Below are 230,686 nucleotides of genomic sequence, written 5' to 3'. Positions count from 1 at the left end.
CCCGGCCTCCGGGTCAAGGCGGTCTCCCCGGTGTACGAGACGGAGCCGTGGGGCGTCGACCCCGGTTCCCAGCCCTCGTACTTCAACGCGGTGATCGTCGTGAAGACGACCCTGCCGCCGTCCTCGCTGCTGGAGCGCGGCCAGGCCATCGAGGAAGCCTTCGAGCGGGTCCGCGAGGAGCGCTGGGGCCCGCGCACCATCGACGTCGACATCGTCGCGTACGCCGATGTGGTCTCCGACGACCCGGTGCTCACGCTGCCCCACCCCCGGGCCCGGGAGCGCGCCTTCGTCCTCGCCCCGTGGCACGACGTGGACCCCGAGGCCCAGCTGCCCGGCAGCGGCCCGGTCGCCGATCTGCTGACCGGTGTCGGACAGGACGGCGTCCTCCCCCGGGCCGACCTGGAACTCCGGCTGCCCGAGTAGTCGTTAGGCTCACAGAAGACAGCGGGACGATCACAGGCGGCGGAAGGCGGCTCACCCGGTGAAGCAACTACGGCTCGGAGTCCTGGCCGGCCTCTTCGCCGCCGCCGGCGTCCTGTCCTGGGGCGCCGCCCGCCTCTGGGACTCCTACGGCACCCTGCCCAGCGTGCCGCTGGCCGCGCCCATCGTGCTCGCGGTGATCGCCGTCGTCCTGCTGGCCACGGCCCTGTCCATCCGCTCCCGGCTGCGCGCCCAGCGCGAGCGCCGGCCGGGCGCGAAGGGCGTCGAGCCGCTGATGGCGGCCCGCGCCCTGGTCTTCGCCCAGGCCAGCGCCCTCGTGGTCGCCCTGGTCGCCGGGATGTACGGCGGCACGGGCGTCTTCCTGCTCGGCTCCCTCGACATCCCGCCCCGCCGCGACCAGGCCGTCTACGCCGGCTTCGCGGTCCTGGCCGGCATCGCCGTCATCGCCGCCGCCCTCTTCCTGGAGCACGTCTGCAAGCTCCCGGACGACAAGGACGACAACCCCGGCACGGCAGCGGCGTAGGGGCGGGTGCGCCACACGTCCCCACGGGGGCGTCAGCGCGCCATGATCAGGCTCATGGCCTCGGCGCGCGTCGCGGGGTCCCTCAGCTGCCCGCGGACGGCCGAGGTCAGCGTCTTCGCCCCCGGCTTGCGGATGCCGCGCATCGACATGCACATGTGCTCGCACTCGATGACGACGATGACGCCGCGCGGCTCCAGGATCTCCATCAGGGACTCGGCGACCTGCGTGGTCAGCCGCTCCTGCACCTGCGGCCGGCGGGCGTAGACGTCCACCAGCCGGGCCAGCTTCGACAGACCGGTGATCTTGCCGCTGGTGGCCGGGATGTACCCGACGTGCGCCACCCCGCGGAACGGGACCAGGTGGTGTTCACAGGTGCTGAACACTTCGATGTCCTTGACCAGCACCATCTCGTCGTGGCCCAGGTCGAACGTGGTCGTCAGGACGTCCTCGGGCTCCTGGTACAGGCCCGAGAATATCTCCTTGTACGCCCGCGCCACGCGCCCCGGGGTCTCCCGCAGACCCTCGCGGTCCGGGTCCTCGCCGACTGCGATGAGCAGCTCTCGTACAGCGGCCTCGGCGCGCTTCTCGTCGAACTCGCCGATCGGTCCCTGGCCGTCCAGCGTCACCGGGTCGGTCATGTGTGCCTCGTTCCTAGTCACTGCGGGGGCATTCGCGCAGGTGTACGGAAAAGCCGCGCCCCCAACAGGCTAGAACCTGGGGGGCGCGGCATCCATTCCGGGCCCGGTGGGAGCCCCGTGACAGGGAACACACCGGGGTCGGTGACTAGCTCTCGGGTCGCTCCTCGGGGATCGACTCGGTGGCCGGGACGGTGTCCGTGACCGAACCGTTCGCCGTGCTCGCGCCGTTGGTGAGGGCGAGCTCCTTCGGGGAGAGCACCGGCGGACGGGTGGACGGCGTGCGCCGGGCGGAGCCGGTCCACGCGGGGCGGGCCGGGCGCTTGACGATCGGGGCGAAGATCTCGGCGATCTCCTCCTTGCCCAGGGTCTCCTTCTCCAGGAGGCGGAGGACCAGGGCGTCCAGCACGTCGCGGTTCTCGACGAGGATCTCCCACGCGTCGTTGTGGGCGGTCTCGATGAGCTTCTTGACCTCTTCGTCGACCAGCGCGGCGACCTCTTCCGAGTAGTCGCGCTGGTGGCCCATCTCGCGGCCGACGAAGGGTTCGGTGTTGTCGCCGCCGAACTTGATCGCGCCGAGCCGCTCCGTCATGCCGTACTGCGTGACCATCGCGCGGGCCGTTGCCGTGGCCTTCTCGATGTCGTTCGCGGCACCGGTGGTCGGGTCGTGGAAGACCAGCTCCTCGGCCGCGCGCCCGCCCAGCATGTACGCCAGCTGGTCGAGCATCTCGTTGCGCGTCGTGGAGTACTTGTCCTCCTCCGGGAGCACCATCGTGTAACCGAGGGCGCGGCCGCGGGAGAGGATCGTGATCTTGTGGACCGGGTCCGACTGGGGGGAGGCCGCCGCGACCAGGGCGTGTCCGCCCTCGTGGTACGCGGTGATCTTCTTCTCCTTCTCGGACATGATCCGGGTCCGCTTCTGCGGGCCCGCCACGACGCGGTCGATGGCCTCGTCGAGCATTTCGTTGTCGATGAGCTTCTGGTTGCTGCGCGCCGTGAGGAGCGCCGCTTCGTTCAGCACGTTCGACAGGTCGGCGCCGGTGAAGCCGGGGGTGCGGCGGGCGACGGCGCCGAGGTCGACGTCCGGGGCGACCGGCTTGCCCTTCTGGTGGACCTTCAGGATCTCCAGACGGCCCTGCATGTCCGGGCGGTCGACGGCGATCTGCCGGTCGAAGCGGCCCGGGCGCAGCAGCGCCGGGTCGAGGATGTCCGGCCGGTTCGTGGCGGCGATCAGGATGACGCCGCCCTTCACGTCGAAGCCGTCCATCTCCACGAGCAGCTGGTTCAGCGTCTGCTCGCGCTCGTCGTGGCCGCCGCCCATGCCGGCGCCGCGGTGGCGTCCGACGGCGTCGATCTCGTCGACGAAGACGATCGCCGGGGCGTTCGCCTTGGCCTGCTCGAAGAGGTCGCGGACCCGGGAGGCACCGACACCGACGAACATCTCCACGAAGTCGGAACCGGAGATCGAGTAGAACGGGACGCCCGCCTCGCCCGCGACGGCGCGCGCGAGCAGCGTCTTGCCCGTGCCGGGAGGCCCGTACAGCAGGACACCCTTGGGGATCTTGGCGCCGACGGCCTGGAACTTCGCCGGCTCCTGGAGGAACTCCTTGATCTCGTGGAGCTCCTCGACCGCCTCGTCCGAGCCCGCCACGTCGGCGAACGTCGTCTTGGGGGTGTCCTTGGTGATCAGCTTGGCCTTGGACTTGCCGAACTGCATGACCTTGGAGCCGCCGCCCTGCATCTGATTCATCAGGAACAGGAAGACGACCACGATGAGGACGAACGGCAGCAGCGAGAAGAGGATCGAGACGAACGGGGACTGCTTCGACGGCGAGACGGTGTAACCCTTCTCGATGTCACCGCTCTCGAACTTCTTCTGCAGCATGTCGGCGAGCTGGACGCCCTGGTTGCCGATGTAGCTCGCCTGGAACTTGCTGCCGGACTCGCCGGTCAGCTTCTGGCCGTCCTTCAGCTCAATCTTGAGGATTTGATCGTCACCGGTGGTCAGCTTGGCCTGCTCCACCTGGTTCTTGCTGATCGCCTGGATCACCTGGCCGGTGTCCACCGTCTTGTAGCCGCCGCCCGAGCCGACGACATTCATCAACACGACCACGGCGAGGACGGCCAGCACGATCCACATGACCGGCCCACGGAAGTATCGCTTCACGTCCATCCATACGGAGCGAAGTCGCCCCGTCCCTCCTGCCCGTAGGTAAATGCTGCTGTGAGTAAAGACTGTTCTTCGGACGGTACCCCAGCATTGGCACCGGCGTCCGCCTCGGACGTCCGGCGAACCCGCCTTCGAAGGCTCAACGGCGGGAGGCCGGTGAGGGTTCCCGGTGTCCGTCGCGGCGGGGCCGCGGGCCCTCAGCCTCCGTAGACGTGCGGAGCGAGGGTTCCGACGAAGGGGAGGTTGCGGTACTTCTCCGCGTAGTCGAGCCCGTAGCCGACGACGAACTCGTTGGGAATGTCGAAGCCGACCCACTTGCAGTCGAGCGCGACCTTCGCCGCGTCCGGCTTGCGCAGCAGGGTGCAGATCTCCAGCGAGGCCGGCTCGCGCGAGCCGAGGTTCGACATCAGCCAGGACAGGGTCAGGCCGGAGTCGATGATGTCCTCGACGATCAGGACGTGCTTGCCCTTGATGTCGGTGTCCAGGTCCTTGAGGATCCGGACGACACCGGAGGACTGGGTGCCCGCGCCGTACGAGGAGACGGCCATCCAGTCCATGGTGACGGGGGTGGACAGCGCGCGCGCCAGGTCCGCCATGACCATGACCGCGCCCTTGAGGACTCCGACGAGGAGCAGGTCCTTGCCTGCGTACTCCGCGTCGATCTTCGCGGCCAGCTCGGTGAGCTTCGCGTCGATCTCTTCCTTGGTGAGGAGCACCGACTGGAGGTCGGTGCCCATGTCCTTCTCGTTCACCCGCGTCTCTTTCTGTGCCTGCCGGGTCCGGGACGGAGTCCCGGACCTGCGCGGCCGGTCGCCCTGCATGTCAGCCGCTTGTGCGTCAGCTCTGCCGGATGACCAGTCTGCCACCCTGCCGCAGGGCTTCGACGCGGCCGGGGAGGTTGATGGCCTGCTGGCCGCGCCAGCCGGTGACGAGGCGGTCGACCTCCTCGATGTGCCGGGCGAAGAGCGAACCGGCCGGGGAGCCCGCCTCTATGGCGGCCCGGCGCAGCACCCTGCGGCGTACGGCGGGGGGCAGCGCGTACAGCTTGGCGCACTCCAGGCGGCCCGCGTCGTCGCGTACGTCACGGTCCGCGGCGGCGGCCCAGGTGTCCAGGGCGTCGGCGTCGTCGCGGGAGAGCTGCGCCGTGCGGGCGAGGGCTTCCACGACGCCCTTGCCGAGCGCCTTCTCCAGGGCGGGCAGGCCCTCGTGGCGCAGCCGGGAGCGGGTGTAGGCGGGGTCGATGTTGTGGGGGTCGTCCCAGACGGGCAGGGACTGGGCCAGGCACGCGGTGCGGGCGGTCTGGCGGTCGAGGTGGAGGAAGGGGCGGCGGTAGCGGCCGGCCGGGCCCGAGGCGGCGGCCATGCCGGACAGGGAGCGGATGCCGGAGCCGCGGGCGAGGCCCAGCAGGACGGTCTCGGCCTGGTCGTCGCGGGTGTGGCCGAGCAGGACGGCGGCGGCGCCGTGGCGTTCGGCGGCGGCGTCGAGGGCGGCGTAGCGGGCGTCTCGGGCGGCGGCCTCGGGGCCTCCGTCGCGGCCGACGCGGACGGCGACGGCCTCGGCCGGGCCGAGGTCCATGGCGGCGAGCCGGGCGGCGACCTCGGTCGCGCGGATGTCGGAGCCGTCCTGGAGGCCGTGGTCGACGGTGACGCCGCCGGCCCGGACGGGGAGTTTGCGGGCCTCGAAGGCGAGGGCGGAGGCGAGCGCCATGGAATCGGCGCCGCCGGAGCATGCCACGAGCACCAGTGGGGTATCGGGGCGTTCGGGAAGTGCGGTGCGGCGGCTGCCCGCGCCAGCTTGTGCGAGCTCGGGGTGCGGGGCGTGCCCGGCGCGTCCGGTCTGTTCGGCGTGTTCGGCGATGACGTCGTGGAGTACGCGGCGGACCGCCAGGCGTATCGCCGCGACCGCAGGATGGGGACCCATGTCCGGTGCCCTTCGTGAAGTTCTTCAGGGGAGTCCCGGAGTGCCGGGACGGGAAGGTGTGCCGTCACTCAGAGTGCGTCGATGGTGACAGAGCAATGCCGTTCATCGAGCATTGCACGCCTTCCCATGCCCCTACGGTCCCTCGGATGGGTGATTACCGGTGCGTTGCCTTCGGGTCCCGGGCCCGCACACGGGCCGTGATCATGACTCTGCCTTACGGTGCACCCTCGCGATCCAGTCCTCGGGGCGGGCGATCTCGGCCTTGGTCGGGAGGGTGTTGGGCGAGGTCCACACGCGGTTGAAGCCGTCCATGCCGACCTCGTCGACCACGGCGCGCACGAACCGCTCGCCGTCCCGGTACTGGCGCAGCTTGGCGTCGAGCCCGAGCAGCTTGCGCAGCGCCTGGTCGAGGCGACTCGCGCCGCGGGCCCTGCGCTGCTGGAACTTCTCGCGGATCTCGCCGACGGAGGACACCACCTCGGGGCCGACGCCGTCCATCACGTAGTCGGCGTGCCCCTCCAGCAGGGACATCACGGCGGTGAGCCGGCCGAGGATCTCGCGCTGGGCGGGGGTCTGGACGAGCTCGACCAGGCTGCGCCCGCCGTCCTCGCCGTCCTCGCCCTCGGGGCGGCCGCCGGCGAGCGACTGGACGGCCTCGCGCAGCCGCTCCAGGAACGTCATCGGGTCGACGTCGGTCTCGTCCAGGAAGGACTGGATCTCGCCCTGGAGGTGGTCGCGGAGCCAGGGCACCGCGGTGAACTGGGTGCGGTGGGTCTCCTCGTGGAGGGCGACCCAGAGGCGGAAGTCGTGCGGGTCGACCTCAAGCTCGCGCTCGACGTGGACGATGTTGGGCGCCACCAGCAGGAGCCGGCCGCCGCCGCCGGCGGAGGCGGGCAGTTCGCGGGTGGCGGGGGCGAAGGTCTCGTACTGGCCGAGGACGCGGGAGGACAGGAAGGACAGCAGCATCCCGACCTCGACGCCGGTCACCTTGGAGCCGACCGCGCCGAGCACGGCGCCGCCCGCGCCGCCGCTGCGCCGCTCCTCCATCTTCTCCAGGAGGGGGCGCAGCAGTTCGCGGAAGCCCGCGACGTTCGCCTTGATCCAGCCCGTGCGGTCGACGACCAGGACGGGGGTGTCCTCGGGTTCGGTCCCTTCGGGGATCATCCGGGTGAAGGAACGGACGTGCTCCTCCGCGGCCTTCGCGTGCCTGCGCAGCTCCGCGACGACTTCGCGGGCCTCCTCGCGGCTGATCTCGGGGCCCGGCCGCACAAGCCGGGTCGCGGTCGCGACCGCGAGGTTCCAGTCGACCATCCCTGCACCACCGATGCTCGTCATGCGTCAACCGTACGTGCTCGGCCCTTGATGCGGTGAGGTGTTGACCGGCTCATCGCTTGCCGGCGGCGAGCGCGGTGGCGAGTTCGTCGAGGGCGGCCTGGGCTTCGGAGGGGGCGGTGGTGCCGGAGGCCAGGAAGGCGAAGGCGAGGAGTCGGCCCCGGGTGTCGACGACCGTGCCGGCGAGGGTGTTGACGCCGGTGAGGGTGCCGGTCTTGGCGCGGATGAAGCCGGTACCTCCGGCCTTGGCGGTGTAGCGGCCGCTGAGCGTGCCGCTGAATCCGGCCACCGGGAGGCCGGTGAGGACGGGGCGCAGTTCGGGGTGGGCCGGGTCGGCCGACCGGGCGAGGAGGCCGGCCAGCAGGGCGGCGGTGACCTTGTCCTTGCGGTTGAGTCCGCTGCCGTCGGCGACGTTCACGCCCTTGAGCGGCAGACCTAGCTTCTTCAGCTGGGCGGTGACGGCTCGTCGGCCGCCGTTGAAGTCGGCGGGTTCGCCGGCGGCGACGGCGGTCTGCCGGGCGAGGGCCTCGGCGATGTCGTTGTCGCTGTTGGTCAGGGCCCGTTCGACCAGGCCGGAGAGCGGGGCGGACAGGTGCTTGGCGACGGTACGGGAGGTCTTGGCGGCGCGGCCGGCGGCGGGGGCCGACTTGGTGGTGATCCCGGCGTCGTCCAGGAGTCCGGCGAAGGTGCGGGCGGCGTCCCCGGCCGGGTCCTCGCTGCGCGGGGCTGGGCCGCTGGAGGAGTCGTCCTGGCGGCCCTCGTTCACCATCAGGGCGCTCATCGGAGCGATGTTCTCGTTGGGGCCGATCGGGTGGTGCGAGGGCCCCGCGTAGCCGGAGGTGTCGTAGCGGAGCCGTACGGAGGCGGCCTTGCCGGCCTTGAGGGCGCGGGCGGTGTCGGTGGCGAGGGCGCGCAGGGCGGCCTTGTCGAGGGTGGGGTCGCCGCCGCCGACGAGGGTGACGGTGCGCAGGTCGGCGGAGGCGCGGACGGTGGTGGGGATGCGGTGGGCGGGGCCGAGCGCGCTCAGGGCGGCGACGGTGGTGGCGATCTTGACGGTGGAGGCGGGCGTCATGGGGGCGTCGGCCCCCTTGCCGTAGAGCCGCTTGCCGGTGGCGGTGTCGATGACGACGGCGGCGCGCCGGTCGCCGAGCGCGTCGTTCTTCAGCAGCGGCTCCAGGACGGCGCTCAGGTCGGGCGGACCACCGGCCGGGGCGTCCTGGGTGGCGGTGCCGAGGGCGGCGAGGACCGCGGGGGCGCTGGGGGCAGGGGCGGGGCCCGAGGAGTCGCCGGAGGCGTGATGTGCGCCACCTGTGCTGCTGCGGGCGGCGGCCCAGTCCTGCTCGGCCTTACGCTGACCCGAGTCCCAGGGGCCGGCGGCGAGGACGGCGCCGGCCGCGAGCGCCAGACCGGCGACGGCGGAGACGGCCGTGAACTGCCAGTCGTTCGGCCCGCCCCGTACGCCCAGGCGTCCCGCGAGGGTCCCGCTCGGCCTGCCGGGCGGGTCGATCGACGGTCTTTCCACCGGCTCGGCCACCGTTGACCAGCCCCTTTCGCGAGCACACATCTGCGTGAGGGACACTTAACCACCAGTCGTATGTGTTGATCATGGAGGAGCCACCCGTGGAGTTCGACGTCGTTATCGAGATCCCGAAGGGTTCGCGCAACAAGTACGAGGTGGATCACGAGACCGGCCGGATTCGTCTGGACCGTCGGCTCTTCACCTCGACCAGCTACCCGGCGGACTACGGCTTCGTCGAGAACACCCTCGGCGAGGACGGCGACCCGCTGGACGCGCTGGTCATCCTGGAGGAGCCGACGTTCCCCGGCTGCCTCATCAAGTGCCGCGCGATCGGCATGTTCCGGATGACCGACGAGGCCGGCGGCGACGACAAGCTGCTGTGCGTTCCGGCGTCCGACCCCCGGGTGGAGCACCTGCAGGACATCCAGCACGTGTCGGAGTTCGACCGCCTGGAGATCCAGCACTTCTTCGAGGTCTACAAGGACCTGGAGCCGGGGAAGTCCGTCGAAGGCGCCGACTGGGTCGGCCGCGCCGAGGCCGAGGCCGAGATCGACGCCTCCCGCAAGCGCCTTGAGGCGCAGGGCGGCGCGCACTGACGTTCCGCTTGCGGACCGGGACCACGCGACGGGCGGTACACCTTCACGGGTGTGCCGCCCGTTTCGCGTGAGGTCATGATCCATCGGACCGACCTGTCCCCTTTGAGCGTGTCCATACTGGGCAGGAGCGCAGCCGAGGACGCACAGCCGATGAGGAGCGAGGGCGAGTGGTGGCGGAACCGGACGGGCCCGATGACGAGAAGCCCCAGTCCGACGAGGCGCACAGCGCCTTCTCCCGGCCTGCCGGGACGGACCGTCCCGCGCCGCCGCCGGAGGAGGACCACCCGACGTCGGAATTCGCCCTTCCGGCCGGTCTGACACCCGAGTCGCAGGGTTCGGGCTCCGCCCCGGGTACGGGTTCCGCTTCCGGGCCGGAGACGACCGGTTCGGCGTTCGCCCTGCCGAGCACGTACAGCTTCCGGGACTCCCCGCCGGCGTTCACTCCGGCGCACGGCGTCCCGATGGTCCGGCTGACCAAGGAGGCGCCCTGGCAGGACCGGATGCGCACGATGCTGCGGATGCCGGTCGCCGAGCGCCCGGCGCCGGAGCCGGTCCAGCGGCACGACGAGGCGGGGCCCGCGGTGCCGCGCGTGCTCGACCTGACGCTGCGTATCGGGGAGCTGCTGCTCGCGGGCGGTGAGGGCGCCGAGGACGTCGAGGCGGCGATGTTCGCGGTGACCCGCAGCTACGGTCTGGACCGCTGCGAGCCGACGGTGACGTTCACCCTGCTGTCGATCTCGCACCAGCCGTCGCTGGTGGAGGACCCGGTGACGGCGAGCCGTACGGTACGCCGCCGGGGCACCGACTACACCCGGCTGGCGGCGGTCTTCCGGCTCATCGACGACATCACCACTCCGGAGAGCGAGATCTCGCTCGAGGAGGCATACCGGCGCCTCGCGGAGATCCGGCGCAACCGGCACCCGTACCCCGGCTGGGTGCTCACGCTGGCCGCCGGCGGGCTGGCCGGTGCGGCGTCCGTGCTGGTCGGCGGTGGCCCGCTGGTGTTCGTGATCGCGGCGCTCGGCGCGATGCTCGGCGACCGGCTGGCCTGGCTGTGTGCGGGGCGCGGGCTGCCGGAGTTCTACCAGTTCGTGGTGGCGGCGATGCCGCCCGCCGCGATGGGCGTGGCGCTGACCCTGACCCACTGGTCGGACGTACGGCCCTCGGCGGTGATCACCGGTGGACTGTTCGCGCTGCTGCCGGGGCGGGCGCTGGTGGCGGGCGTGCAGGACGGCCTGACCGGCTACTACATCACGGCCTCGGCGCGGCTCCTGGAGGTCATGTACTTCTTCATCGCCATCGTCACCGGGGTGCTGCTGGCCCTGTACGGGGGGCTTCAGCTGGGCGCGGAGCTGAACCCGGAGGCACGGTTCATCACGCACGACCGGCCGGTGATCCAGATCCTGGCGTCGATGGTGCTGACCCTGTCGTTCGCGATCCTGCTCCAGCAGGAGCGGGCGACGGTGCTCGCGGTGACCCTCAACGGCGGGGTGGCCTGGATCGTCTTCGGGGCGATGGCGCGGACGGGCGGCCTGTCGCCGGTGGCCGCCACGGCGACGGCGGCCGGGCTGGTCGGGCTGTTCGGGCAGTTGTTCTCTCGGTACCGGTACACCTCGTCGCTGCCGTTCATCACGGCCGCGATCGGGCCGCTGCTGCCCGGTTCGGCGACGTACTTCGGTCTGCTGGGCGTCGCGCAGAACGAGCTGGACCGGGGGCTGGCCTCGCTGTCGACCGCGGTGGCGACGGCCCTGGCCATCGCCATCGGGGTGAATCTGGGGAGCGAGATCTCCCGGCTGTTCATGCGGGTGCCGGGCGCGGTCGGCGGGGCGAACCGCCGCGCGGCCAAGCGGACGCGCGGCTTCTGACCGGGTCGGGCCGGCTTCCGGCCCGGCCGGGCGGTGCCGGGGAGGGGGTCAGCGCTTGGCGTGCCGGCCGCGGCGGCCGGCGGCCTGGTCCTGGGGCGGCACCTCGCCGTCACCGAGGGCCGCCTCCTTCTTCGCCTTGCCGCGGGCGCGCAGGAACTCGATGGCGATCGGCACGACCGAGATCAGCACGATCAGGACGAGCATCGCCTCGATGTTCTCGTGCACGAACTCGACGTTGCCGAGGGCCGCGCCGAGCAGCGTCACACCGACGCCCCACAGGACTCCGCCGATGACGTTGAACACGATGAACGAGCGGTAGTTCATCCGGCTGACGCCCGCGATGATCGGGGTGAACGTGCGCACGATGGGCACGAAGCGGGCCAGGATCAGCGACTTCGGGCCGTGCTTCTCGAAGAACTCGTGGGCCTTCTCGACGTTCTCCTGCTTGAACAGGCGTGAGTCGGGCCGGCTGAACAGCGAGGGCCCGACCTTGCGGCCGAAGAGGTACCCCACCTGGTCGCCGATGACCGCCGCCAGCCCGACCAGGACGCAGACCAGCCACAGCGGGGTGTGCAGCTTGTCCGTCGTCACCAGCAGACCCGTGGTGAACAGCAGGGAGTCGCCGGGCAGGAAGAAGCCGATGAGCAGCCCGGACTCGGCGAAGACGATGACCAGCACACCGGCCAGGCCGAACTGACCGATGAGGTAGTCCGGGTCCAGCCAGCTCGGTCCGAGCGCAAGCGTATTCAAGGGTCCGGGCTCCAGGATGAGGTCGATGACGGCTGCGTGGCCGCCCAAAGCTATCAACGCGGCGCGCCGCCTCCGGGTTCCACCGGCCCCTATGGAGATGCACAGGGGATGAACCGGGGCAAAACTCGGTCCCAGGAGGTTCCATCCATGGGTATCGAGGATTACGGCGGCGGCCAGGCGGCCCAGGCCGACGTGCTGGTCGTCACCACGAACGACGTCCCGGGCCACCAGGTGACGCAGGTCATCGGTGAGGTGTTCGGCCTGACGGTCAGGTCCCGTCACCTCGGCAGCCAGATCGGCGCCGGTCTCAAGTCCATGATCGGCGGCGAGCTGAAGGGGCTGACCAAGACGCTCGTCGAGACCCGCAACCAGGCCATGGAACGGCTGGTCGAGCAGGCGAGGGCGCGCGGCGCCAACGCGGTGCTGATGATGCGGTTCGACGTGACCGAGGCGGCGGACGTGGGCACGGAGGTCTGCGCGTACGGCACGGCCGCGGTGATCAGCCGGTCCTGAGCCGGGCGCGCCACGGGGGCGGGGCTCCCCGCCCCCGTGACAGACCCGTACCGCCTACTCCCGGCGCCGCGCGTTGGCGTCGATCGCCTCGCGCAGGTGCTCGGCCAGGCCCGGCCGCATCGACTCGTAGAACGCCTTGAACCGCGGGTCGGCGACGTACATCTCGCCGAGGCACCGGTGCATCTCGTAGCCGCACTCGTAGAACCAGCCCGAGATGTGGAGCCGGTGCTCCTCGGCCATGTCCATGGCTCGCTCACCGGTCGCCGGCTCACCTGCCTCCATCAGCGCCTGGTAGCGCTCGGCCCAGGCGTCGACCTCGGCCTTCATCCGCTGCCAGTCCTCCTTGGTGTAGCGGGCGGCCCGGCGCTGCGACTCGGCGTAGCTGTCGGTGCCGCTCCAGCGGCGCTCGGCCTCCTCGGCGTACTGCTCCGGGTCCTTGTCCCCGAAGACCTCGAACTTCTCCTCGGGCGTGAGGTTGATGCCCATCCTGCGTGCCTCCATAGCTGTCTCGACGGCGGCGGCCATCCGCTGGAGTTCGGCGATCCGGTGCGACAGCAGCGCGTGCTGCCTGCGCAGGTGCTTCTGCGGGTCCGCGTCCGGGTCGTCGAGCAGGGCCTCGATCTCGTCGAGCGGGAAGCCGAGCTCCCGGTAGAACAGGATCTGCTGCAACCGGTCGAGGTCGGCGTCGTTGTAGCGCCGGTGGCCCGCGTGGCTGCGCCCGCTCGGTGAGAGCAGGCCGATGGAGTCGTAGTGGTGCAGCGTGCGCACCGTGACCCCGGCGAATCCGGCGACCTGTCCCACGGAGTGCTCCATGGCTCCCCGCTCCTTCCTGTGTGGGTACGTGTCCGAGCCTGGGTCCTGACGTCGCGTGAGGTGCAAGCCGGACGGCGGGCGCGCACCGCACCTTTTGGAGTCTTCTGCGGCTTTTGCGTCGCTATGGTGTGCGCGTGTCCACCGATACCGCCGTCGCCGCCGAGCCGGCCCCCGCGCGGCGGCTGCTCGCGCTCATCGTGCCCGCCCTGGCCGTCGGCGTGGTCTCGGCGCTCGTGCTGCTCGGCGTCAGCCTGCTCGCGGAGAAGTTGCAGGACGTGCTCTGGGAGACGCTGCCCGACGCGCTTTCGGTCGGGCGGTACTCCTCGCTGTGGATGATCGTGATGCTCACCGCGACCGGCCTGGTGACCGGTCTGGCCATCCGGGCGGTACCCGGGCGCGCCGGTCCGGACCCGGCGACCATGGGACTGGTCGACCCGCCGCTGCCGCCGCATGTGGTCCCGGGGCTCATGGTGGTGACCGTCCTGGCGCTGGCGGGCGGGGTCAGCCTGGGCCCGGAGAACCCGATCACCGCCGCCAACATCGCGCTGGCCGCCTGGGCCGGCCGCCGCCTCGCGCCCGGCGCGCCCGGTGAGCTGTGGCTCGCGCTCGCCGTCGCCGGCACCATCGGCGCGCTGTTCGGCACCCCGGTGGCCGCCGCGCTGATCCTCACCGAGTCGCTGGCCACCGCCCCCGGCCGGGGCGCGCTCTGGGACAAGCTGTTCGCACCGCTCGCGGCCGGCGCCGCCGGGTCCCTCACCATGACGCTGGCCGCCCACCCCAGCTTCGACCTGTCCCTGCCCGCGTACGGGCCCCCGCACTGGGGCGACCTGCTCGCCGCCCTCGTGATCGCGTCCGCCGGAGCGGTGCTCGGCCTCGCGGCGGTGTACGCCTTCCCGCTGGCGCACCGCGCCTTCCGGGCCCTGCCGTACCCCGTCCTGGCGCTGGCCCTGGGCGGGCTGCTGCTCGGCCTGCTCGGGGCGCTGGGCGGGCATCTCACCCTGTTCAAGGGGCTGGACGAGGTGAAGACGATCGCCGCCGACCCGGACGGGCGGTCGGCCGCCGGTTTCGGGGCGATGGCCGTGGTGAAGACGGCGGCCCTGGTGATCGCGGCGACCTGCGGCTTCCGGGGCGGCCGGATCTTCCCCGCGGTGTTCACCGGCGTCGCGCTCGGCCTGTGCGCGCACGCGCTCGTCGACGCGGTGCCGGTGGCGCTCGCGGTGACCTGCTCGGTCCTCGGCGTCCTGCTGGCCGTCACCGGGCAGGGATGGCTGAGCCTGTTCACAGCGGCGGCGCTGGCCGCCGACATGTCCCTGCTGCCGGTGCTGTGCGTGGCCTCGCTGCCCGCCTGGCTGCTGGTGACGGGGCGCCCGCAGATGCAGCTGCGCGAGGACGGTACGGCGCTGCGCTGAACCGGACGGCCCCGCACCGGTGGCGGCGCCCGCCACCGTCCGTATCGTCGGATTCGTCCGGCCTCGCGGGCGCGAGCCGAGAAGGGCAGGTCTGCGATGCCGCTCCACCAGGGCTCCTCGCACAGCGAGGAACCGTCCTCCGAGCAGCGCAGGCTCGCGCTGAACCCCTTCTACGGGGTGGCCGACCCGGTCGCCGGCATGGAGGCGGCCCCGCCCCGGCACCGCCTGCCCGACAGGCCGCTGCCGCCGACCACGGCGTACGGACTGGTCCACGACGAGCTGATGCTCGACGGCAACGCACGGCTCAACCTCGCCACCTTCGTCACCACGTGGATGGAGCCCGAGGCCGGGGTGCTGATGGGCGAGTGCCTCGACAAGAACATGATCGACAAGGACGAGTACCCGCGCACCGCCGAACTGGAACGGCGCTGTGTGTCGATGCTCGCCGACCTCTGGCACGCCCCCGACCCCTCGACGGCCATGGGCTGCTCCACCACCGGGTCGAGCGAGGCGTGCATGCTCGCCGCGCTGGCCCTCAAACGGCGCTGGTCGGCCAAGAACGCCGACCGCTACCCGGCGACCGCCCGGCCCAACCTCGTCATGGGCGTCAACGTCCAGGTCTGCTGGGACAAGTTCTGCACGTTCTGGGAGGTCGAGCCGCGCCTCGTGCCCATGGAGGGCGACCGCTTCCACCTGGACCCGCAGGCCGCCGTCGAGCTCTGCGACGAGAACACCATCGGTGTGGTCGGCGTCCTCGGCTCCACCTTCGACGGCAGCTACGAGCCCGTCAAGGAGCTGTGCGAGGCGCTGGACGCCCTCCAGGAGCGCACCGGCCTCGACATCCCCGTGCACGTGGACGGGGCCTCCGGGGCGATGGTGGCGCCGTTCCTGGACGAGGACCTGGTGTGGGACTTCCGGCTCCCCCGGGTGGCCTCCATCAACACCTCGGGCCACAAGTACGGCCTGGTCTACCCGGGCGTCGGCTGGGTGCTGTGGCGCTCGCCCGGCGATCTGCCCGAGGAGCTGGTCTTCCGGGTGAACTACCTGGGCGGCGACATGCCCACCTTCGCGCTGAACTTCTCCCGGCCCGGCGCCCAGGTCGTGGCGCAGTACTACACGTTCCTGCGGCTGGGCCGGCAGGGCTACCGGGCCGTGCAGCAGGCGGCCAGGGACGTGGCGTCCGGGCTGGCCGCGAAGATCGAGGAGCTGGGCGACTTCCGGCTGCTCACCCGGGGCGACCAGCTGCCCGTCTTCGCGCTGACCACCAGGCCGGAGGTGACGGCGTACGACGTCTTCGACGTGTCGCGGCGGCTGCGCGAACGGGGCTGGCTGGTGCCCGCGTACACCTTCCCCGCCAACCGGGAGGACCTGTCGGTGCTGCGGATCGTGTGCCGCAACGGCTTCTCCTCGGACCTGGCGGAACTGCTGCTGGAGGACCTGCGGCTGCTGCTGCCCGAACTGCGCGCCCAGCCGCACCCGCTCACCCGGAACGAGAACGCGGCGACCTCGTTCCACCACTGAGGCCGCCGCCGGCTCAGCGGGCGTCCCCCGGGTCCGGTACGCCGGTCGCGTACGGGTTCTCATCGCCCTCGGCGAGCACCCCCACGAACGGCTCGCCCTCGCCCGCGAAGACGTACGCCCCGCCCTCGATCCGCTCGATCAGGCCCCGCGTCCACTCCGCGCCGGCGTCCGCCGAGTGGATCCACATGTTCATGATCTCGCCGATGTGACCGGCCGCCCCGGGCGCGTAGCGCTCGGCGACATCGGCCCGCCAGGCCGCCAGGTGCGCCACCCGCTCCCGCAGCAGCGCCACCGCCTCGGAGCGCTCCAGGTCCACGATGAAGCCGATGCCCGCCGAGAGCACGTCCATCTTCTGGTCGTACGAGGTCAGCGAGGCGCGCAGCAGGGCGAGGTACTCCTCGGTGCCCCGCTCGGTGATCTCGTACTCGATGCGCGGCGGGCCGCCCGCGGTGCTCGGCGCCACCTCGTGGGCGAGCAGCATGTCCTGCTTCGCCAGCTGCTTCAGCGCGTGGTAGACGGAGCCGGGCTTGGCGTTGGACCACTCGTGGGCGCCCCAGAACTCCAGGTCGTTGCGGACCTGGTAGCCGTGGGCCCGGCCGTGCCGGCGCACGGCGCCGAGGACCAGCAGCCGGATCGCGGACATGCCCTCCACCTCTCTGGTCAACTCGACCAGCGTAGCGGGACCGTGCCCTCGGGTGTTTGAGGAGGTCAGAAGGGGAAGACGCTGCGGCCGTGCTGGACGGAGATCCACTTCTGGGTGGTGAACGCCTCGATGGCCGCGTCCCCGTTGAGCCGGCCGAGGCCCGAGTCCTTCTCGCCGCCGAAGGCGATGCCGGGGTCGTCCTGGACGGTGGAGTCGTTGACGTGGAACATCCCGCTGCGCACCCGCTGGGCGAACGCCACACCGCGCTCGGCGCTCGCGGTGTGCACGGCGCCGCTGAGCCCGTACGGGCTGTCGTTGACGATCCGCACCGCGTCGTCCTCGCCGTCGAACGGCACCAGCAGCGCCACCGGACCGAAGATCTCCTGCGTGAGCAGCGGGGAGTCCTCGGGCAGCCCGGTGAGCACGGTCGGCTCGACCAGGTTGCCGCGCACCCGTCCGCGTACCGGCGCCTGCGCGCCCTCGGCGAGCGCCTGGTCGACCAGGGCGGCCAGCGAGTCGGCGTGGAAGGTGTTGATGACCGGGCCGATGCAGGTGTCCGGCTCGCGCGGGTCGCCGGTCTTGAGGGCGGCCACCCGGGCGCCGAACTTCTCGGTGAACTCCGCGGCCACCGGGCGGTCCACCAGGATGCGGTTGGCGGCCATGCAGACCTGGCCCTGGTGGACGAAGCGGCTGTGCACGGCGGCGTCGACCGCGTAGTCGACGTCGGCGTCGGCCAGGACCACCAGGGCGCTGTTGCCGCTGAGTTCGAGGATGGTGCGCTTGAAGAGGCCGCCCGCCGTGGCCGCGACGTGGCGGCCCACCCGGTCCGAGCCGGTGAAGGAGATCACCTTGGGGACGGGGTGCTCGATGAAGGCGTCGCCTATCTCGGCGATGTCGGTGACGACCACGTTGAGGAGACCGGCCGGCAGCCCGGCCTCCGCGAAGACCTTGGCGATCAGGCCGCCGCCGACGACGGGGGCGTTCTGGTTGGGCTTGACGACGACCGCGTTGCCGAGCGCCAGCGCGGGCGCGACCGACTTCATGGTCACCAGGAACGGGAAGTTGAACGGGCCGATGACGCCGACCACTCCTACGGGCAGGCGGTAGAGGCGGTTCTCCTTGCCGTCCACCGCCGAGGGGAGGATGCGGCCGTCCGGGGACAGCGCCTGCCGGGCCGCCTCGCGCAGGAAGTCCTGGGCGAGGGCGAGTTCGTACTCGGCCTTGGAGCGGGTGCTGCCCAGCTCGTCGATGATCGCCTCGACGATCTCGCCGGCCAGCTCCTCGGTGGCTCGCAGCGCACGGTCCAGGGCGTCGCGCCGACGGTAGGGGCTCGCGGTGGCCCACTCGCCCTGGGCGCGCTCGGCGGCGCGGTAGGCGCGGTCCACCTCGGCGACCGTGGCGATGGTGATCGCGGCGAGCTTCTCCCCGTTGTAGGGGTTGAAATCGATGATGTCCCAGGAGCCGGTACCCGTCCGCCATTCACCGTCGATGTACTGGTCGGCCAGCTCGTGGAAGAAGGACATGCGATCCCTTAACTCAGGTGCAGACTCCTGTGGGAGCGCCATCCTACTGAAATTTCAGGAGAGTTGGAGAAGCCCTCGAAGCAGGTCACGGCTCTCTTCGGGGCCCGGGCTTTCGTCGTGGAGCCGCGTCATCGCCTTTTCGTACTGGGCGACTTCTTCTTCCTTGTCCAGATAGAGCGCACTTGTCAGCTGCTCCAAATAGACGATGTCCGACAGATCGGATTCCGGGAATCGCAGCATCGTAAAGGAACCGCTCTCGCCGGCATGCCCGCCGAAACTGAACGGCACCACCTGGAGCGTGATGTTCGGCTGCTCCGACATATCGATCAGATGCCGCAATTGCGCACGCATCACTTCACGTCCGCCGTAGGGGCGGCGCAGCGCCGCCTCGTCCAGTACGGCGTGGAAGCGGGGCGCCCGTTCGGAGACGAGCACCTTCTGCCGTTCCAGGCGCAGGGCGACCCGGCGCTCGATCTCGGCGGCGGGGGCACCGCGCATGCCTCGCGAGACGACCGCGTGGGCGTAGTCCTCGGTCTGCAACAGCCCGTGCACGAACTGGACTTCGTAGATCCTGATGAGCGAGGCCGCACCCTCCAGACCGACGTACGTCTGGAACCAGCCGGGCAGCACGTCGCCGTAACTGTGCCACCAGCCCGCCACATTGGCCTCACGGGCCAGGCCGAGCAGGGAGTCGCGCTCCGCCTCGTCCGTGACGCCGTAGAGCGTGAGCAGATCCTCGACGTCCCTGGCCTTGAAGCTCACCCGTCCCAACTCCATGCGGCTGATCTTCGATTCGGAGGCCCGGATCGAGTAGCCGGCCGCCTCACGCGTGATACCGCGCGAGTCGCGCAGTCTCCTGAGCTGGGAGCCCAGCAGGATGCGCCGCACCACGGACCCACTCGACTCGCCTGCCGCCACTGGTCCAGCCCTCCCCATCGCTTCCCTGGCACCGGGGCTCCCCCTGAACCCCAAGTGCCGGATTCTGCCATCAAAACGCTTCAGCCCGTACTCATTCGATTACGCAAAGGGAAAGACTTCCGCAAGACGGCAGAACTGCTGGTGGGAAGAAATGAGCAAGAACCGGCACGGGAGCGGACAGGTCCGGCGCGTGCACGTGCATCTGCCCTTGCATCTGCCCTGCGCATTCGGAAGCATGGAGCCCGCGCACCTGCGTGCTCGTTCGTGTTGTTGTGCCGCTGTACCCGTGTACGCAGTACCGATACAGCCGCGATTCCCGGGAGTGCCTCGCATGGGGACGAATGGATCGACGATGCTCGAGCCGTTACGGCAGGGGCTTCCCCCCATCGATCCCTCAGCCGTCTCCGGATCGGCCACCTGCACACTGCCCGCCCGCTACGAAGCGGTCGGCGGGGCCAGGCAGTTCACCCGGGCGACCCTGGGGGGCTGGGGTCTGAGCGAGCGCTTCGACGACGTCGCGCTGGTCGTCTCCGAACTGGTCACCAACGCCCTGCGGCACGCACTGCCGGCCGACACCCCGCGCGAGTCCCAGGACCCGCCCGTGCGGCTGCACCTGATGCGCTGGACCTCCCGGCTGGTGTGCGCGGTGCGCGACCCGAGCCACGCGAGTCCGGTCGCCTCCGAGGCCGCCGACTCGGCGGAGTCGGGCCGGGGCCTGTTCCTCGTGGAGTCCTTCAGCGACTGCTGGGGCTGGCACCCCTCGCCCGTACTGAGTACGGAGAGCGTGCCGTACACGGGCAGCCCGCGCGGCAAGGTCGTCTGGGCGCTGTTCCGGCTGACCGATCCGGTGTGACGCGCCGCCACGTCACGTAGAAGACGGGCCCGAGGGCTGAACACCGCCGTACAGGTGCGGTGTTCAGCCCTCGGTCACGAGATGGTCGAGCTCCCCGGTCACGAGGTGGTCGAGCTCCCCGGTCACGAGGTGGTCGAACTCCCCGTCCTTCACACCGAGCAGCAGCGCCTCTATCTCGGCCGGTGTGTAGACCAGCGCCGGTCCGTCGGGGTGGCGCGAATTGCGCATCGCCACATCTCCGTCGGGCAGTTTCGCGAACTCCACGCAGGAACCCTGGGAGTTGCTGTGTCTGCTCTTCTGCCAGACGACTCCGCGAAGCTCTGTGGCCGCCATGCCGTTGTACACGTGGTGCACAGGACGCTCCCCGAGTTGCAAGGTGCAAGTGTCAACTGTCTCGGATCATAGCTGTGTTCAATTTCTGCTGCATGAGCGGATGCATGGGCAGATGCACGTGCACGCGGGGTGTTCCCGCGATTACAGCTTCCGCCAGGAGAGACGTGTGAAGCTCCTCTCACGCTCCCGATTCCGGGAGTTGACTCATCGGCGGCTCTTACGACCCACTGGTAGCTTGGATGGCCATTCGTCTTCCAGGGGGAATTCCACATGTACAAAATCGCCCGTACCGGCGCAGTCCTCGCCACCGGTCTGCTGACCGCTCTCGTGCTCACCGGTTGCGGGAGCGACGGCGACGAGAGCGACGCGGGGAAGGACTCCGGGGCCGCCGCGACCCCGTCGGCGGGCGGCGACAGCGCCTCGCCCTCCGGAGCGGACGGCGAAGGCGGCGACTCCGCGGGGGGCGCCAAGGCACTGGAGGGCGCCTGGGCCGGGCAGACCGACGGCAAGGCGGTGGTGCTGTCCGTCGCGTCCGGGAAGGCCGTCGTCGTCGCCGACTCCCACGTCTGCTCGGGCACCGTCACGGATCTCGGCAAGCCGATGCTGGAGCTGAAGTGCGCCGACGGCGACACCGCCCGGACGATGGGGGCCGTCGAGTCCAACGACGGCAAGACCGTCGTCATCTCCTGGGACGCCGGTGCCAGGGACAAGCTCGCCAAGACCGACGCCGGCGCCCTGGAGAACCTCCCCGACCTGCCGGACCTGCCGACGCCGTGACGCCGGTACGCCGGTGACGCCACGGCGTCAGGGGGTCAGCCCCCGGGAGAAGTCCTCCAGCGCGTCGAGCAGCAGACCGGTGCTGTTGCGCAGGACCGGGCCGGCCCCGGCGGAAGGCTCCGCCCCGGCCTGCCGCGCCTCCTCGTCCACCGCCCGGTTCTCCTCCTCCCAGCGCTCCAGCGCGTCGCGCACCTGCGTCCAGTCCGGCACCCGCCGCTCGCGCACCGCCTTCGCGCCCTGCTCGGTGGCCCGGCGCAGCGCCTCGGCCAGCGGGGCCGCCCCCGGTACGGGCGTGGCCCCGCGGCCCGGCAGGTGCGCCTCCATCAGCATCGCGACCCGGCCGAGCTGGGCCAGCGCGTGCTGGGCGGCGTCGGCGGCACCGTGCGAGAGGCCGCGGTGGCGCACCGGTTCGTGCTGGGCGGTCGCCACCGCCTCCTGCCAGGCGACCCGGGCCTCCCGGGTCGCCAGCAGGGCCCGGCGCACGTCGTCGGGGCCGCGCTCGGCCGGGTCGGCGTACTGGTCGACGACGGCGGCGGCGTACCGGCCGTCCGCCTTCAGCCAGTCGCCGAGCCGGCCACGCAGCCTCGGGGTCTCCCAGGCCGGGTAGACCGCGTACGAGATCATCGCGAGGAGCCCGCCGACCAGGGTGAGCAGGACCCGTTCGAAGACGGTCTGGGACCAGTCGTCCCCGGCCATGCCGAGCAGGAAGACGACGTACGCGGCGACGCATGCCTGGCCGACCGCGTAGCCGGTGCGCATCAGCAGGTACATCAGCAGGGCGCAGACCACGGCGAAGGCGGCGGAGAGCCCGGGACCCGGGTGCGCGGCCTGGACGATGGCGGTGGCGAGGAAGACGCCGACGACGGTGCCGACGAACCGGGCGGCCGAGCGCGCGTACGTCTGGGAGAACTCCGGCCGCATCACCATCACGGCCGCCAGCGGCGCCCAGTAGCCGTGCCCGAACGGCAGGGCCCGCCCCAGCAGGTAGCCGACCGCGGCGACGGCGGCGAGCCGGACGGCGTGCCGCAGGATCGGGGAGCCGTGGTGCACCTCGCGGCGCATCGCCCTGATCACGACCGGGACCAGCCGCAGCAGCGTGGGGCGCGGCTGGTGCGGGGCGGCCGGCCGCCCGCCCCGGCCGGCCTTGATGGCGTCGGCGGCCTCCTCGGCCCCGGCCCGCTCCTCCTTCGTGCCGTCGCCCTCGGCCGCCTCGATCACGTCCGAGAGCAGGGCGGCGAGCCGGTCGGCGGCGCGCAGCGGCGGACCGGTGAGCAGAGAGCCGGTGTCGGGGGTCTTCAGCGCGGCGACAGCGGGCGCCGGCAGTTTCACCGGGTCGCCCTTGCGGATGGCGCGGGCCGCCGCGTCGAGCAGCCCGGCGGCGGCGGCCAGCAGCTCGCGGACGCGGTCGCGCTCGGGGCCCTCGGGCGGCACCCCCATGGCCGGGTCGGCGAGCGAGGCCAGCACCGGCCTGATGCGTTCGGCGACCCCGCGTGAGCCGTGCAGTTCGGACGGGCGGCGCCGGGCCTGGCGCGGGGTGACGGCGGCGGCCCGGCGCGCGAGCATCAGCGGCACCGGGTCGAAGTGGGCGACCGGGTCGTGGCGCAGCCGGCGGGCGTAGTCGGCCTCGGCGGCCAGCGCGTCGGCCAGCGCGTCGCGCTGGGCGCCCCATCTCCGGATCGGGAAGAGCACGATCAGGACCGCCTGGACGATCCCGCCGAACATGATCATCGCGCCGTGCAGGGCCGCCTCGGCGACGGAGGTGGGCAGGGTGATGGTGACCAGCATGATCGCGACGTTGGACGCGGCGATGATGCCGCCGGTCGGGCCCGCCGCCCAGGCCAGCCCGGCGAGGAAGGTCCAGAGCACCAGGAGGACCAGGAAGAGCGCGAGATGGGCGCCGGTGACGTAGCCGACGAAGGTGGACAGGCCGAGGCTCACCCCGGAGATCAGGGCGAGCACGGGCCGGGGGCGCCAGCTGCGCTGGAAGGTGGCGATGGCCGCCTGGAACGCGCCGAACGCGGAGCTGGCCGCGACCACGGGCCCGAAGAGCGCGAGGCTCACTCCGATGACCAGGGCGAGACCGGCCGCGCCGCGCAGCGCGATCAGCGGTTCGAGGCGCCGCCGCTCGATCGTCAGGCCGGAGCGGGCGGTCTCCTTCAGCGCCCGGAGCCAGCTCATGACCCGAGCCTAACCGGATTTCCGCTTTTGCCCGAGTTGTCGGTCCGGGCGGCGTCGGGGCGGGCTCGGGCCAGGCGGCGTCGGGGCGGGCTCGGGCCAGGCGGGCTCGGCCCAGATGCCGGGCGGGCGGGCCCGGGCCGGACGCCGACCGGGCGGGCTCGGGCCGGGCAGCATCCGGGCGGGCGGCCCGAGGCAGCCCGCCTCCGCGGTGCGGCCCGCCTCCGCGGTGCGCCCCGCCCGGGGGCCGGGCTCCGCCGCCGCCCCGGTTCAGTCCCGGATCTCCGGCGTCTTCCCGCCCATCCGGGCGCGGTCCGCCGCTCGGGTGCCGTGCGTCCAGCCGTCCAGGTCGGTGGCGCCCCTGACCCGGGTGGTCGTGGTCCGGGGGAACATCTTCTCGGCGGTGTCGGTGACCGCCAGGTCCCGCGCGGCGAGCACCGGCAGCAGCCCGGACCCGGCGGCCTGCGCACCGCTCCCGGCGCCGGCCTCGGCCGTGGCGCGGGCGGTGCCGTCGGCCAGCCGGCTGCCGAGGCGCTGGGCGTACGCCATCAGGAAGGACTGCCGGAACGTCTTGGTCCGTTTGCGTCCGCCGGCCCGTTGGCCCGCCTCCGCACGGGTCATCGCCGCGGTGCCCTGCACCAGCAGCGAGGTGTGGAGCAGTTCCACCGCCTCCAGGTCCGCATCGAAGCCCACGACCGTGGTGAAGCCGAGGTCGCTGTTCCACACGGCACGGCAGCGGTTCGCCGAGGCCACCGCGTCGAGCAGGATCGCCTTGGCCGTCTCGTACGGGGCGTCCACGCCGATCCGGCACGCGCCCGGTGTGCGGTCGCTGTGGGTACGGGCGGCGAGCAGGGCCTCGTCGATGCTGTGCCGGGCCATCAGCTCCTGCGCCTTGGCGGAAAGCGCCTCCGCCTCCTCGGGGAAGCCGGTCGCCTCCGCCTTCGCCAGCAGCGCCCGGATACGGGTCAGCATGCGGGGTTCGCCGGCGACGGGCGGCCGGTGCAGGGCCTCGCGCGCCGCGCCGGGCGGCGGCCCGACGGGCTCGATGGCGGGCAGGGCGAGCAGCAGCCGGTAGAGCCCGAGCAGCGCGGAGGCGTACGAGAACCGGTCGGGCCGGCCCGGGGGCGGCGGGGCGGGCAGCTCGTCCAGCTGGGAGCGCCAGCGCGGCGGCAGCTCCGGGTGGCGCCGGACCTCGGAGGCGATCAGCCCGGCGGCCAGGCCCGCCGCGTGCTCGTCCAGGTCGCGGCGGACGAGGCGTACGACGTCGGCGGGCAGCCAGCCGCGCTCCCAGGCACGGCGGACGAACTCCTCGCCCCGGCGCACCAGCTCCGCGTCGGCGTCGGGGGCGGCGGCGAGCAGCGAGGCGCCGGTGTCGAGACCGGCGTCGCCCTCCGTGTAGAGGGCGGCCGCGAACGCCTGGTCGATCACCGGTTCCATGAGGTCAGGGTAGGCGGGGCGGGATGCACAGGATTCATCCACACCCTGTGGATATCGAACGTTCGGCCGATCCGGCGGGCCGTGTCCTCCCCGCCGTTGTCAGTGGCGGGTGCCATGCTCGGCCGTATGACCGAACGCTGGGCACTGGCCGTCACGGAGGGCGGAGGTGCGCGGCTCGCCCCGCTGGACCGCGCGGGCCGGCCCGCGGGCCCGGTCGTGACCGAGCCCGACGCGGCGGCGGCCGTCCGCTCCCGGCCGGACGTCACCCGCTGGGTGTGGCGCTCGACGGCCGAGGTCTACCCCCGCCTGCTGGCCGCCGGGGTGCGGGTCGAGCGCGCCTACGACGTGGAGGCCGCCGAGTCCCTGCTGCTGGGCCACGAGGGCCGGCTCGGCGAGCCCCGCTCCGCCGCGGCCGCCCTGGCCCGGCTGCGCGGCGGCCCGGTGCCGCCCGACCCGCCGCCCCGGTCCGCGGTGCCCGGCTCCCAGTCCTCCCTGTTCGAACCGCCCTCGGGCCCCGAGCTGCCCTTCGACGCCCTGGTCGAGGTGTACGCGGCGCAGCTCGCCCGCCACGACGCGACGGACCGGCCCGGCCGGATGCGTCTGCTGACGGCCGCCGAGTCGGCGGGCACGCTGGTCGCCGCCGAGATGAACCGCGCGGGCCTGCCCTGGCGGGCCGACGTCCACCGCGAGGTGCTGCACGAGCTCCTCGGTGAGCGGTACGCGGGCGGTGGCGAGCCCCGCCGGCTGGCCGAGCTGGCCGACGAGGTGTCCGCCGCGTTCGGCCGCCGGGTGCGCCCGGACCTGCCCGCCGATGTGGTGAAGGCGTTCGCCCAGGCCGGCGTCAAGGTGCGCTCCACCCGTCGCTGGGAGCTGGAGGCGCTGGACCATCCGGCGGTCCGGCCGCTCGTCGCGTACAAGAAGCTGTACCGGATCTGGACCGCGCACGGCTGGAGCTGGCTCCAGGACTGGGTCCGCGACGGCCGCTTCCACCCCGAGTACCAGCCGGGCGGCACGGTCAGCGGGCGCTGGACGACCAACGGCGGCGGGGCGCTCCAGATCCCCAAGGTGATCCGGCGGGCCGTCGTCGCGGACGCGGGCTGGCGCCTGGTCGTCGCGGACGCCGCCCAGATGGAGCCGAGGGTGCTGGCCGCGATCTCCCGCGACCCGGGCCTGATGGAGGTGGCGGGGCACGAGGGCGACCTCTACACCGCGCTGTCCGACCGCGCCTTCCACGGCGACCGCGACCACGCCAAGATCGCGCTGCTCGGTGCCGTCTACGGCCAGACCTCCGGGGACGGCCTGAAGAATCTGGCGGCCCTGCGCCGCAGGTTCCCGCGCGCGGTGGCCTATGTGGACGACGCCGCGAAGGCGGGCGAGGAGGGCCGCCTCGTACGGACCTGGCTGGGCCGCACCAGCCCGCCGGCGGCCGGGCACGGCGAGGACGGGGAGGCCGGCATCCCGCAGGAGGAGGCGGAGCGGAAGGAGGGGGAGCGCCCCGGCTTCCTGCCCGGCTACGCCTCGTCGGACGCCCGGGCGCGCGGCCGGTTCACCCGGAATTTCGTGGTGCAGGGCAGCGCCGCCGACTGGGCGCTGCTGCTCCTGGCGGCGCTGCGCCGGTCGGTGGCGGCCGCCGGGCTCCGGGCCGAGCTGGTGTTCTTCCAGCACGACGAGGTGATCGTGCACTGCCCGCTGGAGGAGACCGACGCGGTGGTGGGGGCGATCCGGGAGGCCGCCGAGCTGGCCGGGCGGACCGCCTTCGGCGAGACCCCGGTGCGCTTCCCGTTCACCACGGCGGTGGTGGAGCGCTACTCGGACGCGAAGTGAGGGGGCGGGAAGGGTGAACGGCCCGGACCGAACCCCCTCCGGCCCGGGCCGTGCGCCGTACGTGCCCCGGACGGAGCCCGGGGCACGTGGCGCGGCGGTTACGGCCGCCCGCCGGTCTGCCCGTCTACCCGCGTTCCCACAACGCGGGGACATTCGGCGGCTCCCAGCCGGTCAGGGCGGTGTGAGCCTGCAGACAGCGGTACGCGACCCCGCCGTATGTGACGCGGTCTCCCGCGCGGTAGGCCGTCCCGGCCGCCCAGGTGCCGCCCGGGGTGGTCGGCGGGTCGGTCGGGTCGGTGGGGGGATCGGTCGGGTCCTTCGGGTCCTGGGCGACGTTGAGGACGAAGTCGAAGGTGCCCTCCTTGCCGGAGCCGGCCGACCGGACGTTCATGAGCAGCGCCGCGTCGTACAGCATGTCGGTGTTGTTGCGCGGCTCGCCCGGGAAGTACAGCTGGGTGGTGAGGATGCCCGAGCCGGGCGCCTGCGCCTTCACGTGGATGTGCCGGGTGCGGCCCGGGTAGAGCCCCGGCACGATCGTGGTGAGCGTGAAGGCGCCGTTCTGATCGGTGAACTGGTGGCCGCGGAAGCCGAATCCGCTCATGTCGTACGCACCGGCGTTGTCGGCCTGCCAGAAGTCGAGCAGTACGCCGGAGATCGGCCGGCACCCGCGCCCGAAGACGTATCCGCTGACGGTCAGCGGGACACCGGGCGTCGAGGAGGTCACCAGGCTGGTGCGCAGCGGGGAGTTCGGCTTGAAGTACGGGCCCTCGATCTGGTCGTGGGTCGGCTCGTCGCCGTCGTCGCAGTCCGGGGTCGGGGCGAGCGGCCGGCCGGTGTTCCCGGCGTCGCGCGCCAGCGCCACCCCGCCGCCCGCGAACAGCGGTACGGCGGTGGCCACCAGGGCCGCCTTCAGCAGGGACTTGCGGCTGATCGCCGGGCCGCCTGCGGCTTCGGGCGCGCCTGCGGACCCGTTGACTTCGGGTAACTCGGGGGATGCGGGGGGCATGGCTGACTGACTCCTCGGGATGGTGGGGAAGGGCACGTGCGGGTGCGGGGGCCCGGGGCGCGCTGCCCCGGGCCCCCCTCCTCGATCGCCGGAGGGGCTGGGGCGGGCTCTACAGCGCCTGCCACAGGGCCGGGACGTTCGGCGGCGTCCAGCCGGGCTGCGCCAGGTGGCCCTGGAGGCAGCGGTAGCTCGCCGAGCCGTACGTCACGACGGCACCGGCCGCGTAGGTGGTGCCGGCAGCCCAGGTGCCGCCCGGGTTGGTCGGCGGGTCCGTCGGGTCGGTGGGCGGGTCGGTCGGGGTGCCGCTGGTGACCAGGGTCAGCCCGTACGCCTGGAGCGCCGGGTTCAGCGGCTGGAAGTACGTCGTACCGCCCTGCGAGCAGTTGCCGGTGCCGCCGGAGGTGACGCCCTGGGCCTGGCTGCCGGAGATGAACGAGCCGCCGGAGTCACCCGGTTCGGCGCACACGTTGGTCCGGGTCACCCCGGAGACGGTGCCCTCCTGGTAGGTGACGCTGCTGTTGCGCTGCTGGACCGTGCCGCAGTGCCAGCCGGTGGTCGAGCCCGACCGGCAGACCGAGGAGCCCTCGATCGCCTCGGTGGAGCCGGTGACCGTCACATCGCCGTTGCCGTAGCCGTTGACCAGCGGGCGCGGGGTCCAGTTGGTGTTGGTGGCGACCCAGGAGTAGTCCCGGCCGGGGAACGTGGAGCCCTGGAAGGAGCCCTGCGCCTGCTGGTTGTAGCCGCTGGTGCTGACGCCCGGCGTGCCGCAGTGCCCGGCGCTGACGAAGCCGCCCTGGGTGCCGCGCTTGACGGGGAAGCCGATGGAGCAGCGGCCCGAGCCGTTCATGTAGTACGCGTCGCCGCCGCGCAGATCGGTGAACGTACGCGGCTGCTCCGCTGCCTGAGTGACCGTCACCAGCTCGCGGGACACGCCGGCCTTCGCCAGGAACGCGTCGGCGGCGGACGCCCTGCCCGCCTGGACGACGACGCGGTTGGTGCGCACGTCCACGTACCAGGCCGGTATGTCCTTCGGCGCGGTGCGCAGCGCGACCCGGTCCAGCGCGGCTTTGGCGGCGTCGAGTTCGGCCAGGCTGTGGTCGACGACCTCGGCGCGGGCGCCCGCCTTCGCGATGCGCGCGGCGTCCGAGGCGTCGGTGGTGGCGACCGTCAGGTCCGCCGCGTCACCGCTGACCCGGGCGCCGGCGAACCGGTCGCCCAGCGAGTACCGCAGCCCGGCGGTCACGGCGGCGGCGCGGGACTCGTTGCCGATCCGGCCGCGGGCCTCGGTCGCGGTGAGCCCGAGGTCCCGCTGCATGGCCTTCAGCAGGCCGGGCGAGAGCTGCGCGGTCTGCGCGGCGGGGGCGGGGGCGTGGGGGGCGGGGGCGGCGGACGCGATGCCGGTCAGCCCGGCGAGCGCGAGCGCGCCGACGGCCACGGTGGCGGTACACGCGGCCAGGGCCCGTCTGCGGAGCATGGATCTCTCCACGGAACTCTCCTTGACTTCGGGGGAATTGCCGCCAAGGTAGCCGCGTACACGTCAGCTTCAGGAGATCCCGTCCGCCCCATCACATCGCGTTATGGGGCGCCCTGACCGGCCACGACACGGCCGGGCGGGTCCGCACTCCCCCTGCGGCCGCGACCCGAGTAGGTTCCCCTCATGCGAATAGGCCAACTGCTGGGCAGCGGACGCAACGCGGACGTGTACGAGCTGGACGAGACGTGGGTCCTGCGGCGCTACCGCGACGGGATGGACGCCTCCCCCGAGCTCCCCGTCATGTCCTACCTCTCGGCATCCGGTTATCCGGTCCCACGGCTCGGCCCGCAGCCCCCCTCGGCCGGCCCCGGCGACCTGGTCCTGCAGCACCTGCACGGCCCGACGATGCTGAAGTCCCTGCTGTCCGGGGCGGTCGGCGCCGAGGAGGGTGCCGCCCTGCTGGCCGGTCTGCTCGCCGATCTGCACACCGTCCCGGCCCGGCTCTCGCCCAACCCCGAGGACCGCGTCCTCCACCTCGATCTGCACCCGGACAACGTGATGCTCACGGCGGACGGCCCCGTGGTGATCGACTGGAGCAACACCGAGGAGGGCCCGCCGGCTCTGGACCGGGCGATGTCGGCGCTGATCCTGGCGCAGGTGGCAGTCGACCCGGCCCACCCGGCGACGGACGACGCCCGGGTGCTGGTCACCGCCCTGGTCCCGCTCCTGGCCGCCGACGACGGCATCCCCGCCCGCCATCTCGCCGACGCGGCCGCCCGCCGCACTCTCAACCCGACGATGAGCCCGGCGGAGAAGGGCCTCATCGGCGAGGCGGCGGCCCTGGTCACGGCGCTCATCGGCTGAGGCGCGGGGGCAGCGGACGCGACCGCCGGGGGCTCGCGGGCCTGACCCACTCCGGGTGCTCGCGGTCCCGGCCCACCCCCCGGGAGCTCGCGGGCCTGGCCCAACTCCGGGTGCTCGCGGGCCTGGCCCACCCCCGGGAGCTCACGGGCCTGGCCCAACTCCGGGTGCTCGCGGGCCTGGCCCACCCGCGGGTCAAGCCCGCTGCGCCCACCCGCGGGGTCCGGCCCAGCCCGCCGCCGGCCGCCCGGCCCAGGCCGCCCGACGCTGCTCGCCTCAGGCCGACGCTGCTCGCCTCAGGCCGGCAGGCACGGCTCGACTCAGGCCGTCAGACACGGCTCGCCGCCGACCGGCAGACACGGCTCGACTCAGGCCGTCGGGGCGGCGAGCGGGGCGTCGGACAGGGCCTGCCGGGCGAAGGCCACGACATGGGCGCGCAGGTCGAGACCGCCGGCCCCGGCCCCAGCTCCGGCCTCCGCCTCGGTGCCGATGACGAGGCGGGCGAGCTGCGGCACCGCGTTGGGCCAGGCGGCGAGCCCGATCAGGCTCAGCAGGCAGGCCGCGACCTGCGGCGACGCCTCGGTCCCGAAGCTCTCGGCCAGGGCGGCGATCTTCTCCTCGTAGTGGCCCCGGCGACGCTCCTCGTTGGGCAGCACGCCGTCGCGGTAGTGCAGGCCCTCCCAGAAGAAGAGCCGGACGAGGACCGGGTTGTCGCGGTGGAAGTCGTACACCCGGCCCACGTACTCCGCGGGGTCGTCGCCGCCCTTGAGCGGGACGGCCTCGGCCAGCTCGTCCAGCGCGCGTCCCACGACGGCGTCGAACAGCTTCTGCTTGTTGCCGAAGTAGCCGTAGATCCGCTCCTTGTTCACGCCGGCCAGCTCCGCGATGCGGTCGACGCGCGCCCCGGCAATGCCGTGAGCCGCGAATTCCTCCTTCGCCGCAGCGAGGAGCCGTTCCTTGGTGTGGGTCGTGTCCGGGGTCATGAGCCCAGCGTAGAGCGGGTTCCCGGAGATGCCAACCAACTGGATGGTTGACACCCAACTAGATGGTTGGCATGGTGGAACACGTCGCCGCAGGCCCCACGCTCCGACTTCCGCACGCATCCGCGTATCCGCGTATCCGCCCCGCCCCGCCCCGCCCCGCCCCGCCCCGCCCCTTGGATGGGACTCCATGACCACCACCACTGCCGCCGCCCGCCCCGCCACCGCATCCGCCACCACCCCCGCCCAGCCGGCCGCACTGCCCTCCGTGCACATGCGTGCCCTGCTCACCTGGATCGCGGTCTTCGCCGCCCTGACCGTCGTACAACTGCTCATCGGTCCCTACGTCAAGGGCTTCCCGATGCTCCTGCGCACCCTGGTCATCACCGGGATCGTCGTGCCGGCCGTCGTCTACGCCCTGGTGCCGAACCTCCTGAAGGTCCGCGCCGCGGTCCTGTGCCGCCGCCGCTGAGCCCGCTGCACAGGGCCCGAATTCCGTTGCCGTCAGGGGAGTTCGTCCAGCAAAATCAGCCCCCGTGACCACACCCGGACAGCCCTCGGCAGCCACACGGCCCGCATCCGACCCCGCGCCCGCCACGCCCCGCCCACTCGCGCTGATCACCGGGGTCGGCCGCACGGTCGGCATCGGCGCGGGTATCGCGCGCCGGCTGGCCGCCTCCGGCTGGGACATCGCCTTCACCTACTGGACGCCGTACGACCGGCGCATGGCCTGGGGCGAGGAGCGCGGCGCGACCGCCGCCATCGAGGCGTCCCTCGCCGAGCACGGCGCCCGCACCGCGGCGATCGAGGCGGACCTCATCGACCCCGACGCCCCGGCCCGGGTCTTCGACGAGGCCGAGCGCCGGATCGGGCCCGTCACCGCGCTCGTGCTGAGCCACGCGGAGTCGGTGGACTCCGGGCTCCTCGACACCACCCTCGCGAGTTTCGACCGCCACTTCGCGGTGAACGCCCGCGCCACCTGGCTGCTGATCCGGGAGTACGGGCTGCGCTTCCGCTCCCCCGCCGGGTCGGGCCGGATCATCGCGCTGACCAGCGACCACACGGTCGGCAACCTCCCGTACGGGGCGAGCAAGGGCGCCCTGGACCGCATCACCCTGGCCGCCGCCCGCGAACTGGCCCACCTCGGCGTGACCGCCAACGTCATCAACCCGGGCCCGGTGGACACCGGCTGGATGACCGAGGAGCTGGCGGACCTCCTCGCCCGCGAGACCCCGCTCGGCCGCCTGGGCACCCCGCAGGACACCGCGCACCTGGTCGACTTCCTCTGCTCCCCGCAGGGCCAGTGGGTCAACGGCCAGCTGCTCAAGAGCAACGGGGGCGCGGCGTGACCCCGGGTCCGCACCCCTTGTCGCGGTGGTCATCGGGTCATTAGGGTCACCGTTATCGAAGCGCTTCGACAGATGCGCTCGGCCACCCCTCGGCAGCACGCGCGCGACGCACAGGAACGGATGCCATGTCAGCGGTACGGGACGAGACGGGCACGACCGTCAGCAATCCGGTGATCCCCGGTTTCCATCCCGATCCCAGCGTCTGCCGCGTGGGCGAGGACTACTACCTGGTGTGCTCCAGCTTCGAGTACTTCCCGGGCGTCCCCCTCTTCCACAGCCGCGACCTGGTCCACTGGACGCAGATCGGCAACGTCCTGGACCGCCCGGAACAGCTGCACCTGCCGGCGGACACCCGCCCCTCCGGCGGCGTCTACGCACCGACGCTCCGCCACCACGACGGCCGCTTCTGGCTGATCGTCACCAACGTCGAGGTCGGCAACCTGCTGTTCACCGCCACCGACCCGGCGGGCCCCTGGTCCGACCCGGTCCCGCTCCCCGGCGTCCCGGGCATCGACCCCGACCTGGCCTGGGACGAGGACGGCACCTGCTGGTGCACCGTGGCCGGGGTCTCCCAGGTCCGCATCGACCCGCTCACCGGCGAGACGCTCGGCGAACCCCGGCGCGTCTGGTCCGGGACGCCCGGCGCGAAGGCCCCGGAAGCGCCGCACCTCTACCGGATCGGCGGCTTCTGGTACCTGCTCATCGCCGAAGGCGGCACCGAGCGCGGCCACGGCGTCTCGATCGCGCGCGGGCCCTCACCGGCCGGCCCGTTCGAGCCGTGCCCGGACAACCCGGTCCTCACCCACCGCGGCCGCGAGCACCCCGTCCAGAACACCGGCCACGGCGACCTGGTGCAGGGCCCCGACGGCTCCTGGTGGCTGGTGCTCCTCGGCGTACGGCCGGGCGGCGGCTCCCCCGGCTGGCACGTGCTCGGCCGGGAGACCTTCCTGGCCCCGGTGACGTGGGTGGACGGCTGGCCCGTCGTCGGCGAGCCGTCCCCGGACCTGCCGGCGCCCCCGTGGCCGCTCGACCCCGCCCCCGCCGTCCCCGCCCGGGACGACTTCGACCTCGCCGAGCCGTACCCGTACTGGATCTCGCCCCGCCGCTCGGCCGCCGGCCGCTCCGGTACGAAGGAGCGCCCGGGCTGGCTGACCCTGCACGGCCGGGGCGGCACCCTGGACGACCCGGACGCGGTCTTCCTCGGCCGCCGCCAGCAGCACCTGTCGTGCCGGGCCCGCACCCTGGCCGACGCGGCGGACGGCCACGGCGGCCTCGCGGTCCGGCTGGACGAGCTGCACCACTACGCGATCGAGGCGGGCGGCGACGAGGTACGCCTGATCGCCCGCATCGGCCCCCTGCGCACCGTGGTCGCCGCCCGCCCCGCACCCGCCGGCCCCCTCGTCCTGCGCGTCGACGTGGCCCGCACCGAGGCCCCCCACGGCCCCTGCACCGGCCCGGACACGGTGTCCCTGGGCGTCGAGGAGCCGGACGGCACGTTCACCGTGCTCGGCGCCCTCGACGGCCGCTACCTGTCCACCGAGGTCACCGGCGGCTTCACCGGCCGCGTGATCGGCCTGTACGCCGCGAGCGGCACCGTCCACTTCGACTGGTTCGACTACGCACCGCTCGACGCCTGAGCGCCGGGCGGTCGCGGATTCCCTCGGCCGTATTCCTCGGCATACGGGGGGACATACCCCGCCCAGTGGCCGTAGCCTGAGGCGAGGGAGCCCACAACCTCCCTGCCGGACAAGCCTGTTGGCCATGCGGACGCGAATCCGCCGGTGCCGCACGGGCGTTGCGCGAGAGGTGGGGCATGGCGTCCATCCCCGAGCTGTACACGCGTGAAATGCACACGAAGTGCGAGTACCTCGCCTGCTGGCTGCCCTCGACCCGCATGGCGGTCGGCGACGTGGGCCTCCTCTCGGGGCACAGGTTCAGGAAGCTCACCACCCTCGCCGAGCTGGGCATCCCGTTCACCAGGAACGAGGACAGCCCGTTCACCGACCTCGACTACTCCTCCGCCGAGTGCGTCGCGGTGGAACCCGGGGTCCGCCTCGGGTCCACCGCGGACGACGCGCTCTGCAACCTGTCGGTCACCTTCACCCGGGACGGCGCCACGCTGTTCCAGGCTTCGGGCTGCGTGCAGGAGAGCATGGGCAACATTCCGGCGCTCGAATCCGCGCTGCGCACCCGCCACGAGAACCGGGACTGGCGCCTGGAGTACGTCGTCGTCACCGAAGTCGTGCGTACCGGCCCCACCGCCATCCTGGTCGCCGAGCGCCGCGGTGCTCAGCTGGACCTCCAGGTCAGCACGTCCGCCCTGACGAGCCCGCTGCCGATCGCCAGTGCCACGGCGAAGTGCGCGATCACCCGCCGGCAGGGGATCGCGGCGGACGTCCTGGCCCCGGACGGTGCCACCCCGCTGTTCAACGCCGTGCAACTGCGCAAGCGGCCGCTGCGCGCGTACGACCTGGTCTTCCGTTCGGACGACGACGAGCTCTCCGAAGCCGGGGACTGGGACGCGCCCGACGAGCCGGACGAGCCGGACGAGACGGATCTGATCCGCCTCACCTGGGCCGACCTCGGACAGGACGGCACCGCCGCGCCCTCAGACGTGTGACTCCCTCCACGTCCCTCCACGTCCACGTCCCTCCACGTCCACGTCCCTCCACGTCCGAGAGCGGCCGGTGACCAGATGAGCCGTACCACCGAAGAGACGGTCACCGGCGCGGCCCCGCCCGCCGTGCCCCGGACACCCGCCCTGCGCAGGTGCGTCGAGATCGCCCGGGCGCTGGCCCACGGCGACGGAGGAGGCCCGGTCGAGGTCCTGCACCTGTTCCTCGCGGTGGCCTGCGACAACGCGTCGGACACCCGTTCCCGGCTGGTGATGAGGGCGACGGCCGCCCACCACTTCTTCACCGACGAGACGTACCGGTCGGTGGCCGAGAGCGCCGCCGCACTCGACGCGCGCACGCGGGCGGTCCCCCTCGCTCCGGCCGCCGCCGCCGTGCTTTCCCGGCTGGCGTACTGGACGGTGAGGACCGGTGACGACACCGCCGACACCGCCCACCTGCTGCTGGCCTGTCTGGAGACGCGCACCGGCGACAAGGAGATGCGCAAGACCGCCCGCACGATGGGGCTGAGCGAACGGGTCGCCCTGTCCCGGGCCATGCTGGTGCGGCGCGAGGTCGCCGCCGCGGACCGCCAGGCGAACCACCGCGGGCCCATCCTCTCGCCCAGTCGGAGCGAGCGGCCGACGCCGTACCACTTCCAGGCGCCGCACCGCGCGATCGGCCCGCGCAAGGGGCGGAGCATCAGCCTGCGTTCCCAGATGACCAGTACGGCGCACCTGTCCTCCCACGTCCAGTCCCACCTGCTGCGCCTGCACGTCTGGGTGTCGTGGTGGCACCAACTCGCCATCTTCGCCGCGCTGTCCGTGCTGATCTGGGCCTCGCTGACGGTGACACCCTGGTCGGCGCTCTGGCTGATCAGCCTGGCGGTGCGCCGGAACCACGCCTCTTTGGCGTTGCGCCTGAGCGGTGACGCCGCTCTCGTCGTCGCCTCGGCGTTCCTGGGCGTCCCCTGGCCGCTGGTCGCGGCGGCCCTGGTCTCCCGCCTCGTCGATCTGCCGGACGGCCGCCTGGCACTGCTCCAGATGCGCGGGGACGCCGGCGACCCTTCCCTGACGGAGGGCGCCCTGCAGTCCGATCGCAGGGCGGACCGCCGCGCCGCGCGCTACTACCGCACGCTGAAGATCCAACGGGAGCTGAAGCCCGAATGAACCTCTCGTCCTTCGACCCCTTCGGTACCGGCGCCGCCCACGAGCTGCCCGGCTGGCTCGCCGGGCGGAACCGCAGCGGCGACGACGAGGACGTCATCGAGTACGTGCTGCCGCTCGCCCTCCTGTTCAACCGCAGGGTGGGGCTCCTCACCCGGCTGCGCGTCCTGCCCCAGGTCGTGCGCTCCTGGTCCGTCATCCGCCGGGGCCGGTCGCGGGAGACCCGCATCGGGCTCCACGCCTGCGACCTCCTGACGGCCCACGACCGCGTGCTGTGGTGGCGGGCCCTCGCCATCCGGGCCGCCGTCGTGGTGGCGGCCGCGGTGACCGCCTCTCTGCTGGTGTCACCTCCCGGGTGGGCCGCCCTCTGGTTCGCGGCCGGCGCCTGGGCCCTGCTGGGCTGGCGCAGGGGGACGGCCGCCGCGCTGTCCGTCGCGGCCCTGGCCTGGGCCGCCTGGCAGCAGCCGGCGTTGCTGGTGCCCGCGGCGGGCGTCGCCGCCCTCGTCTTCCAGGCCCGCCTGATCCTGTCGGTGCAGGAGGTGGGGCTGATGGCGAGAACGTCCGGCGGCGACCCCGTCGGGTTCCTCGGACGGCGCTTCCTGCTTCGCGCCCTCTGGGATTCCGCGGCGGCCTCCGTCGCCCTGGCCGTGGACAAGGCGACCGGCGACGACCGGGCCCGGACCGCCTGCTTCATCGACGAAGCCCCGGGCAGCGTGCCGGACCACCTGCGGCCGGTCGTCGTGCAGTGCAGGGCCCTCGCCGCCCTGGCCGGCCTGGAATTCCGGTCGGCGATGGTGCTGTCCGAGGAGGCGCGGGCCCTCGCCGCCGACGCCTCGCCCGGCATCCGGGGCTGGTGTGCGCTGCAAGCGGGCGACGTACTGTTCGCGGCGGGCCAGCCGGCCGCGGCCGAGGTGCGCTGGCGGGAGGCCCTGGACCTGCTGGAGACCGCGCCGCGGTGCCGCTACTGGGCGGCCGAGGCCGAACTGCGGATGATCGAAGCCCTCACCACCGACCCCGCGAACGCCGACCGGTGCGTCGACGGCCTGCGCATCCTGTGCCGCACCCGGCACACCGCGGTCCGCACGAGCGATGTGGTGCTCCTGGCCAGGACGGAGCGGTATCTGCTGCGGCTGATGCACGCGGCGGGCAACACCGTCGGCGTGGTCGAGCAGCTGGCGGACCAGTACGAACGGACCGAGGGCAAGCCGGTCATGGAGGCGTCCGTCTCCGAACACGCCGCCGAGCTCCTGCTGTTGGCGACCCTCTACCTCGACGTCATCGAGAACCCCGACCGCTACCCGGACACCATGCGCGTCGACGAGGACGGACAGCACGAGCGCTACGTCTACGCCGCTTCGCTGATGGACAACGTGCTGGGGCATCTGAGCAGGTCGAAGATGCCCCATCTCCAGGCGCAGGCCCACGCCGTGCTGGCGCACATCCAGCGCGCCGTCGGCATGCGCGAAGAGGCGCTGGGCAACGTCCTGGAAAGCCTCCACGCCATCCAGCACGTGCGCTACCAACTGCCCACCACGCGGTGGCGTGCGCACTGGATCGCCGCCCACGCCCACGTCTACGCCCTCGCGCTCGACCTCGCCGAGTCCGACCCGGCGCTCGTCGCCGAACTGCTGGAAACCGTGCGCTCCCAGTCCGTGCCCGTCGAGTCGGACGAACCCGGCGCCCGGCTGCGCGCCGTGCTCGACGCCCTGGCGTCCAGCACCGGACTGCCGCTCGGAGCCAAGGAGGCACCGGACGGCGGGCCGAGCGACGATCCCCGCCGCACCGACCCGCTGCTGACCGACTGCGCCGTCCTCGTGGAGCACGCCTCCTGGGTCGGCGGCGAGGAGGCGGGCGCCATCGACCTCGACGGTGAGCTCGACCTGATGTTCCCGGGCGGGTGGTACTGGAGCTACGCGCGGGCCGGGGAGTGGATCCACCACGCGGTGCGCACGCCCTCCGGCGACTGGCACGCCGAGCGGCGCCCCCACGCGCAGTTCGCCGACGCGTTCGAGGACCTGCTCCTCCACCTGCCCGTCACCGTGCCCGGCGCGCAGCCGATCGGGCGAAGACTCCGCGGCAGCGCGTTCGCCGCCACCGGCTCCGACGACCCGGTCAAGGGGTATCTGACGGCCGGGCAGGTGTGGGACCGCGTCTTCGGTCAACTGGGCTCGGCCCTGCTCCCCTCCGTGCTCAGGGAAGCCCTCGCCGCCTCCCGCACTCCCGTCCCGCTGGCCCTCGCCCCGACCGGCGCCCTCGCGCTCGTACCCGTATGCGCGCTGCCCGTCACCCCGGGACGCGATGTCATGGACGTCGCGCAGCTGTCGTACCTGCCCTCGATCGCCCTGCTCTCCCGGCGGAGGCGGCTCACCGTCCGGGAGGGCGGCGACCCGGGCCCCCGCGCACAGGGCGCACCCTCGCGCGTCCTGTCCGTCCTCGCGCCGCACGCCTCGTCCGACCCGAGGACGCACGACCTGAAGCACGCGATGGCCGGAGTCCCCCCGAACAGCGAGCCGGCCCCCCGCCCCCTCACCAAACACGGATTCGCCGGCCTCATCGCCCGCCACGGCACCGAGGACACCGTCCTCTACCTCGCCGGTCACGTCGAGATCCCGGACCGCGAAGACCCGGGAGGCACCGGCTTCAAGTTCGCCGACGGGCCGCTGGCCCTGCACGACTTCTACCGCACCGACGACTCCGGCGCCCCCCTCTACCCCCTGCCCGACCGGGTCCTGCTCGCCGCCTGCGCGAGCCTCGGCCTCCACGGCCGCCCGGAGCACGGCTACGCCCCCTCCCTCCTCGACACCCCGGAGTGGCTGGGCCTGGGAGCGGCGGTCATCCACGGCGGCGCCAGACACGTCTACTGCACCCTGTTCCGCATCCCCGACGCCGAGCACACGACCCGCATCGACCTGGCCCTCGTCGACGCCCTGCGCCGCCACACCGAGCCTGCCGCGGCCCTGCGCGCCGTCCAGCGCGCGGAACTGCGGCGTTGGCGCGACGGCAGCGGTTCGCTCCCGCTCGCCTTCCTCGCCTACGCGTACGTCGGACTCGGGGCCGCGCCCGGCCGGGAACCGACCACCACGCCGAACGCCTCCGAGCGACCGGCGTACGCCCCCTTGCCCGCCGCGCGCCGCCCGCAGCAACCCTCCGCGGCCGAGCCGCCGGTCCTCCCCCGCCCCAAGGCCCGCCCGGCACACGACCCGTTCATGATGATGTCCCGGCAGACCCACGACGGCGCGGGCCTCTCGGACCGCCTGCACCCCCGCTTCGACCGCGACGGCCGCCTCCTGCTCACCTCGTACGACGGCCGGGCACTCGGCCCGGTCCCCGTCCGCGCGGCGGCGTGGAAGAAGGAGAACTTCCACTTCGGCACCCTGAGCATGAGCTCCGAGACCGAGTGGCGCGTGCACGACGTCGGGCTCCACCTCACCGACGCCCGCCTGGTCCTGATCGCCGACGAGCCGGACGCCCGGGGCCGGACGCTCGCCGGCCACATCCGGTACCCGTGGATCAGCTCCGTGGCGTTCAGGCCCAGACAGAGCTTCCTCAACGACTGCGAACTGGTCGTCCAGTGCCAGCAGGACACCGGGCCCGACTCCACCGACTTCTACCGGCTCGTCCTCCTCCTGCCCCGGGAAACCGACAGCGAGGACCTGGCCCGCCGGCTCGTCCGGCGCCTCGCCCGCCACCACCTGGCCCACGGCAGCCTCCCGGCCGCCGCCCGCCCCCGGTTCGAAGCCCTCCTCGATCCCCCGCGCCTGCCGCCCCCGGACAAGGGCGACCACGCCTCGTACCGCCTCCCCGCGTTCAAGACCTATCCGGAGGGCGTCGAGTACCTCGGCGGTCAGCCGGCCGAAGGCACCTGGATCGGGCCCGATCCGGCGCCTCCGGACCGACCGTCCTGAGGGGCACCCGGTCAGGTGCGCGTCCCGGGGCACCGTGCGCGCCCGGTCACACGGGGACCCAGGCGTCGTCCTGAACGCGGCCGAAGACGACGTCCGCGAAGTGGATGCCGAAGCCGATGGTGTCGGGGCGGCGGAGTTCGGCGATGAGGCGGAGCCGGTGGCGGGTCGACTGGTGCGGGTCGGCGTCGTCGGACGCGGACCACTCGGGGTGCCGGATCTGCAACGGGGTGGTCAGCGCGTCGCCGAAGGCGAGCAGGCGCGTGCCGCGGGAGGTGATCGTGTAACCGGTGTGGCCTGAGGTGTGGCCGGGCAGGGCGAACGCCTCGACCCCGGGAAAGACCTCCTCACCGGGGGCGACCAGGGCGAGCCGGGGCGTCAGCAGCCGGACGGCCTCGGGGGGAAGCCGGTGCGCCGCCCACTCGCTCTTGGGTACGACGAAGGCGGCCGCGGGGAAGAGAGGCGGGTCGGCGCAGGCCCAGCCGATGTGGTCGGCGTGCAGGTGGGTGAAGGCGACCGCCCCGATCGTCTCCGGGCGCCGGCCGAGGCGGGCGAGGCCGGCGGGCAGCCCGCCGCCGTGCACTGCGCCGAGCGCGGGATCGGACGGGTCGTCGGGTACGAGCCGGGAGCCGAAGCCCGCGTCGATGAGCAGGGCCTCGGGGCCCAGCTCGACGAGGAGGCCACCGGTGTTGGCGACGAGCCGGGCGGTGTCGTTGAGGTGGTCGGCGTAGGCGTCCCAGCGGCTCGCGGGGGCGGTGGGCAGCCGGCCGGCCGGCTTGAGGAGCATCGCCCCGTCGGGGACGTAGGAGATCTTGAAGTCGCCTACGCGCACCGTGCGCAGCGCGGAGGGGCGGCGCAGTCGGCGCCCGGCCTGTTCGGGGTGCACCGGTCGCTCTCCTTGTCCGGGACGGGACGGGCCGGCCGGCCGCCGGATGTCGGGCGGGCCGGCCATGGGGGTGAGGGGCCGCACCGGCACGGCACCGCGGGGGTCGGTGCCGTGCACGGGGCCAGGGTTATGCGGCACTCCGCCGGCGCAGCAGCACCGCGGCCAGGGCGGCGCCGACGAGGGCGATCAGGCCGGCGCTCACCATGCCGGCGTGCAGCCCGGCCAGGGTCTCCGCCCGGGTGGGCGTCCCGCCACCGGCGAGGGCGGCGGTGCGGGCGGCGGCGATGGCGCTGAGCCCGGCGACGCCGATCGCGGCCACGTACTGCGGGAGCTGGGAGAGGCCGCCGACGACGCCCTGGTCCTCCTCCTTGACGCCGGACGTCATCACGGTGATGAAGGAGACGACGCTGAAGACGTGGCCGAGGCCCATGACGGACGAGGTGACGAGCAGGGCCGCCAGGTTGCCGCCCTCGGACAGGGTGAACATCGCGGCGGTGCCGACGCCCTGGATGAGCAGGCCCGCGGCCAGCACCTTCGGTCCGCCGAAGCGGCCGAGCAGCTTGGCGACGTACATGCCGCCGAGCATCGCGGCGGCGCCTTCCCCGAGGTAGCCGAGGCCGGCCTGGAGCGGGGTGTAGCCGAGGACGTCCTGCATGTACAGGCTCAGGAGCAGGGTGGTGCCGGCGCACATGCCGAAGGTGACGACGCCCATCAGGCCCGACCACTTGACGGTCGCACGGTTGAGGATCTTGAGCGGGATCAGCGGCTCCGGGTGGCGCCGCTCGACGAGCAGGAAGACGCCGAGCAGGATCACGCCGCCGACGATCGAGCCGAGCGACTGCGCCCGGAGCCAGCCCTGGTCACCGCCGGTCGAGATGCCGAAGACGATGCCGAACAGGCCGAGGGTGGCCAGGATCGCGCCGGGGATGTCCATGCTGCGGGCGGTGACGGACTGCCGCATCGCGGGCAGCGCCAGGGCGCCGGCGAGCGCGAGGGCGCCCATCGCGCACAGCACGACCATCGTCCAGCGCCAGCTGAAGCCACTGGTGATGACACCGCCGCCCAGCGCGCCGAGGACGAAGCCGAGGGACATCACGGCGCCGTTGAGGCCGAGCGCGCGGGCGCGCAGCGGGCCCTCGGGGAAGTAGCCGGTCATCAGGGCGATGGCGGCCGGGGCGATCATCGCGGCGGCGACGCCCTGGCCGGCGCGGAAGGCGATCAGCATGCCGGGGCCGTCGGCCAGCGCGGCGCACAGCGAGAAGGCCGTGAACAGGCCCACGCCGAAGGTGAACAGCCGCTTGCGGCCCACCAGGTCGGCGACGCGGGCGAACAGCGGCAGCAGGCTCGCCGAGGGGAGCAGGCTCGCGGTGGCAACCCACTGGAGCGTGCCCGCCGACGAGAACCCGAGGCTCGCGCCGATGTCGGGCAGGGCGACGGTCACGATGGAGAAGTCCAGACCGCACATGAAGGTGGCGCAGCACAGGGTGATCAGTACCAGCCAGCCCCGCGCGTCGAAGGACGCGCTGGGCGCGGCGGTCTCGACGACGGGCGCGTGGGGGGCGGCACCCGTCCGTTCGGTCTGTGTCGGGGGTGATGACTCGGTGACGGCCACGACAGGGTCCTTTCGGTAAGCAACTGTTCCTGTACAGAATCGAGTTGGCTTCCCTGCGCAACAAGCACGATCTGTGCAACGATCGATCCGCTGCGCTCATCGTTCGAGGTGGGAGCGGTGGGGAGGCACGAGAGCGGCACGGAGGCGCACCCGGCGGGTGCGGCCGGAGGGCGGAACGCGCGAGGGGACCCGGGAGCAGGACATGGAACGGCAGGAGATCGAGATCTTCCTCGCGCTCGCCGACGAGCTGCACTTCGGCAGGACGGCGGAGCGCGTGGGCATCTCGCAGAGCCGGGTCAGCCAGACCATCGCCCGCATCGAGCGCAGGATCGGCGCCAAACTCTTCGAGCGCACCAGCCGCCAGGTGGCGCTCACCCCGATCGGGGAGCAGCTCAGGGACGGGATCGGGCCGGCTCAGCGGCGTATCGAGGAGGAGATCGCCAAGGCGACGGCGGCGGGCCGGGGGATCACCGGCATCCTGCGCATCGGGTTCTCCGGCGCCTTCACCGGCCACCTGCTGCACCACGTCAGCGAGGAGTTCGGCCGCCGGCATCCGGGGACGGACGTACGGATCCGGCAGATCCAGATCTCCGACCCGTACGGTCCGCTGCGCGCCGGCGAGCTGGACTTCCAGGTGAGCGAGCTGCCGGTCGAGGAGCCGGATCTGACCGCGGGGCCGGTTTTCGTGTCGCAGCCGCGGGTGCTGCTCATGGCGTCGTCGCACCCGTTCGCCCGGCGGCCGGCGCTCGCCATGGAGGATCTCGCGGAGGCCACGCTCCTGACCGTCGCGGGCGCCGCCCCGGCGCACTGGCTGGAGTACCACTTCCCGCGTCAGACGCCGTCCGGGCGCCCCATTCCGCAGGGGCAGGCGATCACGCACTGGGAGGACGCGCTGTCGCTGGTGCTGGCCGGCAAGGGCGTGACGCCGGTTGCCGCGGCGGGTGAGCACTACTACTCACGGCCGGGACTCGTCTTCCGCCCGCTGACCGACGCGCCCCATCTGGACTACGCCTTCGTGTGGCCGCTGGACCGCGAGACGGAACGGCTGCGCGCGTTCGTCGGGGCGGCCGTGGAGTGCGTACGCGGCCTGGGCGGTCCCGCCCGCGCCCTCCGCGCCCTCTGGGAGACCGGCGGGACCCCCCGCGCGGGTTCCTGACGGCCGGCCGCCCCACGCACGGGAGCGGGGGCCGGGGTGCGGGCCGGCCTCAGACGGTGACGCCGGAGGCGGCGAGGTAGCGCTGGTCGGGGCGGTCCTGGAGCATGACGTGCTGGAGGGTGCGGGTGGCGGGGGACGGGGTGATGCCGAGGTCGTGGCTCATCCGGCGGCTGAGGAGGTGGTAGACCTCCAGGGCGGCCGCCCGGCGGCCCGACGCGTAGAGGGCGCGCATGAGCTGGGCGTGCACGTTCTCGTGGTACGGGTGCTCCTCGACCAGTGCCACGGCCTCCGCGACCGCCTCCTGGAAGCTGCGGCAGCGCAGCAGGGCGTCGATGCGGGCCTCGCACGCCGCCAGGTGGGATTCGCTCAGAACGCGGGCCTGGACGGTGAGGCTGCTGCCCTGCGGGACGTTGCAGAAGGGGACGCCGCGCCACATCTCCAGGGCCCGGCCGAGGAGTTCGGCGGCCTGAGGCGCCTCGGCGTCGGATCTGAGGGTTCGGGCCTGTAGGACGAGCCGGTCGAAGGCTGGGCGGTCCCATTCGTCGTCGGCGAGGCGCAGCAGGTACCCGTTGCCGTCGGTGATCAGGCGACGGGCCGTGATGTCGCGCACGGTGGTGCCGGTGGCGAGGGCGAGGGTCTTGCGGATGGCCCCTATGTAGGTCTGCAGGGCGGTGGTGGAGGTACGGGGCGGTTCGCATCCCCACACCTCGCTGACCAGTGCGGGCGCCGAGACCCGGCGGTTGGCCCGGGCCGTGAGCAGGGCGAGGATCTGGCGCTGCTTGGGGGCGGTGGGGGTGATGTCGCAGCCGCGGACGTGGACGTCGAGCGGGCCAAGAAGTCGGAAGTGCATTGCCTCTCCTCAAGTAGACGTCGCCGTGGTCCTCGGGCAGGTCCGCGGGTGACGATTTCCGGGTGATGGGCGTGCGGGTGGTGCTGTCGCGGTGGCCGGCGCCGCTGCGGGAGCCGGGAACCGGTCACTCGTGGCCGGTCCGCGGCGGGGGCGGCCCCAGGCGGCCGGGGTCTCCCGTCGCCCGGCCCCCGTCCCCGGGCCGGCCGAGGCCCCGGTGGGCCAGTGCCGCCGAGACGAGCGTCGCGTTGCGGTGCCAGCCCGGGTAGGAGCGTCCGGCGAAGTCGGCCATGCCCAGGTCGAGTTCGGCCGCGCCGGTCGCCGGTCCCGAGTGGGCGGCGATGAGGGCGAGCGCCTCCTCGTGCCGCTCGGGAGGCAGGTTGGTGAGCCAGGTGCGGCCGGGCCGGGACACGCCGGTGGGGTTCTCATGCACCAGGAGGCGGGTCCGTTCCGGTGCGGCGGCCGGCGCGAGGAGGCCGTGAGCGGCGCCGCCCACCGGGACGGCGGACACGACGGCGCGTCGGCCGGCCCGGCGCGCGGCGGGGCACACCGTGCCTTCGGGCAGGGCGACGATCCACAGGTGCCCGCGGGCATCCAGGCCCCGGACGAGCGCCGTGGTGTCCAGTTGCGCGTCCGGGCCGACCAGGACGGGCAGCGGCCGGAATCCGGTCCGGCTCCTGCGGTCGACCATGTCGAGGGAGAGCTCCACGGCGGAGCGGTGCGCGGCGGGCTCGGGAATCCGCGCCCGCGACCGCAGCCGGGGCTCGTCCGTCCAGTGCCGGGGCAGGTACAGCTGCCAGTCGACGGAGAAGTCGCCGGCGTCGGTGGTCAGGAACAGGCCGAGCGCGTACTGGCAGTTGACGGTCCGGCCGCGCACGGGGTCGAAGCGGCGGTGGACGCCGGCGCTCAGGTGTCCCCCGCGGGGGATGACGAGCGGGGCCAGGGTCCACGCCCGCACCGGGGTGCGGCGCGCGACCCAGTCCGCGAGGTCGTCGCGGACCGGGCGCCACTGCCAGGAGCTGTCGTTGACGAACTGCTGCAACGACTGCCAGGCGGTCGGGGAGAGCCGGGCGCTCTCCGCCATGCGGCGCAGTGACTTCTTGCCGTGGGTGGTGAGCAGGCCCCGCAGGTACGCCTCGGCCCAGCGGCGCTGATCCGCACGCGGCAGCCGGCCGAAGACCCCGCGGACGTATCCGGCGCACGGGGTCTGTGCGGCGTCCTGACCTCTCCGGTCCATGGGGTGGGCTCCTCTCCCGGCCTCGCTTCCAAAAAAATATAGCGAACGTTCTCTATTTTACTAGCCCGTTCCACGCCGCCGCCCGGGGAATCGGGGCCCCGGCGGGCACCGGCCACCACCGAAAGCGCGCCCTGAGCTGCACGGCGGTCCGGTACACGGGCGGCTGAGATTTTTCGGCGGGAGTGCGGCGCGGCGGAGCCCGAACAGGGCCCAAGCGAGGGCAAGTCACCATGAATCAGAAGGCATTGGCCGGCCACCCCGGGGCGCCCCGGGCGTCGTCACTCGGGGACGGACTGCACCGACGCCATCAGATCGGACAGCGTCTCCAACGCCCGGGCCAGGTCGTCGCGCGGGTCGCTGCCCGTGACCGCCCGCAGCGTCTCCGGGGCGACCGTCGCCGCCTCCACGCCGAGCAGGACGAAGGTGAGCAGCGGGGCGAGCCCCGACGCCTCGTACCGGCCGAGCCGGGCCCGCACCTCCGGGACCCAGGAGCCGTACCAGCCCGCGGCCGGCGAGTGGCCGTCCCGGGCGAAGCGGGCGGCGGCCCGCATACTCGGATTCGCCTCGATGGCGCCGGCCAGCGCGAGGATGTCGCCGATCGGCGCGGGCAGGCCCGGCGTGACGGGTCCGGCGTCGAGGACGGCGCGCGTGGCGTCCTCGCCGGCCTCCTGCACCGCGTCCGCGAGCAGCGACTTGGAGGGGAAGTGGAAGGTCAGGGCGCCCATGGTCACCCCGGCCGAGCGGACGATCCCGCTCAGCGAGGCGCCGCTGTACCCGTGTGCGGCGAACTCCTCCGCAGCCGCCTCCACGAGCTTGCGCCGCGTCTGCTCCGCCCTCTCCTGCCTCGCCATGGAAACCGCTCTCTCCTCCCGGCGACGTTGCCGAAACCGGTTCCAGCGTAGGTCAAGAAATCACCAAGAAAAGCACCGGTGGCCAGCTCAGGGCGTTCTTGCCAAGTTCCCTCGCGCGACGGTGGCCGGGGAGCACCTTCCGGCGGCCCGCGCCTGCTGCTTGACTGCCCGCCATGATCGATGACGTACGCGATTTCGAAGGCCGGGCCGCGATGGTCACCGGAGCGTCCTCCGGCATCGGGGCGGCGGCGGCCCGGCTGCTGGCCCGCCGCGGTGCCTCCGTCGTCCTGATGGCACGGCGCGAGGACGCCTTACGGAACCTGGTGGAGGAGATCGAGAAGGCGGGGGGCCGGGCCGTCGCCGTCGCCGGGGACGTGCGGCACGGTGCGGACGTGGGCCGCGCCGTCACCACGGCGGTGGAGCACTTCGGGCGGCTCGACGCCGCCTTCAACAACGCGGGCCTCGCCGTCCTCGGCAAGGACCTGCACGAGATCTCCGACGAGGACTACGACGCCGTGATGGACGTGAACGTCCGCGGCGTGTGGAACTGCCTGCGCCACCAGATCCCCGCGATGCTGGCCGGCGGCGGGGGGTCGATCGTGAACACCGCGAGCACCGCGGGGCTGATCGCCACCGGAGCCGGGGCCCCCTATGTCGCGGCCAAGCACGCGGTGATCGGGCTGACCAAGGCGGCCGCGGCCGAGTACGGCGAGCGCGGGATCAGGGTCAACGCGCTGTCGGTGGGCAGCACGCTGACCGAGATGATGGAGTCGGTCGTGGAGCAGGTCCCCGGCATCGAGAAGAAGTTCTTCTCCCGCGCCATCCAGCAGCGGTTCGCCGACCCCTCGGAGATCGCCCGGGCGGCGGTGTGGCTGTGCGGCGACGACTCGTCGTTCGTCACGGGCGCCACGGTGCCCGTCGACGGCGGGGTGGGCGCCGTCTGACGCCCCGCACCGGGGCCGCCGCGCGCCCGGCGGCCCCGGCGGGGCGGTTCGCCCCGTGCCGCCGCTCACCAGACGATGCCCGCGGCCGCCTCCTCGTCCACCGCGCGCAGCAGCGCGCCGTCGATCTCGTCGAGCGAGCCGACGACGTGGCGCACGCCGGCCTCCGCCATCAGCTTCGCCTGGTGGCTGTGCTCGAAGTGGCTCGGGTGGCCGACGAACGGCGCGCCGAGCCGGCGCGCCTCCTCGGCGACCCGTGCCACGTCGTCGATGAAGAGCACCTCACCGACGGCGAGGCCGTGGCCGGCGGCTATCTCCGTCAGGCCCGGGCGTACGTCGTTGGTGCAGATGTACTTCGGGCCGTCGAACCGGTCGGCGAGGTGGCCGAGGTGCGCGTCGAAGTGGCCGGCGTCCAGGCCGCCGTAGCAGACCACGGGGAGCCCGGCCGCACGCAGCCGGTCCAGGAGCGCGGCGGCGCCCGGCATGACCTTGACCGGGTGGTCGCGCAGGTGCGCTTCGCGTTCGGCGAAGTACGCGGCGAGCGCCTCCTCGCCGGTCATCGACTGCGGTACGGAGGCGGCCAGTTCCCGGCCCGCCACGTCCTGGCGCTGCGAGAAGATCCGGCGTTCGACGTCGGCCGAGTACTCCCCGCCGCGGCTGACGACGAAGCGGTGGATCAGCGGGCTGAAGGTGTCGTCGAGCAGGACGCCGTCGATGTTCACGGCGGCGAGTCTCAGGTGCTCAAGCACGTGCGTTCCCCTTTTCGTCGGCGTGCGTGGCGCTCCCGGAGCGTTCGGCGCGGCCGGCCTCCCGGCCCTCGGCCGCGCCGAGCTTCGCCCACAGGGCGGCGGCCCGGTCCTCGTTCACCTCGACCGAAACCAGACTGGTGTCGGTGGCGATGCCGGGCAGCAGCACCTGCCACATGTTCACGGTGCGCCGGGGCAGGTCGGCCCGGCCGCAGACCACCTGGGCGTACTCCTGCATGCCCGTACAGGCGCCGACCACGAACTCGGCCAGCTCCTCGATCCGCACGTGCCGGCGCAGTTCACCGGCGTCCCGGGCGGCCTCCAGGCAGGTCACGAAGCTGCCGGCCCACACGGCGTACGGCGTCGCGTCCCGCAGCCCGAAGGTGGCCTGCTCGGAGGTGAGCCGCACGCCCGCACGCAGCACCGGGTCGGCCTGGAGGGAGTGCGACCAGATGAGGGTGATGTCCACCAGGCGCTGCAACCCGGTGGCCGAAACGTGCGGTTCGATCGCCGTGCGCTGGGCGTGCATGACCTCGAGCGCGAGTTCCTGCTTGTTCTTGAAATGGAAGTACAGCGCCCCTGCCGTGAGCCCTGCCCGCTGGAGGATCTTATTGATCCCCGCACCCGCGTAGCCGTACTCGTCGAAGACCTCGGCGGCGGCTTGCAACAACTGCTCTCGGGTCTGCACTGCGCGTTCCTGCTTCGGTGGTGCCATGGCCACGTCCCGGTCTCGACAAAAAAAAGAACGTCCTCTACGTTACTCGGCGGGACGCGGGTCCGCTACCGCGTCGACCGGTGCATCACCGTGAGAAATCGATGGAATCCAATGGGGGGAACCATGATCCACTCGTCTTCGGCCACCGTGAGAATCCCGGCCCGCGTCACCAAGGGCCTGGTTCACAAGCACGACAGCGCGCAGGTACTGCTCACCGGGCTCGTCCGGACCGGCGCGGACGCCTTCGTGATCAACGCGGACTGGTCGAATCTCAGCGGCACCACCTGGGCCGGCGACGGCCGCCCCGACGTCGCGGGCCTGCTCACCGAGACCATCCGGCAGGCATTCCCGCTGCTCTCGCACGCCGGTTACGACGTCCCCTTCGGCCACCACCTGCTGTGGGAGCAGTACCGGTACGCGCTCGGCCTTCCCGCGCTGCTCGGCGGCGGTGTCAGCGGACGTCCCGACCTGCACGTGCGGTGCCACGACATCGTGCGCCGCCGGGGACGGGTCAGCGGCCTGTCGCTCGACATCACCGTGGTCCGCGACGGTGAGCTCCTCGCCACCGCCCACACCCGGTTCAACATCCAGCCGCCCGCCATCTACCAGCGGCTGCGCGGTGAGCGGGGCGACGCGGCGACGATGCTGGAGCTGGCACGCAGCCGTCCGCTGCCGCCGCCGGCCTCCCGGGGCAGCGAGGAGTTCAAGGACGCGCTGCTGTCCCCCACCGACGCGCCGGACACCTGGCTCCTGCGGGTGGACACCCACCACCCGGTGTACTTCGACCACCCCAGCGACCACGCGCCGGGCATCCTGCTGCTCGAAGCGGCCAAGCAGGCCGCCCACTCCATGCGCCACCCGCGCGCCGGGACCACCGAGGCGATGGAGACGGTCTTCCACCGGTACGTCGAACTCGACGCCCCGTGCCGGGTGGACGCCCAGCCGCTCCCCGACGACCAGCAGGGGCGGGCCAGGTTCCTGGTGACCATGCACCAGGACGAACGGCTGTGCTTCACCGCCCTGGTCTCCGTCATCAACTCCCACGCGCGATAAGGCCGGAGCCCCGCACGCCGGCGCCGCCGGGGACACCGGGCAGCGTCTGCCCGCCGACCGCCGTGACATGGGCGCCGAGCACGGGGTCCCCGCCGACTGCCACCGGCCGGCCGACCGCGCGCAGCAGCTCCAGGTCCGACGCGTGGTCCCCGTAGGCCGTGGCGCGCGCCGCGGGGACCCCGCGCCGGCGCATGAGTTCACGGGCGAGCCGGCCCTTCTCGGGGCCGATCACCGGCCGCTCGACGTGCCCGGTACAGAAACCCGCCACGCTCTCCGGTTCGCTGCACAGGATCGTGTCCACGCCGAGCAGGGCGGCGAGCGGTTCCACACAGGGCCGGAAGGAGCCGGAGACCAGGGCGATGTCGGCGCCGTCCCGCTGGTGGTGGCGGAGCGCGGCGACCGCGGGCGGGTGCAGCAGCGCGCCCCCCGCGAGTTCCCGCTCGAACCAGTCGCGCCCGTGCTCCCGCAGTTCCTCCACCCGGCGACCGGAGAACAGCCGGTAGTACTCCTGGTTGGTCTGCCGCCGCGAGATGCCCTGCGCCGCCTTGTGGCGCAGGGCCGCGGCGGCTTCCTCGTACGCCGACGGCGGCAGGCCGCGCGCGCTGAAGTGGAACTCCAGGAAGCGGAACATGCTCTTGACGGTGATCAGCGTCTCGTCCACGTCGAAGAACGCGAGGGCGGGGGGGCCTTGCCGCATCATCGTGCCTTCCGTTCGGGGTGCGGGGTTCGGAGCGGGCGCGCTCACGCGGTGGGGACCGGCAGCGCGGGCTCGGCCGACGCGGCGGCACGGGCCGTGAGGTGGGCGCGCACGCCCTTGCCGGCGGTCTTGCGGCCGAGGTGGCCGGCGGCCACCAGCTCCTCCAGGAGCGGTGCCGGCGGATCCGCGCGCAGCCCGGGGGCCGCGTGCAGCCGGCCCTGCACCGCGAGGGCGACGTCGCAGCCGATCGTCTCCAGGAGCCGGACCGGTCCGAGCGGCTGCCCGGCCACGGCCTTGACGACCCGGTCCAGCTCCGCCGTAGTGGCCGCCCCGCGGTCGAGCAGGCCGAGGGCGCGGTTGAGGTAGGGGAAGAGCAGCGCGTTGACGATGAACCCGGACCGGTCGCCGCAGCGCACCGCCTCCTTGCCCAGGGTCTGCACGACGGCACGGGCCCGCGCGAGAGTGTGCTTGCTGGTGCGCGGCGTGGGGACCAGCTCCACCAGGCCCATCACCGGCGCCGGGTTGAAGAAGTGCAGGCCCACGACGTCCGCGGGGCGGCCCGCGGGCTCGGTGCAGGCGGCGACCGACAGGCTGGACGTGGACGTGGCGAGCAGGGTGTGCGGGGGGCAGACGGCACCGAGCTCCGCGAACAGCAGCCGTTTGGCGCCGAGGTCCTCCACCACCGCCTCGATGACGATGTCCGCGCCGCGCAGCACCGCGCGGTCGGCGGTGGTGCGCACCGTGGCCGGCTCGCCGCTCGTCCCGTCCGCGGTGCGCTGGAGGGCGAACGCGATCCGCTCGGCCGCCTCGCCCGCCCGCTCGGCGGACCTGGCCAGCAGTGTCGTACGGAACCCCGCGCGCGCGCAGCTCTCGGCGATGCCGGTGGCCATGGTGCCCGAGCCGACCACCACGACGCACCGGCCGGGGGCGGCGGAAGGGGCCGCCGGGGGGCGGGCGGCGGGGCCGGCGCCGTGGACGTGGAAGCCCCGGCCCGTCTTGCGGCCCAGCGCACCCTGGGCGATCAGCTCGTCCAGGACGGGCGCGGGGGCGCGGTGCCCGTCGCCGCCGTCGGCGAGCCGGGTCAGCACGTCGCGCGCCGTGTCCAGGCCGATCGCGTCGAGGAGGGCGAGCGGGCCCCGGTCCCAGCCGCAGCCCAGGCGCAGCGCGGTGTCGACGTCCGCCGCGGTGGCGTAGCCGTCGTGGACCATCCACGCGGCCTCGTTGAGCAGGCCGAGGAGCAGGCCGGGGGCTACGGAGCCGGGGCGGTCGGGGACGGCGTGCGCGGCGATGCCGGCCGCGGCGAGCACCCCGGCGACCGTCTCGGCGGCGGCGTCACCGGCACCGGGCGCCCGGACGAGTTCCACGGCGTCGAGGGCATCGGCGTGCAGCACGCGCAACGCGAACAGGTCGGCTCCCGCCGCCCCTTCGAGCTCGGCGAGCGGGGTGGTGAGCGCGGTGGTGATCACCGGGGTGCCGGGCCTCAGGTGGGCCCGCAAGGAGGTGAGGACCGCGCGCTTGAGGGCGGTCGATTCCGGCACCGCCTCGATGACCGCGTCGGCGCCGGCCGCGCCCTCGGGGAAGCGGGTCGCGAGGTGCGGGCGTTCGCCCACCGGTCCGGACAGCAGCGCGGCGAGGGCGGCGGGGTCGTTGTCCAGGCCGATCACGGTCAGTCCTGCGGCGGCCATCCGGCGGGCCAGGGCCCGGCCGACACCGCCGAGACCGACGACGGCCACGGTGTACGGCTGCTCCGGTTGCTGCGGGGTCATGGTGCTCCTCCTGACGTGGTGCGCGGGAAGGGGTAGGGGGGAGGCCGTCAGTAACGGCTTCCGGTGACGGCGGGCGCGGCGTCCAGGTCCGCCAGGTCGGCCGCGGTCAGCCGGAGGCCGGCGGCCGCGAGGTTCGACTTCAGGTAGCGCAGCTGCTTGGTGCCGGGCACGGGCACCACGTGGTCCCCCTGGGCGAGGGTCCAGGCCAGCGCGGTCTGCGCGGTGGTGGCGGCATGCCGCGCGGCGACCTTCTCGACGGCGGCGACGATGCGCAGGTTGGCCTCGAACGCGCCTTCCTGGAAGCGGGGGTTGGAGGCGCGGAAGTCCCCGGGCTCGAAGTCGCCGGCGCCGCTGTAGCGGCCGGTGAGGAAACCCCGGCCGAGCGGCGCGAAGGGGACGAAGGCGGCGCCGTTGTCCGCGCACCAGCCGACCAGGCCGTGCACGGGGTCGAGGGCGTCGCGCGTCCACAGGGACAGCTCCGACTGGACGGCCGCCACCGGATGGATGCGGTGCGCGGTGTCCGCCTGCCCGCGGGTCACCTCGGACAGCCCGAGGTGGCGGACCTTGCCCGCCGTCACCAGCTCGGACAGGGCGCCCCAGGACTCCTCCAGGGGGACGTCCGGATCGACGCGGTGGAGGTAGTAGAGGTCGATGGTGTCGCGTCCGAGGCGGCGCAGCGACGCGTCGGCGCAGCGCCTGATGTGCTCGGGGGAACCGTTGCGGCTCAGGGCGCGGGTGGCCAGGTCGTCCACGACGATGCCGGTCTTGGTGGCGACCACGGCGTCGTGGCCGCGGCCGGCGAGGGCCCGTCCGACCAGGGTCTCGTTGTGTCCGGCGCCGTAGGCGTCGGCCGTGTCGAGCAGGACCGGCCCGTGGTCCAGGGCGTACCGGATGACCTCGACGGACGCCGCGTCGTCCCGCTCGGACTCCGCGTAACCCCAGCTCATGCCCATGCAGCCGAGGCCGATGGGGGCGACCTCCACTCCGGTGGGGCCCAGTGGACGCAGGTGCACGGTCTTCCTCCTGATGATCGTGTGACCGGTGGTTCTCGCCGGGGCCGGGCGGGTGCCCGGCCCCGGTGGCGTCGGGCGGCGGCGGGGTCAGGCGGCGGTGAGCACCAGAGCCGCGTTGTGCCCGCCGAAGCCGAGCGAGGTGCTGGCCGCGACCTGGATCCGCCGCTGCCGCGCGGCGCCGGTGACCACGTCGATGTCGACGTCGATCGCCGGGTCGAGCCCCGTCGTGTTGGCGGTGGGCGGCACCGCCCCGTGGTGGAGCGCGAGCGCCGTGTAGGCCGCCTCGACCGCGCCTGCCGCGGCCAAAGTGTGCCCGGTGACGCCCTTCGTCGAGGTCACCGCCGCGCCGCTGCCCAGCACGGAGTACAGGGCCCGGGACTCGGTGAGGTCGTTCATCGGCGTCGACGTGCCGTGCGCGTTGACGTGCTCCACCTCGTCGGGGAGTACGCCCGCCTCGTCCAGGGCCTCCCGCAGCGCCCGGGCCAGGCCCGCCCCCTGCGGGTGCGGGGCGGTGGCGTGGTGCGCGTCGGACGAGGCGGAGAAGCCCGCGATGTCCGCGTAGCGCCGGGCGCCGCGGGCGACGGCGTCCTCGGTCCTCTCCAGTACGAGGATCGCCGCGCCCTCCCCCGCGACGAAGCCGTCGCGGTCGTGGGCGAAGGGGCGGGAGGCCCCGGCCGGGTCCTCGGTGCGGGTCGAGAGCGCCCCCATCCGCGAGAGCCCGTTGAGGGTGCCCGGGCTGATCGCGGCTTCCGTCCCGCCGGCCAGGACCACGTCGCACAGCCCCGAGAGGAGCCACTGGCGGGCCGTGCCGACCGCGGACGCGCCGGAGGCACAGGCCGTGGCCGTGACCAGGCTCGGTCCCTGGATCCGCTGGTCCATCGCCACGTATCCGGCGACCATGTTGACCATGCCCATCGGGATCATCAGCGCCGACACGTCCTCGGGGGCGCCGTCGAAGTAGGTGCGCAGTTGCTTCTCGAACGTGGCGGCGCCGCCCAGGGAGTTGCCGATGACGACCCCGATCCGGGTGCCGTCCCAGGACCCGCTGTCGAGTCCCGCGTCGGCGACCGCCTGGCGCGCGCCCACCACGGCGAGCTGCGCGAACCGGTCGAGCTTCCAGGCGGTGCGCCGCCCCAGTTCGGTGGTGGGGTCGAAGCCGGGCACCCGGCAGGAGATGTCGACCCGCTCGCCCTTGAGTTCCGGGTCGGTGGCGGCGGTGGAGACGCCGGACAGGATCCGCCGCCAGTTCTCCTCGACCCCGATGCCGGCCGGCGTGACCAGGCCGATGCCGGTGACCGCGACCCCCCGGCCGCGGGTACCCCTCATGCCTGGTCCGCCTTCGCGGCGATCACGGCGACGGCCTCGTCGAGGGTGAACGCGGACTTCAGGTCGCCCTCCTGGAGGACGACGCCCATCTCCTTGCGCAGGATGAGGCTCAGCTCGACGAGTATCAGGGAGTCGATGTCCAGCTCGTCGAAGGTGGCGCCGGAGATCAGCTCCGCCTCGTCGAGGCCGAACTTCTCGCTGATGAGGGCGGAGACCTGGTGCTTGAGGCTGGTCTGGACGGTGAGAACGGTCATGGCCGGTTCCTTTTCTGTGAGGTCCGCGGGGTCTCTCGGGCGAGGGCCGCGCGGTGGGTGTCTTCGTCGGAGGTTCGCTTCGGGTGTTCTCCGTACGTCCGCGGTGGGCCGCGGAGGTACGGTGCGCCGGGGCGGGCCGCGGCGGGAGGGCGGAGCACGGGGTCAGGCCGGGTCGTCGGTGACCGGCTCCAGATCGGGCCAGACCAGCGCGGTCGAGCCCCAGGTGAGGCCGCCCCCGAAGCCGGTGAGCAGCACGCGGTGCCCCGGGGCGAGGCTCCCGGCGGCGACGGCGTCCGCCATGGCCAGCGGGATGGAGGCGGCGACGGTGTTGCCGACCCGGTCCAGGTTGACCACGATCTGCTTCTCCTCCAGGCCCAACTGCTCGGCCACGGCGTGCAGGATGCGGACGTTGGCCTGGTGGGCGACGACCCGGTCGAGCCGGTGGCGGTCCCAGCCGAGCCGGTCCAGCAGGCGCTGCGAGGACTCGCTCATCTTGAGCACCGCGGCGGTGAACACCTGGCGGCCCTCCATCGCGAAGTACTGGTCGCCCTCGGCGGGTTCCTCACCCGAGGACCGCTGCCGCGAGCCGCCGGCGCGCATCGTGATCAGGTCCGCGCCACCGCCGTCGCTGCCGAGGTCGAAGCCGAGCAGCGCCCCCGGCTCGTCGTGTTCGCCGGCCCGCAGGACCACCGCGCCGGCGCCGTCGCCGAAGATCGCGCGGGTGGTGCGGTCGGCCGGGTCGAGGATCGTGGAGAAGGTGTCCGCGCCGATCACCAGGGCCCGTTCGGCGAGTCCGGCGACGATCATGGAGGCCGCGGTGGCCAGGGCGTAGACGAAGCCCGTGCAGACGGCGGCCACGTCGAAGGCCGGTACGTGGCCGAGGCCGAGGCGGTGGGCCACCGAGGGGGCGGTCGCCGGGCAGAGCCGGTCCGGGGTGCTGGTCGCCACCACCACCACGTCCACGGCGGCGTCAGCGGCTGCGGGAGCGCCCGCCGCGCGGCGGGCCGACTCCAGGGCCCGGCGGCCCGCGTCGACCGCGAGGTCGGACGTGGCCTCCCCGGGCTCCACCACGTGGCGGCTGCCGATACCGGTCCGGGTGCGGATCCACCGGTCGGTGGTGTCCAGCTGGGCGGCGAGTTCGTCGTTGCTCACCACGGTCCCGGGCAGCGCGCCGCCCAGACCGCACAGCACGGCCGCGCGGCTCATGACGCCAGCTCCTCGATCGCGTAGGGGGCGGCCGGCACGGTCACCGGGCCGGCGGCGGGCACCGGCCGGAAGGCGCTGCCCGCTCGGCGCAGCGCCGCCCGGACCACGACGGGCTCCGGTTCGGTGATGGCGGCGACGTGTCCGTCGGGGCGGGCCAGGACCGCCTTCGGCGCGCCACCCAGCAGCCGGGAGAACCCGGGCCACGCGGAGATGTCCTGGACCCGCACGTCCGGCGGCACCGCCTGTTCGAGCCGGGCCCGCGCGGCCACCCACGCGGAGTCCTGCCGGTCGCCCGCCCACAGCAGCAGGGTCAGCCGGGCCGGGTCGACGCCCGGCCAGCGCTCGCCGCCGGGCTGGGGGTCGCCGTGGGAGGCGAACACCGGCAGGCGGTCGCCGGCCCGTATCTTGCGGGTGAGGCCGGGCAAGGTGTCCCGCAGCGACTCCGCGGGCCGGTAGCTGACGTCGTGCTGGGCCATCAGCGGCGCCCCGAAGCGCTGGAGGGCGCCGGTCGCGTGGGCGAGGCGCAGCGCGTTGTCCCGTACCGCCGTCTCGTGCCGGCGGCTGATCAGGCCCCAGCTGGTCTGCTTGGCCGTCGTCATGACGATGCGTTCGGCGGCGAGGCGCCGGTCCGCGTCGTAGCTGTCGAGGAGGCCCGGCTCGAAGAGGCCGCGGACCACACCGGCGAGCTTCCAGGCCAGGTTGACCGCGTCCTGGATGCCGGTGTTCATGCCCTGGGCACCGGCCGCGCTGAAGACGTGGGCGGCGTCGCCGGCGAGGAAGACGCGCCCCGAGCGCATGGTCTCGGCGACCCGGCGCCGGGCCCGGAAGATGGTGGACCAGTCGAGCGCGCCGACCATGCCGGGCCGCGGCGAGCGCTCGTCCACGAAGCGCTGGAAGAGTTCCGGCGGCGGGCCCTGCTTCTCCTTCCAGTCGGGGACGCTGATGGCGAGGCGGAACTGGCCGTCGCCGAAGGGCGCGATGCCCAGCGCCCCCGAGGGGGAGTAGCCGTAGACCAGGGCGTGCGGGTCCATGTCACCGCTGACCGGGCCGTCGCCGATGGCGAACAGGACGTCGTCGCCGGTGCCGAGGAGTTCGATGCCGGCGAAGCGCCGCACCGCGCTGTGCGCGCCGTCCGCGCCGACCACCCAGTCGGCCTCGATCTGCTCGGTGGTCCCGTCCGGCCACTCCACCTCGGCGAGCGGGCGGTCCGGGGCGGTGTCGAGCGCGGTGAGGGTGCCGGTCTCGACGGCGCCGCCCACCGCCGTGAGCCGGGCGCGCAGCACGGCCTCCGTGGTGTCCTGCGGGATGACCACGCCGAACGGGTAGGGCGTGTCGTTCAGCCGGCTCATCTCGATGGAGCCGATGTGCCGCTTGCGGGAGTAGTAGCGCACGGCGTCGAGCCGGTTGCCCGCCTCCACGATGGCGGCGGCGGCGCCGATCCGGCCGAGCAGTTCGAGGCTGCGCGGCCACACCACGCTGGCCCGGGAGTGCTGGACGGGTCCGGAGGCGGAGTTGTCGATCAGCCGGACCGCTACGCCCTGGCTGAGCAGTTCGGTGGCGAGCACCAGTCCTACGGGGCCGGCGCCCACGACGAGGACGGGGCGTCGGTCGCCGGACCCCTGGTGCAGGGGGATGGTCATGGGAGTTCCTCTCACTGGTTCGTCTTGCGGCGGTCAGGCCCCGCAGACCACGGCCGCGGTCCAGGTGAATCCGGCGCCGGCGCTGAGCACGGCGGCGTGCTCGCCGGGGCCGAGCCGGTGCGGGCCGGCGCCGGCGGCCAGGGCGGTGAGGTTGGAGAGCAGGTCGCCCGCGCCGAGGTGGCCGGTGTGCTCCCCGAGATCGGCGGTGGGCGCCGCGGTGGCGTCGGCGACGGCGGGCCCGTACACGTCGCGGGCCGTCGCCCGGCCGAGCCGGGGCAGCAGCACCACGCGCAGCCGCTCGTCGCGCGGGCCCAGGCCCGCGTCCGCGAGGGCCGCGACGAGCACCTCGGTGGTGCGCTGCCGCAGCCGGCCGAGGAAGGCTTCCTTGCCGCGTGCGGCCAGGAAGGTCTTCTTCGTCCGCCGTACGTCGACGGCGGCGGACGCGGTGTGCGGCGCCGGGTGGAAGGTGTCGGGGTCCCGGTGGGCGATCTCCAGGTCCGGTTCGGCCAGGGTGCGCAGGGACCGCAGGACGAGCGCCCCCTCGGGGACGTCGTGCGGTTCGTCGGCCCGGCCGACGACCGCGGCCGTCGCGCCGTCCCCGTACCAGACCCCGTAGTCCCCGCCCCAGCGGTCGAAGCCCGGGGCGGCGAACCGGTCGGCCGTGGTGACCAGGGCGGGCCCGCCGAACGGATCCGCGGTGAGCTGCTGCACCGCGGAGCGCAGGGCGGCGCCCGAGCCGTTGCACATCTGCTGGACCCCGGTGGGCACCGCCCGGCGCGCTCCGGCCCCGGCCGCCACGTAGTGGGCCGGCGACCAGAAGTCGTGCCCCTGGTAGTACGTCCACGCGTGCAGGACCGCCGAGAGGTCCGCGGCGTCCGTGCCGGCCAGGTCCAGGGCGCGGTGGGCGGCACGCACCGCCATCTGCGGCGCCGACAGGCCGGTGGCGACGGGCAGCCGGTCGTACCCCATCGCCTCGGCCTCGGCGGCGGTGACCAGGCCGTCGGCGAGCGCGTCGGCCGCCTTGTGCACCGTCGGCGGCAGCCACTGGGCGGGCGAGAGCCAGATCAGGCCGGTGTTCACAGGCACTCCTCGCCGTCGGGCAGGACCGACACCGCGGCCGAGGTCGTGGTGTGCATCCGGCCGGACGCGATGACGTCGCCGTCCTGTACGAAGTCGATGTGGAAGGTCCGCAGGTCGGGCAGCATCAGGCTGAGGTTGTCCTCCTGCGTGTACGACTCGGTCTTACGGATGTGCACCGTGGTGGGCGCGTCGAGCTCGGCGTAGCGCATGAAGGAGAAGTCGAAGCCGGCGACCGTGCTGCGGCTGACCGAGGCGCCCCAGATGTCGGAGACCCCGAGCAGGCACAGCTGGCGGGCGGCCTCCATGAGCACCATGCCGGGCACGTGGTCCTGGCCGTGGTCGAACATGCTGCGGTTGTCCAGCGGGATGCGCACGGTGGCGTACGCGTTGTCGGTGTCGACGGTGGCGCTGGAGAGCACGACGTTCGAGGGCGAACTGCGGCCCACCAGGTGCGGGGCGACGTAGGAGTTGTCGCGCGGGATCTCCTTGAAGGGGACGAGCGGCCGGCCGCGGCCCTGGATGCGCACCGCGTCGTAGACCTCGGCGGGGATGTACCCGACGTCCATCTTGACGAAGCCGAGGCAGCGCTTGGCGAGCTTCATGTCGATGCCGAAGCTGAGCCGGCGCACGTCACCGGGGGTGCCGCGCCGGTTGCCCGTGCGCACCGTGATGCGCAGCTCGCCCGGGGTGTCCTCCTCGGGGATGGTGAGCAGCCCGGGCAGCTCCATCGACCAGGACCGCAGCAGGAACTTGGATTTGCGCGAGACACCGGCGAACTCGTGGCCGCCGTAGGTCTCGGCCTGCCGGCAGCACTCCAGGAGCACCATCGGGTCCGGGGCACCGAGCCGGGAGGTGTGCTCCGTGTAGTAGGCGTGGGACGGCGGTATCTGGGCCGCGGCCAGATACGTCTCCTCGTCGATCTTGCGGCTGTCCGTCAGGAAGACCTCGGAAAGGGCCCACCGGTGCAGCAGCGAACGGTCCACCGTGCGCATGAACTCCAGGTTCTCCGCGCCGGCCGGGCAAGGCTTCTCTTCGCGTTCCATGGCTTCGTCCTCCAGATGCCGCGCGGAGAGGGTTTCGTCGTCCTCTTCTTCCGCGCATGGTCAGTGTCGGGGCGGGCCGCTACGCCCTCACTCAAGGCGGCCTCAAGGCACGGGCCGGCTCTCAGGCCGACCAGGCGAGCGGCCCGCGCCAGGGATCGCTCTCCCGGTCCCAGTGCGCGCGCCCGCACGGCGCGGGCGCCGCGTCGGCGCGGTCCCGGGGGTCGCGCAGCACGATGGTGAGCACCGCGACCAGCGCCGCGAGCTCGGCGGCGGACGGGTCGCCGCGCACCACCCGCAGGGCGGTGGCGCCGAGCACGTCGACCGGGCCGGCTTCCTGCGCCGCGGTGCTCACAGCGGGGTGATCCCGTGCTTGCGCTGGGGCAGTGCTCGGTGCTTGGTGCGCAGCATCTCCAGGGACCTGGCGAGCACCGCCCGGGTCTCCCCCGGCTCGATGACGTCGTCGACCAGGCCGCGCTCCGCCGCGTAGTACGGGTGCATCAGCTCGGACTTGTACGCGTCGACCATGCGGGCGCGCATGGCGGCGGGGTCGTCGGCGGCGGCGATCTGCCGCCGGAAGATCACGTTGGCGGCGCCCTCCGCGCCCATCACGGCGACCTCGTTGGTCGGCCACGCGAAGGCGAGGTCGGCGCCCACCGAGCGGGAGTCCATGACGATGTAGGCGCCGCCGTACGCCTTGCGCAGGATGAGCTGGATGCGCGGGACCGTGGCGTTGCAGTAGGCGTAGAGCAGCTTGGCGCCGTGCCGGATGATGCCGTTGTGCTCCTGGTCCACGCCGGGCAGGAAGCCGGGTACGTCGACCATGGTGACCAGCGGGATGTTGAAGGCGTCGCAGAGCGAGACGAACCGCGCCGCCTTCTCGCTGGCCTTGATGTCGAGCACTCCGGCGCAGGCCAGGGGCTGGTTGGCCACGATGCCGACGACCTGCCCGTCGATCCGCGACAGCGCGCAGACCACGTTGTGCGCCCAGGCGGGCTGGATCTCGAAGTACTCGCCGTGGTCGACGATCTCCTCGATCACGGCGCGCACGTCGTACCCCTGGCAGGGGTCGGCGGGCACCAGGTCGGCCAGCCGGTCGGTGCGCCGGTCCGGCGGGTCGTCGCTCACCTCGGCCGGTGGCGCCTGCCGGTTGTTGGACGGCAGGAACGACAGGAGGTGGCGGACGTCCTCCAGGCAGCCGGCCTCGTCGTCGTAGGCGAAGGCGGCCACCCCGGAGACCGCGGCGTGCACGTCCGCGCCGCCGAGACCGTCCATGCTCACCTGCTCACCGGTCACCGCCTGCACCACGTCGGGCCCGGTGATGAACATCTGGGCGACGCCGCGCACCATGAACGTGAAGTCGGTGAGGGCCGGCGAGTACGCGGCGCCGCCGGCGCACGGCCCGAGGATGACGCTGATCTGCGGGATCACCCCCGAGGCGCGGGCGTTGCGGCTGAAGATGCCGCCGTACCCGGCCAGCGCCGTCACCCCCTCCTGGATGCGCGCGCCGGCCCCGTCGCAGAGACTGACCAGGGGCGCGCCCGCGGCCTCCGCCAGGTCCATCAGCTTGTGGATCTTCGCGGCGTGCGACTCCCCGAGAGCACCGCCGAAGATGCGGAAGTCATGGGCGTAGACGAAGACCTGCCGCCCCTCGATCCGTCCCCAGCCGGTGATCACGCCGTCCGTGTAGGGCTTGCGCTCCTCCAGGCCGAAGCCGGTGGCCCGGTGCCTGCGCAGCGGCTCGATCTCGGTGAACGACCCTTCGTCCAGCAGCAGTTCGATGCGCTCCCGGGCCGTGAGCTTGCCCCGGTCGTGCTGGGCCTGCGTCGCCCGCAGGCCCGGTCCGGCCTGCACCTCGGCGCGGAGCCTGCGCAGCCGCTCCACCTTGGCGTGCACGCTGTCGGACGCGGCCGGCTCCGGATCCGCCTCCCGAACGGAAAGGGGGTCCTCCAAAACGGGTTTCTCCACCGCGGTGGCCATGCTGTGCCCTCCCCTACGACCGGCACCCGGACTGGTGCTTGTGGAGAGAGCTTGCGGAGCGGGCACCCATGTCCGGCTCAAGCCGGGGACAAGCGGGCGGACATGTGCGCGGCTTGAGCGGCGCCCCCCGACGATGCCCTTCCACCGCAGCGAGCGGAGTCAGCGAAGGAAAGGCACGGTCACACAGATGAGCGAGTCCCCCATGTCCGAGTCCGTCATGTCCACCCTTTCGACGCGGTACGCCGTCCTGTTCCCCGGGCAGGGCGTACAGCGCCCGGAGATGGGCGGGCCCTGGCGCTCCACCGAGTCCTGGGAGCTGGTCGAGACCGTCTCGCGGTCCTCCGGCTTCGACGTGGCCGAGCTGCTGCTCACCGCGGACCAGGAGACCCTGTCCCGTACCGACCACGCTCAGATATCGGTCTTCACGGCCTCACTGCTCGCCTGGTCCGAGTTCCGCAGGCGGCAGCCGGAGACGCCGGTGGCGGCCCTGGCCGGACACAGCCTCGGGGAGTACACCGCGCTCGTCGCCGCCGGCGTCCTCTCGGTGGCCGACGGCGCCTGGCTGGTCGGTGAGCGGGGGCGGGCCATGGCCGCCGCGGCCCGCAAACGGCCCGGGGCGATGGCCGCCGTGATGGGCGGCACCGCCGGGCAGGTGGCGGAGCTGGTCGACGCGGCCCGCGAAGAGGGCGCCGAGCTGTGGGTGGCCAATCACAACAGCCCGCAGCAGACCGTCGTCGCCGGCAGCCGCGAGGCCGTCGCGGACGCGGCCGGCCCCGTCGCCGCGGCCGGGCTGCGCTACAGCGTCCTGCCGGTGAGCGCCGCCTGCCACAGCCCGTACATGGAGCCGGCCGGCGTGGCGCTGCGCCGGGCGCTCGACCTGACCCACTTCGACGCGGGCGTCCTGCCGGTCGTCGCCAACGTCGACGCCCGGGCGCATTACGGCGGCAGCCAGTGGCGGGAGCTGAGCACCCGACAGCTCGTCAGCCCGGTCCGCTGGGTCGATTCCCTGCACGCCCTCCACGAGGAGCTGGACTGCGGCGCGTTCCTCGACATCGGACCGGGCGCCACCCTCGCGGGCCTGACCCGCAGGACCCTGCCGGGCGTGCCGGTCCACAAGTTCGCCGCCCGCGTTCCGGCCGCCGTCTGAGCGCGGCCTCCTCGCATGCGAAAGCCCCGGACCCAACGGTCCGGGGCTTTCGCATGACGTGCTGGTCCCCCGGCCGCCGCCCTTGGGGCAAATCGCCATCCATCGGCATCCTGGCCGAACCGTCCCGCTCCTGCTGCGCGTCGTGATCCACGGTGCCAGCGGCTGCCACTACCCCGGACCGGCCCCGAGCAGCTTCTCAATGCTTTTTGATGCCAGGGAGTCCACCTGCGCGGCGACTGACTCGTCAAGGTCTACGCCTGTGGACGCGAGGTAGGCCAGAAGCGCGCCGCGAACAACTGACCTGACGTCGCCCGCCCCGACATCGACCTGGGCGTCTCGAAGGTCGGTCAGCTCCCTCGTAGCAGTTGCCAGGGCTTCCTCCACCGAAGAATTCGGATTCGTGGCTCCGTCCACGGCCCGGCGGCACACCACAACGCTATCGAGATTCGAGGGCTCACGGGCTCCGGCCTTGACGACACTGGTCGTCATCTCACCCTTCACCGGCTGGACGGCCATCACGATCCAACCGGAGCGGTGTAGCGACTCGACCAACTGCACCCACCCGCTGATCCGGGCCTGGTGGAACGTAAAAGCCAGCAGACCGCCCGGCTTCAATACTCGCGCCGACTCGGTCCACACGGCCTCGATTGCCTTCCCGAATTCCACCGGGTCAGCATGCTGGACCTCACCCACCCGGCGGGTCGTCGTCGCGTCGGAATATCCGATGTACGGATGCATGTGCTGGAGCCACGCGTGGAAGAAGTCCGCGAGCTCCGCGTAGTGGACGTTGTCCATGTAGGGCGGATCAGTGACGACTAGGTCGACCGACCCGTCCGGGATATCCGTCTGCGCCGAGTTCCTGGTGGCGACATAGGCCGCCTGCCCTTCGATCGAGACGAAAGACTCCCACGAGTCCGCAATGCTCGCGCCCACTGGCTGCGACACTCCGGAGATCCGCTCGATCCCTGCACCCCGGTCAACGAGGTCTACAGGTTTCGTCTTGTACTCATGAGCACGCCGCAGACGACTCTTGAAAAGAGTGGAGAACGCGCCGGAGGACTGCGGGGTGCCCCAGGGGTGCGCCTCCAGTGGAGTCCGCTCCGGCTTGAGGATGTGATGACTGAACATATGCCGGACAGCCCCCGTCCCCTCACCCTTGAACGATGTGAACAGGTTATTGAACTCAAGCGTTCCTGAAAAAAGGGCACAAAGCGCTTCGCGTTCAGGCGCTGATCCAGCCAGGTCACGAATCGCCGTCGCAATCAGCGAGAGGGAAACCAGCTGGCGCGCGTTGAAGAAGTCGCGCCATTCCCGGAAGTTCCACTTCAGGGCCTGGTCAGTATTATTGCCGGGAGCGAGCCGACCGCGCGGAAGCACGGCAGACTGCGATAGCCCTGCGAGCGCCACAACGCACTCGTCGTAGAGTTCCCGGTCCCAGGCGGTGATGGCTTCGTAGCTCTTCGACCCGTCCGAGTCGGCCACCATCTTGGCATACATCTCGTATGCCGGCGGCGATCCGTTCAGGGCGCCGAGAACCTTGAAGCTGTGACCGTTCCCGCATGTCGCGAACTGGCCCCGCACTGCACCGCGCTGCGTAATGACGTGCCCCCTCGCACACTTCTCAGTGACGAAGTCATACCGACTCTCCTTGACGGAGAGGCACTCGGGACAGACGATTTGAGCTTTGGGTACACGCTTCGGGTACGCGTTCTTGGAGAACACTGGCGAGTCGAACAGGCGGACTTCCTCGGAACACTCGGGGCACCCGAGGGTCGCGACCCAAAAATAGTAGAGAACGGTCCTCCCGTCCTCTGTACGGTGGAGTCGGTCAACCTCTGCCCGGCAGGACGACTCGACCTCTTTGTAGGCAGCTTCGAGAGACCCGAGATCCCACGGTTGAACAGCTTGACGCTGAACGAGCGTTGCCACGGGGTTGATGTCGAAACAAACGGCCTTGGCCCCGAGTTTGAGAGCTTCTACGCCGGTCACACCCGAGCCGGAGAATGGGTCGAGCACAATGGCTCCCGCCAGATCGAGTGGCGATCCGTAGGCTCCCACGGCGTCGGCCCCATCAGGCGTCGTCGCCGACGTAATGATCCCCCGGAATACGGTGCCGAGACGCTTCGCCCACCACTTGTGCGTACTGGTGGCCGGGCGGTGGACTTCCTTGCGCCAGGATTCCTTCGTGCCGACGCCACTAAGCATCGCCGCCGGAAAGTTTGACTCCAGGCTGGTGCGTTGTGGCACTACGCCCGCCACAGCCGGCCCCCAGCGAAAGAAACCCGCTTTGAGTCGCCCGCACCGCGCGAGCGATATGCTCGGAAACTGTGGACCTTACCTGCATTGAGATTCGGCGCCTTATGCGTCACCATCTCATTGGTTTGAAGGTTGAACTCATACGACACGATGACCTCGTCAACCTCGGTCCGATCAAGTTCACCTACCTGGACGAGAGCATCCGACTGCGGCTCGAATTCAGCAGGCATGATCAGGGTCGCGAGCCCTGCGGTTCCGGAAGCCAGCGCGAACGGCGTCGGCACGACGTACATTTTTCGGTCGCGGACCAGAATGTCTCCGTAAGAGCCGAAGCCACGGAACGACTTATTCTTATGCACGTACTCGCTATCGGCATTGAGGAAGCTGCCGTGGCACACCACCAGGTCTACAACCGGGTACTCATCGACGCCTCGCTCTGCCTTCGGGTAGCGGCCGAACACGTAGAAGACCTCACGCCCGCCGTGGTCACCGGTGGGCACCTGGGAGTTCGAGTCGTAGTCCGCCTCGCGGCCGGGAAACTCCAGCCCCTTGACCTCGTACCCTTCCGGGTGATGGATGAGCCGGAAGTCCGGATAGGTATTCCGGCCAGGATCGTCATACGAAAGCCTGCACGCCTCTATGCGTGCCTGCACCCAATTCTGAAAGTGGTACTCCTTGTCGCTGGCGGAGACTCGCTGAATCAAGTCGCCGTCCGCCCGAGCGCGCTCGCACTCCAAAAATACCTGCTCGACCGCACTCACGGACACCCTCTGTCACCCTCTATAACTCAGCGCCGACCCTGACCGCCGTTCGCGGCGATGATGCCCCGAGGTTACAGAACGGGCACCCATGCATGGGCTGCGCGCCAGCAGGACCCACTCTTCGAGCTACTGAAGGCATGCGCACCCATCCGGCGAGCCGAAGGGGAGCGCCAACTCGACGTAGTCCGCGGCGTCACCGCGCCAGTAGCCGTCCGTCGGCGAGGATGCCGCTCAGCTGCTCCCCGCCGCAAGGAAATTACGTGTACTTGACAGGGTGGCGTCGGCGGAGCGGAACCGCAACGACGATCCGTCGGAGGAAGCGGACACCCGGACTGTGCCGTCGGTCGCTCTTTCGACGTGGACGTCCTTCTGTCCTGGGGCGCCCCAACCCCGCACGTGCACATCCCGTACATCATGGAAGCGCAGAAAGAACTCGACGCCCTCGCTGCCGTGCACACGGGAGAATCCGAGGGTGGCGGAGCAGTCTCGTTCGTCGAAGTGCACGTAGAAGAGGTCGCTGTTGCTCAGGACGTCGTGCGCGCACAGCGCCGGGAGCTCCGGGCTGCTCTCGGCAGCACCCTCGGAGGCGTTCATAGAAGGTCTTCAGAGGCGTTCATAGAAGGTCTTCTCGCTCGGGTCGGGAACAGTGGTGTGGAGCTTGGCGTCGAGTCTGCTGCAAAAGTGGTGAGGCCCGCCGTCCGCGCCTTCCGGGCCGACCCGGAATCCGCTGATGCGGCCGACGAGCACATCGGCACTGCCGGTGAAGCGGAGGAAGTCGGGCTTCCCGCCTGCGACACCGCGACGCGGATCCTGTGCCTGCTCTCACTGAGCACCGCCAGTTCGAAAGACACGAGCGGTCCGGGCTCCCAGGCGTCCAGCTCCAGATCCTCCACAGCGAGGAACTGGAGCTGCCCCTGCACCGTGTCGACGCCTGCGGCTGCCCATTCCTCCGGCAGCGGCAAGGGCGGAGCGGGCAGGTCCAGCCGCAGCGTCACCGTTGGGCCGTGCCAGTCGAGGTGGACGGACCGGAGTCTGACGGAGCTCAGGTCCAGGGGGGCCGGGCCGTAGAGCGGGGCGAGAACCTCGCTGTTCCGGGGCGAGAGCCTAGCGTTCATAGTAATAATGTTCCTCGCACCCGGTACCTGGCCGTTCCGGGTGTTCTCGAATGGGCGCACACGGACATGCGCGGGCTGATATCCGGGCCCTCCCGGCTTCTGGTGGCCGAACCAGTGGTCCTGGTAAACGATCAGGTCATTCCCGTTGGGGTGTTCGTATACCTCCTCACGGTAGTAGATCGGCTGGTGGTTCTCATCCAGCGACTGCTTTCCGCCCTGCCATTCCGGAGTGGTGGCGGGGACATGCGTTCTGACTTCGAGAGGGGGAGTTCCCTCTGAAATGCCGGCGTCTCGAAGAGCATCCTGTTTCGCACCCTCCAGACCCCGGCCGACCGGTTTGTTCCGAAGGTAGTCGTCCGGGGCCAGGCCCAGCGGGTCGTATGAGGTACTCGGGGTGACGACATACGTCGCGGCGTTGGGCGCGGGAGCAAGGCCGAGCGGGTCCGCGCTGAGATAGCGGGCCGTCTCCGGGTCGTAGTGCCGGAAGTAGTTGTAGTGGAGGCATGTCTCGGGGTCGAAGTACTGGCCGGGAAGGCGCAGCGGCGTGCAGGTGATCGCGCCGGCGTTCCAGCTCGTTGCGCCCCAGAGTGTCGTGCGCGTGCGCCAGGCGATTTCGCCTTGTTCACCGATGAGTTCGCGTGGGGTGCCGACGAGGTCGGTGACCATGGCGAAGAAGCGGGAGTCGATCTCGGTCTGAGGGGCGTCGGCCGCGGTGATGCGTTCGGTCTGGGTGATGGGGTGCGGGCGCCGGTGGGGGTGGTGCGGGCGCCGGTGGGGGTGGTGCGGCCGGTGCGGCGGCCCAGTTCGTCGTGGTCGTACGTGAGGGTCCGGTCGTCGACTGTTTCCGTGCGGACGCGTCCGTACTGGTCGCGGAGGATGGTCAAGCGAGAGCCGTGGGGGCTGACCGCTTCGGCGAGCTGGTCCGAGAGGTCGTACGCGAAGGCGCTCACTCGGCCTGCCGCGTGTTGCCCCCGAGTAGCTCGACCGCGCGGCCGACGGCCGGCCGTCACCAGGACCCGGGCCAGATGTGAGACCTGTCCAAACCGGACAGTCCCGCCTCCGCTCATCGCCCTGTCGACGACTGGTGAACTTCACCAGTCGCCGCAAGAGCAGCAAGGGTGCCTGATGGAGCGTCACGCGCGGCTGTCCACCGGCTGTCCACCGGCTGTCCACCGGTTGTCCACCGGGACCCTTTGCGCCAGCATGCCCGTCGTGTCGCCCAGTGACGTTCGTGCTGTTCAGAGCGGGTGCAACGCGCTCACTCGTTCCACCCCGTGATGCACCGATCCGGACCCAACGGCCGCATGCGGAGGCCCGTAGAGGGTGGTGCGTGGAGGCAGGTGATCGCGCCAGTCACCAATCGCGGGGACGCGCTCGGGCTGCTGGAGCTCCATCTGCCCCAGCACCCCGGGCGGGCACTCTGCTGAGAATCAGCCGGAGCGCCCACGCCTTGGCCTACATCATCATCGCGAACCGGCCCTTCACCGACCTGTATCGGTGGGGCCGGCGTACCTACCCGCTGAGCCTCGCCGCCGAGATCCAGCACCGGCTGCTGCCCACGTCGCCGGCCTGCGAGGCAGCCCAGTTCGCGGTCGCCGGGGCTTTGGAGCCGGCCGGGCACGTCGGCGGCGACGCCTTCGACTACGTCATGGACCGCGACCACGTCCAGCTGTCCGTCACCAATGCCATGGGGCACGACGTGGACACCGCCCTCCCGGCCACCCTCCTCGTCGGAGCACTGCGCCGGGCCCGCAGGCAGGGGGCCGACACTCACACGGTCCAGGAGCTGCTGAAGGTGTCCGGCCGAACTCATCCCCCGTAACGGAGCGAGTGCCGAGCGCAAGGGACCGACTCGGCACGGAGGCAAACCGACTCGTCTCCCCTCTGACCAGGCGGCCACAGGGGCGAGAGAAAGATCTTGGCCGCCGTGCCGCTCAGAGGGCGGTTCCGCGCCTTCAACGACAGGGCCTCAGCACCGTCCTGCCCGGAGCGGAACCGCAGGAAAGCAGGCTGGTGGTTGACGAATATAATCGCCCTCATGTCGAAGCCTGACGCGCTGCTTGTTGACGTTGCCGCCCTGGTGGAGTCCGGGCGCAGCAATCAGATGTCGTTGACCGTGGTTGCCGGTGGTGCTGTCATCACGGGCCGGCTGGCACCCCAAGCGCTCTGGAGGCAGCGGGTGTCGGAGGTTCTTGCGGCCTCGGCCCGCCTGAGTGACTTCTCCGCCATGTTCGCCACCGCTGCACCCGAGGAAGGGCCGCCTACGCATCTGCACTTCCACCTGGCGCGGATTTTGCAGGGCACAGTGGGGATCCCGGAGACCGGCGGGATGTACCGGGTAGCGATCGACGACGTCAGCGCCTGGACGATGGGCGACTTCAGCTACTCCGACCACTGAAGCACTGCCGAGCCGGACTGCTCCAGCACACGGCGAGGGTCCGACCGGATGTTCCGGACGGACCCTCACCACTGCTTACCGGCGACTCACGCCTGCCCGTCGCTCAGGCGCCCACAGGGGCGCCCAGCATCGCGGAAGCCTGCTGCAACGGGTTGAGAACCCGTGTGGGTGCGGGGGCCGGAGCCGGGTCGCGGCAGGTGAAGCCGAGCTGGGTCATGGCCCGCAGGACTTCTCCCGCGCTGAAGTCGCGGCGGTCCTGGCGCGTGACGACCTGGCCGACCTGCTTGACGGGATAGGTGCGTCGGCCGATGATCACGGACTCACCGGATGCCTGCTCGGGCTTGACGCCCTTCATCGCTTCCAGGACGCCGCTCCTGGTCAGCTCGAACGGGAAGCGGGCGATGACACAGCGCATGATGCCTCACAGGGAGAGAGACGAAGAGGAAGTGGTTCTGCCGCTGCTGGGCCGGCTCAGCGGGCGAGGACGCCCAGCGCGCTGCCGTGTTCGTCGACCACAGGCAGGGCCTCGACGTGGCTGTAGTGCATCATGTGCCCGGCTTCGGCCATGGTGGCCACCGGTGAGGTGAAAGGTCCGCGGTCGCCGAGGATGTCCCGCAGCTGGACCCTGTCCGAGTACGCGGAGCCGTCACGAACTGCGGCGAGCCGAGCGTGAGTGACCAGTCCGGTACACCGGCCGCTGTCGTCACAGACGAGCAGATGCCCGGTGCGGGCACTGGCCATGACTGCCAGGGCCACCTCGACGGTCATGTCGTCACAGACCTGCGGCCCAGCGGTCTCCATCAGGTCGGCCACCGTCCTGCCCGCGGACGTGGCATTCGTCGAGCGGGGCTGCATCTGGACCAGCGTCAAAAGGTGCCTCCTGCGGTGGCGGGTCAGTTTCCGGATCACGGAGTTCTCAGGCAGCCGCATCGAAGGAGGACTGACGTGCGCTCACGCGCCGGGCCGCGGAGGCGGGGCTGCGCCGGCCACGTGAGGATGCGCTGCGTTGACGCCGCTCCACCACCGGCGCGGTGATCGTCACCGGAATGCCTGAGGGGGCCTGGGCGCCGGTGATCCGGCCGAGTGCCTCGTCGCCGGAGCGGACATGGGTGGTCTGGGGCACAATGCCGGCGGCGGTCATGAGGCGGGTCATGTCCCGGCGCTGGCTGGGGGTGACCAGGGTGACGACGCTGCCGGACTCCCCTGCCCGCGCAGTACGGCCGCCGCGGTGGAGGTAGTCCTTGTGGTCGGTCGGCGGGTCGACGTTGACAACGAGGTCGAGGTTGTCGACGTGGATGCCGCGTGCGGCGACGTTCGTGGCCACGAGCACAGTGACGTGCCCGGTCTTGAACTGGGTCAGGGTCCGGGTGCGCTGCGACTGCGCCTTGCCTCCGTGCAGAGCGGCGGCCCTCACACCGCTGGCCAGCAGGTGGTCAGTGAGCTTGTCCACGGCCCGCTTGGTGTCCAGGAACATGATCACCCGGCCGTCGCGCGCCGCGATCTGAGTCGTCGTCCGGTGCTTGTCGGTGCCGTGGACGTGCAGGACGTGGTGCTCCATCGTCGTGACCGCACCGGCGGAGGGGTCGACGGAGTGGACGACCGGGTCGCTGAGGTAGCGACGAACCAAGCGGTCGACGTTACGGTCCAGGGTGGCGGAGAACAGCATCCGCTGGCCCTCGGGGCGTACCTGGTCCAGAAGCTCGGTGACCTGGGGCATGAAGCCCATGTCAGCCATCTGATCGGCCTCGTCCAGCACGGTGATCGCGACCTGGTCAAGTCGGCAGTCACCACGGTCGATGAGGTCCTTGAGCCGGCCCGGCGTCGCTACGACGACCTCCGCGCCACCGCGCAGCGCGCTGGCCTGCCTCCCGATCGACATCCCGCCGACGACGGTGGCCAGGCGCAGCCTCACCGAGCGGGCGTACGGGGCCAGGGCATCGGTCACCTGCTGGGCCAGCTCACGCGTCGGCACGAGGACCAGGGCCAGCGGCTGTCGGGGCTCGGCACGCTGACCGGCGGTGCGGGCCAGCAGAGCTAGGCCGAAAGCGAGGGTCTTGCCGGACCCGGTGCGCCCACGTCCCAGGGCGTCGCGGCCCGCGAGAGTGTTGGGCAGGGTCGCACCCTGAATCGGGAACGGAACGTTCACGCCCTGCGCGGTCAGCGCCGCCAGCAGCTGCCTCGGCATGTCGAGGTCGGAGAACGCCTCGACGGCGGGCAGCGCGGGAGTGACCGTGACCGGCAGAGCGAATTCGCCCTGAATCGCGGCGGGCCGCCGCCCATTGCCGGCCGAGCGGCCAGAACCGCCGGAACGGGCCGGGGCAGCGGAACGGGTCGAGGCGGTCGAGTTGAAGCGGCTACCACCCCGGCCGGAGTCGGCGGCACGGCTGCGGGAAGAGCGATTGTTCGTACGTGTGGAGTTCATTCAGAACCTTCCTTGATACGGCACGTATCAAGGAATTCTCGCAGCGGAAGAACAGCGCGGGGAATCACAAGAACGGGCCGAGCGGAATGCGAAATCAGATGAGACCTGCGATTGGTCCCGGAGCGGGATGCAGACCATGGAATGAGTGACGCCATATGGGCGGGGAATCCAGTTCCACCGATAGGCGGGACCCGGAAGAAGGGGGCAGCGAGAAGGCTCTGCGGGCGGAGGTTCCACCGCAGGTGGCGCCGTTCCCGGAGAATGCCCGGAGCTGGGGCTCACACCCCGGAGGATGCGGGCCCCAGCTACGAAGTGCGCGTCAGCGTCAGGCGGGAACGATGTTCTCGGCCGTCGGGCCCTTCTGGCCCGGTGCGATGTCGAAGGTGACCTTCTGGCCTTCGAGGAGCTCGCGGAAGCCCTGGGCGGCGATGTTCGAGAAGTGGGCGAACACGTCAGCGCCGCCACCGTCCTGCTCGATGAACCCAAAGCCCTTGGCCGCGTTGAACCACTTCACAGTGCCTGACGCCATGTCATATCTCCTTGGGGGGGGGCAGGTGCGTCGGGATCCGTAATGCACGGATGCCGCGTCGCCGCGATGATGCCCCGCCCGGAGAGAACCGGAAATGCAAAAAAGCTATTCGGGCCGGAACGCCCCGCCCGAAAGCTCAGAGATTTGGGAACCACAACTGCAACTGAGATCGACAGTAGCATGCCGTAATGGTCCGCGTACGGTGAAAAATTCCACTCTCTTCGCTGCGGTAAAAACACTCCCGACGCGGCGCATTGAATCCTCACGCCGTGGCCATAGATATCGGCCCACCCTGAGCGCAGCGTTGCCGGATGCCTACCCTTCACAGCGTGAGGGTGCCGACCACTCGGATGCGGGTCACAGCACCAGCGCGTCGCCCGTCAGGACGAAGGGCCAGGGGAGGCCCACGTGTTGCCGAACAGCCCAGAAGCGCGGCCGACGTTCGTGGGCTGAGGCTGTCCGGCCCCGGGGTGTCGTCACACATCACGACCTGACCAGCCTGGAGCTCACGGCAGCCCGAAGGCACATCGCGAACTGAGCAGTACGCCTCCGGGAAGCTGCCCCTGGCTCTGCAGCCGAAGCCCTCACCGTGTCGAAGTCGGCCCGCAGACCCCGCAGACGCCGCCCCGACCAACCGATGGACATCTTGCGCGAAGCAGTGGCACGACAGAGCACCCACGCCGAAGACGAGAGCACCCTCTCGAGCATGACAACCGCGGGGGGGGGGGAGCTCCCGTGAGCGCACGCCCGGCAGGCCGCTTCGGCACCTGCCGGTTTCCCACCCGACGCGCAGGGCTTCAGGCCGAGGTCGGCGTGCTGGGCGGCTTGGTGTCTCGGTGGTGTTCGGCGTTGATGCGCTGGGCTTCCTCGAGTTGGTCCTCAAGGATGACGATGCGGCAGGCGGCCTCGATCGGAGTACCGCCGTCGACGAGTTCGCGGGCGCGGGCGGCGATGCGGAGCTGGTAGCGGGAATAGCGGCGGTGGCCCCCCGCGGAGCGCAGGGGTGTGATGAGGCGGGCCTCGCCGATGGCGCGGAGGAACCCTTGTGTGGTGTTGAGCATCTCGGCGGCCCGGCCCATGGTGTAGGCGGGGTAGTCGTCGTCGTCGAGACGGCCGAACGAATCGTCTGCTGTCATCTGTACCTTCCTGTGGAACACGCGTCGGAGGGGCCCTGGTGCCATTGGCACCAGGGCCCCGAAGGAACTTCTACACCATCAGCCGGCCTTGATCGGCAACGCCGGCTCTGTGTTTCCGCGTACCTGCCGGGCAGAGCTCCGGGGATTGCGGGGATCGCGGTTGCTTGACCGGAGACCACCTCACTCACGATGTCCTGCGGTACCCGGGCCCAACACTTCCGCCCGGGCGATCCTGATGGCGCTCAACTCCTCCGTTCTCTCCCTCTGGGCAAACCACTTCCGTACTCCTGGTGGCCTCTCACAGCGCCACTTCGGCAGCCAGCCCCGTCGCCCGTCCTGCATCTGCTCTGGCTCAGAACCCCACTGCCGAACTTCCCGGTACGCGCGCCGCAGCCTGACGCCATTTACCGAGGGCCTACTGGTACTGCGGACTGCATCCTGCGGTCCTGCTCACGGCAGCCCCTGAGAACTGCGGGCCACCCGGTCCGGGGCCAGTCCCGTCGCCATCCTGCAACAACCCTGGCTTCGCAACTCCACCACCGCACCGCCATACATCCTGCAACTGCTGATAACTACTGCCTGGCAGTTCATCTCTGCCACGCCTTGCTGTCCCTCTTGGATACGAGAGAAACCATAACCACCCTGCATCCAAATGTCTACCTCAGCCGACACAGATTTCCAGATGTTTGCCAGGGAGACTGTCTCCCTGACACACGGACGGAGCGCGAGCGGACCACCACCCCAGCCAGGACCCTTGCACCCGACCGGAGCCGTTACCCGCAGCCACCCTCTCCGGCTACGCTGCCGACCGGATGACGGGCATGCACGACAGCCGGGACGCATCTGGTCAGAACGCGGTCGGCCAGGGCGCAAGCTCCGGGTGGCCGTCCGCGACAGGAGCCCGCGGGCCCCGCGTATGCGTCCCCCGAACTCAACGGCGACACCGCATGCTTCGGCTGGCCCGTGGTCAACCGGCTCCTCCGCACCACTGCGGCGGCAACCCGGACATCTGGTGGCAAGACCGTCAGCGTCGACCTCGTCCGGCAACACAGCGGCCCTGGAACACTCCGGTGAGGGCCTCGTGGTTCGCTACACCGCGGGTCGCCCCTCGAGAGTGGCGACCCGGTCAGTAAGCGGCCAGGAGGATGGCGACGTAGTGCGCGGTGAACGCTGCCACGGTGAACGCGTGGAACACCTCGTGGAAGCCGAACCAGCGAGGTGAGGGGGCGGGGCGCTGCAGTGCGTAGACGACCGCGCCCGCGCTGTAGAGGAGACCGCCGACCACGGTCAGGGTGAGTACGACCGCTCCTCCGGTGTGCAGGAAGTCGGCCAAGTACCGCACCGGTGCCCACCCCAGAGCAGGTAGCACGGCGTGTACAGCCAGCGCGGCGCTCCGACCCACAGGACCCGGAATGCGATGCCGGCCAACGCGCCCGCCCATACGGTCCACAGCAGCACGGACCTGTCGTCAGGCGACAGAAGCAGCACGGCCAGGGGGGGTGCAGGTACCGGCGGTGATCAGGAAGATGCTGGCGTGGTCGAGACGGTCCGTCATCGCCTTGCGAGCCACCACACCCCCGACATCGGTTGGGCCTTCCGGAGCCGAGTAGACCGACTGGCCGTGGGGAACGATCAGGGCTTCAGAACCGGCATCTCCGCTCGCTCACCCGCAAGGATCGCCAATGCTCCCTGAAGTCCGTCCCCACCTGTCCACCCCTCTGGCCGATCAGTTGGAACATCAACTGGGCCCCGCTACGGAAACCAGCCGGCTCGGCGTGGAGCGCGTCGCAGGCATCGCAGTCGTCGCAGCGGCCCACTCCGGTGGCTACGCGGCAATCGGCCATCTCCTCGGACTGCTGGCCGCGCTCCCCGCCCCCACCGAGGCAGGAGAACGCTTCTGGTCGGACCTCTGGAGGTCTTCAGGCACCGCCTATCTACTGCCCGCCACTATCAAGGCCGGCGTACTCGAATCACTGACAGGCGAGGGAACCGCTCTGGCCCGACAGATCCTCTCGGCCGTCGACGAGATGACCCCGCCCCAACGCCTGGCAGCCGGAGAGGTGATCGGCCAAGCCCTCATCAAGTCCGACCACCTGCCCGACCTCAAGACACAGGTCATCGGCGAACTGTGGTTCCGCGATCTCGAACTCACCGCCTGGCACGTCCTGCACGCCGACCGCAGGTCGGACGGTCCCGTTGGACGGAAAGCCTTCCTCGAAGCTTGGTCGAACGTCTAAAGGCAGCCCCTCGCGCGCTGGGCTCGGCAGCGGCGTGCCCGCGGCGGAAGGCCGCCGCTCAGCTCGGGTTCGTACAGCTGGGCCGTGAGTGAGGTGCCGCAGCCCTGCGGCACACCGCGAGGCCCTCATCCTCGAAGCGCTTTGCCGCCAGCCCGCCGAGCGGTCGCTGCGCTCCCGCCCACAGCGAGGGACATGACGGCCGACGGCGATCAGCAGGCCGATGGAACAGCGACAGGCATCTGCTGTTCAGAGGCTTCTTCCGCATGTCGGACCAGCACAGAACTCTCTCCGGCCGACCGCTCCTCCGCAGGCACTCGAAACCCTCCCCATCCCATGGAAGGCGAGGGCTCCTCTGACGCGGCGTCAAGCACGCTTGCCCACCAGCTGTCCACCGGAGCATGTGGCTGCTCGGCCAACCGAAGGGCTCAACCGCACCAGGACCGCAGGCCAAAGCCCTGCCGGGACTCACAGGCGACAGCGAGACGAACCTGCGACCTACGCATTGAGGTGCACAGACTACAAGTGACCGACCTACCGTGATTCCAAGGCCACAAAAGGAAAAACCCCCGGTCAGAGAGCTGACCTGGGGTTCCTTCTGAGCCGCCTTCGGGATTCGAACCCGAGACCTACGCATTACGAGTGCGTTGCTCTGGCCAACTGAGCTAAGGCGGCGCGCCCTGTTCGCACCATGATGCGATCAGCAGCGGAGCCAAGTCTACACAGTTTCCGGGGGTGCTCCGCACCAGCCCGCAGCGGCGGCGTATGCGCAGGTCAGGTGGCTGGTGGGAGTCAGGAGCACTTCTTGTCGGACGGCGGCGGGGTGCCCTCCAGGAGGTACGTGTTGATGGCCGTGTCGATGCAGTCGCTGCCCCGGCCGTACGCCGTGTGGCCGTCGCCCTCGTAGGTGAGGAGGGTGCCGGAGGAGAGCTGGTCGGCCAGGGACTCGGCCCAGTGGTACGGGGTGGCCGGGTCGCGGGTGGTGCCGACCACGACGATGGGGGCGGCGCCCTCGGCCTTGATGCGGTGGGCGGTGCCGGTGGCCGGGGTGGGCCAGTAGGCGCAGTTCAGGGCGGCCCAGGCGAAGCCCTCGCCGAAGACCGGGGATGCCTTCTCGAAGGAGGGGAGGGCCTTGCTGACAGCCTGGGAGGTGGCGAAGGCGGGCGGGAGGTCGAGGCAGTTCACCGCGGCGTTGGCGTACATCAGGTTGGCGTACTTACCGCTCGGCTCGCGTTCGTAGTAGCTGTCGGCCAGGGCGAGCAGGCCGGAACCGTCGCCGGCCTGGGCGGCGGTCAGGGCCTCACGGAGCTGGGGCCAGGCCGTCTCGTCGTACATGGCGGCGATGACGCCCGTGGTGGCGAGGGATTCACCGAGCTCGCGGGACTCGCCCGTGGGGATCGGCTTGGCGTCCAGCTGCGTGAACAGCTTCTTCAGCCGGGTCGCCGCGTCGTCGGCGGACGTACTGCCGAGCGGGCAGTCCGACTGCTTCACGCAGTCCTGTGCGAAGGACTGGAACGCCGTCTCGAACCCCGCCGTCTGGTCCCGGTTCATCTCGATGGACGAGAGCGAGGGGTCCATCGCCCCGTCGAGGACCAGGCGGCCGGTCCGGCCGGGGTACAGCTCCGCGTACGTCGCGCCCAGGAACGTCCCGTACGAGGCCCCGACGTAGTTCAGGTGCTCGTCACCGAGCAGGGCACGCAGCATGTCCATGTCGCGGGCCGTCTCCACCGTCGAGACGTGCGGAAGGATCTCGCCGGACCGCTTCTCGCAGCCCGTGGCGAACTTCTTGAAGGCGCCGCTCAGCTTCGCGACCTCGGCGTCGTCGTCCGGGGTCTGGTCGACCTGCGTATAGGTGTCCATCTGGGCGCCGGTCAGGCACTCGACGGGCTCGCTGCGCGCCACGCCGCGCGGGTCGATGGCCACCATGTCGTAGCGGGCGCGCACCTGGGCGGGGTAGCCGATCCCCGCGTAGCCCTGGAGGTAGCCGATGGCCGATCCGCCGGGGCCGCCCGGGTTCACCAGGAGGGAACCGATCCGCTTGCCGGGACCGGTCGCCTTCTTCCGCGAGACGGCGAGCTTGATCTCGTCGCCGTCCGGTTTCGCGTAGTCGAGTGGCGCCTTCATCGTCGTGCACTGGAATCCGCTCACCCCGCAGTCCCGCCAGCTGAGGTGCTGTCCGTAAAACGGCTTCAGGGCCGCCGGCACGGCCGAGGGCGAGGCGGAGGGCGGCTGCGCGGAGGACGAGGCACCCGACGACGAGCTTCCGCTGCTGCACCCGGAGATGAGCAGGCCGGCAGTGCCGAGCGCGAGGGCGAGGGTGCGGAGCGGGCGCCTGGTGTCCATGCCCGGAGCGTAGCCGCCGCCCCGCCGTTCGCCCGATTCCCTGCTCTTTCGGGTGATTCGAGGGACGAGCAGGCCCCGTCAAGCGGCGGGACGATGACGCCCGATGCCCCGCCCCGGCCTCAGCCCGCGCGCAACGCCATCGTCATCGCCTCCACCGCAAGCAGCGGCGCCACATTGCGGTCCAGGGCGCGGCGGCAGGCCGACACCGCCTCGATGCGACGCAGCGTGCGCTCGGGGGTGGACGAGCGGGCGACGCGGTCCAGGGAGTCCTCGGCGTCGGCGTTGGCTATGGCGATCCGCGAGCCGAACTGCAGGGCGAGCACATCGCGGTAGAAGCCGGTCAGCTCGGTGAGCGCCAGGTCGAGGCTGTCGCGCTGGGTACGGGTCTTGCGGCGCTTCTGCTTGTCCTCCAGCTCCTTCATCACCCCCGCCGTGCCGCGCGGCATGCGGCCCCCGGCGCCAGCACCCAACGCCGCCTTCATGTCCTCGGTCTCCTTGGCGTCGACCTCCTCGGACGCCTGCCTCGCGTCCTCGGTCGCCGTGTCGATGAGCTCCTGCGCCGCCTTGAGACAGCCCCCGATGTCCTCGACGCGCAGCGGGAGCTTCAGCACGGCGGCCCGGCGCGCCCGGGCCCGTTCGTCGGTGGCGAGGCGGCGCGCCCTGCCGATGTGCCCCTGGGTGGCGCGGGCGGCGGCCGCGGCCCGCTCCGGATCGATGCCGCCCCGCCGGATCAGGACGTCGGCGACCGCGTCGACCGGCGGCGTACGCAACGTGAGGTGGCGGCACCGGGACCTGATCGTCGGCAGCACATCCTCCAGCGAGGGCGCGCACAGCAACCACACCGTGCGCGGCGCGGGCTCCTCGACCGCCTTCAGCAGGACGTTGCCCGCGCCCTCGGTGAGGCGGTCGGCGTCCTCCATGACGATGACCTGCCAGCGCCCGACGGCCGGCGAGAGCTGGGCGCGGCGCACCAGCTCCCGGGTCTCCTTCACACCGATGGAGAGCAGGTCGGTCCGGATCACGTCGACATCGGCGTGCGTACCGATGAGGCTGGTGTGGCAGCCGTCGCAGAAACCGCAGCCCGGCGCCCCGCCCAGGGCGCGGTCCGGGCTGGTGCACTGCAGGGCGGCGGCGAACGCCCGGGCGGCGGTGGAGCGCCCGGAGCCCGGCGGGCCGGTGAACAGCCAGGCGTGCGTCATCTTCGAGCCGGGCGGCACCGCCTCCCCCGCGGAGTCGGCGGTGACCAGCGCGTCGGCGTCCCGGGCGGCGGCACCGAGCTGTTCCTGTACCCGGTCCTGGCCGACCAGGTCGTCCCATACGGACATGGGTCACCGCCCTTCAGATATCTGCGGGCGCGCCACCGTCCCGTGAGGCGGCGGCGCGACCATGCGTGGCTCTCGTCGATCCGGCTTCCATTGTGGAGGACGGGTCTGACAATGCGGACGCCGATGGCCCCGCACCCGTTCGCGGGGCGGGGCCATCGGCGCATCCGGTCTCGGAGCCGTACCCGGCGTACGGTCAGCGGCGCGGCCGTCGCCCCCGGCCGCCCGAGGACTCCGGGCCCTCGTCGTCGTGACTGCCCAGCAGCTCGTCGGCCAGGGTGGGCAGGTCGTCCAGCGGGGTCTCCTCCGCCCAGTCGGGGCGGGGGCGTCGGGACCGGCGGGCGCGCGGCTGCTGGTCCTCGGCCTGCCGCGGATCCGCGTGCGGGTCGGTGATCTGCGGCAGCTCGCGGGTGCGCTCGTTCTCGCTCTCCGCCGCGGAGCCGGCCGGGCGCTCGTCCCGGAAGATGCCGCGCGGCACCCGGTCGGCGGGGTCGGACGCCCGTGCGCCACGGCGGCCGGAGCCCCGGCCCGCATCCCGTCCCGCGTCCTCACCCGCGCCCCGTCCGGCGTCCTCGCCTGCGTCCCGTACCGCCGGAAGCACCGTCGTCTCGTCGGCGGAGCCGGGGGGCTCCGGCGCGTCCGAGAACTTCGGCAGCATCGTCGTCTCGGCCTCGTCGGAGGACCGGTCCACCGGGGAGGGCACCGGCTGGGTGACCTCATTCGGGCTGACGTTCAAATTGGCATCCGGGCTGACGTTCGGATTGGCATCCGGGCTGACGATCGGGGTCGGCACCGTCAGCTCGTTGTCGGACCCGGACCCGGACCCGGTCCCGGCCCCGGTCCCGGTCCCGGTCCCGGACGCCGACGAGCCCCGGGAGTCACGCTCCTCGGCCTCCTGCCGCAGCCGGGCCTCCTCCGACTCCTGCCGCAGCCGAGCCGCCTCGGCCTCCTGAGCGGCCTGGGCACGAGCCCGTTCCGCGGCGGCCTCCGCCTCGGCCCGCGCTTCCGCTTCCGCCTGGCGGCGGGCGGCCTCGGCGCGCAGCAGGGCCTCTTCGGCCTTGCGCTGCTTCTCCAGCCGCTTGGCCTCGGCCTCCTGCCGCTGCCGGGCCTCTTCCTCCGCCTGGCGGCGCAGCCGGGCCTGTTCGGCCTCGTAAGCGGCTTCCTCGGCCTCGCGGCGGGCCCGTGCCTCCTCGGCGACCCGGCGGGCCTCCTCGGCACGCCGACGGGCTTCCTCCTCGGCGACCCGGCGAGCTTCCTCCTCGCGCTGCCGGGCTTCCTCCGCCTGGCGTTCGGCCTCGCGGCGGCGCGCTTCCTCCTCCTCGCGGCGCTTGCGCTCCTCCTCCTCGGCGCGGAGCTTGGCGAGCTGCTCCTGCCGTTCGCGCTCCAGGCGCTCTTCCTCCGCCTTGCGTGCGGCCTCTTCCTCGGCCCGGCGCCTGGCTTCCTCCTCGGCGGCCTTGCGGGCATCCTCGCGGGCCTTGATCTCGGCCTCGGAGAGCGGCAGGACCCGGTCGAGCCGGTGGCGTACGACGGTGGTGATCGACTCCGGGTCCTGCCCGGCGTCCACCACGAGGTAGCGCGTCGGGTCGGCGGCGGCCAGGGTCAGGAAGCCGGAGCGCACGCGGGCGTGGAACTCGGGCGGCTCGGACTCCAGCCGGTCGGGCGCCTCGGTGAACCGTTCCCTCGCGGTCTCCGGGGCGACGTCCAGGAGCACCGTCAGGTGGGGTACGAGTCCGCTCGTCGCCCAGCGCGAGATCCGGGCGATCTCGGTCGGCGCCAGGTCGCGGCCCGCGCCCTGGTAGGCGACGGACGAGTCGATGTAGCGGTCGGAGATGACGATCGCGCCGCGCTCCAGAGCCGGGCGGACGACCGAGTCGACGTGCTCGGCGCGGTCGGCGGCGTACAGCAGGGCCTCGGCACGGTTGGAGAGACCGGCCGACGACACGTCGAGCAGGATGGAGCGCAGCCGCTTGCCGACGGGGGTCGCACCCGGCTCGCGGGTGACGACGACCTCGTGGCCCTTGGCCCGGATCCACTCGGCGAGCACTTCGACCTGGGTGGACTTGCCGGCTCCGTCGCCGCCCTCCAGAGCGAGGAAGAAGCCGCTCGCGGCGGGTGCGACGGCCGGGTCGCCGCCGCGCAGCGCCTCGCGCAGGTCGCGCCGCAGCGGTACGCCGGAGCGGTCGTCCGTCTTCGCGAGGACGACCGCGGCGACCGGCAGCAGCAGGGCGCCGACCAGCATCAGGGTGAACGCCGCGCCGCCGTGGGCGAAGACGAAGTCGCCCACGGTCAGCCGGTGCGTGCCGATGGCCGCGGCCACCAGGGGCCCGCCGACCGCACCGAGTGCGATCAGGACCCGGACGACGGCCTGGAGGTGTTCGGTGGTCCTGGCCCGGCGGGTCTCCTCGGTCTCCTGGTCGACGAGGACATGACCGGTGTTCGCGGCGACGCCCGCCGCGTACCCGGCGAGTACGGCGAGCAGGACGACGGTCGCGGTGTCGGGCACCAGGCCCATCGCCAGGAGCGCGATACCCGTGACGGCGGTGGCCAGCGAGAGCAGCCGCCGCCGCGACAGGGTCGGCAGCACCTTCTGCGCGGTACGGATACCGACGCCGGTGCCGCCGGTCAGGGCGAGGATCAGCAGGGCGAGGGTGACGGAACCGCCGCCGAGGTCGGTGGCGTGCAGCACGGCGACCGCGGCCGCCGCGGCGATGACTCCGGCGACCGCCGCGCAGGTGGCGACGAGCAGCGGGATGGCTCCGGTGCGGCCCTTGTCGGGGCCGTTCCCCGTGGAAGGCCGTCGCAATCCCTCCAGCGGCGAGCGCGGGCGGGGCGTCTGCGTACCGGGCAGTTGCAGGAAGTACAGGGTGGAGACGGAGGCGGAGAACAGCCCGGCCGCGACGTACGAGCCGAGGGCCGCCTGGTGGAAGGAGAACCAGTCGAGGCCGGAGCCCAGCAGGTTGCCGATGACCGTGGCGACCAGCAGAACGGCCGCGGCGAGGGGAACCGCCGCGAAGTCCGTACGCAGGGAGAGCCGGCGCAGTGCGTCCAGGTGGTCCGGCAGCGGGCGTACGGCGGCGCCCTCGATCGGCGGGGCGGGCAGCAGCGCGGGGGCCGCGCTCTCCTTGGCGATCGTCCACAGGCGTTCGGCGGCCCCGGTCACGAAGACCGTGACCAGGATCATCGTGAGCGCGTTGGCGGGCGTCCAGTCGATCCACAGCGGCGCGACGATCAGCAGCGCGAGCCGCAGCCCGTCCGCCCCGATCATCAGCCACCGCCGGTCGACCGGCCCGCCCGGCGCGGTGAGGGACGTCAACGGCCCCAGAAGTACGGCTCCGAAGAGCAAGGTGGAAATAATCCGGGCCCCGAACACGGCGGCGACGGCAAAAGCCGCACCTCGGTATCCGGTCCCGAATGAGCCCTCGAGGACCGCCGCTTGCAGCGACAGCAACACCAGCACGAGAAGGGCGAGTGCATCGCCGGTACTGCCGACGAGCTGGGCGCTCCACAACCGCTTCAGCGGGGGAACACGCAACAGGGCTCGTACGGCGCGCTCGCGTGAGTCTGCGGCAAGTGTGTCGGAGGTGGGGCTCACGACCGTAGGCTGCTCGGCTCGCGTCATCCGCCCAGCCTATCGGGACGGTCCCCCGACCCGTGTCCCGCATCCGAACATACGCCCACACCCGCCCCGGGGGGCTTGGGCCAGAACCCCGCCTCAGCCCCCCGACGCGCTACTTCCCAACCCTGCCGACGCGCTACCCGCAGCCCCGCCGGCGTTTGAGGCGCGGGGCCCCGGGCAGAGCCCCGCCCTCACCCAGCCCCGCCGGCGTTTGAGGCGCAGGGTCCGGGGCGGAGCCCCGCCCTCGCCCAGCCCCGCCGGCGTTTGAGGCGCGAGGTCCCGGGAAAAGCCCCACCTTCACCCAGCCCCGCCGGCGTTTGAGGCGCGAGGTCCGGGGCGGAGCCCCGGTTTCGGGAAGGGGCGGGGAGGGGAGGGCCGCCGCAGGCGCCACCCCGCAGCCCCGCCCATCGGTCCGCACCCCACGCCGTCAGTCCTCCGAAGCCACAGCCTTCTTCGCAGCCCCCGCAGCCTTCTTCACGGCCGCCTTCTTCGCCGTCGTCTTCGCCGTCGTCTTCGCCGTCGTCTTCGCCGTCGTCTTCTTAGCCGCAGTCTTCTTCGCAGCCCCCGCAGCCTTCTTCGCAGGAGCCTTCTTAGCCGCGGCCTTCTTCGCGGTCTTCTTCGCCGGCCCCTTGGCCCGCTTCTCGGCGAGGAGCTCGTACCCCCGCTCCGGCGTGATGTCCTCGACGCTGTCTCCGGTGCGCAGCGTCGCGTTCGTCTCGCCGTCGGTGACGTACGCGCCGAAGCGCCCGTCCTTCACGACGACCGGCGCCCCGCTCACCGGGTCGGTGCCCAGCTCCTTCAGCGGCGGCTTGGCCGCGGCCCGTCCCCGCTGCTTCGGCTGCGCGTAGATGGCGAGCGCCTCTTCGAGCGTGATGTCGAAGAGCTGGTCCTCGGAGGTGAGCGACCGCGAGTCGGTGCCCTTCTTGAGGTACGGCCCGTAACGGCCGTTCTGCGCGGTGATCTCGACGCCTTCGGCGTCCTCGCCGACCACCCGCGGCAGCGACATCAGCTTGAGCGCGTCGGCCAGCGTCACCGTGTCCAGCGACATCGACTTGAACAACGACGCCGTCCGCGGCTTCACCGCGTTCTTGCCGGTCTTCGGCGTGCCCTCGGGCAGCACCTCCGTGACGTACGGCCCGTAGCGCCCGTCCTTGGCGATGATCTGGTTCCCGCTCACCGGGTCCGTGCCGAGTTCGAAGTCGCCGCTCGGCTTGGCGAGCAGCTCCTCCGCGTACTCGACGGACAGCTCGTCGGGGGCCAGGTCCTCGGGGACGTCCGCGCGCTGGTGGCCCTCGGCGTCCTTCTCGCCCCGCTCGATGTACGGGCCGTACCGCCCGACGCGAAGCTTGATGTCGTTGCCGACAGGGAACGACGAGATCTCCCGGGCGTCGATCGCACCGAGGTCGGTGACGAGTTCCTTGAGGCCGCCGAGGTGGTCGCCGTCACCGTTGCCCGCGTCGGAGGCCGCACCCGCACCGGCCGCGCCGTCCCCGTCCTGCGCGCCGAAGTAGAACCGCTTCAGCCACGGCACGGACTGGGCCTCACCGCGTGCGATGCGGTCGAGGTCGTCCTCCATGCGGGCCGTGAAGTCGTAGTCCACAAGCCGGCCGAAGTGCTTCTCCAGCAGGTTGACCACGGCGAACGACAGGAACGACGGCACCAGGGCCGTGCCCTTCTTGAACACGTAGCCGCGGTCGAGAATCGTCCCGATGATCGACGCGTACGTCGACGGGCGGCCGATCTCGCGCTCTTCGAGCTCCTTGACCAGCGATGCCTCGGTGTAACGGGCCGGCGGCTTCGTCGCGTGGCCGTCGACCGAGACCTCGTCGGCGGACAGCGCGTCGCCCTCGGTGACCTGCGGCAACCGCCGCTCGCGGTCGTCGAGCTCGGCGTTCGGGTCGTCGGCGCCTTCGACGTACGCCTTCATGAAGCCGTGGAAGGTGATCGTCTTGCCGGACGCGGAGAACTCGGCGTCCCGGCCGTCGCTCGCCCGGCCGCCGATCTTGACGGTGACGGAGTTACCGACCGCGTCCTTCATCTGGGAGGCGACGGTCCGCTTCCAGATCAGCTCGTAGAGCCGGAACTGGTCGCCGGTGAGACCGGTCTCGGCAGGCGTGCGGAAGCGGTCGCCGGAGGGGCGGATCGCCTCGTGCGCCTCCTGCGCGTTCTTGACCTTGCCGGCGTACGTGCGCGGCTTGTCGGGCAGGTAGTTCGCCCCGTACAGCTGCGTGACCTGCGCCCGTGCCGCGGCGACCGCGGTCTCCGAGAGGGTCGTGGAGTCCGTACGCATATAAGTGATGAAGCCGTTCTCGTACAGCTTCTGCGCGACCTGCATGGTCGCCTTCGCCCCGAAGCCCAGCTTCCGGCTCGCCTCCTGCTGGAGGGTCGTCGTACGGAAGGGGGCGTACGGGGAGCGGCGGTACGGCTTCGACTCGACGGACCGCACGGCGAACGCGGAGTCGGCGAGCGCGGCGGCCAGCGCGCGGGCGTTCGTCTCGTCCAGGTGCAGCGTCTGGCCGGAGGCGGACTTGAGCTGCCCGTCCGGACCGAAGTCGCGGCCCTGGGCGATCCGGCGTCCGTCGACGGCGCTGAGCCGGGCCGTGAGCGTCGAGGGGTCAGAGGCTCCCCCAGACTCCGTCCGGGGAGACCCCTCTCCGCTCCGCCCGGTGGCGAACGTACCGGTCAGGTCCCAGTACTCGGCGGAGCGGAAGGCGATGCGCTCGCGCTCCCGCTCGACGACGAGCCGGGTGGCGACGGACTGGACGCGGCCCGCCGAGAGCTTCGGCATGACCTTCTTCCACAGGACCGGCGAGACCTCGTAGCCGTAGAGGCGGTCGAGGATGCGGCGGGTCTCCTGGGCGTCGACCATGCGCTGGTTCAGCTCGCGCGGGTTGGCGACGGCGGCCCGGATCGCGTCCTTGGTGATCTCGTGGAAGACCATCCGGTGGACCGGGACCTTGGGCCGCAGGACTTCCTGGAGGTGCCACGCGATGGCTTCGCCCTCGCGGTCCTCATCGGTGGCGAGGAAGAGTTCGTCGGACTCGGCCAGCAGCTGCTTCAGCTTCCTGACCTGGGCCTTCTTGTCTGCGTTGACGACGTAGATCGGCTGGAAGTCGTGCTCGACGTCCACGCCGAGCCGGCGCACCTCGCCGGTGTACTCGTCGGGCACCTCGGCGGCGCCGTTCGGGAGGTCGCGGATGTGCCCGACGCTCGCCTCGACGACGTATCCGGGGCCGAGATAGCCCTTGATCGTCTTCGCCTTGGCAGGCGACTCGACGATGACGAGTCGGCGGCCGCCCTGTGCGGTCTCGCTGGTCGGGGACAACTTCGCTCTTCTCTCCGGTCGACGCTCGGTGGGCATCAGGGCAGCGCGATGACGCTGCCGACAGTGCTGTCGCTGCGGAGTGTGACGGTACAACCCGCCCCCGTGTCAAACGGCAAAAGCCCGCAACGGCCACTCGAACGGTAACCCGACTTCCGCCATTCCTGCCGCCCGGCCCGCTCGGTCCACCCCGGGCACGGCCGCTGCCTGCGGGTTTCGGCGCCGCTCCGGCCGCCCTGCGGGGGCCGGGGACGAGGGGCGGGCGCCCCGGGCGTGTTCCCGGCGGCGCCGGGGACGCCCGGGCGCACCGGTCGCCCGGGGCGGCCCCGGGGTCAGACGCGGCCGAAGCACCACACCCCGAGGACGAGGAAAACTACGCCGAACACAGTGGCGAGTGCGGTGGAGACGGCGGGGCTCACCCGGTACGCGACCGGCGCGCGGTGCAGCACGCGCGCCCCCGTCCACAGCAGCAGTGCCGCACCGAACAGCGCGAACGCCGTTCCGGCGAAGACTGCGGGTCCGCTCTCCATCCCCTACGCCTCCCTCTTCCCCCGGTTTCCCAGGGAGGCTCCCACCGCACGGCGTCACAGACGCCGACACGGGGTGAACAGCAGAACGCGCCGGTGGTGAACAGCAGAACGCACCGGCAGGACGGCGGAGGGACAGGGCCCCGGCCATGGCCGAATTCACACGCCGAGCGCCCGCTACATTTCTCACGTCGCGTCCCTCACGTCGCGTCCCTCACGTCGCGTCCCTCACATCGCGTCGAGCGTCGCGCGCCGCCTGCTCCCCCGTTCGAACACCGCGAGCATCAGGACGGCGAGCAGCGCGTACCCCGCCCCGTCACGAACTCCGCCGCGACGCCCCGGCGGTCGAACCCGGCACCGGCGGACAACTGACGTGCCGCGTCGGCCGCGTGAGTCAGCGGCAGTACGTCCCCGAGGGCCCGCATCCACCCCGGCAGTTTCTCCCGGGGCACGTTGGCACCGGTCAGCAGCAGGAGCACGGAACTGGCCACGTTCGATACGAGGAACACATCGCGGAACCGCAGTCCCAGCGCCCCCAGCGCCAGCCCGAAGGCGGAGCACCCCGCGGCGGCGGCGAACAGGACCGCGCCGAGCCCCGGAACGGCCGCAACCGGAATACGCAGGCCGAGCAGGAGGCAGGCGGCGCAGAGCGTGAAGACGCTGATGACGAGGCCGTTCAGCACATACGGGAGCGCGCGTCCGAACCAGAGCGGAGCCCGGTTCCGCGGGCTGAGCAGCACCGCGCCGAGCGTCCCGTACCGCCGCTCGTTGGCGATGGCCATCGTGCCGCCGTAGACACAGGCGGTCGACGCGGAGATGACGGCGTTGCCCAGCAGATAGAACCGGTCGTCGGCGACGTGGAGCTGCCGTCCCAGGAAGACGAAGAAGAGAAGTTGCAGCAGCGGGCCGACGAGCAGGGTGCCGATGAACATGGGCGGCGTCGTCCAGCTGAAGAGCGCCCGGTAGGACAGGGCGCCACCGACCACCACGAGCCGCGACGCGGAAACGATCCGCCGGTAGAGGCTCGGGGCGCGATACGGGGGTGTGGGGCCAGGCTTCATGTGCGGGGTACGGGCGTTCGCGTTCATGCGGCCATTCCTGGGTGGAACGGGGGCGGGTTCGGGACTTCCGGGCTTCCGGGCTTCCGGGCTTCCGGGCTTCCGGGCCGGGTCTTCGCGCGCGTCGGGCGGCCCGGGTTCTCCGGCAAAGGAGAGGGTCGCGGCGGCGCGGGCGCGCTGTTCGACCCGCCCCAGAACGAGGACGGCGAGCAGCGCGCCGAGCCCGAGGGCCACGCCCATGGGCACCAGCACCTCACCGGCTCCCGCGCTACCGGAGGTCGCCGCGTGCACCGCGCGGGAGCCCCAGGTGGTGGGCAGCGCCCAGGAAACCGGACTCGTCCAGCCCGGCAGCGCGGTGATGGGCACGAGCATCCCGGACAGCAGCCACACGGGCGCGTCCAGCGGGTGGGCCAGCGCGTTCGCGTTGCGCAACAGCACGAACGTGGTGGCGAGCAGCAGCCCCATCACCCCGAGCACGAGCACGCAGACCGGGACTGCGGCCAGGAAGAGCACCGGATGCGCGAAGTCGAGCGGCACGTCGAACAGCACGGCTGCCCGGACCACCGTCGCGCCCATGGCGTACGTGCCGATGACGGCGGTGGCCAGGGCGATGGGCAGCAGGACGAGGGAGAGCGGGGTGGGCGAGGCGACGAGCGTCTCCAGCGTGCCGAGCCAGCGCTGATTCTGCACGGCTCCGCCCGACCCGAAGAGCACCGAGGACCAGATGCCCATCAGCCCGGCGCCGACGGCCGCCGTGAGCAGCCCGTCGGGGTCGTCGGCGGCGCGGAAGAGATAGACGGAGAGGGTCGCGTACACCAGGGGCACGAGAACGGCGAAGGTGATTTCGAGCGGCGACCGGCTCATGTACGAGACGTGCGTACGCACGCCGACGAGGATCAGGCGAAGGGCCCTGACGAAGCTCATGCCACAACCTCGCCGTCGACACGTCCGGCTTCCGCACGCGCACACTCAACGGCTTCCGCATCGGCCGCCCCGGGGTGCGCGGTTGTGTGATGCGCGGCCTCCGGGTGCGCGGCCTCGGCCCGCCCGGGCGCATGGGGCGTCTCGGGGCGCACGGCCACCGGATCCGCGGCCTCGGCCGACCCGGGCGCATGGGGCGTCTCGGGGCGCACGGCCACCGGATCCGCGGCCTCGGCCGACCCGGGCGCATGGGGCGTCTCGGGGCGCACGGCCACCGGATCCGCGGCCTCGGCCGACCCGGGCACCCCGGCCTGCCCAGGCACCCCGGCCCCTCGCGCAACCCGGCCCCTTCGCGCGCCTCGGCGCGCCCGCGCGCCGCCTCCGCGTCCGCCTCCTCCACGATCGCGATGTACGCGTGCTCCAGCGTGGGTTCGCGGATGACGACCCGTCCGACCCGGACGCCGTCGAGCGCGGCCAGCACCTGGGCGTGCAGATCCGCGCCGCACTCCGTCTGCACGATGACGGCCTGTCGGCTCCCCCGGTTCTCGGCGGCCACCCCATGAACGCCCGCCACGGCACGGATGCGATCGAGGTGCTCCTCGCCGGCCCCGTACGCCTCGATCTCCAGGATGTCGCGTTCCTGGACGCGCGACTTGAGCCGGTCCGGCGTGCCCAGGGCCCGGATCGTGCCGCCGGCGATGACCGCGATCCGATCACACAGCTCATCGGCCTCCGCCATGTAATGCGTGGTCAGCGACACGGTGGTGCCGCCGGCCCGCAGATCGGCGACGGTACGGCGCAGATCGCGCGCCGCCACCGGGTCCACGCCGATCGACGGTTCGTCGAGGAACAGGACATCCGGCCGGTGCGGCAGGCCGCGCGCCACCTCGAAGGTGATCCCGCGCACGGCTTCGGTCTCGGTGCGGCGCGGACGCAGGAAACCGGCCCGGCTGGTGTAGGTGCGGCGCAGGTTCTTCGCCTCGGTCGCAAGCATGGCGCGGACGCCAGGCCCGGCCCTGCCGCCCCGCCATCAGTTCGGAACGGCCCGAATCGTGAGCCCCGCCTCGGCCTCCGCGCCTGCGCCCCTCAGGACACCGCGCGCAGCACGTCCTCCCCCGACAGCAGCGCGAGGAGGGCGCGGCCGGTGTCGGTGAGCTGGTAGTACACGCTGCGCCCGGCCCGGTGCCGGGTGACGACATCGGCCTCGGCGAGGACGGACAGGTGCTCTGAGACCGTGCTCGGCGCGAGCCCCAGCCGGTCGGCTATCCCGGCCGTGGTAAGCGGTCCGCCGAGCTGCCGCAGGACCGAGGCGCGGCCGCGTCCCAGCAGCAGTCCGAGCCGGTCGCCGCTGTCCGCCCGTTCCGCGGGCCGCTCACGCAGGGCTCCCGCGCCACGGGCCTGGAAGGACACCGTCAGGCCGTCGGGGTCGTCGGTGGAGTAGAGTCGGCAGCCCTCCGCGAAGACGAGGGGTACGAGCAGCAGCCGCCGCTCCCCCGCCCGGTACTCGGCGTCGATGTGCTTCGTCAGCTCCAGGACGGGCGGCTCCCACTTGGCCCGGCTCTCCAGCCCGGTGAAGAGCGCGTCCACACCCTCGGTGGCGAAGGTGCGGGCCCGTATGAGCACCTCGTCCTCGACCAGGCGGCGCATGACGGGCCAGTGAGGGGCCATCGCCCCTTCCCAGTACGCGGCATACGCATCGGCGAGCGCCCCGCAGGCGGCCTCGGGTCGGCGAGGTACGGGCGCACGTGCGGGTGGTCCTCGAGCCCCGCGTAGTGCTCGGCGACTCCGGCCCGTACGACCTCGGCCGGGGTGGCCCGGATGGTGTCGAGCTCCGTCTCGACGGATGCTGCACCGGCCGGCCGGGGCAGCAGGAAGTCCGGGAACTGGTGCGGCCCGTCGACCAGCAGCCGGAGCACATGCGTCCGGTCGTCCTCGCGCAGCACCTCGCGGGCGCGCACCACCCATTCCTCGTAGGGGCGGGAGGGATGGCGGTGCGGCATCGCGAGACGGAGGCTGCAGAAGGCGTCCCACAGGGGGCTGATGGCGATCCGGGTCGCGCCGAGCGACGCCTCGTCCAGCCCGATCCGGATCATCCGGCCACCTGCCCGCCCGGGGGCAGCGGCTCCAGGAAGCCCTCTTCGACCAGCAGCCGGATGGCCTGCGGGGTGCGGTCCCGCAGCAGCACCGGGTCCTCGTTCATCAACTGGGCGATGGCGTCCAGGATGCGTCCGGCGGGCAGCGAGCCGTCGCACACGCCCGCGAACCCCGCGCCCACCGCGTCGACCTTCGTCGCCCGCCGCATGCCGCGGTTCTGACGGAGCACCACATGCTCCGGGTCCTCCGCGCCGGGGAGCCCGACCTGCTCCTGCACCACCTCGGCGGCCAGGGTGAAGTGCGCGGCCAGGAGCGCCGCGTCGTCCTGCTCCCGCAGGTAGTCCTGGCGGGCGAAGTGCGCCTCTACGGCGGGGCCGAGCGGCTGCTCCACCGCGTGCGGCCACTCCTCGATCACGATGGAGGGTTCACCGGCGGCGGCCGCGGCGGACTTCCGCAGCGTGATCCAGCCGAAGCCGACACCCTTCGCCCGGCGGGCCTCGAACTCGTCCAGCCAGGCGTCGTACCGCGCCTCGTACTCCGCCGGGTCCGTGCGGTGGTCGCCGCTGTCGCGCAGCCACAGCTCGGCGTACTGCGTGACGTCCTGGACCTCGCGCTGCACGATCCAGGCATCGCAGCCGTCCGGCACCCAGGAACGCACCCGGTCCTGCCACTCCTCGCCCTCGGTGTGCTGCCAGTTGGCCAGGAAGTGGGCGAAGCCGCCCTCGTTGAGCCGGTCGCCCGTCTGCTGCACGAGGGTCCGGCACAGGTCGTCACCGGACATGCCGCCGTCCCGGTAGGTGAGCCGGGCGCCGGGCGAGATGACGAAGGGCGGATTGGAGACGATCAGGTCGAAGGTCTCGGCGCCGACCGGCTCGTACAGGGAGCCCTCACGCAGATCGGCCGGAGCGGCGCCCGACAGGGCGAGGGTGAGCCGGGCGAACGCGAGGGCACGCGGATTGAGGTCGGTGGCCGTGACCCTCGTGGCGTGCTGCGCGGCGTGCAACGCCTGGATGCCGGAGCCCGTACCGATATCGAGGGCGGAGGCGACCGGCCGGCGGACGGTGATCCCGGCCAGGGTGGTGGACGCCCCGCCGATACCGAGGACGACGCCCTTCTCGCGCGAACCGATACCGCCTGCACCGCCCACGGCGCAGCCGAGGTCGGAGACGATGAACCAGTCCTGCCCTTCCGGCCCGCTGTACGGCCGCACGTCGACGGTCGCCCGCACTTCGCCGTCCGTCTCGGTCAGCCACCCGTCCGCCACGCACTCCGCCAGCGGCAGCACGGCGGCGGCTCGCCCGGCCGGGACGGGGCGCTGGAGCAGGAAGAGCCGCACCAGCGTGTCGAGCGGTGCCTCGCCCCGCGTGGCCCGCAGCGCCGGAACCGTCTCGCTGCGGGCGAGCGCGGCGTAGGCGGGCGCGCCGAGCAGGTCGAGGAGCCCGTCGGCGGTGAAGGCGGCGGCGAGCAGGGCTTCGCGGAGCCGGGGCGTGTGGTCTGCCGCGGGCAGGTCTGCTGCGAAAAGGCTGGTCTTACTCACGTGGCCCATTGTGAGGGGTCCCACTGACAACGGCAGCGGCCCGGCCGCCGCCCTGCGCGTTCCAGGGGGTGCCGGGCCGCTCGCCCGAGGTCCACCGGCCGTGACGGCCGGCCTTCGTCCGTCGGTTACGCCTTCTTGCTGGGCGACACTGACGGGGACACGGAGGGCGACGCTTCCTTCGACGGCTCGGAGTCGTCCGACGAGCCGGCCGAGGGCGAGGCCGACGCGGTCGGCTTCTGGCAGCCCTCCTGCTTGGCCATGGCGGTGCCGACCTCGCCGGACTGGAGCTTCTTCAGTGCCTGGTCGCCGTTGGTGCTGATCTTGTTCAGTTCGTCGGCGATGCCCTTGAGGCCGTCGGCGAACTTCGCCTGGTCCTTCGTCTCCAGGGCGTCGACCTTCTTCTGCAGCTTCGCGTAGGCGGCGGAGGAGGCGTTGAGCTCCTTCACGGCCTCCTTCTGCGTGGTCTCGCCGTTATCGACGGGCGGCGGACCCGCCGATTCGACGGCCGAGCCCAGCGCCTTGTACGCCTGCGCAATCTGCTGGAAGGCGGCCGAGTCGGTCTCCTGGACGTCGGCGGGCTTGCTGTTGTCGGCGGTCTGCTGCTGGATGGAGGCGTTGGCGTTCGCGATCTTCTGCAGCTGGGGCTGGACCTGGTCGCAGACCTTCTCGGCCCAGTCGTTCACCTTGTTGTCGCTGTCGTCGCTGCAGCCCGACAGCGTCAGTACCAGTACCGCACCGCCGGACAGCGCGGCTGCAAGCTTCTTGTTCACCGGATTGGTCCCTTCCAAGGCTCTCGGCCCCGGAACTTACACGCCGAACGCCCTCCATCCGGGTGCCAGTCGTCCGATAGGACACCTTTTGCAGCCATTTGCACCAAGGGAAAGAAGGGAGATACAACTCACCCACACGGCCCCCACCCACGGGAACACGCGAACGAACCACCACTCGTACGAGGAAAACCGAGAGGCCGCACGCAGGCGCGGAGGGCGAACGCCCCCTCAAACTGCTGCGTCAGTCCGGTTGCTGATGAGCGATCACCTGCTCCCTCGCGTGGCGCGATGAGCAGTACGGCGACGGCGACCACGGCAATTGACCGAGTTCCCCCATTGGCCAGATGCAGTAACGGCGCAGAAGCGTTTCCGCCGGATCACCGATCGGGCAGAAATGAGAAAGGCCCTGCTCAGCAGGGCCTTGGGAAGCCTGAGGAGGCTCGGGAAGAGCCGCACGGACCGAACCGGGGTGCGCTGCTCAGGGCAGTACGGCCACCGGCGTCTTGGGCCAGCTCATCCGGATCACTCCGCCGTCCGCACCGGACCTGACCTCCACGTCGTCGACGAGACCGCTGATGACCGCGAGGCCCATCTCGTCCTCGTCGTCGGCCTCCGGCTCGGGCCCGTCGAGCCCTCCGCCGGACACGACACCGCGTCGCCCGGAAACCCCGCCGGGCACCGAGCCGTCCGCTCCGGGCCCCGGCACCTCGTCACCGACCTCGATGGAGAACGCCTTCTCCTCCTCGATCAGGAAGACCGCGACAGGAGCCGTGATGCCATGGCTGCGGTGCAGCCCGACGGCCCGGCTGCACGCCTCCCCCACGGCGAGGCGGACCTCGTCGAGCACGGCCTCGTCGACTCCGGCCCGGCGCGCCACGGCCGCCGCCACGAGACGGGCGGTCCTGACGTGTTCGGGCTGGGCGCTGAATCGGAGTTCAACGGTGGCCATGCGATCCCCCTCGAACGTACGTGTGTGCATGCCAGAAACGGACCCAACGGCCCGGGGCCCCCGGCTCTGCCTGCGAGCCGCTGGCTCTGTCCCCAGACGGGAGGCGCGCGGCCGAAAAATAAATCAGCCGCAGGCCGCCGACCGGGTGACGGCCGGCCGCCGAACACCGAGCGCCGGGATCACCGGCGACCGAGGAACGAGGGCCGTCGCACCGGCGGCCCTTCTCCGAGGCCGCCGTCGCCCCGACCGTCGCCGGACCGGCATGGAACCGGCCCGACGGCAGACCGGAGGTCAGTCGGTGGCCGCGACGGCCTCGTCGACCGTGGTGTGAATCGGGAACACCTTGGTCAGACCGGTGATCCGGAAAATCTTGAGAATGCGCTCCTGGTTGCACACCAGGCGCAGCGAGCCCTCATGGGCACGCACGCGCTTCAAGCCGCCCACGAGCACGCCGAGGCCGGTGGAGTCGAGAAAGTCGACGCCTTCCATGTCGACAACCAGGTGGTAGCTGCCGTCATTCACCAACTCGACCAACTGCTCGCGCAGCTTGGGCGCGGTATACACATCAATCTCGCCACCGACCTCGACGACCGTACGGTCGCCACCAGGGCCGGACACATTGCGAGTCGACAAGGACAGGTCCACGGATCCTCCAGCACCTTGCTATCGAGCGGTCGCCCCTCGGTCTCCCCGACGGAGCCGGGGGACGGATCGCCAGCCGCGATGGCATTCAATCACTTACCGGCAGCCATGCACGACGCCTTGGGACCATTGTCCGCCTTGCCAGTGACACACTCGGTGCCGATGGCCAAGAATCACTGCCCCAGTCGACCCCCGGAGAGTGGGGGCTCCCGCCCCTCTCCCGACACGGTCCTCGACCGGCTCGCCGCAGGGGCGGGCCGGTCCGCGCGCATCACTCATACGGAGCACCTGCCCCCGCGCGTGGGAACCCATGCCGTCTGGCCCGATCGCATCCGTCCGGAAGTGATCGCGGCCATCCAGAAGGCCGGCATCGACCACCCCTGGGCCCATCAGGCGGCCGCCGCGGAGCACGCTCTGGACGGCACATCGGTCGTGATCGCCACCGGAACCGCCTCCGGCAAGTCGCTGGCCTACCTCGCCCCGGTGCTCAGCGCCCTCCTGGACGGCTCCGAGGCCCCCAACGGGCGTGGCGCCACCGCCCTCTACCTCGGCCCCACCAAGGCGCTGGCTGCCGACCAGCTGCGCTCGGTCAGGGCGCTCGCGGCTCCGCTGGGCAACGGCATCCGGTCGGCCGTCTTCGACGGTGACACCCCCTTCGAGGAACGCGAATGGGTGCGCCAGTACGCCAACTACGTCCTGACCAATCCCGACATGCTGCACCGCGGGATACTGCCGTCGCACCCCCGCTGGTCCTCCTTCCTGCGCTCCCTGCGCTACGTCGTCATCGACGAGTGCCACACCTACCGGGGCGTCTTCGGCTCCCACGTCGCCCAGGTGGTGCGCCGGCTCCGCCGCCTGTGCGCCCGTTACGGCGCCGATCCCGTCTTCCTCCTCGCCTCCGCCACCTCCGCGCAGCCCGCACTCGCCGCGGGCCGCCTCACCGGCCTCCCCGTCACGGAGGTGGCCGACGACGCCTCCCCGCGTGGCGAACTCGTCTTCGCCCTGTGGGAGCCCCCGCTGACCGAGCTCCACGGCGAGAAGGGCGCTCCGGTACGCCGTACCGCCACGGCCGAGACCGCCGACCTGCTCACGGACCTCACCGTCCAGGGCGTCCGCTCGGTCGCCTTCGTACGCTCCCGGCGCGGCGCCGAGCTCATCTCCGTCATCGCCAAGGAACGCCTCGCCGAGGTCGACCGCACCCTCCCGGCCCGGGTCGCCGCCTACCGCGGGGGCTACCTGCCCGAGGAACGCCGCGCCCTGGAACGCGCTCTTCACTCCGGCCAACTGCTCGGCCTCGCCGCCACCACCGCCCTCGAACTCGGCATCGACGTGTCGGGCCTGGACGCCGTCGTCATATCCGGGTACCCGGGCACGAGGGCCTCCCTGTGGCAGCAGGCGGGCCGGGCCGGCCGGGCGGGTCAGGGCGCCCTCGCCATCCTGGTGGCCCGCGACGATCCGCTGGACACCTTCCTCGTCCACCACCCCGAGGCCCTGTTCGAGCAGCCCGTGGAGTCGACCGTCCTCGACCCGGACAACCCGTACGTCCTGGCCCCCCACCTGTGCGCCGCCGCCGCAGAGCTGCCGCTCACCGAACGCGACCTGCAGCTCTTCGGGCCCGCCTCGGCCGGTCTGCTCCCGCAGCTGGAAACCGCGAAGCTCCTCCGCAAGCGGGCATCGGGCTGGCACTGGACCCGGCGCGAGCGGGCCGCCGACCTCACCGACATCCGGGGCGAGGGCGGCCGCCCCGTCCAGATCGTCGAGGAGGGCACCGGCAGGCTGCTGGGCACGGTGGACGAGTCCGCAGCCCACAGCGCCGTGCACGAGGGCGCCGTCCACCTCCACCAGGGCCGCACCTACCTGGTCCGGAAACTGGATCTGGAGGACTCCGTGGCCCTGGTCGAGGAAGCCGCCCCGCCGTACTCGACCACCGCACGCGACACCACCGCCATCGCCGTCCTGGAGACCGACACCGAGATCCCCTGGGGGGACGGGCGGCTCTGCTACGGGTCCGTCGAAGTCACCAACCAGGTCGTCTCCTTCCTCCGCCGCAAATTGATCACCGGCCAGGTGCTCGGCGAGAGCAAGCTGGACCTCCCGCCGCGCACGCTGCGCACCCGTGCCGTGTGGTGGACGGTGACCGAGGACCAGCTCGACGCCGCCCGGATCAATCCCGAGATCCTCGGGGGCGCGCTGCACGCCGCCGAGCACGCCTCGATCGGGATGCTCCCGCTCTTCGCCACTTGCGACCGCTGGGACATCGGCGGGGTGTCCGTGCCCCTGCACCCGGACACCCTGCTGCCGACCGTCTTCGTGTACGACGGCCATCCCGGCGGCGCCGGATTCGCCGAGCGCGCGTTCCGCACCGCACGCGAGTGGCTGTCCGCCACACGCCTGGCCATCGCGTCCTGCGAGTGCGATGCGGGCTGCCCCTCCTGCATCCAGTCCCCCAAGTGCGGCAACGGCAACGAGCCCCTGCACAAACGAGGCGCCGTCCGGCTTCTCACAGAACTCCTCCGGTCCGCACCTCCCGCCCCGGGTGGCCCTGCCTCGCCGGGCTCGCCCGCCCCTGAGCACGGTCCGGCCGAGCCCGGCTCTCCCGACCCGTCGGGGGCGGGGGCGCCGCCGACGCCGGAGGAGCCGCCGCAGGCCCCGCACGAGCCCTGACCATGGGCGCGTACGGCCCGAACCGCGTCCTGGCGGTCACATCGGCCACCTCCCCCTGGACAACGCACCGCACCACCTGCGCCCCTTGCGCCTCGGCCACCTCCTGGGCCGACCGACATGCCTCCGCCGCGCCCTCCAGCGCCCGGTCGGCCGCAGCCAGAGCGGCCAGATCAGCCGCACCCCCGGCACGGTGCCGCGCGGCCACCACCTGCCCGAGCGCCAGGACTACCGCGAACACCGTGCACAGCGTCGTCGTGGTCACCGCGGCCCATACAGTCGCCAGCCCCCGATCCCCCACCCGGCCCCGCCACGAGTCGGACCACTGGGCCGTCGAGCGCACCCGCCACCGCGTCGGCCGCAGGGCCGAAGCGCGGGCCGCCGCCCGGCACCGCCCCCTCACCCCTCGCCCTCCTTCACCGGCGCGCCCTCCTTCCCCGGCGCGCCCTCCCTCGCCGGCGCGTCCTGCGGCCCCACCGCATCCTCCGCCGCCGCAGCGGCCTCCGCGCTCAGGGTCACGGCCAGGCGCCCGGGGCCGGGCGTCGGGGCAGTCACCCTGACCTTCCACAGCGCCCCGGACCGCTCGACTTCGACCGCGGCCCCGTCGGGCGCCGCGGAAAGAGCGGCCTCTTTCACCTGGGGCGCAGGTTCGGAACGGGCTGCCGCACGGGCGCCGGCCCGGGCGGCGTCCACGCACCGAATCTGGGCGGAGGCGGCCATCAACGCCCACAGCAACGCGAGGGCGAAGACCGCCAGCACCGGGATCACCATCGCGGCCTCCGCCGTCACAGCACCGCGGTCGCCCGGCCATCCGGCACCTGCCACCGCTTCGGCGCCGGCCTCAGAACTTCGCATCGAGTGCGCCCTTCAGCAGCGATTGCAGCTGGGCCATGACCGCAGGGCTGGTGACCACCTTGTAGAGCACCGCGGCAAAGGCGCAGGCCGCGATCGTGCCCACCGCATACTCGGATGTGGTCATTCCGCTATCAGCTCGGGCCCGGACGACGCCGACCACGGACCGCACCCAGTGCATGATTTTGCGCACCATTTCAAACCCCCGATATCCCACTTGAAGACCTGATTGACTGAAATTTTCCTTACAACCTTTTTTTCCGGCTATGCGGGTTGCAACAAGCCCCCCGCCAGCCCGACCACCACGGGGGCCACCCCCACCGCCAAGAAAGCGGGGAGGAAGCAGAGCCCGACAGGAGCGGTGACCATCACGGCGGCCCGCTGAGCCCGAGCCACAGCCGCCCTCGCCCGCTCGGCCCGCAACGCTTCGGCCATCCGGGCAACCGGCTCCGCCGCCGGAGCACCGGTCGAACCCGCCCGGTCCAGGCAACGGGCCAGGGCAGCAGCACCCGGTATGTCACCGAACCGCCCCCAGGCGACAGCAGGGTCGCCTCCGAGCCGGATTTCCGCCGCGGTGCGGGCAAGCTGCTCACCCACAGGGCCGCCCAGGGACTCACCCACCGCCTCGGCCGCCTCCGTCGGACCGGCGCCGGCGGAAATACAGGCCGCCAGCAGGTCGGCTGCCAGAGGAAGTTGCCGCGCGGCCTCCACCGCCCGGGCCTTCTCCTGCGCCGCGTGCCCCGAAGCCTGCCCGAGGCGAGCCCGCTGCCACCACCAGGCGCCGTAGGCCGACGCCAGACCGACCGCCCATCCCGCCGGGCCACCGACGAGGAACCAGCCGGTCAGCACGACGCCCAGCAGCACCGCCCACCGTTTGACCTGACCAGCGGACACCGGCTGCCCTACCGGCGACGTGGCCGCCCACCGTTTGACCTGACCAGCGGACACCGGCTGCCCTACCGGCGACATGGCCGCCCACCGTTTGACCTGCCCAGCGGACACCGGCTGCCCTACCGGCGACATGGCCGCCCACCGTGGTCCCGGCCACGTGGCAGGCGCCACCGGAGCCACCTCCAGAAGCCACTCGCCCCGCCGTCGCACCCGCCGACCGGTCTGCCGCCTGGCCAAGGGCAGAACCACCTGGCAGCAGAGGCCCAGGGCCACCCCGAGCGCCCCCACCACATGAACGACATCGGCGGCCAAGACCCTCATGCCACTTCTCCCGCCCGCACGATCCGGGCGGCCCACAGAAGCCCGCATGCCTCCAGCAGCCCGCCCGTGACCAGGCAGACCAACCCGACGGTGCTGTGGAACAGCACCCTCAGCGGATCCGCTCCCAGCGCGGCGCCAAGTCCCATGCCCAGCACCGGCAGCAGAGCGAGCACCGCGACCGTCGACCACGCGCCCGCAAGTTGCGCCCGCAGCTCCTCACGTTGGCGACGCTCGGCCCGCAATGCGCTCTCGAGCCGGTCCAGGCCAGCCGCCAGACCCGCCCCGCTGCCTACTGCCACCCGCCAACAGGCAGCCACTCCGGCCAGCCCTTCCAGGCCCGGTTCATCCGACGCCTGGACCAGCGCCTGCGGAACATCGCCGCCGAACCGCGCCGCGGCCGACACCCTGAATCCGGCTTCGCCCATCACGCCCGTGCTGCGCACCGCGACGAGCAGCGCCTCCCCCGGCTCGTGCCCCGCTCTCAACTCACCGACCAGCGCGCCGCACAGGTCCACTACTCCGTCGGCCCGTGCCTCTCGTTCCGCACGAAGCCTCCTCCTGCGCAGCCACCTCCGCACCACAGGAATCGCGACCACCCCAGCGATCACCGGCAGCATTGACTGACCAAGAACCGCCAGAACAGAGGCCACCGGCAGGCAGAGCCACTCCCGCCGCCCCTTCAGCCTCGCCTGAACCCGGCTGCGGACGCTCCCCCACCGCTTCTCGGACCGCGTCGGCCTCTCCTCGGCGGAGAACAGCCCCTGGGCCCTCCGCAGTGCGCTCCCGTGCCCCACCACCAGCCAGAGCGCCGTCGCCGCACACAGTGCTGCGGCATACACGAGCTCCGGCGCTCCCGCCGATGCCGGCCCCCTGGTCACAACACGCCCCCGGTAAGCTCCCGCAGCCGCTCCCAGCCCCGTTCCCGCTCGAAACCCGCAGCGCTCCAACGCAGCGCCGGCACCGTGACCACCAGGCCCGTCGCATCCCGTTCCAGCACGTGGACATCGGCAATCCGGCGACGCCCCGCACGGTCACGCGCAAGGTGAACGACCACTGACAAGGCCGCCGCCAACTGGCTGTGCAACGCTGCCCGGTCCAGGCCCGCCGCAGTCCCAAGCGCCTCCAACCGGGCCGGAACACGTCCTGCGGCATTGGCATGAACAGTCCCGCACCCGCCTTCATGTCCCGTATTCAGGGCAGCCAGGAGCTCGGTGACCTCGCTTCCCCGCACCTCACCGACCACCAGCCGGTCGGGACGCATGCGCAGGGCTTGGCGCACCAGATCCCTGAGGGTCACCCGTCCGGCACCCTCCTGATTCGCGGGGCGCGACTCCAGCCGCACGACGTGCGGGTGGTCCGGCCGCAGCTCCGCCGAATCCTCGGCGAGCACGATCCGCTCGCGTTCCCCCACCGCACCCAGCAGGCTCGAAAGGAGGGTGGTCTTCCCTGCTCCCGTCCCCCCGCTGATCAGGTACGAGACCCGGGCCTCCACCAGAGCCCTCAGCACCCGGTCGCCTCCCGGCGGCACCGTTCCGGCTTCGACCAGCTCCGCCAGCGAGAACGCCCTGGGTCTGACCACCCGTAGCGACAGGCACGTCGAACCGACGGACACCGGGGGCAGCACAGCATGCATCCGGGTCCCGTCCGGAAGCCTCGCGTCCACCCAGGGTCGGGCGTCGTCCAGCCGCCTCCCCGCCACGGCCGCGAGCCGCTGCGCCAGCCTGCGGACGGCCGCCGCGTCGGCGAAGGTCACCTCGGTGAGTTCAAGTCCGCCTCCCCGGTCCACCCACACCCGATCGGGCGCGGACACCAGGACATCCGTGACCCGGGGGTCGGCCAAGAGCGGTTCCAGCACGCCCGTACCGATCAGCTCACCGCGCAGCTCATCGGCTCTGCCGAGCACTTCCGCCGTGCCGAGCAACCGTCCCTGCGCGCGCAACGCGGCAGCCACCCCGGCCGGGGTCGGCGCTGTGCCGCTGTGCGCAAGCCGTTGCCGTACGGCATCGAGCAGTGCCTCGGTCATGAGACGCCCCCCACGATCGGGCCCTTGGTGGCCTCCCCGACGAGAGCCTGTTCCCAGAATGCGGTGCAGAACCTGGCAAGCGGGCCCCGCGCACTACCACCGGGAGGCTCGCCCATGTTCTGCTCGGCCAGCAAGCCCCTCTCCAGGGGGACTTCACCGGCCAGTGGCAGGCCCATGGCATCGGCCACCCATTGCTCGTCGAGTCCGGACGCGTACGGCCCCCGTGCCACCACCCGGAGGTCGTCCAGCACCATCCCCGCCATCGACACCACCCGCTTCGCCGCCGCGACCGCACGCAGTTCCCCCGGAACGACCACAAGGCCCAGGTCGAGCTGGGCAAGGGCTTCGGCCACCGCCTCGTCCACCCGACGCGGCAGATCGACCACCACCACTCCGCCGAGCCTGCGCGCCGCAGCCAGAACCGACCTCATGGCCGGCGGCGGAATGACGACCCAGTCGTCACGGCCCCAGCTGAGTACCCGCAACCCATGCAACGCGGGCAGCGACTCCTCCAGGGCGCCCCCACCGACCCGCCCTTGGGAATGGGCGAAATCAGGCCACCTCATTCCCTCGGCCCTCTCACCACCGAGCAGCACGTCGATACCGCCCCCCAGCGGGTCCCCGTCGATGAGCATCGTTCGTTGGCCGGCTCTCGCCGCAGCCACGGCAAGAGCACACGCCAAGGTGGAGGCACCGGCACCACCCCGACCCCCGATCACGCCTACCGTGAGCGCGGGCCGGCCGACACCCTCCGCCGCGTTGGCGATCTGATCCACGAGCCAGCTTTCGGAATCGGGCAGCCGAAGCACATACTCGGCCCCGATCTCGACGGCTTGGCGCCAGACGTCGGGTGAGTCCTGGTCCCGGCCCACGAGCATTACGCCCCGCCTGCGCGTCGCCCCTCGGCACCGCGCGGCCGCGTCGTCACCGACGAGCACCATCGGAGCGTGATCCCATCCCCCTCTGCGCTCGGGCAGCGTGTGATGCACTTCCGGCTCCGCACCGGCGGCCGCGCACAGCCTGAGCAGATCGTCGAGCAGCTCCACATCCTCGGTCACGATCAGCGGCCCGCCGCGTCGCATGCCGGCAGTCGGCAGACGATCCCGTGCACTGGATTCAGCCACGTTCTCCACCCCCTACATCGCTCACCTTCGTCGTGGTTGACGACGATCTCGGAGCCTTCCGAGAACGGTGATTCCGGTACCCGTGGACTTCACGGGTGGAATCACGGTGCAGCGCTTCGGGAAATCAAGTGGATCTTGGTCGAAAACCGTGGACAACTCAGCGGTTGTGAATAACTCCATCGCCCGTACCAGTGACTTCGGGTTGCAACTCTTTCGCTACCCAGCGTTACAGCGCACTCTGAAGGGAGTCGTGCACAGACATGGCCCGACATGGGCAAGAAGGAGGAGAAATGATTGGTTCCGCACCGGAGAACCGCGTCCGGACATGCGACGACCCCCGCCGGGGGGGAGAGCGGGGGTCGTCCCCACGGCCGACTCGGGGGGGGAGGAGCCGGACCGGGTTAGCACGGTCGCGAACGATCCGTGACTTCCATGGTGTACCCGACTGCCTTCTCAGGCAAACCCACGCGCTGGGGTTTACGCCGAATGGCGGGCCCCTATGCTCTGCCTTGTGGAAAACCGCTTCTTGCCGCGCACAGCCGCCTTCTTCGACCTGGACAAGACGGTCATTGCGAAGTCTTCGACACTGACCTTCAGCAAGTCCTTCTACCATGGCGGGCTGATCAACCGCCGCGCCGTGCTGCGCACCGCGTACGTACAGTTCGTGTTCCTTGCCGGGGGTGCGGATCACGACCAGATGGAGCGGATGCGCGAATACCTCTCGGCGCTCTGCAAGGGCTGGAACGTGCAGCAGGTCAAGGAACTCGTGGCCGAGACCCTGCACGACTTGATCGACCCGATCATCTACGACGAAGCGGCGACGCTCATCGAGGAGCATCACACCGCCGGACGCGATGTGGTGATCGTCTCCACGTCGGGCGCCGAGGTGGTCGAGCCGATCGGCGAGCTGCTCGGCGCCGACCGCGTCGTCGCCACCCGCATGGTCGTCGGCGACGACGGCTGCTTCACCGGTGAGGTGGAGTACTACGCCTACGGCCCCACGAAGGCCGAGGCCATCAAGGCGCTCGCGGTGTCCGAGGGCTACGACCTGGCCCGCTGCTACGCGTACAGCGACTCCGCGACCGATGTCCCGATGCTGGAATCCGTCGGCCACCCGCACGCGGTCAACCCGGACCGCGCGCTGCGCCGGGAGGCGACCCTGAGGGAGTGGCCGATTCTCGTCTTCGACCGACCCGTCCGACTCAAGCAACGAGTGCCTACGTTCTCCCTGCCGCCGCGTCCGGCGCTCATGGCTGCGGCAGCGGTGAGCGCGGCCGCCCTCACCGCGGGCATCGTCTGGTACGCCGCCCGCCGGCGCTCAGCAACGGCCTCCGCGTAGGACGATCCGAGTGCCGCGACCTGGGGCGACTGGCACGGCGCGTTGGACCAACTCGTCCGTAATTGAACCTAAAAGTAAAGAAGAGCAGCCAGCACTACCGCTCACCCGGCACCTGGAGTACAAAGGATTCAACGGCCCGCGAGACCAAGGACATCCGAGAGGATGACCTGATGACGCAGTAAAGGCCCCACGGACCGCGCACGGAGACCCAGCACCCACGCGACGTCGACCCGTCGATTACGGGCCAGCCGCACCAGGAACGGGCAAAGAACCCGACCTGATGGGCACATATCGAGGACGCTTGGTAACTGGGCGGACGTGCCGGCGGCGGTACCGGACCGGTACCGCCGCAATTCTTTCCCGCCGTTCCCGCACCACCCACACGTGCCCCGGCACCGGCTGCGGGGAGCGCGCTACGCGGCGCCCCGCTGAAGCGCCTCACACACGGCCGTCGACTCGCGGACACCCAGTTCCGCCGAGCGGCCGCAGTGCTTGATCCAGGCCGCCATACCTTCCGGCGATCCCGACAGATAACCGTCGAAGGCCGCCACATATGCGGCCCGCCCCTGTTCGGCGTGACCGACTTCGGCCGGGCAGATCGACTTCGGGTCGAGCCCGCTTCCGATCAGCACAATCCGTTCCGCGGTCCGTGCCACCAGGCCGTTGCAGGAGCCGAAGGGACGCAGGGCCAGCAACTCTCCGTGGACGACGGCGGCCGTCACCAGGGCGGGCGCCTCGCTTCCCGCGAGGATGAGCCGGCTCAGCCCGTCCAGTCGGCCCGCGACTTCGTCCGCGCTCGGCAACGGCGCTTCGATCAGCGGCTCGTCCACCGGCTCACCAGCGAGCCGGGGTCGACCCACCGCATCCTCGGGTGCGGCACTGCCCGCAGCCACCAGGTGAAGCCGGGCCAGGACGCGCAGCGGAGACTGCCGCCAGATGGACAGAAGCTGCCCCGCTTCCGCCGTCAGGCGAAGAGCGGCCCCGATCACACCTGCCTCGCCGTCACCACTGAAGTCGGTGCGCCGCCGCACCTCCTCAAGGTTCCAGTCGGCGCCGGACAGCGCGGCCGACCCGCGGGCCCCCCGCAGTGCGGCCTCCGCGGTGACCTCGTTGCTGCGACGCCGCATCACGCGGTGGCCGTAGACGCGGTCGACGGCCTTGCGTACCGAGTCCACCGCGTCGGTGACGCCCGGCAGAGCACCCAGAGCGACAAGCGGGTCCGAGGAAGTCGTACTCATAAGTAGCGAGGCTACGCGCCTCAGACACGACCACCGGCCGGGAGTGGCCTTCTTCACGAAACCCTGCAACACAAAGCAATCGATCGACTACCTTAGGTGAACATGAAGATCGCTTTCGTAGGGAAGGGCGGCAGCGGCAAGACCACGCTGTCCTCGCTCTTCATCCGCCACCTCGCCGCCAATGAAGCCCACGTCGTCGCGGTGGACGCCGACATCAATCAGCACCTCGGGGCCGCTCTCGGCCTCGACGAGGAGGAATCCGCAGCGCTGCCCGCCATGGGAGCGCAACTGCCTCTGATCAAGGAGTATCTGCGCGGCAGCAATCCGCGCATCGCCTCGGCCGAGACGATGATCAAGACGACCCCGCCGGGCGAGGGCTCACGCCTGCTGCGCGTGCGCGAGGACAACCCGATCTACGACGCCTGCGCCCGCACGGTGCGGCTCGACGACGGAGACGTCCGCTTGATGGCGACCGGGCCGTTCACCGAGTCGGATCTCGGTGTGGCCTGCTACCACTCCAAGGTCGGCGCGGTTGAGCTCTGTCTCAACCACCTCGTTGACGGACCCGACGAATACGTGGTGGTCGACATGACCGCCGGCTCGGATTCGTTCGCCTCGGGGATGTTCACCCGCTTCGACATGACGTTCCTCATCGCCGAGCCGACCCGGAAGGGCGTCTCCGTCTACCGCCAGTACAAGGAGTACGCACGGGACTTCGGCGTTGACCTGAAGGTCGTCGGCAACAAGGTGCAGGGCGAGGACGACCTGGAGTTCCTGCGCGACGAGGCGGGCGATGACCTGTTGGTCACCGTCGGCCACTCCGACTGGGTGCGGGCCATGGAGAAGGGCCGTCCCGCACGCTTCGAGTTGCTGGAGGCGGACAACAGGATGGCCCTGCAAGCCTTGCAGAATGCCGCGGAGGACTCGTACGAGCGGCGGGACTGGGGCCGTTACACACGGCAGATGGTCCACTTCCACCTGCGGAACGCGGAGAGCTGGGGCAACGAGAAGACCGGTGCCGATCTCGCTGCCCAGGTCGATCCGGCCTTCGTGCTCGACGAGCGCCGCATTGGGGCCGAAGCCGTGCAGCCTGTCTGAGCGGGCGGCGCCAGGGGACCGGGCCGAGCCCGGCCCGGCTGGGGCGCAGCCGGGCCATTCGCCCCGATGCGGCCGGACGGCGCCGGGCATGCCATTTGCCCGGCGCCCGGCGAGGAGGGCGCCTCAGCTCCTATCGGCCGGCGGGATTGCCCGCGGCCGCCGCGGGTGCCTTCGAAGCCGTCTGGTCCCGGCCGGAGGCAGTGCCTGCTTCGAGGAAGGCGGGCCACCCGGCCTTCGGCGCCTGGCCGACCTTCAACGTTTCGAGCTTCACCAGCGTCGCCGGATCCTGCGCGTCGAGCCAGTCCGCCAGCTGTCTGAACGAAACGCAACGCACGTCCTTCTTGGTGCAGACCGTCGCGATCGTCTCCTCGATGGCACGCATGTACGTGCCACCGTTCCAGGACTCGAAGTGGTTCCCGATGATCAGCGGCGCGCGGTTGCCGTCATACGCGCGGTCGAATGCCTGGAGAAGGCCGTCCCGCATCTGGTTGCCCCAGTACTCACGCTGGTCCGGGTCCCCCTGCGTCGTACCGGACTGGTTGAACATGAAGTTGTAGTCCATCGACAGCGTCTCGAAGCCGCGTCCCGGCACCGGGACGAGCTGCATGGAGAGGTCCCAGATCCCGTCCTTCTTCTTCGGCCAGACCTGGTTGTTGACGCCGCTGGAGTCATAGCGGAATCCCATGGAGCGTGCCGCCGCCACCATGTTCTTCTGGCCCTCCAGGCAGGGGGTGCGTCCGCCGACGAGTTCCTTGTCGTAGTCGAAGGGGAGTGCCTTCTCGCTCTTCAGGTCCGGATCGTTGGTCTTCCAGCTCTTCACGAAGGACTTGGCCTGGTTGATCTCGCTCTTCCACTCGTCGACGGACCAGGTGCCGACGCCGCCGTCCTTGCCGCAGAAGTGCCCGTTGAAGTGGGTGCCGATCTCATTCCCGTCCTGCCAGGCGCCGCGCAGCTCGGTGAGGGTGTTCCGGATGCCCTTGGTGTCGTTGAAGCCGATGTCGGAGCTTCCGGCGTTGTGCTTGGGCGGGTCGTACTGCGTCCGCTTCGCTTCGGGCAGCAGATAGACGCCGCTCAGGAAGTACGTCATGTTGGCGTGGTACTTCTTGCCGACCGCGCGAAAGTGCGAGAAGAGTTTTTGGCTGTCCTCACCCGCCCCGTCCCATGAGAACACCACGAACTGCGGCGGCTTCTGGCCGGCCGTCAGGCGCTGCACCGCCGGCTGCTTGGGCTGAAGGCCCGTGAACGCGGTGGATCCGTCACCGATGGCCCGGAACACACTCTTGGGTGCCGCTTCCGCAGCCTTCTTCTTCTCCCCGGCGGCGCCGTTCACGGCTCCGAGCCCCGAAGCCTGTGACTCCGGACCCGAGGCCGCGCATCCGGCCGCCCCCACGGCCAGCGCGACGGCCATGACGCCCAAGGCGATCTTCTTCGTGGCGGCCATCATCCGCCCACCCTCTTTCTCGCAGGTAGCTTGCGCCGAGTGCCGACACGGCGCGGCCAAGGTCGCACGCATGACACGGCGATCAGCACGACAGGCCGAATGAAAAGCTGCCTATTCACCGGAATGGGTGGTCAGATGGCCCATTTGCCACTAACCCTGGACACGGTTCTTTACTCTCCATTACGATCTATTTACCAAGAGTTGAGATATCCCGCTGCTGCACGCCGTGATCCACGGCCCGCGTCACCGCATTTCGCGACCGCGCCACTCAGGAGGAGACGGGAAACATGTCTGCCTGCGTACCCACTCGTCACGACCGCTCGTCCCGCAGCTCGCGCCCTCCCCGGTCCTCGGGAGTCAAGCGACCACACAGCCCGCCACCGCAGCGCGGTGGCCGATTCCCGATCGCGGGCGCCGACGTGTCCGCGTCCATCACCGTCTTCCTGCTCGCCATCCCCATGTCGCTGGGCCTGGCCGTCGCCATGAACGCCCCGCTTGAAGCGGGCCTCATCTCCGCCGCGGTCGGCGGCATCGTCGCCGGACTGCTCGGCGGGACTCCCCTCCAGGTCTCCGGCCCGTCCGCCGGACTGACCGTGGTGACGGCCGAGGTGATCCAGATCTACGGCTGGCGCACTACCTGCGCCATCACCATCGGAGCAGGACTGCTTCAGCTCACACTGGGTTCGCTGCGCGCAGCGCGCAGCGCACTCGCCGTCAGTCCCGCCATCGTGCATGGCACGCTCGCCGGGATCGGTGTGGCTATCGCCCTCGCTCAACTGCACATCGTGCTGGGCGGCTCACCGCAGAGCTCCGCCGTCTCCAACGCTCTCCATCTACCCGAGCAGTTGGCACGTATCAGTCCAGCGGCTCCCTTGATCGGCGCGCTCACCATCGCGATTCTGATGCTGTGGCCGCGCATGCCCGGACGGGCAGGTCTGCTCCTGCGCCGCGTTCCGGCAGCCCTGGCCTCCGTAGGGCTCGCCACCGCCGCTGCAGCATGGGCGGCGCCATCGATCGCCCGGGTCGATCTGCCGTCCTGGCGCTCGCACGCCTTCCCCGAAATGCCGCAGGGCCCCGTGCTCGGACTGGCTACAGCCGTCTTCACGATGATGCTGGTGGCCAGCCTCGAGTCGCTGCTCGCCGCCGTCGCCGTGGACAAGCTGGCCGCCGACCGAAACCGTGAGCAGCCGGCCGGAGCAGCGGTGGCAGGAAACGGGCAGAAGGCAGCCGCCTCCGGTCGGCCCGGTCCCCCGCTCAGACGCTCCGACCTGGACCGGGAGCTCCGCGCACAAGGCGTTGCCAATGCGGTATCGGGCCTGCTGGGTGGGCTGGCGGTCTCCGGCGGGGCCGTTCGCAGCTCGGCGAATGTGCGGGCCGGGGCGACCGGCCGTGCCTCGACCGTGTTGCACGGCGTGTGGATTCTGCTCGCCTCCGCCCTGCTTGTCACCGCCCTGGAGCGCATCCCACTGGCCGCTCTCGGTGCGCTGGTGATGATGGTCGGCCTCAAGATGGTGAGCTTGGCGCACATCCGCAACGTCCACAGGCACCGCGAGTTCCTTGTGTACGGCGCGACGATCGCCGGGGTGCTGCTCGTCGGCGTTCTCAATGGCGTGGCGATCGGGATCGCGGCGGCGGTGGCGGTCGCCCTGCATCGGCTGGCCCGCACCCGCATTTCGGTCGACGAACAGCACGGCCGGCACCTCGTCGTCGTACGCGGGCAGTTGACCTTCCTGGCCGTGCCACGGCTCAGCCGAACATTTGGTCGGCTGCCCCAGGACGCCGACGTACTCCTCGAGCTGGACGGTTTCTTCATGGATCACGCGGCATACGAGGCAATCCAGGACTGGAGCAACGCCCATACCGCGCACGGCGGCCGAGTGGCCTTCGCCGGCAGACCGGGCGACAGAATCGCCGAGCCCGCCTCCGCGGCTCATTCCTGCTGCCGCCCGTGGACCCCGTGGCGCAACCACCACTGCCACGACCAGCCCGAACACGCGCCGCCGCCCACAGGATCGACCGCCGACCGACCCGACCACCAGCCCACCACCGGCTCTGCCCCTGCCCCTGCCCCTGCCCCTGCCCCTGCCCCTGCCCCTGCCCCTGCCCCAATCTCGGCCACTGGCACCGCCGCCTCCACTCACGCGGCCACGCCCACCGAGCCCCCCGAGGCCACATCCGCCCCCACCGGCCCCGCCACCAACAACGCTCCCCCCGCCGCCGCCCAGCACATCCCCGGCCCCACCCCCAGCCACACCACATCCCCGGCCATGCCCCGCACCGAATCGGACGGGGCCCCCGGCCCGACCCAACCAGCCCAGCAGCCCACGCACCCCGCGTCGGCTCCGTACCTCGCCCCGTCTGCGCACCCCGCGTCGGCTCCGTACCTCGCCTCGTCTGCGCACCCCGCGTCGGCTCCGTACCTCGCCTCGTCTGCGCACCCCGCGTCGGCTCCGTACCTCGCCTCGTCTGCGCACCCAGCCTCGTCTGCGCACCCAGCCTCGTCTCCGCACCCCGCCTCGTCTCCGCGCCCCGCACCGGCTCCACGCCCTGTGCAGCCCGCACCCACCACCCGGCCCGCGCTCGCGATGGCCGCTCACCGGCTGGTCAGAGGTCTCAGATCGTTCCAGCGCGATACGGCGCCCCTGGTCCGTGGGGAGCTGGCACGGCTCGCCGAGGAAGGTCAGCGTCCCTCACAGCTCTTCATCACCTGCGCGGACTCCCGTCTGGTGACCAGCATGATCACGGCCAGTGGGCCGGGCGACCTGTTCACCGTGCGCAACATCGGCAACCTGGTACCACCGCCGGACGCCGAGGACGGCGACCATTCAGTGGGGGCCGCTATCGAGTACGCGGTGGACATGCTCGGCGTCCAGTCCATCACCGTGTGCGGGCACTCCGGCTGCGGCGCGATGAACGCGCTCCTCGGGGCCGAGCCGGACACCCGGGAAACGTCGCTGTGGCGCTGGCTACGGCACGGGCTTTCCAGCCTGGAGCGGGTGGCCTCGGGCAATCACGCCCCCGCCAGGCTCTCCGGCCGACTGCCCGCCGACGCGGTGGAGCAACTCTGTCTGACCAACGTGGTCCAGCAGCTCGATCATCTGCGGGCCCATCCATCGGTGGCGCGCCGCATCGCCGACGGCACTCTTCAGCTCCACGGCATGTACTTCCATGTCGCCGAGGCACAGTCGTATCTGCTGACTGACCGCGCGAGCGCCGGAAACGGGCCGGATGAGGTCTTCGACCTGATCGCGCCCGCCCATCCGGCCGAGCTGGCACACATCGGCACCTGAACCGCGCAGGCCCCGGGTCCGTGAGACCTTGTGATCCCGTTTCCACGTCACCACATGCCACACCGCCACACCGGCGCCGTACCCCACCGCGCCCACCGGGCGTGGAAGCGGGATCATGCCTCTATACACGAGACACAGGTCTAAACCAATTCCCGGCAGACACTTGTCACCCGGCCTTGGGCCTGATGAGCTATGCCCCGGGACACAACGGACACCCTGGGACTGGGAGAAGTCGTGAGCAACGAGAGCCTGGCCAACCTGCTTCGGGAAGAGCGGAAGTTCGCTCCGCCTGCCGAGCTGGCCGCCAACGCCAACGTCACAGCAGAGGCGTACGAGCAGGCCGAAGCGGACCGGCTGGGCTTCTGGGCCGAGCAGGCCCGCCGCCTGACCTGGGCCACCGAACCGACCGAGACGCTCGACTGGAGCAATCCGCCCTTCGCGAAGTGGTTCGCGGATGGCGAGCTCAACGTCGCGTACAACTGCGTGGACCGCCACGTCGAGGCCGGCAACGGTGACCGGGTCGCCATCCACTTCGAGGGCGAGCCCGGTGACAGCCGCGCCATCACCTACGCAGAGCTGAAGGACGAGGTCTCCCGCGCCGCGAACGCCCTCACCGAGCTCGGTGTCGCCAAGGGCGACCGGGTCGCCGTCTACCTCCCGATGATTCCCGAGGCCGCCGTCGCGATGCTGGCCTGCGCCCGCATCGGTGCAGCACACTCGGTCGTCTTCGGCGGCTTCTCCGCCGACGCCATCGCCGCCCGCATCCAGGACGCGGACGCGAAGGTCGTCATCACCGCAGACGGCGGATACCGCCGCGGCAAGCCCTCTGCGCTCAAGCCCGCCGTCGACGACGCCGTCTCCCGCATCGACAGCGTGGAGCACGTCCTCGTCGTCCGCCGCACCGGCCAGGACACCGCCTGGACCGAGGGCCGCGACATCTGGTGGCACGAGATCACCACCCGCCAGTCCGCCGAGCACACCCCCCAGGCGTTCGAGGCGGAGCAGCCGCTGTTCATCCTGTACACGTCGGGCACGACCGGGAAGCCCAAGGGCATCCTGCACACCTCCGGCGGCTACCTCACCCAGGCGGCCTACACCCACCACGCGGTCTTCGACCTCAAGCCTTCGAGCGACGTCTACTGGTGCACCGCCGACATCGGCTGGGTGACCGGGCACTCGTACATCGTCTACGGGCCGCTGGCCAACGGCGCCACGCAGGTGATGTACGAGGGCACCCCCGACACCCCGCACCAGGGGCGCTTCTGGGAGATCGTCCAGAAGTACGGGGTCACGATCCTCTACACCGCGCCGACCGCGATCCGTACGTTCATGAAGTGGGGGGACGACATCCCCGCCAAGTTCGACCTGACCTCCCTGCGCGTCCTCGGCTCGGTCGGCGAGCCCATCAACCCCGAAGCCTGGATCTGGTACCGCAAGCACATCGGTGCCGACAAGTGCCCGATCGTGGACACCTGGTGGCAGACCGAGACCGGCACGATGATGATCTCGCCGCTGCCCGGCGTCACACAGACCAAGCCGGGAAGCGCCCAGCGCGCTCTCCCGGGCATCTCGGCCACCGTCGTCGACGACGAGGCCCGCGAGGTGCCCAACGGCGGAGGCGGCTACCTCGTCCTCACCGAACCGTGGCCCTCCATGCTGCGCACCATCTGGCGCGACGACCAGCGGTTCCTCGACACCTACTGGTCACGCTTCGAAGGCAAGTACTTCGCCGGCGACGGCGCCAAGAAGGACGAGGACGGCGACATCTGGCTGCTGGGCCGGGTCGATGACGTCATGCTGGTCTCCGGGCACAACATCTCCACCACCGAGGTCGAATCCGCGCTCGTCTCGCACCCCTCGGTCGCCGAAGCCGCCGTGGTCGGCGCCGCCGACGAGACGACCGGCCAGGCCATCGTCGCCTTCGTCATCCTGCGCGGCACGGCAACCGCCTCCGACGAACTGGTGGCACAACTACGCAACCACGTCGGCACCACACTCGGCCCGATCGCCAAACCCAAGCGCATCATGCCCGTCGCCGAACTACCCAAGACCCGCTCCGGCAAAATCATGCGGCGCCTCCTGCGCGACGTCGCCGAAAACCGCGCCCTCGGAGACGTCACCACCCTCACCGACGCCTCAGTCATGGACCTCATCCAGACCCAGCTGCCGTCGGCCCCCTCCGAGGACTGAGACCAGGGCACGAGACCACGGGCCTGGGGCCGCCGGCCCAGGCCGCTTGCCCAGGCCGCTTGCCCAGGCCGGCGGCCGAGCCCAGGGCCAAGTGCGGGGACTGAGTCCTGAAGGGCATCCGGCAACGCGCCGGATGCCCTTCAGGCACTTAAAGTGAAGATCACTACCCACACCCCCGCCCCCATGTCCCCGGGTACAGTGGCAGCTGATCGATAAAAAGATAAGAAAAAAGTCCACAGGGGTGCCGGGAAGTCTGGTCGGCAAGTGCATCAGCCATGCCATCGCTGCCGTACCGACCCGGAGGTCTCTCCCCGTGGCCACGCCCAACCCCGCACCCACCGGCCCCCGCCGTACGTTTCTGGGCCTGCTGCCGCTCCCTGAGCGCAACTTCGTCGCCGACGCCCTGCGGACGGAGACCGTCGGCGGTGTCATCCTGCTGGTCGCCGCCGTGGCCGCGCTGGTATGGGCGAACACCTTCGGACCGAGCTACGCGGCCGTCAGCCACTTCCATTTCGGGCCCGAGGCCCTCGGACTCCATCTCTCCGTGGCGCACTGGGCCGCAGACGGACTGCTCGCGGTCTTCTTCTTCGTCGCCGGCGTCGAACTCAAACGGGAACTCGTCGCGGGTGAGTTGCGTGACCCCAAGGCCGCCGCGCTCCCGGTGGCCGCCGCGCTCTGCGGCATGGCCGTGCCGGCGGTCGTCTACACGCTGGTCAACGTGTTCGGCGACGGTTCCACGGACGGGTGGGCGGTGCCCACCGCCACCGACATCGCCTTCGCACTCGCCGTACTCGCAGTCATCGGCACCTCGCTGCCGGCCGCACTCCGCGCTTTCCTGCTGACCCTCGCCGTCGTGGACGACCTCTTCGCGATCCTGATCATCGCCGTCTTCTTCACCGAGGACATCAACTTCCTGACGCTCGTCGGCGCGTTCGCCGGCCTCGGCATCTTCTACCTGCTGCTGCGGCTGGGCGTGCGCGGCTGGTACGTCTACGTCCCGCTCGCCCTGGTCATCTGGGGGCTGATGTACAACAGCGGCATCCACGCCACCATCGCCGGTGTCGCCATGGGCCTGATGCTCCGCTGCACCCGCCGCGAGGGCGAGGACCACTCACCCGGTGAACGCACCGAGCATCTGGTCCACCCGCTGTCGGCAGGCTTCGCCGTCCCGGTGTTCGCGCTGTTCTCCGCCGGCGTCTCCCTCTCCGGCGGCGCGCTGGCCGGTGTATTCAGCCGCCCCGAAACGCTCGGCGTCGTTCTGGGACTCGTCGCCGGCAAGACGATCGGCGTGTTCGGCGGTACGTGGCTGACCACCCGGCTCACCAAGGCGGAGCTCAACAAGGACCTGGCCTGGGCGGACGTCTTCGCGATCGCCACACTCGCCGGCATCGGTTTCACCGTCTCGCTGCTGATCGGGGAGCTCGCCTTCGCCGGTGACGACGACATGATCAACGAGATCAAGGCGTCGGTTCTGCTCGGCTCCCTGATTGCCGCCGTACTCTCCGGTGTACTGCTCAAACTGCGGGTACGCAGATACAGAGCGCTGTCCGACGCCGAGGAACTCGACGAGGACGGATCCGGAGTGCCGGACGTCTACGAACAGGACGACCCGGAGTACCACCTGCGGATGGCCGCCATCCACGAGAAGAAGGCGGCCGAGCACCGCCGCCTTGCCCGACTGGCGGGGGCAGCGAGCAACAAGCCGGACAGTCCGGCATGATCTGACATCGGACGTGTTGAACAGGAGAGGGAGTCAGGGATGAGCGACCCCGGCAATTACGCGGGCAGCGCCGACCGCAGTCTCGGCCAGCTGGTCGCGTCGGCGACGGCCGAACTGTCGGCGCTGGTGCACGACGAGATCGCCCTGGCCAAGGCCGAGGTGCGGCAGGACGTCAAGCGAGGCGTCATCGGCAGCGTGGCGTTCATCGTCACGGGCGTGCTGCTCCTGTTCGCGATCCCGGTGCTGAGCTTCGCGGCCGCGTACGGAATCCACAACCTGGGCCTGGGCCTCGCCTTGTCGTTCCTGATCGTGGGCGGTGCGTTCATCCTTCTGGGGATCCTGCTCGCGCTCTTCGGCTACGCGAAGTTCAAGAAGGTCAAGCCGCCGGAGAAGTCCATCGCCTCCGCGAAGCAGACCGCCGCCGTCCTCCAGGGCGTCAAGCCGCACCCCCGTCCGGGCATCGCCGCCGACGCGATCCTCCCGGTCGGCGGCAGCACCCTCGCGGACCGGGCCATCGAGAACGTTCCGGTCCAGGACAACGCGTCGGCTGTGGCACGCTCAACCACATGACGGTCCCCGATTCCAGCGCGTTCGGCCCACTGGGCCCGGAAAACCGGGCGGGCCACGAAGGGCCGGACGGCCCGGCGGACCCCGCCCCCGCCCCGTTCGCCCCGGCCGGCGGCCCCGTCCGCCTCGACGGCCCCTGGACCCACCGGGACGTCGCGGCGAACGGCGCCCGCTTCCACATCGCTGAAATGGGTGAAGGACCGCTGGTCCTCCTCCTGCACGGCTTCCCGCAGTTCTGGTGGAGCTGGCGCCACCAGCTGCCCGCGCTCGCCGATGCGGGCTTCCGGGCCGTGGCGATGGACCTGCGCGGGGTCGGCGGCAGCGACCGCACGCCCCGCGGTTACGACCCCGCCAACCTGGCGCTCGACATCACCGGCGTGATCAGGTCCCTCGGCGAGCCGGACGCCGCCCTGGTCGGCCACGACATGGGCGGCTACCTGGCCTGGACGGCCGCGGTGATGCGCCCGAAGCTGGTGCGCCGGCTGGTCGTCTCCTCGATGCCCCACCCGCGGCGGTGGCGCTCCTCGATGCTCTCCGACTTCGCGCAGTCCCGGGCCGGCTCGTACATCTGGGGCTTCCAGCGGCCCTGGGTGCCGGAACGTCAGCTCGTGGCCGACGAGGCGGCGTTGGTGGCCCGTCTGATCACCGACTGGGCGGGGCCGGGCACCGCGGAGTTCCCCGACGAGAGCGCGCTGGGGGTCTACCGGCGCGCCATGTCCATCCCCTCGACGGCACACTGCTCGATCGAGCCGTACCGCTGGATGGTGCGCTCACTGGCGCGCCCGGACGGCATCCAGTTCAACCGGCGTATGAAACGGCCCGTGCGGGTGCCGACGCTGCACCTGCACGGTTCACTCGATCCGGCGGTCCGCACCCGCAGCGCCGCGGGGTCCGGCGAATACGTCGAGGCACCGTACCGGTGGCGACTTTTCGACGGTCTGGGTCACTTCCCCCACGAGGAGGATCCGGCCGGGTTCTCGGCCGAACTCATCAACTGGCTCAAGGATTCCGAGCCCGACCGCTAGCCGGTGGGCACACGCGCCCGAGAAATGGCCACGTGCCTGACGCATAGGCCAATTGGCTGACGGATAGGCGGTTACGGACCATGAGGCACGGGCAGACGTCCGGGTATGGGCTGGACGCACGACTTCGGTGACGCAGCACGCAACCGTCGCTCGACCGCCACGGCGGTTCCGGGCATTCAAGAGGGGGACGGCCTTCGGGGCCGGGTGCACACATTGCACGTTCTGGATGATCCCCGGCTCGGCATCTCGCGCATCCTCCGCCGCCGGGCCCGCTGGGTCTCGGCGCGGCTGCGCCATCCTCGCAACTGACCCGCTCACGGCCCCCGCAATGCTTCAGGGGCCCGCCTGCCGACCCCCTGAAGGGTGTACGACGCCCTAAAGGGCGCATCCCTGGCTGTCGACCTGCTGGTTGGCGGTACGGCCCTGCGTGATGTCGTCGCGGATCTCGTCCGCCGTCAGCGCGTAGCCCGTGTCCGGGTCGTCGAGCGATTTCGCGAACACGACGCCGTACACCTTGCCCTCGGGGGTCAGCAGCGGGCCGCCGGAGTTGCCCTGGCGGACCGTGGTGTAGAGCGAGTACACATCGCGGCGGACCGTACCCCGGTGGTAGATGTCGGGGCCGCTGGCGTCGATGCGGGCGCGGACGCGCGCGGAGCGTACGTCGTACGAGCCGTTCTCCGGGAAGCCCGCGACGATGGCGCTGTCGCCCGTCTCCGCGTCGTTGTCCGTGGTGGCGAACTGCAGCGGCTTCACGTGGAGATCGGGGACGTCGAGTACGGCGATGTCGCGCCGCCAGTCGTAGAGGACGACCTTCGCGTCGTACAGGCGTCCCTGGCCGCCGATCTGGACGGTCGGCTCGTCGACGCCTCCGACGACGTGGGCGTTGGTCATCACGCGGCGGTCGGAGAACACGAAACCGGTGCCTTCGAGGACCTTGCCGCAGCTCGGGGCCGTACCGACGACCTTGACGATGGACTGCTTGGCGCGCGCCGCGACGGGGCTGCCGACCAGAGCCGGGTCGGGGGCCCTGACCTCGGTGATCGGTTCGTTGGCGAACGGGCTGAAGACCTGCGGGAAGCCGTTCTGCGCGAGGACCGACGAGAAGTCCGTGAACCAGGTGGACGCCTGGGGCGGCATCACCCGGGAGACGCCCAGCAGGACGGAGGAGCTGCGGACCTCCTTGCCCAGCGTCGGCAGCGAGGTGCCTGCCAGGGCCGAGCCGATCAGCCAGGCGACCAGCAGCATCGCCACGACGTTGACCAGGGCGCCGCCGGTGGCGTCCAGGGCGCGCGCGGGCGACCACGTGATGTGCCGGCGCAGCTTGTTGCCCAGGTGGGTGGTGAATGCCTGGCCCACCGACGCGCACACGATCACGATGACGACCGCCACGACGGCCGCGGTGGAGGAGACCTCGGAACCGTCCGTCATCTGGTCCCACAGGACCGGCAGCAGATAGATGGCGACGAGGCCGCCGCCCAGGAACCCGATCACCGACAGGATGCCGACGACGAACCCCTGGCGGTAACCGATGACCGCGAACCACACGGCACCGGCCAGCAGCAGGATGTCCAGCACGTTCACCGTCTGTAGCCTCGCAGATTCGTCACCGGACCCGTACGTCTCCGTGGTCCGGGCGGCCCGGGGCTGCGGAGCACGGGAGCCAGCCTGTCATGCGCGCCAGTCGAGCGGCACCTGCTTGGCCCTGTCCCACGGGCGCTCCCAGCCCGCGAAGTGCAGAATCCGGTCGATCACCCCGGCCGTGAACCCCCAGACGAGTGCGGATTCGACCAGAAATGCCGGGCCCCGATGCCCGCTGGGGTGAACGGCCGTCGCCCGGTTGGCCGGGTCCGTGAGATCCGCCACGGGAACCGTGAAGACCCGCGCCGTCTCCCCGGGATCGACGACGCCCACCGGGCTGGGCGTGCGCCACCAGCCGAGCACGGGCGTCACCACGAAGCTGCTCACCGGGATGTAGAGCCGGGGCAGCACGCCGAAGATCTGCACTCCGCGCGGATCGAGGCCGGTCTCCTCCTCGGCCTCCCGCAGCGCGGCCCTGAGCGGCCCGGTCGTCGCCTGGTCGCCGTCCTCCGGGTCGAGGGAGCCGCCGGGGAAGGACGGCTGGCCCGGATGGGAACGCAGGCTTCCGGCCCGTTCCATCAGAAGCAGCTCGGGGCCTCGCGCCCCCTCGCCGAACAGGACGAGCACGGCCGACTGGCGCCCCGCACCGCTCTCGGGCGGCAGGAAGCGGCTGAGCTGCTGCGGCCGTACGGTCCGGCTGGCACGGGCCACCGGGTCGAGCCAGCCGGGCAGCCCTTCGGCCGAGACGGTGACCGCGCCCTCACCGCTCTCCGTGCCGCCGTACTGCTCCGTGCCGGGTTCATGCGTCTTCATAGGCACCCCTCCGTCTCACAACGCCTGTCGTCACACGATTCGTTCCGCGATCGGGAACCGCAGCCGAGAGCGCACCCGGAGACCGGGGGCGCGCATCGCGGTGACGATCCACAGCGGCGGCCCGCGTCAGTCGGCGCCCAGGGGCGGTGCCGGGCTTCCGGGGTAGTCCGGCGGCGGGCTCAGCCGCTGGCCCGGCTTGCCGCCCATCTCGTACTTCAGCAGCTTGCGGGCCTTCTCCGGGTCCGTCTCGCCCTCACCGTACGAAGGGCACAGCGGGGCGATCGGGCAGGCGCCGCAGGCGGGTTTGCGGGAATGGCAGACACGGCGGCCGTGAAAGATGACGCGGTGCGAGAGCATGGTCCACTCGCTCTTGGGGAAGATCGCCGCGATCTCCGCCTCGACCTTCTCCGGCTCCTCCTGCCCGGTCCACTTCCACCGCCGGACCAGCCGGCCGAAGTGGGTGTCCACAGTGATGCCTGGTACTCCGAACGCGTTGCCCAGAACCACGTTGGCCGTCTTGCGGCCGACCCCCGGCAGCTTCACGAGATCCGCGAGCCGTCCCGGCACCTCGCCGCCGAAGTCGTCCCGGAGGGCGGCGGACAGGCCCAGCAGCGACTTGGCCTTGGCCCGGAAGAAGCCGGTCGGCCGAATGATCTCTTCCAGTTCCTCCGGGACGGCGGCTGCCATGTCCTCGGGGGTGGGATAGGCGGCGAAGAGGGCGGGAGTGGTCTGGTTGACCCTCAGGTCCGTGGTCTGGGCGGAGAGGACCGTGGCGACGAGCAGTTCGAACGGGTTCCTGAAGTCCAGCTCCGGATGGGCGTACGGATAGACCTCGGCGAGCTCACGGTTGATCCGGCGGGCCCGGCGGACCATGGCCAGGTGCGACTCCGGCCGCCCCGGCTTCTTCTTCGGACGGCCCGCTCCGGCCGTCGTCGCGCCGTCACCCTTCGATTCTGCGGTCACCGCTTCCTCCCCGTCGGGCTTCGCCCTCTTGGCCGAATTGGAACCTGACACCCTCCCGGGCCGGTTTCCTGTCGCTTTCCCCGGGTTCTTCCGGTTGCCCGCACCCTGTTCGCCCACAGCGGAATTGCGGCCCTCCGACACCCCGTCAGCCCCTTGGCCTGCGCTCTCACCGGTGATTCTGGACACCCGGCCAGCCTAGAGCCCGCCACTGACATCCGCCCCGGTCACCGGTGATCCAGCCCCAATCGGCCCCCTGCCGTATGGTCCGGCACGCACGTGCGTCAAACTGGTTTGTGATTGATCGCACTGTTTTACCGTCCGGCATGATGGGGACCACGGTTCCCTGAACAGGCCGACAAGGAGAGAACTCGTGGACGACGTTCTGCGGCGCGCCCCGCTTTTCGCGGCGCTCGATGACGAGCAGGCCGCGGAGCTCCGCGCCTCGATGAGTGAGGTGACCCTCGCGCGCGGCGACGCGCTGTTCCACGAGGGTGACCCGGGCGACCGCCTCTATGTGGTCACCGAGGGCAAGGTGAAGCTCCACCGCACCTCCCCCGACGGACGCGAGAACATGCTGGCGGTCCTCGGCCCCGGCGAGCTGATCGGCGAGCTCTCGCTCTTCGACCCGGGCCCGCGCACCGCCACCGCCACCGCGCTGACCGAGGTCAAGCTCCTCGGCCTCGGCCACGGCGACCTGCAGCCCTGGCTCAACGCACGCCCCGAGGTGGCCACGGCCCTGCTGCGCGCCGTCGCCCGCCGCCTGCGCAAGACCAACGACCAGATGTCCGACCTGGTCTTCTCCGACGTCCCGGGCCGCGTCGCCCGCGCCCTCCTGGACCTCTCGCGCCGCTTCGGCGTCCAGTCCGAGGAAGGCATCCACGTGGTGCACGACCTGACGCAGGAAGAGCTGGCCCAGCTGGTCGGCGCCTCCCGCGAGACGGTCAACAAGGCCCTCGCCGACTTCGCGGGGCGCGGCTGGCTGCGCCTGGAGGCCCGTGCGGTGATCCTGCTCGACGTGGAGCGGCTGGCCAAGCGCTCCCGCTGACCCCCGCCGCAGTACGCCGCTTGCGCGTGTGAGGGGCCCCACCGGCTCGGTGGGGCCCCTCACTCATGCCGGGGACGGCCCGTCAGATCAGGCCGTGCTCGACCAGGTACTCCAGCTGCGCCCGCACCGACAGCTCCGCCGCCGGCCACAGCGAACGGTCCACGTCCGCGTACACATGGGCCACCACCTCGGAGGAGGTCCGGTAGCCGGACTCCACCGCCGTCTCCACCTGGGCCAGCCGGTGCGCACGATGGGCCAGGTAGAACTCGACCGCCCCCTGCGCGTCCTCCAGGACCGGGCCGTGCCCGGGCAGCACCGTGTGCACCCCGTCGTCGACCGCCAGCGAGCGCAGCCGCCGCAGCGAGTCGAGATAGTCCCCCAGCCGCCCGTCCGGATGCGCCACCAGTGTCGTACCCCGGCCGAGGATCGTGTCCCCGGTCAGCACCGCGCGGTCGGCCGGCAGGTGGAACGACAGCGAGTCCGCCGTATGGCCCGGCGTCGGCACCACGTACATCTCAAGACCGCCGGTCGTGATCACGTCGCCCGTGCCCAGGCCCTCGTCACCGAGCCGCAGCTCCGGATCGAGCGCCCGCACCTTCGTCCGGGTCAGCTCCGCGAACCGGGCCGCGCCCTCCGCGTGGTCGGGGTGGCCGTGGGTGAGAAGCGTCAGCGCGACCCGGCGGCCCGCCTGCTCGGCGGTGTCGATGACGGCCCGCAGATGGGCTTCGTCCAGCGGGCCCGGATCGATGACCACCGCCAGGTCCGAGTCGGGCTCGGCGACGATCCACGTGTTGGTGCCGTCCAGCGTCATCGCCGACGGGTTGGGAGCCAGGACGTTGACCGCGCGGGCCGTCGCGGGGCCCGACAGCACCCCGCCGCGCGGCTGTCCCGGCAGCGCCGCCGCATCACTCATACCGCACCGCCTTCCGCGCCGTCCGTTTTCTCCTCGGCACGCGTTCCACCCTTGCGGGGCGTTTCATCCCCGCCGCGCGTTTCGTCCTTACCGGCCTTGGAAATGTTCTTGGTGAACTCCTCGTGCCCCGGCCAGCTCAGCACCAGTTCGTCACCGTCCAGACGGGCTTGTGCGAGTACGGGGGTGAGGTCCTGCGCCGAGGCCGCCGCCAGAGCCTCCGCGGCGGTGGCGTACGGCCGCAGGGTCCTCAGCGTCGCCACGGTCGGCGGCATCATCAGCAGTTCGCCCCGGTCGTATCCGTCGGCCGCGTCGCCCGGGGTGATCCACACCGTGCGGTCGGCCTCCGTCGAGGCGTTGCGGGTCCGCTGGCCGGCCGGGAGCGCGGCGGCGAAGAACCAGGTGTCGTAGCGGCGCGGTTCGAACTCGGGGGTGATCCAGCGCGCCCACGCCCCGAGCAGATCCGACCGCAGCACCAGCCCGCGCCGCTCCAGGAACTCCGCGAACGACAGCTCCCGCGCGACCAGCGCCTCGCGGTCGGCCTCCCAGTCGTCGCCCGTGGTGTCCGTGACGACGGTCCCGGGGGTCGGCCCGGCGAGCAGGACGCCTGCCTCCTCGTACGTCTCGCGGACGGCCGCGCAGACGATCGCCTGCGCCTCGGCCGGCGTGGTGACGCCGAGCCGCTGCGCCCAGGTCCCCAGCGCGGGCCCGGCCCAGCCGACGAGCCGGTCGTCGTCACGGGGGTCGACGCCGCCGCCCGGATAGGCGTACGCCCCTCCGGCAAAGGCCATCGAGGTGCGCCGGCGCAGCATGTGGACGGCGGGCGCGCCCCCGGTGCCGGTGGCGTCGTCCCGCAGCAGCATCACGGTGGCGGCCCGCCGGGGCACAGCGGCGGTCAGCTCGCCTGCCGCGAGGGCCCTGATGCGGCCGGGCCATTCCGGGGGGTACCACTGACCATTGGACATGGCCGGAGGCTATCCGGAACCGCGTCGATGTTCGAGAGGTGTGGTGATCTGTACATGGCCCGTACACAGATACGCCCGGAGGCACCGGATGCACCGGATGCACATGATCCCGTCCGGTCTTCGCGACCGGACGGGATCAGAAGGCGGGGACGGGGCCCGGCTCAGGCTTCGGTCAGCTCGACCTGGATCTCGACCTCGACGGGAGCGTCCAGCGGCAGCACGGCGACGCCCACGGCGCTGCGGGCATGCACACCCTTGTCCCCGAGGACCTCGCCCAGCAGCTCGCTGGCACCGTTGATCACGCCGGGCTGGCCGGTGAAGTCGGTGGCCGACGCGACGAAGCCGACGACCTTCACGACGCGTGCGATCCGGTCCAGGTCGCCCGCGACCGACTTCACGGCGGCGAGGGCGTTGAGCGCGCAGGTCTTCGCCAGCTCCTTCGCCTCGTCGGCCGTGACCTCCGCACCGACCTTGCCGGTCACGGCCAGCTTGCCGTCCACCATCGGCAGCTGCCCAGAGGTGTACACGTACACCCCGGACTGCACGGCCGGCTGGTACGAGGCCAGCGGCGGCACGACGGCCGGCAGGGGCAGCCCGAGCTCGGCGAGCTTCGCCTCGACGGTGCCCGCCACTACTGCTTCTCCCGCTTCAGGTAGGCCACGAGCTGCTCGGGGTTGTTCGGGCCGGGAACGACCTGGACCAGCTCCCAGCCGTCCTCGCCCCAGGTGTCCAGAATCTGCTTGGTCGCGTGCACGAGAAGGGGCACGGTCGCGTATTCCCACTTGGTCATGGCCCGACTGTAATGCCTGCGCAATCCCGGGCACGCGCAGCCTCGTGCGTAGCCTGCGGTGCGACTGGTTAGGCTCGAATACGTGAGCAGGTTCCAGGTCGTCAGCGGTAAGGGCGGTACCGGTAAGACCACGGTCGCCGCCGCCCTCGCGCTCGCCCTCGCGACCGAGGGCAGGCGCACCCTCCTCGTGGAGGTCGAGGGCAGACAGGGCATCGCCCAGCTCTTCGAGGCGGACTCCCTGCCGTACGAGGAGCGCAAGATCGCCGTCGCCCCGGGCGGCGGCGAGGTGTACGCGCTCGCGATCGACGCGGAGCTCGCGCTCCTCGACTACCTCCAGATGTTCTACAAGCTCGGCAGCGCGGGCCGGGCGCTCAAGAAGCTCGGCGCGATCGACTTCGCGACCACCATCGCGCCCGGTGTGCGGGACGTCCTGCTGACCGGCAAGGCGTGCGAGGCCGTGCGCCGCAAGGACCGGCAGAACCGGTTCGTCTACGACTACGTGATCATGGACGCCCCGCCGACCGGCCGCATCACCCGCTTCCTCAATGTGAACGACGAGGTGGCCGGACTCGCCCGGATCGGCCCGATACACAATCAGGCACAGGCCGTGATGCGGGTGCTGAAGTCCCCGGAGACCGCGGTGAACCTGGTGACGCTGCTGGAGGAGATGCCGGTCCAGGAGACCGCGGACGGCATCGCGGAGCTGCGGGCCGCCGAACTGCCCGTGGGCCGGGTCATGGTGAACATGGTGCGCCCCCAACTGCTGGACGGGGACGCGCTGCGCACGACCGCCGGCGGCCGGCGCAAGGAGATCGCCAAGACGCTGACGCGGTCCGGCGTGACCGGCGCCGCGGGCCTCGTGCGCCCCCTGGTCGAGCAGGCCGCCGAGCACACCCAGCGGGTCGCACTGGAGCGTGAGCAGCGCGCCGTACTGGCCGGCCTCGGCCTGCCGGGATACGAGCTTCCGCTGATCGGCGAGGGGGTGGACCGGGCCGGGCTGTACGACCTGGCGGTCGCGCTCCGGGACCAGGGCGCGGGCACAGGGGAGTCCGGACGAGGGGCGGGTTCATGACAGCAAGCACGAACGCGGGAGCGGCCGGGGACACGGGCGAGGAGGCGGACAGGGCGGCCCCCGTCCCCTCGCTGGACACCGACGCCCTGATCGACGATCCGGGCATCCGGATCATCGTGTGCTGCGGCTCGGGCGGCGTCGGCAAGACGACCACCGCCGCGGCGCTCGGCGTACGGGCGGCGGAGCGCGGCCGCAAGGTCGTCGTCCTCACCATCGACCCGGCCCGCAGGCTCGCCCAGTCCATGGGCATCGACTCCCTGGACAACGTCCCGCGCCGGGTGAAGGGCATCGAAGGCGCGGGCGCCGGTGAACTGCACGCCATGATGCTCGACATGAAGCGGACCTTCGACGAGATCGTCGAGGCGCACGCGGACGGTGAGCGGGCGCGCGCGATTCTGGAGAACCCCTTCTACCAGTCCCTGTCGGCCGGCTTCGCGGGCACGCAGGAGTACATGGCAATGGAGAAGCTCGGCCAGCTGCGGGCGCGCGACGAGTGGGACCTGATCGTCGTCGACACCCCGCCGTCGCGGTCCGCGCTGGACTTCCTGGACGCGCCGAAACGGCTGGGCTCATTCCTGGACGGGAAGTTCATCAAGCTGCTGATGGCACCGGCGAAGATGGGCGGCCGGGCCGGAATGAAGTTCCTCAACGTGGGAATGTCGATGATGACCGGGACGCTGGGCAAGCTGCTCGGCGGACAGTTCCTGCGTGACGTACAGACCTTCGTCGCCGCCATGGACACCATGTTCGGCGGCTTCCGTACCCGGGCCGATGCCACGTACAAACTGCTTCAGGCGCCCGGCACCGCGTTTCTCGTCGTCGCGACGCCGGAGCGGGACGCGCTCCGCGAAGCGGCGTACTTCGTGGAACGCCTGGCCGCGGAGGACATGCCGCTGGCGGGTCTGGTCCTCAACCGGGTCCACGGCAGTGCCGCGGCCCGGCTCTCCGCCGAGCAGGCGCTGGCCGCCGCAGAAAATCTTGAAGCAGACGGCATTGTGGATCAGACGGCCGGGAAGGCTGGACTTCGTGAGCCCGCCGACTCCCCCGCGGCCGGGTCCGCACCGCCCCCTGACACCGCCGGAGCCGGCACCCCCGAGGCCGAGGCGGACGCCACGCCCGAAACCGACGTCACGGCAGACGCCATCACAGAGGTCACACCGGATGTCACGACCGAAGAACTCACGGCAGCCCTGCTGCGTCTGCACGCCGAACGGATGCAGATGGTCGCGCGCGAACAGGACACCCGCGACCGCTTCACCGCGCTGCACCCCGAGGTGGCCGTGACCGCCGTGGCCGCGCTGCCCGGAGACGTCCATGACCTCTCGGGGCTGCGAGCCATCGGGGACCGGCTCGCGACCGGCTCCTCCCCGGCCGGAGCTGCCTAGCCCCTCGTACTCGTAAGCCGTACGTACTACCGCCGGTCTATCCCACGGCGGCGAACGTCTCGTGCAGCTCGTCGTCCTCCAGCCCGATCGCCACGGGCAGGATGCCCGTGGACCGCTCGTACTCACTGCGGGCGGTCTCCAGCAGCCGGCGCCAGGACGTCACGGTCGGACGCCTGCGCAGCAACGCGCGGCGTTCCCGCTCGGTCATCCCGCCCCACACGCCGAACTCGACGCGGTTGTCCAGCGCGTCGGCCAGGCACTCGGTCCGCACCGGGCATCCGGTGCACACCGCCTTGGCCCTGTTCTGCGCTGCCCCTTGTACGAACAGTTCATCCGGATCAGTAGTGCGGCAGGCTGCCTGCGCACTCCAGTCGGTTACCCAGCCCATCCCGGCGCCGTCCTCTCCCGAATCGAGGCTCCCCCACGGCGGCAGCGGCATATTCACCCGCTGCCAGTTGAGGACGTTACGGAAGGTGGCGACAGCACAACACCCCCTTCGGGCCCAATCTTGAATGGCCCGAACGGACTATGCGTATGCGGCAGATCACCCAGGGGAGTGAGGTGAGGACATGCGCGACTATCCCGTCAAAATCGGGACAGTTCACCAGAACCACAACGGACGTTCGGTGACACACGAGGCGAATTCGGGAGCGCCGGAGCGTGTGGCCGGATCGTGCACGGGGGTTGATACGGAACCGGGCTGCTGTGACAGTTGAGAGCAGCTTAGGCCAAGGCATATACGTGTGTCCGGCGAATGAGAACGTAGGCTGCCCCCATGCCAAAGAAGCGCTCGGGCGGGGGTCTCACGACGACCCAGCAGGCCGCCAAGTTCCTCGGTGTCGCCGCACTCTCGGGAGTCGTTCTGGCGGGCATCGCGCTGCCGGCCGCCGGAGCACTGGGCCTCGCCGCCAAGGGGACGGTCGACGGGTTCGACGAGATCCCGGCCAACCTGAAGACTCCGCCGCTGAGCCAGCGCACCAAGATCCTGGACAACAAGGGCGGCCTGATCGCCACGGTCTACTCACGCGACCGCACGGTGGTGCCGCTCACGAGCATCTCCCCGTACATGCAGAACGCGATCATCGCTATCGAGGACGCCCGCTTCTACGAGCACGGCGCGGTCGACCTCAAGGGCATCCTGCGCGCGATGAACAGCAACGTACAGGCGGGCGGGACCGCGCAGGGCGCGTCGACCCTCACCCAGCAGTACGTGAAGAACGTCTTCGTCGAGGAGGCGGGCGACGACCCGGCCAAGGTCGCCGAGGCCACCCAGCAGACGCTGGGCCGCAAGGTCCAGGAGCTGAAGTACGCGATCCAGGTCGAGGAAGAGCTCGGCAAGAGGAAGATCCTGGAGAACTACCTCAACATCACCTTCTTCGGTCAGCAGGCGTACGGCGTCGAGGCGGCCTCCCAGCGCTACTTCTCCAAGTCCGCGAAGGACCTGAAGCTGGAGGAGGCGGCGCTGCTGGCCGGGATCGTGCAGTCGCCCAGCCGCTACGACCCCATCAACGACACGGAGGAAGCGACCAAGCGCCGCAACACCGTGCTCCAGCGGATGGCGGACGTCGGGAAGATCTCGCAGAAGCAGGCCGACAAGGCCAAGGACACCCCGATCAAGCTGAAGGTCAAGCGCCCGCAGAACGGCTGCATCACCGCCGTCAGCGGTGCCGGTTTCTTCTGCGACTACGTACGCCAGATCGTCACGAGCGACCTGGCCTTCGGCAAGACCTCGAAGGACCGCGCCAAGCTCTGGGCGACCGGCGGACTGACCATCAAGACGACCCTGGACCCCCGGTCGCAGGCCGCGTCCAACCAGGCGGCCACCTCCCGGGTCAACAAGGACGACAAGGTCGCGGCCGCGCTCGTCCAGGTCCAGCCCGGCACCGGGCAGATCCTGGCGATGGCCCAGTCCAGGCCGTACGGTCTCGACGCGGCCAAGCACCAGACCGTGCTGAACCTCTCCGTCGACCACAAGATGGGCGGCAGCTACGCCGGCTTCCAGGTGGGGTCGACCTTCAAGCCGATCACCGCGGCGGCGGCGCTGGAGAAGGGGATCAGCCCGGCGCAGAGTTTCGACACTCCTTCCTCGATAACGCTGCCCGCCGACGCCTTCCGCACGTGTGAAGGCGGACCCGCGGACGACAAGCCGTGGGACGTGGAGAACGAGACGGAGTCGGAAAAGGGCATGTTCGACATGACCAGCGCGCTGGGCAAGTCGATCAACACCTACTTCGCCAAGCTGGAGCAGAAGGCCGGCCTCTGCGAGACGCTCGCGATGGCGAAGAAGGTCGGCTACGACCGCGGCGACAACAAGAAGCTGCTGCAGATCCCCACCACCACCCTCGGCAGCCAGGAGTCGACGCCCCTGGCCATGGCCTCGGTGTACGCCACCTTCGCCAACCGCGGCACGTACTGCACTCCGGTCGCGCTCCTCTCGGTGACCAAGCCGGACGGCAAGAAGATGGACGTGCCGAAGACGAGCTGCAACCGGGCCATGAGCGAGCACACGGCCGACACGATCAACCAGATGCTGAAGGGTGTCGTCGAGGACGGCACCGGTACGCAGGCCGGCCTCAGCGACCGTGACAACGCGGGCAAGACCGGTACCACCGACGAGCGCAAGAACGTCTGGTTCGTCGGATACACGCCCAACCTGTCCACGGCGGTGTGGGTCGGCAGCGACGGCGCCAAGCAGGAACAAATGACCGACATCGTCATCGGTGGCCAGTACTACGACAAGGTCTGCGGTGGCTGCCTCCCCGGCCCGATATGGCGTACGGCGATGACCGGCTCCCTCAGCTCCTCCGAGACACCGGCCTTCCACCCGGTCGACGTACCGCGGGCGAAGCAGAAGGAAGAGAAGGACAAGAACAAGGACCAGGACAAGAACAAGCCGGGCGACGACAACAAGCCCGGTGACGACGACAACAACCCGTTCCCCGGCATCAGCATCCCGCCGGACCTGACCGGCGGGAACAACGGCCACGGCCACGGCCGCGGCCAGAACGACGGCGGCATGAACGGCCCCTGAGCCGCCGCGGACAGTGATACGAAGGAGGGGCGCCCCGGAACGAACCGGGGCGCCCCTCCTTCGTATCGCCGTGCGCGTATCCGCGGGTGACCCCGCCCGCCGGCCTCAGCCCGCGAGGAGCCTCTTCACCGCGGCGGCCACCCGTCCGCCGTCGGCGCGGCCCGCGACCTTCGGGTTGACGATCTTCATGACGGCGCCCATCGCACGCGGCCCCTCGGCCCCGGCGGCCTTCGCCTCGTCGACGGCGGACGCCACGATCGCGGCCAGCTCCTCGTCGCTCAACTGCTGCGGGAGGTACGTCTCGAGCAGCTCGCCCTCCTCCTTCTCCCGCTCGGCCTGCTCGGTCCGGCCGCCCTTGGCGAAGGCATCGGCCGCCTCGCGGCGCTTCTTGGCCTCCTTGGCGATCACCTTCTGCACCTCGTCGTCGGAGAGTTCGCGGGCGGTCTTGCCCCCGACCTCCTCCTTGGTGATCGCGGTGAGGGTCAGCCGGAGCGTGGACGAGGTCAGCTCGTCACGCGCCTTCATGGCCGTGGTGAGGTCTTCCTTGAGCTTGGACTTGAGCGTGGTCATGGGGTGATTGTGGCAGGTGCGGGGCGCACTGTGCCCGCCTGTTTTCCTGCGGGCCCGCGTCGTCTGCAACGATGGGCGCATGCGCGCACGCTACGGAGTACCCCTGAAAATCACGGCGGTCACCGCCGCGGCCGGCGTCGCCGGTCTCGCCTACGCGGCAGGCTTCGAGGTCCGCTCGTTCCGTCTGCGCAGGGTGACGATCCCGGTGCTCCCCCAGGGGGCGCGCCCGCTGCGCGTCCTCCAGGTCTCCGACGTGCACATGGTCAGCGGCCAGCGCAAGAAGCGCGCCTGGCTCCAGTCGCTGGCCGGGCTGCGCCCGGACTTCGTCGTGAACACCGGCGACAACCTCTCCGACCCCGAAGCCGTGCCGGAGCTGCTGGACGCGCTCGGCCCGCTGATGGAGTTCCCGGGGGTGTACGTCTTCGGCTCCAACGACTACTACGGCCCCAAGCTCCGCAACCCGGTCCGCTACCTCTTCGAGAAGGCGTCGGGCAAGCACGGCCTCAACGGCAACGCCCCGGCGGTCGGCGTCGTCCACAACCCGTGGGAGCCGATGCGTGACGCCTTCGACGAGGCGGGCTGGCTGAACCTGTCCAACACGCGCGGCCGCCTCAAGCTCGACGGCCTGGAGCTCGCCTTCACCGGCCTGGACGACCCCCACATCAAGCGCGACCGCTACGCCGAGGTCGCGGGCGGTCCCGAGACGGGCGCCGACCTCTCGATCGGCGTCGTCCACGCCCCCTACCTGCGCTCGCTCGACGCCTTCACCACGGACGGTTACCCCCTGATCCTGGCCGGTCACACCCACGGCGGCCAGGTCTGCATCCCCTTCTACGGAGCCCTGGTCACCAACTGCGACCTGGATACGGACCGCGTCAAGGGCCTCTCCACCCACTACGCCCACGGCAACCGCGCCTACCTCCACGTCTCGGCCGGCTGCGGCACCAGCCGCTACGCCCCGGTCCGCGTCGCCTGCCCCCCGGAGGCCACTTTGCTGACACTGACGCCCCGGGAGGCGTGATCCACGCCGCACCGACCGATCGCGACAAAAACCGGATTTCGTCTCCGGGCGCCGGTGGGCTAAAGTAATCGATGTCGCCGGGAGACCGGCGGCGATCGGGGTGTAGCGCAGCTTGGCAGCGCGCTTCGTTCGGGACGAAGAGGTCGTGGGTTCAAATCCCGCCACCCCGACAGCTGAAACACCAGGTCAGGGGCCTGATCCACTAAGTGGATCAGGCCCCTGACTCGTTCCTGGGGGCGTCTTGGGAGCCGTTTGGGAGCCAAGTGCGGGAGGCGGCTCCCCAGATCCCGGCGCTGCAGGGGCGCCGCCGCGCAGCAAGACGTTCAGGCTCCCCTGCCTCGAAGGGTCGCACTGAGCGGGGCCTCGACAGAGAATGCAGTACGGTCGCGCTCATACGGGTAGGCACAGAGAGGAGGGTTCATGTCGTACGAACCGAAGCTCGCAGCGGCGCTGTCCGGCGCGACGATGGCCCAGCTCTCTCACTGGCGTCACGCCTCAGGGGCGGGAGGCGCCGTCCTCATCCCGGAGATCTCGGCTATACGGCCGATCCTGTACTCCTTCCGAGATGTCGTTGCGCTGCGAACCTGCGTGCGCCTCCGGCAGGAGACCTCGCTGCAGCGGATCCGTCGCGCAGTGGACTCCCTCAGGGACGATCTGGGCGAGCGAGAGCACCTCTCGGCCTACCAGCTCGTCACCGACGGGGGCACGGTGTACCTGGCCGACCCTGATCATGCCGTCGACCTGATCGGCCGCAAGGGTGGCAAAAGCAACCTCGTCATCCACCAGCTCGTCGATGTCCTTGCCCCGTTCTATCGGAACGGCCGGCACATTCCCGACCTGCTGTCTCCCCGCCCAGATGTCGCCGTGGATCCATCCGTACGCGGCGGTGAGCCGGTGATCCGTGGCACCCGCGTCCCCGCAGCCGAGGTCGCAGCCCTGATCCGAGATGGAATTCCGCCGGAGCAGATCGCCGATTTCTTCCCCGGGGTCAGTGCCGGAGCAGCACTCGAAGCAACCGACTTCACCGATTACGTCGACAGCTACACCGGAACGTCAACCGGTGCAGGCGCAGGTGCGAGCCGAGGCGCCGCTTGAAACTGCTGCTCGACGAGAACGTGCCGCGCCCTATGGCCGACATCGTCCGCATCCTCCTCAAAGCTCATGACGTCCTGCACGTGCATGACCTGCCCGGATGGGCTGGCACCAAAGACATCGAGCTGTTCGAGAAGGCCCGCGCTGAAGGCTTCGACGCGGTCCTCACCAACGACACCAAACAGATGAGCCGGCACCTTGAAGTCGCGGCGATCGCCGCATCCGGGCTCCATCGGATCGAGTACCGCCAGAACAACAAGCACGGCGGGCTGGTCGGCCTCGGCTCGGCCATCGCCACGGTTTGCGCGGGTCTCCCCCACGCTCTGGCCGAGCTATCGGTCGCAGACGGCCAACGTCTGGTCTCCCTCACCTCTGTCGACCCAACTCGCGCCACCCGTGTCCGCACCGTCGACCCTCAGGCGGACGCACCCAAATTCTGGCCCACGGGCTGATCCGCAACGGCTGTTCCGACCACGCCGCAACTCCGAGTTCCGGACGGTGCTGCGCTCACGCGAAACCGGCCTTCGCAGCCTCGAGAACCTTCTTGTTCGGGCTGGAGAAAATGGCGTAGATGTTGTCGACTGCGGCGGTCGAGTGAAGCGTCAGTCGTATGTATCCCGACTGAGCGCCCGGGACGACCGTGATCGTGAGCTCGCCCCAGGTGGGGAACTTTCTGTACGTGCCCGTCACCTGCCCGAGGTCTGCGAGTGTCCGCACGTCCTTGAACCCTGCGGCAATGAGGCCCTGTTCGCAACGGGTAAGCCACTCCTCGCGCTGCCCGGCGACCACGAGGACCTCCTCCATGCTCTTACGGATTGCCACGTGACTCCTCCAGAGTGCGGAACGTTCATTCGGCTCAGCGGAGCATGACAGTTTCGAAGCCCGCGTGGGCTTCATTCTGTGAGCGGTGCGCGCAGCTGAGCCGAGTGTCTGGAGGGGTGCCCCGCCACGTACGCTCTGGGCGTCCGGCGCACGATGGGGCACCGTGGAGCATCTCTTCACCATCGACGGCCGGACAGCCACACCCCCTCCGCGTAGCCCTGCCCACCCAGCTCTCGCCGCGATGGAAGACACACAGCACGCTCGAAGAGGGCGGCCAAGCTAGTCCCGGACGGGCGAGGGACCTTGGCCCAAGGCCGGGGCCACAGGGCCCGCGTGGCCCACGACTCGGCGATGCATGGGCATTGCCGAGCCCAAGCCCAGCTATTACCGCATCTGATCCAGGAGCTGTACGACCAGGTCAGCACGTGTTCTACCCCTCATCAGGACCTGATGCTGCGTCAGTAGCGTCCGCCCACAGGCCCAGCATCAGGACGTTGACCTGCGTTGATGCGGCTACATATCAGCTTCCAGCAGATTCTCAATGATTAGGCCGAAACGCGGTTAATAGTGCAGGACGCGCGTACTCTCGCGGTTATCGCGCGAAGCGCACCCATCTGATATTAGGAGTAGTGAGATGCCCAAGGGTCACAAGTGTCCGGTTTGCGGTACCCAGACGCTACATCCGACCAGCACCAATCGCCTGAAGTGCTCGAAGTGCGACTCGACCTTCCTCAAGAGCGTGATCGTCGGCACCTGACGTCCACGGGTGTTCATGGCCCTGATGGTCACGTGAGCTTGCAGTCATGGGGCTGCAGGGTGGCACGGAGGCCGCACCCCGGAAGCAGAGAATCTCCGGCGGGACGACTCTCCCAAGTCGCTCCGCTCAGCTGGCGTTTCGGCGCATCGTCACGCGGCCCCCATCTGTCCGGTCAAGCCGCCCACCCTCGCGAGTGTGGCGCTCCTTGGCTGATCGGGGATGAATGCCACGAAGTCAGTGGCCCTGGACGGCAGGGCTGCTGGCAGAACACGGCCTCTCCGTGGCCCCTTCCTCCGCCGGCTCAGCCTTCCGCGCACCGCCTAACCGCGACATTCGCAAGATCAGGAGGGGGAGGCCCCTGCTCAGTGGGTCCGCAGCTTTTCGAACTGCAGCCCTCGGCGCCCTCGCCGTACGGTCGTCATGTCGGCCCGTAACTACCCGCGCAGTCGCAGAAGGTCGTCGAGTGCCCGCACGGGAGATGCGGCGCACATGGCCGGCCGGGCGTCGAGGGCCGACTCCCACTGCTCTGTCATCCCGGCCATGAGCCGCATGCGCATGCCCGGGGTGACGTGGGCATAGCGCGCCGATACGGAGCCGTCGATGTGGCCCATGCGCTGGTCCATGAGGACCTTCTCGGTACCGAGGTCTTCCATCACGGTTCGATGGGTGTGGCGCAGGCCATGGGGCGTGAGGCCCCTCGCGATCGGGAGCCAGCAGGCGTCGGCCCGGTTGCTGGCGCCGCGCCCCTGTACTGGGACGCCGGGCCACGGCTCGCCGAGCAGAGGAACGGGGCGCGCCTCCTGCGGGGCTTTCTTCGGGTACCAGCCTGACACCGCCGGGGTGAACAGCCAGGTCCCGAAGCCGGTCCTGCGCCAGTGAGCCGCATGTTCCGCCACAACTCCGCCACGCACGAACCCGAGGTCGTTGACGGCCCTCTCCACCCGTGTGCGGGTGGCCTCGGCGACGCGGTCAGGGTGGTTGAGGACGTTGGACACCGTCCCCGTGGAGACCTCGGCCCGGCGTGCGACGTCGACGAGTTTCGCTCCCTGGTGCCCTCCGGTACGAGCCGCGCCCTGGCCACGGAAGACGTAGGTCCTGCCGTGACAGGGGCAGGGCGTCGGCTTCGTGCGGGCGACGTGGTTGGCGACCAGGGCGGACAGCCAGTCCATCGAGTCGAGGGTGCGATAGCTGTCGTCCTTGGGCGGGCAGCGCACCATCTCACCCGAGTCGAGCTCGTAGAGCTGCCACTCGACACGGACGGATCCGGCGCGGACGAACTCGGTCTCCAGGCCGACGACTTCGCCCCAGCGCATGCCGGTGTACCCCTTGAGGACCACGCCGACGAACTCGTCGTCGCGGCCGGACAGCAGGGCTGCCCGTTCGGCGGTGAGCAGGATGCCCAGCGGATCGGTGACGACCTTCTCCGGGCCTCTGTCACGGGAGCGGCCCGCGCGCTTTCCCCGCCCACGTCGCCTGGTCGCCGGGTTCGACGTGATCAGCCCTTCGTCGATCGCGTCCTCGAATATCAGGTGGAACGTGGAGCGCCAGGTCTTGACGCTGGAGGCCGCGTACAGCGCCCTCTCCTTCTTCTCCCACCGGTCGACGTCCGAGCGCAGGATGCCGGCGAGCGCATGGTCCTCGAAGTCGGGGAGGAGGTGCTCCTCGATGTGGCGCTTGTAGTTCTGCATGGTCGAGGCGGCCAGATCCTGGGCCTCGTACCAGCTCCCGGGCCCCGCAGGCCCACGTCGTGGTGCTGGGCTATCCCCGCTTCTACGAGATCGGCGGAAGCTGCGTCGCCGGGCTCTCCGACAAGGAACGCACAGCCGTCAACAATGCGTCAGACGTGCTGAACGGCGTCATCGCCAAGCAGGCCGCGAACGCCGGGTTCACCTTCTCCGGGGTCGCGGACGAGTTCACCGGGCACGAGCTGTGCTCCGGTGACCCGTGGCTGCACAGCGTCTCGATCCCCGTCAGCAACTCGTACCACCCCAAGCCCGAGGGGCAGTCGGGCGGCTATCTGCCCGCGTTCCGCTCAGCGGCGTAGGGCAGGAAGCAGCACAGGCAGAAGAGGTGCGGTGGCGTTCCGGTTCCGTCCGGGGCGCCGCCGCGCCTCTGTCATGCGGGGCGCGCCGCCCTGAGCGAGTACATGAGCGGAATGCGGGGGCGGTCCGGCGGGTAGCGGTAGAAGTCGTCCGAGCCTCGTTTGAGCACGGGGAAACGCGCGAAGAGCGACGCGTCGTGCTCGTGGAGGAACTCGATCCGCAGGCCCGCCGCGGCCAGCGCGGACACCACGCTGCCCACCGGGTGCTGCCACTCGACGCTGCGGTTGTGGACGGTCGGCGCGTCGAAGTCCGCGTACGTACCCGGCGTCTCGTCCACCCATGCCTCGCGGCTGAAGTAGTCGTGCACGATCCGCGAACCCGTCTCGTCGTCGAGGCAGTCCGTGAGCGGATGGAACTCCGCCAGGTAGAGGAAGCCGCCGGGCGCGACCAGCGAGGCCGCCGTCTCGGCCCAGCGGTCGATGTCGGGCAGCCAGTTCAGCGCGCCGACGCCCGTGTACACGATGTCGTACGTGGAGTCGGGGACCGCCTGGGCCGCGTCGTACACGTCGGCGGCGACGAACGCCGCGCGGTCGGGGCCGAATCCCAGGTCCTCGGCGAGGGAGCGGGCGGTCTCGACGGCCGGTTCCGAGAAGTCCAGGCCGACGACCTGAGCGGCGCCGCGCCGTGCCCAGGACAGCGTGTCGAGGCCGATGTGGCACTGAAGGTGCAGCAGAGTCCGGCCCGTCACGTCGCCGACCTCGGCCACCTCGAAGGGCCGGAGGGCGTCCTTGCCCGCGCGGAAGGAGTCGAGGTCGTAGAAGTCACTGCCTGCGTGGATGGGCACACGCTCATCCCACATCCTGCGGTTGGCCTCGCGCCAGTCGGGAGGTACGGGAGGTATCGGAGCGGTGGACATCCCGCGAGGTTATCCACAGGCTGCGGACGAAGCGAACGGATTGTCGGCCGTCCGACGCAGAATGGGGTCATGACTGAGGCCACTGGTTCGTCGACGACCGCATCCGTCCCGCCGTGGGAGCAGCGTTTCCGGGCTCCCAGGGTGTCACTGCCCGACTGGGCCGAGGACGCGCCGGACCGCGCGTTGTTCGTCTCCAATGCGACGGGGACCTATGAGCTGTATACCTGGGACCGGGCCACCGGAGAGCAGCGCCAGGTGACCGACCGGCTGAACGGGACGACGGACGGCGTGCTGACGCCGGACGGCGAGGCCGTGTGGTGGTTCAACGACACCGACGGGGACGAGTTCGGGGTGTGGATGCGCCGGCCGTTCCACGGCGGTGTGGACGTGGAGGTCGAGCCCGCCGCGCCCGGCCTCGAAGCGTCCTACCCGGCCGGTCTCGCGATCGGCCGCGACAACACGGCGGTGATCGGCCGTTCGACGGACGAGGACGGCACGACGGTCCACGTCGTACGGCCCGGCGCGGCCCCGGTGGAGATCTACCGCCACCGCGAGTCGGCGGGGGTCGGCGACCTGTCGCACGACGGGACGCTGATCGCCCTGGAGCACACGGAGCACGGGGACGCGATGCACTCCGCGCTGCGCGTGGTGCGGCCGGACGGTACGACCGTCGCGGAGCTGGACGACACCGAGGGCGGTACGAAGGAGCTGGGCCTCGCGGTCCTCGGCTTCGCACCGGTCGACGGGGACACCCGGCTGCTGGTCGGGCACCAGAGGCGCGGGCGCTGGGAGCCGATGATCTGGGACCCGGTGGCGGGCACGGAGACGGACCTGGCGATCGACCTGCCGGGCGATGTGGGCGCCGAGTGGTATCCGGACGGCTCCGCGCTGCTCATCGAGCACGGCTTCGAGGCCCGCAGCGAGCTGTGGCGGTACGAGCCCGCCGCGGCCGGTGGCGCGCTGGTACGGGTGGAGACGCCCACCGGCACGGTCTCGGGCGCCACGGCCCGGCCGGACGGGACGGTGGAGTACCTGTGGTCGTCGGCGGCCGAGCCGCCCGTCGTCCGCTCCACGACCGGTGCGGTGGTGCTCGACCCGCCGGGGGCCAAGGCGCCGGAGTCCGTGCCGGTCCAGGACGTGTGGGTGGACGGCCCGGGCGGCCGGATCCACGCGCTCGTCCAACGCCCGGCGGCCCCGGCCGAGGGGCCGTTCCCGACGGTCTTCGAGATCCACGGGGGCCCCACCTGGCACGACAGCGACGCCTTCGCGGCCGGGCCCGCCGCCTGGGTGGACCACGGGTACGCGGTCGTCCGGGTCAACTACCGCGGCTCGACCGGCTACGGACGGGCGTGGACGGACGCGCTGAAGCACAGGGTCGGGCTGATCGAGCTGGAGGACATCGGGGCGGTCCGGGAGTGGGCGGTGAAGTCCGGCCTCGCGGACCCGGCGAAGCTGGTCCTGGCCGGCGGCTCCTGGGGCGGCTATCTGACCCTGCTCGGTCTCGGTACGCAGCCGGGCGACTGGGCCCTCGGCCTGGCGGCGGTCCCCGTCGCGGACTACGTCACGGCGTACCACGACGAGATGGAGGCCCTGAAGGCGATGGACCGCACGCTGCTGGGCGGGACACCGGAAGAGGTGCCCGAGCGGTTCGAGGCATCGTCGCCCCTGACGTACGTCGACGCCGTGCGGGCCCCCGTCTACATCTCGGCGGGCGTCAACGATCCGCGCTGCCCGATCCGCCAGGTGGAGAACTACGTGGACCGGCTGAAGGCCCGCGACGCGGTGCACGAGGTCTACCGGTACGACGCGGGGCACGGTTCGCTGGTCGTGGAGGAGCGGATCAAACAGGTCCGGCTGGAGCTCGACTTCGCGCAGCGCCACCTGGCGGGGATCTCGCCCGCCGGGCCCGGCGGCCCGGTGGTCGGCACGGCGGACCCGGCCGGCTCCGGGGGCTCCGGTGGGCCCGGCCGGGGGGAGGCGGTCGGCGACGCGTAGGGCCGGGATAAGGGGCGGCTTTTCGGGTGCCCCCGCTCCGGCCGGCCGGAGCGGGGACCGTACCGTGGAGGGGTGTACCGGTTCCTGCTGACCCCGCGATGGTGGGGGATCAACCTCTTCGTCGTGCTGGCCATCCCGTTCTGCGTGTTCATGGGCACCTGGCAGCTCGGCCGCTTCGAGGACCGCGTGCACACGCACGAGGCCGCCGAGAAGCAGCCCGCGCCGGGCACCCGGGCCGCCAAGCCGCTCGACGCGCTGCTGCCCGTCGACACGGAGACCTCCGGCCGGCCCGCCACCGCGACCGGCCGGTACGCGGACCGCTTCCTGGTGCCCGGCCGGAAGCTGGACGACCGGCAGGGCTTCTACGTCCTGGACATGCTGCGGACCGACAGCGGCAAGGCGCTTCCGGTGGTGCGCGGCTGGCTGCCCGGGAAGGCGGGGCAGACACCGGTACCGGCCGCACCGGCCGGGCGGGTCACGGTGACCGGCGACCTCCAGGCATCGGAGAGCGCGGGCACCGCGGGGGTCAACGCGGCGGGCGGGCTGCCCGAGGGCCAGGTGGGCATCATCAGCGCGGCGTCGCTGGTCAACCTCGTGCCGTACGACGTGTACGACGCGTGGGTGACGCTGCAGACGAGCGACACCGGCGGCTCGGGCGCCTCCGGGACCTCGGGTGCGTCCGCGGGCGCGGCGGGCGGCACCGCGCGGAGCGGTGCGACCGCCCTGCGCCCCGTACCGGCCACCGTGCCGGAGGGCGGCGGGCTCGACCTGAAGGCGTTCCAGAACCTCGGATACACGGGTGAGTGGTTCGTCTTCGCCGCGTTCGTCGTCTTCATGTGGTTCCGGCTGCTGCGGCGCGAGGCCGAGGCCGCCAGGGACCTGGAGCTGGGCCTGGTGCCTGACGCGGAGGCCCCTTCCGAGGCGTGAGCCGGGGAGGACCGGGCGGATGCCGAGGACGCGAGGCCGGCCGCCCCGTGCGGGGTCCCCGCCTGCCTTACGCCCCTACTTCCCTACGCCCCCACGCCCCGCCCCTATGCCCCTACGACGAAGGTTCCAGGACGCCGGTCCGATAGATCGTGCCCGCGCACGCGTTGTCGATCTTGGTCGCGGCGACCGGGGCCCCGGGCTCCGGGGTGTGCTGCACGGAGATGCTGCCCTGCGCGGCACCGCCGCCGTCCGCGGTGCCGAACTGGGTCTCCGTACCCGCTTCGTTCTCCTCGGTCCCGCTGCCCGCGGCGGACCCGGCCGTGCCGCCGTTGCCGCTGCCCGCCGCGCCGTCCGTCGGGGTGGGGGTGGGCGAGCCGCCGGTGGACGGGCAGGTGTCCTTGGGGACCCAGGCGAACTGCACCTCGTAGACCATGTCCGGCTTCAGCAGGACGGTGGCCTCCTCGGTCGAGGGGTCGGGCAGACCGGACGCCGGGTCGCCCTCGGTGTGCCGGACGACCTCGATCCGGGCCGGGTCGGCCGCGCCCATCGCCTCGAAGCCCACGGTGCCGCCGCTGCTCACCGAGCAGTCCTCGCTGGACACGTTGGCGATGCGGAAGGCCCCGTACACCGTGCCGTCGGCCCCGGCGGCGCCGGTCCTGGCCGACTTGACGCCGAGTTGCCCCGGGTCGCACGCGGGCATGACGCCCTCCGTGCTCACCGTCGGGTCGGCGGAGGCACCGGTCGCGTCGCCGTCCATGCCCTGGCCGCTGCTGTCGGACGGGCTCGCGGTGCTCCGCGGGAGGCCCTGGCCGCCGTTGTGCCGGCCGTCGCCGCCGTCGCCGCCGCTCCCGTTGCCGGAGTCCGCGCCGGGGGCGTCGCCGTTGCCGCCCTGCGCCTGTTCGCCGTGGCCGGCGATGGCGGGGCTCGCCGTGCTGGAGCCCTTCGAGTTGGCGACGTGGACGAAGGCGGGGATCGCCGTACCGATGAGCAGTGCCGCGGCCGCCACACCGACGAGGGCCTGCCGCCGCCGGGCGCGCCGGGCGGGCACCGCGCGGTACAGGCGGTCGAGGCTGCCCTCGCTGGGCTCCAGGCCCTGCACGACGCCGTGCATCATCCGGCGCAGCGCGTCCTCGTCGACGCCGTCGTCTTCGCCTTCGCCGAAACCGAACGAGCCACCGCCCGAGGGGCCGCCGCCGAAGGGACCACCACCGCCGAAGAGATCGGCCGGGGTCGCGAAGCGAGCGGCCTCGCCGTCACCGGCGGCCATGTCCCCGGAGGTACGCGCGTCCGGTCCCTCGTCGCGGCCCGCGTGCGGGGCGTTCTCCGGCCCGTGGTTCACAGTTCCGCTTCCAGTCCGGTCTGTCGGCAGTCCGCGCGAGGAACTGCGCCCGGGTCCGCTCCCGCCCCGGGGCCGCAGGTCCTGTTCATGGTCGTGATCGTGGTGGTCGCCGCGCCGGCTCATGCCTGCGCCTCCATCACCACGCGCAGTGCCGCGATGCCCCGGGACCCGTACGCCTTCACCGAGCCCAGGGATATCCCCAGCGTCTCGGCGACCTGAGCCTCGGTCATGTCCGCGAAGTAGCGCAGGACCAGCACCTCGCGCTGACGCCGCTGCAGACCCCGCATCGCCTTGATCAGCGCGTCCCGCTCCAGCTGGTCGTACGCGCCCTCCTCGGCGCTCGCCATGTCCGGCATGGGCTTGGAGAGCAGCTTCAGCCCGAGGATGCGGCGGCGCAGCGCGGAGCGGGAGAGGTTGACGACGGTCTGGCGCAGGTACGCGAGGGTCTTCTCGGGCTCCCGGACCCGGTTGCGCGCCGAGTGCACGCGGATGAACGCCTCCTGCACGACGTCCTCGCAGGACGCCGTGTCGTCCAGCAGCAGGGCCGCGAGGCCGAGCAGCGAACGGTAGTGGGCGCGGTAGGTCTCGGTGAGATGGTCGACGGTGGTTCCGGCTGCCACGCCCTCCTCAGCGCCCTCGCGCTGCGTCGGCAGCCCCGTCCGACGCGCGGCGGGCATGGGCGCGATCACCGGCATGCCGCCGGTTGTACGGGCCCGTCGGAGCGGTCGCACCGAAGCGCCGCGCAAGGGGCCCACCACTGTGATATCGAGAACCTCTGCCACGCCAGTTGGACACGCTTCCCCCCGTCAGGGTTGTACGCATACGGCACCGCGTTTGAGGCCCTGCGATATGCCTTCATACGTACCCGCTCTTCCCCAGATGCCCCGCACATGCGCCCCGCCGCGCAAGAAGTGACCGCTTAGACGCCTGGCGCCCGACCCGCGGTTGCACGAACCGAAAGGTCATCGTCTGTCACGGCGACTCCCCAGCTCAAGAGGTTCAGACCAGCGAGTTGCTCACAGGCCGTCCACAGAACGTACAAAACAGGTTCGATCGGAACACGATGATCGTCTTCCGTCAGGACCGGGGGAATTCGGCCGCCACCGACTCCGCGATCTGGGCCACGTTCAGCGCCGCGCCCTTGCGGAGATTGTCGCCGCAGACGAAGAGTTCCAGCCCCCGGGGGTCGTCCAGGGAGCGCCGGACCCGGCCGACCCAGGTCGGGTCGGTCCCCACCACGTCGGACGGGGTGGGGAAGTCACCGGCGCCCGGGCTGTCGTACAGCACCACGCCGGGGGCGGTCGCCAGGATCTCGTGGGCCCGGTCGACCGCGACGTCGTTCTCGAAGCGGGCGTGCACGGACATCGAGTGCGTGGCGACGACGGGTACGTAGACGCAGGTCGCCGACACGCGCAGGCTCGGCAGGTCGAGGATCTTGCGGCACTCGTCGCGGATGGCCAGCTCCTCGGACGACCAGCCGTCCCCGGCGTCCGTCCCGGCCCACGGGACGACGTTGAGCGCGACCGGCGCGGCGAACGGGCCGCCGTGCGTGTCGCCCACGACGCGTCGTACGTCGCCGGGCTTCGTACCGAGTTCGGTGCCGGCCACCATCGACAGCTGTTCCCGCAGCACGGCGACGCCGTCGCGTCCGGCGCCGCTGACGGCCTGGTAGGACGAGACGACCAGCTCCCGCAGGCCGAATTCGGCGTGCAGGGCGCCGACCGCGACGATCAGCGCCAGCGTGGTGCAGTTCGGGTTCGCGACGATGCCGCGCGGCCTGATCCGTACCGCGTGCGGGTTGATCTCGGGCACGACGAGCGGAACGTCACCGTCCGTACGGAACGCCGTGGAGTCGTCGATGACGACGGCGCCCTTGGACGCGGCGAGCGGGGCCCAGCGCGCGGAGACCTCGGCGGGCACCAGGAAGAGCGCCACGTCGATGCCGTCGAAGACGTCCTCGGTGAGTTCGAGGACCTCGCTCTCCTCACCGCGCACGACCAGCTTGCGGCCGGCCGAGCGCGATGAGGCGACGAGTCTGACCTCGCCCCAGATGTCCGCGTGCTGCGAGAGGATCTGGAGCATGACGCCGCCGATCGCCCCGGTCGCGCCGACGACCGCGAGCGAAGGGCGGCGTACGGTCATCGGCCGGTGCCCCCGTACACGACTGCCTCGTCGGAGTCGCTGTCGAGGCCGAAGGCGGTGTGCACGGCGCGCACGGCCTCGTTGACGTCGTCGGCGCGGGTGACCACCGAGATGCGGATCTCGGATGTCGAGATCAGCTCGATGTTCACACCGGCGTCCGAAAGCGCCTCGAAGAAGCCCGCGGTGACACCGGGGTTGGTCTTCATGCCCGCGCCGACCAGGGAGATCTTGGCGATCTGGTCGTCGTAGCGCAGCGAGTCGAAGCCGATCACGCCGCGGTTGCGCTCCAGGGCGTCGATGGCCTTGCGGCCCTCGGCCTTCGGGAGCGTGAAAGAGATGTCCGTCAGGCCGGTCGAGGCGGCGGAGACGTTCTGCACCACCATGTCGATGTTGACCTCGGCATTCGCGATCGTACGGAAGATCGCGGCGGCCTCGCCCGGCTTGTCGGGCACGCCGACGACGGTGACCTTGGCCTCGGAGACGTCATGGGCGACTCCGGAGATGATCGCGTGCTCCACCTTCTGGTCCCCTTGCGGCTCGTTGCTGACCCAGGTGCCTCGCAGTCCGGAGAAGGACGAGCGGACGTGGATCGGGATGTTGTAACGGCGTGCGTACTCGACGCACCGGTGCAGCAGCACCTTGGAACCGGACGCGGCCAGCTCCAGCATGTCCTCGAAGGAGATCCAGTCGATCTTACGGGCCTTCTTCACGACCCGCGGGTCGGCGGTGAAGACGCCGTCCACGTCGGTGTAGATCTCGCAGACCTCGGCGTCCAGCGCGGCCGCGAGCGCGACGGCTGTGGTGTCGGACCCGCCCCGGCCGAGGGTGGTGATGTCCTTCTTGTCATGGGACACACCCTGGAACCCCGCGACGATCGCGATGTTCCCCTCGTCCAGCGCCGTACGGATACGGCCCGGCGTCACATCGATGATGCGCGCTTTGTTGTGGACCGAGTCGGTGATGACGCCGGCCTGGCTGCCGGTGAACGACTGGGCCTCGTGGCCCAGGTTTTTGATCGCCATGGCCAGCAGCGCCATGGAGATCCGCTCTCCCGCGGTCAGCAGCATGTCGAACTCACGCCCGGCCGGTATCGGGGATACCTGCTCGGCGAGATCGATCAGCTCGTCCGTCGTGTCGCCCATCGCTGACACCACGACAACCACCTGGTTGCCGTTCTTCTTGGCATCGACGATTCGCTTGGCGACCCGCTTGATGCCCTCGGCATCGGCTACGGAGGAGCCTCCGTACTTCTGCACGACAAGGCCCACGTGCGCTCCTCGCTCAGTCCATTACTGCGGTCGGCTCAGTTTAACGAGCAGTCCGGAAACGCCCCGCTGATACCACATGCTGAGATGTCCCGCTCACCACGTGATCATCGGCGTGTCGCTCCGAACCGCTCGTACCGCGCTGCTGCCCACCGAACCCGTACGCATTCCCCTATGTGGCCCAGCCCACACGCAGCGACGAGAGCCGCCCCGCTACTTCACCGGCCGCAGCCCCAGCGGGCCCGCGATCTCCTCGACCATGACGCGGCCCGCCTCCTCGGCCAGGTCGTCGTCGGCGGCGTCCTGGTCGGTGTCCAGGCCGTCCAGCTCCTGGAGGGGCTGGTTGAGGCGGATGTGGGCGATGAGGGACTGGAGGGCGCGCAGAGCGGCGGAGGCGGTCGAGCCCCAGTTGGAGAAGTAGGAGAACTGCCACCACCACAGTCCCTCGGTGGTGCGGCCCTCCTCGTAGTGGGCCAGGCCGTGGCGCAGGTCGGTGACGAGGTCGGCCAGGTCGTCGGAGATGCGGGCGGCGACCGGGGCCTTGCGGGGCTCGTACGGGTCGAAGACCTCGGAGTAGACGTCGATCGGCTCCAGCAGGGCCGCGAAGCGCTCGCGCAGGCCGTCCGCGTCCGGCTCGGCGCCCAGGTCCGGCTCGTAGCGCTCGTCGGGGACGATGTCCTCGTACGCGCCGAGCCGGCCGCCGGCCAGCAGGAGCTGGGAGACCTGGAGGAGCAGGACCGGAACGGCCTCCTCCGGCTCCTCGACCCTGGACACCTCGGTGACCGCGACGATGAACGTCTTGATCTGGTCGGCGATCTGGACCGCGAAGTCGCCGGGGTCCTGCGTGACGGTGTTCAACGTGGCGTCAGACATCGAGGAGACCTCCCGTGGGCACGGTCGGAGACGGTGGGTAGAAGATAACCGCGCTGAACGTAAAGCCGCTGTGAGAGGCGGGGACGGGAGCCGGGGCGTCAGACATCCAGCAGTCGCCTCCCCTCGAAGGCGCGGCCGAGGGTGACCTCGTCCGCGTACTCCAAGTCGCCGCCCACCGGCAGACCGCTGGCCAGCCGGGTGACGCGCAGGCCCATCGGCTTGACCATCCGCGCCAGGTACGTCGCGGTCGCCTCGCCCTCCAGGTTGGGGTCGGTCGCCAGGATCAGTTCGGTGATGGAACCGTCGGCGAGGCGGGCCAGCAGCTCGCGGATGCGCAGATCGTCCGGGCCGACGCCCTCGATGGGGCTGATCGCCCCGCCCAGCACGTGGTAGCGGCCCCGGAACTCACGGGTCCGCTCGATCGCGACGACGTCCTTCGGCTCCTCGACCACGCAGATGACCGACCGGTCGCGGCGCTGGTCGCGGCAGATGCCGCACTCCTCCTGCTGGGCCACGTTGCCGCACACCACGCAGAAGCGGACCTTGTCCTTGACCTCCAGGAGGGCGTGGGCCAGGCGCCGCACATCCGTGGGCTCCGCCTGCAGGATGTGGAAGGCGATCCGCTGCGCGCTCTTGGGACCGACGCCGGGCAGCCTGCCCAGTTCGTCGATGAGGTCCTGAACCACGCCTTCGTACAACGGAACGCCTTCCTGGCTGAGTCGGCTGAGTCGTGGTACGTACCGTAGGGGGTACGTACGGTCTTGGGTATGCGGACGGTCAGAACGGCAGGCCGGGCATGCCGCCGCCCAGGCCCTGGGTCAGCGGGCCGAGCTTCTGCTGCTGGAGCTGCTGGGCGTTCTCGTTGGCCGCCTGGACCGCCGCGACGACGAGGTCCGCGAGGGTCTCGGTGTCCTCCGGGTCCACCGCCTTCGGGTCGATCACGAGGCCGCGCAGCTCACCCGAGCCGTTGACCGTCGCCTTGACCAGGCCGCCGCCCGCCTGGCCGTCCACCTCGGTCCTGGCAAGCTCCTCCTGGGCCTGGGCGAGGTCCTGCTGCATCTTCTGGGCCTGCTGCAGCAGCTGCTGCATATCGGGCTGACCACCACCGGGAATCACGGTCACTCCAGGCATTTCGACGACAATTGTTTCGGTACGCCGAGCCTACGTGGTCCCCGGGCGGCGCGCCCCACCCGCCGACGAGCAACTCTTTCGAGTGAGATCGAGAGAGCGGTGCCGGGACTCCTATACCTGACCAGAGGCCGTAGGTGCCCGGGAATACCGCGATTTCGACCCTGCGGCCCACCATTCGGCGGTAGGAAGGGCATGCGTCCCGGTACGTACACGCGCACCCCCCGTCACGCATGGTTACGCATGGGGGACTGCCCGTCGCGTCCAGGGGCATGGAGCAGCCAGGAAGCAGAGATCCGCCCCGTCGTCGAGTACGCGGTCGAGAGCACGCGTCGCCACGCAGCATGCAGAGGAGTACCCCGGTGAGTCAGCCGGAGATGCAGCCCGAAGTGCCGCCCAGCAAGTCCGGCACGCCCGGTCCGGCGGGTGCGGCCGCTCCCTCCGGTACGGGCTCCGGCGCCGAGGGCCACGGCGGCCGGGGCCGTGACCTGACCGGGGAGCCGTTCCCGCTGGGCGACTGGGGCGAACCGTCCCAGCGGCTGGACGAGCTGTACCGATGGGCGGAAGCGGACGCCCTGCGCACCGCCGACTGGTATCTGAACGACCGCCTGTGGAAGCGGCGCGCGGCCAGGGCGCTGCGGATGGGCACCGCCGCCGGTGTGGTCGCGGGCGCCGCCCTGCCGCTGCTCGACCTGACGGGCGCGCTGCACGACGCGGCCGGCTGGGGCTATCTGTCGCTGCTGCTGGGCGCCGCGTGCATGGCGTGCGACCGGTACTTCGGCCTCACCTCGGGCTGGATAAGGAACCTCGCGACCGCGCAGGCCGTGCAGCGGCGGCTCCAGGTGCTCCGGTTCGACTGGTCGTCGGAGTGCGTACGGGAGGTGCTCGGCCCGACCGAGGGCACGGCGAGCGAGGCGACCGAGCGGTGCCTGGGGGTGCTGCGGCGCTTCTCCGAGGACATCACGGAGCTCGTCCGGTCGGAGACCGCCGACTGGATGGTGGAATTCCGGGCCGGACCCGCCCCGATGGGGATGCAGGCGCTGATCACCGGCGGTTCCGGAAGCGGGCGCCCGGAGCAGGGGACCGCGCCCGGCCGCTTCCCGCTCCAGTCGATGGGCCGGCCGAACATGCCGCGGCAGCGGCCGCCGGAGTCCCCGCGCTGACCGCTCTCGGGCAGTGCGGGGACTCCGGCGGTGGGTGCCGGACCGCGTCAGCTGAAGACGATCATCGATCCCTGGGCGAGGCTGCGGGTGGCCGCGGCGTGCAGGCCGAGCCAGACGTGGCGTTCCCGGGCGAAGGGGTTGTCGTCGTAGGGGACGCTCGCCGGCTCCTCCAGTTCGGTGGGCGCTGCCGGGGGCAGCGGGGCGGCCGGCGGGTTCGCCGGGTCGATGCCGATGCCCGGGGCGACGAACTCCAACTCGCGCAGCAGCCCGTGCGCCGAACCGAGCGGTCCGCCGGCCTCCATGAGGTCGTCGGTGGAGACCGGGGCGGGGAAGTCGAGGGGCACGTACGCCCCCGCGTGGTCGAAGTGCCACACCAGGTGCGACTGCCTGGCCGTCGGCTCGAACATCTCCAACAGCTGCTCGTAGTCCCCGCTCAGCGCGTCGACCGGGGTGACGGCGAGCCCGCTGAGCTGGAGCAGATAGGCGCGGCGCAGGAGGTGCAGCGCGTCGTAGTCGAAGCCCGCGACGGGAGCCACGTCGCCGGTCAGCCCCGGCATGTAGGCGTAGACCGGGACGGGCGGCAGTCCCGCCTCACCCAGGGCCTTGTCGTAGACGGCTATCTCTTCGGCGAAGGGGTTGTCGGGGCTGTGGCACAGCACATCGACGAGGGGGACCAGCCACAGGTCACAGGCCACGAAGTCTCGCTCTCCAACGGGGGCGTGCGGTGGTCGGGACAGCGTAATGCGGGCGGCACCCCGCGCACAGTGGTCGCCCGTGACGGGCTCGGGGCGCGGTGCGGGCGGGGGGCCGGTGCCGGGCCGGGGTCAGGCGCGCTCCGGGGCGGGCGGGGGGCCCGCCAGCCGGTCGGCCCAGCTCAGCGCGTGGCCGTTGTAGTCGTCGATCACCGCGCGCAGGGCCTCGCGGTCCCGGTGCGTGATCGCGGTGACGAGCTCGGTGTGGCCGTTCCACAGCCAGTCCCGCACATCGGCGTCGCCACGCAGGTAGGGCACGGCGAACATCCATGCCTGGACGCGCAGCCGGTGCAGGAAGTCGCCGATGTAGCCGTTGCCGATGAGCCCGCCCAGCTCCCGCCAGAAGCGCAGGTCGTAGCCGATGAGGATGTCCAGGTCCCCGCCGCGCGCCGCGCGGGACGCCTCCTCGGCACGGCGGCGTACGGAGACGAGCGCGTCCCGGTAACCGGCCTGCTGCGCCGGGACCGGCTCGTGGAAGACGTCCCGGATGACGCCGTCCATGACCAGGGCGCGGGCCTCCACCATCGCCCGGTAGTCCGCGACGGTGAACTGGTGGACCCGGAACCCGCGGTGCTGGTCGGATTCGAGGAGCCCCTGCGCGGACAGGTCGAACAGCGCCTCGCGGACGGGCGTCGCGGAGACCCCGTACTGCTCGGCGATCTGCTTGACGGTGAACTCCCGGCCCGGCAGCAGGCGTCCGGCGAGCACCTCGTCGCGCAGCGCGTCCGCGATCTGCTGCCGCAGGGTGCTGCGCGTGACGGCTCCGCTCGCGCACATGGCGCCCCTCCCCGATTCGATTCCGGGACACCTTAGACCGGTGCCGGAGCGGCCCTGAGCCCCGGAGGGGCCGCGGCGCGGCGATCCACGCCGCTATTCTCGTCCCCGTCCGGCGTGTTGTCGTACGGGGGAGGCCGCACACCATGGAGAAGCTCGGGTCCACCGATCCACAGCGCATCGGCGCCTACCGCTTGCTGGGGCGCCTCGGCGCGGGCGGGATGGGCCAGGTGTATCTGGCCCGCTCCGACCGCGGCCGTACGGTCGCGCTCAAGCTCGTACGCGAGGAGCTCGCCGCTCAGCAGGTATTCCGCGACCGGTTCCGGCAGGAGGTGCGGGCCGCCCGCCGGGTGGGCTCGACCTGGACCGCGCCCGTGCTGGACGCCGACACCGAGGCCGACGTGCCGTGGGTCGCCACCGGATATGTCGCCGGACCCTCCCTCCACGCCACCGTGTCGGGCCGGCCGGGCACCTCGTCCGGGCCCGCACCCGGCACGTACGGCCCCCTGCCGGAACGGTCCGTCCGCATCCTGGGCGCCGGTCTCGCGCACGCCCTGAAGGCCATCCACACGGCCGGCCTCATCCACCGGGACCTGAAACCGTCCAACATCCTCCTCACGATCGACGGTCCGCGCGTCATCGACTTCGGGATAGCCAGAGCCCTGGACACCGTCACCGACGGCGGTCTCACCCGCACCGGCGCACTGGTGGGCTCGCCCGGCTTCATGTCGCCCGAGCAGGTGCGGGGCGAGCGCGTGAGCGCGGCGAGCGACGTGTTCTGCCTGGGCTCGGTGCTGACGTACGCCTCGACCGGACGGCTGCCCTTCGGCGCGGCGGCCAACGAGATGCACGCCCTGCTGTTCCGCATCGCGCAGGAGGACCCCGACCTGACCGGGGTGACGGCCGGCCTCGACGACCTGATCCGGGGCTGCCTGCACAAGGATCCCCAGGCCCGGCCGTCCACGGACGACATCCTGGCCCTGCTGGCGGACGACGACCACAGCACGGAGCCCTGGCTGCCGGGCGCCCTCATCGCCCAGCTCGGCCGCCACGCCGTGGAACTGCTCGACTCGGAGGACCCCGAGGACGCGGTGCCTGCCGACGCGGTGCCTGCCGACGCGGGACCGGGAGGCGCGGGACCGGGAGGCACGGGACCGGGAGGCACGGGACCGGGAGGCGCGGGCCGACAGGACGACGCGCCCCAGGACGCCGTGCCGCAGGACGCGACGCCCCGGGACGCGGTGGCCGGGGACGCGACGCCCCGGAATGGGGTGGCCGGGGACGCGACGCCCCGGAATGGGGTGGCCCTGACCAAGCCGCCCGCGGCCGGAGCGGCGACCGGCGCCACCTCCGGGCCGGTGTCCGGGTCCCCGGCCGAGCCGGACACCGCGGTGCTCCCCGCGCCACCCGCCGAGCCGGCCACCCCGCCCGCGTCCGTCCACGCGCTTCCCACCGCCATCGCCGCGCCGGGCCCCGCCTCCCCGGGCCCCGCCGCACCGCCACCGAGCGGGCCGCCCCCGGCCACGGCGCCCTCCCCCGGATACGGCTACCCGCACCAGCCGGCCCAGCCGCTGCCGGCCCCGGGCTACGGACACCCGCAGCAGCCCAACGCCGCCCCCGATTACGGCTATCCGCAGCAGCCGAGCCCGGACCACGGCTACCCCTACGGGTACCCGCAGCAGCCCGGTTACGGCCCGACGCCCCCGTACGGTCCCGGCTACCCGGCCGGCGCCCCGCACCCGGCTCCCGCACCGGAGCCGGCCCGCCGCAGAGGGCCGACCATCGCCCTCGTCGTCGTCGCCGTGCTGGTCGCGATAGCGGCCGGGGGGTCCGTCTACGCGCTCATGAACGACAAGGACGGAACGACCACGGCGGGCCCCACCCACTCCGCCGGCCCGACCCCGAGCAAGGACGTCGTCAACTCCCCGTCCCCGGACGGCTCCCCGGATCCCTCGCCCAGCGACGACGGGCGCAACGGCGAAGAGGGCGGGGTCCCCGAGGGCTACCTCGGGTCCTGGTCCGGCAGCATCGACAACGCCACCGGCCACTCCACCCGTGAACTGGTCATCCGGCAGGGCGAGGCGGGCGACACCGTCCTCACCCTGACCGCCGAGGGCCCGCTGGCCACGGGCGGCACCTACCGCTGCGTCTTCGAGGCGCCGCTGACGGCCGAGGCGGCCGAGGGCGAGTCGGTGGAGATCGGCCCGTCCACCGTGACGGAGGGCGAGCCCGCCGCGTCCTGCACCCCCGGCAGCCCGACCACGCTCACCCTGCTCCCGGACGGCACGCTGAGCCGCGAGAACACGTCCAGCGGCGAGAAGCTCACGTACACGAAGTCCGGCTGACGGACCGCCGTCCTCAGCTCTCCGGGAGCGCCTGCGGGCCGGTTGGAATCCGGCCATGCGTACGAGTTGTCACCCTCATGTCATACTCTGCGATCCGGACCGCGCACCTCTCTCATCTCCAGGTGCCGGGCGGTCCCTTCACCGTGGGGGTAGACACCGTCTTGCGTACGCGCAGAATCTCCACCGCGACCTCGATCGCGGTGCTCTTCAGCTCAGTCGTGCTGATCGGCGGCGCGGCCAACCCGGCCGCCGCCGACTCCAGCAAGGTCATCGCCGCCGCGTCCGTCGGCGACATCGTCGCCGACGGCGTGCACAAGCGCGTCTTCATCAGCGACCCGGCCGGGGGCAAGGTCGTCGTCGCCGATTACAGCGGCACGGTCATCGCGAAGATCAACTCACTGCCCGGGGTGACCGGGCTCGAACTGTCCGCGGACTCGGGCACGCTGTACGCCGCCGTGCCGGGCGCCGACGCCATCGTCACGATCGACACGGCGGCGCTCAAGGTGTCCGCCCGGTATGCGACGGGGACCGGCACGGACCCGAAGTTCCCGGCGCTGGCCGGCGGCAAGCTCTGGTTCGGGTACGGCTCGGCCGGCTCGGGCCACATCGGGTCGCTCGACCTGTCCGGCGCCGAGCCGGTGGTGACCCTGGAGCAGGACGCCGACGGCAGGTGGTACGCGGCGCCGACCCTGGCCTCCACTCCCGGCGCGCCCGGCGTGCTGGCCGCCGGCATCGAGACCCAGAGCCCGACAGAGCTGGCCGTGTACGACGTGGCCTCGGGCGCGGCCGTACGAACCGCCTACACCAGCACGGACGGCGGCAACCTGCACGATCTCGCGCTCAGCCCGGACGGCACGCAGCTCGTGGTGGCCGGCAGTGCCCCGTACTACCACCAGGCGTACCGCACCTCGGACCTCGCGCCGACGATCGCCTATCCGGCGGACGCGTACCCCAACGCGGTCGACATCGCCCCGGACGGGACGGTCGCCGCCGGCATCGACGGCTGGTACGAGCCGGACGTGTACGTCTACAAGCAGGGCTCCACCGCAAAGCCGGTCCGGACGTACGACTTCCCCAACACCGGGAAGAGCAGCGGCGCGGACACCCTGGACCCGTCCGGTCTGGCCTGGGCGCCGGACACCAGCCGGCTGTTCGCCGTCACGGTCAACAGCGAGGGCGTCCGCTCGCTGCGGGTGCTCACCGACCCGGTCAAGTTCCGGACCACGGTCACGGTCAGCGCTCCGGCGAAGGCGTCCCGCGGCAAGAAGCTCACGGTGACCGGCAAGGCGAAGTCGGACGGCGCCTTCCCGTCGGGCGCCAAGGTGACGGTGACGCGTACCGACATCGAGTCGCCCAAGGGCAAGGCGCTGGCCGCCGTGAAGCTGAAGTCGGACGGCTCGTTCTCCTTCGGCGACACCCCGCCCGCGGGCGGCACGGTCACGTACAAGGTCTCCTACGCCGGTGACGCCACGCACTCCGCGGCGTCGGGCAGTGACAAGGTCGCCGTCTCCCGGGCGGCCACCTCGCTGACCCTGAACCGCAACAAGGCGGTCTACTCCTACGGAGCCGACGTCTCGTTCACCGCGCATCTCGGCAAGACGTACAAGAACCGCACCGTCGAGCTCTGGGTGGACCCGTACGGCAAGGACAAGCCGAAGAAGCTGGTGAAGACCGGCAAGGTCAACTCCAAGGGCAACCTGGCCACGACCGTCGACATGACCCGGGACACGACCGTCACCGCCGTCTTCAAGGGCGACGGGCGTTCCGCGTCCAGGACGGTCACCTCCACGGCGTACGCCAGGGTGAAGGTCTCGACCTCGGTCTCCAAGCAGTACCGGACCGCGAAGATCGGCTCTCGGTCGTACGCCTACTTCCACAAGAAGACCAACCCGGTCTTCGCCACGAAGATGAGCTACTACAAGAACCGCAAGTTCCGCCTGGCCATGGAGGTCTACTACCAGGGCAAGTGGTACGGCGCGGGCTCGCAGTACTTCAAGCTCGGCACCAGCGGCAAGACCAACGTGACGCTGACCGGCGCCCATGAGACGGGCTACCGGATGCGGGTCCGCGCCTCCTACGTGGACGGCTCGTCGGGCGACACCGTGAACACGACGACCCACGGCGCCTGGAAGTACTTCATCTTCACCAAGTAATCCAGGAATCCGAGGAGCTGCGAACGCGGGGCCGGGGCGGGAGGCCGTCCCCGGCCCCGCGTCCGTCGTCCTCACTGGACCAGCGGCTTGACCGACATGAGCAGGTGCTGGTGGACCGTGTCCCCCGCCCCGTCCGGCGCGGCCGCCGCGTCCTCGTGGTCCCGGTGCCCGGTGATCATGGCGCGCTGGCCCTGGCCCATGAGCTGGAACCTGACGACCGGGGTGTCGAACGAGGCCAGCGCGTCCATCAGGTACGAGGGGTTGAACGCGACCGTGATCTCGTCGGCGCCCGCGAGCCCGGCGGGCAGGCGCTGGGAGGCCACGTCGTCCTCGTAACCCGCCTGGAGCAGGACGGAACCGGCGGAGAAGGCGAACTGGAGCGGGCTGTCGCCGTCCGCCACCACCGCGACCCGCTTCACGGCCTCGACCAGCGGTTCGCGCTCGGTCACCGCCTTGACCGGGCCGCTCAGCACGAAGAGCTTGTCGTGGCGCGGGAGCCGGCCGTCGAGCAGCCGGACCGTGGTGCGCATGCCTTCCCGCTCGAAGCCCGCCGAACCGTTGTCCAACGCGAGGCGAACCGGTCCCGGGCGTGCGCCGACGGACCGGGCGATCTCACTGAGCCGGCGGGCCGAGACGACGACGTCCGCCGTGACCCCCTGCTCCGCGGGCTGCCAGTCGAGCGTACGGACCGCGAAGCGGTAGCGGTCCGTGGCCGCCAGGGTCATCCGCTCGCCGTCGAGGCCCAGCCGGATACCGGTGAGCGCGGGCAGGGTGTCGTCCCGGCCCGCGGCCACCGACACATCGGCGACGGCCGCCGCGAACTCCTGCCCGTCCACCGCGCCGAGGACATCGGGCAGCGGCGGCAGCGCCGGGTAGTCGTCCAACGGCAGGACCGACAGGCCGAATCCTGCGCCGCCGCCCGTCACCGTGAACCGCGACCCCTCGACCGCGCACTCCACCGCGCCCTCGGGCAGCACCTTGCACACGTCGAGCAGGCGGCGGCCCATGACGAGCACCTTCCCGGGCCGTTCGGTCCGCGCCGCCACCTCGATGCGGGCGGACGCCTCGTAGTCCAGCCCCGAGATGCTCAGCCTGCCGTCCACCGCCTCCAGCAGCAGGCCGCCCAGGACGGGCACGGGTGATCTGGTGGGCAGCACGCGGGCGGCCCAGGCGACGGCGTCCGCCAGCTCGCCGCGTTCGATCCGGAACTCCATCGTGGTGCCTCTCCCTCGTGCGCCGACCGCCTGCGGTCCCGACGACTTCGACGTTAGGGGCCACCACTGACAACGGGACGGGGGACGCCTCCGGCCGAGTGGCCGGGGGCGTCCCCCACACGTGTGAATTCGTCGGTCAGCAGCTGAGGTTGGTGCCGGGCGTGGTGCCGAGGATCTGCGTGAACGCCTGGTACTTGTCGATGCGGCTCTGGACCTGTGCGGGGTTGCCGCCGTTGCACTCGATCGAGCCGTTGATGGAGCGGATCGTCTCACCGAAGCCGGCGCCGTTCACGATGGCGTTGTGGGCCGTCATGGTGCCGGGGCCGTTCTGGGTGTTCCAGTACCAGAGGCCGGTCTTCCAGGCCACGGCGGCGTTCTGCTCGACCAGGTACGGGTTGCCCAGCAGGTCGATGCCGAGCGCGTCGCCCGCGGCCTTGTAGTTGAAGTTCCAGCTGAGCTGGATCGGGCCGCGCCCGTAGTAGGCGGCCTGGCCGGCCGGGCAGCCGTAGGGCTGGCTGCTGTCGCAGTAGTGCGGGTAGTTGGCGGTGTTCTGCTCGACGATGTAGACGAGGCCGCCGGTCTCGTGACTGACGTTGGCGAGGAAGGCCGCGGCCTCCTGCTTCTTGACGGTGTCGCTGCCGGTGTTGGCGAAGCCCGGGTAGGCGTCAAGGGCGGCGACCAGGCCGCTGTAGGTGTAGAAGGAGCTGCGGCCGGGGAACATCTGGTTGAACTGCGCCTCGCTGACGACGAAGCCGGAGGAGGAGCCGGGGCCGCCCGGGTCCGTGCCGCCGCCGCTGCCGCAGGCACCCTTGTCGGACCAGACGTCGGAGCTGCCGGGCTTCTCGTTCTGCGTCCACCACTTGGCGGTCCAGTTGTGCCCGTTGTACGAGGCGGAGCCGCCGCCCGTGTAGACGGACGAGGAGTTCCAGGCGGCCGCGCAGTCGGCGGCCGATGCGGTCGTGGCGGGGAGTACGACGAGCCCTGCGACGACCGCGCCCAGCGCGGCGAGCAGGCCCATGACACGTCGGAACATCTGCACACTCCTTCGGCGCGGTGCGTCGCTGACCCGGTGCACCGCTGTGGGGGGTTCCCGCCACTCAAGCGCTGTTGGTCTGGACCTGTCAAGGTCTAGACCAACAATGGCGGGCTTCCGAAGGTAAAACCTCGGGGCCCGCCCACGCTGCGGGATCACCGCGGGCCCCGAGTCGGCGACATGGCGTCAGCAGGTGAGACCAGAACCCGGATTGACCCCGATGACATCGGTGATGTGCTCGTACTCGGCCACCCGCGCCTGTACCGAGGTGGGGTTGCCGCCGTTGCACTCCAGCGATCCGTTGAGCGAGCGGATGGTCTCGCCGAAGCCCGCACCGCCGACCATCGCCTCGTGCGAGGTCATGGTCCCGGGGCCGTTCTGGGTGTTCCAGTACCAGAGCGCGGTCTGCCAGGCCACCGACGGGTCGCGCTCCACCAGCCAGGGGTCGTTGAGCAGATCGAGGCCGAGGGCGTCCCCCGCCGCCTTGTAGTTGAAGTTCCAGCTGAACATGATCGGTCCGCGCCCGTAGTACGCGGACTGGCCGGCCGGGCAGCCGAACGGCTGGCTGTAGTCGCACTTGATCCAGTAGTTGGCCTCGTTGATCTCCTTCACGTACTGGAGACCGACCGACTCGAAGTCGGCGTGCGTCAGGAACGCCGCCGCCTCCCGGCTCCTGGTCTGCTCGGTCCCGGTGTTCGCGAACCGCGGATACGCGTGCAACGCGTCGATCAGGCCCTGGTACGTGTAGAAGGGGTCGCGATCGGGGAAGATCTCGTTGAACTCCGCCTCACTGATGACGAAGTCAAAGACCCCACCGGTACAGGCACCCGCGTCGGCCCAGACGGTGGTGGCGCCCGGGTTCTCGTTCTGCGTCCACCACTTCGCCGTCCAGTTGCGGCCGTGGTGCGAGACCATGCCGCCCGCCGAGTAGGCGGTCGAGGAGTTCCACAGGGGCGCGCACGAAGCCGGATCGGCGGCCGGCGCGGCACTGGCGGCGCCGGGCAGGAAGGCAGCCGTCGCGATGACGGCGCTCAGTACGGTCAGGACGCTCTTGATGCGGTTCAGCGCTGCTCACTCCTTCGACGAGGACGGGGCATGGCTCGCCGCACACCTCAGCGGGGGCGGGCCGTCCGGGCATCCCGACACCCAACCGCTGCTGGTCTGGACCTGTCAAGGTCTAGACCAGCAGCGGCCGTCGGTGGGCGGACATGCCGGAGGGCCGGGGCGCGACCTCCGCCCCGGCCCTCCTCCGTGCCCGTGTGCCTACAGGAACGAGTTGATCTCGATGGTCTCGGTACGGCCGGGGCCGACGCCGATCGCGGAGATCGGGGCGCCGGACATCTCCTCCAGCGCCTTCACGTACGCCTGCGCGTTCTTCGGCAGGTCGGCGAAGGTCTTCGCCTTGGTGATGTCCTCGGACCAGCCCGGGAGCATCTCGTAGACCGGCTTCGCGTGGTGGAAGTCGGTCTGGCTGTACGGAAGCTCCTCGACGCGCTTGCCGTCGATCTCGTACGCCACGCACACCGGGATCTGCTCCCAGCCGGTCAGCACGTCCAGCTTGGTGAGGAAGAAGTCGGTGAGGCCGTTGACCCGGGTCGCGTACCGCGCGATGACCGCGTCGAACCAGCCGCAGCGGCGGTCGCGGCCGGTGGTGACACCGCGCTCGCCGCCGATCCGGCGCAGCGCCTCGCCGTCCTCGTCCAGCAGCTCCGTCGGGAACGGGCCGGCGCCGACGCGCGTCGTGTACGCCTTGAGGATGCCGATGACCCGGCTGATCTTGGTCGGACCCACGCCGGAACCGGTGCAGGCGCCGCCCGCGGTCGGGTTCGAGGAGGTGACGAAGGGGTACGTGCCGTGGTCGACGTCGAGCAGCGTGCCCTGACCGCCCTCGAAGAGGACGACCTTGCCCGCGTCGATGGCGTTGTTCAGGACGAGCGTCGTGTCGGTGACGTAGGGCTTGATCTGCTCCGCGTACTGGAGCATGTCCTCGACGACCTTGCCGGCCTCGATGGCGCGCCGGTTGAAGACCTTGGCCAGAAGCTGGTTCTTCTGCTCCAGGGCCGCCTCGACCTTCTGCTCCAGGATCGACTCGTCGTAGAGGTCCTGGACGCGGATGCCGACCCGGTTGATCTTGTCGGCGTACGTCGGGCCGATGCCGCGCCCGGTCGTGCCGATCTTGCGCTTCCCGAGGAACCGTTCCGTCACCTTGTCGACGGTGACGTTGTACGGGGTGATCAAATGGGCGTTGCCGCTGATCAGCAGCTTCGACGTGTCCACGCCGCGGTCGTTCAGCCCACTCAGCTCGGAGAGCAGGACCGCCGGGTCGACGACGACACCGTTACCGATGACCGGGGTACATCCCGGTGAAAGGATTCCGGAGGGGAGGAGATGCAGTGCGTACTTCTGGTCGCCGACGACGACCGTGTGACCGGCGTTGTTGCCGCCTTGGTAGCGCACCACGTAGTCCACGGATCCACCGAGGAGGTCGGTGGCCTTTCCCTTGCCCTCGTCACCCCACTGAGCACCGAGCAGCACAAGTGCGGGCACAGGCGTACACCCCTTCCGGGCGGGGCATGTCCAAGGTCAGGGGGCGTACCAAAACGCCGTACATGCCGTACGACGTTGTACGGCACAGCCTGAACCGTCGAACCGGGTGCCCCGGAATAGACGAAGCCCCTGGCGCAATAGCGCAAGGGGCTCTTGCACCAAGATGCTACCCGAGGAAGGACCGAGGTGTCGGCTGCCCAGCCCCCCGGTAACGGTGCGCCCCATCTGCTGGTGGTGATCGATCCGGTCGCCCGCCGGACGGACGGCGAGTCCGTCCGCATCGCCAAGGACGTCCTGAGCGCCGGCTCGCACGCCAAGATCTGCCTCCCGGACAGCCCCGGGGAATTCGCCCGGGCCCTGTCCCGGCGGGGCGGCCGGCGGCCGGTGGTGATCGGCGACGACCGCGCGCTGCGGCGCGCGGTGTCCCTGCTGCACCGGGAGCGGGAACCGGCCATGAGCGCGCTCTCGCTGGTACCGGTCGGCACGTCGGCCGCCCTGGAACTCGCGCACTCGCTCGGCGTGCCGACGGACGCGGTCGCGGCGGCGCGCACGGCGCTGGACGGGTCGGTACGCCGGCTGGACCTGCTCGTCGACGACAGCGACGGCGTGGTCCTGGGGGCGCTGCGCATCCCGGCCCTGAACGGCGCCCCGGGCGCGGGCACCGGCCGCACGGGCGTCACGGCGGTCTGGGACAGCTGCCGTTCCCTGGTCCGCACCCTGGTGCGCCCCGCGCCCCCGGAACCGCCCGCCACTCCCCCGACGCACCGGCTGCGCGTGGAGGCCGACGGTGTCGTGCTGAACGACCTGGACCGCCCGGTCGCCTCGGTGACGGTGACCTCCGGGTGCGGTGACGACGGCGTGGCCGAGGTGACGATCGACGCGCCTGACACCGCCCCGGTCACCACGGAGGCCAAGGCGGTGACGGTCTCGGGGGCGGACTTCCGCTACCGGGCGGACATACAGGTCGGCGGGCCGGTGCGGACGCGGACCTGGACGGTGCGTGCGGGGGCCTGGGGGCTGATTCTTCCGGCACTACCGGCGGAGGGATAGCCTCCGCTCTGCGCCGGGGGCGGGGTGGGGCGCCGCCCCGGAGCGCTCGTCAAGCGGTACGAGGCACAGGGCCGCGCCCGCGAGGAGGCCGGCGACGCGGAGAACCGGTTCATTCAGAGGCCAAAGGGGCGGGCATGTCGGACACCAGCATATCGGACGGCAGTGGCAGACCGGCAACGGCCGCGGGGGCGGTCGCGCTCGATCTGCCGGGTACGGCGGAGGGACTGGACCGCTACCGGGCATCGGCCTGGCGGTGGTGCGCGGCAGGAGCGGCGGCCGTGGCCGCCGCGGTGCTCATCGCCGTGTTCGCCGACAGGTTCCTCCGGTCCTTCGTACCGCAGCTCGGCACGATCGGCGTGCTGTTGCTGCTCGTCGGGGCCGTCGTGCCGCTGCAGGCCCGCCGCATGCGCAGGACCCTGGCGGCCCGGCCGTGGACGGCCCACACATCGGTCCTCCTCCAGTCCGGCGCGCGTGGTGCCGCCGTGGTGCTGGGCGGGCCGGGACCTGACGAGCTGCTCGCGCTGACGCCGTGGGCCACCCGGTGGCGCGCGGACCTGCTGGACCGCCCCGGCTCGGTGCTGTGGTGGTGCGGCGATCCACGCACCGGCGGGGTGCTGGCGCCGCCGGACGGCACGCAACTGATCTGGGCCAGGCCGGTCCGCGGTCGACGGGCCCGTTCGATCGCGGCCCGGCCGCAGGTCAAAACCCTGCTGACACGCCCCGCCCTGCCGCAGCCGCAGTCCGCTCGGGGGCAGGAACCCGTCCCCTTCGACCCCGCCCCGCCGACGGAGACCTTGCGCCGGCGGCCGTGGTGGCGGGGCACCTTCCGCTGGCTGCTGCTCATGGGCTTGCTCCTGGCGGCCCTCGCCACCGTCTGGATCGCGGCCGCCGAGAACGACCCGCAGGTCGACCTGACGGTCATCAGTGAGCGCGCCGACGGCCGCTGCGAGGTGCGCTGGACCGACCCCTTCGACGGCCGCACCCGCACCGGCCCCTTCCACTGTCACGGGAACACGGGCCTGCTCAAGGGCTGGGACACCGGCTTCGTCGTCTCGTACCCGCCGTTCAAGGGCGATCTGTACGACGAGAACCTGCGCGGCACCGCGGCCGTGTCCACCACGGACGTCGTGGGGCTGAGCGGACTGGCGCTCATCGCGGTCGGCCTGGTGGGCGGAGCGATCCGGATCGTACGGGGCCGGCGGCTGCGGAACCGGCCCCTCCCGTCGTTCACGATCCCGCGCCAGGAGCGGGCGCCGGAACCCGGCCCGAGCCTGGAGGCCGCCGCACCACAGCCGCCCGCGCCCCTGTCCTACGCGGCGTACGCCGCCGAGGCCGGGCTTCAGGCCCGGCTGCGAGCCGCGCCCCCGGTGAAGCCTGCCGTGCCGGACCGGATGCACCCGGGAGAGCCGCTGACCTGGTGGCGGGTGCCCACGCTGCGGAACGCCACCGGCATCGCGCCGGCCCTGTGGTCCCTGTCGTACACCGGCGGCGTCGTCGTCCTGGCCCTGGTCACGGGCGTCGGCACGGTCGCGTCCGGGCCCCTGGTGGTGGGGGCGGTCCTCGGCGCCTTCGGGCTCTTCAGGCTCTGGCGCGCGGTCACCGCGGGCATCCCGAACGCCCGCATGCTGGCCGCCGCCGCGACCGCACCCGCGCCCCAGGTCCACCGGTACGCCCTTCTGTACGACGGCAGGGAGGACGGGCCGACGCTCGTGCTCTTCCCGGCCGGGGAGTCGGTGAACGCCGGGGAGTCGGTGGACGCCGGGGAGGCCGGGGAGCCCGATGCCGGCGCGCGGCCGGTGGGGCTGCTGCCGCTCCTGCCGCCGGGGCCGGTGAAGGATCCCTGGGCGGGGCTGCCCGCGCCCACCGGCACGGTGGAGCTGCGCGGCTGGCTCGACGGGCTGCCGCTGGCCGTCGCATGGATCGACGGCTGCCCGTACTGGCCGCAGAACGTCTACGAGGACATCGCCCCGGCCGACGCGCAGGACCTGGACACACGCTTCGGCCTGGGGCCCGTCGCGACGTAACGAGTACCCCCCTCACACCTCCACCCGCAGCTCCTTCACACCCCGGATGACGTAGCCCGGGTTCCACTCCGGTTCCGCGGCCAGTCGCAGGCCGGGCGCCTTGCGCAGCAGCTCGCCGAAGGAGGCGGCGAGTTCGACGCGGGCCAGCGGGGCGCCGAGGCAGAAGTGGATGCCCGCGCCGAAGGTGATGTGCGGATTCTCGCGGCGGGCGAGGTCCAGCATGTCCGGGTCCGTGAAGCGGGCCGGGTCGCGGTTGGCGGAGCCGAAGAGCAGGGCCACCTCGGAGCCGCGTGGAATGACCGTGCCGTCGATCTCGATGTCGTCCAGGACCCAGCGCTCGAACATCTGGAGCGGGGTGTCGTAGCGCATCAGCTCCTCCACCGCAGTGGGCAGCAGCCCGTGGTCGGCGCGCAGAGCGGCCAGCTGCTCGGGGTGGCGCAGCAGCGTCCACCAGCCGTTGGCCGTGGTGTTGACGGTCGCCTCGTGCCCGGCGTTCAGCAGGAGGACGCAGGTGGAGACCATCTCCTGCTCGGTCAGCCGCTCGCCCTCGTCGTGGGCGGCGACCAGGGCGGAGATCAGGTCCGGGCCCGGGTTGGTGCGCCGCTCCGCGATCAGCTCGCGCAGATACGCGGAGAACTCCAGGCAGGCGCGGACGGCGGCGCGGGCGGTCTCCTCGGAGGGGTTGAGCTCGAACATCCCGCAGATCGCGGCCGACCAGGGCCGCAGCGGCGCCCGGTCGGACTCCGGGATGCCGAGCATCTCGGCGATCACGGCGACGGGCAGCGGCTCGGCGACGGCCGCGAGCAGGTCGCCCCCGCCCCGCTCGACGAAGTCGTCCACGAGCCCGGCGGCCAGCCGGCGGACGGTCGGGACGAGCTGTTCGACGGTGCGCGGGGTGAACGCCTTGGAGACCAGGCGCCGGATGCGGGTGTGGTCCGGCGGTTCGAGGTCCAGCAGCCCCTGCCCGTTGAGCGTCTCGAACGGCTCGTGCTCCGGGGGCGGCGGCGTCCTGCCGAACTCCTCGTGGGTGAACCGGTGCAGGTACGTCCGCCCCAGCCGCCGGTCGCGCAGCAGCGCCGACACGTCGGCGTAGTGCGGGACGAGCCACTGGTCGGTGGGCTCGAAGTAGTGCGCCCGGCCGGTGGCCCGCAGCTCGGCGTAGGCGGGGTACGGATCGGCGACGAACGCCGCCGACCAGGGGTCGAACGGGGCGCGGGGCGCGCTGGGCTGTTCCATGGACCGACGCTAACCGGCCTCCCGCACCCGGACCAGCCCCGCCGTGGCCTCACCCGTGGACGCACCCGCACCCGTGGACGCACCCGCGGCCGAGCTTCAGCGCGGCCGAATGGGCAAGCCCGCGAGGGCCGGTGCACGGGGTCAGGAAGGAGTGACGAGGCGGGCCTCGTAGGCGAAGACCGCGGCCTGGGTGCGGTCGCGCAGGCCCAGCTTGACCAGGATGCGGCTCACATGGGTCTTGATCGTGGACTCGGCGACCACCAGATGCCCGGCGATCTCCGCGTTCGACAGGCCCTGGGCGATGAGGACGAGCACCTCCGTCTCGCGCTCGGTGAGGTCGCCGATCCGGGCCAGGGCCGGGGGCCGCGGGGCCGACGCCAGCTTGGAGAACTCGGTGATCAGGCGCCGGGTGACCGTGGGGGCGAGCAGTGCCTCGCCGGAGGCGACCACGCGGACACCGTCGGCGAGTTGGCGGGCCGAGGCGTCCTTGAGGAGGAAGCCGGAGGCGCCGGCGCGCAGGGCCTGGTAGACGTACTCGTCGAGGTCGAAGGTGGTCAGCACCAGCACCTTCGCGTCCGCGTCGGCGGCGACGATCTCGCGGGTCGCCTCGATGCCGTTGAGCTCCGGCATGCGGATGTCCATCAGCACCACGTCGGGGCTCAGTGCGGCGACCTGGGAGACGGCCTCGCGTCCGTTGACCGCCTCGCCGACGACCTCGATGCCCGGCATGGCGTTGAGCAGGACCGAGAAGCCCTCGCGGACCATCATCTGGTCGTCCACGATCAGGACCCGGATCGGCGCGGCGGGCGGGATCGTCATGCCTGCTCCACAGAGTCACCGGAGATCCCGGAAGCACGGGAAGTCCCGGAAGCGCCGGAGGCGTCGGAAGCGTCGGAGACGTCGGAAGCCTCACGTGTGCCGGACGCCTCACGTGTGTCGGACGCCTCACGTGTGCCGGACGCCTCACGTGTGCCGGACGCCTCACGCGTACCGGAAGCCTCACGTGTGCCGGATGCGCCGGAGGCGGTCGGCTGGGCGGGGATGAAGGCGGTGACCTCGTAGCCGCCCTCCGTCGTCGCCTCGGCGGTCATCTCGCCGTTCAGCATCGCGACCCGCTCCCGCATCCCGGTGATCCCGTGTCCGGCGCCCGGCGACGGCTTCACCGGGGCGGTCGGCGGTCCGTTGACGACGCGCAGCCCGAGCCCGCCCAGGACGTAGCCGATCTCGACCCGGGCCGTGGCGCCCGGCGCGTGCCGCAGGCTGTTGCTGAGCGCTTCCTGGATGATCCGGTACGCCGACAGTTCGACGCCCTGGGGCAGTTCGCGCACCGCGCCGGTCACCGCCTTCTCGGTCTCCAGACCCGCTTCCCCCACGTTGGCGAGCAGCCTGTCCAGGTCGGCCAGGGTGGGCTGCGGGGCGTCCGGCGCCTCGTAGTCGTCGGCCCGGACGACGCCGAGCACCCGGCGCAGTTCGGTGAGGGCGGCGACGGCGTTCTCCCGGATCGTGACGAACGCCTGCTCAAGCTCCGGCGGCGGGTTCTCCACCCGGTACGGGGCGGCCTCGGCCTGGATCGCGACGACCGACATGTGGTGGGCGACCACGTCGTGCAGTTCGCGGGCGATCGTGGTGCGCTCCTCCAGCAGCGTGCGCCGGTCGCGCTCGACGGCGGTCACGGTGCGCTGCACGGTGACCTCGCGCTGCGCCTCCCGGCTGATCTGCACCACGCTCACCACGAGCAGCGCGAACGCCGAGACCACCGCCATGGCCGCGGTCTCCGTCCCGCCGCCCGCACCGACGACGCCCTCCACGAAGAGGCCCAGCACCAGCGTGAACGTCCACATCCAGACGGCGGTGCGCGGCCGGGTCCTGGCCGCGACGACGAGCAGCACCACCAGGTGGGAGAAGAAGAGGCTCGGCCCCCACGGCTCGTTGCCGCCCTCCACGATCACGGTCACCGGTGTCAGCGCCATCGATATCCAGAACGCCCCGACCGGCCTGACCAGGGTCATCGCCACGCAGCCGGCGGGGAGCAGGCCGGACAGCAGGACGCCGGCGTTGCCGGTGGAGGCGAAGCCGGCCAGGAAGGTGATCAGCGCGGCGAGCAGCACCATGGCGTGCGGGGCCCAGGCGAAACCGGCCCCGATCCGCCCCGGCATCCACCTGGTCAGCGGACCGTCGGTCCGCATCGGCCCCATCGGCCGGTAGGCGAACGGGTCGTGGAAGAGTTCCTGGCGCAGCTCGCCGATCGCCCCCGCGGCGAGCCGGAGCTCCGGGCTTCTGGTCTTGGTCTCGGTCACCACTCCACGGTAGGCGGGCCGACGGGCCCGGTCGTCAGCAGTGAAGCGGATTCCCGGCCGTCCGTCGCAAGTACTACGCGACCACGCGGCCCCGTGCTCCGGCCCTACCAGGCCAGCTGGGCGATCTCCTCGGCGACCACCGCGCAGGCGTCGGCGGCCGGGTCGATCAGCGGGAAGTGGCCGACGTCCGGCAGCAGCGTCAGCCCCACCGTCTCGCCCTCCTTCGCCGCCGCGTCCACGAACGCCTCGGAAACGGCCGCCGGAACCGTGAGGTCCGCGGTCCCCTGCACCACGACCGTCGCGATCCCGGTGGGCAGGAGCCGGGCCGGATCCGCGTACGCGCTCCGCTCGGCGAAGTCCTCCGCCGGCCCCAGGAACTGCCCGATCGCCCCCGAGCACACGTCGAGCCCGACCGCCGAGGCGAAGTCCGCGATCGGCGCGAGTGCCACCACGCCCCGCAGCGCGGGCGGACGTGCCAGCCGCCACGGCGAGCCCTCCGGCAGGACGTGCCGGGCGGCGGCCCACAGGGCCAACTGCCCGCCCGCGGAGTGCCCCGTGACGACGATCCGGCGGCTGTCCGCCGCGGGCAACTCCCGCGCCAGCAGCTCCGGCAGCGCGTCCAGCGCGGCGGCCACGTCGTCGAAGGTCTCCGGCCAGCGGCCCGCGACCGGGCCGGAGCCGCGCTGCTGCGGGAGCTCGCTGCCGCGCCGGTACTCGACACTGGCGACGGCGAACCCGCGCCGGGCCAGAAAGCCCGCGAACGGCGACATATGGGCCCGGTCGTACGGGGCCCGCCACGCGCCGCCGTGCAGGACGACCACGACGGGCGCGCCGGTACGCCCGTCGCGCGGGGCGTGGAAGTCGATGACCTGGTCCGGGTGGCTGCCGTAGGCGGCGGACGCGTCGGGGGCGACGACCGGATGCGCGAACGCCGAATCCGTCTCGGCGGCGTCCCGGTCGCGCGCGGCGGAATCCGACATGCTGCTCCCCACCCTCACTGTCACCCGGCCGACTGGCCAACTGGCCTGACCTGCGGGGACGGTACCAGTACGGGAGGCGGGTACGCGCACCGGGAATCGGTGCGCGACGCCGTCCGGCGACCGGGGCGAGCCGGTCACCGGACGGATGCGGCAGCCTACGCCGCCGGGGCGCCCAGAACCTCCGCAAGCACCCGTGCCGCGCGTTCCGCGTCGGCGAACCCCACGTACAGCGGTGTGAAACCGAACCGCAGCACATCGGGCCGGCGCAGGTCGCCGACGACACCGCGCGCGATCAGCTCGGCCATCACGGGCCCGGCGTCCTCGCAGCGCAGCGCGACCTGGCTGCCGCGTTCCTTGTGGGCGGCCGGGGTGACCGGGGTGACCCGGCCCTCGGGGGCGTACGCCTCGACGCACTCCAGGAAGAAGTCCGTCAGCGCCAGGGACTTGGCCCGTACCGCGTCGATCCCGACCCCGTCCCAGACGTCGAGGGATGCCTCCAGCGCCAGCATGGACAGGATGTCGGGGGTGCCGACCCGGCCCCGGACCGCGCCCTCGGCCGGGCTGTAGCCGGGGGCCATCGCGAACGGGTCGGCGTGCGACGTCCACCCCGGCAGGGGCGAGTCGAAGGCCGCCTGGTGGCGTTCGGCGACGTACAGGTACGCGGGCGAACCGGGGCCCCCGTTGAGGTACTTGTACGTGCAGCCCACCGCCAGGTCCACGCCGTGCTCGTCCAGACCGACCGGGAGGGCCCCCGCGCTGTGGCACAGGTCCCAGACGGCGACCGCGCCGGCGGCCCGTACCGCGGCGGTGAGACCCGGCAGGTCGTGCAGCCGGCCCGAGCGGTAGTCGACGTGGTTGAGCAGCACGGCGGCGGTACGCGGACCGAGCGCGTCCGGCACGTCGGCGGGGGCGACCGGGACGATCCGGTGGCCGGTCATCCGGGCCGCCGAGGACGCGATGTAGCCGTCGGTGGGGAAGGTGTGCGCGTCCACCAGGATCTCGTCGCGGCCCTCCGGCGCCAGCCGGGTCGCGGCGACGAGCGCCTTGAAGACGTTCACGCTGGTGGAGTCGCCGACGACGATCTGGCCCGCGGCGGCCCCGACGACCGGGGCGATGCGGTCGCCGATCCGCTCGGGCGCCGTCCACCAGCCGCTCTCGCTCCAGGACCGGATGCGCAGCTCGCCCCACTCACGGGTGAGGACCTCCTGCACCCGGGCGGGCACGTGGCGCGGCAGCGCGCCGAGCGAGTTGCCGTCCAGGTAGACGGTGTCGTCGAGGGTGAACAGCTCGCGCAGTGGCGCCAGGGCGTCCGCGGTGTCGAGCGCCTGTGCGCGCTCCCGGAGGTCAGACATGGCTGCGGGCCGTCCAGAGCTCGGGGAACACGTTCTTCGTGGCGCGCTTCTCCAGCCAGGCCACCCCGGCCGAGCCGCCGGTGCCGGTCTTGGAGCCCATGGCCCGCCGGGTCGCGAGGAGGTGGTCGTTGCGCCATCGCCACACCAGCTCGCCCACATCGGTGAGCACCTCGCCGAGGCGGACCAGCTCGTCGTTCTGGTCCGGGTTGGCGTAGATCGCGGTCCAGACGGCCTCGACCTCGGGCGACGGCTCGTACTTCCGGGTCAGGTCCCGGCCGAGCACGGCCTCGGGGATCGCGTGCCCGCGCCGGGCGAGCAGGGCGAGCGCTTCGTCGTACAGGCTGGGCTCTGCGAGCGCCTTCTCCAGCTCCGCGTGGACGCGGGGCGCGCCCCGGTGCGGCACCAGCATGGACGCGGACTTGTCGCCGAGCAGGAACTCCATCCGCCGGTACATGGCCGACTGGAAGCCGGAGCCCTCGCCGAGCGAGGACCGGTAGGAGTTGAACTGGGCGGGGGTGAGCTGGGCGAGCGGCGTCCAGGAGGCGTTCAGCGCCTCCAGCTCGCGCAGGGACCGCTTCAGCGCGTCCTGCGCGACGTCGAGCCGGTCCCCGCGCATCGCGTGCGCGGCGGTCTCCCACTCGTGGACGATGACGGTGAACCACAGCTCCATGACCTGGGTGGTGACCAGGAAGACCATCTCGCCGGGGTCGTCCGAGCGGAGGTGCTGGAGGTGGGTCAGGACATCCGCCTGGACGTAGTCCTCGTACGGAGTCGTTCCCGCGAAGTCGAGGTGCGGGGTCTGCGCACCGGTGGCTTCGGGGTCGGGGTGGATCGTCGACATCGCTGTCTCCTCGACACGAGCTTCCGGGTAGCGGTCCGCCCCTTCCGTGAGGTGGTGGAGCTCCGGTCCCCTGTCCGCATCCTAAACGCCGCCCCCGGGAACGCGCAGGCCCCGCGGGCGCGGGTGCGCGCTCGCGGGGCCTGCGGTACGGGGCCGGGTCAGCCCAGGGTCTCGGCGGCGGTCGGCGAGGAGTCGCGCAGGAACGTCGAGCAGCGCTCGTACTCCTCCTGCTCGCCGATCGCCTGCGCGGCCCGCGCGAGGGCGTGCAGGGCCCGCAGGAAGCCGCGGTTCGGCTCGTGCTCGAACGGTACGGGGCCGTGGCCCTTCCAGCCGGCCCGGCGCAGCGCGTCGAGACCGCGGTGGTAGCCGGTGCGGGCGTAGGCGTACGACTCGACGACCCGGCCGCCCTCGAACGCCTCGTCGGCGAGCTGCGCCCAGGCCAGCGAGGAGGTCGGGTACTTCGCGGCGACGTCGGCGGGCGCGGTGTCGGCGGCGAGCAGCTCACGCGGCTCCGGGTCGTCGGGCAGGTGGGTCGGGGGAGGGCCCCCGAGCAGGTTCTCGTGGATCGACATGCCTCCAAGTGTGCCTGGCCCCGCCGCCCGCTCAAGCCCCTCCGGCAATCACCCGCTCAAGCCCCTCCGGCGACTGGCCTTTCAAGCCCTCCGGCGATTGAGGAGCGGGGGCCCGGGGCGGAGCCCCCGAAACCGGCCGAGCCCGCGCACCCACACCGCCGCTACGCGGCGCCCCGCACCGCCTCCACACCCCGGATCAGCGCCGCGAGCCCCGCCTCCACCTTGCTCCGCGGGCACCCCGCGTTCAGCCGCACGAAGCCCTCCGCCCCGTACGTGCTCCCCGGCATCACCGCGACGCGCTCCCGCTCGATCAGCACCCGCTGAAGCGCCTCGTCGTCCTCGACGCCCGCACGCCGCAGGTCGATCCAGGCCAGGTATCCGGCCTGCGGCGGCTCCCACTGCAGGGCGGGGAAGGCGGTGTTCAGCCGCTCGGCGACCAGGGCCAGGTTCTCCGCGACATACGCGCGCACCGCGTCCAGCCACGGCCCGCCCTCCCGGTACGCGGCGATGTGCGCGGTCAGCGAGAGCACTGCCGGGGATGCCAGACCTTCCGCCGTCTCCATCCGGCGCAGGAACTCCGTCCGGTCCTCCGGCCGCCCGATGAGGCCGTACGAGCCGGTCAGCGCCGGGAAGTTGAACGACTTCGAGGCGGAGGTGACGACCGCCCAGCGCCCGTCACCCCCCACCCGGGTCCAGGGCACGTGCGGCCGCCCGCCGTGCACGAAGTCCGCGTGGATCTCGTCGCTGATCACGGCCACCCCGTGCCGTGCGGCGAGCTCGGCCATCCCGGCGAGCTCCGTCTCCGTCCACACCCGCCCGGACGGGTTGTGCGGCGAGCACACCACGAGGACCGTGCTGTCCGGCCGCGCGAGCTCACGCTCCAGCGCGTCCATGTCCCCCAGCGGCACACCCCGCAGTTCCCGCCCGAGCCCGGTGATCGCCTTGCGGAACCCGTCGTACGTGGGGGTGTGCAGGACCACCCCGTCCCCCTCGGCCGTCCACATCTGGAGCAGCTGGGAGAACTGGCTGAGCACGGACGGCCCGTACACCAGCCGGTCCGTGTCGATCGTGGTGCCGTACCGGGTCGCGTACCAGTGGGCGATGGCCGACCGGAAGTCGTCCTGCCGCCAGTCCGTGTAGCCGAACACGCCGTGGTCGAGCCGGGCCCGCAGGGCGGCCAGCACCTCGGGGGCGGTCTCGAAGTCCATGTCGGAGATGGTGAACGGCAGCAGCCCGTCCACCCCGAACCGGTCGGCGACCCCGTCCCACTGGACGCACCAGGTTCCGCGGCGGTCGATCACGGTGTCGAAGTCGTAGGACGTGCTCACAGCTGTTCCCTCGGATCGTGCGTGCCGGACACGGACATGCCGTGGGCCCGGCACCCCGAGGGGGTTGCCGGGCCCACGCCACACATCCGTACGGAATTACTTCAGCTTGGTGCCGGTGGACCGCAGGTTGGCGCATGCCTCCGTGACGCGCTTGGCCATGCCGCCCTCGGCGGACTTGCCCCAGCTGCGCGGGTCGTAGACCTTCTTGTTGCCGACCTCGCCGTCGACCTTCAGCACACCGTCGTAGTTGCTGAACATGTGGTCCACGATCGGGCGGGTGAAGGCGTACTGGGTGTCGGTGTCGAGGTTCATCTTCACGACGCCGTTCTCCAGCGCGGTGGAGATCTCCTCGGCGGTGGAGCCGGAGCCGCCGTGGAAGACGAAGTCGAACGGGGAGGTCTTGCCGTACTTGGCGCCGACGCCCTCCTGGAGGTCCTTGAGCAGCTCCGGACGCAGGACGACGTTGCCCGGCTTGTAGACGCCGTGCACGTTGCCGAAGGAGGCGGCCAGCAGGTAGCGGCCCTTCTCGCCCAGGCCGAGCGCCTCGGCGGTGCGCAGCGCGTCGTCGACGGTCGTGTAGAGCTCGTCGTTGATCTCGTGGGTGACGCCGTCCTCCTCGCCGCCGGTCGGGGTGATCTCGACCTCAAGGATGATCTTGGCGGCGGCGGCCTTGGCCAGCAGCTCCTGGCCGATGGCCAGGTTGTCGGCCAGCGTCTCGGCCGAGCCGTCCCACATGTGCGACTGGAACAGCGGGTTCAGGCCCTTGGCGACGCGCTCGGCGGAGACGTCGAGCAGCGGGCGGACGTAGCCGTCCAGCTTGTCCTTCGGGCAGTGGTCGGTGTGCAGCGCGACGGTGATGTCGTACTTGGCTGCGACGATGTGCGCGAACTCGGCCAGCGCGACCGCACCCGTGACCATGTCCTTGTTGTACTGGCCGCCCAGGAACTCCGCGCCGCCGGTCGAGATCTGAACGATGCCGTCGCTCTCGGCCTCCGCGAAGCCACGCAGGGCAGCGTGCAGGGTCTGGGTCGACGTCACGTTGATGGCCGGGTAGGCGAACTTGCCTGCCTTCGCCCGGTCGAGCATCTCGGCGTAGACCTCGGGGGTTGCGATGGGCATCTGTCCGCTCCTTGGGATGTGCGGGTGTGCGTTGCTGGGTCCCTGACCTGGGGGCGACGTCATCGTCGCCCCCATCTTCCCAGACTCCGGTCCCGGCTCCACCCGGCGGAGTCCCCCAGCGTTCGCGGCCGTGGTTCGCACGGGTACGACAAAGGCGGTCGGTTTCACGTGAAACCGACCGCCCTCGCGGAAAACCGCAGGTCACCCCAGGTCGAGGTCCGGGACCGTGTACACGTGGACGTATGGAAGGCCCGCCTCGGCGATGGCCGGAGCCGCACCACGCTCCACGATCACGGCGACGGCGACCACCTCGCCGCCCGCCTCGCGCACGGCCTCGACGGCGGTCAGCGGCGAGCCGCCGGTCGTCGAGGTGTCCTCGACGACGAGGCAGCGCCGGCCCTTGACGTCCGCGCCCTCGATCCGGCGCTGCATCCCGTGGGCCTTCTGCGCCTTGCGGACGACGAAGGCGTCCAGCTCCTGGCCGCGGGCCGCGGAGGCGTGCAGCATCGACGTGGCGACCGGGTCGGCGCCGAGCGTCAGGCCGCCCACGCAGTCGTAGTCCAGCTCCGCCGTCGCGTCGAGCATGACCTGACCGACCATCGGAGCGGCCTTGCCGTCCAGCGTGATGCGGCGCAGATCGATGTACCAGTCGGCCTCCAGGCCGGAGGAGAGCGTCACCTTGCCGTGGACCACGGCCTTGTCCTTGATCTGCTGGAGCAGCTCAGCGCGTACGTCAGTCATGGCTACGAGGATAAGGCGCCCGTTTCCCGCCGGTGCCCGCCCGCCGGGCGGGGCCCCACGCTCGGAGCCGGTGCCCGCCCGCCGGACGGGGCCCCGCCCTCAGAGCCGGCGCCAGCTCCACGTGGTCGCGATCTCCAGCGGCTCGATCGGGGTGACGTAGCGCGGGGCGGTGTTCAGCCCGTTCGGCGGGCCGGACTGCGGTTCCACGCAGACCGCCTCCTCCTGCTCGTCGTAGATCACGACCCACTCGGACCGGCTCTTCACGGTCAGCTCCAGCCGCTGCGGCCAGGTGAGGGTGACGTCGACGCCGTCCGGCATCCCGAAGCAGTCGTCCCACGGCCCGGGCACTGGCGGAATCCGGCGCCCGGTCGGCAGGTGGTTCTCGCCGCGCTCCTCCTGCCAGGCGGCGTCGAAGTCGATACGGACCTCCTCGCCGCTGTCCAGGCGGCGGCGGAACCACGGGTGCCAGCCCGCCTGCGCCGGGAAGGAGTCCCCGTACGTCTCGACGCCGAAGGCCAACGTGAGGGAGTCCTCGGTCAGTTCGCAGGTCTGGGTCACCCGGCCCGGGTACGGCCAGGGGTCGGTCAGGTCGTAGTAGAACGACGCCTGCGCATCGCTCTCCAGCGCGGTGTGCCACGCCGTGTCCCGGCCGGTGCCGTGGATGGCGTGCGGCGGGGCGGTCAGCGGCAGTTGGTGCAGGACGCCGCCGTCGCGGAACTGCCCGTTCTCGGTGCGCCCGCACCACGGCACCATCGGGAAGCAGCCGTACCGCTCCCCCTGCCGCAACAGTTCGGTGCCGCCGATCCGCAGGCTGCTGATACGGCAGCCGTTGGCGGGGTTCACGGTCAACTCTGTGTCGCCGACGGAGAGCCGGACGTCCTTCTCGCTGCTGCTCACAGGACGACCCTACTGGCGCCGCTACCTCCGGCGCCGCAACGCCCGGCTCACGACCACCGCCGAGGCGAGGGCGAGCGCCGCCGCCGGGGCCAACCAGCGCAGCGTGGCGCCCGCACCGCCCGCGACGGGCGAGGGCACCGGGGCGTACCGGCCGCGCGGCGGGGCGTGGTCGACCTCCTCGGCGCTGCGACCGATCATGGTGCGCCGGGCGTGCGCGGCCTCGGCCGGCGGCTCGTCCGGAACGGTGAACTCGATCCCGGCGACCGGGTCCAGCGAGGACGGCGGAACCGGGGCGTCGAACAGGGAATCCCCGTCCGCCGCCTCCTCCCCGCCCTGCTCCACCGGCTGCTCGCCGCCCGGCGCCTCGTCGGCGGCGGCCTCGTGCGTGGGCAGCACCTCGTCGGCGCCGCTCATCGGGCCGGACCCGGCGAGCGGGGAGCCGGCCGAGGGCGCGGGGCCGGTCTGGTCCGCCTCCTCGGCGGCCTCTTCAAGGGCCTGCTCCACGGCTTCCCCGACAGCCAGCTCGTCCGCGGAGACGACGGCCGCGCCCGGGTCGTCACCGGGGGCCTCTCCACTCGCAGCCCCGCCGGCCCCCGCCTCGCCGCCCGCAGTCCCGCCCTCGCCCGCCTCGCCGCCCGCAGCGTCCTCGACGGCCCCTTCGGCGTCCGCAGTCCCGTCGCCCGAGACCTCCTCGTGCGCGGCCAGCGACTCCGTGACCAGCTGCTGCGCGAACCGGTCCAGCAGCCGGTGGGCCGTCGACAGCGCGGCCGCAGGTTCGAGGTCACGCAGGCGCCCGTCCCCGCTCACCGTGCCGTCGAAGGCGATCGACGTGCCCTCGGCCCCTTCGGCCAGCCGGAGGGTCAGCGTGAGCTTCGCCGAACCGCCGCCCCGGGCCTCCGCGCCCTCGCCCTCCACCAGGACGGCGTACACGGAGTCCACGTCCGGGTCGCCCGGCAGCGGGGTGAGGCGCAGCGCGCCCCGGTAGGTGATGGTGTGGCCGCCCGCCCGGATTCTGAGCCGGCCGGCCAGGGGCCCCGCCGACGCGTCGGCGTCCTGCTGAAGCCCGGGGACACACCGGGCGACCCGGACGGGATCGCCCAGCGTCCGCCGCAGGGCCGGGACCGGAACCGGAACGAACACCTCATGCTCCATGGAAACCGAGCCTACTCAGCCCCGGCCGTCACGTCAGCGCTTCCGCACCCCGCAGCCGTCCCCGACCGGCTCACCGCTCCTCCCAGTAACGGGGGTGCACCAGCGTCGACGGCTCAAGCCCGGGCAGCCGCCCGGCCTCCGCCCTGCGCCCCGCGTCCAGCAGCCCCGGCAGGGTCAGGGAGCGCAGCGCGGGCGCCTTCGGGTCCAGGCCGAGCGTGGGCCGCGCGCCCCTCGCTGCCAGCAGGAACCCCCAGCCGCGGTCCCCGGCCGTGCCGCCCGGGGCCCGGCCGGGGCCCGCCACGGAACTTGAGCAGCGCCCCCTGACCCGGTAGGGGCGCGGATGCAGCCCGGCCGCCCGCATCGACGCGTCGACCGTCCAGTACGTGCGCGGGTGGCCCACGGGCGGGCCGCCGTGCACCACCACACGGCCGTGTGGCGTGAGGGCCTCGGCGACCAGGCCGTAGAACTCCGCCGAGTACAGCTTCGTGCTCGCCGATATCCCGGGGTCCGGCAGATCGGAGATCACCACGTCGTAGCGGCCGTGGGCGGTGCGCAGCCAGGTGAACGCGTCGCCGGTCAGCGCCGTCACCCGGGGGTCGTCCAGCGCGTGCCCGTTCAGCGCGGAGAGCGCGTGGTCCGTGCGGGCCAGTCGGGTGACGGCGGGGTCCAGCTCCACCAGCGTCACGCTCCGCACGTCCGGGTAGCGCAGCACCTCCCGGGCCGCCAGCCCGTCCCCGCCGCCCAGGATCAGCACCCGGGCGTGCGGCCCGTTCATCGCCGGGTGCACCAGCGCCTCGTGGTAGCGGTACTCGTCGCGCGAGCTGACCCGCAGCCGCCCGTCCAGGTAGAGGTCCAGGGAGCTGCGGCCCGCGCCGGTCAGCACGACCTCCTGCACGTCCGTCTGCACGGCGACCCGCACCTGGTCCCCGTACACCGCGCGCCGCGCCGCCCGCTCGAAGTCGTCGGCGAGCAGCGCGGCCGTGGCCAGCACGGCGATCACCGTCACGTTGGCGGCGATCAGCAGCCACCTCGACCGGGCCGGGACGTCCCGCCGGAACACCCACAGCACCAGCGCCCCGCCCGCCGCCGCGTTCACCGCGCCGGTCAGCAGCGCGCCGGTCAGCTGCCCGAGCACCGGCAGCAGCAGAAACGGGAACGCGAGGCCGCCGACGAGCGCCCCCACGTAGTCCGCGGCGAAGAGATCGGCGACGGCCCCGCCCGCGTCCTGCCGGTCCACCCGCTGGATCAGCGTCATCAGCAGGGGGACCTCGGCGCCGATCAGGATGCCGATCGTCAGCGAGAACCCGACCAGCGCGTACTGCGACTCCCCGAACCAGGCGAACGACGCGTAGAGCACGAGCGCCGAGAAGCCGCCGATCAGGGCGAGCGCCGCCTCGATCAGCCCGAAGCCCACCGCTGCGCGGCTGCGTAAACGTTTCGCGAGCAGCGAGCCGATCCCCATCGCGAACACCATCACGGACAGCACGACGGACGCCTGGGTGACCGAATCACCGATCAAGTAGGAGGCGAGCGCGACCAGTTCGAGCTCGTACACCAGTCCACAGGCCGCGCAGACGAAGACGGCGGCCAGCACGAGGTACCGACCGGTCCTCGGCCGGACGGGAAGCCGCGCCGCGCCCCCTCGCAGCGACACATGCTGGTCGATCATGCCGCGAACGCTACGTCACTGATCCGTTGCCGCTTGTCACCCACAAGGGTGCAACTGACGCACCCGCGGCGCAGTCGGCGTCCGTCACAGCGCCGCCGCCGGCATGCGCACGCCCACCCGGGTCCGGGTCACCACGAGCTGCCCCTCCTGGGGGTACGCGTGCCAGGTGCGCCACCGCACCTGGCCCTCGGTGCGCTGGGCGAGCATGGCGGTGAAGGCGTGCGGGCTGCCCGGGAACGTCCCGGCCAGGCCGTGGGGGTGGTCGGCGACGAGCGCCAGCAGCTCCTGGGCGCGCCCCGCGAAGGAGCCCGCGCCGAGGGTCTCGACGCGGGCCGCGAACTCGTACTCCCAGTCGCCGATCCGTTTGGCGACGCCCAGGGGCAGCGGGGTGCTGCTGCCGGGCATACAGGCGACGGTCTCGGAGCAGCTGCCGCGCTCCTCCTCCAGGAGCACCTGGTGGGAGGCGCCGAGCAGCCTCAACTGCATGGTGGCGCCCGCGAGCTGGAGGTCGAGGACGGCCAGCGCCGGGAGCGGTTCGCGCCCCAGCGCCCAGGCGAGATCGGCGGCACGGGTGTCGGAATAGGCCGTATGAAGGGTCGTGAGCATGGGTCGGCTCCGCAAACACGCATGGACACATGGACAGGGGACGCCCCCGCGTCGTGCGCGTGGGAGGTGGGAAGCGCCCGATCAGGTCCAACTGGGGTCCGAGGGCTGGATGTTCTCTCCACCGAGGGAATCACGAACTACGCCGCACTCACAGCGTTTTTGCCCAACTTGCCAGGGTTTCCATCCCCTCGGGGGCCTTCCGCTCATCTGTTCACCGCAGACGCGCCGCCGAGCCCAACAAAAAGGTCTCCGGCGGGACTTGGCGTGTGTCGCACCCGTCCCGCCGGGCACCTCGCGGACCAGCTGCCCCGTGTCAGCTGCCTCCGCCGCATCCGCCCCCGCCGCCGCAGGAGGAACCCCCGCCGCAGGAGTGGCCGCCTCCGCAGGAATGGCCACCGGAATGACCGCCCGAGTGGCCGCCGCTGCCGCAGGACGAGCCCCCGTCCGCGCCACCGGCCCACCAGCTGCCCCCGGCCGTCCCGCCGCCCACCACGCCGCGCCGCCTGCCGCGAACCGGCGTACGCCCCTGCCCGCCGGCCCCCGCCAGCTTCACCACGAAGGCCACGAGGGCCACGAGGGCCACGGCCAATACGACCGGGATCACCCAGACCACGACACCACCCATGACCTCACGTCCTTCCGTCCCCCGAAGCGAGGCCCCCCGCTCCGCGCCCATTCCGGCGTGGAGGGGAAATGCCCTCACGCCGACGGGCCCAAAGCAGACTTGAGCAAGTCCAGAGCTTGCGCGCAGGATGGCGGTCATGACACAGGGACGACCGCTGCTCAACCGCCGCCTCGCCGAGTTCGGCACGACGATCTTCGCGGAGATGTCCGCGCTGGCCGTGCGCACCGGAGCCATCAACCTCGGCCAGGGCTTCCCGGACACCGACGGCCCCGAGGAGGTCCGCGAGGCCGCGGTCCGCGCCCTGCGCGCCGGCCACGGCAACCAGTACCCGCCCGGCCCCGGCGTCCCCGAGCTGCGCACCGCGATCACCGCCCACCAGCAGCGCCGCTACGGCCTGGCGTACGACCCCGACACCGAGGTCCTGGTCACCGCCGGCGCCACCGAGGCCATCGCCGCCTCCCTCCTGGCGCTCCTGGAGCCCGGTGACGAGGTCATCGCGCTGGAGCCGTACTACGACTCGTACGCCGCGTGCATCGCCATGGCGGGCGCCACCCGCGTTCCCGTCACCCTGCGCCCCGACACCTCGTCCGGCACCTACCGGCTGGACCTGGACGAGCTGCGGGCCGCGGTCACGCGGCGTACCCGGCTGCTGCTGATCAACACCCCGCACAACCCCACCGGCACCGTCCTGACCCGCGAGGAACTGGCGGCCATCGCGGAGCTGGCGTGCGAGCACGAGCTGCTGGTCGTCACCGACGAGGTCTACGAGCACCTGGTCTTCGAGGGCGAGCACCTGCCGCTGGCCGGCTTCCCCGGCATGCGCGAGCGCACGGTCACGATCTCTTCCGCCGGCAAGACGTACTCGTACACCGGCTGGAAGATCGGCTGGGTCACCGGGAGCCCTGAGCTGGTGACGGCGGTCCGCTCGGCGAAGCAGTTCCTGACGTACGTCTCCGGCGGCCCCCTCCAGTACGCCGTCGCCGAGGCGCTGCACCTGCCCGACCGCTTCTACGAGGAGCTGCGCGCGGATCTGCTGGCCAAGCGGGACCTGCTGTGCGCCGGGCTCGCGGAGGCCGGGTTCGCGGTTCACCGGCCGGCCGGCACGTACTTCGTCACCACCGACATCCGCCCCCTCGACCCGTCCGGCGACGGGATCGCGTTCTGCCGGGCGCTGCCGGAGCGGTGCGGGGTGGTGGCCGTCCCCAACGCCGTCTTCTACGACCACCGGGACCAGGGCGCGCCCTTCGTCCGCTTCACCTTCTGCAAAAGGACCGAAGTGCTACAGGAGGCCGTCACCCGGCTCCGGAAGCTCTGACACACCGCGAAGCCCGGCACGGGGGCTCCCGTGCCGGGCTTCGCGGTGTGGTGCGGTGGCGGCTCAGGCGTCCGGGGCGGCCGTCTCCGTGCCGTCCGCGCCATCAGCGGCCTTCTGCTCGGCCGGGGCCAGGCCCAAGCGCTCCAGCAGCCACTTGTCGAACTCGATGGAGGCGCGCACCCAGCTGACCGTCGAGGAGACGAAGTGCTCCAGGGAGACGCCGGTGCCGATGAGCATCTGCGCCTCACCGATCAGGCGGACCGAGGGGCCGCCCTCCTCCGAGCCCTCCTCCGAGCCCTCCTCGGGCTCGTGGGTGTGCGTGTAGACCTTGGGCCACAGGGTGCGGCGGTTCCAGTCGTCGATCGCGTCGAGGAGGACCGGGCGCTGGTCCGTGTCGTGCGGGCGGTCGTAGAACGTGCGGACCGAGAAGACCTGCTGCTCGCCCTCGCCGCGGAACATGAAGTACGTGCGGAATTCCTCCCACGGCGCGGCGAGGTCGCCCTCGTCGTCGACGACGTACTTCAGCTCCATCTGGTCCAGCAGCTGCTTGACGAGGTCCTGGTCAGGGACGACGGGGCCCTCCGGTCCTGCCGCCTGCGGTTCGGGCTGACCCCCGAAGTTGGGAATCGAGGACGGGTCGATAGACATCGCTGGTACTCCTGTGGATCTCGTGGTTTCCTGCCGACGACCCTAGCCGCGTTTGGCCGCCGGGGCGTAGACCGCCCGGGCTACGCCTTCTCCGGAATCATCCCGGCCCCGGTGCCCCGGGCCCGGGCCCAGGCCGTGGCGGCGAGGAAGGCGCAGACCACCCCGAGGAGCCCGGAGGCCCCGATGGTGGTCGCCGAGGAGCCGGTCAGCTCGGTCACCGCGCCACCGGACGCCACGCCGATGCCCTGCATGGCGATCATGCCCGACCGGGCGAGCCCCAGTGCCTGGCCGCGCCGGTCGGCCGGGGTCAGCAGGACGAAGGTGGCCCCGGCGGTGATCTGGTAGGCCGAGAACACCCCGGCGACGAGCAGCAGGAGCATCGCCGCTTCCGCACTGGGGTCCAGCAAGTAGGCGACCAGCGGCAGGTTCGCGGCGACCGCCAGCGGGCCGAGCAGCCGGCGCCGGGTCTCGTCCCCGACCCCAGGCCGTCCCAGCAGGGCCGCCCCCAGCACCATGCCCGCCGGATGCGAGGCGAGCAGCAGCCCCACCGTGTAGGCCCCGCCGCCGGTCTCGTCCGCGAACGGGGCGGCCAGCCCCTCCGGCAGGACGACGAAGCCCGCGAGCCAGCCCAGTACGAGCAGCGAGCGAAGTCTGCGATCCGACCAGATCAGTGCGGCGGCGCCGCCGACCCGGGCGCCGAGCTTCGCCGTACGGGCCTCGGTGCTCGTCACCGGGCGGGCCTTCACCCCGAACCGGATGAGGGCCGCGGAAAGCAGGAAGGTCACCGCGTTCACCGCCAGCGAGCGGTTGCTGCCCAGCCACGCGGCGAGCAGCCCGCCCCCGGCGAAACCGACCAGCTGGCCGACCTGGTGGGTGATCTGCATGATCCGCTGGCCCCGCTCGTAGCGCTCGACGCCGAGCACGGTGGGCAGCAGCGCGCCCTGGGCGGCGCCGAAAGGTGCCTCGGCCAGCTGCGCCAGGACCAGCAGTCCGGCGAGCAGCGGCAGCGGCATCCCCGGCAGTGCCATCAGCCCGACGAGCACCATCCGGGTCAGGTCACAGCTGATCATGACCGTGCGCCGGGGGAACCGGTCCGCCAGACCGGAGAGCAGTACCCCGGACAACAGGGCCGGCAGGGTGGTCAGGGCATAGGTTGCCGCGGTCCATCCCGGCGAGTCCGTACGTTCGAAAACAAGCAACGACAGCGCCACACGCGCCAGCTGGTCGCCCAGGATCGACTGAGCATAAGCAGACCAAAGAGTACGGAATTCGCCAAGGTGAAAGAGATTGTCAGATCTGGACTTCTTGGGCCCGTTGGTTATCTCATCGCCTATCCGCTCGTTCATGCGGGCACGCTACCGGCCACCCGATTCGACCTCTAACCCCAACCGCGGGCAGATAGCCGCAGGTGAAGCGCGGTGTCCTGCTTTATACGCACCCCCCTGACCGGACGGCACGGCTCCACGTCGCGAACTCCCTTGCCAGAAGCGGTGTACGGGGGTCGCGACAACTCCCGGGAGGGAGTTCACGCACCGGGAGCCGGGCGCAACGTTTGGCTCGATACCGATGTTGAAGAATGGATCACACGAGGCGCAGGAATGTGACACCCGACTTCTCGGGTGTCACATTCCCGGCCGACGGCCCCCGCCGGGCCGTCTCAGGTCGCCGCGCCGACGATGAGTCCGTCCTCGAACCGGTCCACGCGGACCGTGTCGCCGTCCTTGATCTCGCCCGCCAGGATCTCCTTGGCGAGCCGGTCGCCGATCGCCGTCTGGATGAGGCGGCGCAGCGGCCGGGCGCCGTACGCCGGGTCGTTGCCCTCCTCGGCCAGCCAGGACAGGGCCTGAGGGGTGACCTCCAGGGTGAGCCGGCGGTCGGCCAGGCGCGCCGCGAGCCGGTCGATCTGGAGCCCCGCGATGTGCGCGAGCTCGTCGCCGGACAGGGCGGAGAAGACGACCAGGTCGTCCAGCCGGTTGAGGAATTCCGGCTTGAAGGAGGCCCGGACGACCTCCATGACCTGCCGCTTCTTCTCCTCCGGTTTGGTCAGGGGGTCGGTCAGGAACTGGCTGCCGAGGTTGGACGTGAGGATCAGGATGGTGTTGCGGAAGTCCACCGTCCGGCCCTGTCCGTCGGTGAGCCGGCCGTCGTCCAGGACCTGGAGCAGGATGTCGAAGACCTCGGGGTGGGCCTTCTCGACCTCGTCCAGCAGGACGACGCTGTACGGGCGGCGGCGGACCGCCTCCGTGAGCTGGCCGCCCTCCTCGTAGCCGACGTATCCGGGCGGGGCGCCGACCAGCCGGGCGACGCTGTGCTTCTCGCTGTACTCGCTCATGTCGATGCGGACCATGGCCCGCTCGTCGTCGAAGAGGAAGTCCGCGAGTGCCTTCGCCAGCTCGGTCTTGCCGACACCGGTCGGGCCGAGGAAGAGGAACGACCCGGTGGGCCGGTCGGGGTCGGCGATACCGGCCCGGGTGCGGCGTACCGCGTCCGAGACGGCCTGCACGGCCTCGGTCTGCCCGATCAGGCGCCGGCCGAGCTCCGCCTCCATGCGCAGCAGCTTCTGCGTCTCGCCCTCCAGCAGGCGGCCTGCCGGGATGCCGGTCCAGGCGCCCACCACATCGGCGATGTCGTCCGGCCCGACCTCCTCCTTGACCAGGGTCTCCTTGGGCTCGCGGGCGGCCTCCTGCTCGGCCTCGTCGGCCTCGGCCAGCTCGCGCTCCAGGCCGGGGATCTCCCCGTAGAGCAGCTTGGAGGCGGTGTCGAAGTCGCCGTCGCGCTGGGCGCGTTCGGCCTGGCCGCGCAGGTCGTCCAGGCGCTCCTTCAGCTCACCGACCCGGTTGAGGCCCTGCTTCTCCTTCTCCCAGCGGGCGTTGAGCCCGCGCAGCTCCTCCTGCTTGTCGGCGAGGTCGCGGCGCAGCTTCTCCAGGCGCTGCCGGGAGGCGGCGTCGGTCTCGTTCTTGAGCGCCAGCTCCTCCATGAGCAACCGGTCGACGGAGCGCTGGAGTTCGTCGATCTCGACGGGCGAGGAGTCGATCTCCATGCGCAGCCGGGAGGCCGCCTCGTCCACCAGGTCGATGGCCTTGTCCGGCAGGAAGCGGGAGGTGATGTAGCGGTCGGACAGGGTCGCGGCGGCGACCAGCGAGGCGTCCGCGATCTGCACCTTGTGGTGGGCCTCGTAACGGCCCTTGAGCCCGCGCAGGATCGCGATGGTGTCCTCGACGGACGGCTCCGCCACCAGCACCTGCTGGAAGCGGCGCTCCAGGGCGGGGTCCTTCTCGATCCGCTCGCGGTACTCGTCCAGCGTGGTGGCGCCGACCATCCGCAGCTCGCCGCGGGCCAGCATCGGCTTGAGCATGTTGCCCGCGTCCATGGCGGAGTCGCCGCCCGCGCCCGCGCCCACGACGGTGTGCAGCTCGTCGATGAAGGTGATGATCTGGCCGTCGCTCTCCTTGATCTCGGACAGGACGGTCTTCAGGCGCTCCTCGAACTCGCCGCGGTACTTCGCGCCCGCGACCATGGCGCCCAGGTCCAGCGAGACGAGCCGCTTGTTCTTCAGGGACTCGGGCACGTCGCCCTTGACGATGCGCTGGGCGAGCCCTTCGACCACGGCGGTCTTGCCGACGCCGGGCTCACCGATGAGCACCGGGTTGTTCTTGGTGCGCCGCGAGAGCACCTGGACGACGCGGCGGATCTCCTGGTCACGGCCGATGACCGGGTCGAGCTTGCCCTCGCGCGCGGCCGCGGTGAAGTCCGTGCCGAATTTCTCCAGGGCCTTGTACTGGCCCTCCGGGTCGGCAGTGGTCACCCGTCGCCCTCCCCTGCTCTTCTCGAACGCGTCCAGCAGCTTCTTCGCACTGGCCCCCTGTCCGTCGAGGATCTCACCGGCACGGCCGCCCTTCGCTGCGATCCCGATCAGCAGGTGCTCGGTGGAGATGTAGTCGTCGCCCAGCTCCCCGGCGCGCTGCGCGGCGTCCGCGATGACGGCGAGCAGCTCGCGGTTGGGCTGGGGCGGTGCGACGGTCGACCCGGTCACGCTGGGCTGCGCGCCCAGGAGCCTTTCGGTCTCGGTGCGTACGGCGATCTGGTCGGCCTCGACGGCGGCCAGCAGATCGATCAGGTTCTCGTTGTCCTCACCCGAGAGCAGCGCGAGCAGCAGATGCCCCGGGGTCAGATCGGGGTGACCGTCCTTCACGGCCCTGCTGGTGGCCGCGTTGATGGCGTCCCGGCTCCTGTTGGTCAGCTCGGCGTCCACGTGCGCTGTCTCCTCCTCGCGATGACGGGCTCCGGTCTCACTTCTATGACACGGTCAACGTGTACAAAGTTGAGTCTATTCCACTCAATGCCGAGGCCGCCCAGAGCTGAGCCCATTCCACTCAAGGCGAAAACCCGGCCCGCCCCACCTCCGAGTGAAGCGGCCGCCCCGGGTACCCGCCACCGCAGCGCTCCGGGGCCCGCCTACGCTGTGGCCCATGGCAGTCGACGTACACCACCCCGGCCCCGAGTACCTCGCCTTCTGGCGCGAGAACCACGTGTGCACGCTCACCACGCTCCGCCCGGACGGCACCCCGCACGTGGTGCCGGTGTGCGTGACGTACGACCCCGAGGCCGGCCTCGCCCGCGTCATCACCAACAAGCACAGCCGCAAGGTCGCCAACATCCTGGCCGCCGGCCCGGACGGCGCCCGCGTCGCGGCGTGCCAGGTGCACCGCCGCCGCTGGGCGACCCTGGAGGGCGTGGCCCGCGTCAGCACCGACCCGGACAGGGTCGCGGACGCGGTACGCCGTCACACGGAGCGCTACGACCGCGTGCCCTCGCCCAACCCCGACCGGGTCGTCATCGAGATCACCCTCGACCGGGCGCTCGGCCGCGGCTGAGACGTCCGGACACAGCACAACGGCGCCACCGTGTTCAGGTCACGGTGGCGCCGTTGTGTGGGGGAGTGACTGAGCGACGTGGAACGACGGGGGATCGCTCAGGCACTGCGGGGGGTGGCGGAAATGGCTTCGGGTTCGAACAGCTGGTGGTCACGCTGTGCGAGGTTCACGAAAATCATGTCGTAGCGGATGGCGCAGCGCACCGGCTGCGGCGCGCCCCGCGGCTTGCGCAGGCAACGGTAGGCGCGGAGCTCGCCGTCGTCCTCGCGGGCGACGACGACCGGATCGCCGAACAGAGTGACCATCAACGAGTCACCACGGTGGGGCAGCGCCGTGACGAGATCGATGAAATGCCACCCTGACCGGTAGGCGGTCGCCATCTCGCGCCGGAAGGTCCGGTCGTCCGGCGGGGTGGTCATGTCAGGCGCCCGCCCGGGTCGGCAGCGAATTCCAGCTGATCTCGGTCGACGCGACGGATGCCTGGGAGAGCCAGCTGATCTCGCCGGATGATCCAACAGCCTCGACACTCCAGCTGATCTCACTGGGGCCGACGGGCTTCTCAGCCCCCGTACCGATCTCGCCGGCGCCACCCAGAACGCCGTAGCCCAGGCCAGCGACGAACGAGGCGGCAAGCGCCGAGCGAAGCATTCGCTTATACATAGTCAGCTTCGTCCTCACTTGTGGATTCTTCTCCCCCGCACCTAAGACGATGTCTCACCTGGGCACACGAACACCACTGAGTCGATGCATCATGTTCCTGCATGTTCAGGAACCTGGGGGGTGCGGATATGGCTACAAGTGACCCAAAGGGGACACATCACCACGGGATCACTGATCTCTGCGCCGACGGAGGGCGTCTTTACGCCAGCGCGTTGCGCTCGGGACGCATCTCCCGGGAGGAAGCGACTTCGGCCCCCTGTCTGATGGACTTCGCCCTCCTCCATCCGGACCCCGACGACCCGGACTGGCTCCGGCCGCTCCCGCCGTCCACAGCGCTCGCTCAGCGCCTTCACCCCATCGAACGCGAGATCCAGGAGCGCCGGCGCCGCTCCCTCGAACTGACCGAGTCATTCGAGCCGTTCATGGACATCAGCGCGCAGGTACCCCCTACCACTCACGCCATTACCGTGCTGGAGGGAAAACACCGGATCAACGCCGCCCTCGACCTGGCCACTGCGGAGTGCCGCACGGAGGTCCTCACGGTCCAGCCAGGAGGCGACCGCGGTGAAGACCGCCTCCGGGAGGGCCTGGAGCGCGCTCTGCTGGTGGTGCACCGAGGAGTGAGCATGCGCACCCTCTACCAGCACACCGTCCGGCACAGTCAGGGGACGCTCGCCTATGCCGAGCGACTGGCCGACGGCAAGGTGGAGATACGCACACTCGAGGAACTCATCGCCCGGCTGATCGTCTTCGACCGGACAGTCGCCTTCATTCCCGCGCGCAGCGACGACCAAGTCGCCCTGGAGTTGCGTCACCCCGGGCTGGTCGACTACTTGATCAAGGTCTTCGAACAGCTCTGGAACCGCGCGTCCCCTCTCCTGGGTGAGCTTCCGTACCCCCCAGCCCCCAAAGGCGTCAGCGGTGTTCAGCGCTCCATCGCACAACTCCTCGTAGAAGGGCATGTGGACGAGGCCATAGCCCGCCGCCTGGGAATGAACGTCCGCACCTGCCGAGCCCACGTGGCCAAGCTGTCCGTCATCCTCGGCAGCACCAGCCGGGCCCAGCTGGGGTACCTGATCGCCCGGTCAGGGATCCTGGAACAGGACTCCTGACCGGGCCGGGCCCCAAAGATCCCCACCCCCCGGGCCGGCAAGGCATGGCCACCCAACGGGGGAGAAGTGTGGCCAGGCCCTGGATCAGCCGGGGAAGTTCCCGGCTTCCCCGACACCTCCACAGTGGCCCGGGGACTACGCTTCCACCACCGTCATCTTGCTGCACTGCCGAAAGTGGGGGGTCGCGAATGGGCAGAGAAGAAGACATATCGCACCACCCGCACGGAGACCTGGAACTGTGCGAGGCGGCGGTCAGTATCTACACCGAGGCGCTCAGCGCGGGACGGATACCCCGGACCGCACTGGAACCAGCCCCCTGCCTCACCGAGTTGGCCCTCGTCCATCCCGACCCCCAGGACAACGGCTGGATCCGTCCGGTGCCGCCGTCCGCGGCCCTGGCCCATCTGCTGCAGCCGGTCACACGGGAGATCCACGAACGCATCAGGCTCTCCGCCGCCCTGGCCGACTCGCTGGCACCCCTGGCCTCCGTCGCCAGCACCGATCCCAATCTCGCCATCACCGTCCTCGAAGGCATCCCGCTGATCGAGGCGGCCATCCAGAACGCCACGGACGGCGCGCGGGACGAGGTCCTGACCCTGCAGCCCAGCGGCAACCGGCCCGTCGAGCAGCTCAAGAAGGCACTGGAACGCGCCCTGACGATGTCCGAGCGGGGCGTGACACTGCGCCACCTCTACCAGCACCCGGCCCGCTACAGCCCGGCCATCAAGGCATACCTCCACGAGGTGCCGGCCGGCCACATCCAGGTACGCACCATCGAGCAGACGGTCGAGCGCCTCTTCGTCTTCGACCGCACCGTGGCCTTCATCCCCGCCAGCGCCAGCCGCGACGTCGCCCTGGAGATCCGCCACCCCGCGCTCGTGCGCTACTTGATCCAGGTGTACGAAGTGCTGTGGGCCCAGGCCAACCCGCTCACGGCCCCCCTCCAGGCCGCCCCGCCCCACACCTCGGTCACCCCGACCCAGCTGAGCGTCGCCCGCCTCCTCGTCGAGGGGAACACCGACCAGGTCGTGGCCCGCAAGCTCGGCATCAGCGTCCGCACCTGCCGCGCCCACATCTCCCGGCTCATGCAGGCCCTCGGCGCCACCAGCCGCACCCACCTCGGCGCCCTGCTCGTCCGTTCCGGCGTCGCCGAGCCCTCCTCACCGCACACGACGACGCGGCCCGCCATGCCCGGAACACCGGGATGACGGGCCGCGTACGCGCGGGCGGGGGGGCCGCTCAGTCCTTCGGCCGCTTGGGCCGCCAGACCACCAGCGCGCCGGCCTGCTGCACGTCCTGGTAGGGGACCAGGTCGCGCCGGTACGACGCGTGGACCTGCGCCTCGCGCTGCTGCATCGCCGCCGCGGCGCCGTCCACGGCCGCCGAGAGTTCGGCGACGCGCTGCTGCAGGGCCGCGACCTGGTTCTCCAGCTCGATGATGCGCTTGATGCCGGCGAGGTTGATGCCCTCGTCCTGCGACAGCTGCTGCACGGTGCGCAGCAGTTCGATGTCGCGGGCCGAGTAGCGCCGGCCGCGTCCGGCCGTGCGGTCGGGGGAGACCAGGCCGAGGCGGTCGTACTGGCGCAGTGTCTGCGGATGCAGGCCCGAGAGCTGGGCCGCGATCGAGATCACGTACACCGGGGACTCGTCGGTCAGTTCGTACGGGTTACGCCGTCGGCCGTCCACCTCAAGCTCCCTTCGCCGCCTGGAACAGCTCCGCCCGCGGGTCCTGGCCCGCGGTCGCCTCGCGGTAGGTCTCCAGTGCGTCCCTGGCCTCGGTGCCCAGGTCGGTGGGCACGCTCACCTCGACGGTGACCAGGAGGTCGCCCCGGGTGCCGTCCTTGCGGACCGCGCCCTTGCCGCGGGCCCGCATCGTACGCCCATTCGGGGTACCGGCCGGAAGCTTCAGCGTCACGGGCGGCCCGCCGAGCGTGGGGACCTTCACCTCGCCGCCGAGCGCCACCTCCGTGAAGGTGACGGGCACCGTGACGGTGAGGTTGTCGCCCTTGCGGCCGAAGACCGGGTGGGCGTCGACGTGGACCACGACGTACAGGTCGCCGGCCGGTCCGCCGCGCTCGCCGGGCGCGCCCTTGCCGCGCAGCCGGATGCGCTGGCCGTCCGAGACGCCCGCCGGGATGCGCACCTGCATGGTCCGCGAGGAGCGGGCCCGGCCGCTGCCCTTGCAGACCTCGCAGGGGTCCTGGGCGATGAGGCCGCGGCCCTTGCAGTCCACGCACGGGTCGGTCAGCGAGAAACCGCCGCCGCTGCCGCGCGAGACCTGTCCGGTGCCGACGCAGGTCGGGCAGACCCTGGGGGTGCCGTTCTTGTCGCCGGTGCCGGAGCACGCCTTGCAGGGTGCCTGGCTGGACATCCGCAGCGGGACCGTGGCCCCGTCGACCGCCTCGGTGAAGCTGAGCGTCACCTCGGACTCGATGTCCTGACCGCGCCGCGGCTGCACCCGCGTACCGGCGCCGCCGCCGCGGTTGAACAGGCCGCCGAACACGTCGCCGAGGCCGCCACCGCCGCCGAAACCGCCGGCGCCGCCCTGGCCCCCGCCCGGGGCGCCCCCGAAGAGGTCCCCCAGGTCGAAGTTGAAGTTGCCCTGGGCGCCGCCCGGCCCGGCCCGGAAGCCGCCGTTGCCGAAGAGGGCGCGCGCCTCGTCGTACTCCTTGCGCTTCTTGGTGTCGCCGAGGACGTCATTCGCCTCGGAGATCTCCTTGAAGCGCTCCTCCGCCTTGTCGTCGCCCTTGTTGGCGTCCGGGTGGAACTCGCGGGCGAGCTTCCGGTACGCCTTCTTGATCTCGGCGTCGGTGGCGTCCTTGGGGACGCCGAGAACCTTGTAGTAGTCCTTCTCGACGAAGTCCTTCGTACTCATCGACGTCCCTCCTTCCGGACGACCGGCCGGGAGCCTCCCGTCCGGGCGGTGCCGGGCCCGAAGGCCCTGGCACGGCCCGGACGGAAGGTCCTGGTGGCCGGGCGGTGTGCTGCCAGGTGATCGGACGGAATGTCAGACCTCCTCGCCGCCACCGCTCTCCTCGTCGTCTGCCTTCTCTTCCTTCGCGGCCGCGGGGGCCGCCCCCGGCTGGGGCTCGGCGACCGCGACCCGCGCGGGACGGATCGTGCGCTCGCCGATCCGGTACCCGGGCTGCAGGATCGCCACGCAGGTCGTCTCCGTGACGTCCGGCGCGTAGCTGTGCATCAGGGCCTCGTGGATCGTCGGGTCGAAGGGCTCGCCCTCCTTGCCGAACTGCTGCAGGCCGAGCTTCGCGACGACCGTCTCCAGCGATTCGGCCACCGACTTGAACCCGCCCACGAGCTCTCCGTGCTCCCGGGCCCGGCCGACGTCGTCGAGCACGGGCAGGAGCTCGGACAGGAGGTTCGCGACGGCGATCTCCTTGACCGTGACCCGGTCCCGCTCCACGCGGCGGCGGTAGTTCTGGTACTCGGCCTGAAGCCGCTGGAGGTCGCCGGTGCGCTCGGTGAGCGCGCTGCGTGCCTGGTCCAGCTGCGCGGTGAGTGCCGTGATCTGGTTCGCGTCCCCGGCCGGGGCCGCCGCCTCCTCCTCGGAGGGGGTGGCGGCCTTCGGCTCGGCGTCTTCAGGGGTGGCGCCGGAGGGGACGTCGGGCTCCTCCTCGAAGCCCGGAGTCTCCTCGGTCACGCCGCACCGCCCTTGGTGTCCTTCTCGTCGTCGACGATCTCGGCGTCCACGACATCGTCCTGGGCGTCGCCCTGCGCCTGCTCGGCACCCGGCTGCGCGTCCTGCGGGCCGCCCTCGGCCTGGGCGTTGGCGTACATCGCCTGGCCCAGCTTCTGGGAGACGGCCGCGACCTTCTCGGTGGCCGTGCGGATCTCGGCGGTGTCCTCGCCCTTGAGCTTCTCCTTCAGCTCGGTGAGCGCGGTCTCCACCTCCGCCTTCACGTCACCGGGGACCTTGTCCTCGTTGTCCTTGAGGAACTTCTCGGTCTGGTAGACGAGCTGCTCGCCCTGGTTGCGCGACTCGGCGGCCTCGCGGCGGGCGTGGTCCTCCTCCGCGTACTTCTCGGCCTCCTCACGCATCCGGTTGACCTCGTCCTTCGGCAGCGAGGAGCCGCCGGTGACGGTCATCTTCTGCTCCTTGCCGGTGCCGAGGTCCTTCGCGGCGACGTGCATGATGCCGTTGGCGTCGATGTCGAACGCGACCTCGATCTGCGGGACGCCGCGCGGGGCCGGCGGCAGACCGGTCAGCTCGAACATCCCGAGCTTCTTGTTGTACGCCGCGATCTCGCGCTCGCCCTGGTAGACCTGGATCTGCACGGACGGCTGGTTGTCCTCGGCCGTCGTGAAGATCTCGGAGCGCTTGGTCGGGATCGTGGTGTTGCGCTCGATGAGCTTCGTCATGATGCCGCCCTTGGTCTCGATGCCGAGGGACAGCGGGGTGACGTCGAGGAGCAGGACGTCCTTGACCTCGCCCTTGAGGACGCCGGCCTGGAGCGAGGCGCCGATGGCGACGACCTCGTCCGGGTTCACGCTCTTGTTGGCCTCCTGGCCACCGGTCAGCTCCTTGACGAGCTCGGTGACGGCCGGCATACGGGTCGAGCCACCGACGAGAACGACGTGGTCGATCTCGGAGAGCTGGATGCCCGCGTCCTTGATGACGTTGTGGAACGGGGTCTTGCAACGGTCCAGGAGGTCCGCGGTGAGCTGCTGGAACTGCGAGCGCGTGAGCTTCTCATCCAGGTGCAGCGGGCCCTCGGCGGACGCCGTGATGTACGGCAGGTTGATCGTGGTCTCCGTCGAGGAGGACAGCTCGATCTTCGCCTTCTCCGCGGCCTCGCGCAGACGCTGGAGAGCCATCTTGTCCTTGGAGAGGTCCACGCCGTGCCCGTTGGCGAACTGCTTCACCAGGTAGTCGACGACGCGCTGGTCCCAGTCGTCGCCACCGAGCTGGTTGTCACCGTTGGTGGCCTTCACCTCGACGACGCCGTCGCCGATCTCCAGGAGGGACACGTCGAAGGTGCCGCCACCGAGGTCGAAGACGAGGATCGTCTGGTCGTCCTTGTCGAGCCCGTACGCCAGCGCGGCGGCCGTCGGCTCGTTCACGATGCGCAGGACGTTCAGGCCCGCGATCTCGCCGGCCTCCTTCGTCGCCTGGCGCTCGGAGTCGTTGAAGTACGCCGGGACGGTGATCACCGCGTCGGTGACCTTCTCGCCCAGGTACGACTCGGCGTCACGCTTGAGCTTCTGCAGGATGAAGGCGCTCATCTGCTGCGGGTTGAAGCTCTTGCCGTCCAGGTCGACCTTCCAGTCAGTGCCCATGTGGCGCTTGACGGAGCGGATGGTCCTGTCGACGTTGGTCACTGCCTGGCGCTTGGCGACCTCGCCGACCAGCACCTCGCCGTTCTTCGCGAAGGCGACGACGGACGGCGTGGTCCTGGCGCCCTCTGCGTTGGTGATGACGGTGGGCTCGCCGCCTTCGAGAACGCTGACGACGGAGTTAGTCGTGCCCAGGTCGATGCCGACCGCACGTGCCATTTCGATTCCTCCAACTGACTACTTGAGTGGATCTGACTCAAGGATGCACGACACCCGTCCCGGAGTCAACAGACCTGAGTCAGATCGACTCAACTTACGTGCACACACCTCGCGCCACCGGCGACACCTGCCCGCCCGCGAGTCATACAACCCCTCCCCATCATGGCCGCATGGGATTGTTCTGTCACAAAATGCCGTGAGCAGTGCAAAACCGGCATCCGATCCGCCGATTCCAGGCAGGTGCGAACGATGCGTACGCAGGGACAGTGGAGAAGAGGACCCCGGCCGCGCCCCTGGCGCCCGCCACGGGCATCCCGCCTGGCGACCGCGCGCGAGACCCTGCGGGCCCTGGCCCCCGCACCCCTTCCCCGCCCGACCGCCAAACGCACCCTCGACGTACTCCTCGGCTCGGCCCTGCTGCTCCTGGCCGCCCCCCTGCTCACCGCCGCCGCCCTGGCGCTCGCCGCCCGGCACCGCTCGGCGGACGTACTGACACGCTCGCCCCGCACCGGGCTGCACGGCCACCCCTTCGTCCTGCGCTCCCTGCGCACCCGCCGCCTCAAGCTGGACGTGGTCTCCCGGCTGCACCACGTCGTACGGGGCGAGCTCTCCCTCGTCGGTCCGGCGCCGCTCGCCCCGGGCGACGTACGGAACGGGTCCGGAGGTGCGCGACACTGGCGGTCGGAGCTGAAGCCCGGCCTCACCGGCCTGGCCCAGGTGCGCCACCGCTCGGGGATGCCGTGGGACGAGGCGGACCTCCTCGACCAGCACTACGCGGAGCATCAGGGGCTGCGGCTGGACCTGGCGGTCCTCGCCGGGGCGGCCGGCGCTCCCCTGCGCGAGGCGGCCCGTGCCCTGCGGCGGCGCGGCAAGGCACACCTGAGCGACACAGATCACCGCCTGCCCGGCTACAGGACGGCGGAATAAGTGGATAGTGTCAGCACAGACTGATTAAGTTACTGCTTAGTAGTAGCGATACTCGTAGTCCCGGTGCTCACGTCCCAGTGCTCACCGGCAGACGCAGTACTCGCTAGTAGACGCTGGATCGATCCCACCCTCGCAGGCCCGAGGAGCCCCCAATGCAACTCGCCGCGATCATCGTGTCGCTGGTGCTGACCGTGGTCGGCGTTGCGCTCATCGCCCGAGCCGTCGCGCAGATCTACCGGTTCGTCACGCTCGGACAGCCGGTCCCGGCCGGCAGTCGCACCGACAACCCGAAGCAGCGCACCCTCACCCTGGTCAGGGAATTCCTCGGCCACACCCGGATGAACCGGTGGGGGATCGTCGGCTTCGCGCACTGGTTCGTCGCCATCGGCTTCCTGACCCTGCCGCCGACACTGCTCCAGGCGTACGGGCAGCTGTTCAAGGCCGACTGGGTCCTGCCGATCATCGGTGAATGGCTGCCGTTCGAGCTGTACATCGAGTTCATCGGCCTGATGACGACGGTCGGCATCCTCGTGCTGATCGCCATCCGGCTGCTGAACCTCCCGTCCCGGGCGGGCCGCAAGTCCCGCTTCGCCGGCTCGAAGGCATGGCAGGCGTACTTCGTCGAGTACGTCATCCTCGTCATCGGCCTGGCGATCCTGACCCTGCGCGGCCTTGAGGGCGCGATCCACCACGTCGACGGCTACGAGGCCGCGTACTTCGTCTCGTACCCGCTGGTCCTCGCCTTCAAGGGACTGGCGCTCGGCACGCTGCAGAACCTCATCTACTTCGTCGCGATGATCAAGATCGGCACCTCGCTGATCTGGATGATCACGGTCTCGCTCAACACCAACATGGGTGTCGCCTGGCACCGATTCCTCGGCTTCCCGAACATCTGGTTCAAGCGGAACGCCGACGGCGAGGTCGCGCTCGGCGCGCTCCAGCCCATGACCACGGGCGGCAAGGAGATCGACTGGGAGGACCCGGCCGAGGACGCCGTCTTCGGTGTCTCCCAGGTCGAGCAGTTCTCCTGGAAGGGCATCCTCGACTTCTCCACGTGCACCGAGTGCGGCCGCTGCCAGTCGCAGTGCCCCGCCTGGAACACCGGCAAGCCGCTCTCCCCCAAGCTCCTGATCATGTCCCTGCGCGACCACGCGCACGCCAAGGCCCCGTACCTGCTGGCCGGCGGCGGCAAGGACATGGAGGGCGAGGAGAAGGCTTCGGCCGAACAGCTGAAGGACGTCCCCGCGGCCGCCCTCGCGGAGGCCGAGCGCCCCCTGATCGGCACGCTGGAGGAGAACGGCGTCATCGACCCGGACGTCCTCTGGTCCTGCACCACCTGCGGTGCGTGCGTGGAGCAGTGCCCGGTCGACATCGAGCACGTCGACCACATCGTCGACATGCGCCGCTACCAGGTGATGATCGAGTCCGCGTTCCCGTCCGAGGCGGGGACCATGCTCAAGAACCTGGAGAAGAAGGGCAACCCCTGGGGGCTCGCCAAGAAGCAGCGCGTCGAGTGGACCAAGGAGGTCGACTTCGAGGTCCCGATCGTCGGCAAGGACGTCGAGGACCTCACCGAGGTCGACTACCTCTACTGGGTCGGCTGCGCCGGCGCCCTGGAGGACCGCGCGAAGAAGACCACCAAGGCTTTCGCCGAACTCCTCCACATCGCGGGCGTCAAGTTCGCGATCATGGGTGGCGACGAGAAGTGCACGGGTGACTCGGCCCGCCGCCTGGGCAACGAGCCGCTGTTCCAGCAGCTCGGCGCCGAGAACGTCGCGATGCTGAACATGGCCTTCGGCGAGGACGACGAGGACGACTCGACCAAGAAGGCGAAGGCGACGAAGAAGATCGTCGCGACCTGCCCGCACTGCTTCAACACGATCGCCAACGAGTACCCGCAGCTCGGCGGCGAGTACGAGGTCATCCACCACACGCAGCTGCTCCAGCACCTCATCGACGAGGGCAAGCTGATCCCGGTGACCCCGGTCGAGGGCCTGATCACGTACCACGACCCCTGCTACCTGGGCCGTCACAACAAGATCTACACGCCCCCGCGCGAGATCATCGCGAAGGTCCCGGGCCTGCGGAACGAGGAGATGCACCGCCACAAGGAGCGCGGCTTCTGCTGCGGCGCCGGTGGTGCCCGGATGTGGATGGAGGAGCGGATCGGCAAGCGCATCAACAACGAGCGCGTCGACGAAGCCCTCTCCCTCAACCCGGACATCGTCTCCACGGCCTGCCCGTTCTGCCTGGTCATGCTGACCGATTCGGTCAACGGCAAGAAGAACGACGGCAAGGCGAAGGAGTCGATCCAGGTGGTCGACGTGTCGCAGCTGCTGCTCGACTCCGTGAAGACCCCGGCCGACCCGGCGGGCGAGCCGGAATCGGCCGACGCACCGGAGCCGGAACCGGCGAAGTAGCCGGACCCGCGCCACGGCGGAGCAAAGCGGTCGGACCTGCCTCGGGGGCAGGACCGGCCGCTTCTGCTTTCCCACCGGGGGGGCATGCTCCGGACAGCCCCCCGGGGTTCCCTTAGGGGATGTCACAGTCGGGCGTCAAAGGCAGGCCAGTTCCCCTGCTCCCGGCGCCCGCCCCCGAACGAGCAGGTACGTTCGATGACGTGGCTGGATTCAGGATCGGACGCGGCCGGGACAACCGCACCCCGCAAGGGCAACAGCAACCGCGGCAGCAGCCGTACGGCAATCAGGCGCCTCCGCCGCCGTACGGACAGCAGCCATGGCCGCCGACGGGAGGACCGGGCGCCCCGCACCACGCCGCACCGGGCCTCCACGACGGCGGTGCCTACCCCGCCGGCGGCGGCTACAACCCCGGCGGCGCCTACCGCTCGGGCGGGCGCGACGGTGGCGGCTACACCGGCGGCGGCCCCGACGAGCCCGAGTACTTCGCCGACCCGTACCCCCAGCAGGGCGGCCCGCACCACGGCGACCCGTACGCGAACAACCCCGGCCACACGCAGGCGTTCAGCATCGACGAGGAGCCGTACAGCGACGGCAACGCCTACCGCGCCGGCCACTCCCCGGCCCCGCCCATGGGCCCGCGCCTGCACTGGAAGCAGCTGCTCAGCGGCATCGTGACGCGCCCCGGCCCGACGTTCTGGCAGATGCGCGACTACCCGGTCTGGGGCCCCGCCCTGATCGTGACGTTCCTCTACGGCCTGCTCGCCCTCTTCGGCTTCGACCAGGCCCGCGACGACGCGATCCACACCCCGGTCTCCAGCGTGGTCCCGTACGTCCTCATCACGGGCGTCTGCTTCGTGCTCGGCGGCCTGGTGCTGGGCGCGGTCACCCACACACTGGCCCGCCAGCTCGGCGGCGACGGCTCGTGGCAGCCGACGGTGGGCCTGTCCATGCTGATCATGTCCATCACGGACGTCCCGCGCCTGGTGTTCGCGATGTTCCTGGGCGGCGAGAACTCCCTGGTCATGATCCTCGGCTGGCTCACCTGGCTGGCCGCGGCGGCGCTCCTCACCTCGATGGTGAGCAAGTCGCACGACCTGCCGTGGCCGAAGGCGCTGGGCGCGTCGGCGATCCAGCTGCTGGCACTCGTGTCGATCCTGAAACTGGGCACGATCTGACCCCGGAAAGAAAAAGGGCCCGGCGACGGAGAAATCCGCCACCGGGCCCTCACACGTACTCACTCAGGCGTCGAGAACCTGCCCGCTACGCCGCACGACGGGCTTCTCCACACTCCACGGGAAGTTGATCCAGCGATCGGTCTTCTTCCACACGTACTCGCATTTCACGAGCGAGTGGGACTTCTCGTAGATGACCGCGGACCGCACCTCGGCGACGTGATCGATGCAGAAATCACGCACCAGCTTCAGCGTCTTCCCGGTATCGGCGACATCGTCGGCGATCAGGACCTTCTTCTCCGAGAAGTCGATGACGTTGGGCACGGGCGCCAGCATGACGGGCATTTCCAAGGTGGTGCCCACACCCGTATAGAACTCCACGTTCACCAGGTGGATGTTCTTGCAGTCCAGCGCGTACGCGAGAGCGCCCGCGACGAACACCCCGCCGCGCGCGATGCTCAGCACCACGTCCGGCTCGTACCCGTCGTCGGCCACGGCCTGCGCCAGCTCCCGCACGGCATGCCCGAAGCCGTCGTACGTCAGGTTCTCCCGCACATCGTCACTCATCGGGCCCTCACACCTGCGTCCGGTGGAAATTCATGTAGGAGCGCGACGCGGTCGGCCCGCGCTGCCCCTGATAACGAGATCCGTACCGCTCGGAGCCGTAAGGAAACTCCGAAGGAGAACTCAGCCGGAACATACACAGCTGACCGATCTTCATCCCCGGCCACAGCTTTATCGGCAGCGTCGCCAGATTCGACAGCTCCAGGGTCACGTGCCCGGAGAAACCGGGATCGATGAACCCGGCCGTGGAATGCGTGACCAGCCCGAGCCGGCCGAGCGAACTCTTCCCCTCCAGCCGCGACGCGAGATCGTCGGGCAGCGAGATGACCTCGTACGTCGACGCCAGCACGAACTCCCCGGGGTGCAGGATGAACGCCTCGTCCCCGTCCGGCTCGACGGTACGGGTCAGATCGACCTGCTCGACGGCCGGGTCGATGTGCGGGTAACGGTGGTTCTCGAACACCCGGAAGTAGCGGTCGAGCCGCACATCGATGCTCGAGGGCTGCACCATCGACGCATCGAATGGATCAATACGTACGCGTCCGGCGTCGATCTCGGCCCGGATGTCCTTGTCTGAGAGAAGCACCCACCGAGGATACGCAGAACGCGCGGGCCCACCCCCATCGGGCCGCCCGCGCGCCTGTCACCCGCCCGCTACCGCTGCTCGAACACCACAGGCACTGCATGCCGCAACCGAGCACAACGAGGACAACGGATCAGCCGCCCTGGCCCGATCCGCCCGGCCCCGAGCTGCTGCATCGGAAACGAGGTGGTAGCGAAAACGTGCCCTTCGGCACAGCGGACGACGGTGCGCTCCATGGAGTCCATCTAGTCCCTTCCCCATCAAGCCGTGGACGAGACCGCCACATTAGGGGATGAACAGGACGCCCCTCCACGCGGCACTCCGACCACCCACGCTACGCCCCCAACTCCCGCCCCCGACACCCACATCACCCTCCCCGTCACAGCCCACACCTGGGGCGGTCCGCGATGGGGTACAGTGTGGAACGATGCGTCGCTGATCAGCGGCTGCGTCACGCGGGTGTAGTTTAATGGTAGAACATGAGCTTCCCAAGCTCAGAGCGCGAGTTCGATTCTCGTCACCCGCTCTTTGAATCAAGGCCCTGGTCAATGACCGGGGCCTTTCTTGTTGAGCCGTCCGGTTTCCGTAGTCGGGAAAGGACTTCTGCGACGGTGATGTCGTACTGGCCCTTGTCCCGTTCCCAGCAGGAGAGAACCCGGGCCGTGGCCTCGGCCATGTCCGCAGGCAGACCGGCAGCACGAAGCGCATCGGCGACCTCCTCCATCTCAGGCGCCCACCGCCAGGCCCGAGCCGCCACGCTCGGCAGGTACTCCGGATCGGAGAGAATCGCGGAGACCATGACCTCCGCTTCGGCTGTCAGCTGCTCGCCGACCCCATGGGCGTCGGCCAGCGCGTGCGCGACGCCGGCGAGCGTACGAGCGGCCTTCTGGTAACTGGCAAAGGCCATCTTCAGAGCGGAAGCAGAACCGACCACGTCACCGACCCGGCACACGTGCAGGGCGGTGTCCGCGAACAATGACGCGACCAGGTCAACGGCGGAGCCGGACCCTGCGAGGTAGAGCCGTGCCGTACGCCCTGCGCCCGGTGGCTGACCGAAAACGGAACCGTCGACGACTACGGAGCCGGGGCGGATCTCCTCGTCGATCCTCCGTACGCGCTGAGGGCTAATGGCGTTGACATCGACGTACACCCCGTCGAAAGCGTGCGCAGCTACGGCCCCGGCCACGTCCTCCGCCGCCTGCGGTGGACAGACCGAGAGAACAACCGCGCTACGGGACAGAGCTTCCGCAAGCGAGTCACAGGCTGTGGCGCGGGCCTCCCCCGCGCGGCGCCGCGTCTCCGCGCTGCGCTCCTTCGGCACCCACAGCACCTCGTGGCCGCCGCCGACAAGCTCGGCGCTGACCGCCGCGCCCATGGCTCCAGGGTGCAAGACGGTTACGACGGTCACTGGCTGCCTCCGGCGGAATGCGACGAGGGGTGTCTCATCGACATGATCCTCTGCCGTGGTGCAGCACAGCGGGGGACTCGGTGCCTGGCTCGGACGAGCGGCCGACCGCCGGTACGGGACGAGGTCTCTCACGCGGAGGCCGCGTCATGGGTACCGTGCAGGAGACGAACTCTGTACGGACAGACCGGCGGTCGCGCCGGAACGTCCGGCGGCCGGGAGGTGTCCAGATGCTGGAGGAAGCCGAGGAGATCGGCAAGCGCGCTCGCAGGGCGAGGCTGCGGCTGGGCATGCCGCAGGCCGACCTGGCAACGGCCCTGGGGAAGTCCCAGGGCTGGGTGTCGAAGATGGAGCGTGGCCTGATCGAGCTGGACCGGGTCGGGCTCCTCAACCAGGTGGCCGCCGAGCTGCACGTCCACCCGAACGACCTGATCGGACGCCCGTACAGCAACTCCCCCGACGACAACCAGTGGCAGGTCGCCGCCTCATCGATTCTGCGCGAACTGCGCCGCTACGACCTCGTCCCCGTATTCGATGGGACTCCGCGACCCTCGTCGCAGCTGTGGCGTGAGGTGACCCGGCTGCACCGCCTGCGGGACACCGCTTCCAACGTGGCGATTCTCCGGGTTCTCCCCGACCTGTTCCGCGAGGCGCGTGCCCTGGCCGAGGAGTCGGAGGGGCACGAGCGGGAGGAGGCGTACGCCGTCTACGCCGTGTGCTGCAAGTTCGCGCACACCGCCGCACACGCCCTCGGGCATCCCGAACTGGTAGCCATGGCGTGCGAGCGGGCCGCGTGGTCGGCCAGGCTGTCGGGGGATCCCGTGTTGCCCGCCGTCGCCGACTGGATGCGGGTCTGGGACATGTGGGCGACGGCTGACTGGACCGACGCCCTGATGCTCTCGGACAAGGCGATCACCTCGGTGGAGCAGGAGTACGACCGTGGCGAGCCGCTGGCCGTACGAGCCTGGGGCACGCTGCAGCTGCGAGCCGCGGTTTCCGCCGCCCGAGCCGGCCGCGCCTCGGAGGCCGAGGACCGTATCGGTCACGCGAAGGCTGCTGCCGAACGCATGGACGCGTACGTCGGAGTGCCGGTGTACGACCGGCATTCGCTGACCTTCTCCGCCGGGAACGTGCAGATCCACGCCATCAGCGTGGCTCTGGAGATGGGCAAGCAGGGCAAGGCCCTTGAGATAAACCGTCGTACCAGCCCAGACCTGGTCGGGTCGCTGCCCAACTCCCGTCAGGGCCATCACCACATGGATGTCGCGCGTGCCTGGCTGTGGGACGGGAACCGCATAAACGCCCTGGCCGAGCTGGAGACAGCTGAGCGGATCGCGCCCCAGCTCGTGCGGAACCACCCCATCGCCCGTTCGACGCTACGCAGCATCGTCTACGCGGAACGAGCAGTGACGCGGGAGAAGTTGCGGCGCATGTCCGACCGCTTCCACCTGGACGGATAGGGGTCGTATTCCTCCGGCTCATATTCGGGGGTCGTCGTGTCCCTAACTTCAGAGCATGACGCGACAGCCCTTTCCCCATCTCCCCTCGCAGGGAGTCGAGTTAGGTACGGCAACACCCTTCACTCCGCGGCTCGGCGACCTCGCCACTGACAGCGCCCGTGAGGGTCGTGTCGGTGTCGTGGTCGCCCTCCCCGGCGAGGGCTCCGCCACGACTTACCACCTGCGCCCGCCCGGAGGCGGAACCCAGTGGTCCGCGCCCGCCGACGGGACGACGCTCAGGCCGGTGCCCGCGAAGGCCACGCACGCCACGCTGCTGGCCGGCCGGGACTCGGTCTACGACCGGAGGGCCCGGCAGGGATCGGTCCCCGTCGAGTTCCACTTCGACGACGGCTCGACCCTCGACGGCGCACTCATCCTCACCACGGCAGAGCTGGAGCGGCTGTACGCGCAGACCAGCCGCCTCTTGGAGGCGCACGAGCGCGCCCTCGGCGGCACCTCGTGACCGGGGCGCGGCGCCGCCATGCCCGAATCGCCGCATCCAGAACCGCACGGGCCGATCACGGAGGTCGAATCGCGCTCACGTTCCTGGCCGTCACCGGCCTGGTCGGCCCGGCCTGGGCACTGCGTGAGCACGCTGGCCCGCTCCTTGAAGGAGCGGGCCAGCGGCCCACCGCCGTCGCACCGGACGCCAGCCTGCCCGCCGACCGCTGAGGCCGCTCGCGGCACCGCCGCCGTCTGCCCGCGCTCGACCGCCGGAGCGTCCCACGCTGCTCTCTCGTCGAGCGGCGCTGAAGAACCGCCCCGCTCAGCGCGGCTTCGGCTGCCCGGAGCGGGACGACCGGCACCTCGTCAGCCATCTGGAACATCCACGCGTGATTCCCCAGGGAGGGATCATGGACATCCCGTACATCGTCATCGACCAGCTCGTCCCCGACCAGCAGCAGGTCTGGAAGACGTACTTCGGCGATGCCGACCGCCCCCGCTACATCGAGGAAGGCATCTGGCGCCGCACCCAGGAGAAGGCCACCGCCGGTCAGTCCGGCTGGGCGGCCTCCGACGACGCACGGCGGCGGATCATTCACTACCGCTACCGGTACGGACTGGTGCCCACCACGGCTGCGCCGGCCATCGGCTTGACCGACCTGTACCTCTATCACTCCGCGTCCGCTCCGGCCGACGAGGTCGCCGCGCACCACGACGCCCTGTGGGATTCGCTCGCCGCAGGCGGCTGGAAGGAGGCTCCCGGTGGATTCTTATGGACCCGCCGGGATCTGAAGTGCCGGATCACCGAGCACGACGTCCACCCTCAGGACGCCGCTGCGGGCCGCACCCTCCCAGCCGGCTACCGGAGCCTGGACGTGCAGATCGCCTCTGTGTCCTACGCGCCGCCGCCCGCTGTCCGGCAACTGCCGTGGAACGTGCTCTCCACCGGAATCAGGTTCAAAGACCGGCCCGGCACGCCGACCCACGTGCCGGATCTGTCCGTCCTCGCGAACCTGCGACCGTTCCAGGTGGAGATCGGATGCGGTACGTCGGTCGAGGCGGGCATCCCGCCCCTGCACCGGCTCCACGAGATCTACCGGGTCACCGACCGCCAGGGCCACGAGCCGCGGGAGCACCGCTTCACCCTCTCCCCGACAGCGGACACGCTCCTCCACGAGGTGCTAACGGAGCCGGAGGAGAAGACTGCGGAATTCGTGGAGATGTTCCGTGCCTGCTTCCTGGCCGAGCCGACCCCGGCCATGTGGGCGCTGAAGGAACTGAAGGACGCCGGGCACCTCGTCGGTCCGGTCATCACCAACAACTTCGACGTGCTCGCCGCCCGGGCCGGGCTCGACGAGTGCTTCATGCGCCGCTACGACCAGGCCGTACCCGACATCGAGTGGGTCGACGGCGCCAAGGCACTCCTCGTCGTCGGCCTGCACGCCGACCGACGCAAGGTTCAGGCTCGTGCCCGTGCTCGCGGCATGCAGATCGTCTACCTGGACCCGGAGGGCTTCTGGCACGACGGCCAGTTCATGCCGTACCCGCTGGAGGGGCCTCAGGACGGTGACCTGGTGTGCCGGGCAACCGCCGCTGAGGCGCTGCCCGCACTCGTCAATCTCCTGAAGCAGCAAGCTGGTTGATCTACCTGCACGAAGAGGGCCGCGCCGGGTGGTGACGCTAGCGTGACGCACCCGGTCGGCCCGGACTCACCGGGCGGGCGAGAGGCAAGGAAAGGAGCGTCGACCCCACGCGCATATCCGTCATCGGCTGCGGTCACCTGGGCATCCCCCACGCCGCTGCCATGGCCGAGATCGGCCACGAGGTCATCGGCGTGGACCTGGACCAGGCGAAGATCGACCGTCTCAACGTCGGCGAGTGCCCCATCTACGAGGAGGGCCTGCCGGAACTCCTGGCCACCCACACCGCCACTGGACGTCTGAGGCTTACCACCAGCCTCGAAGAGGCGGCCGAGTTCGCGGACGTCCACTTCCTCGCCGTGGGCACGCCGATCGACGCGGACGGACGGAGCTACGACACCGGCCAGGTCTTCGGCGCCGCCCGCGCCCTCGCCCCGCACCTCACCCGCCCGACCGTGATCATCGGCAAGTCCACGGTCACCGTCGGCACCTCCCGCGACCTCGGCGTACTTCTCGCGCGCCTCTCCCCGGCCGGTGAGGACGTGGAGGTCGTCTGGAACCCGGAGTTCCTCCGCGAGGGCCACGCCATCGAGGACACCCTGCGACCCGACCGAATCGTCGTAGGCGTCCCTTCGGCCCGCGCAGAGGACGCCGTACGCCAGGTCTACGCACCTCTCCTGGCGAACGGGATCCCACTGTTCGCCACCGACCCCGCCACCGCCGAACTCATCAAGGGCGCCGCCAACGCCTACCTCGGCATGAAGATCTCGTTCATCAACGGTGTCACCGACATGTGTACCGCCGCCGGAGCCGACGTCCAGCAGCTCACCGAGGCCATCGGCCTCGACCCCCGTATCGGCCGCGGCGGCCTCAACGCCGGCCCCGGCTACGGAGGCGGCTGCCTCCCGAAGGACGTCCGCGCCTTCACCGCCTCCGCCCGCACCCTCGGCGCCGCCGAGGCAGCGACCCTCCTGCGGGCGGCGGAGAAGGTCAACGAATCCCGACCCACCGCCGCGCTGAGGCTCATCGAGCAGACGCTCGGCCGACCCGTCGACGGCGTACGGATCACCGTCTGGGGCGCTTCCTTCAAGGCCGGTACCGACGACGTCCGCGAATCCCCCGCCCTGGCGATCGCCGCGCTCATGCACCACCGCGGCGCGACAGTCACCGTCCACGACCCGCACGCCGTGCCCACGGCACTGCGCCGGCACCCGGAGCTCGACTACGCCGAAGCCCTCGACAACTCCGTCCAGGGCGCCCAACTAATCGTCCTGGCTACCGAGTGGCCCCACTTCCGAGAGGCCGACCCCAAGGCTCTCGCCCCACTGGTCGCGGCCCCAGTCCTCGTCGACCTCCGCAACCTCATCGGGCGCCGACGCCTGGCGCATGGCCGGATGGACCGTACGCCAGCTCGGACGCCCCGCACAGGAATAACCGAACCCATCGATCGGAGGTCCGACGTGGACACCCTGTGGGACAACATCGAGAAGCTCTCCGTCATCTACCGAGCGGCCGGCTCCCATCTGCCTGACGAGGAACTCAAGGCCCTCCAGGTCGGCAAAGTTGCCGAGGAGGCTGGCGAGGCCATGCACGCCCTCCACGGCCTGAAGGGTCTCACGACCTGCGGTGACGACCATGCTTGGTCCGAGGTTCAGAACGACCTCGTCGGCGCCGTCATCGCGGCCCTCCTGGCGATGCACTACATCGACCCCACGGGCGCCCGCGCTGCCTTCGATGAGATCCTCCACCGCAGGACGCGCAGGGGGCGCGAGGCCGCTGTAGCGACCTGACGCCCTCCGAACACACCTCGTGGCCGCGGTGCGACAAACCGCTGCGGAGATGTCGGTGGGGGTCGCTACCCTGTGAATTAGCTCAAAGAGGACCCCGGTGGCGTCGAGGTCGACGGGCACCGGGGTCTCTTCCTTACTGGCATTTGGAACCTACCTCGAACACAACATCGAAGGCACTCAGTGCCGGGGTGTTGTGATCATTGCCTCGCCGATCACGGCACGCCGGGCCTCCTCGCCGAACACGAGGAAGGACCTCAGAACGTGCACCTGATAAAGGCCCGTGTGACCGACTACCGGTCCGTCGAGGACTCCGAGATCTTCGACATCGAAGACGACGTCACCTGTCTGGTCGGCAAGAACGAGTCGGGCAAGACCACCCTTCTGCAGGCCCTCTACCGGCTCAAGCCGGTAGAGGGCGTGAAGTTCGACGAGGTGATCGACTTCCCGGCCCGCAAGACCCGGGAACGCAAGCGGCTCCCCGACGGGCAGCAGATTCCCGTGGTCCGCGCGACCTTCCGCTTCGACGAGGCAGAGATGAAGCAGATCGAGGAGGAACTGGGGCCGAAGGCCCTGCGCAGCCCGGAGTTTCAGGTCACCATCGGCTACCGCGACGCCACCCAGCGGTTCACGATCCCCTACAACGAAGCGGTCATCGTCGACCACCTGCGTTCGGCTCTCGACCTGCCCGCCGGCGCGGCCAAGGCGCTCAGCGGCGCAAAGACGGTCAAGGACCTCCTCGACGCCCTGGACGAACTGGATGAGAGCCCCTCGGACGCCAGCGCCCTGGCCGAGCGCATCCGCGAATGGCGTGACAGCGACCTGGGACTGCACATGATCGACGCCTACGCGAGTCCGTGGATGCCGAAGTTCGTCTACTTCGACGACTACGACTCGATGCCCGGCAAGGTCTCCCTCCCGGATCTGATCCGCCGCAGCGATGCTGGCGACATCACGCGAGGGGAGCGGGCCCTGCTGAGCCTCCTCGAAATGGCCGGAGTCTCGCCGGAGGAGTTCAACGACTCAGACCAGCACGAACGCCTCATCCGCGAGCTTGAGAACTCAGGCAACGTCATCTCTGACGAGGTTTTCGAGTACTGGTCTCAGAACACGGAGCTGGAAGTCCAGCTGAAGACCCTCGCGCCGGAAGCAGGCGCCGTGGCTCCCTTCGACCAGGGTCCGATTCTGCAGGTCCGGGTCTTCAATCGCCGCCACCGCGCATCGGTCCCCTTCGATGAGCGGTCCCGCGGCTTCGTCTGGTTCTTCTCCTTCCTCGCCTACTTCAACGAGCTGGAGGCAGCCGGAAGTACCGATCTGATCCTTCTGCTCGACGAACCCGGCCTCTCCCTCCACGGACGCGCCCAGGAGGACTTCCTTCGTCTGGTCGACGACCGGCTGGCGCCGAAGCACCAGGTCCTTTACACGACGCACTCGCCCTTCATGGTCGATCCCGACCACCTCAACCGCGTCCGGACCGTGATCGACGTGGAGCGTGGCGGCGCCAAAGTCTCCTCGGAAATCTTCAAGGCGGACGAGGACACCGCCTTCCCCCTGCTGGCCGCGATGGGCATCGAGATGACCCAGACGCTGTTCGTGGGAGAGCACATCCTGCTCCTCGAAGGCCCCAGCGACCTGATCTACCTGGAAGTTCTCACGGACGTTGCCGAGGCGAACGGCTCCAGCGGCCTAGATCCACGCTGGGTGAACACCCCCATCGGCGGCTCTGGCAAGTTGTCCACCTTCGTGACCCTCCTCGGCGCGAACAAGCTGAACGTCGCCGTTCTCATCGACTCCAGCACCAAGGATGTAGGCGCTGTCCAGCGGCTACGCGACAACGACCAACTCTCCAAGAACGGCCTCGTCGAAATCAGCGAGTTCACCGGCACCGGCGACGCGGACATCGAGGACCTGTTCGACCGAGACTTCTACCTCGGCCTCGTCAACCGCGCCTACGCCTCGCAGCTGACCACTCCGATCACCCTCTCGGAACTGAATGCGAAGGACCCCCGCGTCATCCGGCAGATCGAGGCCGTGTTCAAGAAGCGGAAGATCGCCGCACGGTTCAACCACTACAAGCCCGCAGCCGTACTACTCCGCGAACAGGCCGAGCTCGGCTCGGACATCGACTCCGCCACGATTGCCCGGGCCGACCAGCTGTTCACCCGGCTGAACTCCCTTCTCCCCAGGCGTTGAACGGGCCGAACCGCACCCCAGGGGGCAGTTATAGTTGACCTCTCCTCAACGAATAGGGACGGTCGGATGCGCTTGGGTGGGGTCGCCGAGGTTGCAGCAGTTCTCGGGGTGAGTACACAGAGGCTGGCCCTTCTGCGGCAGCGGGGAAGCTTCCCCGCTGCCGCAGCCGAGATCGCGCAGGGCCCCATCTGGGACCTGGACGTCATCGAAACATGGGCCTCCTCCGGTTCGCGACGCAGCCGACCAGGGCGCCCGTCTGCCGCTGAGGCCCGCCGGCTGATTGGCGATCGCTTCGAGGTCGAGGAACCCCCGATCGGTTGGGGCGGATTCGCGGACGTATATCGCGCGTTGGACCGGCGGACCGACCAGACCGTCGCCGTCAAGATTCAGCGTGATGTCCACGACCTTGGCGGTGACGCCGTTCGCCGCTTTCAGCGTGAGCTGCGGATCCTGAGTAATCTGTCTCATCCCAACGTGATCCCCGTTATCGCACACGGGAACATGTCTGAGCAGAACGACATCTGGTACGCCATGCCCCTCGCCCAGGGCAGTCTCCAGAACTACATCGCAGAGTTCGTAGGCGATGAGATGCAGATCGCCGAGGTGATGAGCCAGATCTGCGCCGGCCTCACCTATGTGCACGATGCGGGCATCCTTCACCGCGACCTCAAACCGGGCAATGTCCTCTGGACAGCTGAGGGCCAGTGGGCGATCAGCGATTTCGGACTCGCCCGTGAGCAGGAAGGCGTGACGACTACGCTCACATTGACGGGAGAGGGCTTTGGCACCCCGCTGTACTGGGCACCCGAGCAGCGGAACGCAGCCAAGACCGTCGACGCTCGCGCTGACGTCTTCTCACTGGGCAAGATCATGCATCACCTGCTCGCTGGGCAGCCCCCCTTTGAATATGACGACATCCCGGAAAGCCCCCTTCGGCCAGTGATCCAACGCGCGACGGCAAAGTACGCGCAGCGATACGAGTCCCCTTACGCGCTCTTGGAAGCGATCCACGCCGCTCTTTCGACGAGTCCGGAGTGGCAGACAGCAGAGACAATCGCCAAACTCCTGGCCCCCCGTCTCGCGTCGGACTTCCCCGACCTATCCGCGATCGACGAGTTTCTGAGCTGGGCACAGCAGGTCCACGCTGAAGACCAAGGGGAAGTGGCTTCGGTCCTGGTCGATACACCTTCCGAGACCATGTCCGTGGCCTGGGAGCGCAACAGCGTCGGCTTCACGACCATCTACGAGAACTTCTGCGGCTACATCGAGGAGACGAGTTTCGGCTTCGGCTACTGCGACGTGCTGGCCAATACCTGCCACCGGGCCGTCGCTGCAACCTCAGACTTGCAGATCCTTAGGCACACCGTCCGGGCGCTCCCGAGCCTGGGATGGCACCACAGTCGCTGGCATGTCCGCGACGTCCTCACGGGCCTCCTGCAGGGCATTGCATCCCCGGACCGCGCATTGGTGGCATTGGAAGCATTGCAGGATGCCGCATCACAGGCAGGCCCGGTTGAGTGGTCGTTCGAAGAGTTCACGATCCGATCGCTGCACCCCGTTTTGCGGACCGGCGTCCGCAAAATCATTGAGTCAAACCAGGCCGGGGGTTGACGTCTCCGCCCTATCCACGGAGCGCGAGGCTGCAGCAGGGACATAATCCTGGGTGAAGCCCGCCGGGGAACGGCTCCCACGAGCTTGAGGCTCGGCATGAAGAGTTGCACGAGGCCATCAATCCATTCACGACCTTCTGCTGTCACTCAAGAGCGCAGCGGCCTGTCCGGATGAAGCGCATCCAAGTCAAAGCAAGTTTCGATGAGGCAGCGTGGATGCTCGGCTACGTCGAGAAGGACTAGGCGCACTGGCCCGGGAGGTCGGGGACGCGGCGGTACCCGGTCATCTCGGCGGCCATGGTCGAGCATTTGGCGGTGCGGGAGGCGACGTCCGGATAGGACACGGTATCCAGATCGCATCACCTGACGGACGTTCTCGGTTCGCCGTAGCCAGAGCAACGCCCCTACCGAGGAAGGGTGGACACGATCGATGCAACGCCCCCACTGACTGGACCAGCCGCCCCTAGGATGGCCCGCATGGCTATGGACGACACGCAGATGACTCCGGACGTAGTGGAGGACGTGTTCGACGGACACGCCACAGGCATCGAGGTTGAGGACCCCGGCGGCGACACCACCCGGATCCAACGGCCGTGGAACCCAGACCAGATCCGGGTGAACACCAGCCAGTTCTCCCTGCGTAACATCCTCGACCAAATCGACGAGGGCTCCATCGAGCTCGCTCCGGACTTCCAGCGGTTGCAGGTCTGGCGGACCGACCAGAAGTCCCTGCTGGTCGAGTCACTTCTTTTGCAGATTCCGTTGCCCGCGTTCTACTTCGCTGAGGACGCGGACGGATCGTTCCGGGTCGTCGACGGACTTCAGCGGCTTTCCACACTGCACGCCTTCGTCCGGGGCGGGGACAAGGGGTTCGCTCTCGGGAAACTGGAGCACCTGGACGATCTGAAGAACCTGCGCTTCAGCGACCTCCCCGTGCCGTTCCAACGGCGGATCAATAACACCCAGCTGATCGTCAACGTGATCGACCCAACGACGCCGCGCGGGGTGACGTACGAGATCTTCAAGCGGATCAACACGGGCGGGACCCCGCTCAACGCCCAGGAGATCCGGCACTGCATGAGTAGCCCGCGTAGCCGGGACATCCTGCACCGGATGACCCATACGGATGCCTTCGCTCAGGCCACCGGGGGCCGCCTCACCGACCACATCCGAATGAACGACAGGGAGATGGCTCTGCGGTTCGCCGCGTTCTGGCTGAAGGGGATCGATGCCTACCAGGAGCGGCCCATGATGGAGCTGTTCCTGATGGACGCCACCGAGCTGCTGGACGATCCGAAGCAGGTCGCGGACGAGAAGGTAACCGCCTTGGAGGCCGCCTTCGAGCGGGCGATGACCCACGCGCACCTCGTGTTCGGCGAGCACGCCTTCCGAAAGTGGCCGATGGTCGACGACTACCGCCGCCCGATCAACCGTGCAATGTTCGAGAGTTGGTCCATGGCTCTGGCTGACCCCGAACACACGGCTGCCGACCTGCGTGCGCGTCGTACCTACATCGTGAAGGCCGCCCGCGAGCGGATGACCACAGACGTCCAGTATCTCAATGCCATCACCTCCTCCACCGCCGACCGGTTCCGGGTTGCTTATCGCTTCAAGGCCGCCGTTTCAGACGCGGCAGCCGTCCGGTGATCACTTCGCTGGAGATCCAAGGCTTCAAGCGGTTCGAGTCGGAGTCGTTCGACCTACGTCCGCTTACCGTCCTCACCGGAGTCAACGGCGGCGGCAAGAGCACCGTGATCCAGTCCCTGCTCCTGGCGAGACTGGCAGGTATGCCGGGCGGCGCGGGGAGCGGCACGGTCCGGCTGAACGGCCCGCTCGGGCTGGCTCTGGGCGAGGCCAGGGACGTGCTGAACTGGACGACCGACGCACGGAAGATCACCGTACGGCTGGCCGGCTCATCCGGTGAGTCATGGGTGTACGGCTTCGGGTTGCCCGACGCCGAGCAGGCGCTGCACCTTGACGTGCAGCGGCTGCCAGTGGCCCACGTGCCCGGCATTGGGCCGCTGGTCGCGGATCCCGCATTCACCTACCTGTGCGCCGAACGTCTCGGCCCCCGCGACACACTGTCTGTCTCCGCCGAGGAACCCGACCGGATCGGCGTCGGGGTGCGTGGTGAGTTCACCGCACAGGTGCTGGCACTGCGCGAGTCACGCGCGGTCAGCACCCGAAAGGTGGTCCGGGGACCGTTGCGTCATCCGGAAGCCCCAGGCCCGCAACTGAGGGTCCAGGCCGAGGCGTGGGCCTCGGAGATCATCCGCTCGCTGCGTATCACCGCGCGCGTGGCCGTGGGAATCATGGCCACGACGATCCGATTCGGAGAGAAGGGCCTGAGCGGTGAGGAGATCCGCCCCACTAACACCGGTTTCGGCGTCTCCTACGCCCTGCCGGTCATCGTCGCGGGCCTGCTCACCGAGCCGGGCGACCTGCTAATCGTGGAGAACCCGGAGGCACATCTGCACCCGGCGGGACAGTCCAGGCTAGGCCGGTTCCTCGCGCAGGTCGCCGGTAGCGGGGTGCAGGTCTTGGTGGAAACGCACAGCGACCACGTTCTTAACGGTGTCCGGGTTGCCGTCGCGCATGACCGCTCGCTCCCGCCTGAGGACGTGATCACGCACTACTTCGACCACGACCGTACTCTGCCCATCAACATCAACGACAAGGGCGAGCTCAGCGACTGGCCAACCGGCTTCTTCGACCAAATCGAGACCGACCTCGGAAGGCTGGCCCGTGCCCGACGCAGCAGGTAGGAGTGGAAACGGGCAGGGCTTATTGGGCACTGCCGCCGCAGTCCCGGTAGACGACGATTACCGCGTCGTAGTCGCGGAGGAGTGCTTCGACTGGCGGGAGATGACGGACTCGGGCCTGTGGGAAGCCCTCGACACGCTCGCGGAAGTGCTTCAGCCGCTCGCTGACGGCCGCAAGGCCGCGTTCATGGAGCCTGCTTACGACGTCGAATGCCGACGGTCGGTCACGCTGATAGATGCCCTGTACTCGCCGGACGGCGGACTGCCCCGTGACAAGCGGGTCCTTCTGCAGCAACTACTAAGCAAATGCCGGCGCGTGGACCCAGACGAGGCGGATCTGCCCCAGCCGGTCCGCGTAGACGACGGCCCCTGCCGGGAGCCGTCCTGGGGCATAGCCCACGCCCTGGCCCGTGCAGCTGAGGGCCGGGCCATGTCCTGTCTCCTGCTGCCGTACGCCGCAGAACCCGACTGGCCGTCCGGATGGCTCACCATCACGCGGACGACGGAGGCTGGCCAGGGCGAGGTAAAGATGCACGTCTTACGACGCCCCGACGACGCCCCTGGCTTCTGGCGCGGCCTCCTCACCCACGAAAACGTCCCGGCCGAGCGCTTCTTCACCTTCATCGACGAAGCCTTCCCAAGGCTGCTCTTTGCCGACTCCCTGCGTCTGCACCATTTCAAGGGCACCTACCCCCAAGTCCTGCCCTGGCTGGTGAAGCTGCTTGGTGCGCTCGACGACCACTTCACCGGAACACTGATCGAATGCGGTGGCGACCAAACACAGATCATCCGCAGGTTCGGCGCGCTGGGCCTGGACATCTCACCCGACAGCCCGAACACGAAGAAGAACGCAAAGGCGTGGGAGCAGCGCAATGTCGTTTTCGACGACGGCACCTACCGCTGCGAGTGGCACGGGAAGCGGCTGTGGGACCGTGACAGGGTGCATTTCTCTCTGCCGATAGCCGCGTACGACAACCGGATCCTCGTCGGGATCTTCACAGGGCATCTGGCGACCTGAACCGACGGAGGGACTTTGCCGCTCGAGGGCATAGCACTTGTTCGCGGAGGCCATCGATGGCGAGGACTCGTACGTGGTCCCCCTCAACGACGAAAGGACCATCGACTGCTGGAGTGCAAATGCGGACTTCCACGAGGCTTGAGGGGCACTGCCGCTCCGGACACCGCGCAGAGGACGCGGGTCTTGCCTGCGCGCAGATGGTAGGCGAACCACTGGAACACGTCGGACTCGAAGACAAGCGCCGTGCCCCATCCATGCCCTTCAGAGCGGACAGCAGCGGTCACATACGGCTCCCAGAGACCGCACCGACCTCGCACCACCCGGCCAAACGTGCAGGTCAGAGCATCTGCAACAGTTCAAGAACCGCTGATTCCCAAGCTCAGGGCGCGAGTTCGATTCTCGTCACCCGCTCTTTAATGAAGGCCCAGGTCAGTGACCTGGGCCTTGTTTCTGTTCCGGCTGCTACGGCTCTGCGTCGAGGACTCGGGCGGCTTCGCGAGGGTCCATCAGGTTGGACCAGGCTTGTTCGGCGGGGAGCAGGTCCCGCTCCGGCAGGGCGTATTCGGGGTACCAGCCGTCGGCCTCGCAGCCGGGAACGTTGCGCAGAATCAATGTCGTGAGGTTCGGCGGGACCGAACCCGTGATCCGCACCGCGAGGTAGGTCTCGTGACCGTCGTCGGCGCGGACCTGAAGGCCGACGGTGAAGGTGTCGAAATCCACCGTGTGCTCCTGACCGTCCCGGAGGGTGGCACGGCTCAGAGTCAGAACCGTGGTCCGGAGCCGCCGGACGAAACGGACTCCAGCTTCGGCGCGATAGCGGACGTGGTCCTCGCGAGCGGGGAGCAAGTGAGCGGTGTACGTGGCGGACTTGAGCGCGTCGGTGTTGCCGGCGTTGTAGCGGGTTCGGACGGTCTTGCCGTCAGCTTCGAGAGCGGCGTAGAAGTCGTCGGTGGAGCCGTCCTCGCGGCGGCCGGCCGCCACCAGCCACGGAAGATCGGCGTCCACCCAGACCGCCCCGCGCCAGCGCTGGACCTTCACCTTGAACAACACTTGGTCATCGACAGCGCGGATGCGCTCATGCTTGGCATCGTCCGCCGCGAACTGCTCGGCGGCCTTCGCCAGGATCGGGTGCTCGATCTCGTCCAGGGGGTCGGTCACCGCCGGTAGGGGCAGACCGAGGTCATCGCGCAGGCATCGCAGGGTGGGCCTGGCGGGACGCATCGCAGTGTGAAGAGTCATTCGTCGATCCCGCCGACCGCATCGATCTCCTCCGCGGTCAGACCGGTCAGGAGCATGACGTCCGACTTCAAGGAGCCGTCCAGGACGCTGAGCGCTTCCACCATGCCCTCGCGCAAATCCTCACGCCTCTGGTCCAGGTATACCCGTACCGCCTCCGCGACCAGGTCCTTCTTCGTCAGTCCCAGGAAATGCGCGCCCTGGCTGATCAGCTTGTCCGTCGCCGGGTCCACCTTGAGCGGCGACTGACGGGGCGGCTTTGAAGCCGTGGTCATAAATCCCACCTCCGCATCCACGGTACCCTAGTACCTCATGATGGGGTCTTCTTGCTGGTAACCACATGAGACGCAGTCCGCCGACCGCCCGTATCGCCAGGGATGAAATCGCACGACGGCAAGCGCCTGATCCAGCGCGGTGATGCTTCCCCACTCACGGCACGGCAGCATCGATCACCCTCGTGCCCCGTCCGTGCCCTTCGGAGCGGACAGCAGCGGTCAAGTACGGTGGCCAGAGACCACACCAGCCTCGACCGCTCCAGCCAAACATGCAGGTCAGAGCCACTACAGTCGTTCAAGAACCGTTGATTCCCAAGCTCAGAGCGCGAGTTCGATTCTCGTCACCCGCTCCACATGAAAGCCTCAGGCCAGCGGCCGGGGGCTTCTTTTTGCCACAAGCCCGATCAGGCAATCCGCGCCCGCTCCGCATCCGACGCGCCCGTTGGCTCCCCCCAGCCGGCGCACCCCACGGGCACGCATGTCAACTATGATAGTTGCTATATGCTTCAGCATATGGAGACGAAGACGTACACGACCATCGACCTCCGCAAAGGGATGGGCGAGATCCTGGACCGGACCCGGATCGCCGGCGAGGCCGCCGCCATCACCCGCAAGGGGAAGACGGTCGCCTACCTGGTGCCGGCCGAGTGGTTCGAGCAGATGGCCCGCGGGCGCCAGCCACACGAGGACCGACACGAGGCGGCCTGACCCACCTCCACACCAAGGAGCACGAACCATGCCCGCCCACGCACTCCACTTCGATGGGTACGAGGGGGAACCCCTGCGGTTGCCGCCCATGCCCGAACACACGCCTCAAGCACTTCGGTTGGCGATTCAGGAACACACTCCGCACCTCCTCCCGGACTTTGAGGCGCACTGGAAGCGCGTCATCGGCGACGCCTTCAACATCACGCCCGTGCCCGCCTTCATGCGCCTGTGGTGGACGCAGTACGCCATCGCGCGGAATCCCGTCCTCGACTCGCACCTTCGCGATCTCGAAGCCCGTGCCGCCAAGTCCGAGGACCCCGAGGAGTCCATCCGGCTTCTGGAGGAGTACAGCCGCCTCAGGCACGAGGCCGCTGAGAGGAAGCCCGGAGAGTGATCGACGAACCACTCCGGCCGCCTTGGCAGATGGACTGGACGAAGCAGGCGCAGCACGACTTCCAGAACATGCCCGTCGAAGGCAGTGACCTGATCATGAGCGCCCGTGCGGAACTGATCACGGCCGAAGACCCGTACTCCGGGGGATCGACGCCGATGCCTCGCTCCCGCACTGGATGACCGTCCGGCCTCTGGCCTCTACAAGCCCCGGCGGCCCCCACATCGTGGACCTGGCCGGCGGACGCGGCTGGCTCATCTACACCTTCATGCGGCGCCACGCCGATCCCCAGATCGTCGTCACCGAAGCCTTCTGGGCCTGACATCTGCGCCACCGGAGCGTCTGCAGCACAGGTGGCTCCCGTCCCACTTTCCATCACCCGCTCCAGCACAGAGCCTCAGACTGATGGCCCGCCGCCCTCGTGCCCCATCCGTGCCCAGCAGAGCGGACAACAGTGGTCAGATACGGCTCCCAGAGAGCGGGAGCCACCCGCCTGACCAATCCGAAACCGCAGGTCAGAGCCCCTGTAACAACCTAGAAACCGTTGATTCCCGAGCTCAGAGCGCGAGTTCGATTCTCATCACCCGCTCTTTGAATCAAGGCCCTGGTCAATGACCGGGACCTTTCTTGTTTGCTCGATCCGAAGCCGGAGAGCATTTCAGCGACCGCCAGGGCGCTGGCGAACCTCCTCCGTAGCCGCTGCGCCCCCTGCCGCCCCGCACACCTCACCGATCGAAAGCAGCCACGGTCCTGGAACCGCCGATGGAGGCGGGTGTGGTGCTCTACGGTGTTTGGGACCGATAGCGAATGCGAACGGGGGTTCCATGGCTGGGGGGACAGCGCTGGCGGATCGTATAGCCGATCAGCGGGGCGGGATGGGTGATCCGCGGGCGCTGCTGGGGGAGTTCCGGCGGGCTTTGGTGCTGGTGCCGTTGGTCGGTGGTGGGTTGTGGACCGCGGAGTTCGGCGGGGTGTGCTGGGTGTGCGGGTTCACGGACGAGGCGGCGTTTGCGCGGTTCGCGCAGGAACGGGTCTCTGCTCATGACGCCGGGGCCGCTGGGCGCTCTTGGGAGTTCGCGGAACTGCGGGGAGCGCGGTTGCTGGACGAGGTTGTACCGGCGATGGGGGTGCCGGCGGGCGTCGCGGTGAACATCGCTGATCCCGAGGGGTCGATGTTCTTCCCGCCAATGGCGGGGATCGTCCCGGACGCGGTTGCCGTAGACGCTGAGAACACGGTGCCCCCACGGGGAAGCGACGGGGGGCATGAGCAATGAGCGGCGGTACGGGGGATCTGCACGTTGATCCGGCGAGCGTCCAGAAGATCACCGGTGGGCTGCGCGCGACGGTGGACGAGCTGGAGGAGATCGGTTCCGGCACCGGGGCGGCGCTGGGCAAGGGTGTGTCGGGCCTGTCGATGACCGGTATGGAGGCCGGCCATTACGGGTTGTCGGTGACCTTCGAGGACTTCTGTGAGCGGTGGGAGTGGGGGGTCAGGGCGTTGGTCCAGGACGCCAACGCCATCGCGGCGAAGCTGGGTCTGTCCGCAGGTGTGCTGTGGGAGGAGGAGCGGTACATCGAGGGCACGTTGAAGATCGTGGTCAACGCGGGTGTGGGCAATCCGAACGCGTCCGAGGACGACATCGTCAACCAGGGGTGGGGTGATGTGCTCACCCCGGACTACCTGAGCCCGGACTACAGCGTGGAGTCGTTCGAGCGGGCCGGCGACGAGGCGAAGCAGACCTGGAAGGACACCGGACGGGCGGTGATGACCGAGGGCACCGGGGGCCTGCACAGCGACGTGATGAACAACCTGCTCGGCCGCGACCAGGAGACCTTCGACCGGAACGTGGACGAAGTGTTCGGGCCCTCCCCGGAGGAGCGGGCCCGGCAACAGCAGCAGAGCAACGGGGGGAACTGATCCATGGGGCTCGGAGATCTTGTCAGCGACCTCACACCGGACGTCATCGAGGACGCCGTGGAGGACGGCACCAAGTGGGTCGGTGACCGGGTCGAGGACGCCGGGGACTGGACGGCCGACCGGCTGGAGGACGTGGGCTGGGACTCCGGCGCGGACTGGGTGCGTGAACAGTCGCGTTCGGTGGCGAACCGGATGGGCGCCGAGGTCGAGGAGATGGACCTCGGGCAGACCGAGGACAAGAAGAAGCTGGTCTATGGCAGCCCGTCCGAGATCCGCTCGACCGCCACGCACCTGAAGAACCTGCAGAGCTCGCTCGACAAGGTCGGTGGTGGGCTCAAGGGGCTGGATGCCTCCGAGCTCAAGGGGAAGACGGCGGACGCGTTCCGGGAATCGGTGTCCGTGGAGCCGCCCCAGTGGTTCCAGGCAGCCGACGCCTTCGAGAAGGCCGCGGGCGCGCTGGAGTCGTTCGCCGGCACAGTCGAATGGGCCCAAGGGCAGGCCCAGTTGGCGATCGACAAGTGGAAGGCGGGCACCAAAGCCTCCGAAGAGGCGATGGACGCCCACAAGGAAAAGTGCGACACCTTCAACAAGGCCGTCGACACGTACAACGCCCTGCCCGCCGACAAACGCGACCCGTCCACGCTTCCCCCCAGGCCCGGGGCGTTCACCGACCCGGGCAAGGCGCGCATGGAGGAGGCCCAGCAGCTCCTCGCGGAGGCGCGTACGCAGCGCAACACCGCGGCGGAGACCGCCCGTGCCGCGGTGGCCGCTGCCCGGGACGCCGCGCCGAAGAAGCCGAAGTACGCCGATCAGGTCGCCGACGGGCTCGCCGAGACGCAGATCATGAACACGCACTTCGTCGGCGGGGTCGCCAAGGGCACGGCCGGGCTCCTCAACTTCGTGCGCACCGTCAACCCGATGGACCCGTACAACGTCACGCACCCCGCCGAGTACGGTCTCGCGCTGAACAACACTGCCGCCGGTCTCGTCCAGGTCGCCAACGACCCCTGGGGCGCGGGCAAGCAGATGGTCACCGAGTTCATGAAGGATCCGGCCGAAGGGCTCGGCCGCCTCGTCCCCGACCTGGTCCTCACCGCCGCCACCGGCGGCGGCGGAGCCGCGGTCAAGGGAGCCCGCACCGCGAAGGAACTCGCCGACCTCGCACAGGACGCGAACAAGGCCCGCCGCCTGATCGACGACGCCCCCGAAGGCACCCACAACCGTACCGACCTGGAACGCACCACCAAGGGCACCGACCCGGTCGACCTCGCCTCCGGCCGCATGTTCCTGCCCCAGACCGACATCGTCCTGCCCGGCGTCCTGCCGCTCGCCTTCACCCGCCGCGTCGAATCCGGCTACACCGCGGGCCGCTTCTTCGGCCCCTCCTGGTCCTCCACCGTCGACGAGCACCTGGAGATCGACGCCAACGGCGTCATCCACGTCACCGACGACGGCCGCCTGATCACCTACCCCCACCCCGCACCCGGACTGGCCACCCGGCCAGAAACCGGCACCTCACGCAGCATCCTGGAACGCGACGCATCCGGCGACTACCGGCTCACCGACCCCGACACCGGCATCACCCGCCACTTCGACGCCCCACCCGGAACGGACCCAGGCGAAGACGGCGCCGCCTGGCTCGGCGAGATCAGCGACCGCAACAACAACACCATCACCTTCGACCGCACCGACGACGGCATACCCCTCGCAGTGATCCACTCTGCCGGCTACCACCTCGCTCTGACCACGGTCGGGGCGCGAGTTACCGGAATGTCCCTGCTGGACAAGGCCGGGGCAGCGTTCCCGGTTAGGTCGTACGGCTACACGGACGGCAACCTCACGACCATCACCAAGCCCTCTGGCGCCACCCTCACCTTCGAGTACGACGATCGCAGACGGCTCACCGTCTGGATCGACTCCAACAACCGCCGCTACGACTACACCTACGATGACCGCGACCGCGTTATCACCGAGGGCGGCGAGCACGGACATCTCCAGGTTGCCATCGACTACAGCGAACCTGAGCCGGCCACCGGCCACCGCTTCACCACGCTAGCCAACGCTCAAGGGCACGCCACCCGCTACCGAATCGACGGCCGTTGCCGCATCGTGTCCTCCACAGACCCGCTCGGGCACACCACACGCTTCACGTACGACAAACACGGCAACCTCACCTCCTGCACCGACCCGCTCGGCCGCACCACCGCCTTCGTCCATGACCACAGCGGACGACTCACCACCGTGGTCCGCCCCGACGGCAGCAAACTCCGCAGCGAGCGAGATGCGGCAGGTCATCGGTCCACTTACACCCTCGCGGACGGCACGCGCTGGCAACAGGAGTTCGACGAACGCGGCAACCGCGTCGCACTCACTGGCCCATCCGGTCACACCATGCGCTACTCGTACGATGACCACGGCCGTTACGTCTCCGTCACGAACGCGCTGGGAGCCATAACCGAAGTCGAGTGTGATGCTGCGGGCTCACCCCTCCGTATAACCGATCCGCTCGGGGCCCCCACATGCTTCCAGTTGGATGCATTCGGCCGGCCCGTACGGATAGAAGAGCCGCTGGGAGCCGTCACGAAGTTCGAGTGGACGGCCGACGGTGAACTGGCACGCCGGACGGGCCCCGGCGGTGTGGTGGAGAGCTGGAGCTATGACGGCGAAGGCAACCGCCTCACCCACACTGACCCCATCGGCGGTACAAGCTATTTCGAGTACACCCACTTCGACTTGCTTTCCGCCCGTACAGGTCCGGACGGCGCCCGCCACGAGTTCGTCCACAACACCGACCTGCAGCTGACTGAGGTCGTCAATCCACAGGGGCTGACCTGGTCATACGCCTACGATCCGGCTGGCCGGCTCATAGCTGAGAAGGATTTCGACGGTCGTATCGTTTCGTACGACGTCGACCCTGCCGGGCAGGTGTGCAGCCGGACGAACCTGCTGGGTGGCAGAGTCGACTACGAGCACGATCAGCTGGGCCACGTGATTCGCAAGAATGTTGCGGGAGAGATCACGACGTACGCCTACGATAGGGCCGGGCGCCTCACCCGGGCGACCGCTCCGGACAGCGAGCTGATCTACCAGTACGACCGAGCGGGCCGAGTCAAGACCGAGATGGTCGACGGCCGGATCATGGCGTACGCCTACGACGCCCTGGGGCGTCGTAGCCGCCGCATCACTCCCACGGGGCAGGTGACGTCCTACGGATATGACGATGCAAACCGCCTCATCCATCTCACCACGGGCAGTCAGCGGATCGCCTTCGACTACGACGCGAACGGCCGGGAACAGAAGCGTGCCTACGGTGAGATGCTGACACTCACACCGAGCTTCGACGAAGCGGGGCGCCTGTGTGCTGAGCACTTCAGCAACGCTGCTCGCACTCTCATCAACCGTACTTACAACTATCGACCTGACGGGCATCTCCTATGCCTCGAAGACACCACACGTGGCGCGCGAGCGTTCGAGCTGGACGCCGCAGGCCAGGTGACCGCCGTCACAGCGGCGGACTGGAAAGAGGCGTACGCGTACGACTCGGCCGGCAACCAGACGGCAGCTTCCTGGCCAGCTTCCCCCGATGGGGCAGCCATCGGCCCTCGCGTCTACGAGGGCACCACCATCGCACGCGCGGGAAACACCCGATACGAGCACGACACGCTCGGCCGCATCACCCTGCGGCAAAGGACCAGGCTGTCCCGCAAACCCGACACCTGGCGGTATACCTGGGACACCGAGGACCGCCTCACAGAGGTGATCACTCCGGACGGCACCCTCTGGCGTTACGCATACGACGCGTTGGGGCGACGCACCCGCAAGCAACGGCTGGGCGCTGACAGGCGAACCGTGCTCGAGGAGACCAGGTTCACCTGGGATGGCTCAACTCTCTGTGAACAGACCACCACCTCGGCGGACCTTCCCAACACAGTCGCGCTCACATGGGACCACCACGGGGTGCGGCCGCTGGCCCAGAGCGAGCGCATCCTGGCCGGAGACACCGCACAGTCGATCATCGACCAGCGATACTTCGCCATAGTCACTGATCTCGTAGGTTCTCCGACCGAACTTGTCGACGAGTCCGGCGAACTCGCCTGGCGCACGAGGACATCCCTGTGGGGAGCAACCGCCTGGGCCAGGAACAGCACAACTCACACTCCACTGCGCTTCCCCGGCCAGTACCACGATCCAGAAACGGGTCTGCACTACAACGTCCATCGCCACTACGACCCGGAAACCGCCCGATACCTCACACCGGACCCACTCGGGCTCCAGCCCTCACCGAACGCGGTCGCCTACGTCCCCAACCCTCACCAGTGGTGCGACCCTCTCGGTCTCGCCCCCTACGAACCGCTTCGCGAGGGCTACACCTCCTCCCCGGGCTTCAAGAAGGACCCTTACCACCCTGACGTCGTCGAGAGCCGAATCGAGGCGAATCGCGAGCTCTACGGTGTCAAGGACCCCGATGCCAAGGGGATGATCGGGGCCAACGGCACACAAATCACCAGCAAGACCTTGTGGAACCATGGGCCGTACCGGATCGACGTGGAGAACCCAGACCCTGGCGGGCGAGCGGGGCAGCTCCACTTCCAGGATCAGAGCAACAAGGGCGCGAAGTACCAGTACGACTTCGAAACAGGAAAGTTCGAAGGGCTTCCACGCAGCATCGAGAAGGCTGTCGGAAGCAGTCCGGGCTTCATCGCAGGGATTAGAAAGGGGCTCGCCGCACTCGGCGAGGGATAGGTATGCGAAGCAATCCTCGGATGCGGGAAATCCTACGGACGACAGAGGTCTCCGACCTGACGGATGAGGAAATTCCTCCGATGTTCCGCGAGGTCGCTGAACGCGGTTGGTCCGTCACTCCCTCTGGGGGGAGGGTGCTGACCGACCTCCGTCCGGAGACGTCCAATACCTATGCCGACCGGCTCGCTGAGGAAACAACGATTAACGGGAGAGGAATGACCGACTACGACCTCCCTGCCGCACCACACGAACGCACACCCCTCCTCATCCGGCGGTGCTTGGCATATGTGTGCGCCTGCCTCCGGAAGGCACATGAGCATTTCGGTGACACTCAGGTGAAGGCGTACGTATCCCTCTCCTTCGCTGATACTGAAGAGGCCCTTCTCACCTCGAACGTCACCTTCTGCACCCCGCTTCCCGATGTTCGCCCCTACATTCCGGATGTTGAGGCCGTTACGGACGCAGCCGTCGCGGAGATCACGCTGGAGGACTGTTCGGCTTGGGCCTGAGAGCCCTTGGACTTAGCCTCCTCCAATAGCGTCCCATCCGTGCCCAGCCGGACGGATAATAGCGGTAGACATAGGCTCCTGAAGACTCCATCAAGAGGTGCCGGTCAAATGATGCCGTATCAGCAGGTCAGGGCGTACATGGCAATCACAGAAACCGCTGCTTCCCAAGCTCAGAGCGCGAGTTCAATTCTCGTCACCCGCTCCATCACAGAGGCCCAGGTCAGCGACCTGGGCCTCTGTCATCGTCCAGACTCGTTCAGAAACCGCGTACCACCTCTGCGCCGTGGGCCCTTCCGCTGCTGGTCGCACTGCTCTTTCGCGGTAGGCCGCACCATGCGGTCCAGCCAACCGGCAACTTCCCGCTGCCGCTCGTGGTCCGGGTGCCACTCGTTCGGCGCTGCTGGAGTGCCCGACGCGCGCGCTTCCAGGGGCCGTGCCCCGGTGGTGGTTGTCCTCAGGTCAGAGCGCCGAAGTGTAGGCGGCGAAGAAGGGCGTCTTCACCGGCGCTCCGCCGGGGTCGAAGCACGCTACGTAGAGCCGGACGGAACCGCTGGTCCTGTCCCAGGGCTTGTACAGGCCGCAATAGTCGGCGCTGCGTCCGTAAGCGGTGACGTGCGCGGTGTCCGACGGGACGGCCACTGACGGCATGGTGACGGTGAAGGGCGCTCCCGAGCCACCGAGGCTGTTGGTGGCTCCGCTGGAGTTGTAGTTGGTCAGGGCGGGCAGCGACCCGTTGTACCAGAGATACCCGAAGGACTTCGGCGGAAAGGCCGGCCCGTGTAGCGCTCGCAGATAGGAGTAACTCAGAGTCCACTCGGTGTCGTACGGTTTGTTGGACGCGTCGTAGCAGGCAACGATCACGGTCTGACCCGCCGTCCCCGGCGTCCAGTCCGACACCTTGCACCGCGCTCCCTGCCGTGGATCGACAGCGGTGACTTGGAGATCGCCCGCGTAGCCGGACAACCCGAGAGACGGAAGCCACGCCTTCCAGATGCCCGCCGAGCCCTTGCTCACCGCGTTGGTGGAGCCCGCGGAGTTGTACTGGGTGAGTACGGTGCCGCTGCTGTCCGAATTCAGGTAGCCGTACGAGCCGGAGGGCGTGGCGGGCAAGCCGCTGCTGCTCGTGTAGAGAACCGTGAAGGTGGAGTTGTCCGGTGCACCGCTGGGGAGGTAGCAGTTCACGTACACGTCCTGACCAGATCCCACAGTCTTCCAGTCAGCGATCTGACACCAGTGGGCGACGCTGTTCACCGCGGTGGCGTGGGCGATGCCACCCGGGCCGCCGATCAGCGGGAAGTGCACCACGTACGAACCGAGACCGATCTGGTCAACCTTCACGGGGTTGGCGGAAGGTGAGGACCAGCTTCCCCACTGTCGAGAGGGATCGGGCGCGTAGCCCGGAGGCGGCGTCGCGTTGTCCAGGTACGCGAAGCCCCAGCGGTCGGGAACGGCGGCGTGTGCCGGGCCGGCTACGGGAAGGGCTGCGGCCAGAAGAGCGGCCACCATGCCCAGAACGAGCATCGCGGCCCGGACGGGTCTGCTCGACAGATGTGAGGTGCGGACGTGCATGGGCGTGCCTCCTGTTGATGAGGTCGGTACTGCCTGTGCGATCCGGTACTTGAGTGCGATTGCCCTCCGCGTGCCGCAGACGCTCGGGCTCAGTCCTCCTGCGGCTCCGCAGAACGCCAGGGCTTGCGCCCGACGGCGTGGCGGGTTCGAAATCCGATGCCCACTGTCCCAGAAGTACAGCCCGGCGGAACGCTGTCGGTCAGCCGTTTCGGTGCCCGCCTCACCTGCCGCCGGGCACAGAGGCTCGTGTGATGCGCAGCGCGAAACCAGCAGCTGCAGCCGCAGCCATGCCGACTACTGTTCCTTCACACCCCTCCCACCTCAGCTGCCTCTGCGCACACCGCGGCCGTGCCTGTCCAGAACTCGCCTGCGCCTGGTCGGCGACTCCTCAGCAACCGCCGCTGCCCCACGCCCTCGAGCCGGGCCTCTCCCCCGCCCTGATCCGAACCGAACCCGGTGACCTACGTCGATACCATCGCCCCCGGCCTCCCCGCATCGACGGCACCCGCCCCTTGTTCGCCCCCCATCCGTAGTCGCTGTGCCGCCGACGGCGCCCCCTTCACGCCCGTCCGAGGAGCTCCACGACACCTGGTCCTGCATCTCCCGCGCAGCAGCCGTGCCGCTGCGTGCTGCACGGAGGAGCGGCAGCAGGTCAAGCACCTCGGCCAAGGCGCCCGTCGGTCTGTGGCCCACACTGGTCAGCCTGCATGTCCGTGAGGTCTCGGAGCGCGCCTTCGACGAGCCGGCCGACATCGCCCGGGCCATGCGTGAATCTCACGGCCCTGCACCGCCGCTTGCTTGCTTCGTCGCCGAAGCCTTCCGGGCCTGACGTCTGCGCCACCACAGCGTCTGCACCACGGCGGCCCCCGCTTCCCGTCACCCGCCCGCTCCAGCGCAGAACACTCAGGTTGATGATCTGCCGCCGATGTGCCCCATCTGTGCCCTTCAGAGCGGACAACAGCGGTCACGTACGGTACACAGGGAACACACACCGACCTCGCACCTCAAGCCGAACCCGCAGGTCAGGTCGACTCTGACTGTCCAAGAACCGCTGCTTCCCAAGCTCAGAGCGCGAGTTCGATTCTCGTCACCCGCTCTTTGGTGAAGGTCCTGGTCAGAGACCAGGACCTTTGTTGCTGTCCAGACCTCTCGGGGCTCGTGGCCATTCGCGTGCCGTAACCGCCTTCACGGCGCGTCAGTTCGAGCTCCGGTGCCCTCACCCGGCGCGGTGAGGTTTGTACGTAGCAGGTCCAGGAAGACGGTGGCTGCGGGACTGGAGGGGCCGTCCGTCCGCCATGCCAGAGCGACCCGGCCGCGTAGCCGCGGCTCGGTGATCTCCAGTGTCCGCAGCCCGAAGGCCGCCGCCGCACCGGCGGGGAGGGCCGGAATCACCGCCACGCCGAGACCGCGGGCGGCGAGTTGTGCGAGGAACAGCGGAGCGGCGGCCTCGAAGGCGATGCGGGGCTGGAACGCCGCCTGCCCGCACGCACGGTCGAGTACCCCGCGCAGTCCTGTGCCACGCGGCAGACTGATCAGCGGACGACCGCGAAGCTCGGCCAACGGAATGCTCGTGCGCTCCGGGGGCGTGAGGACCGGGTCGTCCGGGGCGACGCCTGCGACCAGGGGTTCATCGACCAGGAGCTGGGCGGAGATGCCCGGCGGGGGCTCCTCGTCCGCGAGTCCGATCACGGCTATGTCGAGCTCCCCGCGATTCAGTGCAGTGAGCATCCGCTCCGAGGTGTCCTCGGTCAGGGCGATCTCGACTTGGGGGTGGTCCTCGTGGAAGCTGGCCAGCACGGCGGCCAGGTCGAACTCCTGGGTTGCCGCGGCTGCGCCCGAGACGAGGCCGAGGGTGACGTGACCGCGCAGCAATCCGGTGAACTCGTCAGCAATCTGCCGTACCGCTTCGACGGAACTGAGCGCGGCACGCGCGTACGGCAGTACGGCCTCACCCACCTCCGTCAAGGTCACTGACCGGCCGGAGCGGTCGAGCAGCGGGTGCCCGAGTTCCTTTTCGAGCTGACGAACTTGTGCACTCACTCCCGGCTGCGCCAGGTGCAGACGGGCAGCCGCGCGGGTGAAATTGGCTTCCTCGGCGACCGTGACGAAGTACCGCAGCTGCCGAATATCCATAACTGATCATTCTAGTTGCGAGACATGCAAACTTTTGGACTTATGACGAGATTGCCGAGAGCCTAGAGGCCATGGGGAACACGTCGCACCGAACACCAGTAGCGGACATCAAAGCCGCGATCACAGCCGAACGCCGGGAGCTGGCGGCCGTGCTGAACGGCTTGTCGGCCGAGGAGTGGGACGCTCCGAGCCTGTGCGAGGGTTGGCGGGTACGGGAGGTCGCAGCCCACATGACGATGGGGTTCCGGTACTCGCTCCCCAAAATGGCGCGGGAACTGATCAAGGCGCGAGGCAGCCTCCACCGGATGACCAGCCGGTGCGCCCACAAGGACGCGGCCACCCATTCAACGGCGGAGCTCGCCGCATTCCTCGGCGACAACGCGGACCACCCCTGGAAACCGCCGGTCGGCGGGATCGAGGCGGCCCTGGGCCACGACGTGGTCCACGGCTTGGATATCACGGTCGCTCTGGGCTTCGGCCGCCGGGTTCCCGAGGAGCGCGTGCGAATTCTCCTGGGGAGCATCGACGCCAGGACCCTCAAGTTCTTCCGCGCCGACCTGAGCGGCATCGAACTCCGCGCCGACGACCTCGACTGGTCCTTCGGCACGGGCACGCCCCTGTCCGGCGCCGCACAAGATCTCCTTCTGCTCGCGTACGGCCGACGGCTCCCACCGGGGCACCTCCACGGCGAACCGCGCGACCGCTTCGTCGCCACGCAGGGGTGACGAACATGCGTCTCCGCCTCCTCCAGGCGCTCGCCCTGCTCGCTACCGGTCTCCTCGCCGGCGCATTCGGCTACGGCGCGGCCAACCTCGTCCCCACCTTCAACGCGGTTCCGCTCGACATGCGGCTGTCGTTCCACGCCGAGCTGATGAAGATGAACGGCATCACCATGCAGGCCGCGATGGCCGTGTCGACGTTGAGCTCCCTCGCTCTCGCGACGCTGACACGCGGCCGCGCCCGGGTAATCGCGGGTTCGGCAGGTCTGCTGACTCTCGCGTCCTTCCTGATCACCCGTCTCGGCAATGTTCCGATCAACGGCCGGATCAAGGAATGGGCGCTCAGCTCGGCCCCGGCCGATCACGCGGAGATCCTGCGGCGCTGGGAACTCCTCAACAACCTGCGCACACTCACCGCCCTCGCCGCGTTCGTTCTCCTGATCGGCCTCTTCCTGCGGCAACCGCCGGCTGACCAGAAGCAGCCGCAGACCACTCCAGTCTGAAGACGATCAGGGCGCGTCGAGGTCGCAGGATCAATGGTTCGGGAAACGAGGGCGCGGGCCTGGCTGAACTCCGGTGCCGCGCCCTGTGCGTCGCCCAGTCGAGCCGTTCCGCTCGGGAACCGCTTGTGGGAACATTTCCCTCTCTGGCCCACCAGCCCACCCAGAGCATCCAACTTGGCAGGTTCCGCCGCAATGGCACCACCGTGCCCCATTTGTGCCCAGCGGAGCGGACAACAGCGGTCAAGTACGGCGCCCAGAGACCACGCCAACCTCGACCGATCCCCCCAAACATGCAGGTCAGACCAGTACAGCCGTTCAGGAACCGTTGGTTCCCGAGCTCGGAGAGCGAGTTTGATTCTCGTCACCCGCTCATTAAAAGCCCCAGGCTGCCGCGCAGCAGGGGGCTTCTTTTGTGGTGCAGAACTCTTTGGCGCGTACCATTCACGTGTCGTCGCTGTCTTGGTCCCGCCCCGACCTCGGGCTTTCGTGACCGCCCATCGGCTTCTGCGACGGTTCGTGTCGCTTGTCGGGCCGGTCATAGGTGGGCGATGACCTGGCTGTCCCTGGGTGTGCGCCGGGTTCCATGGGCCCGGTGCTCCATGGAACCAGTGTGTTGGTGACCGCTGACATCGGCGTTCCCGTCCCCCACCGATGGAATCCGCAGATCACCTCAGACCTTTTCGGGAGAACCCATGACCGTGAGCAAGAACATCAACAACCCCGTGGGCATGGGCGGCGGCAAGCGCAAGAGGCTGTCCCGCGCCGAACGGCAGAACAACGGTCCGCACCGCAACCTCGACCGCAAGGGTGCCGCCGACCGGAAGGCGGAGCTGGTGCGCAAGATGCGCGAGAAGGCAGACGCAGCCGAGGGCGCGGCCAAGGGCGCAGGGCAGGCGGGGGACGGCACCGCACAGAACTGACGCACCGCCGTCGAAGGGCGGCAACGCACGGCAGCAGGGCCCGGACCACGGCGACCACCACTTCTTCTACGGAGGAAACTGATGGCGAGCCGGCCTGGAGCGTCCGGGAGAGGAATCACATGGAAGCTGCTTCCAGCGCGGAGACACCGGCCTGGCAGCGCACCCTCGAAGCGTGTGGGCTGCGGGCCATCGGGAGGGAAGCCCCCTGTCCTGTGCCTGCCGTCCTGACCGCCATCCACGCTGTGACGGGGGCCGAGGTCAAGCCGACGGTGACGGTCCCGGAGTCGCGCCCCGACGTCATGGCGGAGCTGAATCGTCAGTGGCGTGCCGAGACCTCCAGGTTGCCTCTGGTGTCAGGTGCGGGGGAATTCCTCATCGTGCCGCCAGGACGGGGCGGCAGTTCTGTGGGGTGGGTCCTCGTCAAGGACCCCGGCGACACAGGACTGCCGTCTCGCGTGGCCAGCGCGACAGGCTCGCCGGAGTTTCTGGCGCTGTCGGCGGACGGTCGCCATCTGTGCGCGGTCACGTCCGAGGAGGACGAATACTGGATGGTCACGCGCGTCCTTACCTGACTTACCTGACTTACCTGACTTACCTGACTTACCTGACTTACCTGACTTACCTGAAGCGAGGTTGGCCGAGCAGTGCCGGTGTCCAGCTCACCGCCAGAGCTCGCGCTGAGGTGGGCTGCGGGCACAACACCGACGTGCTGCGCAACGCGCTCCCCTTCCACCAACCATGTGCTGGAGGCTCCGCCGCCGCCACGTGGGCCTCATCCCGCCCGTGACTCGACGCCACCGGCCCTCCGTTCGGACCGATCGACACGCACACGCCTAATCGATCACCTGGGCCGCTCCTCGCCAGATCGTCAGGTCGCCTTGGAGGAAGGCACTGTCCGGCAGGGCGGTCGACTTCGTCGTGACCACGAACAACGCGATGTCCCCCTCCGGGCCCTTGATGCAGATTTCGCTCCCGTTCGCTACGCCGGCGAGCGGGAGTCGGTGGTTCTTTGCGGACTCGAGCAGCCAACGGCAGTCGTCGAGCGTGCCGCCCGGCTTGCCGTACAGCGGTAGAAAGACGCTCTTGTCGCTCTCCAGTTCGCAACCGGTCGACCGGCAGCCGAACCGTATGTCCCCCGTGCGGCCCTTCGCTTCCTCGGACGGATCCTTGAGGTTCACCGAGTTCTCCGGGTGCAGCATGACCAAGGGGTACGGCTCGGGCCGCGGTTCCCGGGGCGAGGCCGGGGAGGACGACGAAGCACCGGCTGTGTCCTCACCGGTCCCCAGAGCCGCCGAGCCCGCAGAGCCCGCCGAGTCCGCGGGGTCGGCCGAGTCGGCGGCGTCCCCGGAGTCCGACGAGGAGCCCCGCACGGAAGCCGACGACCGTGTGGCCGATCGCGTGGCAGACGCCGATGAGCCGGCGGTATCCCGGTGATCGCCCCGGCTCTTCGCGTCCAGGACCGTCCAGGCCAGGGCCATCACCAGGAGCGCGCCACCCGCCAGGCCGGCGGCCGTGATCAGTGCGGTGCGCCGCCTGCGGGCCTTCCGCTCCGCGGCCCCCGCCCGCAGCGTCCCTGCCGGGGGCCGCGGGTACCCGATCAGCGGCTGCGGCTGCACCGGGGTAGGGTCCGGCACCGGTGGCGGAACCACGACCTCCTGCCCGGCGATCTCCCGCCACACGGCCGGTGCCCCGCCGGCGTCGGCGTCCGTTCCCAGCCGCTGCCGGCACCACTCCAGGACCTCTGCCGGAGTGGCCCGCTCCGCCGGATCAGCGGCCAGGCACCGGGCGAACAGCGGGCGCAGGGGCTCGGGCAGCGAAGACAGGTCGGGCTCGGAGTGCACAATGCTGTACAGCACGTAGACGCCGGGACCATCACCGTAGAGCGGCCTGCCCAACGCCGCGAACGCCGCTGTCTGGGCGAGGGCGAAGACATCGGCCGCCGCCGTGACCTCTGTCCCGGACGCCTGCTCCGGGGCCATGTACGCGGGCGTGCCGACCGCTTGTCCCGTCGCCGTGCAGGAGGTTCCGTCAGCTGCCACCGCGATGCCGAAGTCGATCACGCGTGGGCCGTCGGCGGCCAGCAGGACGTTCGACGGCTTCAGGTCCCGGTGCACGATGCCCTCGGCATGGATGGCCTGCAACGCCTCGGCCATCCCCGTCATCAGCCACAGCACGGCGGGCACCGACAGCGGACCACGCCGGGCCACAGCCTGCGCCAGCGACGGTCCGGGCACGTACAACGTGGCCAGCCAGGGTGGTTCACCGTTCGCATCGGCGTCGATCAACTCAGCGGTGTACGCCCCGCGGACCCGTTGGGCTGCCCTGATCTCCCGGCCGAACCGCCGCTGGAAATCCGGGTCGTCCGCCAGCTCCGGGCGTACCACCTTGATCGCCACTGGCCGGCCACCCGGCGTGTGCGAGAGGTAGACCCGGCCCATGCCACCCGCGCCCAGCCGGGCGGCGAGCCGGTAGCCACCCACCACAGGCGGGTCGGCCGCCTGGAGTGGCTGGAAGACATCCGTCACATGACTCATCGGCCCGCTCCCCCACTCTGATGCATTGGCCAACGGCGGCAGCCTACGTGGCAGGGCCATGGAGTTGTGGCTGCGGGCGGCCCGCACGAGGCCATCCAGCCCGCTCGCGGCTTCCTGCTGCCGCTCCGCGGCTTCAGGAAGCCACCACGGGGCGAGCCTCGAAGACCGGGGGCCCACATCGGGCTATCGCGGGCAGACCCGGAGACTGCCCCGAGTCGCGGGCGGCTTACGGGTGCCCGATCTCTCACCCCATGGCGGCTCCCGCCCAAAGCCGCTCCACCGACCTCGGCTGTACCGTGTCGGCCGTGACAGAGGTGAACGAATGGGGGCTGCGGCCACTCGCGCCGAGCGAGGTCAACCGCCTCCGGAAGCTCGCCGCAGCGGTTGCGGCGGATCTGGTCCGATCTGGGCTCGTCATAATTGACCAGGAGAATCCGCGTGGAGGGACATCGGCCGGCGGTCTGAGAGTCGAAGCGGATGAATTCGACGACGCCGCAGGCGGCATCTGGCTCTGCTGGGAGGTACACCCCTCTCTCCGGGAAGCGACGATCGAGGCGCTGCGGGGGCAGCGATTTGATGACCCGGTGATCGCGGCGGCGGGCCGTATTCACGAGCAGATGGCATCGGCGATTCTGGCCATGCTGGGGGCGCTTGGGTACGACGCGCAGGTGAGCGATGACGACTATCGGCCCTTTGCGATCAAGGTGCTCTCAGCTGCCTTGTGAGCTACTGCCGTGCCCCTCGCGTAACCGATCGAGCGGGGGACCGCGGGGAATGCCGCTCGGTCGCGGGGAATGCCGCTCGGTCGCGGGGATCGGCCTCCGACCGGCTCCTGGTCAGAGCCCGTCCTCGCGCGGGGAGACGTCACCGGGGGCGGGCAGCCGGGCGCCGCCGGACAGGGCGCCGCCGCCAGTCTTGCATCGCTCAATCGCAATGACGGCATCGCAGAAGCGGAACCTCTGCGAGATATCGATCGAGGAGAACGTGCACGCATCGGCGGTCACCGGCTCCGAGGAGCACACACCGCGCCACAAGTTCGAGCGCGCGGGCGACCGAATCCTGCGGCTCGCGCTGCCTGAACGAAAGGCATCCGCCTGCGGGTGGAGAGCCCACAAGACCGTCTGGTCCGCCTCCGCCACGACGCTCCAGCGGCACGGTCGGGCGCCGGTGCTCCTCCGGCAGGCGTTGCTCCGGCCGGCGCCGCCCGGGGCCCTCGGCGGCCGGTCCCCGTTGAAAGTGGTCGGCGCGCATCCCTGATGGAAGAAATGAGACATTGCGCTCAGCCAGTCGGGCATGTGGCGGAAGAACCCCCTCCCCCACTCCTTCGGCCTAGGGTGTAGAACCAGGACGCCAACGAAGGGAACCCGGCATGGACCCGATCACGGCAGCGGCGCTCGCAGCACTGGCTGGGAGCGTGGGCAGTGAGGCCGGCCGCCAGGCATGGGCCGGGCTGACCGAATTGGTGAGGCGCCCGTTCCGGCGCGGGACGGTTCCGGAGCCCACCCGGGACGGAGCGCCCCGGGTCAGCTCCGGCGAGCTGGAGCTCGCCGCCCTGCAGGACGACAGCAGTGATCCGAACCGGGCGCAGGCACTTGTGACGGCACTGCAGGTACGGGCGGCTCTGGACGAGGACTTCCGCGTGCGCCTCGATGAGTGGTGGCGCAGTGCGCAGGTCGCCGGGGGTGGTGAGGTGCACAACAGCGTCTCG

196 protein-coding genes, 3 tRNA genes and 7 pseudogenes (2 of these 206 cut by a window edge) are annotated in these 230,686 nt (G+C 70.7%); 83 read left to right on the top strand and 123 right to left on the bottom strand.

Annotation, left to right across the window (positions count from 1 at the left end; all coding sequences use genetic code 11):
* Positions 1–423 carry the 3' portion of a 2-amino-4-hydroxy-6-hydroxymethyldihydropteridine diphosphokinase gene (folK, locus tag E6R18_RS01315; RefSeq protein WP_136314934.1) on the top strand. Its footprint begins 189 nt before the window's first position, so only the last 423 of its 612 coding nucleotides appear in the window; the start codon falls outside the window, past its left edge; the stop codon is at positions 421–423.
* Between the two features lie 58 nt (positions 424–481).
* On the top strand, positions 482–964 hold the full coding sequence (locus E6R18_RS01310) for a DUF3180 domain-containing protein (protein ID WP_136314933.1): 483 nt from the start codon (positions 482–484) through the stop codon (positions 962–964).
* A 32-nt stretch (positions 965–996) separates the two neighbouring features.
* Here E6R18_RS01310 and folE read toward each other — a convergent pair whose 3' ends face one another.
* From folE to dacB, 6 genes are all read right to left on the bottom strand, one after another.
* Entirely contained in the window at positions 997–1,602 is a 606-nt protein-coding gene (gene folE / locus E6R18_RS01305) for a GTP cyclohydrolase I FolE (RefSeq protein WP_136314932.1), read from the bottom strand.
* Between the two features lie 145 nt (positions 1,603–1,747).
* Positions 1,748–3,772 carry an ATP-dependent zinc metalloprotease FtsH gene (gene ftsH / locus E6R18_RS01300; RefSeq protein WP_136314931.1) on the bottom strand — a complete coding sequence of 675 codons (2,025 nt, stop codon included), beginning with the start codon at positions 3,770–3,772 and terminating at the stop codon, positions 1,748–1,750.
* Between the two features lie 194 nt (positions 3,773–3,966).
* Positions 3,967–4,506, bottom strand: coding sequence for a hypoxanthine phosphoribosyltransferase (gene hpt / locus E6R18_RS01295; RefSeq protein ID WP_136314983.1), 540 nt, complete (start codon positions 4,504–4,506; stop codon positions 3,967–3,969).
* 100 nt (positions 4,507–4,606) lie between these two features.
* Positions 4,607–5,689, bottom strand: coding sequence for a tRNA lysidine(34) synthetase TilS (gene tilS / locus E6R18_RS01290; protein WP_136314930.1), 1,083 nt, complete (start codon positions 5,687–5,689; stop codon positions 4,607–4,609).
* A gap of 201 nt (positions 5,690–5,890) precedes the next feature.
* On the bottom strand, positions 5,891–7,024 hold the full coding sequence (locus tag E6R18_RS01285) for a zinc-dependent metalloprotease (protein ID WP_136314929.1): 1,134 nt from the start codon (positions 7,022–7,024) through the stop codon (positions 5,891–5,893).
* 49 nt (positions 7,025–7,073) lie between these two features.
* Positions 7,074–8,555, bottom strand: coding sequence for a D-alanyl-D-alanine carboxypeptidase/D-alanyl-D-alanine-endopeptidase (dacB, locus tag E6R18_RS01280; RefSeq protein WP_136314928.1), 1,482 nt, complete (start codon positions 8,553–8,555; stop codon positions 7,074–7,076).
* An 86-nt stretch (positions 8,556–8,641) separates the two neighbouring features.
* On the opposite strand from dacB, the gene E6R18_RS01275 reads away from it, so the two are divergent.
* Both E6R18_RS01275 and E6R18_RS01270 read left to right on the top strand, forming a co-directional pair.
* Positions 8,642–9,136, top strand: coding sequence for an inorganic diphosphatase (locus tag E6R18_RS01275; protein WP_111330089.1), 495 nt, complete (start codon positions 8,642–8,644; stop codon positions 9,134–9,136).
* Positions 9,137–9,303: 167 nt separating this feature from the next.
* Complete coding sequence (locus E6R18_RS01270; protein ID WP_136314927.1) at positions 9,304–11,001, top strand: threonine/serine exporter family protein; 1,698 nt, start codon at positions 9,304–9,306, stop codon at positions 10,999–11,001.
* Between the two features lie 48 nt (positions 11,002–11,049).
* On the opposite strand, the gene E6R18_RS01265 is transcribed toward E6R18_RS01270, so the two are convergent.
* Positions 11,050–11,751 carry a VTT domain-containing protein gene (locus E6R18_RS01265; RefSeq protein ID WP_136314926.1) on the bottom strand — a complete coding sequence of 234 codons (702 nt, stop codon included), beginning with the start codon at positions 11,749–11,751 and terminating at the stop codon, positions 11,050–11,052.
* A 147-nt stretch (positions 11,752–11,898) separates the two neighbouring features.
* On the opposite strand from E6R18_RS01265, the gene E6R18_RS01260 reads away from it, so the two are divergent.
* Positions 11,899–12,264, top strand: a complete 366-nt coding sequence (locus E6R18_RS01260) for a YbjQ family protein (RefSeq protein WP_018551195.1) — start codon at positions 11,899–11,901, stop codon at positions 12,262–12,264.
* Between the two features lie 54 nt (positions 12,265–12,318).
* Here E6R18_RS01260 and E6R18_RS01255 read toward each other — a convergent pair whose 3' ends face one another.
* Positions 12,319–13,077 (bottom strand): MerR family transcriptional regulator, encoded by a 759-nt coding sequence (locus E6R18_RS01255; RefSeq protein ID WP_136314925.1) that lies wholly within the window; start codon positions 13,075–13,077, stop codon positions 12,319–12,321.
* Between the two features lie 134 nt (positions 13,078–13,211).
* On the opposite strand from E6R18_RS01255, the gene E6R18_RS01250 reads away from it, so the two are divergent.
* Complete coding sequence (locus E6R18_RS01250) at positions 13,212–14,486, top strand: ion channel protein (protein ID WP_136314924.1); 1,275 nt, start codon at positions 13,212–13,214, stop codon at positions 14,484–14,486.
* A gap of 96 nt (positions 14,487–14,582) precedes the next feature.
* Positions 14,583–16,007 (top strand): glutamate decarboxylase, encoded by a 1,425-nt coding sequence (locus E6R18_RS01245; RefSeq protein ID WP_136314923.1) that lies wholly within the window; start codon positions 14,583–14,585, stop codon positions 16,005–16,007.
* A gap of 13 nt (positions 16,008–16,020) precedes the next feature.
* Here the strand turns inward: E6R18_RS01245 and E6R18_RS01240 are convergent, their stop codons facing one another.
* From E6R18_RS01240 to E6R18_RS01230, 3 genes are all read right to left on the bottom strand, one after another.
* Positions 16,021–16,650, bottom strand: coding sequence for a PadR family transcriptional regulator (locus E6R18_RS01240; RefSeq protein ID WP_136314982.1), 630 nt, complete (start codon positions 16,648–16,650; stop codon positions 16,021–16,023).
* Between the two features lie 65 nt (positions 16,651–16,715).
* A complete protein-coding gene (locus E6R18_RS01235) occupies positions 16,716–18,173 on the bottom strand; it encodes an aldehyde dehydrogenase family protein (RefSeq protein WP_136314922.1) in 1,458 nt (485 codons plus the stop codon).
* 54 nt (positions 18,174–18,227) lie between these two features.
* Positions 18,228–19,109, bottom strand: coding sequence for a helix-turn-helix transcriptional regulator (locus E6R18_RS01230; protein ID WP_136314921.1), 882 nt, complete (start codon positions 19,107–19,109; stop codon positions 18,228–18,230).
* Between the two features lie 334 nt (positions 19,110–19,443).
* Between E6R18_RS01230 and E6R18_RS01225 the strand changes: the two genes are divergently transcribed.
* A complete protein-coding gene (locus tag E6R18_RS01225) occupies positions 19,444–19,944 on the top strand; it encodes an ATP-binding protein (protein ID WP_136314981.1) in 501 nt (166 codons plus the stop codon).
* A 63-nt stretch (positions 19,945–20,007) separates the two neighbouring features.
* Here the strand turns inward: E6R18_RS01225 and E6R18_RS01220 are convergent, their stop codons facing one another.
* Positions 20,008–20,298, bottom strand: a complete 291-nt coding sequence (locus E6R18_RS01220; protein WP_136314920.1) for a DUF397 domain-containing protein — start codon at positions 20,296–20,298, stop codon at positions 20,008–20,010.
* Positions 20,299–20,547: 249 nt separating this feature from the next.
* Between E6R18_RS01220 and E6R18_RS01215 the strand changes: the two genes are divergently transcribed.
* On the top strand, positions 20,548–21,054 hold the full coding sequence (locus tag E6R18_RS01215) for a hypothetical protein (protein WP_136314919.1): 507 nt from the start codon (positions 20,548–20,550) through the stop codon (positions 21,052–21,054).
* A 27-nt stretch (positions 21,055–21,081) separates the two neighbouring features.
* On the opposite strand, the gene E6R18_RS01210 is transcribed toward E6R18_RS01215, so the two are convergent.
* Together E6R18_RS01210 and E6R18_RS01205 are read right to left on the bottom strand one after the other, a co-directional pair.
* Complete coding sequence (locus E6R18_RS01210) at positions 21,082–23,232, bottom strand: FUSC family protein (RefSeq protein ID WP_136314918.1); 2,151 nt, start codon at positions 23,230–23,232, stop codon at positions 21,082–21,084.
* 267 nt (positions 23,233–23,499) lie between these two features.
* Positions 23,500–24,666, bottom strand: coding sequence for a DUF2786 domain-containing protein (locus tag E6R18_RS01205; RefSeq protein ID WP_136314917.1), 1,167 nt, complete (start codon positions 24,664–24,666; stop codon positions 23,500–23,502).
* Positions 24,667–24,792: 126 nt separating this feature from the next.
* Here E6R18_RS01205 and E6R18_RS01200 point away from each other — a divergent pair, with 126 nt between their 5' ends.
* On the top strand, positions 24,793–26,490 hold the full coding sequence (locus E6R18_RS01200) for a bifunctional 3'-5' exonuclease/DNA polymerase (RefSeq protein ID WP_136314916.1): 1,698 nt from the start codon (positions 24,793–24,795) through the stop codon (positions 26,488–26,490).
* Between the two features lie 124 nt (positions 26,491–26,614).
* On the opposite strand, the gene E6R18_RS01195 is transcribed toward E6R18_RS01200, so the two are convergent.
* Complete coding sequence (locus E6R18_RS01195; protein ID WP_136314915.1) at positions 26,615–27,496, bottom strand: carbohydrate-binding protein; 882 nt, start codon at positions 27,494–27,496, stop codon at positions 26,615–26,617.
* A 109-nt stretch (positions 27,497–27,605) separates the two neighbouring features.
* Positions 27,606–28,970 (bottom strand): alpha-lytic protease prodomain-containing protein, encoded by a 1,365-nt coding sequence (locus E6R18_RS01190; RefSeq protein ID WP_136314980.1) that lies wholly within the window; start codon positions 28,968–28,970, stop codon positions 27,606–27,608.
* Between the two features lie 183 nt (positions 28,971–29,153).
* Here E6R18_RS01190 and E6R18_RS01185 point away from each other — a divergent pair, with 183 nt between their 5' ends.
* Positions 29,154–29,834 carry a phosphotransferase gene (locus E6R18_RS01185; RefSeq protein ID WP_168712252.1) on the top strand — a complete coding sequence of 227 codons (681 nt, stop codon included), beginning with the start codon at positions 29,154–29,156 and terminating at the stop codon, positions 29,832–29,834.
* A gap of 365 nt (positions 29,835–30,199) precedes the next feature.
* Here E6R18_RS01185 and E6R18_RS01180 read toward each other — a convergent pair whose 3' ends face one another.
* A complete protein-coding gene (locus E6R18_RS01180; protein WP_136314914.1) occupies positions 30,200–30,814 on the bottom strand; it encodes a TetR family transcriptional regulator in 615 nt (204 codons plus the stop codon).
* Positions 30,815–31,001: 187 nt separating this feature from the next.
* On the opposite strand from E6R18_RS01180, the gene E6R18_RS01175 reads away from it, so the two are divergent.
* The 6 genes from E6R18_RS01175 (at position 31,002) to E6R18_RS01145 (ending at position 39,843) form a co-directional block, all read left to right on the top strand.
* The gene (locus tag E6R18_RS01175) at positions 31,002–31,283 is read left to right on the top strand and encodes a hypothetical protein (RefSeq protein ID WP_136314913.1); all 282 of its coding nucleotides are present in this window, start codon (positions 31,002–31,004) and stop codon (positions 31,281–31,283) included.
* Positions 31,284–31,347: 64 nt separating this feature from the next.
* Positions 31,348–32,160: an SDR family oxidoreductase gene (locus tag E6R18_RS01170; RefSeq protein WP_136314912.1), complete on the top strand. Its 813-nt coding sequence runs from the start codon at positions 31,348–31,350 to the stop codon at positions 32,158–32,160.
* 125 nt (positions 32,161–32,285) lie between these two features.
* On the top strand, positions 32,286–33,797 hold the full coding sequence (locus tag E6R18_RS01165; protein ID WP_136314911.1) for a glycoside hydrolase family 43 protein: 1,512 nt from the start codon (positions 32,286–32,288) through the stop codon (positions 33,795–33,797).
* A gap of 176 nt (positions 33,798–33,973) precedes the next feature.
* Positions 33,974–34,780: a hypothetical protein gene (locus tag E6R18_RS01160; protein ID WP_136314910.1), complete on the top strand. Its 807-nt coding sequence runs from the start codon at positions 33,974–33,976 to the stop codon at positions 34,778–34,780.
* A 75-nt stretch (positions 34,781–34,855) separates the two neighbouring features.
* Positions 34,856–35,941: a hypothetical protein gene (locus E6R18_RS01150; RefSeq protein ID WP_168712251.1), complete on the top strand. Its 1,086-nt coding sequence runs from the start codon at positions 34,856–34,858 to the stop codon at positions 35,939–35,941.
* On the top strand, positions 35,938–39,843 hold the full coding sequence (locus E6R18_RS01145) for a CHAT domain-containing protein (RefSeq protein WP_136314907.1): 3,906 nt from the start codon (positions 35,938–35,940) through the stop codon (positions 39,841–39,843). The genes E6R18_RS01150 and E6R18_RS01145 overlap by 4 nt, the downstream gene beginning before the upstream one ends.
* A gap of 46 nt (positions 39,844–39,889) precedes the next feature.
* Here E6R18_RS01145 and E6R18_RS01140 read toward each other — a convergent pair whose 3' ends face one another.
* A complete protein-coding gene (locus E6R18_RS01140; RefSeq protein ID WP_240799547.1) occupies positions 39,890–40,726 on the bottom strand; it encodes an MBL fold metallo-hydrolase in 837 nt (278 codons plus the stop codon).
* A 127-nt stretch (positions 40,727–40,853) separates the two neighbouring features.
* Entirely contained in the window at positions 40,854–42,338 is a 1,485-nt protein-coding gene (locus E6R18_RS01135; RefSeq protein WP_240799546.1) for an MFS transporter, read from the bottom strand.
* A gap of 202 nt (positions 42,339–42,540) precedes the next feature.
* On the opposite strand from E6R18_RS01135, the gene E6R18_RS01130 reads away from it, so the two are divergent.
* Complete coding sequence (locus E6R18_RS01130) at positions 42,541–43,494, top strand: LysR family transcriptional regulator (RefSeq protein WP_136314906.1); 954 nt, start codon at positions 42,541–42,543, stop codon at positions 43,492–43,494.
* Positions 43,495–43,543: 49 nt separating this feature from the next.
* Here the strand turns inward: E6R18_RS01130 and E6R18_RS01125 are convergent, their stop codons facing one another.
* The 3 genes from E6R18_RS01125 to E6R18_RS01115 all read right to left on the bottom strand — a co-directional run bounded on the left by E6R18_RS01125 (position 43,544) and on the right by E6R18_RS01115 (position 46,429).
* A complete protein-coding gene (locus E6R18_RS01125; RefSeq protein WP_136314905.1) occupies positions 43,544–44,344 on the bottom strand; it encodes an AfsR/SARP family transcriptional regulator in 801 nt (266 codons plus the stop codon).
* 124 nt (positions 44,345–44,468) lie between these two features.
* Positions 44,469–45,578 carry a transposase gene (locus E6R18_RS01120; protein ID WP_136314904.1) on the bottom strand — a complete coding sequence of 370 codons (1,110 nt, stop codon included), beginning with the start codon at positions 45,576–45,578 and terminating at the stop codon, positions 44,469–44,471.
* A 278-nt stretch (positions 45,579–45,856) separates the two neighbouring features.
* A complete protein-coding gene (locus tag E6R18_RS01115; protein WP_136314903.1) occupies positions 45,857–46,429 on the bottom strand; it encodes a TetR/AcrR family transcriptional regulator in 573 nt (190 codons plus the stop codon).
* A gap of 173 nt (positions 46,430–46,602) precedes the next feature.
* Between E6R18_RS01115 and E6R18_RS01110 the strand changes: the two genes are divergently transcribed.
* Positions 46,603–47,373, top strand: coding sequence for a glucose 1-dehydrogenase (locus E6R18_RS01110; RefSeq protein ID WP_136314902.1), 771 nt, complete (start codon positions 46,603–46,605; stop codon positions 47,371–47,373).
* A gap of 65 nt (positions 47,374–47,438) precedes the next feature.
* Here E6R18_RS01110 and E6R18_RS01105 read toward each other — a convergent pair whose 3' ends face one another.
* Positions 47,439–48,119, bottom strand: a complete 681-nt coding sequence (locus E6R18_RS01105) for an HAD family phosphatase (protein ID WP_136314901.1) — start codon at positions 48,117–48,119, stop codon at positions 47,439–47,441.
* Positions 48,112–48,804, bottom strand: coding sequence for a ScbR family autoregulator-binding transcription factor (locus E6R18_RS01100; RefSeq protein ID WP_136314900.1), 693 nt, complete (start codon positions 48,802–48,804; stop codon positions 48,112–48,114). Before E6R18_RS01100 ends, E6R18_RS01105 begins: the two co-directional genes overlap by 8 nt.
* Positions 48,805–48,954: 150 nt before the next feature.
* On the opposite strand from E6R18_RS01100, the gene E6R18_RS01095 reads away from it, so the two are divergent.
* A complete protein-coding gene (locus E6R18_RS01095; RefSeq protein ID WP_168712250.1) occupies positions 48,955–49,884 on the top strand; it encodes a ScbA/BarX family gamma-butyrolactone biosynthesis protein in 930 nt (309 codons plus the stop codon).
* Here E6R18_RS01095 and E6R18_RS01090 read toward each other — a convergent pair.
* The 11 genes from E6R18_RS01090 to E6R18_RS01040 all read right to left on the bottom strand — a co-directional run bounded on the left by E6R18_RS01090 (position 49,865) and on the right by E6R18_RS01040 (position 61,886).
* On the bottom strand, positions 49,865–50,584 hold the full coding sequence (locus E6R18_RS01090) for an HAD-IB family hydrolase (protein ID WP_136314898.1): 720 nt from the start codon (positions 50,582–50,584) through the stop codon (positions 49,865–49,867). The two genes, E6R18_RS01095 and E6R18_RS01090, sit on opposite strands and share 20 nt — an antisense overlap.
* Positions 50,585–50,625: 41 nt before the next feature.
* Positions 50,626–52,347, bottom strand: a complete 1,722-nt coding sequence (locus E6R18_RS01085) for a 3-hydroxyacyl-CoA dehydrogenase NAD-binding domain-containing protein (protein WP_136314897.1) — start codon at positions 52,345–52,347, stop codon at positions 50,626–50,628.
* A gap of 47 nt (positions 52,348–52,394) precedes the next feature.
* Entirely contained in the window at positions 52,395–53,360 is a 966-nt protein-coding gene (locus tag E6R18_RS01080) for an aldo/keto reductase (protein ID WP_136314896.1), read from the bottom strand.
* Positions 53,361–53,447: 87 nt separating this feature from the next.
* A complete protein-coding gene (locus E6R18_RS01075) occupies positions 53,448–54,686 on the bottom strand; it encodes a beta-ketoacyl-[acyl-carrier-protein] synthase family protein (protein ID WP_136314895.1) in 1,239 nt (412 codons plus the stop codon).
* Complete coding sequence (locus tag E6R18_RS01070) at positions 54,683–54,940, bottom strand: phosphopantetheine-binding protein (RefSeq protein ID WP_136314894.1); 258 nt, start codon at positions 54,938–54,940, stop codon at positions 54,683–54,685. Before E6R18_RS01070 ends, E6R18_RS01075 begins: the two co-directional genes overlap by 4 nt.
* A gap of 162 nt (positions 54,941–55,102) precedes the next feature.
* Positions 55,103–56,146 (bottom strand): beta-ketoacyl-ACP synthase III, encoded by a 1,044-nt coding sequence (locus tag E6R18_RS01065; RefSeq protein ID WP_136314893.1) that lies wholly within the window; start codon positions 56,144–56,146, stop codon positions 55,103–55,105.
* Positions 56,143–57,786 (bottom strand): FAD-dependent monooxygenase, encoded by a 1,644-nt coding sequence (locus E6R18_RS01060; protein WP_136314892.1) that lies wholly within the window; start codon positions 57,784–57,786, stop codon positions 56,143–56,145. Before E6R18_RS01060 ends, E6R18_RS01065 begins: the two co-directional genes overlap by 4 nt.
* Before the next feature lie 33 nt (positions 57,787–57,819).
* The gene (locus tag E6R18_RS01055) at positions 57,820–58,866 is read right to left on the bottom strand and encodes a 3-oxoacyl-ACP synthase (RefSeq protein WP_206308179.1); all 1,047 of its coding nucleotides are present in this window, start codon (positions 58,864–58,866) and stop codon (positions 57,820–57,822) included.
* The gene (locus E6R18_RS01050; RefSeq protein ID WP_136314891.1) at positions 58,863–59,909 is read right to left on the bottom strand and encodes an AfsA-related hotdog domain-containing protein; all 1,047 of its coding nucleotides are present in this window, start codon (positions 59,907–59,909) and stop codon (positions 58,863–58,865) included. Before E6R18_RS01050 ends, E6R18_RS01055 begins: the two co-directional genes overlap by 4 nt.
* Positions 59,910–60,030: 121 nt before the next feature.
* Complete coding sequence (locus tag E6R18_RS01045) at positions 60,031–60,261, bottom strand: acyl-CoA carboxylase epsilon subunit (RefSeq protein WP_136314890.1); 231 nt, start codon at positions 60,259–60,261, stop codon at positions 60,031–60,033.
* On the bottom strand, positions 60,258–61,886 hold the full coding sequence (locus E6R18_RS01040) for an acyl-CoA carboxylase subunit beta (protein ID WP_136314889.1): 1,629 nt from the start codon (positions 61,884–61,886) through the stop codon (positions 60,258–60,260). The genes E6R18_RS01045 and E6R18_RS01040 overlap by 4 nt, the downstream gene beginning before the upstream one ends.
* 187 nt (positions 61,887–62,073) lie before the next feature.
* Here E6R18_RS01040 and E6R18_RS01035 point away from each other — a divergent pair, with 187 nt between their 5' ends.
* Positions 62,074–63,033: an ACP S-malonyltransferase gene (locus tag E6R18_RS01035; protein WP_240799545.1), complete on the top strand. Its 960-nt coding sequence runs from the start codon at positions 62,074–62,076 to the stop codon at positions 63,031–63,033.
* 168 nt (positions 63,034–63,201) lie between these two features.
* Here the strand turns inward: E6R18_RS01035 and E6R18_RS01030 are convergent, their stop codons facing one another.
* The 5 genes and pseudogenes from E6R18_RS01030 to E6R18_RS34575 all read right to left on the bottom strand — a co-directional run.
* Positions 63,202–65,238 carry a DNA methyltransferase gene (locus tag E6R18_RS01030; protein ID WP_240799544.1) on the bottom strand — a complete coding sequence of 679 codons (2,037 nt, stop codon included), beginning with the start codon at positions 65,236–65,238 and terminating at the stop codon, positions 63,202–63,204.
* Positions 65,239–65,279: 41 nt separating this feature from the next.
* Complete coding sequence (locus tag E6R18_RS01025; protein WP_168712249.1) at positions 65,280–66,050, bottom strand: hypothetical protein; 771 nt, start codon at positions 66,048–66,050, stop codon at positions 65,280–65,282.
* Between the two features lie 231 nt (positions 66,051–66,281).
* Entirely contained in the window at positions 66,282–66,644 is a 363-nt protein-coding gene (locus E6R18_RS01020; protein WP_136314887.1) for a hypothetical protein, read from the bottom strand.
* Positions 66,641–67,531, bottom strand: a complete 891-nt coding sequence (locus tag E6R18_RS34580) for an HNH/endonuclease VII fold putative polymorphic toxin (RefSeq protein WP_346764947.1) — start codon at positions 67,529–67,531, stop codon at positions 66,641–66,643. Before E6R18_RS34580 ends, E6R18_RS01020 begins: the two co-directional genes overlap by 4 nt.
* Positions 67,523–67,903, bottom strand: a pseudogene (locus E6R18_RS34575) (RHS repeat-associated core domain-containing protein); the annotation flags it as partial. The pseudogene E6R18_RS34575 and the gene E6R18_RS34580, both read right to left, overlap by 9 nt.
* 587 nt (positions 67,904–68,490) lie before the next feature.
* On the opposite strand from E6R18_RS34575, the pseudogene E6R18_RS01010 reads away from it, so the two are divergent.
* Together E6R18_RS01010 and E6R18_RS01005 are read left to right on the top strand one after the other, a co-directional pair.
* Positions 68,491–68,921 (top strand): annotated as a pseudogene (locus E6R18_RS01010) (serine/threonine-protein phosphatase); the annotation flags it as partial.
* Positions 68,922–69,203: 282 nt separating this feature from the next.
* Positions 69,204–69,563, top strand: coding sequence for a hypothetical protein (locus E6R18_RS01005; protein ID WP_136314885.1), 360 nt, complete (start codon positions 69,204–69,206; stop codon positions 69,561–69,563).
* A 103-nt stretch (positions 69,564–69,666) separates the two neighbouring features.
* On the opposite strand, the gene E6R18_RS01000 is transcribed toward E6R18_RS01005, so the two are convergent.
* From E6R18_RS01000 to E6R18_RS00975, 6 genes and pseudogenes are all read right to left on the bottom strand, one after another.
* On the bottom strand, positions 69,667–69,978 hold the full coding sequence (locus tag E6R18_RS01000) for an SCO5918 family protein (RefSeq protein ID WP_136314884.1): 312 nt from the start codon (positions 69,976–69,978) through the stop codon (positions 69,667–69,669).
* Positions 69,979–70,034: 56 nt separating this feature from the next.
* On the bottom strand, positions 70,035–70,433 hold the full coding sequence (locus E6R18_RS00995) for a CBS domain-containing protein (protein WP_136314883.1): 399 nt from the start codon (positions 70,431–70,433) through the stop codon (positions 70,035–70,037).
* Between the two features lie 46 nt (positions 70,434–70,479).
* Positions 70,480–71,985 (bottom strand): DEAD/DEAH box helicase, encoded by a 1,506-nt coding sequence (locus E6R18_RS00990; protein ID WP_136314882.1) that lies wholly within the window; start codon positions 71,983–71,985, stop codon positions 70,480–70,482.
* 325 nt (positions 71,986–72,310) lie between these two features.
* Complete coding sequence (locus E6R18_RS00985) at positions 72,311–72,514, bottom strand: cold-shock protein (protein WP_076967088.1); 204 nt, start codon at positions 72,512–72,514, stop codon at positions 72,311–72,313.
* A gap of 797 nt (positions 72,515–73,311) precedes the next feature.
* Positions 73,312–73,650 carry a MerR family transcriptional regulator gene (locus tag E6R18_RS00980; RefSeq protein ID WP_136314881.1) on the bottom strand — a complete coding sequence of 113 codons (339 nt, stop codon included), beginning with the start codon at positions 73,648–73,650 and terminating at the stop codon, positions 73,312–73,314.
* 1,126 nt (positions 73,651–74,776) lie between these two features.
* Positions 74,777–75,196, bottom strand: a pseudogene (locus E6R18_RS00975) (hemolysin III family protein); the annotation flags it as partial.
* A 136-nt stretch (positions 75,197–75,332) separates the two neighbouring features.
* Between E6R18_RS00975 and E6R18_RS00970 the strand changes: the two are divergent.
* Positions 75,333–75,887 (top strand): hypothetical protein, encoded by a 555-nt coding sequence (locus E6R18_RS00970; RefSeq protein ID WP_206308178.1) that lies wholly within the window; start codon positions 75,333–75,335, stop codon positions 75,885–75,887.
* Between the two features lie 598 nt (positions 75,888–76,485).
* Here E6R18_RS00970 and E6R18_RS00965 read toward each other — a convergent pair.
* The 7 genes from E6R18_RS00965 to E6R18_RS34570 all read right to left on the bottom strand — a co-directional run bounded on the left by E6R18_RS00965 (position 76,486) and on the right by E6R18_RS34570 (position 88,996).
* Positions 76,486–76,559: transfer RNA gene (locus E6R18_RS00965), tRNA-Thr, on the bottom strand.
* 117 nt (positions 76,560–76,676) lie between these two features.
* A complete protein-coding gene (locus tag E6R18_RS00960) occupies positions 76,677–78,227 on the bottom strand; it encodes an alpha/beta hydrolase (protein WP_136314880.1) in 1,551 nt (516 codons plus the stop codon).
* Between the two features lie 119 nt (positions 78,228–78,346).
* Positions 78,347–79,552, bottom strand: coding sequence for a DNA polymerase III subunit delta' (locus tag E6R18_RS00955; protein ID WP_136314879.1), 1,206 nt, complete (start codon positions 79,550–79,552; stop codon positions 78,347–78,349).
* Positions 79,553–79,745: 193 nt separating this feature from the next.
* Positions 79,746–83,168, bottom strand: coding sequence for a dTMP kinase (tmk, locus tag E6R18_RS00950; RefSeq protein ID WP_206308177.1), 3,423 nt, complete (start codon positions 83,166–83,168; stop codon positions 79,746–79,748).
* 424 nt (positions 83,169–83,592) lie between these two features.
* A complete protein-coding gene (gene topA, locus E6R18_RS00945) occupies positions 83,593–86,490 on the bottom strand; it encodes a type I DNA topoisomerase (RefSeq protein ID WP_136314878.1) in 2,898 nt (965 codons plus the stop codon).
* Positions 86,491–86,819: 329 nt separating this feature from the next.
* Positions 86,820–87,017, bottom strand: a complete 198-nt coding sequence (locus E6R18_RS00940; RefSeq protein ID WP_136314877.1) for a hypothetical protein — start codon at positions 87,015–87,017, stop codon at positions 86,820–86,822.
* 281 nt (positions 87,018–87,298) lie between these two features.
* A complete protein-coding gene (locus tag E6R18_RS34570; protein ID WP_240799543.1) occupies positions 87,299–88,996 on the bottom strand; it encodes an ABC transporter permease in 1,698 nt (565 codons plus the stop codon).
* A gap of 412 nt (positions 88,997–89,408) precedes the next feature.
* Between E6R18_RS34570 and E6R18_RS34360 the strand changes: the two genes are divergently transcribed.
* Positions 89,409–90,155, top strand: a complete 747-nt coding sequence (locus tag E6R18_RS34360; RefSeq protein ID WP_206308176.1) for a hypothetical protein — start codon at positions 89,409–89,411, stop codon at positions 90,153–90,155.
* Here E6R18_RS34360 and E6R18_RS34565 read toward each other — a convergent pair.
* The 5 genes from E6R18_RS34565 to E6R18_RS00900 all read right to left on the bottom strand — a co-directional run bounded on the left by E6R18_RS34565 (position 90,080) and on the right by E6R18_RS00900 (position 94,988).
* Positions 90,080–90,661 (bottom strand): helix-turn-helix domain-containing protein, encoded by a 582-nt coding sequence (locus E6R18_RS34565; RefSeq protein WP_240799542.1) that lies wholly within the window; start codon positions 90,659–90,661, stop codon positions 90,080–90,082. The two genes, E6R18_RS34360 and E6R18_RS34565, sit on opposite strands and share 76 nt — an antisense overlap.
* A gap of 421 nt (positions 90,662–91,082) precedes the next feature.
* Positions 91,083–92,633 (bottom strand): class I SAM-dependent methyltransferase, encoded by a 1,551-nt coding sequence (locus E6R18_RS00915; RefSeq protein WP_136314876.1) that lies wholly within the window; start codon positions 92,631–92,633, stop codon positions 91,083–91,085.
* A gap of 116 nt (positions 92,634–92,749) precedes the next feature.
* Positions 92,750–93,394: a small secreted protein gene (locus tag E6R18_RS00910; protein WP_136314875.1), complete on the bottom strand. Its 645-nt coding sequence runs from the start codon at positions 93,392–93,394 to the stop codon at positions 92,750–92,752.
* A gap of 478 nt (positions 93,395–93,872) precedes the next feature.
* Positions 93,873–94,343, bottom strand: a complete 471-nt coding sequence (locus tag E6R18_RS00905) for an ATP-binding protein (RefSeq protein ID WP_136314874.1) — start codon at positions 94,341–94,343, stop codon at positions 93,873–93,875.
* 291 nt (positions 94,344–94,634) lie between these two features.
* Positions 94,635–94,988: an STAS domain-containing protein gene (locus tag E6R18_RS00900; protein WP_003967428.1), complete on the bottom strand. Its 354-nt coding sequence runs from the start codon at positions 94,986–94,988 to the stop codon at positions 94,635–94,637.
* A gap of 78 nt (positions 94,989–95,066) precedes the next feature.
* Here E6R18_RS00900 and E6R18_RS00895 point away from each other — a divergent pair, with 78 nt between their 5' ends.
* Positions 95,067–97,649, top strand: a complete 2,583-nt coding sequence (locus E6R18_RS00895; RefSeq protein WP_240799541.1) for a DEAD/DEAH box helicase — start codon at positions 95,067–95,069, stop codon at positions 97,647–97,649.
* Positions 97,650–97,689: 40 nt separating this feature from the next.
* Here the strand turns inward: E6R18_RS00895 and E6R18_RS35190 are convergent.
* The 7 genes and pseudogenes from E6R18_RS35190 to ssd all read right to left on the bottom strand — a co-directional run.
* A pseudogene (locus E6R18_RS35190) lies at positions 97,690–97,947 on the bottom strand (Rv3654c family TadE-like protein); the annotation flags it as partial.
* Positions 97,948–98,045: 98 nt separating this feature from the next.
* Positions 98,046–98,435, bottom strand: coding sequence for a TadE family type IV pilus minor pilin (locus E6R18_RS00885; protein WP_240799548.1), 390 nt, complete (start codon positions 98,433–98,435; stop codon positions 98,046–98,048).
* A gap of 52 nt (positions 98,436–98,487) precedes the next feature.
* A complete protein-coding gene (locus E6R18_RS00880) occupies positions 98,488–98,694 on the bottom strand; it encodes a DUF4244 domain-containing protein (RefSeq protein ID WP_206308175.1) in 207 nt (68 codons plus the stop codon).
* 68 nt (positions 98,695–98,762) lie between these two features.
* The gene (locus E6R18_RS00875; protein WP_240799540.1) at positions 98,763–99,710 is read right to left on the bottom strand and encodes a type II secretion system F family protein; all 948 of its coding nucleotides are present in this window, start codon (positions 99,708–99,710) and stop codon (positions 98,763–98,765) included.
* Positions 99,707–100,549, bottom strand: coding sequence for a type II secretion system F family protein (locus E6R18_RS00870; protein ID WP_206308174.1), 843 nt, complete (start codon positions 100,547–100,549; stop codon positions 99,707–99,709). Before E6R18_RS00870 ends, E6R18_RS00875 begins: the two co-directional genes overlap by 4 nt.
* 35 nt (positions 100,550–100,584) lie before the next feature.
* Positions 100,585–101,733, bottom strand: a complete 1,149-nt coding sequence (locus E6R18_RS00865) for a TadA family conjugal transfer-associated ATPase (RefSeq protein WP_136314871.1) — start codon at positions 101,731–101,733, stop codon at positions 100,585–100,587.
* Positions 101,730–102,815, bottom strand: a complete 1,086-nt coding sequence (gene ssd, locus E6R18_RS00860) for a septum site-determining protein Ssd (protein WP_136314968.1) — start codon at positions 102,813–102,815, stop codon at positions 101,730–101,732. The genes E6R18_RS00865 and ssd overlap by 4 nt, the downstream gene beginning before the upstream one ends.
* 541 nt (positions 102,816–103,356) lie before the next feature.
* Here ssd and E6R18_RS00855 point away from each other — a divergent pair.
* Positions 103,357–104,196: an HAD-IB family hydrolase gene (locus E6R18_RS00855; protein WP_136314870.1), complete on the top strand. Its 840-nt coding sequence runs from the start codon at positions 103,357–103,359 to the stop codon at positions 104,194–104,196.
* A gap of 413 nt (positions 104,197–104,609) precedes the next feature.
* Here the strand turns inward: E6R18_RS00855 and E6R18_RS00850 are convergent, their stop codons facing one another.
* Positions 104,610–105,434, bottom strand: coding sequence for an oxidoreductase (locus E6R18_RS00850; protein ID WP_136314869.1), 825 nt, complete (start codon positions 105,432–105,434; stop codon positions 104,610–104,612).
* 102 nt (positions 105,435–105,536) lie between these two features.
* Here E6R18_RS00850 and E6R18_RS00845 point away from each other — a divergent pair, with 102 nt between their 5' ends.
* Positions 105,537–106,532, top strand: a complete 996-nt coding sequence (locus E6R18_RS00845) for an ATP-binding protein (RefSeq protein ID WP_136314868.1) — start codon at positions 105,537–105,539, stop codon at positions 106,530–106,532.
* Between the two features lie 130 nt (positions 106,533–106,662).
* On the opposite strand, the gene E6R18_RS00840 is transcribed toward E6R18_RS00845, so the two are convergent.
* Complete coding sequence (locus E6R18_RS00840) at positions 106,663–107,976, bottom strand: hypothetical protein (protein ID WP_136314867.1); 1,314 nt, start codon at positions 107,974–107,976, stop codon at positions 106,663–106,665.
* A gap of 284 nt (positions 107,977–108,260) precedes the next feature.
* Between E6R18_RS00840 and E6R18_RS00835 the strand changes: the two genes are divergently transcribed.
* The 6 genes from E6R18_RS00835 (at position 108,261) to E6R18_RS34560 (ending at position 117,074) form a co-directional block, all read left to right on the top strand.
* Positions 108,261–111,263, top strand: a complete 3,003-nt coding sequence (locus tag E6R18_RS00835; protein WP_136314866.1) for a SulP family inorganic anion transporter — start codon at positions 108,261–108,263, stop codon at positions 111,261–111,263.
* Positions 111,264–111,455: 192 nt separating this feature from the next.
* Positions 111,456–113,453 (top strand): acetate--CoA ligase, encoded by a 1,998-nt coding sequence (acs, locus tag E6R18_RS00830; protein WP_136314865.1) that lies wholly within the window; start codon positions 111,456–111,458, stop codon positions 113,451–113,453.
* Positions 113,454–113,766: 313 nt separating this feature from the next.
* Positions 113,767–115,173 (top strand): Na+/H+ antiporter NhaA, encoded by a 1,407-nt coding sequence (gene nhaA, locus E6R18_RS00825; RefSeq protein WP_136314864.1) that lies wholly within the window; start codon positions 113,767–113,769, stop codon positions 115,171–115,173.
* 39 nt (positions 115,174–115,212) lie between these two features.
* Positions 115,213–115,743, top strand: coding sequence for a phage holin family protein (locus E6R18_RS00820; RefSeq protein ID WP_136314863.1), 531 nt, complete (start codon positions 115,213–115,215; stop codon positions 115,741–115,743).
* Positions 115,740–116,765, top strand: a complete 1,026-nt coding sequence (locus tag E6R18_RS00815; RefSeq protein WP_136314862.1) for an alpha/beta hydrolase — start codon at positions 115,740–115,742, stop codon at positions 116,763–116,765. Before E6R18_RS00820 ends, E6R18_RS00815 begins: the two co-directional genes overlap by 4 nt.
* Before the next feature lie 105 nt (positions 116,766–116,870).
* Positions 116,871–117,074, top strand: a complete 204-nt coding sequence (locus tag E6R18_RS34560; protein ID WP_136314861.1) for a hypothetical protein — start codon at positions 116,871–116,873, stop codon at positions 117,072–117,074.
* 66 nt (positions 117,075–117,140) lie between these two features.
* Here the strand turns inward: E6R18_RS34560 and E6R18_RS00805 are convergent, their stop codons facing one another.
* The 3 genes from E6R18_RS00805 to nth all read right to left on the bottom strand — a co-directional run bounded on the left by E6R18_RS00805 (position 117,141) and on the right by nth (position 120,119).
* Positions 117,141–118,346, bottom strand: a complete 1,206-nt coding sequence (locus tag E6R18_RS00805; RefSeq protein WP_136314860.1) for a MarP family serine protease — start codon at positions 118,344–118,346, stop codon at positions 117,141–117,143.
* 87 nt (positions 118,347–118,433) lie between these two features.
* Positions 118,434–119,156, bottom strand: a complete 723-nt coding sequence (locus E6R18_RS00800) for a CoA pyrophosphatase (protein WP_136314859.1) — start codon at positions 119,154–119,156, stop codon at positions 118,434–118,436.
* A 126-nt stretch (positions 119,157–119,282) separates the two neighbouring features.
* On the bottom strand, positions 119,283–120,119 hold the full coding sequence (nth, locus tag E6R18_RS00795) for an endonuclease III (RefSeq protein WP_136314858.1): 837 nt from the start codon (positions 120,117–120,119) through the stop codon (positions 119,283–119,285).
* A gap of 370 nt (positions 120,120–120,489) precedes the next feature.
* Between nth and E6R18_RS00790 the strand changes: the two genes are divergently transcribed.
* Positions 120,490–121,164 carry a Crp/Fnr family transcriptional regulator gene (locus E6R18_RS00790; RefSeq protein WP_014046869.1) on the top strand — a complete coding sequence of 225 codons (675 nt, stop codon included), beginning with the start codon at positions 120,490–120,492 and terminating at the stop codon, positions 121,162–121,164.
* Between the two features lie 82 nt (positions 121,165–121,246).
* Here E6R18_RS00790 and E6R18_RS00785 read toward each other — a convergent pair whose 3' ends face one another.
* The 4 genes from E6R18_RS00785 to E6R18_RS00770 all read right to left on the bottom strand — a co-directional run bounded on the left by E6R18_RS00785 (position 121,247) and on the right by E6R18_RS00770 (position 123,829).
* Positions 121,247–122,077, bottom strand: a complete 831-nt coding sequence (locus tag E6R18_RS00785; protein WP_136314857.1) for an MBL fold metallo-hydrolase — start codon at positions 122,075–122,077, stop codon at positions 121,247–121,249.
* Positions 122,074–123,039, bottom strand: coding sequence for an NUDIX hydrolase (locus tag E6R18_RS00780; protein ID WP_240799539.1), 966 nt, complete (start codon positions 123,037–123,039; stop codon positions 122,074–122,076). The genes E6R18_RS00785 and E6R18_RS00780 overlap by 4 nt, the downstream gene beginning before the upstream one ends.
* Before the next feature lie 161 nt (positions 123,040–123,200).
* A complete protein-coding gene (locus E6R18_RS00775) occupies positions 123,201–123,671 on the bottom strand; it encodes a RidA family protein (protein ID WP_136314856.1) in 471 nt (156 codons plus the stop codon).
* On the bottom strand, positions 123,671–123,829 hold the full coding sequence (locus E6R18_RS00770; protein ID WP_003991873.1) for a DUF4177 domain-containing protein: 159 nt from the start codon (positions 123,827–123,829) through the stop codon (positions 123,671–123,673). The genes E6R18_RS00775 and E6R18_RS00770 overlap by 1 nt, the downstream gene beginning before the upstream one ends.
* An 82-nt stretch (positions 123,830–123,911) precedes the next feature.
* Here E6R18_RS00770 and E6R18_RS00765 point away from each other — a divergent pair, with 82 nt between their 5' ends.
* Both E6R18_RS00765 and E6R18_RS00760 read left to right on the top strand, forming a co-directional pair.
* The gene (locus E6R18_RS00765; protein ID WP_136314855.1) at positions 123,912–124,901 is read left to right on the top strand and encodes an ArsA-related P-loop ATPase; all 990 of its coding nucleotides are present in this window, start codon (positions 123,912–123,914) and stop codon (positions 124,899–124,901) included.
* Positions 124,898–126,286: an ArsA family ATPase gene (locus E6R18_RS00760; RefSeq protein ID WP_240799538.1), complete on the top strand. Its 1,389-nt coding sequence runs from the start codon at positions 124,898–124,900 to the stop codon at positions 126,284–126,286. Before E6R18_RS00765 ends, E6R18_RS00760 begins: the two co-directional genes overlap by 4 nt.
* Positions 126,287–126,323: 37 nt before the next feature.
* Here the strand turns inward: E6R18_RS00760 and E6R18_RS00755 are convergent, their stop codons facing one another.
* Positions 126,324–126,674, bottom strand: coding sequence for a WhiB family transcriptional regulator (locus E6R18_RS00755; RefSeq protein ID WP_018551136.1), 351 nt, complete (start codon positions 126,672–126,674; stop codon positions 126,324–126,326).
* Between the two features lie 387 nt (positions 126,675–127,061).
* Here E6R18_RS00755 and E6R18_RS00745 point away from each other — a divergent pair, with 387 nt between their 5' ends.
* Positions 127,062–129,317: a transglycosylase domain-containing protein gene (locus tag E6R18_RS00745; protein WP_136314854.1), complete on the top strand. Its 2,256-nt coding sequence runs from the start codon at positions 127,062–127,064 to the stop codon at positions 129,315–129,317.
* Between the two features lie 105 nt (positions 129,318–129,422).
* On the opposite strand, the gene E6R18_RS00740 is transcribed toward E6R18_RS00745, so the two are convergent.
* Entirely contained in the window at positions 129,423–129,887 is a 465-nt protein-coding gene (locus E6R18_RS00740) for a GatB/YqeY domain-containing protein (protein WP_136314853.1), read from the bottom strand.
* Positions 129,888–129,966: 79 nt separating this feature from the next.
* Here E6R18_RS00740 and E6R18_RS00735 point away from each other — a divergent pair, with 79 nt between their 5' ends.
* The 4 genes from E6R18_RS00735 to E6R18_RS00720 all read left to right on the top strand — a co-directional run bounded on the left by E6R18_RS00735 (position 129,967) and on the right by E6R18_RS00720 (position 132,452).
* On the top strand, positions 129,967–130,908 hold the full coding sequence (locus tag E6R18_RS00735) for a metallophosphoesterase (RefSeq protein ID WP_136314852.1): 942 nt from the start codon (positions 129,967–129,969) through the stop codon (positions 130,906–130,908).
* A 96-nt stretch (positions 130,909–131,004) separates the two neighbouring features.
* Positions 131,005–131,078, top strand: a tRNA-Pro gene (locus E6R18_RS00730).
* A gap of 250 nt (positions 131,079–131,328) precedes the next feature.
* The gene (locus E6R18_RS00725) at positions 131,329–132,003 is read left to right on the top strand and encodes a DUF433 domain-containing protein (RefSeq protein WP_136314851.1); all 675 of its coding nucleotides are present in this window, start codon (positions 131,329–131,331) and stop codon (positions 132,001–132,003) included.
* Positions 132,000–132,452 carry a DUF5615 family PIN-like protein gene (locus E6R18_RS00720; RefSeq protein WP_136314850.1) on the top strand — a complete coding sequence of 151 codons (453 nt, stop codon included), beginning with the start codon at positions 132,000–132,002 and terminating at the stop codon, positions 132,450–132,452. The genes E6R18_RS00725 and E6R18_RS00720 overlap by 4 nt, the downstream gene beginning before the upstream one ends.
* A 55-nt stretch (positions 132,453–132,507) precedes the next feature.
* On the opposite strand, the gene E6R18_RS00715 is transcribed toward E6R18_RS00720, so the two are convergent.
* Positions 132,508–132,822, bottom strand: a complete 315-nt coding sequence (locus E6R18_RS00715) for a hypothetical protein (protein ID WP_136314849.1) — start codon at positions 132,820–132,822, stop codon at positions 132,508–132,510.
* A 1,191-nt stretch (positions 132,823–134,013) separates the two neighbouring features.
* Positions 134,014–135,300 (bottom strand): annotated as a pseudogene (locus E6R18_RS00710) (LacI family DNA-binding transcriptional regulator); the annotation flags it as partial.
* 2 nt (positions 135,301–135,302) lie between these two features.
* On the opposite strand from E6R18_RS00710, the pseudogene E6R18_RS00705 reads away from it, so the two are divergent.
* A pseudogene (locus E6R18_RS00705) lies at positions 135,303–135,623 on the top strand (lipase); the annotation flags it as partial.
* Positions 135,624–135,694: 71 nt separating this feature from the next.
* On the opposite strand, the gene E6R18_RS00700 reads toward E6R18_RS00705, so the two are convergent.
* Positions 135,695–136,537 (bottom strand): class I SAM-dependent methyltransferase, encoded by an 843-nt coding sequence (locus E6R18_RS00700; RefSeq protein ID WP_136314848.1) that lies wholly within the window; start codon positions 136,535–136,537, stop codon positions 135,695–135,697.
* A gap of 69 nt (positions 136,538–136,606) precedes the next feature.
* Between E6R18_RS00700 and E6R18_RS00695 the strand changes: the two genes are divergently transcribed.
* The gene (locus E6R18_RS00695; RefSeq protein WP_206308173.1) at positions 136,607–138,532 is read left to right on the top strand and encodes a prolyl oligopeptidase family serine peptidase; all 1,926 of its coding nucleotides are present in this window, start codon (positions 136,607–136,609) and stop codon (positions 138,530–138,532) included.
* 72 nt (positions 138,533–138,604) lie between these two features.
* Positions 138,605–139,459 (top strand): SURF1 family protein, encoded by an 855-nt coding sequence (locus tag E6R18_RS00690; protein WP_136314847.1) that lies wholly within the window; start codon positions 138,605–138,607, stop codon positions 139,457–139,459.
* A 112-nt stretch (positions 139,460–139,571) separates the two neighbouring features.
* Here the strand turns inward: E6R18_RS00690 and E6R18_RS00685 are convergent, their stop codons facing one another.
* The 7 genes from E6R18_RS00685 to E6R18_RS00655 all read right to left on the bottom strand — a co-directional run bounded on the left by E6R18_RS00685 (position 139,572) and on the right by E6R18_RS00655 (position 146,194).
* On the bottom strand, positions 139,572–140,798 hold the full coding sequence (locus E6R18_RS00685) for a hypothetical protein (protein WP_136314846.1): 1,227 nt from the start codon (positions 140,796–140,798) through the stop codon (positions 139,572–139,574).
* Positions 140,799–140,917: 119 nt separating this feature from the next.
* Positions 140,918–141,493: a SigE family RNA polymerase sigma factor gene (locus E6R18_RS00680; RefSeq protein ID WP_136314845.1), complete on the bottom strand. Its 576-nt coding sequence runs from the start codon at positions 141,491–141,493 to the stop codon at positions 140,918–140,920.
* Between the two features lie 382 nt (positions 141,494–141,875).
* Entirely contained in the window at positions 141,876–142,940 is a 1,065-nt protein-coding gene (locus tag E6R18_RS00675) for an aspartate-semialdehyde dehydrogenase (protein WP_136314844.1), read from the bottom strand.
* The gene (locus E6R18_RS00670; protein WP_136314843.1) at positions 142,937–144,208 is read right to left on the bottom strand and encodes an aspartate kinase; all 1,272 of its coding nucleotides are present in this window, start codon (positions 144,206–144,208) and stop codon (positions 142,937–142,939) included. Before E6R18_RS00670 ends, E6R18_RS00675 begins: the two co-directional genes overlap by 4 nt.
* Before the next feature lie 210 nt (positions 144,209–144,418).
* Positions 144,419–145,078 carry a DUF5063 domain-containing protein gene (locus E6R18_RS00665; protein ID WP_136314842.1) on the bottom strand — a complete coding sequence of 220 codons (660 nt, stop codon included), beginning with the start codon at positions 145,076–145,078 and terminating at the stop codon, positions 144,419–144,421.
* Between the two features lie 98 nt (positions 145,079–145,176).
* Positions 145,177–145,776: a recombination mediator RecR gene (gene recR / locus E6R18_RS00660; RefSeq protein WP_136314841.1), complete on the bottom strand. Its 600-nt coding sequence runs from the start codon at positions 145,774–145,776 to the stop codon at positions 145,177–145,179.
* 79 nt (positions 145,777–145,855) lie between these two features.
* On the bottom strand, positions 145,856–146,194 hold the full coding sequence (locus E6R18_RS00655) for a YbaB/EbfC family nucleoid-associated protein (protein WP_136314964.1): 339 nt from the start codon (positions 146,192–146,194) through the stop codon (positions 145,856–145,858).
* A gap of 374 nt (positions 146,195–146,568) precedes the next feature.
* Here E6R18_RS00655 and E6R18_RS00650 point away from each other — a divergent pair, with 374 nt between their 5' ends.
* Positions 146,569–147,369: an SLATT domain-containing protein gene (locus tag E6R18_RS00650; protein WP_240799537.1), complete on the top strand. Its 801-nt coding sequence runs from the start codon at positions 146,569–146,571 to the stop codon at positions 147,367–147,369.
* Between the two features lie 47 nt (positions 147,370–147,416).
* Here E6R18_RS00650 and E6R18_RS00645 read toward each other — a convergent pair whose 3' ends face one another.
* Both E6R18_RS00645 and E6R18_RS00640 read right to left on the bottom strand, forming a co-directional pair.
* Positions 147,417–148,064, bottom strand: a complete 648-nt coding sequence (locus E6R18_RS00645) for a hypothetical protein (RefSeq protein WP_136314840.1) — start codon at positions 148,062–148,064, stop codon at positions 147,417–147,419.
* A gap of 129 nt (positions 148,065–148,193) precedes the next feature.
* On the bottom strand, positions 148,194–148,898 hold the full coding sequence (locus E6R18_RS00640) for a GntR family transcriptional regulator (RefSeq protein WP_136314839.1): 705 nt from the start codon (positions 148,896–148,898) through the stop codon (positions 148,194–148,196).
* Between the two features lie 143 nt (positions 148,899–149,041).
* Here E6R18_RS00640 and E6R18_RS00635 point away from each other — a divergent pair, with 143 nt between their 5' ends.
* Both E6R18_RS00635 and E6R18_RS00630 read left to right on the top strand, forming a co-directional pair.
* Positions 149,042–151,240, top strand: coding sequence for a serine/threonine-protein kinase (locus tag E6R18_RS00635; RefSeq protein WP_136314838.1), 2,199 nt, complete (start codon positions 149,042–149,044; stop codon positions 151,238–151,240).
* 161 nt (positions 151,241–151,401) lie between these two features.
* A complete protein-coding gene (locus tag E6R18_RS00630) occupies positions 151,402–153,393 on the top strand; it encodes an Ig-like domain repeat protein (protein ID WP_136314837.1) in 1,992 nt (663 codons plus the stop codon).
* A gap of 71 nt (positions 153,394–153,464) precedes the next feature.
* Here the strand turns inward: E6R18_RS00630 and dnaN are convergent, their stop codons facing one another.
* The 4 genes from dnaN to E6R18_RS00610 all read right to left on the bottom strand — a co-directional run bounded on the left by dnaN (position 153,465) and on the right by E6R18_RS00610 (position 158,187).
* The gene (gene dnaN / locus E6R18_RS00625) at positions 153,465–154,607 is read right to left on the bottom strand and encodes a DNA polymerase III subunit beta (protein WP_136314836.1); all 1,143 of its coding nucleotides are present in this window, start codon (positions 154,605–154,607) and stop codon (positions 153,465–153,467) included.
* Between the two features lie 136 nt (positions 154,608–154,743).
* Positions 154,744–155,640: a glycoside hydrolase family 19 protein gene (locus E6R18_RS00620; protein WP_136314835.1), complete on the bottom strand. Its 897-nt coding sequence runs from the start codon at positions 155,638–155,640 to the stop codon at positions 154,744–154,746.
* Positions 155,641–155,826: 186 nt separating this feature from the next.
* Positions 155,827–156,555, bottom strand: a complete 729-nt coding sequence (locus tag E6R18_RS00615) for a glycoside hydrolase family 19 protein (RefSeq protein WP_240799536.1) — start codon at positions 156,553–156,555, stop codon at positions 155,827–155,829.
* A 348-nt stretch (positions 156,556–156,903) separates the two neighbouring features.
* On the bottom strand, positions 156,904–158,187 hold the full coding sequence (locus tag E6R18_RS00610) for an adenylosuccinate synthase (protein WP_136314833.1): 1,284 nt from the start codon (positions 158,185–158,187) through the stop codon (positions 156,904–156,906).
* Between the two features lie 186 nt (positions 158,188–158,373).
* Between E6R18_RS00610 and E6R18_RS00605 the strand changes: the two genes are divergently transcribed.
* The gene (locus E6R18_RS00605; protein WP_136314832.1) at positions 158,374–159,237 is read left to right on the top strand and encodes a diacylglycerol kinase; all 864 of its coding nucleotides are present in this window, start codon (positions 158,374–158,376) and stop codon (positions 159,235–159,237) included.
* A gap of 134 nt (positions 159,238–159,371) precedes the next feature.
* A complete protein-coding gene (locus tag E6R18_RS00600) occupies positions 159,372–161,261 on the top strand; it encodes a hypothetical protein (protein ID WP_136314831.1) in 1,890 nt (629 codons plus the stop codon).
* A 12-nt stretch (positions 161,262–161,273) separates the two neighbouring features.
* Here E6R18_RS00600 and E6R18_RS00595 read toward each other — a convergent pair whose 3' ends face one another.
* The 14 genes from E6R18_RS00595 to E6R18_RS00530 form a co-directional block, all read right to left on the bottom strand.
* Positions 161,274–162,497 (bottom strand): cytochrome P450, encoded by a 1,224-nt coding sequence (locus tag E6R18_RS00595; protein WP_136314830.1) that lies wholly within the window; start codon positions 162,495–162,497, stop codon positions 161,274–161,276.
* A 141-nt stretch (positions 162,498–162,638) separates the two neighbouring features.
* On the bottom strand, positions 162,639–163,316 hold the full coding sequence (locus tag E6R18_RS00590) for a response regulator transcription factor (protein ID WP_136314829.1): 678 nt from the start codon (positions 163,314–163,316) through the stop codon (positions 162,639–162,641).
* Positions 163,313–164,794: a histidine kinase gene (locus E6R18_RS00585; protein WP_240799535.1), complete on the bottom strand. Its 1,482-nt coding sequence runs from the start codon at positions 164,792–164,794 to the stop codon at positions 163,313–163,315. The genes E6R18_RS00590 and E6R18_RS00585 overlap by 4 nt, the downstream gene beginning before the upstream one ends.
* Positions 164,795–164,898: 104 nt before the next feature.
* Positions 164,899–165,774, bottom strand: a complete 876-nt coding sequence (locus tag E6R18_RS00580) for an alpha/beta hydrolase (RefSeq protein WP_136314828.1) — start codon at positions 165,772–165,774, stop codon at positions 164,899–164,901.
* Positions 165,775–165,929: 155 nt separating this feature from the next.
* Complete coding sequence (kynU, locus tag E6R18_RS00575; protein ID WP_136314827.1) at positions 165,930–167,126, bottom strand: kynureninase; 1,197 nt, start codon at positions 167,124–167,126, stop codon at positions 165,930–165,932.
* Positions 167,119–167,967: a tryptophan 2,3-dioxygenase family protein gene (locus E6R18_RS00570; protein WP_136314826.1), complete on the bottom strand. Its 849-nt coding sequence runs from the start codon at positions 167,965–167,967 to the stop codon at positions 167,119–167,121. Before E6R18_RS00570 ends, kynU begins: the two co-directional genes overlap by 8 nt.
* Positions 167,968–168,125: 158 nt before the next feature.
* Entirely contained in the window at positions 168,126–168,539 is a 414-nt protein-coding gene (locus E6R18_RS00565) for a DUF3151 domain-containing protein (protein ID WP_018551101.1), read from the bottom strand.
* 161 nt (positions 168,540–168,700) lie between these two features.
* The gene (locus E6R18_RS00560; RefSeq protein WP_136314825.1) at positions 168,701–169,867 is read right to left on the bottom strand and encodes a MalY/PatB family protein; all 1,167 of its coding nucleotides are present in this window, start codon (positions 169,865–169,867) and stop codon (positions 168,701–168,703) included.
* A 96-nt stretch (positions 169,868–169,963) separates the two neighbouring features.
* Positions 169,964–170,986 (bottom strand): class II fructose-bisphosphate aldolase, encoded by a 1,023-nt coding sequence (gene fbaA / locus E6R18_RS00555; protein ID WP_136205445.1) that lies wholly within the window; start codon positions 170,984–170,986, stop codon positions 169,964–169,966.
* A gap of 201 nt (positions 170,987–171,187) precedes the next feature.
* On the bottom strand, positions 171,188–171,727 hold the full coding sequence (gene pyrE / locus E6R18_RS00550) for an orotate phosphoribosyltransferase (protein ID WP_018551098.1): 540 nt from the start codon (positions 171,725–171,727) through the stop codon (positions 171,188–171,190).
* A 99-nt stretch (positions 171,728–171,826) separates the two neighbouring features.
* Complete coding sequence (locus tag E6R18_RS00545) at positions 171,827–172,624, bottom strand: aldose 1-epimerase (RefSeq protein ID WP_136314824.1); 798 nt, start codon at positions 172,622–172,624, stop codon at positions 171,827–171,829.
* Positions 172,625–172,645: 21 nt separating this feature from the next.
* Positions 172,646–173,764: an SRPBCC domain-containing protein gene (locus tag E6R18_RS00540; protein WP_136314962.1), complete on the bottom strand. Its 1,119-nt coding sequence runs from the start codon at positions 173,762–173,764 to the stop codon at positions 172,646–172,648.
* 82 nt (positions 173,765–173,846) lie between these two features.
* Complete coding sequence (locus tag E6R18_RS00535) at positions 173,847–175,445, bottom strand: polyamine aminopropyltransferase (RefSeq protein WP_136314823.1); 1,599 nt, start codon at positions 175,443–175,445, stop codon at positions 173,847–173,849.
* Positions 175,446–175,529: 84 nt separating this feature from the next.
* Positions 175,530–176,051, bottom strand: coding sequence for a DUF2617 family protein (locus E6R18_RS00530; RefSeq protein ID WP_136314822.1), 522 nt, complete (start codon positions 176,049–176,051; stop codon positions 175,530–175,532).
* 761 nt (positions 176,052–176,812) lie between these two features.
* Between E6R18_RS00530 and E6R18_RS00520 the strand changes: the two genes are divergently transcribed.
* A complete protein-coding gene (locus E6R18_RS00520) occupies positions 176,813–177,991 on the top strand; it encodes a pyridoxal phosphate-dependent aminotransferase (protein ID WP_136314820.1) in 1,179 nt (392 codons plus the stop codon).
* Positions 177,992–178,054: 63 nt separating this feature from the next.
* Here E6R18_RS00520 and E6R18_RS00515 read toward each other — a convergent pair whose 3' ends face one another.
* The 3 genes from E6R18_RS00515 to clpB form a co-directional block, all read right to left on the bottom strand.
* The gene (locus E6R18_RS00515) at positions 178,055–178,639 is read right to left on the bottom strand and encodes a YbjN domain-containing protein (protein WP_136314819.1); all 585 of its coding nucleotides are present in this window, start codon (positions 178,637–178,639) and stop codon (positions 178,055–178,057) included.
* A gap of 80 nt (positions 178,640–178,719) precedes the next feature.
* The gene (locus tag E6R18_RS00510; RefSeq protein ID WP_168712248.1) at positions 178,720–179,985 is read right to left on the bottom strand and encodes an MFS transporter; all 1,266 of its coding nucleotides are present in this window, start codon (positions 179,983–179,985) and stop codon (positions 178,720–178,722) included.
* Positions 179,986–180,296: 311 nt separating this feature from the next.
* A complete protein-coding gene (gene clpB, locus E6R18_RS00505) occupies positions 180,297–182,891 on the bottom strand; it encodes an ATP-dependent chaperone ClpB (protein WP_136314818.1) in 2,595 nt (864 codons plus the stop codon).
* 217 nt (positions 182,892–183,108) lie between these two features.
* On the opposite strand from clpB, the gene E6R18_RS00500 reads away from it, so the two are divergent.
* Positions 183,109–183,513, top strand: coding sequence for a TIGR03618 family F420-dependent PPOX class oxidoreductase (locus E6R18_RS00500; protein WP_136314817.1), 405 nt, complete (start codon positions 183,109–183,111; stop codon positions 183,511–183,513).
* A gap of 98 nt (positions 183,514–183,611) precedes the next feature.
* Here the strand turns inward: E6R18_RS00500 and E6R18_RS00495 are convergent, their stop codons facing one another.
* Positions 183,612–183,932 (bottom strand): (2Fe-2S)-binding protein, encoded by a 321-nt coding sequence (locus tag E6R18_RS00495; RefSeq protein WP_136314816.1) that lies wholly within the window; start codon positions 183,930–183,932, stop codon positions 183,612–183,614.
* 1 nt (position 183,933) lies between these two features.
* The gene (locus E6R18_RS00490; RefSeq protein WP_136314815.1) at positions 183,934–184,191 is read right to left on the bottom strand and encodes a hypothetical protein; all 258 of its coding nucleotides are present in this window, start codon (positions 184,189–184,191) and stop codon (positions 183,934–183,936) included.
* 83 nt (positions 184,192–184,274) lie between these two features.
* Here E6R18_RS00490 and E6R18_RS00485 point away from each other — a divergent pair, with 83 nt between their 5' ends.
* Positions 184,275–185,285 carry a helix-turn-helix transcriptional regulator gene (locus tag E6R18_RS00485; protein ID WP_206308172.1) on the top strand — a complete coding sequence of 337 codons (1,011 nt, stop codon included), beginning with the start codon at positions 184,275–184,277 and terminating at the stop codon, positions 185,283–185,285.
* A 188-nt stretch (positions 185,286–185,473) separates the two neighbouring features.
* A complete protein-coding gene (locus E6R18_RS00480) occupies positions 185,474–186,493 on the top strand; it encodes a LuxR C-terminal-related transcriptional regulator (protein ID WP_136314814.1) in 1,020 nt (339 codons plus the stop codon).
* Positions 186,494–186,524: 31 nt separating this feature from the next.
* On the opposite strand, the gene E6R18_RS00475 is transcribed toward E6R18_RS00480, so the two are convergent.
* From E6R18_RS00475 to dnaK, 4 genes are all read right to left on the bottom strand, one after another.
* Positions 186,525–186,971 (bottom strand): helix-turn-helix domain-containing protein, encoded by a 447-nt coding sequence (locus tag E6R18_RS00475; RefSeq protein ID WP_136314813.1) that lies wholly within the window; start codon positions 186,969–186,971, stop codon positions 186,525–186,527.
* A gap of 1 nt (position 186,972) precedes the next feature.
* The gene (dnaJ, locus tag E6R18_RS00470; RefSeq protein WP_136314812.1) at positions 186,973–188,160 is read right to left on the bottom strand and encodes a molecular chaperone DnaJ; all 1,188 of its coding nucleotides are present in this window, start codon (positions 188,158–188,160) and stop codon (positions 186,973–186,975) included.
* Positions 188,161–188,292: 132 nt separating this feature from the next.
* Complete coding sequence (gene grpE / locus E6R18_RS00465) at positions 188,293–188,943, bottom strand: nucleotide exchange factor GrpE (protein ID WP_136314811.1); 651 nt, start codon at positions 188,941–188,943, stop codon at positions 188,293–188,295.
* A complete protein-coding gene (gene dnaK, locus E6R18_RS00460) occupies positions 188,940–190,796 on the bottom strand; it encodes a molecular chaperone DnaK (protein ID WP_136314810.1) in 1,857 nt (618 codons plus the stop codon). The genes grpE and dnaK overlap by 4 nt, the downstream gene beginning before the upstream one ends.
* Before the next feature lie 249 nt (positions 190,797–191,045).
* Between dnaK and E6R18_RS00455 the strand changes: the two genes are divergently transcribed.
* From E6R18_RS00455 to E6R18_RS00445, 3 genes are all read left to right on the top strand, one after another.
* Complete coding sequence (locus E6R18_RS00455; protein ID WP_136314809.1) at positions 191,046–191,723, top strand: sugar transferase; 678 nt, start codon at positions 191,046–191,048, stop codon at positions 191,721–191,723.
* A 152-nt stretch (positions 191,724–191,875) separates the two neighbouring features.
* Positions 191,876–194,143, top strand: a complete 2,268-nt coding sequence (locus tag E6R18_RS00450) for a (Fe-S)-binding protein (protein ID WP_136314808.1) — start codon at positions 191,876–191,878, stop codon at positions 194,141–194,143.
* Between the two features lie 200 nt (positions 194,144–194,343).
* Complete coding sequence (locus E6R18_RS00445; protein ID WP_136314807.1) at positions 194,344–195,318, top strand: Yip1 family protein; 975 nt, start codon at positions 194,344–194,346, stop codon at positions 195,316–195,318.
* 63 nt (positions 195,319–195,381) lie between these two features.
* Here the strand turns inward: E6R18_RS00445 and E6R18_RS00440 are convergent, their stop codons facing one another.
* Together E6R18_RS00440 and dcd are read right to left on the bottom strand one after the other, a co-directional pair.
* Positions 195,382–195,882, bottom strand: a complete 501-nt coding sequence (locus tag E6R18_RS00440) for a phosphoribosyltransferase (protein ID WP_136314806.1) — start codon at positions 195,880–195,882, stop codon at positions 195,382–195,384.
* A gap of 7 nt (positions 195,883–195,889) precedes the next feature.
* Positions 195,890–196,465 carry a dCTP deaminase gene (gene dcd / locus E6R18_RS00435; protein ID WP_136205423.1) on the bottom strand — a complete coding sequence of 192 codons (576 nt, stop codon included), beginning with the start codon at positions 196,463–196,465 and terminating at the stop codon, positions 195,890–195,892.
* Between the two features lie 452 nt (positions 196,466–196,917).
* Here dcd and E6R18_RS00430 point away from each other — a divergent pair.
* Positions 196,918–196,988, top strand: a tRNA-Gly gene (locus E6R18_RS00430).
* Here E6R18_RS00430 and E6R18_RS00425 read toward each other — a convergent pair.
* The gene (locus tag E6R18_RS00425; protein ID WP_136314805.1) at positions 196,980–197,870 is read right to left on the bottom strand and encodes a DUF1932 domain-containing protein; all 891 of its coding nucleotides are present in this window, start codon (positions 197,868–197,870) and stop codon (positions 196,980–196,982) included. The two genes, E6R18_RS00430 and E6R18_RS00425, sit on opposite strands and share 9 nt — an antisense overlap.
* 227 nt (positions 197,871–198,097) lie before the next feature.
* On the opposite strand from E6R18_RS00425, the gene E6R18_RS00420 reads away from it, so the two are divergent.
* The 10 genes and pseudogenes from E6R18_RS00420 (at position 198,098) to E6R18_RS00370 (ending at position 210,820) form a co-directional block, all read left to right on the top strand.
* Complete coding sequence (locus E6R18_RS00420) at positions 198,098–199,327, top strand: helix-turn-helix transcriptional regulator (protein WP_136314804.1); 1,230 nt, start codon at positions 198,098–198,100, stop codon at positions 199,325–199,327.
* Positions 199,328–199,505: 178 nt separating this feature from the next.
* Complete coding sequence (locus tag E6R18_RS00415) at positions 199,506–199,829, top strand: hypothetical protein (protein WP_136314803.1); 324 nt, start codon at positions 199,506–199,508, stop codon at positions 199,827–199,829.
* 391 nt (positions 199,830–200,220) lie between these two features.
* Positions 200,221–201,453, top strand: a complete 1,233-nt coding sequence (locus E6R18_RS00405) for a hypothetical protein (protein ID WP_136314801.1) — start codon at positions 200,221–200,223, stop codon at positions 201,451–201,453.
* Positions 201,454–201,614: 161 nt separating this feature from the next.
* A pseudogene (locus tag E6R18_RS00400) lies at positions 201,615–202,884 on the top strand (UDP-glucose/GDP-mannose dehydrogenase family protein).
* A gap of 26 nt (positions 202,885–202,910) precedes the next feature.
* Positions 202,911–203,240, top strand: a complete 330-nt coding sequence (locus tag E6R18_RS00395) for a MazG-like family protein (RefSeq protein WP_136314800.1) — start codon at positions 202,911–202,913, stop codon at positions 203,238–203,240.
* A gap of 261 nt (positions 203,241–203,501) precedes the next feature.
* A complete protein-coding gene (locus E6R18_RS00390; protein WP_136314799.1) occupies positions 203,502–205,430 on the top strand; it encodes an AAA family ATPase in 1,929 nt (642 codons plus the stop codon).
* Between the two features lie 108 nt (positions 205,431–205,538).
* The gene (locus E6R18_RS00385; RefSeq protein ID WP_168712247.1) at positions 205,539–207,041 is read left to right on the top strand and encodes a serine/threonine-protein kinase; all 1,503 of its coding nucleotides are present in this window, start codon (positions 205,539–205,541) and stop codon (positions 207,039–207,041) included.
* Between the two features lie 476 nt (positions 207,042–207,517).
* Complete coding sequence (locus tag E6R18_RS00380; RefSeq protein WP_240799534.1) at positions 207,518–208,687, top strand: DUF262 domain-containing protein; 1,170 nt, start codon at positions 207,518–207,520, stop codon at positions 208,685–208,687.
* Positions 208,684–209,805: a DUF3696 domain-containing protein gene (locus E6R18_RS00375; RefSeq protein ID WP_136314797.1), complete on the top strand. Its 1,122-nt coding sequence runs from the start codon at positions 208,684–208,686 to the stop codon at positions 209,803–209,805. Before E6R18_RS00380 ends, E6R18_RS00375 begins: the two co-directional genes overlap by 4 nt.
* Positions 209,786–210,820: a hypothetical protein gene (locus tag E6R18_RS00370; protein WP_240799533.1), complete on the top strand. Its 1,035-nt coding sequence runs from the start codon at positions 209,786–209,788 to the stop codon at positions 210,818–210,820. Before E6R18_RS00375 ends, E6R18_RS00370 begins: the two co-directional genes overlap by 20 nt.
* A gap of 462 nt (positions 210,821–211,282) precedes the next feature.
* On the opposite strand, the gene E6R18_RS00365 is transcribed toward E6R18_RS00370, so the two are convergent.
* Positions 211,283–211,978, bottom strand: a complete 696-nt coding sequence (locus E6R18_RS00365) for a hypothetical protein (RefSeq protein WP_240799532.1) — start codon at positions 211,976–211,978, stop codon at positions 211,283–211,285.
* Positions 211,979–212,055: 77 nt separating this feature from the next.
* Positions 212,056–212,331, bottom strand: coding sequence for a hypothetical protein (locus E6R18_RS00360; protein ID WP_136314796.1), 276 nt, complete (start codon positions 212,329–212,331; stop codon positions 212,056–212,058).
* Between the two features lie 513 nt (positions 212,332–212,844).
* Between E6R18_RS00360 and E6R18_RS00355 the strand changes: the two genes are divergently transcribed.
* The 8 genes from E6R18_RS00355 to E6R18_RS00325 all read left to right on the top strand — a co-directional run bounded on the left by E6R18_RS00355 (position 212,845) and on the right by E6R18_RS00325 (position 220,600).
* Positions 212,845–213,039: a type II toxin-antitoxin system Phd/YefM family antitoxin gene (locus E6R18_RS00355; protein WP_024490776.1), complete on the top strand. Its 195-nt coding sequence runs from the start codon at positions 212,845–212,847 to the stop codon at positions 213,037–213,039.
* A 28-nt stretch (positions 213,040–213,067) separates the two neighbouring features.
* Entirely contained in the window at positions 213,068–213,433 is a 366-nt protein-coding gene (locus tag E6R18_RS00350; protein WP_030595201.1) for a hypothetical protein, read from the top strand.
* Entirely contained in the window at positions 213,430–213,612 is a 183-nt protein-coding gene (locus tag E6R18_RS34555) for a hypothetical protein (protein WP_240799531.1), read from the top strand. Before E6R18_RS00350 ends, E6R18_RS34555 begins: the two co-directional genes overlap by 4 nt.
* Positions 213,609–213,752, top strand: a complete 144-nt coding sequence (locus tag E6R18_RS34550) for a hypothetical protein (RefSeq protein ID WP_240799530.1) — start codon at positions 213,609–213,611, stop codon at positions 213,750–213,752. Before E6R18_RS34555 ends, E6R18_RS34550 begins: the two co-directional genes overlap by 4 nt.
* A 502-nt stretch (positions 213,753–214,254) precedes the next feature.
* Positions 214,255–214,704, top strand: coding sequence for a hypothetical protein (locus tag E6R18_RS34545; protein ID WP_136314795.1), 450 nt, complete (start codon positions 214,255–214,257; stop codon positions 214,702–214,704).
* Positions 214,701–215,348, top strand: coding sequence for a hypothetical protein (locus E6R18_RS00335; RefSeq protein WP_136314794.1), 648 nt, complete (start codon positions 214,701–214,703; stop codon positions 215,346–215,348). Before E6R18_RS34545 ends, E6R18_RS00335 begins: the two co-directional genes overlap by 4 nt.
* 3 nt (positions 215,349–215,351) lie before the next feature.
* Complete coding sequence (locus E6R18_RS00330) at positions 215,352–220,091, top strand: putative T7SS-secreted protein (RefSeq protein WP_136314793.1); 4,740 nt, start codon at positions 215,352–215,354, stop codon at positions 220,089–220,091.
* Between the two features lie 80 nt (positions 220,092–220,171).
* On the top strand, positions 220,172–220,600 hold the full coding sequence (locus E6R18_RS00325; protein ID WP_136314792.1) for a hypothetical protein: 429 nt from the start codon (positions 220,172–220,174) through the stop codon (positions 220,598–220,600).
* A gap of 459 nt (positions 220,601–221,059) precedes the next feature.
* Here E6R18_RS00325 and E6R18_RS00320 read toward each other — a convergent pair whose 3' ends face one another.
* Complete coding sequence (locus E6R18_RS00320) at positions 221,060–222,169, bottom strand: hypothetical protein (protein ID WP_136314791.1); 1,110 nt, start codon at positions 222,167–222,169, stop codon at positions 221,060–221,062.
* 1,185 nt (positions 222,170–223,354) lie between these two features.
* A complete protein-coding gene (locus E6R18_RS00315) occupies positions 223,355–224,302 on the bottom strand; it encodes a LysR family transcriptional regulator (RefSeq protein WP_136314790.1) in 948 nt (315 codons plus the stop codon).
* A gap of 71 nt (positions 224,303–224,373) precedes the next feature.
* Here E6R18_RS00315 and E6R18_RS00310 point away from each other — a divergent pair, with 71 nt between their 5' ends.
* From E6R18_RS00310 to E6R18_RS00295, 4 genes are all read left to right on the top strand, one after another.
* Positions 224,374–225,027 carry a maleylpyruvate isomerase family mycothiol-dependent enzyme gene (locus E6R18_RS00310; protein ID WP_136314789.1) on the top strand — a complete coding sequence of 218 codons (654 nt, stop codon included), beginning with the start codon at positions 224,374–224,376 and terminating at the stop codon, positions 225,025–225,027.
* 5 nt (positions 225,028–225,032) lie between these two features.
* The gene (locus E6R18_RS00305) at positions 225,033–225,524 is read left to right on the top strand and encodes a DUF1772 domain-containing protein (protein ID WP_136314788.1); all 492 of its coding nucleotides are present in this window, start codon (positions 225,033–225,035) and stop codon (positions 225,522–225,524) included.
* Positions 225,525–226,216: 692 nt separating this feature from the next.
* The gene (locus tag E6R18_RS00300) at positions 226,217–226,444 is read left to right on the top strand and encodes a DUF6243 family protein (RefSeq protein ID WP_136314787.1); all 228 of its coding nucleotides are present in this window, start codon (positions 226,217–226,219) and stop codon (positions 226,442–226,444) included.
* Positions 226,445–226,563: 119 nt separating this feature from the next.
* A complete protein-coding gene (locus E6R18_RS00295) occupies positions 226,564–227,016 on the top strand; it encodes a hypothetical protein (RefSeq protein WP_240799529.1) in 453 nt (150 codons plus the stop codon).
* A 261-nt stretch (positions 227,017–227,277) separates the two neighbouring features.
* Here E6R18_RS00295 and E6R18_RS00285 read toward each other — a convergent pair whose 3' ends face one another.
* A complete protein-coding gene (locus tag E6R18_RS00285) occupies positions 227,278–228,978 on the bottom strand; it encodes a serine/threonine-protein kinase (protein WP_136314785.1) in 1,701 nt (566 codons plus the stop codon).
* 305 nt (positions 228,979–229,283) lie between these two features.
* Here E6R18_RS00285 and E6R18_RS00280 point away from each other — a divergent pair, with 305 nt between their 5' ends.
* The 3 genes from E6R18_RS00280 to E6R18_RS00270 form a co-directional block, all read left to right on the top strand.
* Positions 229,284–229,703: a hypothetical protein gene (locus E6R18_RS00280; RefSeq protein ID WP_136314784.1), complete on the top strand. Its 420-nt coding sequence runs from the start codon at positions 229,284–229,286 to the stop codon at positions 229,701–229,703.
* A gap of 208 nt (positions 229,704–229,911) precedes the next feature.
* Positions 229,912–230,235, top strand: a complete 324-nt coding sequence (locus E6R18_RS00275; protein WP_136314783.1) for a hypothetical protein — start codon at positions 229,912–229,914, stop codon at positions 230,233–230,235.
* Between the two features lie 112 nt (positions 230,236–230,347).
* On the top strand, positions 230,348–230,686 hold the 5' portion of the coding sequence (locus E6R18_RS00270; RefSeq protein ID WP_136314782.1) for a hypothetical protein. Its footprint extends 96 nt past the window's final position; 339 of the gene's 435 nt are visible here — the first part of the coding sequence; the start codon lies at positions 230,348–230,350; the stop codon falls past the right edge of the window.

Origin of the sequence: Streptomyces sp. A1277 (genome assembly GCF_004795015.1) — a bacterium.
Taxonomy (GTDB): Bacteria; Actinomycetota; Actinomycetes; order Streptomycetales; family Streptomycetaceae; genus Streptomyces.
The sequence above is the reverse complement of the archived record's forward strand: the minus strand, read 5'-3'. Positions and strand labels throughout refer to the sequence as shown.

Coding starts and splice junctions, on each gene's coding strand:
- folE (WP_136314932.1), bottom strand. CDS start 1,602: ATGACCGACCCGGTGACGCTGGACGGCCAGGGACCGATCGGCGAGTTC.
- ftsH (WP_136314931.1), bottom strand. CDS start 3,772: ATGGACGTGAAGCGATACTTCCGTGGGCCGGTCATGTGGATCGTGCTG.
- hpt (WP_136314983.1), bottom strand. CDS start 4,506: ATGGGCACCGACCTCCAGTCGGTGCTCCTCACCAAGGAAGAGATCGAC.
- tilS (WP_136314930.1), bottom strand. CDS start 5,689: ATGGGTCCCCATCCTGCGGTCGCGGCGATACGCCTGGCGGTCCGCCGC.
- E6R18_RS01285 (WP_136314929.1), bottom strand. CDS start 7,024: ATGACGAGCATCGGTGGTGCAGGGATGGTCGACTGGAACCTCGCGGTC.
- E6R18_RS01260 (WP_018551195.1), top strand. CDS start 11,899: ATGGGTATCGAGGATTACGGCGGCGGCCAGGCGGCCCAGGCCGACGTG.
- E6R18_RS01255 (WP_136314925.1), bottom strand. CDS start 13,077: ATGGAGCACTCCGTGGGACAGGTCGCCGGATTCGCCGGGGTCACGGTG.
- E6R18_RS01245 (WP_136314923.1), top strand. CDS start 14,583: ATGCCGCTCCACCAGGGCTCCTCGCACAGCGAGGAACCGTCCTCCGAG.
- E6R18_RS01240 (WP_136314982.1), bottom strand. CDS start 16,650: ATGTCCGCGATCCGGCTGCTGGTCCTCGGCGCCGTGCGCCGGCACGGC.
- E6R18_RS01235 (WP_136314922.1), bottom strand. CDS start 18,173: ATGTCCTTCTTCCACGAGCTGGCCGACCAGTACATCGACGGTGAATGG.
- E6R18_RS01230 (WP_136314921.1), bottom strand. CDS start 19,109: ATGGGGAGGGCTGGACCAGTGGCGGCAGGCGAGTCGAGTGGGTCCGTG.
- E6R18_RS01225 (WP_136314981.1), top strand. CDS start 19,444: ATGCTCGAGCCGTTACGGCAGGGGCTTCCCCCCATCGATCCCTCAGCC.
- E6R18_RS01215 (WP_136314919.1), top strand. CDS start 20,548: ATGTACAAAATCGCCCGTACCGGCGCAGTCCTCGCCACCGGTCTGCTG.
- E6R18_RS01210 (WP_136314918.1), bottom strand. CDS start 23,232: ATGAGCTGGCTCCGGGCGCTGAAGGAGACCGCCCGCTCCGGCCTGACG.
- E6R18_RS01205 (WP_136314917.1), bottom strand. CDS start 24,666: ATGGAACCGGTGATCGACCAGGCGTTCGCGGCCGCCCTCTACACGGAG.
- E6R18_RS01200 (WP_136314916.1), top strand. CDS start 24,793: ATGACCGAACGCTGGGCACTGGCCGTCACGGAGGGCGGAGGTGCGCGG.
- E6R18_RS01195 (WP_136314915.1), bottom strand. CDS start 27,496: ATGCCCCCCGCATCCCCCGAGTTACCCGAAGTCAACGGGTCCGCAGGC.
- E6R18_RS01190 (WP_136314980.1), bottom strand. CDS start 28,970: ATGCTCCGCAGACGGGCCCTGGCCGCGTGTACCGCCACCGTGGCCGTC.
- E6R18_RS01185 (WP_168712252.1), top strand. CDS start 29,154: ATGCGAATAGGCCAACTGCTGGGCAGCGGACGCAACGCGGACGTGTAC.
- E6R18_RS01180 (WP_136314914.1), bottom strand. CDS start 30,814: ATGACCCCGGACACGACCCACACCAAGGAACGGCTCCTCGCTGCGGCG.
- E6R18_RS01175 (WP_136314913.1), top strand. CDS start 31,002: ATGACCACCACCACTGCCGCCGCCCGCCCCGCCACCGCATCCGCCACC.
- E6R18_RS01165 (WP_136314911.1), top strand. CDS start 32,286: ATGTCAGCGGTACGGGACGAGACGGGCACGACCGTCAGCAATCCGGTG.
- E6R18_RS01160 (WP_136314910.1), top strand. CDS start 33,974: ATGGCGTCCATCCCCGAGCTGTACACGCGTGAAATGCACACGAAGTGC.
- E6R18_RS01150 (WP_168712251.1), top strand. CDS start 34,856: ATGAGCCGTACCACCGAAGAGACGGTCACCGGCGCGGCCCCGCCCGCC.
- E6R18_RS01145 (WP_136314907.1), top strand. CDS start 35,938: ATGAACCTCTCGTCCTTCGACCCCTTCGGTACCGGCGCCGCCCACGAG.
- E6R18_RS01130 (WP_136314906.1), top strand. CDS start 42,541: ATGGAACGGCAGGAGATCGAGATCTTCCTCGCGCTCGCCGACGAGCTG.
- E6R18_RS01125 (WP_136314905.1), bottom strand. CDS start 44,344: ATGCACTTCCGACTTCTTGGCCCGCTCGACGTCCACGTCCGCGGCTGC.
- E6R18_RS01120 (WP_136314904.1), bottom strand. CDS start 45,578: ATGGACCGGAGAGGTCAGGACGCCGCACAGACCCCGTGCGCCGGATAC.
- E6R18_RS01115 (WP_136314903.1), bottom strand. CDS start 46,429: ATGGCGAGGCAGGAGAGGGCGGAGCAGACGCGGCGCAAGCTCGTGGAG.
- E6R18_RS01110 (WP_136314902.1), top strand. CDS start 46,603: ATGATCGATGACGTACGCGATTTCGAAGGCCGGGCCGCGATGGTCACC.
- E6R18_RS01095 (WP_168712250.1), top strand. CDS start 48,955: ATGATCCACTCGTCTTCGGCCACCGTGAGAATCCCGGCCCGCGTCACC.
- E6R18_RS01090 (WP_136314898.1), bottom strand. CDS start 50,584: ATGATGCGGCAAGGCCCCCCCGCCCTCGCGTTCTTCGACGTGGACGAG.
- E6R18_RS01085 (WP_136314897.1), bottom strand. CDS start 52,347: ATGACCCCGCAGCAACCGGAGCAGCCGTACACCGTGGCCGTCGTCGGT.
- E6R18_RS01075 (WP_136314895.1), bottom strand. CDS start 54,686: ATGAGGGGTACCCGCGGCCGGGGGGTCGCGGTCACCGGCATCGGCCTG.
- E6R18_RS01070 (WP_136314894.1), bottom strand. CDS start 54,940: ATGACCGTTCTCACCGTCCAGACCAGCCTCAAGCACCAGGTCTCCGCC.
- E6R18_RS01065 (WP_136314893.1), bottom strand. CDS start 56,146: ATGAGCCGCGCGGCCGTGCTGTGCGGTCTGGGCGGCGCGCTGCCCGGG.
- E6R18_RS01060 (WP_136314892.1), bottom strand. CDS start 57,786: ATGACCATCCCCCTGCACCAGGGGTCCGGCGACCGACGCCCCGTCCTC.
- E6R18_RS01050 (WP_136314891.1), bottom strand. CDS start 59,909: ATGGAACGCGAAGAGAAGCCTTGCCCGGCCGGCGCGGAGAACCTGGAG.
- E6R18_RS01040 (WP_136314889.1), bottom strand. CDS start 61,886: ATGGCCACCGCGGTGGAGAAACCCGTTTTGGAGGACCCCCTTTCCGTT.
- E6R18_RS01035 (WP_240799545.1), top strand. CDS start 62,074: ATGAGCGAGTCCCCCATGTCCGAGTCCGTCATGTCCACCCTTTCGACG.
- E6R18_RS01030 (WP_240799544.1), bottom strand. CDS start 65,238: ATGCTTAGTGGCGTCGGCACGAAGGAATCCTGGCGCAAGGAAGTCCAC.
- E6R18_RS01020 (WP_136314887.1), bottom strand. CDS start 66,644: ATGAACGCCTCCGAGGGTGCTGCCGAGAGCAGCCCGGAGCTCCCGGCG.
- E6R18_RS01005 (WP_136314885.1), top strand. CDS start 69,204: ATGTCGAAGCCTGACGCGCTGCTTGTTGACGTTGCCGCCCTGGTGGAG.
- E6R18_RS01000 (WP_136314884.1), bottom strand. CDS start 69,978: ATGCGCTGTGTCATCGCCCGCTTCCCGTTCGAGCTGACCAGGAGCGGC.
- E6R18_RS00990 (WP_136314882.1), bottom strand. CDS start 71,985: ATGAACTCCACACGTACGAACAATCGCTCTTCCCGCAGCCGTGCCGCC.
- E6R18_RS00985 (WP_076967088.1), bottom strand. CDS start 72,514: ATGGCGTCAGGCACTGTGAAGTGGTTCAACGCGGCCAAGGGCTTTGGG.
- E6R18_RS00980 (WP_136314881.1), bottom strand. CDS start 73,650: ATGACAGCAGACGATTCGTTCGGCCGTCTCGACGACGACGACTACCCC.
- E6R18_RS00970 (WP_206308178.1), top strand. CDS start 75,333: ATGCTCCCTGAAGTCCGTCCCCACCTGTCCACCCCTCTGGCCGATCAG.
- E6R18_RS00960 (WP_136314880.1), bottom strand. CDS start 78,227: ATGGACACCAGGCGCCCGCTCCGCACCCTCGCCCTCGCGCTCGGCACT.
- E6R18_RS00955 (WP_136314879.1), bottom strand. CDS start 79,552: ATGTCCGTATGGGACGACCTGGTCGGCCAGGACCGGGTACAGGAACAG.
- tmk (WP_206308177.1), bottom strand. CDS start 83,168: ATGACGCGAGCCGAGCAGCCTACGGTCGTGAGCCCCACCTCCGACACA.
- E6R18_RS00940 (WP_136314877.1), bottom strand. CDS start 87,017: ATGGAGAGCGGACCCGCAGTCTTCGCCGGAACGGCGTTCGCGCTGTTC.
- E6R18_RS34570 (WP_240799543.1), bottom strand. CDS start 88,996: ATGAGCTTCGTCAGGGCCCTTCGCCTGATCCTCGTCGGCGTGCGTACG.
- E6R18_RS34565 (WP_240799542.1), bottom strand. CDS start 90,661: ATGGCCCCTCACTGGCCCGTCATGCGCCGCCTGGTCGAGGACGAGGTG.
- E6R18_RS00915 (WP_136314876.1), bottom strand. CDS start 92,633: ATGGGCCACGTGAGTAAGACCAGCCTTTTCGCAGCAGACCTGCCCGCG.
- E6R18_RS00905 (WP_136314874.1), bottom strand. CDS start 94,343: ATGGCCACCGTTGAACTCCGATTCAGCGCCCAGCCCGAACACGTCAGG.
- E6R18_RS00895 (WP_240799541.1), top strand. CDS start 95,067: ATGGCATTCAATCACTTACCGGCAGCCATGCACGACGCCTTGGGACCA.
- E6R18_RS00880 (WP_206308175.1), bottom strand. CDS start 98,694: ATGGTGCGCAAAATCATGCACTGGGTGCGGTCCGTGGTCGGCGTCGTC.
- E6R18_RS00875 (WP_240799540.1), bottom strand. CDS start 99,710: ATGAGGGTCTTGGCCGCCGATGTCGTTCATGTGGTGGGGGCGCTCGGG.
- E6R18_RS00865 (WP_136314871.1), bottom strand. CDS start 101,733: ATGACCGAGGCACTGCTCGATGCCGTACGGCAACGGCTTGCGCACAGC.
- ssd (WP_136314968.1), bottom strand. CDS start 102,815: ATGCGACGCGGCGGGCCGCTGATCGTGACCGAGGATGTGGAGCTGCTC.
- E6R18_RS00855 (WP_136314870.1), top strand. CDS start 103,357: ATGCTCTGCCTTGTGGAAAACCGCTTCTTGCCGCGCACAGCCGCCTTC.
- E6R18_RS00850 (WP_136314869.1), bottom strand. CDS start 105,434: ATGAGTACGACTTCCTCGGACCCGCTTGTCGCTCTGGGTGCTCTGCCG.
- E6R18_RS00845 (WP_136314868.1), top strand. CDS start 105,537: ATGAAGATCGCTTTCGTAGGGAAGGGCGGCAGCGGCAAGACCACGCTG.
- E6R18_RS00840 (WP_136314867.1), bottom strand. CDS start 107,976: ATGATGGCCGCCACGAAGAAGATCGCCTTGGGCGTCATGGCCGTCGCG.
- E6R18_RS00835 (WP_136314866.1), top strand. CDS start 108,261: ATGTCTGCCTGCGTACCCACTCGTCACGACCGCTCGTCCCGCAGCTCG.
- acs (WP_136314865.1), top strand. CDS start 111,456: ATGCCCCGGGACACAACGGACACCCTGGGACTGGGAGAAGTCGTGAGC.
- E6R18_RS00820 (WP_136314863.1), top strand. CDS start 115,213: ATGAGCGACCCCGGCAATTACGCGGGCAGCGCCGACCGCAGTCTCGGC.
- E6R18_RS00815 (WP_136314862.1), top strand. CDS start 115,740: ATGACGGTCCCCGATTCCAGCGCGTTCGGCCCACTGGGCCCGGAAAAC.
- E6R18_RS34560 (WP_136314861.1), top strand. CDS start 116,871: ATGGGCTGGACGCACGACTTCGGTGACGCAGCACGCAACCGTCGCTCG.
- E6R18_RS00800 (WP_136314859.1), bottom strand. CDS start 119,156: ATGAAGACGCATGAACCCGGCACGGAGCAGTACGGCGGCACGGAGAGC.
- E6R18_RS00785 (WP_136314857.1), bottom strand. CDS start 122,077: ATGAGTGATGCGGCGGCGCTGCCGGGACAGCCGCGCGGCGGGGTGCTG.
- E6R18_RS00780 (WP_240799539.1), bottom strand. CDS start 123,039: ATGTCCAATGGTCAGTGGTACCCCCCGGAATGGCCCGGCCGCATCAGG.
- E6R18_RS00770 (WP_003991873.1), bottom strand. CDS start 123,829: ATGACCAAGTGGGAATACGCGACCGTGCCCCTTCTCGTGCACGCGACC.
- E6R18_RS00760 (WP_240799538.1), top strand. CDS start 124,898: ATGACAGCAAGCACGAACGCGGGAGCGGCCGGGGACACGGGCGAGGAG.
- E6R18_RS00755 (WP_018551136.1), bottom strand. CDS start 126,674: ATGGGCTGGGTAACCGACTGGAGTGCGCAGGCAGCCTGCCGCACTACT.
- E6R18_RS00745 (WP_136314854.1), top strand. CDS start 127,062: ATGCCAAAGAAGCGCTCGGGCGGGGGTCTCACGACGACCCAGCAGGCC.
- E6R18_RS00740 (WP_136314853.1), bottom strand. CDS start 129,887: ATGACCACGCTCAAGTCCAAGCTCAAGGAAGACCTCACCACGGCCATG.
- E6R18_RS00735 (WP_136314852.1), top strand. CDS start 129,967: ATGCGCGCACGCTACGGAGTACCCCTGAAAATCACGGCGGTCACCGCC.
- E6R18_RS00725 (WP_136314851.1), top strand. CDS start 131,329: ATGTCGTACGAACCGAAGCTCGCAGCGGCGCTGTCCGGCGCGACGATG.
- E6R18_RS00700 (WP_136314848.1), bottom strand. CDS start 136,537: ATGTCCACCGCTCCGATACCTCCCGTACCTCCCGACTGGCGCGAGGCC.
- E6R18_RS00695 (WP_206308173.1), top strand. CDS start 136,607: ATGACTGAGGCCACTGGTTCGTCGACGACCGCATCCGTCCCGCCGTGG.
- E6R18_RS00680 (WP_136314845.1), bottom strand. CDS start 141,493: ATGCCGGTGATCGCGCCCATGCCCGCCGCGCGTCGGACGGGGCTGCCG.
- E6R18_RS00675 (WP_136314844.1), bottom strand. CDS start 142,940: ATGACCGTACGCCGCCCTTCGCTCGCGGTCGTCGGCGCGACCGGGGCG.
- E6R18_RS00665 (WP_136314842.1), bottom strand. CDS start 145,078: ATGTCTGACGCCACGTTGAACACCGTCACGCAGGACCCCGGCGACTTC.
- E6R18_RS00640 (WP_136314839.1), bottom strand. CDS start 148,898: ATGTGCGCGAGCGGAGCCGTCACGCGCAGCACCCTGCGGCAGCAGATC.
- E6R18_RS00635 (WP_136314838.1), top strand. CDS start 149,042: ATGGAGAAGCTCGGGTCCACCGATCCACAGCGCATCGGCGCCTACCGC.
- dnaN (WP_136314836.1), bottom strand. CDS start 154,607: ATGGAGTTCCGGATCGAACGCGGCGAGCTGGCGGACGCCGTCGCCTGG.
- E6R18_RS00620 (WP_136314835.1), bottom strand. CDS start 155,640: ATGTTCCGACGTGTCATGGGCCTGCTCGCCGCGCTGGGCGCGGTCGTC.
- E6R18_RS00615 (WP_240799536.1), bottom strand. CDS start 156,555: ATGGTCTCGCACCACGGCCGCAACTGGACGGCGAAGTGGTGGACGCAG.
- E6R18_RS00600 (WP_136314831.1), top strand. CDS start 159,372: ATGTCGGACACCAGCATATCGGACGGCAGTGGCAGACCGGCAACGGCC.
- E6R18_RS00595 (WP_136314830.1), bottom strand. CDS start 162,497: ATGGAACAGCCCAGCGCGCCCCGCGCCCCGTTCGACCCCTGGTCGGCG.
- E6R18_RS00590 (WP_136314829.1), bottom strand. CDS start 163,316: ATGACGATCCCGCCCGCCGCGCCGATCCGGGTCCTGATCGTGGACGAC.
- E6R18_RS00580 (WP_136314828.1), bottom strand. CDS start 165,774: ATGTCGGATTCCGCCGCGCGCGACCGGGACGCCGCCGAGACGGATTCG.
- kynU (WP_136314827.1), bottom strand. CDS start 167,126: ATGTCTGACCTCCGGGAGCGCGCACAGGCGCTCGACACCGCGGACGCC.
- E6R18_RS00570 (WP_136314826.1), bottom strand. CDS start 167,967: ATGTCGACGATCCACCCCGACCCCGAAGCCACCGGTGCGCAGACCCCG.
- E6R18_RS00565 (WP_018551101.1), bottom strand. CDS start 168,539: ATGTCGATCCACGAGAACCTGCTCGGGGGCCCTCCCCCGACCCACCTG.
- fbaA (WP_136205445.1), bottom strand. CDS start 170,986: ATGCCCATCGCAACCCCCGAGGTCTACGCCGAGATGCTCGACCGGGCG.
- pyrE (WP_018551098.1), bottom strand. CDS start 171,727: ATGACTGACGTACGCGCTGAGCTGCTCCAGCAGATCAAGGACAAGGCC.
- E6R18_RS00535 (WP_136314823.1), bottom strand. CDS start 175,445: ATGATCGACCAGCATGTGTCGCTGCGAGGGGGCGCGGCGCGGCTTCCC.
- E6R18_RS00530 (WP_136314822.1), bottom strand. CDS start 176,051: ATGCTCACGACCCTTCATACGGCCTATTCCGACACCCGTGCCGCCGAT.
- E6R18_RS00520 (WP_136314820.1), top strand. CDS start 176,813: ATGACACAGGGACGACCGCTGCTCAACCGCCGCCTCGCCGAGTTCGGC.
- E6R18_RS00515 (WP_136314819.1), bottom strand. CDS start 178,639: ATGTCTATCGACCCGTCCTCGATTCCCAACTTCGGGGGTCAGCCCGAA.
- E6R18_RS00510 (WP_168712248.1), bottom strand. CDS start 179,985: ATGAACGAGCGGATAGGCGATGAGATAACCAACGGGCCCAAGAAGTCC.
- E6R18_RS00500 (WP_136314817.1), top strand. CDS start 183,109: ATGGCAGTCGACGTACACCACCCCGGCCCCGAGTACCTCGCCTTCTGG.
- E6R18_RS00495 (WP_136314816.1), bottom strand. CDS start 183,932: ATGACCACCCCGCCGGACGACCGGACCTTCCGGCGCGAGATGGCGACC.
- E6R18_RS00485 (WP_206308172.1), top strand. CDS start 184,275: ATGTTCAGGAACCTGGGGGGTGCGGATATGGCTACAAGTGACCCAAAG.
- E6R18_RS00480 (WP_136314814.1), top strand. CDS start 185,474: ATGGGCAGAGAAGAAGACATATCGCACCACCCGCACGGAGACCTGGAA.
- dnaJ (WP_136314812.1), bottom strand. CDS start 188,160: ATGAGTACGAAGGACTTCGTCGAGAAGGACTACTACAAGGTTCTCGGC.
- dnaK (WP_136314810.1), bottom strand. CDS start 190,796: ATGGCACGTGCGGTCGGCATCGACCTGGGCACGACTAACTCCGTCGTC.
- E6R18_RS00455 (WP_136314809.1), top strand. CDS start 191,046: ATGCGTACGCAGGGACAGTGGAGAAGAGGACCCCGGCCGCGCCCCTGG.
- E6R18_RS00450 (WP_136314808.1), top strand. CDS start 191,876: ATGCAACTCGCCGCGATCATCGTGTCGCTGGTGCTGACCGTGGTCGGC.
- E6R18_RS00440 (WP_136314806.1), bottom strand. CDS start 195,882: ATGAGTGACGATGTGCGGGAGAACCTGACGTACGACGGCTTCGGGCAT.
- E6R18_RS00420 (WP_136314804.1), top strand. CDS start 198,098: ATGCTGGAGGAAGCCGAGGAGATCGGCAAGCGCGCTCGCAGGGCGAGG.
- E6R18_RS00405 (WP_136314801.1), top strand. CDS start 200,221: ATGGACATCCCGTACATCGTCATCGACCAGCTCGTCCCCGACCAGCAG.
- E6R18_RS00380 (WP_240799534.1), top strand. CDS start 207,518: ATGGCTATGGACGACACGCAGATGACTCCGGACGTAGTGGAGGACGTG.
- E6R18_RS00360 (WP_136314796.1), bottom strand. CDS start 212,331: ATGACCACGGCTTCAAAGCCGCCCCGTCAGTCGCCGCTCAAGGTGGAC.
- E6R18_RS00355 (WP_024490776.1), top strand. CDS start 212,845: ATGGAGACGAAGACGTACACGACCATCGACCTCCGCAAAGGGATGGGC.
- E6R18_RS00350 (WP_030595201.1), top strand. CDS start 213,068: ATGCCCGCCCACGCACTCCACTTCGATGGGTACGAGGGGGAACCCCTG.
- E6R18_RS34550 (WP_240799530.1), top strand. CDS start 213,609: ATGACCGTCCGGCCTCTGGCCTCTACAAGCCCCGGCGGCCCCCACATC.
- E6R18_RS34545 (WP_136314795.1), top strand. CDS start 214,255: ATGGCTGGGGGGACAGCGCTGGCGGATCGTATAGCCGATCAGCGGGGC.
- E6R18_RS00335 (WP_136314794.1), top strand. CDS start 214,701: ATGAGCGGCGGTACGGGGGATCTGCACGTTGATCCGGCGAGCGTCCAG.
- E6R18_RS00330 (WP_136314793.1), top strand. CDS start 215,352: ATGGGGCTCGGAGATCTTGTCAGCGACCTCACACCGGACGTCATCGAG.
- E6R18_RS00325 (WP_136314792.1), top strand. CDS start 220,172: ATGTTCCGCGAGGTCGCTGAACGCGGTTGGTCCGTCACTCCCTCTGGG.
- E6R18_RS00320 (WP_136314791.1), bottom strand. CDS start 222,169: ATGCACGTCCGCACCTCACATCTGTCGAGCAGACCCGTCCGGGCCGCG.
- E6R18_RS00315 (WP_136314790.1), bottom strand. CDS start 224,302: ATGGATATTCGGCAGCTGCGGTACTTCGTCACGGTCGCCGAGGAAGCC.
- E6R18_RS00310 (WP_136314789.1), top strand. CDS start 224,374: ATGGGGAACACGTCGCACCGAACACCAGTAGCGGACATCAAAGCCGCG.
- E6R18_RS00305 (WP_136314788.1), top strand. CDS start 225,033: ATGCGTCTCCGCCTCCTCCAGGCGCTCGCCCTGCTCGCTACCGGTCTC.
- E6R18_RS00300 (WP_136314787.1), top strand. CDS start 226,217: ATGACCGTGAGCAAGAACATCAACAACCCCGTGGGCATGGGCGGCGGC.
- E6R18_RS00295 (WP_240799529.1), top strand. CDS start 226,564: ATGGAAGCTGCTTCCAGCGCGGAGACACCGGCCTGGCAGCGCACCCTC.
- E6R18_RS00285 (WP_136314785.1), bottom strand. CDS start 228,978: ATGAGTCATGTGACGGATGTCTTCCAGCCACTCCAGGCGGCCGACCCG.
- E6R18_RS00275 (WP_136314783.1), top strand. CDS start 229,912: ATGACGGCATCGCAGAAGCGGAACCTCTGCGAGATATCGATCGAGGAG.